General features: G+C 60.2%; 210 protein-coding genes, 1 other RNA gene and 2 pseudogenes (1 of these 213 only partly in view). 138 read left to right on the top strand and 75 right to left on the bottom strand.

All coding sequences use genetic code 11. The features are described 5' to 3' along the window. Positions 1-554 carry the 3' portion of an acyl-CoA dehydrogenase family protein gene (locus ACA041_RS27055; RefSeq protein WP_497438615.1) on the top strand. The gene continues 583 nt to the left of window position 1, outside the view, so the window shows 554 of its 1,137 coding nt (coding positions 584-1,137); the start codon falls outside the window, past its left edge; its stop codon occupies positions 552-554. 200 nt (positions 555-754) lie between these two features. Here the strand turns inward: ACA041_RS27055 and ACA041_RS27050 are convergent, their stop codons facing one another. Further along, positions 755-1,795 (bottom strand): NADP(H)-dependent aldo-keto reductase, encoded by a 1,041-nt coding sequence (locus ACA041_RS27050; RefSeq protein WP_497438614.1) that lies wholly within the window; start codon positions 1,793-1,795, stop codon positions 755-757. A 245-nt stretch (positions 1,796-2,040) separates the two neighbouring features. On the opposite strand from ACA041_RS27050, the gene rplM reads away from it, so the two are divergent. The 7 genes from rplM to ACA041_RS27015 all read left to right on the top strand — a co-directional run bounded on the left by rplM (position 2,041) and on the right by ACA041_RS27015 (position 6,927). Next, a complete protein-coding gene (gene rplM, locus ACA041_RS27045; RefSeq protein WP_007905295.1) occupies positions 2,041-2,469 on the top strand; it encodes a 50S ribosomal protein L13 in 429 nt (142 codons plus the stop codon). Between the two features lie 14 nt (positions 2,470-2,483). Beyond that, a complete protein-coding gene (gene rpsI, locus ACA041_RS27040) occupies positions 2,484-2,876 on the top strand; it encodes a 30S ribosomal protein S9 (RefSeq protein WP_002555064.1) in 393 nt (130 codons plus the stop codon). 266 nt (positions 2,877-3,142) lie between these two features. Beyond that, positions 3,143-3,736, top strand: a complete 594-nt coding sequence (gene petA, locus ACA041_RS27035) for a ubiquinol-cytochrome c reductase iron-sulfur subunit (protein WP_497438613.1) — start codon at positions 3,143-3,145, stop codon at positions 3,734-3,736. Then, entirely contained in the window at positions 3,736-4,947 is a 1,212-nt protein-coding gene (locus ACA041_RS27030) for a cytochrome b (RefSeq protein WP_497438612.1), read from the top strand. Before petA ends, ACA041_RS27030 begins: the two co-directional genes overlap by 1 nt. Next, positions 4,947-5,729: a cytochrome c1 gene (locus ACA041_RS27025; protein ID WP_497438611.1), complete on the top strand. Its 783-nt coding sequence runs from the start codon at positions 4,947-4,949 to the stop codon at positions 5,727-5,729. Before ACA041_RS27030 ends, ACA041_RS27025 begins: the two co-directional genes overlap by 1 nt. Positions 5,730-5,879: 150 nt before the next feature. Continuing rightward, complete coding sequence (locus ACA041_RS27020; RefSeq protein ID WP_497438610.1) at positions 5,880-6,497, top strand: glutathione S-transferase N-terminal domain-containing protein; 618 nt, start codon at positions 5,880-5,882, stop codon at positions 6,495-6,497. 16 nt (positions 6,498-6,513) lie between these two features. Next, positions 6,514-6,927 (top strand): ClpXP protease specificity-enhancing factor, encoded by a 414-nt coding sequence (locus ACA041_RS27015; protein WP_497438609.1) that lies wholly within the window; start codon positions 6,514-6,516, stop codon positions 6,925-6,927. Between the two features lie 163 nt (positions 6,928-7,090). Here the strand turns inward: ACA041_RS27015 and ACA041_RS27010 are convergent, their stop codons facing one another. The 4 genes from ACA041_RS27010 to ACA041_RS26995 all read right to left on the bottom strand — a co-directional run bounded on the left by ACA041_RS27010 (position 7,091) and on the right by ACA041_RS26995 (position 10,537). Further along, the gene (locus tag ACA041_RS27010; RefSeq protein WP_497438608.1) at positions 7,091-7,669 is read right to left on the bottom strand and encodes a BON domain-containing protein; all 579 of its coding nucleotides are present in this window, start codon (positions 7,667-7,669) and stop codon (positions 7,091-7,093) included. Then, positions 7,666-8,259, bottom strand: a complete 594-nt coding sequence (locus tag ACA041_RS27005; protein WP_007972584.1) for a phosphoheptose isomerase — start codon at positions 8,257-8,259, stop codon at positions 7,666-7,668. The genes ACA041_RS27010 and ACA041_RS27005 overlap by 4 nt, the downstream gene beginning before the upstream one ends. Before the next feature lie 104 nt (positions 8,260-8,363). Then, on the bottom strand, positions 8,364-8,726 hold the full coding sequence (locus tag ACA041_RS27000; RefSeq protein ID WP_154851003.1) for a YraN family protein: 363 nt from the start codon (positions 8,724-8,726) through the stop codon (positions 8,364-8,366). Then, the gene (locus ACA041_RS26995) at positions 8,726-10,537 is read right to left on the bottom strand and encodes a penicillin-binding protein activator (protein WP_497438607.1); all 1,812 of its coding nucleotides are present in this window, start codon (positions 10,535-10,537) and stop codon (positions 8,726-8,728) included. Before ACA041_RS26995 ends, ACA041_RS27000 begins: the two co-directional genes overlap by 1 nt. 176 nt (positions 10,538-10,713) lie before the next feature. Between ACA041_RS26995 and rsmI the strand changes: the two genes are divergently transcribed. The 18 genes from rsmI to lpxC all read left to right on the top strand — a co-directional run bounded on the left by rsmI (position 10,714) and on the right by lpxC (position 30,219). Beyond that, positions 10,714-11,619: a 16S rRNA (cytidine(1402)-2'-O)-methyltransferase gene (gene rsmI, locus ACA041_RS26990; protein ID WP_497438606.1), complete on the top strand. Its 906-nt coding sequence runs from the start codon at positions 10,714-10,716 to the stop codon at positions 11,617-11,619. 74 nt (positions 11,620-11,693) lie between these two features. Further along, positions 11,694-12,047, top strand: an RNA gene (rnpB, locus tag ACA041_RS26985) — RNase P RNA component class A. 356 nt (positions 12,048-12,403) lie between these two features. Continuing rightward, positions 12,404-12,859: a division/cell wall cluster transcriptional repressor MraZ gene (gene mraZ, locus ACA041_RS26980; protein WP_338582920.1), complete on the top strand. Its 456-nt coding sequence runs from the start codon at positions 12,404-12,406 to the stop codon at positions 12,857-12,859. Continuing rightward, on the top strand, positions 12,856-13,803 hold the full coding sequence (gene rsmH, locus ACA041_RS26975) for a 16S rRNA (cytosine(1402)-N(4))-methyltransferase RsmH (protein ID WP_497438605.1): 948 nt from the start codon (positions 12,856-12,858) through the stop codon (positions 13,801-13,803). Before mraZ ends, rsmH begins: the two co-directional genes overlap by 4 nt. Then, a complete protein-coding gene (ftsL, locus tag ACA041_RS26970; RefSeq protein WP_137803789.1) occupies positions 13,800-14,093 on the top strand; it encodes a cell division protein FtsL in 294 nt (97 codons plus the stop codon). Before rsmH ends, ftsL begins: the two co-directional genes overlap by 4 nt. Then, entirely contained in the window at positions 14,093-15,832 is a 1,740-nt protein-coding gene (locus ACA041_RS26965; RefSeq protein ID WP_497442180.1) for a peptidoglycan D,D-transpeptidase FtsI family protein, read from the top strand. The genes ftsL and ACA041_RS26965 overlap by 1 nt, the downstream gene beginning before the upstream one ends. Beyond that, the gene (locus ACA041_RS26960) at positions 15,832-17,295 is read left to right on the top strand and encodes a UDP-N-acetylmuramoyl-L-alanyl-D-glutamate--2,6-diaminopimelate ligase (protein WP_497438604.1); all 1,464 of its coding nucleotides are present in this window, start codon (positions 15,832-15,834) and stop codon (positions 17,293-17,295) included. The genes ACA041_RS26965 and ACA041_RS26960 overlap by 1 nt, the downstream gene beginning before the upstream one ends. Beyond that, positions 17,288-18,655: a UDP-N-acetylmuramoyl-tripeptide--D-alanyl-D-alanine ligase gene (locus ACA041_RS26955; protein ID WP_497438603.1), complete on the top strand. Its 1,368-nt coding sequence runs from the start codon at positions 17,288-17,290 to the stop codon at positions 18,653-18,655. The genes ACA041_RS26960 and ACA041_RS26955 overlap by 8 nt, the downstream gene beginning before the upstream one ends. Further along, a complete protein-coding gene (mraY, locus tag ACA041_RS26950; protein WP_497438602.1) occupies positions 18,655-19,737 on the top strand; it encodes a phospho-N-acetylmuramoyl-pentapeptide-transferase in 1,083 nt (360 codons plus the stop codon). The genes ACA041_RS26955 and mraY overlap by 1 nt, the downstream gene beginning before the upstream one ends. A gap of 5 nt (positions 19,738-19,742) precedes the next feature. Continuing rightward, on the top strand, positions 19,743-21,089 hold the full coding sequence (murD, locus tag ACA041_RS26945; RefSeq protein WP_497438601.1) for a UDP-N-acetylmuramoyl-L-alanine--D-glutamate ligase: 1,347 nt from the start codon (positions 19,743-19,745) through the stop codon (positions 21,087-21,089). Beyond that, on the top strand, positions 21,086-22,303 hold the full coding sequence (gene ftsW, locus ACA041_RS26940) for a putative lipid II flippase FtsW (RefSeq protein WP_497438600.1): 1,218 nt from the start codon (positions 21,086-21,088) through the stop codon (positions 22,301-22,303). Before murD ends, ftsW begins: the two co-directional genes overlap by 4 nt. Further along, positions 22,293-23,363: an undecaprenyldiphospho-muramoylpentapeptide beta-N-acetylglucosaminyltransferase gene (gene murG / locus ACA041_RS26935; RefSeq protein ID WP_497438599.1), complete on the top strand. Its 1,071-nt coding sequence runs from the start codon at positions 22,293-22,295 to the stop codon at positions 23,361-23,363. Before ftsW ends, murG begins: the two co-directional genes overlap by 11 nt. Further along, a complete protein-coding gene (gene murC, locus ACA041_RS26930) occupies positions 23,356-24,816 on the top strand; it encodes a UDP-N-acetylmuramate--L-alanine ligase (RefSeq protein WP_497438598.1) in 1,461 nt (486 codons plus the stop codon). Before murG ends, murC begins: the two co-directional genes overlap by 8 nt. Beyond that, complete coding sequence (locus tag ACA041_RS26925) at positions 24,813-25,781, top strand: D-alanine--D-alanine ligase (RefSeq protein ID WP_497438597.1); 969 nt, start codon at positions 24,813-24,815, stop codon at positions 25,779-25,781. The genes murC and ACA041_RS26925 overlap by 4 nt, the downstream gene beginning before the upstream one ends. Positions 25,782-25,785: 4 nt before the next feature. Continuing rightward, positions 25,786-26,655, top strand: a complete 870-nt coding sequence (locus tag ACA041_RS26920) for a cell division protein FtsQ/DivIB (protein WP_497438596.1) — start codon at positions 25,786-25,788, stop codon at positions 26,653-26,655. A 15-nt stretch (positions 26,656-26,670) separates the two neighbouring features. Further along, positions 26,671-27,930, top strand: coding sequence for a cell division protein FtsA (gene ftsA, locus ACA041_RS26915; RefSeq protein WP_033061341.1), 1,260 nt, complete (start codon positions 26,671-26,673; stop codon positions 27,928-27,930). Between the two features lie 71 nt (positions 27,931-28,001). Continuing rightward, complete coding sequence (gene ftsZ / locus ACA041_RS26910) at positions 28,002-29,195, top strand: cell division protein FtsZ (protein WP_497438595.1); 1,194 nt, start codon at positions 28,002-28,004, stop codon at positions 29,193-29,195. A gap of 112 nt (positions 29,196-29,307) precedes the next feature. Then, on the top strand, positions 29,308-30,219 hold the full coding sequence (gene lpxC / locus ACA041_RS26905) for a UDP-3-O-acyl-N-acetylglucosamine deacetylase (protein WP_064675983.1): 912 nt from the start codon (positions 29,308-29,310) through the stop codon (positions 30,217-30,219). Between the two features lie 96 nt (positions 30,220-30,315). Here the strand turns inward: lpxC and ACA041_RS26900 are convergent, their stop codons facing one another. From ACA041_RS26900 to ACA041_RS26875, 6 genes are all read right to left on the bottom strand, one after another. Then, positions 30,316-31,812, bottom strand: a complete 1,497-nt coding sequence (locus ACA041_RS26900; RefSeq protein ID WP_497438594.1) for a GGDEF domain-containing protein — start codon at positions 31,810-31,812, stop codon at positions 30,316-30,318. A 308-nt stretch (positions 31,813-32,120) separates the two neighbouring features. After that, on the bottom strand, positions 32,121-32,345 hold the full coding sequence (locus ACA041_RS26895; RefSeq protein ID WP_497438593.1) for a hypothetical protein: 225 nt from the start codon (positions 32,343-32,345) through the stop codon (positions 32,121-32,123). Positions 32,346-32,464: 119 nt separating this feature from the next. Beyond that, positions 32,465-33,829 (bottom strand): heavy metal sensor histidine kinase, encoded by a 1,365-nt coding sequence (locus tag ACA041_RS26890; protein WP_497438592.1) that lies wholly within the window; start codon positions 33,827-33,829, stop codon positions 32,465-32,467. Further along, entirely contained in the window at positions 33,819-34,496 is a 678-nt protein-coding gene (locus tag ACA041_RS26885) for a heavy metal response regulator transcription factor (protein WP_497438591.1), read from the bottom strand. The genes ACA041_RS26890 and ACA041_RS26885 overlap by 11 nt, the downstream gene beginning before the upstream one ends. A 9-nt stretch (positions 34,497-34,505) precedes the next feature. After that, positions 34,506-37,607 carry a multidrug efflux RND transporter permease subunit gene (locus ACA041_RS26880; protein ID WP_497438590.1) on the bottom strand — a complete coding sequence of 1,034 codons (3,102 nt, stop codon included), beginning with the start codon at positions 37,605-37,607 and terminating at the stop codon, positions 34,506-34,508. Next, positions 37,604-38,764, bottom strand: coding sequence for an efflux RND transporter periplasmic adaptor subunit (locus ACA041_RS26875; protein ID WP_497438589.1), 1,161 nt, complete (start codon positions 38,762-38,764; stop codon positions 37,604-37,606). The genes ACA041_RS26880 and ACA041_RS26875 overlap by 4 nt, the downstream gene beginning before the upstream one ends. 311 nt (positions 38,765-39,075) lie before the next feature. Here ACA041_RS26875 and ACA041_RS26870 point away from each other — a divergent pair, with 311 nt between their 5' ends. After that, positions 39,076-39,333: a hypothetical protein gene (locus ACA041_RS26870; RefSeq protein ID WP_150797371.1), complete on the top strand. Its 258-nt coding sequence runs from the start codon at positions 39,076-39,078 to the stop codon at positions 39,331-39,333. A gap of 144 nt (positions 39,334-39,477) precedes the next feature. On the opposite strand, the gene ACA041_RS26865 is transcribed toward ACA041_RS26870, so the two are convergent. From ACA041_RS26865 to norR, 5 genes are all read right to left on the bottom strand, one after another. Next, positions 39,478-40,227: a YkgJ family cysteine cluster protein gene (locus tag ACA041_RS26865; protein WP_497438588.1), complete on the bottom strand. Its 750-nt coding sequence runs from the start codon at positions 40,225-40,227 to the stop codon at positions 39,478-39,480. Positions 40,228-40,310: 83 nt separating this feature from the next. Beyond that, the gene (locus tag ACA041_RS26860) at positions 40,311-40,637 is read right to left on the bottom strand and encodes a hypothetical protein (RefSeq protein ID WP_497438587.1); all 327 of its coding nucleotides are present in this window, start codon (positions 40,635-40,637) and stop codon (positions 40,311-40,313) included. 197 nt (positions 40,638-40,834) lie between these two features. Continuing rightward, positions 40,835-41,317, bottom strand: coding sequence for a GNAT family N-acetyltransferase (locus ACA041_RS26855; protein WP_497438586.1), 483 nt, complete (start codon positions 41,315-41,317; stop codon positions 40,835-40,837). A 3-nt stretch (positions 41,318-41,320) separates the two neighbouring features. Continuing rightward, a complete protein-coding gene (locus tag ACA041_RS26850; RefSeq protein WP_497438585.1) occupies positions 41,321-42,223 on the bottom strand; it encodes a chemotaxis protein CheV in 903 nt (300 codons plus the stop codon). A 187-nt stretch (positions 42,224-42,410) separates the two neighbouring features. Beyond that, positions 42,411-43,961, bottom strand: coding sequence for a nitric oxide reductase transcriptional regulator NorR (gene norR, locus ACA041_RS26845; protein WP_497438584.1), 1,551 nt, complete (start codon positions 43,959-43,961; stop codon positions 42,411-42,413). 154 nt (positions 43,962-44,115) lie between these two features. Between norR and hmpA the strand changes: the two genes are divergently transcribed. Next, positions 44,116-45,297, top strand: coding sequence for an NO-inducible flavohemoprotein (gene hmpA, locus ACA041_RS26840; RefSeq protein ID WP_497438583.1), 1,182 nt, complete (start codon positions 44,116-44,118; stop codon positions 45,295-45,297). 129 nt (positions 45,298-45,426) lie between these two features. On the opposite strand, the gene ACA041_RS26835 is transcribed toward hmpA, so the two are convergent. From ACA041_RS26835 to ACA041_RS26815, 5 genes are all read right to left on the bottom strand, one after another. After that, positions 45,427-46,083 (bottom strand): helix-turn-helix transcriptional regulator, encoded by a 657-nt coding sequence (locus ACA041_RS26835; protein WP_497438582.1) that lies wholly within the window; start codon positions 46,081-46,083, stop codon positions 45,427-45,429. Between the two features lie 89 nt (positions 46,084-46,172). Continuing rightward, on the bottom strand, positions 46,173-47,300 hold the full coding sequence (locus ACA041_RS26830) for an NAD(P)/FAD-dependent oxidoreductase (protein ID WP_497438581.1): 1,128 nt from the start codon (positions 47,298-47,300) through the stop codon (positions 46,173-46,175). 150 nt (positions 47,301-47,450) lie between these two features. Next, positions 47,451-48,398, bottom strand: a complete 948-nt coding sequence (locus tag ACA041_RS26825; protein ID WP_497438580.1) for an ornithine cyclodeaminase family protein — start codon at positions 48,396-48,398, stop codon at positions 47,451-47,453. Positions 48,399-48,538: 140 nt separating this feature from the next. Beyond that, positions 48,539-50,026, bottom strand: a complete 1,488-nt coding sequence (gene rhlB, locus ACA041_RS26820; protein WP_497438579.1) for an ATP-dependent RNA helicase RhlB — start codon at positions 50,024-50,026, stop codon at positions 48,539-48,541. Between the two features lie 98 nt (positions 50,027-50,124). Then, positions 50,125-50,781 carry an alpha/beta hydrolase gene (locus tag ACA041_RS26815; RefSeq protein ID WP_497438578.1) on the bottom strand — a complete coding sequence of 219 codons (657 nt, stop codon included), beginning with the start codon at positions 50,779-50,781 and terminating at the stop codon, positions 50,125-50,127. 468 nt (positions 50,782-51,249) lie between these two features. On the opposite strand from ACA041_RS26815, the gene ACA041_RS26810 reads away from it, so the two are divergent. From ACA041_RS26810 to ACA041_RS26770, 9 genes are all read left to right on the top strand, one after another. Then, complete coding sequence (locus tag ACA041_RS26810; RefSeq protein ID WP_307338855.1) at positions 51,250-52,278, top strand: amino acid ABC transporter substrate-binding protein; 1,029 nt, start codon at positions 51,250-51,252, stop codon at positions 52,276-52,278. A 65-nt stretch (positions 52,279-52,343) separates the two neighbouring features. Beyond that, on the top strand, positions 52,344-53,525 hold the full coding sequence (locus tag ACA041_RS26805) for an amino acid ABC transporter permease (RefSeq protein WP_497438577.1): 1,182 nt from the start codon (positions 52,344-52,346) through the stop codon (positions 53,523-53,525). A gap of 10 nt (positions 53,526-53,535) precedes the next feature. Then, complete coding sequence (locus tag ACA041_RS26800) at positions 53,536-54,633, top strand: amino acid ABC transporter permease (protein ID WP_497438576.1); 1,098 nt, start codon at positions 53,536-53,538, stop codon at positions 54,631-54,633. Between the two features lie 10 nt (positions 54,634-54,643). Then, entirely contained in the window at positions 54,644-55,408 is a 765-nt protein-coding gene (locus ACA041_RS26795) for an amino acid ABC transporter ATP-binding protein (RefSeq protein ID WP_038981658.1), read from the top strand. A 297-nt stretch (positions 55,409-55,705) separates the two neighbouring features. Continuing rightward, on the top strand, positions 55,706-56,365 hold the full coding sequence (locus ACA041_RS26790) for a FadR/GntR family transcriptional regulator (RefSeq protein ID WP_497438575.1): 660 nt from the start codon (positions 55,706-55,708) through the stop codon (positions 56,363-56,365). Then, positions 56,355-57,659 carry a CynX/NimT family MFS transporter gene (locus ACA041_RS26785; protein WP_497438574.1) on the top strand — a complete coding sequence of 435 codons (1,305 nt, stop codon included), beginning with the start codon at positions 56,355-56,357 and terminating at the stop codon, positions 57,657-57,659. The genes ACA041_RS26790 and ACA041_RS26785 overlap by 11 nt, the downstream gene beginning before the upstream one ends. Positions 57,660-57,759: 100 nt before the next feature. Next, positions 57,760-58,230, top strand: coding sequence for a nuclear transport factor 2 family protein (locus ACA041_RS26780; protein ID WP_497438573.1), 471 nt, complete (start codon positions 57,760-57,762; stop codon positions 58,228-58,230). Between the two features lie 40 nt (positions 58,231-58,270). Next, the gene (locus ACA041_RS26775; protein ID WP_497438572.1) at positions 58,271-58,582 is read left to right on the top strand and encodes a GIY-YIG nuclease family protein; all 312 of its coding nucleotides are present in this window, start codon (positions 58,271-58,273) and stop codon (positions 58,580-58,582) included. A gap of 88 nt (positions 58,583-58,670) precedes the next feature. Beyond that, the gene (locus tag ACA041_RS26770) at positions 58,671-59,606 is read left to right on the top strand and encodes a glutathione S-transferase family protein (protein ID WP_497438571.1); all 936 of its coding nucleotides are present in this window, start codon (positions 58,671-58,673) and stop codon (positions 59,604-59,606) included. Positions 59,607-59,639: 33 nt separating this feature from the next. On the opposite strand, the gene ACA041_RS26765 is transcribed toward ACA041_RS26770, so the two are convergent. Together ACA041_RS26765 and yejK are read right to left on the bottom strand one after the other, a co-directional pair. Then, positions 59,640-59,990 (bottom strand): glutaredoxin family protein, encoded by a 351-nt coding sequence (locus ACA041_RS26765; protein WP_497438570.1) that lies wholly within the window; start codon positions 59,988-59,990, stop codon positions 59,640-59,642. After that, positions 59,990-60,994, bottom strand: coding sequence for a nucleoid-associated protein YejK (gene yejK, locus ACA041_RS26760; protein WP_497438569.1), 1,005 nt, complete (start codon positions 60,992-60,994; stop codon positions 59,990-59,992). Before yejK ends, ACA041_RS26765 begins: the two co-directional genes overlap by 1 nt. Before the next feature lie 394 nt (positions 60,995-61,388). Between yejK and ACA041_RS26755 the strand changes: the two genes are divergently transcribed. Then, a complete protein-coding gene (locus ACA041_RS26755; protein WP_007905514.1) occupies positions 61,389-61,670 on the top strand; it encodes an HU family DNA-binding protein in 282 nt (93 codons plus the stop codon). Between the two features lie 203 nt (positions 61,671-61,873). Here the strand turns inward: ACA041_RS26755 and rlmF are convergent, their stop codons facing one another. The 5 genes from rlmF to ACA041_RS26730 all read right to left on the bottom strand — a co-directional run bounded on the left by rlmF (position 61,874) and on the right by ACA041_RS26730 (position 68,567). Then, on the bottom strand, positions 61,874-62,896 hold the full coding sequence (gene rlmF, locus ACA041_RS26750) for a 23S rRNA (adenine(1618)-N(6))-methyltransferase RlmF (RefSeq protein WP_497438568.1): 1,023 nt from the start codon (positions 62,894-62,896) through the stop codon (positions 61,874-61,876). Between the two features lie 139 nt (positions 62,897-63,035). After that, positions 63,036-65,882: a valine--tRNA ligase gene (locus ACA041_RS26745; RefSeq protein ID WP_497438567.1), complete on the bottom strand. Its 2,847-nt coding sequence runs from the start codon at positions 65,880-65,882 to the stop codon at positions 63,036-63,038. A gap of 215 nt (positions 65,883-66,097) precedes the next feature. Continuing rightward, positions 66,098-66,484 (bottom strand): DNA polymerase III subunit chi, encoded by a 387-nt coding sequence (locus ACA041_RS26740; RefSeq protein WP_497438566.1) that lies wholly within the window; start codon positions 66,482-66,484, stop codon positions 66,098-66,100. An 8-nt stretch (positions 66,485-66,492) separates the two neighbouring features. Beyond that, the gene (locus ACA041_RS26735; protein ID WP_339499905.1) at positions 66,493-66,921 is read right to left on the bottom strand and encodes a DNA polymerase III subunit chi; all 429 of its coding nucleotides are present in this window, start codon (positions 66,919-66,921) and stop codon (positions 66,493-66,495) included. Positions 66,922-67,076: 155 nt separating this feature from the next. Next, positions 67,077-68,567, bottom strand: coding sequence for a leucyl aminopeptidase (locus ACA041_RS26730; RefSeq protein WP_497438565.1), 1,491 nt, complete (start codon positions 68,565-68,567; stop codon positions 67,077-67,079). A 379-nt stretch (positions 68,568-68,946) separates the two neighbouring features. Between ACA041_RS26730 and lptF (ACA041_RS26725) the strand changes: the two genes are divergently transcribed. The 8 genes from lptF (ACA041_RS26725) to pdxJ all read left to right on the top strand — a co-directional run bounded on the left by lptF (ACA041_RS26725) (position 68,947) and on the right by pdxJ (position 77,362). Next, the gene (lptF, locus tag ACA041_RS26725; RefSeq protein ID WP_497438564.1) at positions 68,947-70,068 is read left to right on the top strand and encodes an LPS export ABC transporter permease LptF; all 1,122 of its coding nucleotides are present in this window, start codon (positions 68,947-68,949) and stop codon (positions 70,066-70,068) included. Then, positions 70,061-71,122, top strand: a complete 1,062-nt coding sequence (gene lptG, locus ACA041_RS26720) for an LPS export ABC transporter permease LptG (protein WP_497438563.1) — start codon at positions 70,061-70,063, stop codon at positions 71,120-71,122. Before lptF (ACA041_RS26725) ends, lptG begins: the two co-directional genes overlap by 8 nt. 171 nt (positions 71,123-71,293) lie before the next feature. Further along, on the top strand, positions 71,294-73,093 hold the full coding sequence (gene lepA, locus ACA041_RS26715; protein WP_162441056.1) for a translation elongation factor 4: 1,800 nt from the start codon (positions 71,294-71,296) through the stop codon (positions 73,091-73,093). Between the two features lie 5 nt (positions 73,094-73,098). Then, positions 73,099-73,953, top strand: coding sequence for a signal peptidase I (lepB, locus tag ACA041_RS26710; RefSeq protein ID WP_497438562.1), 855 nt, complete (start codon positions 73,099-73,101; stop codon positions 73,951-73,953). Between the two features lie 184 nt (positions 73,954-74,137). Then, positions 74,138-74,827, top strand: a complete 690-nt coding sequence (gene rnc, locus ACA041_RS26705; RefSeq protein ID WP_010463056.1) for a ribonuclease III — start codon at positions 74,138-74,140, stop codon at positions 74,825-74,827. Further along, entirely contained in the window at positions 74,820-75,722 is a 903-nt protein-coding gene (era, locus tag ACA041_RS26700) for a GTPase Era (RefSeq protein WP_497438561.1), read from the top strand. The genes rnc and era overlap by 8 nt, the downstream gene beginning before the upstream one ends. A gap of 166 nt (positions 75,723-75,888) precedes the next feature. After that, complete coding sequence (gene recO / locus ACA041_RS26695) at positions 75,889-76,572, top strand: DNA repair protein RecO (RefSeq protein WP_497438560.1); 684 nt, start codon at positions 75,889-75,891, stop codon at positions 76,570-76,572. Positions 76,573-76,618: 46 nt separating this feature from the next. Continuing rightward, a complete protein-coding gene (gene pdxJ / locus ACA041_RS26690; RefSeq protein WP_497438559.1) occupies positions 76,619-77,362 on the top strand; it encodes a pyridoxine 5'-phosphate synthase in 744 nt (247 codons plus the stop codon). A gap of 125 nt (positions 77,363-77,487) precedes the next feature. Here pdxJ and mltF read toward each other — a convergent pair whose 3' ends face one another. Beyond that, on the bottom strand, positions 77,488-78,948 hold the full coding sequence (gene mltF, locus ACA041_RS26685; protein ID WP_497438558.1) for a membrane-bound lytic murein transglycosylase MltF: 1,461 nt from the start codon (positions 78,946-78,948) through the stop codon (positions 77,488-77,490). Positions 78,949-79,234: 286 nt separating this feature from the next. Between mltF and purL the strand changes: the two genes are divergently transcribed. Beyond that, complete coding sequence (gene purL, locus ACA041_RS26680) at positions 79,235-83,131, top strand: phosphoribosylformylglycinamidine synthase (RefSeq protein WP_497438557.1); 3,897 nt, start codon at positions 79,235-79,237, stop codon at positions 83,129-83,131. A gap of 18 nt (positions 83,132-83,149) precedes the next feature. Next, the gene (locus tag ACA041_RS26675) at positions 83,150-83,461 is read left to right on the top strand and encodes an NGG1p interacting factor NIF3 (RefSeq protein WP_497438556.1); all 312 of its coding nucleotides are present in this window, start codon (positions 83,150-83,152) and stop codon (positions 83,459-83,461) included. Between the two features lie 184 nt (positions 83,462-83,645). Here ACA041_RS26675 and nagE read toward each other — a convergent pair whose 3' ends face one another. The 7 genes from nagE to ACA041_RS26640 form a co-directional block, all read right to left on the bottom strand. After that, the gene (gene nagE, locus ACA041_RS26670; protein WP_497438555.1) at positions 83,646-85,361 is read right to left on the bottom strand and encodes an N-acetylglucosamine-specific PTS transporter subunit IIBC; all 1,716 of its coding nucleotides are present in this window, start codon (positions 85,359-85,361) and stop codon (positions 83,646-83,648) included. A 32-nt stretch (positions 85,362-85,393) separates the two neighbouring features. After that, positions 85,394-87,910 carry a phosphoenolpyruvate--protein phosphotransferase gene (gene ptsP, locus ACA041_RS26665; RefSeq protein ID WP_497438554.1) on the bottom strand — a complete coding sequence of 839 codons (2,517 nt, stop codon included), beginning with the start codon at positions 87,908-87,910 and terminating at the stop codon, positions 85,394-85,396. 235 nt (positions 87,911-88,145) lie between these two features. Beyond that, the gene (locus tag ACA041_RS26660; RefSeq protein WP_497442179.1) at positions 88,146-89,156 is read right to left on the bottom strand and encodes an SIS domain-containing protein; all 1,011 of its coding nucleotides are present in this window, start codon (positions 89,154-89,156) and stop codon (positions 88,146-88,148) included. Continuing rightward, the gene (gene nagA, locus ACA041_RS26655) at positions 89,149-90,255 is read right to left on the bottom strand and encodes an N-acetylglucosamine-6-phosphate deacetylase (protein ID WP_497438553.1); all 1,107 of its coding nucleotides are present in this window, start codon (positions 90,253-90,255) and stop codon (positions 89,149-89,151) included. Before nagA ends, ACA041_RS26660 begins: the two co-directional genes overlap by 8 nt. Before the next feature lie 61 nt (positions 90,256-90,316). Further along, complete coding sequence (locus ACA041_RS26650) at positions 90,317-91,048, bottom strand: GntR family transcriptional regulator (protein WP_497438552.1); 732 nt, start codon at positions 91,046-91,048, stop codon at positions 90,317-90,319. Positions 91,049-91,384: 336 nt separating this feature from the next. Next, complete coding sequence (locus ACA041_RS26645) at positions 91,385-91,888, bottom strand: L,D-transpeptidase family protein (RefSeq protein WP_497438551.1); 504 nt, start codon at positions 91,886-91,888, stop codon at positions 91,385-91,387. Between the two features lie 52 nt (positions 91,889-91,940). Beyond that, positions 91,941-92,492, bottom strand: a complete 552-nt coding sequence (locus ACA041_RS26640) for an NUDIX hydrolase (RefSeq protein WP_497438550.1) — start codon at positions 92,490-92,492, stop codon at positions 91,941-91,943. Positions 92,493-92,638: 146 nt separating this feature from the next. Here ACA041_RS26640 and ACA041_RS26635 point away from each other — a divergent pair, with 146 nt between their 5' ends. From ACA041_RS26635 to purT, 5 genes and pseudogenes are all read left to right on the top strand, one after another. Continuing rightward, a complete protein-coding gene (locus tag ACA041_RS26635; RefSeq protein WP_497438549.1) occupies positions 92,639-93,238 on the top strand; it encodes a CoA pyrophosphatase in 600 nt (199 codons plus the stop codon). Between the two features lie 69 nt (positions 93,239-93,307). Next, positions 93,308-93,832 carry a gamma carbonic anhydrase family protein gene (locus tag ACA041_RS26630; protein WP_497438548.1) on the top strand — a complete coding sequence of 175 codons (525 nt, stop codon included), beginning with the start codon at positions 93,308-93,310 and terminating at the stop codon, positions 93,830-93,832. After that, a complete protein-coding gene (locus tag ACA041_RS26625; RefSeq protein WP_497438547.1) occupies positions 93,829-94,044 on the top strand; it encodes a DUF1289 domain-containing protein in 216 nt (71 codons plus the stop codon). Before ACA041_RS26630 ends, ACA041_RS26625 begins: the two co-directional genes overlap by 4 nt. Positions 94,045-94,181: 137 nt before the next feature. Continuing rightward, positions 94,182-94,277, top strand: a pseudogene (locus ACA041_RS26620) (preQ0 transporter); the annotation flags it as partial. 101 nt (positions 94,278-94,378) lie between these two features. Further along, the gene (purT, locus tag ACA041_RS26615; protein ID WP_497438546.1) at positions 94,379-95,560 is read left to right on the top strand and encodes a formate-dependent phosphoribosylglycinamide formyltransferase; all 1,182 of its coding nucleotides are present in this window, start codon (positions 94,379-94,381) and stop codon (positions 95,558-95,560) included. Positions 95,561-95,673: 113 nt separating this feature from the next. Here the strand turns inward: purT and ACA041_RS26610 are convergent, their stop codons facing one another. The 3 genes from ACA041_RS26610 to ACA041_RS26600 form a co-directional block, all read right to left on the bottom strand. Continuing rightward, positions 95,674-96,990, bottom strand: coding sequence for an MFS transporter (locus ACA041_RS26610; RefSeq protein WP_497438545.1), 1,317 nt, complete (start codon positions 96,988-96,990; stop codon positions 95,674-95,676). A 329-nt stretch (positions 96,991-97,319) separates the two neighbouring features. Continuing rightward, the gene (locus ACA041_RS26605) at positions 97,320-98,555 is read right to left on the bottom strand and encodes an HlyC/CorC family transporter (protein WP_497438544.1); all 1,236 of its coding nucleotides are present in this window, start codon (positions 98,553-98,555) and stop codon (positions 97,320-97,322) included. Positions 98,556-98,567: 12 nt separating this feature from the next. Next, complete coding sequence (locus ACA041_RS26600) at positions 98,568-99,380, bottom strand: cytochrome C assembly family protein (protein ID WP_497438543.1); 813 nt, start codon at positions 99,378-99,380, stop codon at positions 98,568-98,570. 195 nt (positions 99,381-99,575) lie between these two features. Between ACA041_RS26600 and ffh the strand changes: the two genes are divergently transcribed. From ffh to ACA041_RS26545, 11 genes are all read left to right on the top strand, one after another. Further along, on the top strand, positions 99,576-100,952 hold the full coding sequence (gene ffh / locus ACA041_RS26595) for a signal recognition particle protein (RefSeq protein ID WP_007897558.1): 1,377 nt from the start codon (positions 99,576-99,578) through the stop codon (positions 100,950-100,952). Positions 100,953-101,201: 249 nt separating this feature from the next. After that, entirely contained in the window at positions 101,202-101,453 is a 252-nt protein-coding gene (rpsP, locus tag ACA041_RS26590; RefSeq protein ID WP_007944872.1) for a 30S ribosomal protein S16, read from the top strand. A 5-nt stretch (positions 101,454-101,458) separates the two neighbouring features. After that, positions 101,459-101,995: a ribosome maturation factor RimM gene (rimM, locus tag ACA041_RS26585; RefSeq protein ID WP_497438542.1), complete on the top strand. Its 537-nt coding sequence runs from the start codon at positions 101,459-101,461 to the stop codon at positions 101,993-101,995. After that, positions 101,977-102,750 carry a tRNA (guanosine(37)-N1)-methyltransferase TrmD gene (trmD, locus tag ACA041_RS26580; protein ID WP_154503229.1) on the top strand — a complete coding sequence of 258 codons (774 nt, stop codon included), beginning with the start codon at positions 101,977-101,979 and terminating at the stop codon, positions 102,748-102,750. Before rimM ends, trmD begins: the two co-directional genes overlap by 19 nt. A 45-nt stretch (positions 102,751-102,795) precedes the next feature. Further along, a complete protein-coding gene (gene rplS / locus ACA041_RS26575; RefSeq protein ID WP_003175895.1) occupies positions 102,796-103,146 on the top strand; it encodes a 50S ribosomal protein L19 in 351 nt (116 codons plus the stop codon). Positions 103,147-103,335: 189 nt separating this feature from the next. Beyond that, positions 103,336-104,232, top strand: coding sequence for a site-specific tyrosine recombinase XerD (xerD, locus tag ACA041_RS26570; RefSeq protein WP_008151625.1), 897 nt, complete (start codon positions 103,336-103,338; stop codon positions 104,230-104,232). A gap of 202 nt (positions 104,233-104,434) precedes the next feature. Beyond that, entirely contained in the window at positions 104,435-105,166 is a 732-nt protein-coding gene (gene dsbC, locus ACA041_RS26565) for a bifunctional protein-disulfide isomerase/oxidoreductase DsbC (protein WP_497438541.1), read from the top strand. 132 nt (positions 105,167-105,298) lie between these two features. After that, positions 105,299-106,603 (top strand): homoserine dehydrogenase, encoded by a 1,305-nt coding sequence (locus ACA041_RS26560; protein WP_497438540.1) that lies wholly within the window; start codon positions 105,299-105,301, stop codon positions 106,601-106,603. Between the two features lie 64 nt (positions 106,604-106,667). Then, positions 106,668-108,077, top strand: a complete 1,410-nt coding sequence (gene thrC / locus ACA041_RS26555) for a threonine synthase (protein WP_497438539.1) — start codon at positions 106,668-106,670, stop codon at positions 108,075-108,077. Between the two features lie 133 nt (positions 108,078-108,210). Continuing rightward, positions 108,211-109,560 (top strand): transporter substrate-binding domain-containing protein, encoded by a 1,350-nt coding sequence (locus ACA041_RS26550; protein ID WP_497442178.1) that lies wholly within the window; start codon positions 108,211-108,213, stop codon positions 109,558-109,560. A gap of 169 nt (positions 109,561-109,729) precedes the next feature. Beyond that, complete coding sequence (locus ACA041_RS26545) at positions 109,730-110,017, top strand: DUF3509 domain-containing protein (RefSeq protein ID WP_497438538.1); 288 nt, start codon at positions 109,730-109,732, stop codon at positions 110,015-110,017. Between the two features lie 170 nt (positions 110,018-110,187). On the opposite strand, the gene ACA041_RS26540 is transcribed toward ACA041_RS26545, so the two are convergent. Both ACA041_RS26540 and ACA041_RS26535 read right to left on the bottom strand, forming a co-directional pair. Continuing rightward, complete coding sequence (locus ACA041_RS26540) at positions 110,188-111,129, bottom strand: TIGR02285 family protein (RefSeq protein ID WP_497438537.1); 942 nt, start codon at positions 111,127-111,129, stop codon at positions 110,188-110,190. Next, the gene (locus ACA041_RS26535) at positions 111,110-112,309 is read right to left on the bottom strand and encodes a CaiB/BaiF CoA transferase family protein (RefSeq protein ID WP_497438536.1); all 1,200 of its coding nucleotides are present in this window, start codon (positions 112,307-112,309) and stop codon (positions 111,110-111,112) included. The genes ACA041_RS26540 and ACA041_RS26535 overlap by 20 nt, the downstream gene beginning before the upstream one ends. A gap of 148 nt (positions 112,310-112,457) precedes the next feature. Here ACA041_RS26535 and ACA041_RS26530 point away from each other — a divergent pair, with 148 nt between their 5' ends. The 3 genes from ACA041_RS26530 to ACA041_RS26520 all read left to right on the top strand — a co-directional run bounded on the left by ACA041_RS26530 (position 112,458) and on the right by ACA041_RS26520 (position 116,151). Beyond that, positions 112,458-113,000 (top strand): YaeQ family protein, encoded by a 543-nt coding sequence (locus ACA041_RS26530; protein ID WP_064676042.1) that lies wholly within the window; start codon positions 112,458-112,460, stop codon positions 112,998-113,000. Between the two features lie 66 nt (positions 113,001-113,066). Next, complete coding sequence (recJ, locus tag ACA041_RS26525; RefSeq protein WP_497438535.1) at positions 113,067-114,776, top strand: single-stranded-DNA-specific exonuclease RecJ; 1,710 nt, start codon at positions 113,067-113,069, stop codon at positions 114,774-114,776. Between the two features lie 268 nt (positions 114,777-115,044). Continuing rightward, on the top strand, positions 115,045-116,151 hold the full coding sequence (locus ACA041_RS26520) for an NADH:flavin oxidoreductase/NADH oxidase (protein ID WP_497438534.1): 1,107 nt from the start codon (positions 115,045-115,047) through the stop codon (positions 116,149-116,151). Between the two features lie 192 nt (positions 116,152-116,343). On the opposite strand, the gene ACA041_RS26515 is transcribed toward ACA041_RS26520, so the two are convergent. Next, positions 116,344-117,969, bottom strand: coding sequence for a glucan biosynthesis protein D (locus tag ACA041_RS26515; protein ID WP_497438533.1), 1,626 nt, complete (start codon positions 117,967-117,969; stop codon positions 116,344-116,346). A 411-nt stretch (positions 117,970-118,380) separates the two neighbouring features. Between ACA041_RS26515 and ACA041_RS26510 the strand changes: the two genes are divergently transcribed. Continuing rightward, complete coding sequence (locus ACA041_RS26510; protein ID WP_497438532.1) at positions 118,381-118,566, top strand: hypothetical protein; 186 nt, start codon at positions 118,381-118,383, stop codon at positions 118,564-118,566. Positions 118,567-118,617: 51 nt separating this feature from the next. Here ACA041_RS26510 and ACA041_RS26505 read toward each other — a convergent pair whose 3' ends face one another. The 7 genes from ACA041_RS26505 to ydcS form a co-directional block, all read right to left on the bottom strand. Continuing rightward, a complete protein-coding gene (locus ACA041_RS26505; protein WP_497438531.1) occupies positions 118,618-118,908 on the bottom strand; it encodes a type II toxin-antitoxin system RelE/ParE family toxin in 291 nt (96 codons plus the stop codon). Next, positions 118,886-119,134: a CopG family ribbon-helix-helix protein gene (locus ACA041_RS26500; RefSeq protein WP_497438530.1), complete on the bottom strand. Its 249-nt coding sequence runs from the start codon at positions 119,132-119,134 to the stop codon at positions 118,886-118,888. Before ACA041_RS26500 ends, ACA041_RS26505 begins: the two co-directional genes overlap by 23 nt. A gap of 309 nt (positions 119,135-119,443) precedes the next feature. After that, positions 119,444-120,868 carry a gamma-aminobutyraldehyde dehydrogenase gene (locus ACA041_RS26495; RefSeq protein WP_497438529.1) on the bottom strand — a complete coding sequence of 475 codons (1,425 nt, stop codon included), beginning with the start codon at positions 120,866-120,868 and terminating at the stop codon, positions 119,444-119,446. 22 nt (positions 120,869-120,890) lie between these two features. Then, positions 120,891-121,718: an ABC transporter permease gene (locus tag ACA041_RS26490; protein ID WP_497438528.1), complete on the bottom strand. Its 828-nt coding sequence runs from the start codon at positions 121,716-121,718 to the stop codon at positions 120,891-120,893. After that, positions 121,708-122,655, bottom strand: a complete 948-nt coding sequence (locus tag ACA041_RS26485; protein WP_497442177.1) for an ABC transporter permease — start codon at positions 122,653-122,655, stop codon at positions 121,708-121,710. Before ACA041_RS26485 ends, ACA041_RS26490 begins: the two co-directional genes overlap by 11 nt. 1 nt (position 122,656) lies before the next feature. Beyond that, entirely contained in the window at positions 122,657-123,694 is a 1,038-nt protein-coding gene (locus ACA041_RS26480; protein WP_497438527.1) for an ABC transporter ATP-binding protein, read from the bottom strand. Positions 123,695-123,792: 98 nt separating this feature from the next. Beyond that, a complete protein-coding gene (gene ydcS / locus ACA041_RS26475; protein WP_497438526.1) occupies positions 123,793-124,947 on the bottom strand; it encodes a putative ABC transporter substrate-binding protein YdcS in 1,155 nt (384 codons plus the stop codon). A 201-nt stretch (positions 124,948-125,148) separates the two neighbouring features. Between ydcS and ACA041_RS26470 the strand changes: the two genes are divergently transcribed. The 15 genes from ACA041_RS26470 (at position 125,149) to ACA041_RS26400 (ending at position 141,501) form a co-directional block, all read left to right on the top strand. Next, positions 125,149-125,895: a tellurite resistance TerB family protein gene (locus ACA041_RS26470; protein ID WP_497438525.1), complete on the top strand. Its 747-nt coding sequence runs from the start codon at positions 125,149-125,151 to the stop codon at positions 125,893-125,895. An 83-nt stretch (positions 125,896-125,978) separates the two neighbouring features. Further along, positions 125,979-127,601 carry a methyl-accepting chemotaxis protein gene (locus ACA041_RS26465; RefSeq protein ID WP_497438524.1) on the top strand — a complete coding sequence of 541 codons (1,623 nt, stop codon included), beginning with the start codon at positions 125,979-125,981 and terminating at the stop codon, positions 127,599-127,601. Next, positions 127,601-128,137: a chemotaxis protein CheW gene (locus ACA041_RS26460; protein ID WP_497438523.1), complete on the top strand. Its 537-nt coding sequence runs from the start codon at positions 127,601-127,603 to the stop codon at positions 128,135-128,137. The genes ACA041_RS26465 and ACA041_RS26460 overlap by 1 nt, the downstream gene beginning before the upstream one ends. Next, entirely contained in the window at positions 128,134-129,405 is a 1,272-nt protein-coding gene (locus ACA041_RS26455) for a CheR family methyltransferase (RefSeq protein WP_497438522.1), read from the top strand. Before ACA041_RS26460 ends, ACA041_RS26455 begins: the two co-directional genes overlap by 4 nt. Further along, positions 129,402-130,085, top strand: coding sequence for a chemotaxis protein CheW (locus ACA041_RS26450; protein ID WP_497438521.1), 684 nt, complete (start codon positions 129,402-129,404; stop codon positions 130,083-130,085). The genes ACA041_RS26455 and ACA041_RS26450 overlap by 4 nt, the downstream gene beginning before the upstream one ends. Beyond that, positions 130,082-132,385 (top strand): hybrid sensor histidine kinase/response regulator, encoded by a 2,304-nt coding sequence (locus tag ACA041_RS26445; protein WP_497438520.1) that lies wholly within the window; start codon positions 130,082-130,084, stop codon positions 132,383-132,385. The genes ACA041_RS26450 and ACA041_RS26445 overlap by 4 nt, the downstream gene beginning before the upstream one ends. Further along, positions 132,382-133,392: a chemotaxis response regulator protein-glutamate methylesterase gene (locus ACA041_RS26440; protein WP_497438519.1), complete on the top strand. Its 1,011-nt coding sequence runs from the start codon at positions 132,382-132,384 to the stop codon at positions 133,390-133,392. The genes ACA041_RS26445 and ACA041_RS26440 overlap by 4 nt, the downstream gene beginning before the upstream one ends. A 48-nt stretch (positions 133,393-133,440) precedes the next feature. Beyond that, the gene (locus ACA041_RS26435; RefSeq protein WP_497438518.1) at positions 133,441-134,442 is read left to right on the top strand and encodes a diguanylate cyclase domain-containing protein; all 1,002 of its coding nucleotides are present in this window, start codon (positions 133,441-133,443) and stop codon (positions 134,440-134,442) included. Positions 134,443-134,548: 106 nt separating this feature from the next. Then, positions 134,549-135,644, top strand: a protein-coding gene (gene prfB, locus ACA041_RS26430) for a peptide chain release factor 2 (RefSeq protein ID WP_497438517.1) whose coding sequence is annotated in 2 segments (ribosomal slippage) — positions 134,549-134,620 and positions 134,622-135,644 — 1,095 coding nt in all. Because the reading frame shifts where the segments join, the coding sequence is not laid out codon by codon here. A 118-nt stretch (positions 135,645-135,762) separates the two neighbouring features. After that, the gene (lysS, locus tag ACA041_RS26425) at positions 135,763-137,265 is read left to right on the top strand and encodes a lysine--tRNA ligase (RefSeq protein WP_497438516.1); all 1,503 of its coding nucleotides are present in this window, start codon (positions 135,763-135,765) and stop codon (positions 137,263-137,265) included. 114 nt (positions 137,266-137,379) lie between these two features. Then, positions 137,380-138,084, top strand: coding sequence for a TetR/AcrR family transcriptional regulator (locus tag ACA041_RS26420; protein ID WP_497442176.1), 705 nt, complete (start codon positions 137,380-137,382; stop codon positions 138,082-138,084). 162 nt (positions 138,085-138,246) lie between these two features. Further along, positions 138,247-138,801, top strand: a complete 555-nt coding sequence (locus ACA041_RS26415) for a hypothetical protein (protein ID WP_497438515.1) — start codon at positions 138,247-138,249, stop codon at positions 138,799-138,801. A gap of 35 nt (positions 138,802-138,836) precedes the next feature. Continuing rightward, a complete protein-coding gene (locus tag ACA041_RS26410) occupies positions 138,837-140,114 on the top strand; it encodes a flavohemoglobin expression-modulating QEGLA motif protein (RefSeq protein WP_497438514.1) in 1,278 nt (425 codons plus the stop codon). Positions 140,115-140,260: 146 nt separating this feature from the next. Further along, positions 140,261-141,175, top strand: a complete 915-nt coding sequence (locus tag ACA041_RS26405; RefSeq protein WP_497438513.1) for an alpha/beta hydrolase — start codon at positions 140,261-140,263, stop codon at positions 141,173-141,175. Then, a complete protein-coding gene (locus tag ACA041_RS26400; RefSeq protein WP_497438512.1) occupies positions 141,172-141,501 on the top strand; it encodes a PA3694 family proteiin in 330 nt (109 codons plus the stop codon). The genes ACA041_RS26405 and ACA041_RS26400 overlap by 4 nt, the downstream gene beginning before the upstream one ends. 187 nt (positions 141,502-141,688) lie before the next feature. Here the strand turns inward: ACA041_RS26400 and lptF (ACA041_RS26395) are convergent, their stop codons facing one another. From lptF (ACA041_RS26395) to ACA041_RS26385, 3 genes are all read right to left on the bottom strand, one after another. Beyond that, the gene (gene lptF, locus ACA041_RS26395; RefSeq protein ID WP_497438511.1) at positions 141,689-142,477 is read right to left on the bottom strand and encodes a lipotoxin F family OmpA-related lipoprotein LptF; all 789 of its coding nucleotides are present in this window, start codon (positions 142,475-142,477) and stop codon (positions 141,689-141,691) included. Positions 142,478-142,527: 50 nt separating this feature from the next. Continuing rightward, complete coding sequence (locus ACA041_RS26390) at positions 142,528-142,941, bottom strand: DUF4398 domain-containing protein (protein WP_497438510.1); 414 nt, start codon at positions 142,939-142,941, stop codon at positions 142,528-142,530. Between the two features lie 374 nt (positions 142,942-143,315). Continuing rightward, a complete protein-coding gene (locus ACA041_RS26385) occupies positions 143,316-143,660 on the bottom strand; it encodes a pilin assembly protein (RefSeq protein ID WP_497438509.1) in 345 nt (114 codons plus the stop codon). Between the two features lie 200 nt (positions 143,661-143,860). Between ACA041_RS26385 and ppc the strand changes: the two genes are divergently transcribed. From ppc to ACA041_RS26350, 7 genes are all read left to right on the top strand, one after another. Continuing rightward, on the top strand, positions 143,861-146,491 hold the full coding sequence (ppc, locus tag ACA041_RS26380) for a phosphoenolpyruvate carboxylase (protein WP_497438508.1): 2,631 nt from the start codon (positions 143,861-143,863) through the stop codon (positions 146,489-146,491). 293 nt (positions 146,492-146,784) lie between these two features. Next, the gene (adk, locus tag ACA041_RS26375) at positions 146,785-147,435 is read left to right on the top strand and encodes an adenylate kinase (RefSeq protein ID WP_497438507.1); all 651 of its coding nucleotides are present in this window, start codon (positions 146,785-146,787) and stop codon (positions 147,433-147,435) included. Positions 147,436-147,522: 87 nt separating this feature from the next. Next, on the top strand, positions 147,523-148,197 hold the full coding sequence (gene tsaB / locus ACA041_RS26370) for a tRNA (adenosine(37)-N6)-threonylcarbamoyltransferase complex dimerization subunit type 1 TsaB (RefSeq protein WP_497438506.1): 675 nt from the start codon (positions 147,523-147,525) through the stop codon (positions 148,195-148,197). A gap of 232 nt (positions 148,198-148,429) precedes the next feature. Further along, positions 148,430-148,735, top strand: coding sequence for a hypothetical protein (locus ACA041_RS26365; RefSeq protein ID WP_497438505.1), 306 nt, complete (start codon positions 148,430-148,432; stop codon positions 148,733-148,735). Further along, complete coding sequence (locus ACA041_RS26360; RefSeq protein WP_497438504.1) at positions 148,735-149,595, top strand: DUF72 domain-containing protein; 861 nt, start codon at positions 148,735-148,737, stop codon at positions 149,593-149,595. The genes ACA041_RS26365 and ACA041_RS26360 overlap by 1 nt, the downstream gene beginning before the upstream one ends. Before the next feature lie 33 nt (positions 149,596-149,628). Then, complete coding sequence (locus ACA041_RS26355; RefSeq protein ID WP_497438503.1) at positions 149,629-150,450, top strand: isocitrate lyase/PEP mutase family protein; 822 nt, start codon at positions 149,629-149,631, stop codon at positions 150,448-150,450. Between the two features lie 20 nt (positions 150,451-150,470). Further along, positions 150,471-151,151, top strand: coding sequence for an extensin-like domain-containing protein (locus tag ACA041_RS26350; protein WP_497442175.1), 681 nt, complete (start codon positions 150,471-150,473; stop codon positions 151,149-151,151). A 3-nt stretch (positions 151,152-151,154) separates the two neighbouring features. Here ACA041_RS26350 and ACA041_RS26345 read toward each other — a convergent pair whose 3' ends face one another. Further along, positions 151,155-151,775 (bottom strand): energy transducer TonB, encoded by a 621-nt coding sequence (locus ACA041_RS26345; protein ID WP_497438502.1) that lies wholly within the window; start codon positions 151,773-151,775, stop codon positions 151,155-151,157. Between the two features lie 93 nt (positions 151,776-151,868). On the opposite strand from ACA041_RS26345, the gene ACA041_RS26340 reads away from it, so the two are divergent. After that, positions 151,869-152,651 carry a class I SAM-dependent methyltransferase gene (locus tag ACA041_RS26340; RefSeq protein ID WP_497438501.1) on the top strand — a complete coding sequence of 261 codons (783 nt, stop codon included), beginning with the start codon at positions 151,869-151,871 and terminating at the stop codon, positions 152,649-152,651. A 126-nt stretch (positions 152,652-152,777) separates the two neighbouring features. On the opposite strand, the gene ACA041_RS26335 is transcribed toward ACA041_RS26340, so the two are convergent. Further along, positions 152,778-153,413 (bottom strand): TetR/AcrR family transcriptional regulator, encoded by a 636-nt coding sequence (locus tag ACA041_RS26335; protein ID WP_497438500.1) that lies wholly within the window; start codon positions 153,411-153,413, stop codon positions 152,778-152,780. Positions 153,414-153,507: 94 nt separating this feature from the next. On the opposite strand from ACA041_RS26335, the gene ACA041_RS26330 reads away from it, so the two are divergent. From ACA041_RS26330 to ACA041_RS26320, 3 genes are all read left to right on the top strand, one after another. Then, positions 153,508-154,608: an efflux RND transporter periplasmic adaptor subunit gene (locus ACA041_RS26330; RefSeq protein ID WP_497438499.1), complete on the top strand. Its 1,101-nt coding sequence runs from the start codon at positions 153,508-153,510 to the stop codon at positions 154,606-154,608. A gap of 6 nt (positions 154,609-154,614) precedes the next feature. Beyond that, on the top strand, positions 154,615-157,686 hold the full coding sequence (locus ACA041_RS26325; protein WP_497438498.1) for an efflux RND transporter permease subunit: 3,072 nt from the start codon (positions 154,615-154,617) through the stop codon (positions 157,684-157,686). A 218-nt stretch (positions 157,687-157,904) separates the two neighbouring features. Beyond that, complete coding sequence (locus ACA041_RS26320) at positions 157,905-159,251, top strand: Fic family protein (RefSeq protein ID WP_497438497.1); 1,347 nt, start codon at positions 157,905-157,907, stop codon at positions 159,249-159,251. Positions 159,252-159,359: 108 nt separating this feature from the next. Here ACA041_RS26320 and ACA041_RS26315 read toward each other — a convergent pair whose 3' ends face one another. From ACA041_RS26315 to plsB, 3 genes are read right to left on the bottom strand one after another with little or no spacing between them, the layout of a single operon-like run. After that, complete coding sequence (locus ACA041_RS26315; RefSeq protein ID WP_497438496.1) at positions 159,360-160,049, bottom strand: DUF4197 domain-containing protein; 690 nt, start codon at positions 160,047-160,049, stop codon at positions 159,360-159,362. Positions 160,050-160,072: 23 nt separating this feature from the next. Continuing rightward, on the bottom strand, positions 160,073-160,471 hold the full coding sequence (locus tag ACA041_RS26310; RefSeq protein ID WP_497438495.1) for a YbaY family lipoprotein: 399 nt from the start codon (positions 160,469-160,471) through the stop codon (positions 160,073-160,075). A gap of 51 nt (positions 160,472-160,522) precedes the next feature. Beyond that, the gene (plsB, locus tag ACA041_RS26305; RefSeq protein ID WP_497438494.1) at positions 160,523-163,027 is read right to left on the bottom strand and encodes a glycerol-3-phosphate 1-O-acyltransferase PlsB; all 2,505 of its coding nucleotides are present in this window, start codon (positions 163,025-163,027) and stop codon (positions 160,523-160,525) included. 164 nt (positions 163,028-163,191) lie between these two features. Here plsB and ACA041_RS26300 point away from each other — a divergent pair, with 164 nt between their 5' ends. After that, positions 163,192-163,401 (top strand): cold-shock protein, encoded by a 210-nt coding sequence (locus ACA041_RS26300; protein WP_008146705.1) that lies wholly within the window; start codon positions 163,192-163,194, stop codon positions 163,399-163,401. Between the two features lie 173 nt (positions 163,402-163,574). Here the strand turns inward: ACA041_RS26300 and ACA041_RS26295 are convergent, their stop codons facing one another. From ACA041_RS26295 to ACA041_RS26280, 4 genes are all read right to left on the bottom strand, one after another. After that, on the bottom strand, positions 163,575-163,952 hold the full coding sequence (locus tag ACA041_RS26295; protein WP_497438493.1) for a hypothetical protein: 378 nt from the start codon (positions 163,950-163,952) through the stop codon (positions 163,575-163,577). Positions 163,953-164,027: 75 nt separating this feature from the next. Next, the gene (locus ACA041_RS26290) at positions 164,028-164,837 is read right to left on the bottom strand and encodes a putative RNA methyltransferase (RefSeq protein WP_497438492.1); all 810 of its coding nucleotides are present in this window, start codon (positions 164,835-164,837) and stop codon (positions 164,028-164,030) included. After that, a complete protein-coding gene (gene dapE / locus ACA041_RS26285) occupies positions 164,837-165,988 on the bottom strand; it encodes a succinyl-diaminopimelate desuccinylase (protein ID WP_497438491.1) in 1,152 nt (383 codons plus the stop codon). The genes ACA041_RS26290 and dapE overlap by 1 nt, the downstream gene beginning before the upstream one ends. 211 nt (positions 165,989-166,199) lie before the next feature. After that, a complete protein-coding gene (locus ACA041_RS26280; protein ID WP_497438490.1) occupies positions 166,200-168,791 on the bottom strand; it encodes a glycosyltransferase in 2,592 nt (863 codons plus the stop codon). 270 nt (positions 168,792-169,061) lie between these two features. Between ACA041_RS26280 and tcdA the strand changes: the two genes are divergently transcribed. Continuing rightward, entirely contained in the window at positions 169,062-169,880 is an 819-nt protein-coding gene (gene tcdA, locus ACA041_RS26275) for a tRNA cyclic N6-threonylcarbamoyladenosine(37) synthase TcdA (RefSeq protein ID WP_123405731.1), read from the top strand. Between the two features lie 89 nt (positions 169,881-169,969). Here tcdA and ACA041_RS26270 read toward each other — a convergent pair whose 3' ends face one another. From ACA041_RS26270 to ACA041_RS26255, 4 genes are all read right to left on the bottom strand, one after another. After that, on the bottom strand, positions 169,970-170,374 hold the full coding sequence (locus ACA041_RS26270; protein ID WP_497438489.1) for a SufE family protein: 405 nt from the start codon (positions 170,372-170,374) through the stop codon (positions 169,970-169,972). Beyond that, the gene (locus ACA041_RS26265; RefSeq protein WP_497438488.1) at positions 170,371-171,576 is read right to left on the bottom strand and encodes an aminotransferase class V-fold PLP-dependent enzyme; all 1,206 of its coding nucleotides are present in this window, start codon (positions 171,574-171,576) and stop codon (positions 170,371-170,373) included. Before ACA041_RS26265 ends, ACA041_RS26270 begins: the two co-directional genes overlap by 4 nt. Before the next feature lie 155 nt (positions 171,577-171,731). After that, a complete protein-coding gene (dapD, locus tag ACA041_RS26260) occupies positions 171,732-172,766 on the bottom strand; it encodes a 2,3,4,5-tetrahydropyridine-2,6-dicarboxylate N-succinyltransferase (protein WP_497438487.1) in 1,035 nt (344 codons plus the stop codon). 33 nt (positions 172,767-172,799) lie between these two features. Continuing rightward, the gene (locus tag ACA041_RS26255; protein ID WP_497438486.1) at positions 172,800-173,162 is read right to left on the bottom strand and encodes an ArsC family reductase; all 363 of its coding nucleotides are present in this window, start codon (positions 173,160-173,162) and stop codon (positions 172,800-172,802) included. A 212-nt stretch (positions 173,163-173,374) separates the two neighbouring features. Between ACA041_RS26255 and ACA041_RS26250 the strand changes: the two genes are divergently transcribed. Next, complete coding sequence (locus ACA041_RS26250) at positions 173,375-174,922, top strand: cation:proton antiporter (protein WP_497438485.1); 1,548 nt, start codon at positions 173,375-173,377, stop codon at positions 174,920-174,922. Between the two features lie 78 nt (positions 174,923-175,000). Here the strand turns inward: ACA041_RS26250 and dapC are convergent, their stop codons facing one another. The 3 genes from dapC to map form a co-directional block, all read right to left on the bottom strand. Beyond that, complete coding sequence (gene dapC, locus ACA041_RS26245; RefSeq protein WP_497438484.1) at positions 175,001-176,197, bottom strand: succinyldiaminopimelate transaminase; 1,197 nt, start codon at positions 176,195-176,197, stop codon at positions 175,001-175,003. Positions 176,198-176,318: 121 nt separating this feature from the next. Continuing rightward, positions 176,319-179,021 (bottom strand): [protein-PII] uridylyltransferase, encoded by a 2,703-nt coding sequence (locus ACA041_RS26240; RefSeq protein ID WP_497438483.1) that lies wholly within the window; start codon positions 179,019-179,021, stop codon positions 176,319-176,321. Between the two features lie 63 nt (positions 179,022-179,084). Beyond that, positions 179,085-179,867 carry a type I methionyl aminopeptidase gene (map, locus tag ACA041_RS26235; protein WP_497438482.1) on the bottom strand — a complete coding sequence of 261 codons (783 nt, stop codon included), beginning with the start codon at positions 179,865-179,867 and terminating at the stop codon, positions 179,085-179,087. 372 nt (positions 179,868-180,239) lie between these two features. On the opposite strand from map, the gene rpsB reads away from it, so the two are divergent. The 23 genes and pseudogenes from rpsB (at position 180,240) to ispD (ending at position 206,365) form a co-directional block, all read left to right on the top strand. Then, positions 180,240-180,977: a 30S ribosomal protein S2 gene (rpsB, locus tag ACA041_RS26230; protein ID WP_007907989.1), complete on the top strand. Its 738-nt coding sequence runs from the start codon at positions 180,240-180,242 to the stop codon at positions 180,975-180,977. Between the two features lie 192 nt (positions 180,978-181,169). Then, a complete protein-coding gene (tsf, locus tag ACA041_RS26225) occupies positions 181,170-182,033 on the top strand; it encodes a translation elongation factor Ts (protein ID WP_497438481.1) in 864 nt (287 codons plus the stop codon). A 212-nt stretch (positions 182,034-182,245) separates the two neighbouring features. Beyond that, complete coding sequence (gene pyrH / locus ACA041_RS26220; protein ID WP_003172271.1) at positions 182,246-182,989, top strand: UMP kinase; 744 nt, start codon at positions 182,246-182,248, stop codon at positions 182,987-182,989. Next, complete coding sequence (frr, locus tag ACA041_RS26215) at positions 182,986-183,543, top strand: ribosome recycling factor (RefSeq protein WP_497438480.1); 558 nt, start codon at positions 182,986-182,988, stop codon at positions 183,541-183,543. The genes pyrH and frr overlap by 4 nt, the downstream gene beginning before the upstream one ends. A 13-nt stretch (positions 183,544-183,556) precedes the next feature. Beyond that, on the top strand, positions 183,557-184,312 hold the full coding sequence (gene uppS, locus ACA041_RS26210) for a polyprenyl diphosphate synthase (RefSeq protein WP_497438479.1): 756 nt from the start codon (positions 183,557-183,559) through the stop codon (positions 184,310-184,312). Next, positions 184,312-185,118 carry a phosphatidate cytidylyltransferase gene (locus ACA041_RS26205; RefSeq protein ID WP_497438478.1) on the top strand — a complete coding sequence of 269 codons (807 nt, stop codon included), beginning with the start codon at positions 184,312-184,314 and terminating at the stop codon, positions 185,116-185,118. Before uppS ends, ACA041_RS26205 begins: the two co-directional genes overlap by 1 nt. Then, positions 185,115-186,305 carry a 1-deoxy-D-xylulose-5-phosphate reductoisomerase gene (gene ispC, locus ACA041_RS26200; protein WP_497438477.1) on the top strand — a complete coding sequence of 397 codons (1,191 nt, stop codon included), beginning with the start codon at positions 185,115-185,117 and terminating at the stop codon, positions 186,303-186,305. The genes ACA041_RS26205 and ispC overlap by 4 nt, the downstream gene beginning before the upstream one ends. 53 nt (positions 186,306-186,358) lie before the next feature. Then, positions 186,359-187,711 carry a sigma E protease regulator RseP gene (gene rseP / locus ACA041_RS26195; RefSeq protein ID WP_497438476.1) on the top strand — a complete coding sequence of 451 codons (1,353 nt, stop codon included), beginning with the start codon at positions 186,359-186,361 and terminating at the stop codon, positions 187,709-187,711. A 74-nt stretch (positions 187,712-187,785) separates the two neighbouring features. Next, entirely contained in the window at positions 187,786-190,161 is a 2,376-nt protein-coding gene (bamA, locus tag ACA041_RS26190) for an outer membrane protein assembly factor BamA (RefSeq protein WP_497438475.1), read from the top strand. 45 nt (positions 190,162-190,206) lie between these two features. Then, positions 190,207-190,710 carry an OmpH/Skp family outer membrane protein gene (locus ACA041_RS26185; protein WP_028622549.1) on the top strand — a complete coding sequence of 168 codons (504 nt, stop codon included), beginning with the start codon at positions 190,207-190,209 and terminating at the stop codon, positions 190,708-190,710. 3 nt (positions 190,711-190,713) lie between these two features. Further along, positions 190,714-191,769, top strand: coding sequence for a UDP-3-O-(3-hydroxymyristoyl)glucosamine N-acyltransferase (gene lpxD / locus ACA041_RS26180; RefSeq protein ID WP_497438474.1), 1,056 nt, complete (start codon positions 190,714-190,716; stop codon positions 191,767-191,769). 108 nt (positions 191,770-191,877) lie between these two features. Next, positions 191,878-192,318 carry a 3-hydroxyacyl-ACP dehydratase FabZ gene (fabZ, locus tag ACA041_RS26175; protein ID WP_128607522.1) on the top strand — a complete coding sequence of 147 codons (441 nt, stop codon included), beginning with the start codon at positions 191,878-191,880 and terminating at the stop codon, positions 192,316-192,318. Continuing rightward, positions 192,315-193,091, top strand: coding sequence for an acyl-ACP--UDP-N-acetylglucosamine O-acyltransferase (lpxA, locus tag ACA041_RS26170; protein WP_497438473.1), 777 nt, complete (start codon positions 192,315-192,317; stop codon positions 193,089-193,091). Before fabZ ends, lpxA begins: the two co-directional genes overlap by 4 nt. Positions 193,092-193,093: 2 nt before the next feature. Next, complete coding sequence (gene lpxB / locus ACA041_RS26165; protein ID WP_497438472.1) at positions 193,094-194,224, top strand: lipid-A-disaccharide synthase; 1,131 nt, start codon at positions 193,094-193,096, stop codon at positions 194,222-194,224. Positions 194,225-194,235: 11 nt separating this feature from the next. Beyond that, positions 194,236-194,862 (top strand): ribonuclease HII, encoded by a 627-nt coding sequence (rnhB, locus tag ACA041_RS26160; RefSeq protein WP_497442174.1) that lies wholly within the window; start codon positions 194,236-194,238, stop codon positions 194,860-194,862. Positions 194,863-194,937: 75 nt separating this feature from the next. After that, positions 194,938-198,459, top strand: a complete 3,522-nt coding sequence (dnaE, locus tag ACA041_RS26155; RefSeq protein WP_497438471.1) for a DNA polymerase III subunit alpha — start codon at positions 194,938-194,940, stop codon at positions 198,457-198,459. Between the two features lie 153 nt (positions 198,460-198,612). Further along, the gene (locus ACA041_RS26150; RefSeq protein WP_497438470.1) at positions 198,613-199,560 is read left to right on the top strand and encodes an acetyl-CoA carboxylase carboxyltransferase subunit alpha; all 948 of its coding nucleotides are present in this window, start codon (positions 198,613-198,615) and stop codon (positions 199,558-199,560) included. A gap of 133 nt (positions 199,561-199,693) precedes the next feature. After that, positions 199,694-201,021: pseudogene (gene tilS, locus ACA041_RS26145) on the top strand (tRNA lysidine(34) synthetase TilS). 274 nt (positions 201,022-201,295) lie between these two features. Beyond that, on the top strand, positions 201,296-202,927 hold the full coding sequence (pyrG, locus tag ACA041_RS26140) for a CTP synthase (RefSeq protein WP_497438469.1): 1,632 nt from the start codon (positions 201,296-201,298) through the stop codon (positions 202,925-202,927). 5 nt (positions 202,928-202,932) lie between these two features. Continuing rightward, a complete protein-coding gene (gene kdsA, locus ACA041_RS26135) occupies positions 202,933-203,778 on the top strand; it encodes a 3-deoxy-8-phosphooctulonate synthase (protein ID WP_497438468.1) in 846 nt (281 codons plus the stop codon). 150 nt (positions 203,779-203,928) lie between these two features. After that, positions 203,929-205,218, top strand: a complete 1,290-nt coding sequence (gene eno, locus ACA041_RS26130; RefSeq protein ID WP_497438467.1) for a phosphopyruvate hydratase — start codon at positions 203,929-203,931, stop codon at positions 205,216-205,218. Positions 205,219-205,382: 164 nt separating this feature from the next. Further along, a complete protein-coding gene (ftsB, locus tag ACA041_RS26125) occupies positions 205,383-205,661 on the top strand; it encodes a cell division protein FtsB (protein ID WP_008028992.1) in 279 nt (92 codons plus the stop codon). Continuing rightward, complete coding sequence (gene ispD, locus ACA041_RS26120; RefSeq protein ID WP_497438466.1) at positions 205,658-206,365, top strand: 2-C-methyl-D-erythritol 4-phosphate cytidylyltransferase; 708 nt, start codon at positions 205,658-205,660, stop codon at positions 206,363-206,365. Before ftsB ends, ispD begins: the two co-directional genes overlap by 4 nt. A 10-nt stretch (positions 206,366-206,375) precedes the next feature. Here the strand turns inward: ispD and ACA041_RS26115 are convergent, their stop codons facing one another. Then, complete coding sequence (locus ACA041_RS26115; RefSeq protein ID WP_497438465.1) at positions 206,376-207,272, bottom strand: LysR family transcriptional regulator; 897 nt, start codon at positions 207,270-207,272, stop codon at positions 206,376-206,378. A 106-nt stretch (positions 207,273-207,378) separates the two neighbouring features. On the opposite strand from ACA041_RS26115, the gene ACA041_RS26110 reads away from it, so the two are divergent. From ACA041_RS26110 to rpoS, 8 genes are all read left to right on the top strand, one after another. Continuing rightward, positions 207,379-208,491, top strand: a complete 1,113-nt coding sequence (locus ACA041_RS26110) for an S-(hydroxymethyl)glutathione dehydrogenase/class III alcohol dehydrogenase (protein WP_497438464.1) — start codon at positions 207,379-207,381, stop codon at positions 208,489-208,491. A gap of 8 nt (positions 208,492-208,499) precedes the next feature. Beyond that, on the top strand, positions 208,500-209,354 hold the full coding sequence (gene fghA, locus ACA041_RS26105; RefSeq protein WP_497438463.1) for an S-formylglutathione hydrolase: 855 nt from the start codon (positions 208,500-208,502) through the stop codon (positions 209,352-209,354). A gap of 299 nt (positions 209,355-209,653) precedes the next feature. Continuing rightward, positions 209,654-210,127 carry a 2-C-methyl-D-erythritol 2,4-cyclodiphosphate synthase gene (gene ispF, locus ACA041_RS26100; RefSeq protein ID WP_497438462.1) on the top strand — a complete coding sequence of 158 codons (474 nt, stop codon included), beginning with the start codon at positions 209,654-209,656 and terminating at the stop codon, positions 210,125-210,127. Further along, positions 210,124-211,182, top strand: coding sequence for a tRNA pseudouridine(13) synthase TruD (gene truD, locus ACA041_RS26095; protein WP_497438461.1), 1,059 nt, complete (start codon positions 210,124-210,126; stop codon positions 211,180-211,182). Before ispF ends, truD begins: the two co-directional genes overlap by 4 nt. Continuing rightward, positions 211,170-211,919, top strand: coding sequence for a 5'/3'-nucleotidase SurE (gene surE / locus ACA041_RS26090; protein ID WP_497438460.1), 750 nt, complete (start codon positions 211,170-211,172; stop codon positions 211,917-211,919). Before truD ends, surE begins: the two co-directional genes overlap by 13 nt. Before the next feature lie 41 nt (positions 211,920-211,960). Beyond that, positions 211,961-212,596: a protein-L-isoaspartate(D-aspartate) O-methyltransferase gene (locus ACA041_RS26085; RefSeq protein WP_497442173.1), complete on the top strand. Its 636-nt coding sequence runs from the start codon at positions 211,961-211,963 to the stop codon at positions 212,594-212,596. Between the two features lie 198 nt (positions 212,597-212,794). Beyond that, positions 212,795-213,652 carry a peptidoglycan DD-metalloendopeptidase family protein gene (locus tag ACA041_RS26080; RefSeq protein ID WP_497438459.1) on the top strand — a complete coding sequence of 286 codons (858 nt, stop codon included), beginning with the start codon at positions 212,795-212,797 and terminating at the stop codon, positions 213,650-213,652. Between the two features lie 105 nt (positions 213,653-213,757). Then, positions 213,758-214,765: an RNA polymerase sigma factor RpoS gene (rpoS, locus tag ACA041_RS26075; RefSeq protein WP_497438458.1), complete on the top strand. Its 1,008-nt coding sequence runs from the start codon at positions 213,758-213,760 to the stop codon at positions 214,763-214,765. A 485-nt stretch (positions 214,766-215,250) separates the two neighbouring features. On the opposite strand, the gene fdxA is transcribed toward rpoS, so the two are convergent. Together fdxA and mutS are read right to left on the bottom strand one after the other, a co-directional pair. Next, positions 215,251-215,574, bottom strand: coding sequence for a ferredoxin FdxA (gene fdxA, locus ACA041_RS26070; protein WP_008154011.1), 324 nt, complete (start codon positions 215,572-215,574; stop codon positions 215,251-215,253). Positions 215,575-215,716: 142 nt separating this feature from the next. Beyond that, positions 215,717-218,296: a DNA mismatch repair protein MutS gene (gene mutS, locus ACA041_RS26065; protein WP_497438457.1), complete on the bottom strand. Its 2,580-nt coding sequence runs from the start codon at positions 218,294-218,296 to the stop codon at positions 215,717-215,719. Positions 218,297-218,506: 210 nt separating this feature from the next. On the opposite strand from mutS, the gene ACA041_RS26060 reads away from it, so the two are divergent. From ACA041_RS26060 to recX, 5 genes are all read left to right on the top strand, one after another. Further along, positions 218,507-219,241 (top strand): LexA family transcriptional regulator, encoded by a 735-nt coding sequence (locus tag ACA041_RS26060; protein ID WP_497442172.1) that lies wholly within the window; start codon positions 218,507-218,509, stop codon positions 219,239-219,241. Positions 219,242-219,434: 193 nt separating this feature from the next. Beyond that, positions 219,435-219,782: a phage holin family protein gene (locus tag ACA041_RS26055; RefSeq protein ID WP_497438456.1), complete on the top strand. Its 348-nt coding sequence runs from the start codon at positions 219,435-219,437 to the stop codon at positions 219,780-219,782. Between the two features lie 120 nt (positions 219,783-219,902). Continuing rightward, positions 219,903-220,403 carry a CinA family protein gene (locus ACA041_RS26050; RefSeq protein ID WP_497438455.1) on the top strand — a complete coding sequence of 167 codons (501 nt, stop codon included), beginning with the start codon at positions 219,903-219,905 and terminating at the stop codon, positions 220,401-220,403. An 83-nt stretch (positions 220,404-220,486) separates the two neighbouring features. Continuing rightward, positions 220,487-221,539, top strand: coding sequence for a recombinase RecA (gene recA, locus ACA041_RS26045; protein ID WP_064676129.1), 1,053 nt, complete (start codon positions 220,487-220,489; stop codon positions 221,537-221,539). 8 nt (positions 221,540-221,547) lie between these two features. After that, positions 221,548-222,015, top strand: coding sequence for a recombination regulator RecX (gene recX / locus ACA041_RS26040; RefSeq protein WP_497438454.1), 468 nt, complete (start codon positions 221,548-221,550; stop codon positions 222,013-222,015). Positions 222,016-222,057: 42 nt separating this feature from the next. Here the strand turns inward: recX and ACA041_RS26035 are convergent, their stop codons facing one another. Continuing rightward, positions 222,058-223,176, bottom strand: coding sequence for an LOG family protein (locus tag ACA041_RS26035; protein WP_497438453.1), 1,119 nt, complete (start codon positions 223,174-223,176; stop codon positions 222,058-222,060). Positions 223,177-223,662: 486 nt separating this feature from the next. On the opposite strand from ACA041_RS26035, the gene ACA041_RS26030 reads away from it, so the two are divergent. Continuing rightward, positions 223,663-223,863, top strand: coding sequence for a hypothetical protein (locus ACA041_RS26030; RefSeq protein ID WP_497438452.1), 201 nt, complete (start codon positions 223,663-223,665; stop codon positions 223,861-223,863). Here the strand turns inward: ACA041_RS26030 and ACA041_RS26025 are convergent, their stop codons facing one another. After that, entirely contained in the window at positions 223,864-224,289 is a 426-nt protein-coding gene (locus tag ACA041_RS26025; RefSeq protein WP_497438451.1) for a quorum-sensing-regulated virulence factor family protein, read from the bottom strand. It lies immediately after the preceding gene. Between the two features lie 189 nt (positions 224,290-224,478). Here ACA041_RS26025 and ACA041_RS26020 point away from each other — a divergent pair, with 189 nt between their 5' ends. From ACA041_RS26020 to ACA041_RS26010, 3 genes are all read left to right on the top strand, one after another. After that, complete coding sequence (locus ACA041_RS26020; RefSeq protein ID WP_497438450.1) at positions 224,479-225,237, top strand: tRNA-uridine aminocarboxypropyltransferase; 759 nt, start codon at positions 224,479-224,481, stop codon at positions 225,235-225,237. Between the two features lie 204 nt (positions 225,238-225,441). Continuing rightward, positions 225,442-226,092, top strand: a complete 651-nt coding sequence (gene erdR / locus ACA041_RS26015; RefSeq protein ID WP_052966391.1) for a response regulator transcription factor ErdR — start codon at positions 225,442-225,444, stop codon at positions 226,090-226,092. A 74-nt stretch (positions 226,093-226,166) separates the two neighbouring features. Then, the gene (locus ACA041_RS26010) at positions 226,167-226,529 is read left to right on the top strand and encodes a diacylglycerol kinase (RefSeq protein ID WP_008030027.1); all 363 of its coding nucleotides are present in this window, start codon (positions 226,167-226,169) and stop codon (positions 226,527-226,529) included. On the opposite strand, the gene ACA041_RS26005 is transcribed toward ACA041_RS26010, so the two are convergent. Then, complete coding sequence (locus tag ACA041_RS26005) at positions 226,526-227,452, bottom strand: LysR family transcriptional regulator (protein ID WP_497438449.1); 927 nt, start codon at positions 227,450-227,452, stop codon at positions 226,526-226,528. The genes ACA041_RS26010 and ACA041_RS26005 overlap by 4 nt on opposite strands. A 149-nt stretch (positions 227,453-227,601) precedes the next feature. On the opposite strand from ACA041_RS26005, the gene fpr reads away from it, so the two are divergent. After that, complete coding sequence (gene fpr / locus ACA041_RS26000) at positions 227,602-228,381, top strand: ferredoxin-NADP reductase (protein ID WP_150727656.1); 780 nt, start codon at positions 227,602-227,604, stop codon at positions 228,379-228,381. Between the two features lie 151 nt (positions 228,382-228,532). Here fpr and tsaA read toward each other — a convergent pair whose 3' ends face one another. Next, positions 228,533-229,231, bottom strand: a complete 699-nt coding sequence (gene tsaA, locus ACA041_RS25995; protein ID WP_497438448.1) for a tRNA (N6-threonylcarbamoyladenosine(37)-N6)-methyltransferase TrmO — start codon at positions 229,229-229,231, stop codon at positions 228,533-228,535. Positions 229,232-229,289: the final 58 nt, after the last annotated feature.

Raw genomic sequence — 229,289 nt, 5'->3', positions numbered from 1 at the left:
ACAAGGGCAAGCGTCTGGAAAAAGTCGGCATGAAGGCTCAGGACACCTCGGAGCTGTTCTTCCAGGACGTCCGGGTGCCCAGGGAAAACCTTCTGGGCCAGGCGGGGATGGGTTTTGCCTATCTGATGCAGGAACTACCCCAGGAGCGACTCACGGTTGCCATCGGCGGATTGGCCTCGGCCGAGGCCGCGCTGCAATGGACGTTGGACTACACCCGCGAGCGCAAGGCGTTTGGCAAGGCGATTGCGGACTTCCAGAACACTCGCTTCAAGCTGGCGGAGATGGCGACGGAGATTCAGATCGGCCGGGTGTTTGTCGATCGCTGCCTGGAGCTGCACCTGCAAGGCAAGCTCGACGTGCCGACGGCGGCGATGGCCAAGTACTGGGGGACTGACCTGCAATGCAAGGTGCTCGACGAGTGCGTGCAGCTGCATGGTGGTTACGGGTTCATGTGGGAATACCCGATCGCCCGGGCCTGGGCGGATGCACGGGTGCAGCGGATCTATGCCGGGACCAATGAGATCATGAAGGAGATTATTGCGCGGTCGCTGTAATGCAGCGGTGACTGTTAGATCGCCTTCGCGAGCAGGCTCGCTCCCACAGGGGATATGAGGTTGATCACCATTTTGTGATCGACACAGAATCCTTGTAGGAGCGAGCTTGCTCGCGAAGGTCGTCAACGATAACGCTGGAAGCCAGACACCCCTCGGCGCCCTCAGGTTTATCGCGAGCAAGCTCGCTCCTACAGGGGTGGTTATGGTGCAGGATTGGGGTGATCCTTGTGAATCGCCTCGATCCCCGCCAGCACTTCATCGGAAAGTTTCAGCTCGAAACTCGCAATGTTGCTTTCAAGCTGTTCCAGCGTCGTCGCCCCAATGATGTTGCTGGTGACGAACGGTTGCTGCGTGACGAACGCCAGCGCCATCTGCGCCGGATCCAGGCCGTGCTCGCGCGCCAATGCCACATAACGGCTGCATGCCGCTTCCGACTGTGGATTGAAATAGCGACTGAAGCGGCTGTACAGGCTCAGGCGGCCTTTTGGAGGACGTGCGCCACCTTCGTACTTGCCCGACAGAAAACCGAACGCCAGCGGCGAATAGGCCAGCAGGCCGCACTGTTCGCGGATGGCGATTTCCGCCAGGCCGATTTCGAAGCTGCGGTTGAGCAGGTTGTAGGGGTTCTGGATCGACACCGCGCGTGGCCAGCCACGGGCTTCGGCCAGGGCGAGGAAGCGCATGGTGCCCCACGGCGTTTCATTGGACAGGCCGATGTGGCGGATCTTGCCGGCCTTGACCTGTTCGTCCAGCGCCTCGAGGGTGTCCTCCAGGGGTGTGAGGTTGGCTTCGGTCTGGTGTTTGTAGCCCAGCTGGCCGAAGAAGTTGGTGCTGCGCTCCGGCCAGTGCAGTTGATAAAGATCGATGTAGTCGGTCTGCAGGCGCTTGAGGCTGGCATCCACGGCTTCGGTGATGTGCTGGCGGTTGTGGCGCAGGTTTTTATCGCGGATGTAATCGATGGTGTTGCCCGGGCCGGCGATCTTGCTGGCCAGGATCCAGTCGGCGCGATCGCCGCGACTTTTGAAGTAATTGCCGATGTAGCGTTCGGTGGTGGCGTAGGTTTCGGCCTTGGGCGGTACCGGATACATCTCGGCGGTGTCGATGAAATTGATCCCGGCGCTCTTGGCCCGTTCAATCTGGGCGAAGGCTTCAGCCTCGCTGTTTTGCTCGCCCCAGGTCATGGTTCCGAGGCAGATTGCACTCACGTTCAGATTGGTTCGGCCTAGCTGGCGATAGTCCATCGGGTGCTCCTTGGGCAAAACAATCATAAAAGCAGGTTGAATTATTTTTCGCAATCTGCATAATTGCGCACCTCTTTCTGCAGTGGAAGTGATGCGCCGCCGCCGAAGAATCTTGCCGTTGAACGGACGCGCCGACCCGAGCCCCCGAAAGCGTCTGTATCCGGCTGCCTTTGACTTGTCAAAGTACGCACTATTCAGTAAGATCCGCCGTCTAATTTACAGGGCGGCCCCTGAGGCTATAAAGAATGAAAACTTTTACTGCTAAACCGGAAACAGTACAGCGCGACTGGTTTGTCGTCGACGCTGCAGGTCAGACCCTGGGTCGTCTGGCCACCGAAATCGCGAGCCGTCTGCGTGGCAAGCATAAAGCTGAGTACACTCCTCACGTTGACACCGGCGATTACATCGTCGTTATCAATGCCGAGCAGATTCGTGTAACCGGTGCTAAAACCACCGACAAAATCTACTACTCCCACTCCGGTTTCCCGGGCGGCATCAAGTCGATCAACTTCGAAAAGCTGATCGCTAAAGCCCCTGAGCGCGTGATCGAGACCGCGGTCAAAGGCATGCTGCCTAAGAACCCGCTGGGTCGCGACATGTATCGTAAGCTGAAAGTCTATGCGGGCGCTGTACACCCTCATACTGCTCAGCAGCCCCAAGAACTGAAGTTTTAACGGAATAGTTCATTATGTCGGCGACTCAAAATTACGGCACTGGCCGTCGCAAGACCGCAACCGCACGCGTTTTCCTGCGTCCGGGCACTGGTAACATCTCCATCAACAACCGTTCGCTGGATAATTTCTTCGGCCGCGAAACTGCCCGCATGGTAGTTCGTCAGCCGCTGGAATTGACTGAGACTGTCGAGAAATTCGACATCTACGTCACCGTGATCGGCGGTGGTGTAAGTGGTCAAGCTGGCGCAATCCGCCACGGTATCACTCGCGCGCTGATGCAGTACGACGAAACCCTGCGTGGCGCTCTGCGCAAAGCTGGCTTCGTGACTCGCGATGCTCGTGAAGTTGAACGTAAGAAAGTCGGTCTGCGTAAAGCGCGTAAGCGTCCGCAGTACTCGAAGCGTTAATTCGCTTTCGCGTTCAAAAAGAACGCCCAGTTCCTTTCGGAGCTGGGCGTTTTTTTATGGGCGGGATTTCTCGGGAAATTGTTCTGTGACAACTTGCCACATCCGCTGAAGCCCTATACTGCAAGGCTTGGCAGTGAAGCCCCTCGGTAATTACCTTGTCAGAATTGGGGCTTTTCATTACCATTCGGCAAAATTTTTATAAGTACATAGTTTTACTTAGTAGATGCCTGATTTAACAGGCCACAAAGCTGATGGGAGAGGACTGAATGAGCAATGACGGCGTGAATGCAGGCCGGCGTCGCTTCTTGGTAGCAGCCACATCCGTGGTGGGTGCTGCAGGAGCGGTGGGGGCTGCGGTCCCGTTCGTGGGGTCATGGTTTCCCAGTGCCAAGGCGAAAGCCGCAGGTGCACCGGTGAAAGTGAATGTCAGCAAAATCGAGCCAGGCCAGCAGATGATTGCTGAGTGGCGAGGTCAGCCGGTGTTCATTGTCCGCCGTACCGAGGAAATCCTGGGGAATCTGAAAAAGATCGAGGGCCAGTTGTCTGACCCTACCTCCAAGAACTCGACACAACCGACCTATGTCGACCCGGAAACGCGTTCGATCAAGCCAGAGGTTCTGCTGCTGATCGGTATCTGTACGCACCTGGGTTGCTCGCCGACCTTCCGTCCAGAAGTGGCGCCTGCTGACTTGGGCAAGGATTGGGTGGGGGGTTATTTCTGCCCTTGCCACGGTTCCCATTACGATATGGCTGGCCGCGTCTACAAGTCGCAACCTGCGCCTTTGAACCTGCCAGTACCCCCGCATTCCTATGAGACCGATGACATCATTGTCGTTGGCGTCGATACGGAGAAAGCGTGATGAGCAAGTTCATGGATTGGGTTGATGCGCGCTTTCCCGCGACCAAAATGTGGGAAGACCATCTCAGCAAGTACTACGCCCCGAAGAACTTCAACTTCTTCTATTTCTTTGGCTCCCTGGCGCTGCTCGTCCTCGTCAACCAGATCGTCACCGGTGTCTGGCTGACCATGAGCTACACCCCGTCGGCGGAAGAGGCGTTTGCTTCCGTCGAATACATCATGCGCGACGTCGAGTACGGCGCGATCCTGCGTCTGCTGCATTCCACCGGCGCTTCGGCGTTCTTCGTCGTGGTCTATCTGCACATGTTCCGTGGCTTGCTTTACGGTTCGTACCAGAAGCCGCGCGAGCTGGTGTGGGTCTTTGGCATGCTGATCTACCTGGCGCTGATGGCCGAGGCCTTCATGGGCTACCTGCTGCCGTGGGGCCAGATGTCCTACTGGGGGGCCCAGGTGATCATCTCGCTGTTCGGTGCGATCCCGGTTATCGGTGACGACCTGACCCAGTGGATCCGTGGTGACTACCTGATTTCCGGTATTACCCTGAACCGCTTCTTCGCCTTGCATGTCGTGGCGCTGCCGATCGTGATTCTCGGTCTGGTGGTGCTGCACGTTCTGGCGCTGCACGAGGTCGGATCGAACAACCCGGACGGCGTGGACATCAAGAAGTACAAGGACGAAAACGGCGTACCGCTGGACGGTATTGCCTTCCACCCGTACTACACCGTGAAAGATATCGTCGGCGTGGTGGTGTTCCTGTTTATCTTCTGCTCGATCGTGTTCTTCTTCCCGGAAATGGGCGGCTACTTCCTCGAGAAGCCGAACTTCGAAGTGGCGAATGCCTTCAAGACCCCAGAGCACATCGCTCCGGTCTGGTACTTCACGCCGTTCTACGCGATTTTGCGGGCGATTCCGGACAAGCTCCTGGGCGTGATCGCCATGGGTGCAGCCATTGCCGTGCTGTTCGTCCTGCCATGGCTGGACCGTAGCCCGGTCAAGTCGATGCGCTACAAAGGCTGGCTGAGCAAGATCTGGCTCTGGGTGTTCTGCATCTCGTTCGTGATCCTGGGCGTGCTGGGTGTTCTGGCGCCAACGCCAGGTCGTACCTTGCTGTCGCAGGTATGTACCTTCCTGTACTTTGCCTACTTCATTCTGATGCCGTTCTACACCAGGCTCGAGAAGACCAAACCGGTTCCGGAAAGGGTGACTGGCTGATGAAAAAGCTATTTGCTGTACTGATTCTTGCTGCCATGCCTGTGCTGTCCTTTGCGGCAGAACACGGTGGCCCCGAGTTGGAAAAGGTCGACATCGACGTGTCCGACAAGGCCGCGATGCAGGATGGTGCACGTACGTTCGCCAACTACTGCATGGGCTGCCACAGCGCCAAGTTCCAGCGTTACGAGCGTGTGGCCGACGATTTGGGTATTCCTCATGACCTGATGCTGTCGAACCTGGTGTTCACTGGCGCCAAGATCGGCGACCACATGAGCATCGGCATGCAACCGGCTGATGCCAAGACCTGGTTTGGTGCTGCGCCGCCCGACCTGACCCTGGTGGCTCGTGTTCGAGGTACTGACTGGCTCTACGGTTACCTGAAATCGTTCTACGAAGACCCGTCGCGTCCTTGGGGTGTGAACAACAAGGTGTTCCCGAACGTCGGGATGCCTAACGTGCTGGTCGGCTTGCAAGGTCGCCAGGTCGTCGGTTGCAAACAGGTCCAGGTCGTCGAAGACGGCAAGAAGCAATATGATCCGCTGACCGGTACGCCGCTGACTCATGAAGCGTGCGATCAGCTGACCATCGTGCCCAAGAGCGGAACGCTGACCGAAGAGCAGTTCGATGAGAAGGTCAAGAATCTGGTAACCTTCCTCGCCTACTCGGCTAACCCGGTTAAGCTGCAACATCAGCGCATCGGTACCTACGTCTTGCTGTACCTGGCGTTCTTCTTCGTATTCGCCTACTTGCTCAAGCGTGAGTACTGGAAAGACGTGCACTGATAAAGCTTCAAGCAATTGCTGTTAATCGCGCGCGCCCAAGGGCGTCTCTGAAGGTGTAACGAGCCTGGTGATCCAGGCGTTACGGGAGGCGCCCTCTGGGCGCGCTCGTTTTTCCGCTTCCGATAATTTCAACAAGCGAGGAGGACCGCCATGGGCGTGACCAATCGGTTGGCCTGTTACTCCGACCCCGCCGACCACTATTCCCACCGAGTGCGTATCGTACTTGCAGAGAAGGGTGTCAGCGCCGAGATCATTTACGTGGAGGCTGGTCGCCAGCCGCCTAAACTGATTGAAGTGAACCCTTACGGCAGCCTGCCCACCCTGGTCGATCGTGACCTGGCGTTGTGGGAGTCGACCGTGGTGATGGAATATCTGGATGAGCGTTACCCGCACCCGCCTTTATTGCCGGTTTATCCCGTGGCGCGTGCCAACAGCCGTCTGCTGATTCATCGCATTCAGCGTGACTGGTGTGGTCTGGTGGATCTGATCCTGGATTCGCGGACCAAGGAAGCCGCCCGGGTCGTGGCTCGTAAAGAGCTGCGCGAAAGCCTGACTGGCGTGTCGGCGTTGTTCGCCGACAAACCGTTTTTCCTCAGCGAGGAACAAAGTCTGGTGGACTGCTGCCTATTGCCAATACTCTGGCGATTGCCGATTCTGGGCATTGAACTGCCGCGGCCTGCCAAGCCGCTGCTTGATTACATGGAGCGCTCGTTTGCGCGTGAGGCATTCCAGGCGAGTCTGTCTGGTGTCGAACGCGATATGCGCTAAGGCTTAAGGAGCCGCTATGAACTCCAGTCGACCTTATCTGGTCCGCGCGCTCTACGAGTGGATTGTGGACAACGATTGCACCCCGCACATGCTGGTCAATTCCGAGTATCCGTCGGTGCAGGTGCCCCAGGGTTTTGCCAGTGACGGACAGATTGTCCTGAATGTATCACCGGCTGCCGTGCGCCATTTGCACATGGACAACGAGGCGGTCAGCTTCGAAGGGCGCTTCGGTGGCGTGCCGCATACCCTGTACGTGCCTATCGCATCGATCCTGGGCATTTACGCCCGGGAGAACGGCCAGGGCATGGTGTTCGATCTGGAGTCGCCTATGGATGGTGAGGAAGAGATCGAGCAGGATGATGATATTCCGCCACCCGACAGTGAACCGCCGCGCCCGAGTGGTCGGCCAAGTTTGAAAGTGGTGAAGTAATAAAAAAGGCGATCCGAAAGGATCGCCTTTTTAATTACTTCTGTAGGAGCGAGCTTGCTCGCGAAAAACCTGAGAGCGCCGCTGGGTGTCAGGCTTGCCGCGTTATCGTTGACAACCTTCGTCGGAACGCCGCCCGGAGCAAGCTCGCTCCTACAAGGGCTTGTCAGTCGATGTATTCGAACAGTTTCACAATTTTCTGCACCCCGGAAACGCCCTGCACCAGATTGGTCGCTTGAGCGGCTTCCTGTTTGGTCAGCAAGCCCAGCAGGTAGACGATGCCGTTTTCGGTCACGACTTTGATGCGCGAACCGGGAATGGAGGCATCGGTGAGCATCTGGCTCTTGATCTTGGTCGTCAGCCAGGTGTCGTTCTGGCGTGCCAGCAGCGAAGAGGGTGCCAGCACCTGCAGTTCGTTATGCACTTTCTTCACGCGCTGAACCGCAGCGGCAACTTGTTCGGCCTTGGCCTTGAGATCGGCACGGGGCGTTTGACCGGCGAGCAACACAACACCGTTGAAGCTGGTGATGACGATATGTGAATCGTTGTCCAGGGCAGGATCGGCCTTGGCGATATTCACGCCGGCCTTGGTTTCGATCAGGGAGTCATCGATCTTGCTGCCGAAGGTGCGGGTGCCGCGGTCATCATCGATCGGCGCTTCACGGCTGGCGTTAACCACCGAGGTGCAGCCGCTGATGCCGAGGCACAGGGTCAAGGCCAGTAGGCCTAAGCGATTAGGGGTCATTCTTCACTCCCGAACAGTTGGCTGTCGATCAAATCGCAAAGGCAATGGATCGCCAGCAGGTGGACTTCCTGAATACGTGCGGTGACGTTGGCCGGTACGCGAATCTCGACGTCCTCGGGCAAAAGCAGGGACGCCATGCCGCCGCCGTCACGACCGGTCAATGCTACGACAATCATTTCGCGATCATGTGCGGCCTGGATCGCTTGAATTATGTTCGCCGAGTTGCCGCTGGTGGAAATTGCCAGCAGTACGTCGCCCGGCTGGCCGAGGGCGCGGATCTGTTTGGAGAAAATCTCGTTGTAGCTGTAGTCGTTGGCGATCGAGGTGATCGTCGAGCTGTCGGTGGTCAGCGCGATGGCTGGCAGGCTCGGACGCTCGCGCTCGAAGCGGTTGAGCAGCTCCGAGGAGAAGTGCTGGGCATCGCCGGCAGAACCGCCATTGCCGCAGGAGAGCATTTTGCCCTCGTTGAGCAGGGCGTTGACCATGACCTGGCTGGCTTGCTCGATGTGCGGTGCAAGTACTTCCATCGCCTGTTGCTTGGTGTCGATACTGGCCTGAAAAAGCTGGCGAATTCGCGATTGCATGTCCATCTGTGTGACCTTAATTAGCGCGGCTACTGGGCACATGAATGTGCAGCCCGCAAAGCAAAGAGCAAAAGTGTTGGGTAAAAGTGTCCGGGTCGCGGCGTAAGCGATCAGCTGTCGAAGGCATTCTGCAACCAGTTCAACTGAGCGAGGTTGCTGTCGATGGCAACCACGTCGAAGCGGCAGGGGGAATTGGCCCAACGCGACTCGCGCTGAAGAAAATACTGCGCGGCGAAAATCAGTTTCTGCCGTTTGCGCCCATCGATGCTATCGAGTGCGCCACCCCATTGGGTGTTCTTTCTGTAGCGGACTTCAACGAATACTACTGTATCGCCGTCAAGCATGACCAGATCAAGCTCGCCGCGTTTACACAACCAGTTCTGCGCCAGCAGGCGCAGGCCTTGTTGCTCAAGGTGCTCGAGCGCATGGCGCTCGGCATCTTTTCCGCTTTGCTGGCGTGACCTGTCAGGCATCAGCGTGGGGTGTCCGGCAGGCGTTGAACCTGACCATTGACGAACTGGGCCCATGGCAACTGGCGCACCACGCGTTGGTTCTGCGTCATGCCCAGGCTGCCCGACTGACCTTCGATACGGCTGTCCGGCAAGGCCTTGAGTTGTCCCAGGCGCGGGGCCAGACGATAAGCGTCGACGCCCATCGCATACAGGCGACCCAGGCTGCCGCCGGCTTGTGGCCATTGAGCGGTCACCTGACGGCGCAGTGGATCGTTGGCATCCAGCAGCCAGGGGGTTTCGCAGAAGCGCACGCCGTTCATGTCGTTGTACTGGTTCTGGTCGCCGCTGGCGCTGAACACGTGGGAGGTGGCGTAGACCGGTACGTCACCTGCGTACTGGAAGTTCAGGGTCGGCTTGATCTGCTGGGCTTGCTGAGGCGTTGCCGCGAGGAAGATGAATTCGATGTCCTGGCGACGCGAAGGCTGGGCAGCGACCTGTCCGCCAACGGTGCTCTGCAGGCTCTTGGCGCGACCTTCGCTCTGGCGCAGCTGGAACATATCGGCAATCTGCTGGGCCAGTTGCACCGGCTGATCGACACGTTCGGTGGCAACGATGCTGCCGCCGTTGGCTTGCCAGTCCTGGCTGAAAGCGCGCAGGACACGATCGCCCCATTCACCTTTCGGCACCATGATGGCGGCGCGATGCAGGCCGTCGGCGCGCGCGCGACGGGATACTTCGCGGGCTTCGTCTTCGGCGGCAAGGCCGAACTGGAACAGCTGTCCCGGACCTTGTTCGCCTTCGCTGTAGTTCAGCGCCAGGGTGGTGATCGGCAATTGCGGGCGAGTGCTGAGCTGCTTGACCAGCGGCTTCTCCAGTGGGCCGACGACCAGTTGCACGCCATCGGCCTGGGCCTTGCGATAGAAATCGTCCAGGGAAGTCAGGCGCGAACTGTCATAGAACTCGATGGCCGGTGGTTGCTGGCCAGCCTGCTGTGCCTGGTAATGAGCGGCCATGAACCCTTCGCGCAAGGCTTTGCCGACCGACGCCAGGGGGCCGTCCTGCGGCAGCAGCAGACCGATCTTGCCCAGGGGCTGGCTGGCCAGTTCCTTGAGCTTGGTCAGTGGCAATGGCAGCTGGATGGCGGCCGGGTGCTTGGGATTCTGTGCGCGCCAGTTGTCGATCGCGGCCTGTTGCTGTTCCAGGGTGCCGGCGCTCTTCACCGCCAGGGCCAGGCCCATCCAGCCGCCGAGATCATCGGTGGAGGTTGGCTGCAATTGATCGGTCGGCAGCGAGGCGATCAGGGTCCAGATCGCTTCGTGGTTCTTGCTGGCTGCTTCACCTTCAAGCATTGGCGCGATGAAGATACGCGCCCGTGCGGCGGCCAGGGTCTGGCCGTCGGCCTCAAGGGCGCGAGCGTGCACGGTGCCGGTGCGAACCTGCTGCTCGACAGGCAATTGAGCCAGGTGTTGCAGGCTGGAGTGGCTCAGGGCGGTCAACGCCGCTTTCGGCTGGTTGCGCACCATGGCCAGCTCGGCCGCCAGGGTACTGGCGAAAACCTGCGGGCCAGGCTTGAGTCGCTCGACGGGCACTTGTTGCAGGATTTGCGCGGACTGGCCGGCATTTCCCTGACGATAGGCCAGGTCCGCTGCATTCAGGCGCAGCAACGCGGCTTTTTCCGGGTCCTTGCTTTGAGCGGCCTGTTCGAGCAGTTGCTCGATGCTGGCATCAGGGGTCCGTGGAAGTTCGCCAAGGCTGGAGGAGGGCGAGCTGGCGCAAGCCGCCAGCAAGGCAGCGAGGCAGAGGGCAGTGAACAGCCGCAGGCAAGCGATCATGTAGTGTTCCTGATACTCGATCAAATTAGCGTGGAATTGTACCCAAGCACTGGCCGGGGCGCGATGTTACTGGTGTGAATCGATCAATTTAGCTCATGCAAATGTTGCAATGCTGCACAAACGGCAGGAAAACCGAGGGTGGCTTGCGCGTATCGCGAGCGTCGCTACGCGCTACAATGGCGGCTTTTACCGATCATGAGGTGTGCGCTTTGACTGCTCCAGGTCCTTTGAATTCCGCTGCTGGCTCGCTTTATGTGGTGGCGACGCCCATCGGCAACCTGGATGACATCAGTGCGCGTGCACTGAAGATCCTGCGCGAGGTGGCCTTGATCGCCGCCGAAGACACTCGCCATTCTCAGCGCTTGATGCAGCACTTCGGCATTCCCACGCCGCTGGCGGCCTGTCATGAGCACAACGAACGGGATGAAGGTAGCCGCTTTATCACCCGCCTGCTGGCCGGTGACGATGTGGCGCTGATCTCCGACGCCGGGACGCCGCTGATTTCCGATCCGGGGTATCACCTGGTGCGTCAGGCCCGTGCCGCAGGGATCAATGTGGTGCCGGTGCCGGGTGCCTGTGCGTTGATCGCGGCGCTGTCGGCGGCGGGATTGCCGTCGGACCGTTTCATTTTTGAAGGCTTCCTGCCGGCCAAGGCTGTCGGTCGCCGTGCGCGTCTGGAGTTGGTAAAGGAAGAGCCGCGCACGCTGATTTTCTATGAAGCCCCGCACCGCATCCTTGAGTGCCTGCAAGACATGGAGCTGGTCTTCGGCCCGGAGCGTCCGGCCTTGCTGGCGCGCGAGCTGACCAAGACTTTCGAAACCCTTAAAGGCCTGCCGTTGGCCGAGTTGCGCGAGTTCGTCGAGTCGGACAGCAATCAGCAGCGCGGCGAATGCGTGGTGTTGGTCGCGGGATGGTCGGCGCCCGAGACCGAGGACGCCGTGAGCAGTGAAGCGATGCGTATACTCGATCTGCTGCTCGAGGAGATGCCGCTCAAGCGTGCCGCTGCCTTGGCCGCGCAAATTACCGGCGAGCGCAAGAACGTGCTCTATCAGGTCGCGCTGGATAAACAGAAGGGCGAATAAACCCGACGTGCAGGAGTGGCCAAATGGCGTTAGCGCTTGTTCTTCGGCCGCTCTACCGTTAACCTTTGCGGCGGAGAGTCGATCGGACAGTCGCTGCCCTCTATGAAAATTAGGGGGGGGAGGAAAGTCCGGGCTCCATAGGGCGAAGTGCCAGGTAATGCCTGGGAGGCGTGAGCCTACGGAAAGTGCCACAGAAAATAACCGCCTAAGCGCTTCGGCGCCGGTAAGGGTGAAAAGGTGCGGTAAGAGCGCACCGCACGTCTGGCAACAGTTCGTGGCTAGGTAAACCCCACTTGGAGCAAGACCAAATAGGGTCCCAAGGCGTGGCCCGCGCTGGGGCCGGGTAGGTTGCTAAAGATGTCCAGTGATGGCCATCGTAGACGAATGACTGTTCAAGACAGAACCCGGCTTACAGATCGACTCTCCACCTTTTTTCCCAACCTCTGCTTAACTCATTGAGCAGGGGCGTTGTGATAGCCATTTCCCTCCTTTCAGAATCATCGGCAGAGCACTTTCGTAATACCGAAAAAATCTTACTCTTAACAATCTACTTTAACTTCTGAGCCCAGCCTCCTGTGCGGGATCAAGTTATTGAGCGATTTCACCTGCCCGATTCTCGTTACCCCTCCTTTTATGTTCCTAAATCCCAGTTCTGTAAGGGTTTTCCTTTGATGCGCGCCTTGACGGTGCGGTAGCCGCATTCCTATAGTGTGCGCAAGTGGCGGAAAGTGGCATGAAGTGGGTTTTTTGAGCTAAAAACGCTAGAATTTGGAGAAACGCTGTCGTGTTTCGCGGAGCTAATGCAATCAGTCTCGATGCAAAGGGCCGTCTCGCCATGCCGAGCAGGTACCGCGACGAGCTGGTTTCGCGCAGCTCCGGTCAGTTGATCGTCACCATCGATGCCGTTGATCCATGTCTGTGTGTTTATCCCCTCGATGAGTGGGAAATTATTGAAACAAAACTGCGTGCACTGCCTTCGCTTCGCGAAGAGAACCGCCGTCTGCAACGTTTACTGATTGGTAATGCCGTCGATCTCGAACTCGATGGCAGTGGTCGTTTTCTGGTTCCGCCGCGTCTTCGTGAATATGCCAAGTTGGATAAGCGCGCGATGTTGGTAGGCCAACTGAACAAGTTCCAATTGTGGGACGAGGATGCCTGGGATGCGGTTGCTGCCGCTGACCTGGCTGCTATTCAACAACCGGGCGCCATGCCTGATGAACTGCGTGATTTGATCCTGTGACTATTGATAGCGGCTTTAACCACATCACCGTACTGCTTGACGAAGCCGTCGAGGCCCTCGCCGTACGTCCTGATGGCTGCTATCTGGATGGCACGTTCGGGCGCGGCGGGCACAGCCGGTTGATCCTCAGCCAGCTCGGTCCCGATGGCCGGGTGCTCGGGTTCGATAAAGATCCTCAAGCGATTGCCACCGGGCAAGCGCTGGCGGCCGAAGACGGCCGCTTTGTCGTTGTGCAGCGCAGCTTTGCCGAGCTCGGTTCGGAAGTCGCAGAGCGCGGCCTGGCCGGCAAGGTCAGCGGTGTGCTGTTGGACCTTGGCGTGTCCTCGCCACAGCTCGACGACCCTGAGCGCGGCTTCAGTTTCCTCAACGATGGCCCGCTGGACATGCGCATGGACCCGTCCCGCGGGATCAGCGCTGCCGAATTCGTCAACACCGCGCCGGTGGAAGAGATCGCCCGGGTGTTCAAGGAATACGGCGAAGAGCGTTTTTCCGGGCGCATGGCCCGTGCCGTGGCCGAGCGTCGCGACATCAAGCCGTTCGAGCGCACCGCCGATCTGGCTGAAGTGCTGAAAGTCGCGAACCCGGCGTGGGAAAAGGGCAAGAACCCGGCGACCCGTGCGTTCCAGGGATTGCGTATTCACGTCAACAACGAACTGGGCGATCTGGAAGCCGGCCTCGAAGCCGCGCTGGAATGCCTGGAAGTGGGCGGCCGCCTGGTCGTGATCAGCTTCCACTCGCTGGAAGATCGCATCGTCAAACTGTTCATGCGCAAGCTGGTGAAAGGCGAAGCCGACAACCTGCCGCGCAACCTACCGGTACGTCACGTCGCCTTCGAACCGAAAATCAAAGTCCATGGCAAAGCGCAGTCCGCCTCCGAGGCCGAACTCAAAGCCAACCCACGTTCCCGTAGCGCCATCATGCGCGTCGCGGAGAAATTGCGGTGAGCAAGCTTTTCGCCAAGCCACTTCCCGGCGGAAGCTTTTTCATGCTGCTGCTGTTTATCGGCGTGCTCGTGTCTGCCGTCGGTGTGTCCTACAGCGCCCACTGGAACCGTCAGCTGCTGAACTCGCTGTACAACGAGTTGAGCGTGCGCGACAAGGCGCAGGCGGAATGGGGCCGGTTGATTCTCGAACAGAGCACCTGGACCGCCCACAGCCGTATCGAAGTACTGGCAACCGAGCAACTGAAGATGCGCATTCCCGGCGCCGCTGAAGTGCAGATGGTGGCCCCATGATGAAACTCGAAGGCGCGCTCTTTCCCTGGCGTTTCCGCCTGGTGCTGGGCCTGCTCGGCGTCATGGTCGCGGCCATTGCCTGGCGCATCATCGACCTGCAAGTGGTGGACCGTGCCTTCCTCAAGGGCCAGGGCGACGCGCGCAGTGTTCGGCATATCCCGATTCCGGCTCACCGTGGTCTGATCACCGACCGTAACGGCGAGCCCCTGGCCGTGAGTACGCCGGTCACCACCCTGTGGGCCAACGCCAAGGAAATGCAGCAGGCCAAGGAAAAATGGCCGGCATTGGCGGCGGCGCTGGGCCAGAATCCCAAGGCCCTGGCCGAACGTCTCGAGGCCCAGGCCAATAAGGAATTCATCTACCTGGTGCGCGGGCTCACCCCCGAGCAGGGCCAGTCCGTGCTTGATCTGAAAGTGCCGGGCGTCTATGGCATTGAAGAGTTCCGGCGTTTCTACCCGGCCGGTGAAGTCACCGCGCACATGGTCGGCTTTACCGACATCGACGACCACGGTCGAGAAGGGGTCGAGCTGGCCTACGATGAATGGCTGGCCGGCGTACCCGGCAAGCGACAGGTCATCAAGGATCGGCGCGGCCGACTTATCAAGGATGTCCAGGTCACCAAAAACGCCAAGGCCGGTAAGCCCTTGGCGTTGTCCATTGATCTGCGCCTGCAATATCTGGCCAACCGTGAACTGCGAAACGCGATCATCGAGAACGGCGCCAAGGCTGGCAGCCTGGTGATCATGGACGTGAAGACCGGCGAGATCCTCGCCATGGTCAACCAGCCGACCTACAACCCGAACAACCGACGCAACCTGCAACCGGCGATGATGCGTAACCGCGCGATGATCGATGTGTTCGAGCCGGGTTCGACCATGAAAGCCATTTCCATGAGCGCCGCCATCGAAACCGGTCGCTGGAAACCGAGCGATACCGTCGAGGTTTACCCGGGCACGCTGCAGCTGGGCAAATACACCATCCGTGACGTTTCCAAATCCGAAGGTCCGGTCCTCGACCTGACCGGGATCCTGATCAATTCCAGTAACGTCGGCATGAGCAAGGTCGCGTTCGACATCGGCGGCGAAACGATTTTCCGTCTGGCGCAAAAAGTCGGGCTTGGCCAGGACACCGGACTTGGTTTCCCGGGCGAGCGCGTCGGCAACCTGCCGAACTACCGCGAGTGGCGCAAGGCTGAAACCGCCACGCTGTCATACGGCTACGGTATCTCCGTGACCGCGATCCAGTTGGTCCACGCCTTCTCGGCCCTGGCCAACAACGGTCGCCTCGCGCCGCTGACGCTGATCAAAACCGACAAAGTGCCGCAATCCATCGAAGTGCTGCCGGAAGCGGTCGCGAAAACCATGCAGACCATGCTCCAGCAAGTGATCGAAGCCCCGCGCGGTGTGTTCCGGGCGCAAGTGCCGGCGTATCACGTCGGTGGCAAGTCGGGTACCGCACGTAAAACGTCGGTGGGTACCAAAGGTTATGCCGTGAACTCCTACCGTTCGCTGTTTGCCGGCTTCGGTCCGATGAGCGATCCGCGCTACGCGATAGTCGTGGTGATCGATGAGCCGACCAAGGCCGGTTACTACGGTGGTCTGGTCTCTGCACCGGTGTTCAGCAAAGTGATGTCCGGGACCCTGCGCCTGATGAACATCACGCCGGACAACCTGCCACCTGTCCAACAAGTGAACGCAACTCCGGTCGTTCCACTGAAAGCCAATGGAGGGCGCGGCTGATGTCCCTGAGCCTGAACAAGATTTTCGCCCACGCCGGCCGCGATCTGCTGATTCGCGAACTGACCCTGGACAGCCGTAACGTGCGGGCGGGCGATCTGTTTCTCGCCGTTCCTGGCGGCAAGTTCGACGGTCGAGCGCACATTGCCGACGCCTTGCAGCGCGGTGCCGCGGCTGTAGCCTATGAAGTCGAAGGCGCAACCGTGCTGCCGATCACCGACGTGCCGCTGATTCCGGTCAAGGGCCTGGCAGCACAACTGTCGGACATCGCCGGGCGTTTTTACGGTGATCCGAGCCGCCACCTGAATCTGATCGGCGTCACCGGCACCAACGGTAAAACCAGCGTGACGCAGTTGGTCGCGCAAGCGCTGGACTTGCTCGGTCAGCATTGCGGCATCGTCGGCACCTTGGGCTCCGGTTTCCATGGCGCACTGCAGAGTGGCCTGCACACCACGCCGAACCCGATCGCCATGCAGGCGACCCTTGCCGACCTGAAAAAGGCCGGTGCCAAGGCGGTGGCGATGGAAGTGTCTTCCCACGGTCTGGATCAGGGCCGGGTGACGGCGTTGGCGTTCGATGTGGCGGTGATGACCAACCTGTCCCGCGATCATCTGGATTACCACGGCACCATGCAGGCCTACGGCGAAGCCAAGGCCAGGCTGTTTGCCTGGAGCGATCTGAAATGCCGCGTGGTTAACCTCGACGACGATTTCGGCCGGCAACTGGCCCGGGAAAAACGCGAATCGCGGCTGATTACCTACAGTCTGGAGGACTCCAGCGCCTATCTCTATTGCCGTGAAGCGCAGTTCGACGACGAAGGTGTGCGCGCCACACTGGTTACCCCGCAGGGCCAACACCATCTGCGCAGCACCTTGCTCGGCCGTTTCAACCTGAGCAACGTGCTCGCCGCCATTGGCGCCTTGCTCGGCCTGGATTACGCGCTGGACGAAATTCTCAAGGTGCTGCCGAAACTCGAAGGTCCGGCCGGTCGCATGCAGCGTCTCGGCGGTGGTTCCCAGCCGCTGGTGGTGGTCGATTATGCCCACACGCCGGACGCGCTGGAAAAAGTCTTGATGGCCCTGCGTCCACACGCCAAAGGCCGCTTGCTGTGCCTGTTCGGCTGCGGCGGTGATCGCGATCGGGGCAAGCGCCCGCTGATGGCCGAAGTGGTCGAGCGCCTGGCCGACGGCGTGCTGGTGACTGATGACAACCCACGCACGGAAGACCCAGCGGTGATTTTCGACGACATCCGCGCCGGTTTCACGGCTGTGGATAAAGTCACGTTCGTCGCCGGCCGTGGCCAGGCGATTGCCCGGTTGATCGCCGGTGCTTCGGCGGATGACGTGATTGTCCTGGCCGGCAAAGGCCACGAGGACTATCAGGAAATCAACGGCCAGCGTCATACGTTCTCCGATCTGGTCGAGGCCGATCATGCCTTGACCGCGTGGGAGGTGGCTCATGCTTAAGGCTTTGAAACTGAGCGAATTGACCGGCGCGCTGAACGGCCAGCTGCTGGTGGCCGATGCCACGTTCGATGGCGTCAGTATCGACAGTCGCGCCATCAAGCCCGGCCAACTGTTTATTGCCCTCACCGGTCCGCGCTTCGATGGCCATGACTATTTGAACGATGTGGCCAACCTGGGCGCCGCCGGTGCATTGGTCGAGCGTGAAGTCGCCGACAGCGCACTGCCGCAATTGCTGGTCAAGGATACCCGCCAGGCCCTCGGGCAGTTGGGTGCGATGAACCGTGCCGGGTTCACGCGTCCCGTGGCCGCCATCACCGGTTCCAGCGGCAAGACCACGGTCAAGGAAATGCTCGCCAGCATCTTGCGCACGCGCGGTCCGGTACTGGCGACCCGTGGCAATCTGAACAACGACCTTGGCGTGCCGCTGACCCTGCTCGAACTCGCGCCGGAACACACCGCTGCAGTGATTGAGCTTGGCGCTTCGCGGCTCGGTGAAATTGCCTACACCGTCGGCATGACCAAACCGCATGTGGCCGTGCTCAACAACGCCGGGACCGCCCATGTCGGCGAGTTCGGCGGGCCGGAAAAAATCGTTGAAGCCAAGGGCGAGATCATTGAAGGGCTGGATGCCGATGGCGTCGCCGTGCTCAATCTCGACGACAAGGCGTTCGACATCTGGAACACCCGCGCTGCCGGTCGCAAAGTGCTGACGTTCGCCCTGAGCAATGTCGGCGCCAACTTCTACGCCAGCGATCTTGACCGCGACGCTCGCGGTTGCCCGGCCTTCATTCTGCACAGTCCTGAAGGCGAGGAGCGGGTGCAGCTGAACCTGCTCGGCACCCACAACGTCGCCAATGCCCTGGCTGCCGCAGCGGCAGCCCACGCGCTGGGCGTTTCGCTGTCGGGTATCGTCACCGGCCTTGGCGCGGTGCAACCGGTCAAGGGCCGCACTGTGGCGCAACTGGCCAGCAACGGCATGCGCGTGATCGATGATACGTATAACGCGAACCCTACCTCCATGTGCGCCGCCGTTGATATACTGGCCGGCTTTTCCGGCCGCACCGTCCTGGTGCTCGGGGATATCGGCGAGTTGGGCGATTGGGCGGAGCAGGGGCACCGCGATGTAGGCGAATACGCCCGCGGCAAGGTCTGCGCGCTTTACGCTGTCGGGCCATTGATGGCTCACGCCGTGAACGCTTTCGGCGAACAGGCTCGGCACTTCGACACTCAGGCCGAGCTGATCAAGGCCCTCGACGCCGAGCAAGACACAAACACCACCATTTTGATCAAAGGCTCGCGCAGCGCTGCGATGGAAAACATCGTCGCCGCTTTGTGCGGGACCCGTCTGGAGAAACATTAATGCTGCTGCTGCTAGCGGAGTATCTGCAACAGTTCTACAAAGGCTTCGCGGTCTTCCAGTACCTGACCCTGCGCGGGATCCTCGGTGTGCTGACCGCGCTGGTTTTGTCGCTGTGCTATGGCCCGTGGATGATCCGTACCTTGCAGAACCGTCAGATCGGTCAATCCGTTCGCAACGATGGTCCACAATCGCACCTGTCCAAATCCGGCACGCCGACCATGGGTGGTGCGCTGATTCTGTCGTCCATCGGTGTCAGCACCTTGCTTTGGGCTGACCTGAGCAACCGTTATGTCTGGACCGTACTCCTGGTGACATTGCTGTTCGGCGCCATCGGCTGGGTCGACGATTACCGTAAGGTGATCGAGAAGAACTCCCGTGGTTTGCCGAGTCGCTGGAAATACTTCTGGCAATCAGTGTTCGGGCTGGGGGCGGCGATCTTCCTTTATATGACCGCAACAACGCCGGTGGAAACCACCCTGATCTTTCCGATGCTCAAGGACTACAGTATTGCGCTGGGCGCAGGCTTTATCGTCCTGACCTATTTCGTGATTGTCGGCTCGAGCAACGCGGTCAACCTGACGGACGGCCTCGACGGCCTGGCGATCATGCCGACCGTGATGGTGGGCGGCGGCCTGGGGATCTTCTGCTACTTGTCGGGTAACGTGAAGTTCGCCGAATACCTGCTGATCCCTTATGTGCCGGGCGCCGGTGAACTGATTGTGTTCTGCGGCGCACTGATCGGTGCGGGCCTGGGCTTCCTGTGGTTCAACACCTATCCCGCGCAAGTTTTCATGGGGGACGTCGGCGCGCTGGCGCTGGGCGCGGCCCTGGGCACCATCGCGGTGATCGTCCGCCAGGAAATCGTCCTGTTCATCATGGGCGGTGTGTTCGTGATGGAAACCCTGTCAGTCGTCATCCAGGTTGCTTCCTTCAAGCTGACCGGTCGCCGTGTGTTCCGCATGGCACCGATTCACCACCACTTTGAACTCAAGGGCTGGCCCGAGCCACGCGTGATCGTCCGTTTCTGGATCATCACCGTGATTCTGGTATTGGTCGGCCTTGCCACCCTGAAGCTGAGGTAGAACGAGTGTCTCTAATCGCTTCTGACCACTTCCGCATCGTTGTCGGCCTCGGCAAGAGCGGCATGTCCCTGGTTCGCTTCCTGGCGAACCGGGGCACGTCGTTTGCTGTCGCCGATACGCGGGAAAATCCACCGGAACTGGCCACGCTCAAGCGTGACTATCCGCACGTGGAAGTGCGTTGTGGCGAGCTGGACGTCGAATTCCTGTGCCGCGCCGATGAACTCTACGTGAGCCCCGGCCTGGCACTGGCGACCCCGGCCCTGCAGGCTGCCGCCGCCCGTGGCGTGAAATTGTCCGGCGATATCGAGCTGTTCGCGCGTAACGCGAAGGCGCCGATTGTCGCCATCAGCGGTTCCAACGCGAAAAGCACCGTCACCACCCTGGTTGGCGAGATGGCGGTTGCGGCGGGCAAGCGTGTTGCGGTCGGGGGCAACCTGGGCACGCCGGCGCTGGACCTGCTCAGCGACGATGTCGAGCTGTACGTGATGGAACTGTCGAGTTTCCAGCTTGAGACCACCGATAGCCTTGGCGCTGAAGTGGCGACTGTGCTCAATGTCAGCGAAGACCACATGGACCGCTACAGCGGACTACCGGCCTATCATCTGGCCAAACACCGGATTTTCCGTGGCGCCAGACAGTTTGTCGTCAACCGCCAGGATGCCCTGAGCCGTCCATTGATGGGTGAGGGCCAGCCTTGCTGGACCTTCGGCTTGAGCAAGCCCGATTTCAAGGCCTTTGGCATTCGCGAAGAAGATGGCGAGAAGTACCTGGCCTTCGAATTCCAGAACCTGATGCCGGTGCGCGAGTTGAAAATTCGCGGCGCCCATAACCAGTCCAACGCCCTGGCGGCATTGGCGCTGGGCCATGCCGTGGGCCTGCCGTTCGACGCCATGCTCGCAAGCCTGCGTACTTTCGCCGGGCTTGAACATCGCTGCCAATGGGTCCGCGACCTGGATGGCGTGAGCTACTACAACGATTCCAAAGCCACCAATGTCGGCGCCGCACTGGCCGCCATCGAGGGTCTGGGCGCGGACATCGACGGCAAACTGGTGCTTATCGCCGGTGGCGACGGCAAGGGTGCCGAATTTAAGGATCTGCGCGATCCGGTCGCGGTCAACTGCCGTGCCGTGGTGCTGATGGGCCGCGACTCCGGGCTGATCGGCCAGGCCATCGGTAACGCCGTACCGCTGTTTCGCGTCAATTCGCTGGACGAAGCCGTCGCGCAATGCCGCGCCATCGCCGAAAAGGGCGACGCGGTGCTGCTGTCGCCGGCCTGCGCCAGTTTCGACATGTTCAAGAACTACGAAGATCGCGGGCACCAGTTTGTCCGCGCCGTGGAGGACTTGACATGAGCCTGCGCAACATCATCAAGCCGTACCCGTCGCCGATCATTACCGGGCGCGGTATCGACCTCGATTTCCCGATGCTGGCGGGCTGTCTGGCGCTGTTGGGCCTGGGCCTGGTGATGATCACCTCCGCTTCGTCGGAAGTGGCTGCCGTGCAGTCGGGCAACACCCTGTACCACATGATTCGGCACCTGATTTACCTGGTCCTTGGCCTGGGTGCATGCATCGTCACCATGATGATTCCGATTGCCACTTGGCAACGCCTCGGCTGGTTGATGCTGCTCGGTGCCTTCGGTTTGCTGGTGATGGTTATCATCCCGGGGATCGGCCGTGAGGTGAACGGTTCGATGCGCTGGATCGGTTTCAGCTTCTTCAACGTGCAGCCATCGGAAATCGCCAAGGTATTTGTCGTCATTTACCTCGCCGGTTACCTCGTGCGGCGCCAGAAAGAAGTGCGCGAAAGCTGGATGGGTTTCTTCAAGCCCTTCATCGTACTGCTGCCAATGGCCGGTCTGCTGCTGATGGAGCCGGACTTCGGCGCCACCGTCGTGATGATGGGCGCGGCAGCCGCGATGCTGTTCCTCGGCGGCGTCGGCCTGTTCCGCTTCACCTTGATGGTGGCGTTGGCAGTCGGGGCGGTGACCGTCCTGGTGCAGGCACAACCCTACCGGATGGCGCGTCTGATTACCTTCACCGACCCCTGGGCCGACCAATTCGGTTCCGGCTACCAGCTGACCCAGGCGCTGATTGCCTTCGGTCGTGGCGAGTGGCTGGGCGTTGGCCTGGGCAACAGCGTGCAGAAGCAGTTCTACCTGCCCGAAGCCCACACTGACTTCGTGTTCTCGGTCCTGGCCGAAGAGCTCGGGATGGTGGGCTCCCTGTGCACCGTCGCCCTGTTCGTGTTCGTGTGTGTACGCGGCATGTACATCGGGTTGTGGGCGGAAAAAGCCAAGCAGTATTTCGCGGCGTACGTGGCGTACGGCCTGTCGTTCCTGTGGATCGGTCAGTTCCTGATCAATATCGGGGTGAACGTCGGCCTGCTGCCGACCAAAGGCCTGACCCTGCCTTTCCTCAGTTATGGCGGTAGTTCGTTGGTGATCTGCTGTGCCTGTCTCGGTTTGTTGCTGCGCATCGAGTGGGAGAGTCGAACCCACCTGGGCAGTGAAGAGATGGAGTTCCAGGAGAGCGACTTCGCCGAGGAGCCGACCCATGGCCGCTAACGTCTTGATCATGGCGGGCGGCACCGGTGGCCACGTGTTCCCGGCGCTGGCCTGTGCCCGCGAATTCCAGGCCCGTGGTTACACAGTGCACTGGCTCGGGACCCCGCGCGGCATCGAGAACGAGCTGGTGCCGATGGCCGGTATCGAGCTGCACCGGATCGACGCCAGCGGTCTGCGGGGCAAGGGCAAGTTGTCCATGCTCAAGGCACCGTTCATGTTGCTCAAATCGGTCTGGCAGGCGCGGACCATCATGCGGCGCCTGCAGCCAGTCTGTGTCGTCGGTTTTGGTGGTTATGTGACCGGTCCTGGTGGGGTCGCGGCCAAACTGGCCGGCGTGCCGGTGATCGTTCACGAGCAGAACGCCGTGGCCGGTACCGCCAATCGGTTGCTGGTGCCGTTGGCCGCCCGAGTCTGTGAAGCGTTCCCCGACACCTTTACCCTGTCGGGCAGCCGTCGGACCACCGGTAACCCGGTGCGCACCGAGCTGTTCCTCGATACACCGCGACCAGCCCTGGCCGGTCGCAAGGCGCGTTTGCTGATCCTGGGTGGAAGCCTGGGCGCAGAACCGTTGAACAAATTGCTGCCTGAAGCCCTGTCGCAAGTCGCTCCCGACCTGCGTCCGGAAGTGTTTCATCAGTCCGGCAAAAAACACGATGAAGTGACTGCAGAGCGCTATCGCGCGGCTGGCGTCGAGGCGCAGGTGCAGCCTTTCATCAAAGACATGGCCCAAGCCTATGGCTGGGCCGACCTGGTGGTATGCCGCGCAGGCGCGTTGACCATCAGTGAACTGGCCGCCGCCGGTCTGCCCTCGATGCTGGTGCCTTTGCCCCACGCGATCGACGATCACCAGACCCGCAACGCCGACTATTTGGCCCGTGAAGGCGCAGCCTTCCTGATGCCGCAAAGAACGACTGGCGCAGCGGATCTTGCCGCACGCCTGACAGAGGTCCTGATGCAACCACAACGACTCGCCGACATGGCTACCGCCGCCCGCCGCCTGGCCAAACCCGATGCCACCCGTAACGTGGTCGATACCTGTCTGGAGGTGGCCCATGGTTGATAATAAGAAAGCCATGCCGCATCCGGAAATGCGCCGCATCCGTCGCATCCACTTCGTCGGCATCGGCGGCGTGGGCATGTGCGGCATCGCCGAAGTGTTACTGAACCTGGGCTATGAAGTGTCCGGTTCGGACCTTAAGGCTTCGCCGGTGACCGAACGTCTCGAGTCCTTCGGCGCCCAGATCTTTATCGGTCACCGTGCCGAGAACGCCGCGACCGCCGATGTGCTGGTCACCTCCAGTGCCGTGAACACCTCCAACCCGGAAGTGGCCACCGCCCTGGAACGCCGGATTCCGGTGGTGCCGCGGGCAGAAATGCTCGCCGAGTTGATGCGTTATCGCCACGGTATCGCCGTTGCCGGTACCCACGGCAAAACCACCACCACCAGCCTGATCGCTTCGGTGTTCGCCGCCGGTGGCCTGGACCCGACATTTGTCATCGGTGGTCGTCTGAATGCAGCGGGCACCAATGCCCAGCTCGGCAGCAGTCGCTACCTGATTGCCGAAGCCGATGAAAGCGACGCCAGTTTCCTGCACTTGCAGCCGCTGGTGGCCGTGGTCACCAACATCGACGCCGATCACATGGCGACCTACGACGGTGACTTCAACAAGCTGAAGAAAACCTTCGTCGAGTTCCTGCACAATCTGCCTTTCTACGGCCTGGCCGTGGTGTGCCTGGACGATCCGGTGGTGCGTGAAATCCTGCCCCTGGTGAAACGCCCGACGGTCACGTACGGCTTCGACGATGACGCCGATGTGCGCGCGATCAATGTCCGCCAGCAAGGCATGCAGACCTTCTTCACCGTGCTGCGTCCCGACCGTGAGCCGCTGGATGTCTCGGTGAACATGCCGGGCAACCACAACGTGCTGAATTCGCTGGCCACCATTTGCATCGCCACTGACGAGGGCGTCAGCGATGAAGCCATCGTCCAGGGGCTGTCCGGGTTCCAGGGTGTCGGCCGACGCTTCCAGGTCTACGGCGAACTGCCGGTAGAAGGCGGCAACGTGATGCTGGTCGACGACTACGGTCACCACCCGACTGAAGTTGCCGCGGTCATCAAGGCCGTGCGCGGCGGTTGGCCGGAGCGCCGCCTGGTGATGGTGTACCAGCCGCACCGTTACAGCCGCACCCGCGACCTGTACGACGATTTCGTCAATGTATTGGCCGATGCCAACGTCCTGCTGCTGATGGAAGTCTATCCGGCCGGCGAAGAGCCGATCCCCGGGGCCGACAGCCGCAAGCTGTGCAACAGCATCCGCCAGCGCGGTCAACTCGATCCGATCTACATCGAGCGTGGCGTCGATCTCGCGCCGCTGGTCAAGCCGCTGCTGCGTGCCGGCGACATCCTGCTGTGCCAGGGTGCCGGTGATATCGGTGGCCTCGCCCCGAAATTGTTGAAGAGTCCGTTGTTCGCTGGCGCCGTTGCCGCGCCGAGCGTGGGGAAGTTGAAATGACTGCTGCTTACGCCAACCTCGTCTCCACTGTCGCGCCGAAAGACTTCGGCCGGGTCGCCGTGTTGTTCGGTGGCAAAAGTGCCGAGCGCGAGGTGTCCCTGAAGTCGGGTAACGCAGTGCTCGATGCGCTGCTGAGCGCCGGTGTGGACGCGTTCGGGCTCGATGTCGGCGATGATCTGCTGCAGCGCCTGCTGAACGAAAAAATCGACCGCGCCTTCATCATCCTCCACGGTCGTGGCGGTGAAGACGGCAGCATGCAAGGCCTGCTCGAGTGCCTGGGCATTCCGTACACCGGCAGCGGCATCCTGGCCTCGGCCCTGGCCATGGACAAGCTGCGCACCAAACAGGTCTGGCACAGCCTGGGCATTCCGACGCCACGTCACGCGGTACTGAGCAGCGAGGCCGATTGTATTTCGGCAGCGACGGAACTGGGCTTCCCTTTGATCGTCAAACCGGCCCATGAAGGTTCAAGTATCGGGATGGCCAAAGTGACCTCCGCGCCTGGGTTGATCGACGCCTGGAAAGCGGCCAGTACCTACGATTCCCAAGTGTTGGTCGAGCAATGGATTCAAGGTCCGGAGTTCACCATCGCCACCCTGCGTGACCAGGTGTTGCCACCGATTGCCCTGGGCACGACGCACAGTTTCTACGACTACGACGCCAAGTACGTGGCCTCCGATACCCAGTACCGGATCCCGTGCGGCCTGGACAGCGACAAAGAAAAAGAACTGATGGACCTTACGGCGAAAGCCTGTGAGGCGCTGGGTATCGCCGGTTGGGGCAGGGCAGACGTGATGCAGGACGCCGACGGGCAGTTCTGGTTCCTGGAAGTCAATACCGCACCGGGCATGACCGATCACAGTCTGGTGCCGATGGCGGCCCGTGCTGCCGGTCTGGATTTCCAGCAACTGGTCCTGGCCATTTTGGCCGCCAGCGTTGCCAGTAACGAAGAGCCGCGAGGTTAAGACCATGCAAGGCGCACAGCTGAGACATCAGCCCCCCGCACCGACCGGCCGCAAGCCGGTGCCGCGCGGTGCCAGCCGAATGGTGGCTAAAGAGCCGATGTCCGCGCGCCTGCCGAAAGCCAATTTTGGTTTTCTCAAGAGCCTGTTCTGGCCAGTGCTGCTGGTCGCACTGGGTTTCGGCACCTACGAAGGCGCGCAGCGTTTGCTGCCCTACGCCGACCGGCCGATTACCAAAATCGCCGTGCAGGGCGACTTGAGTTACATCAGCCAGCAAGCGGTGCAGCAGCGGATAGCGCCTTTCGTGGCGTCGAGCTTCTTCACCATCGACCTGGCGGGCATGCGCACCGAGCTGGAACAGATGCCATGGATTGCCCACGCCGAAGTGCGCAGGGTGTGGCCGGATCAAGTGGTGATCCGCCTGGAAGAACAACTGCCGGTGGCCCGTTGGGGCGATGAATCGCTGTTGAACAACCAGGGGCAGGCGTTCACCCCGCGTGAACTGGCGAACTACGAACACTTGCCACAGCTGTTCGGCCCACAACGGGCTCAACAGAAAGTGATGCAGCAATACCAGGTGCTGAGCCAGATGCTCAGGCCATTGGGCTTCTCGATTGCACGGCTGGAGTTGCGTGATCGAGGCAGCTGGTTCCTGACCACCGGCGCAGGCAGCGCGGGTCCGGGGATCGAACTGCTGCTGGGACGCGGCAACCAGGTGGAAAAGATGCGCCGTTTCATTGCCATCTATGACAAGACGCTCAAAGAACAGATTACGAACATTGCGCGCATCGATCTGCGCTACGCCAACGGCCTCGCTGTTGGCTGGCGGGAACCTGTAGCGCCCACGACGGCCCAACCCGCTGTCGCGAAGAATTAAGAAGAGGCAGGACCCATGGCAAACGTGCAAAGCGGCAAAATGATCGTCGGTCTCGATATCGGCACCTCCAAGGTGGTGGCGCTGGTCGGCGAGGTCTCGGACGACGGCACGCTGGAAATCGTCGGGATCGGTACCCATCCGTCCCGTGGCCTGAAGAAAGGCGTGGTGGTGAACATCGAGTCCACCGTGCAGTCGATCCAGCGCGCGATCGAGGAAGCGCAGCTGATGGCCGGTTGCCGGATCCACTCGGCGTTCGTCGGCGTGGCGGGCAATCACATCCGCAGCCTGAACTCCCACGGCATCGTGGCGATTCGGGATCGTGAAGTCAGTTCCGCCGACCTTGAGCGCGTGCTGGACGCCGCCCAGGCCGTGGCGATTCCGGCTGACCAGCGCGTGCTGCACACCCTGCCGCAGGATTACGTGATCGATAACCAGGAAGGCGTGCGTGAGCCGCTGGGCATGTCGGGCGTACGCCTGGAAGCCAAGGTCCACGTGGTCACCTGCGCCGTCAATGCCGCACAGAACATTGAAAAGTGCGTGCGTCGCTGCGGCCTGGAAATCGACGACATCATTCTCGAGCAGCTGGCGTCTGCGTATTCGGTCCTGACCGACGACGAGAAAGAGCTGGGCGTATGCCTGGTGGACATCGGCGGCGGCACCACCGACATCGCGATCTTCACCGAAGGCGCGATCCGTCACACCGCGGTGATCCCGATCGCGGGCGACCAGGTGACCAACGACATCGCCATGGCGTTGCGCACCCCGACCCAGTACGCCGAAGAAATCAAGATTCGCTACGCCTGCGCCCTGGCCAAACTGGCCGGTGCCGGTGAAACCATCAAGGTGCCAAGTGTCGGCGACCGTCCGCCGCGCGAGCTGTCCCGCCAGGCCCTGGCCGAAGTGGTCGAGCCGCGTTACGACGAACTGTTCACGCTGATCCAGGCCGAACTGCGTCGCAGCGGCTACGAAGACCTGATCCCGGCCGGCATCGTGCTGACCGGCGGTACGTCGAAGATGGAAGGCGCGGTCGAACTGGCCGAAGAGATCTTCCACATGCCGGTCCGCCTGGGCGTGCCCCATGGCGTCAAGGGTCTGGATGACGTGGTCCGCAACCCGATTTATTCCACTGGCGTTGGCCTGTTGATGTACGGCCTGCAGAAGCAGTCCGACGGGATTTCGTTCTCGGGCATCAGCAGCCGCGACAGCTACAGCAATGAAGAACCGAAAGTCGCCCTGCTCGATCGCTTCAAGAGCTGGGTACAAGGCAACTTCTGAAGATTTACCGCAGCACCGTTGTAGATACAGGCAGTAGGCGAAAAAACTAGAGAACGTAAAGGAGAGGGAAAATGTTCGAACTCGTAGACAACATCCCCGCAAGCCCGGTTATTAAAGTTATCGGTGTTGGCGGAGGCGGCGGCAACGCCGTCAACCACATGGTCAAGAGCAACATTGAAGGCGTTGAATTCATCTGCGCCAACACTGATGCCCAGGCGCTCAAGAGCATTGGCGCACGGACCATCCTGCAACTGGGCACCGGCGTGACCAAAGGTCTCGGCGCTGGCGCCAACCCTGAAGTAGGTCGTCAGGCCGCTCTCGAAGACCGTGAGCGCATCGCCGAAGTCCTGCAAGGCACCAACATGGTGTTCATCACCACCGGCATGGGCGGCGGTACCGGTACCGGTGCTGCACCGATCATTGCTGAAGTGGCCAAGGAAATGGGGATCCTCACCGTTGCGGTGGTGACCCGTCCGTTCCCGTTCGAAGGCCGCAAGCGCATGCAGATCGCCGACGAAGGTATCCGTCTGCTGTCTGAAAGCGTCGACTCGTTGATCACCATTCCCAACGAGAAGCTGCTGACCATCCTTGGCAAGGACGCAAGCTTGCTGTCCGCATTCGCCAAGGCCGACGATGTATTGGCCGGTGCCGTTCGCGGTATCTCCGACATCATCAAGCGCCCGGGCATGATCAACGTCGACTTTGCCGACGTACGGACCGTGATGAGCGAAATGGGCATGGCGATGATGGGCACTGGCTGCGCCAGCGGTCCGAACCGTGCACGCGAGGCCACCGAAGCGGCCATTCGCAACCCGCTGCTGGAAGACGTGAACCTGCAAGGTGCACGCGGCATCCTGGTGAATATCACCGCCGGTCCTGACCTGTCCCTGGGTGAGTACTCCGACGTGGGTAGCATCATCGAAGCCTTCGCTTCCGAACACGCGATGGTCAAGGTCGGTACCGTTATCGATCCGGACATGCGCGACGAGCTGCACGTGACTGTGGTTGCCACAGGTCTGGGCGCGAAAATCGAGAAGCCTATGAAGGTCATCGACAATACCGTCCACACATCCATGGCCTCCCAGCCGCAACAACAAGCCCCTGCACGCCAGGAAGCGCCTGCGGTAAACTACCGTGATCTGGACCGTCCGACCGTCATGCGCAACCAGGCTCAGGCCGGTGCTGCGGCTGCCGCGAAGATGAATCCGCAAGACGACTTGGACTACCTGGACATTCCGGCTTTCCTGCGTCGTCAGGCCGATTGATGGAATGTATCAGGGCTATGAAGGTGATTGGTGTTCAGCAAAGGCGTGGTCTGCTATTATCGCCAGCCTTTGTTGATACCAGTTCGCAATTTGCGCTGAAGCGGCCCAAGCCATGATTAAACAACGCACACTGAAAAATATTATCCGTGCCACAGGTGTAGGCCTGCACTCCGGGGAGAAGGTATACCTGACCCTCAAGCCAGCGCCTGTCGATACCGGCATTGTGTTTTGTCGTGCCGACCTCGACCCTGTGGTGCAGATTCCTGCACGCGCGGAAAACGTTGGTGAAACCACGATGTCGACCACGTTGGTCAGTGGTGACACCAAGGTGGATACGGTGGAGCACTTGCTCTCGGCCATGGCTGGCCTGGGCATCGATAACGCCTACGTCGAGCTCTCCGCGTCCGAAGTTCCGATCATGGATGGTAGCGCTGGACCTTTCGTATTCCTGATTCAGTCGGCCGGCCTGGAAGAACAGGACGCCGCCAAGAAATTCATTCGGATCCTGCGGGAAGTGACAGTGGAAGACGGCGACAAGCGCGCCACTTTCGTCCCTTTCGAAGGCTTCAAGGTGAGTTTCGAGATCGATTTCGATCACCCGGTTTTCCGTGACCGCACACAAAGTGCAAGCGTGGATTTTTCCAGCACTTCGTTCGTAAAAGAAGTCAGCCGCGCCCGTACCTTTGGTTTCATGAGTGACATCGAGTATCTGCGCAAGCACAACCTCGCACTCGGCGGCAGCGTCGAAAACGCTATTGTGGTCGACGCGGATGGTGTACTGAACGAAGACGGCCTTCGTTATGAAGACGAATTCGTGAAGCACAAGATCCTCGATGCAATTGGTGACCTCTACCTGTTGGGCAATAGCCTGATTGGTGAGTTCAAGGGCTTCAAGTCCGGGCATGCTTTGAACAACCAGCTGCTGCGCAAGTTGATTGAGCAGACAGATGCCTGGGAAGTCGTGACTTTCGAAGACGCCAGTACTGCACCGATCTCTTACATGCGCCCTGTTGCGGCGGTGTAAGCAAAAAACCTCTCTAGTTTTTCAAGGCTGCCTTCGGGTGGCCTTTTTTTATGCCTGTTTTTTGCGGTGTTCGGGCAAGTCGGCACAACATCAATTTCAGTTCGCAGCCACCACACGATTACGCCCACATTCCTTGGCCTGATACAACGCCTTGTCCGCGGCATACAGCAACTGCTCCAGGCTGATATCGCTTTTTGTGGTCCAGGTGCTGATACCAATACTGACAGTCATCGGTGACTCGGCATTCCCCGTCAATCGCAGCTGCTCGACCGCTGAACGGATGTGTTGGGCAATCTGCTGCGCACCCTGGCTGTCGGTTTCCGCGAGAATCACCGAAAATTCCTCGCCACCATAACGGGCAACCAGATCCGCCGGACGTCGGACATGGGCGCTGATCACCTTGGCCACCGAGCGCAACGCATCATCGCCAGCCTGATGCCCATGGCGATCGTTGAAGGCCTTGAAGTGGTCGGCATCGATCATCAGCAGCGACAGCGGCATGCCTGAACGTTGGGCACGAAACCATTCATGGCGCAGCACCTGATCCAGGGTTCGGCGGTTGGCCAGACCGGTCAACGCATCCGTGGCCGCCAGTTGCGCCAATTCCTGCTCGGCGTTATGCCGCAGGCGCAATTCCCGGCTGAACAACCAGGTCAGCCAGAGCAGGCTCACGCACAGCGCCAGGGTCGCCAGGCTGACCACCAGCGCCGTACGCTTCCATGACGCAAAGACTTCATCGCTGGACAGCGCAACGATAACGATCAACGGCAAGTCGCCGACCTGGGAAAACGTGTACAGGCGTTCATCCTGGTAATGGCTGGAAATGCTGGTGAAGCTGCCGTTGCCTTCTTTGACGATGCGCTGGAAGTTGGGACGGTTGCTGAAGTCCTTGCCGATCAACTCTTCGGCCGGACGTGGTTCCAGGGCCAGGAGAATACCGTCCTGGCTGATCAGAGTGATCGTACTGTCTCGACCGATGTTCAAACTGTTGAACAACTGATCGAAGTAACTCAAGCGCATGGCGGCTTCGGCGACGCCGAGGAATTGGCCCTGGGTGTCGCTGATCCGGCGGCTGAAACTGATACGCCACTCATGTCCTGCCTCGGCAGACTTGAACGGGCGGCTGATGAACATGCCCTGATCTGGGTCATGCACATGGGCCTGGAAAAATTCGCGGTCGGCAAAGTTGCCCTTCCTGGGCTCCACCGAGGCCGAGTCGGCAACGACCTCGCCCTGGCTGTCGAGCAGCAACATGTCGCCCTTGAAGGGCGCAGCAGTGGCTCGGTCGAACAAGGCCAGATGGCGGATGAGCGGGGAGACGGATTTGAGGTCTTCTCGCCCAGAGGCAGCAATCAAGCCCAGCAACGACAGATCGTAGAGTTGTATGTTGCGCAGCACGTCGGCGTCGATCAATTGCACGATATTGGACGCGGCGCGAGTGGCCGACAGCTCGGCATTGGCGCGTTCACGGATCAGCAGGAAGGCGACGATACTCAGTATTGCAATCACCAACAGCATACTGCCGAGAATCAGAATCCGTTCCGATCGCTTGGAACGGATCGGGTGGTGAGGTATCGCATGGCGCACACTCATGGTTCTGACTTCTACTGATAAGGCGATAAGAAACTTCCTGTGCAGGCGTCGGGGCTGGGCGCCGGACACCGGTTGCGTATACAGCGCCTGTATAAATCCCGGGAAAAAAAAAGGCCAGCAAAACATGCTGGCCTTATTGGTGGACGACGTCGGAAAAAGATGAAGGGCTCGCCGATGATCAGCGGTTATCATTGCAGGGAGTGTAAGGAACCGAAAAAAAAAGCCGCTGATAGCAGCGGCTTTGAAGACAACTTTTCAAGGGAAGAGCCGATGAAAAGAGTCGAGGGAAACAGAGTCATTGCTGACAATCAGCTGTCTTTCTCCAGACCGGTCTGGGCCCGATTGGTCGACGCTTGAGGGGTTTGCGCAGCGTCCTGAGCCTTGGCCGTCATTTCGTTCTGATACTCTTCGTACGCTGCAGCTCGTGCGTTATTGTGCGCGACGAAAGACTGCGACTCTTCAGCCATGGCGATCGGAGACAGGAACAACGAGGACAAAACGAAAGCGCTGGCAATACCCATAATGTTGGACATCTTTTAAACCTTCTTGCTTGGCAAGTGCTGTTTGGTGCGGCAACGATAAGGCGCTTTGCAGAAGGGAAAAAGAGCAGATTCATGAAAGGACTGTTGCGGAAAATACAAGGATCGCGCCGTCAGACCGGAAGGTGGATGCCGAAGGTATTCATGCCGTGATCGCTGCGCACAAACACATCCCCACCATGCATCAGTGCAATCGCCTTGACGATTGCCAGTCCCAGGCCGTGGTTGTTGCCACTGTTGCTGCGCGAAGCATCGACCCGATAGAAGCGCTCGAACAGTCGCGGCAGATGCTCGCTGGCAATCGGCGATCCCGGGTTCGCCACACCGATGCTGACCTGATTCTCCTCGACTTCGATCTGCACCTGGATCACTTGCCCAGGGTCAGTGTGTTGCACGGCATTGCTCAGCAGGTTGATCAATGCCCGGCGCAGGTGAGCGATTTCGATCCGCACCTGGGCATCGCCGCTGACCTGCACCTGGACCTGGGCGTCTTCGAGGATGAAATCCAGGTATTCCAGGGTCGTTGCCACCTCATCCGCCAGGGACGTGGACGTCAGTTTGGTGGCCTTGCTGCCCTGGTCGGCACTGGCGAGAAACAGCATGTCATTGATGATCGAACGCAGCCGCTCAAGCTCTTCGAGGTTCGATTGCAGCACTTCGAAGTAGTGTTCGGCTGAACGGCCACGGGTCAGTGCCACCTGGGTCTGGCCAATCAGGTTGGTCAGCGGCGAGCGCAGTTCGTGGGCGACGTCGGCGTTGAATGATTCAAGGCGCGAATAAGCCTGTTCGACCCGCTCGAGCGTGGAGTTGAACGAGTTGACGAACTGATTGAGTTCAGGTGGCAGTGACGCGAGTCGCAAGCGCCCGGAGCGCAACGGCGGGGCCAGGCGTTGCGCTTCCTGAGACAGCTTGATCAAGGGCTTGAGGCCGATCCGCGCCACCCAATAGCCGAGGGCCGAAGCCAGTAACACACCAATAATCGCCAGACTGATCAGGGCGATCAGCAAATGGTGCTGAGTCTGTAAAAACGTTTCGGTGTCGATGCCGATCATGAAACGCAGCGGCGGCCGCTGATCCTTGGCCGGAAACTGGCTGACCAGCACCTTCAATGGATAAGGTTGATTCGGCAGTTTCAGGTCGCGCATGCCCAGCGGCCCCTGGGCAAAGGCGCGAATCTGCGGCGTCAGGTTGCCGTATTCGTAATGAGGGTCGCCGCTGATGATCCAGAAACTGATGCGCTTGTCTTCTTCACCCAGCAGCTTGAGCTTGTTGTTGATCTTCACCCAATGCTCCGGCGTGCCATAGCGGCCGACGGTGGATTCGAGCACGCTGTAGCGAGCATCCAGCTCGGCTTCGGGCAGCAGACCCAGGCCCTTGTCGACCTGCTGGTACAAGGCCCAGCCGATCAACAGGAACACCAGGAGCGCCACCAGCGTAAACATCCCGCTCAGGCGCAATGCGATCGAGTTACTGGACACCACGGCTCTCCAGCACATAACCCATGCCGCGGATGGTGTGCAGCAATTTCTCTTCGAAGGGCCCGTCGAGCTTGGCCCGCAGGCGTTTGATCGCGACCTCGACGACATTCGCGTCGCTGTCGAAATTGATGTCCCAGACCATCTCGGCGATGGCGGTTTTCGACAGGATTTCACCTTGGCGACGGGCCAGCACGCTCAGCAGCGAGAACTCCTTGGCGGTCAGGTCCAGTCGAGTACCGGCGCGGGTGGCTTTGCGGCTGATCAAATCGATCCACAGGTCGGCGATGCTCACCTGCACCGGTTCATGGCCGCCACTGCGGCGGGTCAACGCCTGTAGCCGTGCCACCAGTTCGAGGAAGGAAAACGGCTTGCCGAGGTAATCGTCGGCACCGTCGCGCAGGCCTTTGATGCGGTCTTCCACACGCTCGCGGGCGGTGAGCATGATCACCGGGGTTTGCTTGCGCGCACGCAACGCGCGCAGTACGCCGAAGCCGTCGAGGCCCGGCAGCATGACGTCGAGGACGATCACCGCGTAGTCGCTTTCCAGCGCCAGGTGCAAGCCGCCAACGCCGTCGCGCGCCAGGTCCACGGTGTAACCCTGTTCCGTCAGGCCGCGATGCAGATAGTCCGCGGTTTTTTCCTCGTCTTCGATAATCAGAACGCGCATGACCCCGCCTCAGTCTGTGGTCGCCAGCGCCGGTACTGGCTCTGGTTTGGGCCGGTGAAATAGCCGCTCGAGCCACAAGTATATGACCGGAGTGGTGAACAGCGTCAGCGCCTGGCTTACCAGCAAGCCGCCAACGACCGCGATCCCCAAGGGCTGGCGCAGTTCGGCGCCGGTGCCGTAACCGAGCATCAGCGGCAGCGCGCCGAGCAGGGCGGCGAGGGTGGTCATGATGATCGGCCGGAACCGGGTGATACAGGCCTGGTAAATCGCCTCTTCAGCCGACAGGCCGCCTTTGCGCTGGGCTTCGAGGGCGAAGTCGATCATCAGGATGCCATTTTTCTTCACGATCCCGATCAACAGCACCAGCCCGATCAGCGCCATGATCGAAAAGTCCTGGCCCCAGATCCACAACATGATCACCGCTCCGAGCCCCGCCGACGGCAGGGTCGAGATGATCGTCAGCGGATGCACGAAGCTCTCGTAGAGCACGCCGAGAATGATATACACCGCCACCAGCGCCGCCAGGATCAGCCAGGGCTGGCTGGCCAGCGAACTCTGGAACGCCTGGGCCGCGCCCTGGAAGTTACCGCTGATGGCGGTCGGCATGCCGATTTCGGCCTTGGCCTGATTGAGCATGATCACCGCATCGCCCAAGGCCACGCCGGGTGCCAGGTTGAACGACAGGTTGGCGGCCGGGAACATGCCATCATGGGCGATGGATAACGGACCGATGGTCGGCGCATCGAATTTCGCCAGCGCCGAGAGCGGCACCATTTCCCCGCTCAATGGCGAGCGCAGGTAGAAGTAGTTGAGGCTTTCGGCTTTGCCGCGTTGTCTGGTGTCCAGTTCCAGGATCACGTTGTACTGGTTGGTCTGGGTCTGGAATTCGTTGATCTGCCGCTGACCGAAGGCGTCATACAGCGCTTCGTCGACATCACTGGCGGTGAGGCCGAAACGTGCCGCTGCGCTGCGATCGATGCTGATGTGGGTAATGCTGCCCCCCAGTTGCAGGTCGTTGGAAATGTCGCGGAAGGCCGGGTTGCCGCGCAGTTTTTCCGTCAGGCGCTGGGTCCAGGTGCTGAGGGTCGCGCCGTCGTTGCTCTTGAGTACGTATTGGTACTGGGCGCGGCTCGGGCCGGAACTGAGGTTGATGTCCTGGCCGGCGCGCAGGTACAGCACGATGCCCGGGACTTTCATCAGTTGCGGACGAATCCGGTCGATGAACTCACTGGCGGAAACGTCGCGGTCGCCGCGTTTTTTCAGGGAGATCCAAAAGCGTCCGTTGGCAATCGTCTGGTTACTGCCCGAGACGCCGACCGAGTGGGAAAAAGCCTCCACAGCCGGGTCGGCAGCGACGATCTCGGCCATCGCCAGGTGTTTTTTCACCATGTCGCCGTAGGAAATATCAGCGGCTGCCTCGGTGGTGCCCAGCACGAAACCGGTGTCCTGCACCGGGAAGAAGCCCTTCGGAATAAAGATGTAACCGGTGATGGCCAGCACCAGGGACAGACCGAACACGCCGATCATCAACTTCTGATGGGCGAGAGCACGACGCAGGCCTTTCTCGTACCACGCCAGCAAGCGCTCGCCGAAACCCGGTTTGTCGTGGGCATGATGCACCGGCGCACGCATGAATAGCGCGGCCAGGGTCGGCGCCAGAGTCAGGGACACCACCACCGAGATCATGATGGTCGAGGTTGCGGTCAGGGCGAATTCCTTGAACAGCCGCCCGACCACGCCACCCATGAACAGCAGCGGAATGAACGCCGCGACCAGCGAGAAACTGATCGAGACCACGGTAAACCCGATCTCGCCGGCGCCCTTGATCGCCGCTTCGCGCATGCCGTCGCCCGCTTCAAGATGCCGGTGAATGTTCTCCACCACCACAATCGCATCGTCGACCACAAACCCCACGGCCACCACGATCGCCACCAGCGTCAGGTTGTTCAGGCTGAAGCCCATGATGTACATCAGGGCGAAACTGGCGATCAACGACACCCCGAGCACTGCGGTGACGATCAGTGTCGCCGACAGTTGACGCAGGAACATCGCCATCACCGCGACCACCAGCAGGATCGCAATCAGCAAGGTGATTTCCACTTCGTGCAACGAGGCGCGGATGGTCTGGGTCCGGTCGACCAGCACCCCGACCTGGACCGAGGCGGGCAGCATGGCCACCAGCGTCGGCAAGGCCGCCTGAACCCGATCCACGGTCTCGACGATGTTGGCCCCCGGCTGGCGGAAGATCACCAGGTTGACGCCCGGTTGATCGCCGGCCCACGCCTGGACGTAGGCGTTTTCCGATCCGTTGACCACTTTCGCGACATCTCTGAGATGAACCGGCGCACCGTCTTTGTAGGAAACAATGAGTTGGCTGTATTCCTCAGGGTGGAACAACTGGTCGTTGGTGGACAGGGTCGAAATGCTCGACTCGCCGTACAGGGCCCCCTTGGCCAGGTTGAGGCTGGTCTGCTGCAGCGCCAGGCGAATGTCGGCCAGGGTCAGGCCGATGGCGGCGAGTTTGTCCGCCGAGGCCTGGACGCGGATGGCCGGGCGTTGCTGACCGGTGATGTTGATCTGGCCTACGCCATCGATCTGGCTGATCTGGCGCGAGAGCAGGGTTTCTACCAGGTCGCTGAGTTCCGTGCCGGGCATCTGGGTCGAGTTGATGCTAAGGATCAGCACCGGGCTGTCGGCCGGGTTGACCTTGCGCCAGGTCGGCAGGGTCGGCATGTCCTTGGGCAGTTTGCCAGCGGCGGTGTTGATCGCCGCCTGGACTTCCTGGGCAGCGGTGTCGATGCTTTTGTCGAGGGTGAATTGCAGGGTCAGGTTGGTCGAGCCCAAGGCGCTGCTCGAAGTCATCTGGGTCACGCCGGGAATGGCGCTGAACTGCACTTCAAGCGGTGTAGCCACTGACGATGCCATGGTTTCCGGACTGGCGCCGGGCAGTTGCGCGGCCACCTGGATGGTCGGGAATTCGGCTTCCGGGAGCGGCGCGATGGGCAAGCGCGGGAACGCGATGACACCGAGCAATACCAGGGCGAAGGTCAGCAGGATCGTTGCCACCGGATGATCGATGCACCACGCCGAAACCGAGCCGTGACCTTTCATGGTTGCTCCTGCGACTGGACCACTTGCGGCGGGTCGGTCAGTACCTGGACTGTGGAGCCTTGCTTGAGCCGCGACTGGCCGTCGCTGACCAGCACATCACCGGGCTTGACGCCTTTGATGATGTCCTGGCCGCTGCCCTGGTGGACCATCTGCACCTGGACGGTTTCGACCTTGTCACCGTTGACCCGATAGACGAAATGTTGATCGAGGCCGCGTTGTACGACAGTGGGCGGCACCACCAGCGCGTCTTTATCCACCGCGGTCTGAATCTTTACCGTCACCAGCAGGCCTGGCCAGAGTTTCTGCCCGGGGTTGTTGAACTCGGCCTTGGCGCGGATGGTCCCGGTGTTGGCGTTGATCTGGTTGTCGATCAGGGTCAGCTGGCCTTCACCCAGCAAGTTGCCGGTTTCGCCGTCGGTGTCGGCGCCGATGTAGGCCTTGACCAGGGCGCGCCGGGGATCGTTGATCAAGCCTTGCAGGGTCGGCAGCATTTGCTGCGGCAGGGAAAACTCGACGGCAATCGGATCGATCTGGGTCACGGTGAACAAGCCCTGGGCGTCGCTCATGCGCAGGAAGTTGCCTTCGTCCACCGTGCGAATACCAACGCGACCGGTCACCGGAGAGCGAATCTGCGTGTAGGAAAGCTGCACCTGAGCGGCGTCGATCGAAGCCTGATTACCCTGCACGGTGGCCTTGAGTTGGTTGACCAGGGCCTGTTGCTGGTCGTAGGTCTGTTTGGAAACGCCGTCGTCGACGCTCAGCAGTTTGTAGCGCTTGAGGTTGACCAGCGCGACTTGCAGCTGCGCCTGGCTTTCACCCAGTTGCGCCCGGGCCTGGTCGAGACTGGCGCGGATCGAACGGTCGTCGATGGTGGCCAGCAGGTCGCCTTTGTTCACCAATTGGCCTTCCTTGACCAGGATTCTGGTGAGAATGCCGTCGATCTGCGGGCGCACCACCACACTGTGCAGCGATAACACCGAGCCAATGCCGCTGACGTAGCGGGGGACATCTTTTTCGGCGACGGCGACCACGCGCACGGGGATGGCGGTGGGGGCGGCCAGTTTTGCCGTCGCAGGCTTGGTGAGGTGCCAGGTGCCCAGCGCTGCCAAGGCGATCAGCAGACCGGCGATCAAGGCGGTTTTTTTCTGAATTCGCATGCGAGTGGGGCGCCGGGCAGGGTGGTCGGAATTTTTTCAGGTTTATACCTTCCTTTATAAACCTGTTCGCCCGTCAGGATGGTGACGGCTAACTGACGGCGCTGTCAGTTTGGGGGGGGGCGTAAGCGAGCTTGCTCAGGGCGGCGTTCCGACGATGGACGTTAGCGATAACGCCGGCTGCCTGGATGAACGCGGTGCCTTGGACGATTTTCGCGAGCAAGCTCGCTCCTACAGGATCGTGGGGAAGGTATACTGCTGCCTTTCGCGGCTCGCTGACCGGGCCCGACTCTATTGCATCACCCGGAGCTTTCATGACTTCCCCGACACAACCGCCGGTTGCCGACGCCTCGAGCGACGACCAGGCAGACCTGCCAGACAGCGTCGACTCCAGCGCAGACAGCGAAACCAAAGCCGCGATTCCGGCGTTCAAGTTCCCGTTCAAACCGGGTGAACTGGCCGCCGCCAAGAATGCCAGTCAGCCCTGGTACAAGAATGGCGCGAAGAACGGTCACACCAAGACGCCCGGCGCTGCGCCTCCTGGCACTCGTCGTTCGATGGGTAAGCGTTAAGGTTCAAGTTCTGCAATGTCTGATCTGCCGCTTTCGCGAGCAGGCTCGCTCCCACATTTTCGACCGGATTTCCTGTCAGATCGCGGTCAACTGTGGGAGCGAGCCTGCTCGCGAAGGGGCCATCACCAGCGACGCAGCCGTGAATCAGGCCGCCCGCAACGAAATAAACGCATAGTTCAGAGGCGCATCAGTCACCACTTGCGCCCCGGCCTCCAGCACTTGCCCGGCGATGTTATCGCCCGACACATGGAACTGCCATTCGCTGCCCCAGTCATCCAGCGTCTTTCCAGCCACCTGATCGGTCACAGAAGCAAACGCCGCCATGTCCGGCAGGTAAGCGGTGAATCCATCGCCCTTCAGTGCCGTCGTGCGAATACCCAACAATGCGCAAATGGCATCCTTGGTCTGAATATCATCGCGATCCGCCTGACGGGAGCGCTGGATCAATTCCACCAACGCCTGATCCACCAATTCGCCACCGACAATCAGATCCGGTCCTTTTTCCCATGACTCGGTCGGACATTCCTTCACCGCCGTGTTCAGGGGAATGTGCGGATTGATTTCCATCGGATAGATGCGACACACCAACGGCCGGCGTTCGTAGATGCGGCAACGGTTTTCTTCGTCAAGATTCCGGCAAGGGCCGACGTTGTAGGCGGCAAAGGTAATCGCGACGAAAGCCTCGGCTGCGCCACTGCGAACCACCACCGAACGACGTTCGGCATGTTCGCGTTGCTGCGCGGGCAGGCCCAGGCCATTGCTCAGGAAACCTTCCACCAACACGATGACTTGACCGCCGTCGGCGGCCCACATTCTGGCTTCGTCCAAGGTCAGGGGCACGTGGTGGTCGTTGCAGCATTTGCCACAACCTACGCAGGAAAACGTCGTATTCATTGAGCAGTCGGTCGCATGTGAGGGCATGAAACGGCGTCAGAAAGCCACCGTAAAGGCTCGTACCGAAGCAAGTAATGCGCCAGTCACTGCGCCTTGGCGGTTGGACGGATGGAGTCCCACTCGGTCACATAGGCGGTTTTGCTTTTCTTGTTGTAGAGGCACAACTCGGTGCCTTGCTGACCTTTCATGTGTTTTTGCGGGTACGGGCCTTGCAACAGAAGGGCGGTATAGCCAACCCGGTCATCGAACTGCGCGGCGTTGCCGACGGGTTTGGCATTCTTCAGGCCGCTGGCCTTGGTGCAACTGGCGAGCACTGTTTTGTCGTAGGCGGCCCAGGCGTCGGGGCTGGAGGCGTGTGCCTGGGTGGCGAGGGCGGTGAGGCAGAGGAAGGTCAGGGTTGCAGATCTCATGGTTGAAGCGTCCTTGGAGAGTTGGGTGTTGGCCGTCCCCGGAGTATGCCTGATGGTTTTGCGTTGAATGTGTCGGCCTCTTCGCGAGCAAGTCGAATCGTCGCACCACCGCTCCCACAGTGAATTTTCGTCGTACACAAAATCTGTGCCTCATGAAGATCAAATGTGGGAGCGGGCTTGCTCGCGAAGGCGGTGTGTCAGACCGGAACCGGCTCCCGGCGAACCACATACATCCCGGCATTTTCATACAAGCGCTGCGCCCGAAGATTGTCTTCCAATACCTTCAAATCCACATAACCTTCGCGCCGCTGCTTAAACACGCTGAAAGCATGCAGCAGCAAGGCACGCCCCAATCCCTGGCCCTGAGCCCGCGGATCCACCACCAGATTCTTGATATAGGCGCTGGTCCAGCATTGGCACACGCCAACGATGCCCTCGGCGTCCATGGCGATGAAGCACAGCGTCGGATCGTACTCGGGGTCGGTTTCGAAACGCCGTTGCCAGACATCGAGCGCCGGCACGCGGCCGCCACCTTCCCGGTAGCCCAGCTGCATCAAGTGATGCACTGCGTGCGCCAGTTCCGGGCGGTAGTCGTTCAGGACGACCCCTTCAGGCCAGGCGATAGCGGGCAGCGCCTCGGCAAGGTCGCGCCGCAGCAGAAAGCAAAAGTCCTCGGCCAAGGCTCAATGACCTTGTTCGGCAACGGCCTTGGCCGCTTCGATCAGGCACTTGGTCAGTTCTGGCGAGGAGAACTTGGTCAGTACCGCATTGGCCCCGGCGAGGCGGGCCTTTTCGCTGTTCATCGCGCTGTCGAGCGAGGTGTGCAGCAATACATACAGGTGCGAAAAGTCCGGGGTTTCGCGCAGGGTGCGGGTGAAGGCATAGCCGTCCATCTCCGACATTTCGATGTCCGAGACGATCAGGTTGATCTGCTGGGCGGTGCCTTGCAGGTCCAGCAGGCAGTCGATGGCTTCCTTGGCACTGCGCGCTGTGTGGCATTGCAACCCGAGGTTGCGCAGGGTGTGCACCGATTGCTGCAGGGCGACCTGGCTGTCATCGACCACCAGAATCCGCGCGTTGCCCAGGATTTCAGCGTCTTCCATGCTCAATTCGGTCGGGGCCGTTTCAATCTGCGCCGGGGCGATGCCGTGGATGACTTTTTCGATGTCCAGCACTTGCACCAGGGCGCCGTCGACCGAGGTCACGCCGGTGATGTACGAGCGCAGGCCGCCGGAGCCGAAAGGCGGCGGACGGATATCGGTGCTCAGGCAATGGACGATCCTGCTCACCGCCTGGACGTGCAGGCCCTGCTTGGAACGGCTGACGTCGGTGACGATCAGGCAGCCGCCGTTCGGGTCTTCCAGCGGCCGCTCGCCGATGGCGCGACTGAGGTCGATCACCGACAACGCGGTGCCGCGCAGGGTGGCGATGCCTTTGACGTGGGGGTGCGACTCCGGCAGCCGGGTCAGCGGCGGGCAGGGGATGATTTCGCTGACTTTCAGCAGGTTGATCGCCATCAACTTGCCGCTGCGCAAGGTAAACAGCAGAAGCGAAAGTGAGTCTGCGCGGGCTTTGTTGGAGGACATAAGAACCTTCTGAGGAAAAGGTGGTGAGGGCGATCCGGATCGCCAACAGCTATCGATGCCGGGTTATCGACCTGTCGGGGACAGGCTTTAGCAAATTGGGCGAATGGTAGAACCCCTTCGCGAGCAGGCTCGCTCACACGGGTTTTGCGCAATCCTTGTGGGAGCGAGCCTGCTCGCGATGGGGCCCTCACTTCATGCCCAATCGCTTGGCCATTCTTCCAAGATTCGCCCGGTCCAGGCCCAGCTCCCGGGCGGCACTCGCCCAGTTGTTATGGTGGCGGTCCAGGCAGGCGCTGATCAATTGACGCTGATAATTTTCGGTGGCCTCACGCAAATCCCCCGACACCAATGCCACTGGAGCCGCGGTCGGTTGCTCGGCGGCGACTTCAACGCTGCCATCGGGCAAATCCAGATCCGCCGCGCTCAAACTGAGAATTTTCGGCCGCTCCTTGCAGTTACCCAAGGCCTTCAGCGCGCTGCGGCCGATCAAGTGCTCCAGCTCCCGCACGTTCCCCGGCCAGGCATACGCCAGCAATGCCGCCTGGGCGTCATTGCTCAGGCGCAGGCTGTTGAGCCCCATTCTCGAGCGGTTCTGTTCCAGAAAAAAGCCGCTGAGCAGCAGCACATCGCGCCCACGATCGCGCAATGCCGGCACCAGCAAGGGGTAGACACTCAGCCGATGGTAGAAGTCGGCGCGGTAGCGGCCGCTGCGCACTTCCTCGGCCAGGTCGCGGTTGGTCGCGGCAATCAAGCGCACGTCGACCTGATGCTCCTTGTCCGAGCCCAGGCGCTGCAGCTGACCGCTTTGCAAGACGCGCAGCAATTTGGCCTGTACCGTCAGGGACAGCTCACCGACTTCATCGAGAAACAGCGTGCCGCCATTGGCCAGTTCGAACTTGCCGCGCCGATCGTTCATCGCCCCGGTAAAAGCTCCACGGACGTGACCAAACAGTTCACTCTCCACCAGCGTCTCTGGCAGCGCGGCGCAGTTGAGGCTGATGATCGGCTTGTCGGCCCGGGGCGAGGCGGCATGGATGGCCTGGGCCACCAGTTCCTTGCCGACCCCGGTTGCGCCGGTGATCAGGACGGTCAGGTCGCTGCCGCCGACCAGATTGATCTCTTCCACCAACCGTTTATGGGCCTTGCTCTGGCCGATCATTTCGCGGTTCTGCTGGCCGCTGGCCTGGCGGTAAACCTCGGCACGCTGATGTTCGTCTTCGACGCGATTGGCCAGGCGCTCGATGCGTTCGGCGGCGTTGACCGTGGCGGCGGCGAGGCTGGCGAAGGCTTGCAGGGCGTCCAGTTCGATCGGTTCGAAGCGCTCAGGGTCGAGCGCGTCGAGGGTCAGCAAACCCCAGGGACGCTCGTCGATAAACAGCGGGCAACCTATGCAATCGTGGACTTCCAGGTGCTCGTCGAGGCCATCGACCAGGCCGTCGTAGGGGTCGGGCAAATCGCTGTCGGCGGCAAACCGGGTCGGGCCGGGGCTGCTGAGCAAGGCTTCGAAACGCGGGTGCTCGCTGATCTTGAAACGTCGACCGAGGGTGTCAGTGCTCAAGCCGTCGACGGCCAGCGGCACCAGCCACTCGCCATCGATGCGCAGCAGCGCGGCGGCATCGCATGGCAGCAGGGCGCGCATGGCTTCGAGCAGGCGCCGATAGCGCTCGCCTTCGGGCAGTTCGCGGGACAGGTCGGAGACCAGTGGCAGCAGGGCTGTGAGCAGGGATTTTGCAGTCATAGTGACTCCGTGTAGTCGGTATGACTATAAGTCACTCTGTGTCGTTATGACTATCAACTTTTTATCTTATTGATTAATAAGGATTTATTTGTTGGCACGAAAACTGATACGTACAGGCTATCCAGATAGAAACCAGTAGCTCAGGAGTCACTTAATGCTTAGCGCTCAAGACCGTGCAATCGTCAAATCTACCGTGCCGTTGCTGGAAAGCGGTGGCGAAGCCTTGATCACTCACTTCTACCGCATGATGCTTTCCGAATACCCGCAAGTTCGCCCGCTGTTCAACCAGGCCCACCAGGCCAGCGGTGATCAGCCCCGCGCCCTGGCGAACGGCGTGTTGATGTATGCGCGGCACATCGACCAGCTCGACCAGTTGGGCGACCTGGTGGCCAAGATCATCAACAAGCACGTGGCCCTGCAAATTCTGCCGGAACACTACCCGATTGTCGGCAGCTGCCTGCTGCGAGCCATTTCCGAAGTGTTGGGCGACGAGATCGCCACGCCGCAGGTGATGGCGGCCTGGGGCGCTGCCTACGGTCAATTGGCCGACATCCTGATCGGTGCCGAAACCAGCATCTACGATCAGAAAGAACAAGCACCCGGCGGCTGGCGTGGGGCGCGGGAATTCATCGTGGTGGCCAAGGTTGAAGAGAGCGCGGAAATCACCTCGTTCTATTTCGAGCCGGCTGACAAGGGCGCGATACTGGCGGCAGAGCCAGGCCAGTACATTGGTATGAAGCTGATCCTCGATGGCGAAGAAATTCGCCGCAACTATTCGCTGTCGGCGTTGGCCAACAAAGGCCAGTACCGCATCAGCGTCAAACGCGAAGAGGGCGGCCGCGCTTCCAACCACCTGCACGATCAGCTGCATGTCGGTTCCAGCATCCAGCTGTTCCCGCCATCGGGCGAGTTCACCCTGGCTGCGAGTGACAAGCCATTGGTGCTGATCAGCGGCGGTGTGGGTATCACTCCGACCCTGCCGATGCTCGAAGCAGCGTTGGCGACCAAGCGGCCGGTGCACTTTATTCACTGCGCCCGCAACGGTAGCGTCCACGCCTTCCGCGACTGGATCGACGGGTTGGCCGAGCGTCATCCGCAGCTCAAGCGCTTCTATTGCTACGACGAAGACGATGGCGTGAGCCCGGCGGCGGACAAGGTCGGGTTGTTGAGCCAGGAACAACTGGGCGAGTGGTTGCCGCAGCAGCGCGACCTGGATGCTTACTTCCTCGGACCTAAAGGTTTCATGGCGGCGGTTAAACGCCACCTCAAGGCCTTGGGTGTGCCGGAGAAGCAAAGCCGTTACGAGTTCTTCGGGCCGGCTTCGGCGCTGGAGTAACGCTTACGCCGGGGACTCTGTGGCGAGGGAGCTTGCTCCCGCTGGACTACGCAGCAGTCCCCTTCTCGTCAGGGAGGGAGTGGGGCCGCTTCGCGCCCCAGCGGGAGCAAGCTCCCTCGCCACAGGTTTTCAGCCTTTCAATTCCTTCAGATGCTTGTACACCGTCGCTCGTCCCATATTCAGCACGTTCGCCACATAGTTGGAGGCGCTTTTGCCCTTGAAGGCGCCCTCAGCGTGCAAGGCCAACACCAGTTCGCGTTTGTGGTCGCGGGTCAGCAGGTTCAGGCTCAGTTGACGCTCGCGCAGCCAGGCGTGGAGGAAGGTATTGATCCGCTCCTGCCAGTCATCGCGAAACAGTGAATCCGGTTGCGGAATCAACTTGCTCGGCGACAGAAACAGATCCAGCGCCGCCTTGGCATTCTCGAACAGCGAAATATTCAGATTGATGCACAGCACGGCCAGCGGATGACCTTCGCTGTCGCGCAGCACGCTGCTGAGGCTGCGAATCTTCTGACCGTCCCAGTTGAGCTTTTCGTACGGCCCGATATTGCGCTCGCTGATATCGTCGCTGAGCATGTCCTCCAGTGCAGAATCATCACCGATTTCCCGTTTCGACAGGTTATTGGCGATGTAGTCGACCTTTTGCGTGCGCAGATCGTGCAGCACCACCTCGGCGTGAGGAAAGAACAGCGTGGCGATGGCATCGGCAATCGCGCGGAAATTGTCCAGCGGCGAACTCGCCGACGCAGAGGCATCCCGGGCCTGATCTTGTTCGTGGGCGTTCATAGTGGAGCTCCAGGCAGCATCAGCACCCCGCGAAAAAAGGGTGCTGGAAGTTTGCCGCAATCGTGTCGAAACGTCACTGCGGATGCCACTCAGCCCAGGCGAGCGGGGGACAGCATCCCGGCGCTCAGGCCGAAGCGGGTGAGTTGCTCGGGCAAGGCCTCACCGCGAACCAGTGCGGCGCTGGCCTGGCCCATGGCCGGCGATGTCTGGATCCCGTAGCCGCCTTGCGCCGCGACCCAGAACAAACCCGGCACCTGCGGATCGAAGCCGGACAGCAAATCACCGTCAGGTACGAAACTGCGCAGGCCGGCCCAGGTTCGGGTGGGACGGCGGATGGTCAGGGTGGTGGCTTCTTCGATCTGGTAGATGCCCATCGCGATGTCCAGTTCTTCGGGCTGCACGTCGTGGGGTTCCACCGGGTCGGCGTTGGCCGGCGAGCCGAGGAACATCCCGGCGTCGGGTTTCATGTAGAAGGATTCATCGAGGCTGACCAGCATCGGCCAGTGGTGGATGTCCACGCCTTCGGGGCCGGCGAAAATGAATACCGCGCGCCGCTTCGGTTGCAGGCCCAATGGTCTGGCACCTGCCAGTTCACCGATCTTGTCGGCCCAGGCGCCTGCCGCGTTGATGAGGATCGGAGCGCTGAACGTTTGTCCGTTGGTTTTAACCTGCCACACGCCTTCGGCATCACGGGTCAGGCTCTGGACCTCGCTGTCAGTGTGCACTTCACCTTTATTGCGGCGAATACCGCGCAGGTAACCCTGGTGCAAGGCATCGGTGTCGATATCGCTGGCCGTCGGGTCGTAGATCGCACCGTGGACTTTTTCCCGGCGCAGGATCGGCAGGCGCGCACAGGCCTCGTCGGCGCTGAGCAATTGCATCTCGGGCACTGTGGCTTTGGCGCTGAGGTATTGATTGTTCAGCTCGACCGGGTCACCCTTGAAGTCCACAGTCATCTCGCCGCGCGGGGTCAGCAGCGGGTGTTCACAGAAACCGCTGGGTGGCGCGTCGAAGAAATCGCGGCTGGCCTGGGTCAACGCCCGAACCTGCGGTGTGCCGTAGGCAGCGGTGAACAGTGCGGCCGAACGTCCGGTGGAGTGATAGGCCGGATGGGATTCGCGTTCGAGCACAATCACCCGGGCATGGCGGGACAGCCAGAAGCCGGTGGAAGCGCCGGCAATCCCGCCGCCGATGATGATGAAGTCTGCCTGGCTCATGAACGTCTCCTGATGGGGCGCAAATGCCGAAATTGTGGAGATCCCCCTGTGGGAGCGAGCTTGCTCGCGATGGCGGTGTATCAGTCAACATCATTGCTGAATGACAGGCTGCTATCGCGAGCAAGCTCGCTCCCACAAGGGTTCGTGGTGTTAGGGCTGTAGGCGGTAGATGGCGTTAGCCAGCGCAATGTCTTCCAGGCCCAGGCCGATGGAGCGGAAGAACACATGACGATCGTAACCGGGACGCTGGACCTTTTCGCTGAGCAGATCGGGCAGGTCACCGACAATGGCGCTCTTGTCCCAGCCATGCTGTTCACCGGCAATCAGCATTTCGCCGGCCGAGCCCGGCGTGGTCAAGCGATAATCGCAGAACACCTGCATGTCGTTGAGGCTCTGTGGCGGCACCTCGTGAGCACGCGGGGCGTTGGTGCTGATGGAGGTGATCAGCGCCGGTTTGCTCAAGCTCGAAGGGTCGATCACCGGGCCAGCGGACGAAGTGCAGAGCATGATCACGTCCGCATCCTGGACGGCCGCTTCGCGACTGTCGACGAGGGTCAGGCGCGGATCGAGGCGCTTGAGCTGTTGCAATTCTTCGAAGTTTTTCGCGCTCAGGCTCGGCGAGTAGAGGCTGATGCTCTGCCAGTCGCGCAGATTCTTGGCGTAGTGCAGGTGCGCCTGAGCCACCTTGCCACTGCCGATAATCGCCAGGCGCTGCGCGTTCAACGGCGCGAGGGCATCGACCGCCACCGCCGTAGTTGCCGCCGTGCGGGCGGTGGTCAGTTCACCGGCATCGCACAGCAGCAGCGGCTGGCCGGTTTGCATCGACATCAACAAGGTCCATGCCGTCACCAGTGCGCCTTGTTCGCGCACGATGTAGGGCGAGGTCTTGACCCCGTAAACGCCGTCTTCGGCCAGCACGCCCAAATAGTTGATGAAATCGCCGGCCCCCTTGGGGAACTCCACCAGTTGCTGTGCCGGTTGCACGGCTTGCCCGGCGGCCATGTCGCGGAACAGCTTGCGCAGAATCTGCGGCACGTCAACCTGGGTCAGCAGTTCGCGGGCCTGATGTTGGGTGATCACGTAAGGCGTACTGGGCATGGTGGGCTCCGGAAGCGGCAAGTAAACTAATTTGTCCATTATGGACTTTTAGTTGTCTGTAGCAAGCTCCTGTTAAAAAAAGCCGGGCGAAAAAAAAGCGCAGTCCGTTTCCGGCTGCGCCTCTTTGTGCAAGTGACCCGTTACGGGCGCTTGCGCTCAACCGCCCGCAACAGATGCGTTGGCGGGGTTTCACAGCTGATCTTGCGGCCCAACAGCGTCTCGATGGACGGTAACTGGTAGGAGTCGTCTTCACCGGCAAAACTGATGGACACACCATCGGCGCCAGCCCGACCGGTACGGCCGATGCGGTGCACGTAGTCGTCCGGGACTTCCGGCAGCGTGAAGTTGATCACGTGGCTGATGCCGTCGATGTGAATGCCGCGACCGGCCACGTCGGTGGCGACCAGCACCCGGATCTTGCCTTCGCGGAAACCTTCCAGGGTCTTGATGCGTTTGTGCTGCGGCACATCGCCGGACAGCTGCGCGGCATTGACGCCGTCACGCACCAGGCGCTCTTCGATGCGTCGCACTTCATCCTTGCGGTTGGCGAACACCATCACCCGCTCCCAACCGTTGTCGTTGACCAGGTTGTAGAGCAGTTTGTATTTGTCGGCACCGGCCACCGCATAGATATGCTGTTCGACATTTTCGCTGGCCACGTTCTGCGACTCGATCTCGACGATCGACGGGTCGGTGGTCCATTGCTTGGCCAGGTTCATCACGTCTTCGGTGAAGGTCGCGGAGAACAGCAGCGTCTGGCGTTCGTTCTTCGGCGGGGTCTGGCGAATGATCTGACGCACTTGAGGGATGAAACCCATGTCGAGCATGCGGTCAGCTTCGTCCAGGACCATGACCTCGACCATGTCCAGGTGCACGTCGCCGCGCTGGTTGAAGTCCAGCAGACGGCCCGGAGTGGCGACGAGGATGTCGCAATGACGGGCTTCGAGGTGCTTGAGCTGCTTGTCGAAGTCCATGCCGCCGACGAACGTCATGACGTTGAGGCCGGTGTACTTGGTCAGGTCGGCCGCGTCCTTGGCGATCTGCACCACCAGTTCCCGGGTCGGCGCGATGATCAGCGCCCGTGGCTCACCCATGTAGCGCTCTTTCGGCGGCGGGGTCTGCAGCAGCTGGGTGATGATCGAAATCAGGAATGCGGCGGTTTTGCCGGTGCCGGTCTGAGCGCGACCGATGGCGTCTTTGCCGGCGAGGGTAAAGCCCAGTACCTGCGCCTGGATCGGCGTGCAATACGGGAAGCCCAGATCCTGGATGGCGTGCATCAGTTCCGGGGCGAGGTCGAAATCGTGGAAACGGGTTTTGCCTTCCTGGGGTTCGACGGCGAAGTCTTCGAGTTTCCAGGGGATGACCGGTGCCTTGGGCTTGGGTTCGCGACGCGGTTTCGCGGGTTTCGGCGCTTCGCTGCGCGGCTGCTCAGGGTCGACGACCGGGGCAGAGGGGGTGGCCGGTGGGGTTATCGGCTCGTGCTTCGGTGCCGCTACGGTTGCGGTCCGGCCAGGCTGATTACCGTCGGTGCGGTGGCTGGGGAGGTGAGACGGAGCGCTGGAGACTGGCGCGAGTTGCTCAGTCTCGCTTTTACCGAACATTTTCTTGAGTGCTTTGAGCACGGTCATCTCATCAGTTGATTAAGGAATATACGCCGGCCAGTGTAATGCAAGAATCGGGCGCGGCGTAGGGGGATGGATCAATGGGCTGCTTTTCACATAAACGGTTAACGCAAACGCTCGGCGAGCCAGACGCCGATGTCGCGAATCTCCTCGGGTAACACTTCGTGACCCATTGGGTATTCCTGCCATGTCACGGTGACACCATGCTGCTTTAAATACTCGTAGGCGGTCCGGCCCATGGAATTTTGCACCACGTCATCGTACTGGCCGTGCAAGGACAGCACGGGTATGCGCTGCTGGCTGGCGGAAAGTTCCAGTTCTTCGCTGAAGGTCGGCGCGTAAGTCGAGAGGGCAAGTACGCCACCCAGCGGCCCCTGCCATTTCAGGAAAGCGGTGTGCAACACCACGGCGCCGCCCTGGGAAAAACCGGCCAGGAAAATGCGCGAGGCGTCTATCCCGCCAGCGCGCTGCTCTTCGATCAAATCAAAGACCCGTTGTGCGGAGGCTTCCAGCTGCTCGCGGCTGATCGCGCGTGCCGGGCTCATGGCCAATATGTCGTACCAGCTCGGCATCTCGTAGCCACCGTTGATGGTCACGGCACGAGTCGGTGCCTGAGGCAAAACGAAGCGGGTGGTCAGGAGTGTTTCCTGCAGCGCCTCGGCCACCGGCAGGAAGTCATAGCGGTCGGCGCCCAGGCCGTGCAGCCAGATAACGCAGGCGTCTGCGGACTTGACGGGGTGAAGAATCAAGGGCTCGGTCATGGGTGCTCCATAGGTGTGCGTGCGCTCTCATTAAGTGCGAGATCTGGGGGCACGTCTGGTTGATCAGTTAAGAAGATGTCGCAAGGCTACAAGTTTTGCTATTGACCTGCCCCTGAATCGCTTCGGCGAGCGGTCTGGTACGGGCTTTGCTATGGGAACGCCTGTACGAAAAATCCCACGCCTGTCGGTAACACTATCAGGCCAATGTTAGCGGTGGGATAGAAAAAAATCCGGTGATGGATGTTCGCCAGTGGCCGCTACGGGCTTCGCGAACGTGAAAGGGCTACAGCCCGTTCGGCCGATTGGTGAGAAGTGAGTAATCCATGCTGTGGATTTTCTCCTACTAGACTCATGGCGCAGGTCCGACGTCGGTTGACCCCAAAAAAAGCCAACACGGGTCTACAACGCCTCACAAGGGTGCGACAGGACTTACGCTCCGACACAACAAGAGCAAAACTGGAGGTTTGAATGAAGATGTTGAAATCCACCCTGGCCGTCGTGACTGCAGCCGCAGTGCTTGGCGTCAGTGGGTTCGCTCAGGCGGGTGCAACCCTGGATGCAGTGCAGAAGAAAGGTTTCGTACAGTGCGGCGTCAGTGATGGCCTGCCGGGTTTCTCGGTTCCGGACTCCACTGGCAAGATCATCGGTATCGATGCTGACGTCTGCCGCGCTGTGGCCGCTGCCGTATTCGGCGACGCGACCAAGGTCAAATTCAGCCAGTTGAACGCCAAAGAGCGCTTCACCGCGCTGCAGTCCGGCGAAATCGACGTGCTGTCGCGTAACACCACCTGGACCAGCTCCCGCGATTCGGGCATGGGCCTGGTGTTTGCCGGCGTGACTTACTACGACGGCATCGGCTTCCTGGTGAACAACAAGCTCGGCGTGAAAAGCGCTAAAGAGCTCGACGGCGCCACCATCTGCATTCAAGCCGGTACCACCACCGAGCTCAACGTTTCCGACTACTTCCGCGGCAACGGTCTGAAATACACCCCGATCACCTTCGACACCTCCGATGAAAGCGCCAAGTCGCTGGAATCCGGTCGTTGCGACGTGCTGACCTCCGACAAATCCCAGCTCTACGCACAACGCAGCAAGCTGGGGACGCCGACCGACTACGTCGTTCTGCCGGAAACCATCTCCAAGGAGCCTCTGGGCCCGGTCGTGCGTAAAGGCGACGAAGAGTGGTTCAGCATTGTGAAGTGGACCCTGTTCGCCATGCTCAACGCTGAAGAAATGGGCATCACCCAGAAAAACGTCGAAGCTGAAGCCAAGGCCACCAAGAACCCGGACGTCGCTCGTCTGCTGGGCGCTGACGGTGAATACGGCAAAGACCTGAAAGTGAAAAAAGACTGGGTCGTGCAGATCGTCAAGCAAGTGGGCAACTACGGTGAAGTGTTCGAGAAAAACCTCGGCAAGAGCACGCCACTGGCCATCGACCGCGGGCTGAACGCCCTGTGGAACAACGGCGGCATTCAATACGCACCACCAGTGCGCTGATGGTTCTATCACCCGGTGGGCCAACCGCCGGGTGATGTTCTGTTCCATTCTTTGCGGGGCACTTCATGCAAAATTCAATCGGCGCACCAAAGCAGAGGCTCAGCCTCAGCGATCCAAAAGTGCGTGCGTGGCTATTTCAGATCATCACCATTGTCGCGGTGGTCTCGATAGGCTGGTATCTGTTCGACAATACGCAGACCAACCTTGAGCACCGGGGCATTACCTCCGGTTTCAGCTTTCTGGAGCGCAGTGCCGGGTTCGGCATCGCTCAACACCTGATCGACTACACCGAATCGGACAGCTATGCCCGGGTGTTTGTCATCGGCCTGCTCAATACGCTGCTGGTGACCTTCATCGGCGTGATCCTGGCGACGATCCTCGGGTTCATCGTCGGTGTGTCACGGCTGTCGAAAAACTGGATCATTGCCAAGCTGGCGACGGTGTATGTAGAGGTTTTCCGTAACATTCCGCCGCTGCTGCAGATCCTGTTCTGGTACTTCGCGGTGTTCCTGACCATGCCGGGACCGCGCAACAGCCATAACTTCGGCGACACTTTTTTCGTCAGCAGCCGCGGCCTGAATATGCCGGCCGCGTTAGCGGCGGACGGTTTCTGGCCATTTGTGGCCAGCATTGTCGTGGCCATTGTCGCCATCGTGCTGGTGAACCGTTGGGCCACCAAACGCTTCGAAGCGACCGGCGTCCCGTTCCACAAGTTCTGGGCCAGTCTGGCGCTGTTCCTGGTCATACCGGCGCTGTGCGCATTGATCTTCGGTGCGCCAGTGCATTGGGAAATGCCGCAGCTCAAGGGCTTCAACTTCGTCGGTGGCTGGGTGCTGATCCCGGAACTGCTGGCGCTGACCCTGGCCCTGACGGTGTACACCGCGGCGTTTATCGCCGAGATCGTGCGTTCGGGGATCAAGTCGGTCAGCCACGGCCAGACCGAAGCGGCGCACTCCTTGGGTCTGCGTAACGGTCCGACCCTGCGCAAGGTGATCATCCCGCAAGCCCTGCGCGTAATCATCCCGCCGCTGACCAGCCAATACCTGAACCTGGCGAAGAACTCCTCGCTGGCGGCCGGTATCGGTTATCCGGAGATGGTCTCGCTGTTTGCCGGCACGGTGCTGAACCAGACCGGGCAGGCGATCGAGGTAATTGCGATCACCATGAGCGTGTACCTGGCGATCAGTATCAGCATTTCCCTGCTGATGAACTGGTACAACAAGCGCATTGCGCTGATCGAGCGGTAAGGAAAAGCGCATGACGACTCATACTTTCAAACCTGACATGCCACCCCCGAACCGCAGCATCGGCGTCGTGGCGTGGATGCGCGCGAACATGTTCTCCAGCTGGCTCAACACCCTGCTGACCCTGTTCGCGTTCTACCTGATCTACCTGGTGGTTCCACCGATCCTGAGCTGGGCGATCCTCGATGCCAACTGGGTTGGCACCTCCCAGGCCGACTGCACCAAGGAAGGCGCCTGCTGGGTGTTCATCCAGCAGCGTTTCGGCCAGTTCATGTACGGCTATTACCCGCCGGAACTGCGCTGGCGCGTGGACCTGACCGTGTGGCTGGCGGTCATCGGCGTGGCACCGTTGTTCATCTCTCGCTTCCACCATAAAGCCGTGTATGGCCTGAGCTTTCTGGTGCTGTACCCGATCATTGCCTGGTGCCTGTTGCATGGCGGCGTTTTCGGCCTGACCCAGGTGGCGACCAGCCAATGGGGCGGCCTGATGCTGACCCTGGTGATCGCCACCGTCGGTATTGCCGGTGCGTTGCCACTGGGGATTGTCCTGGCGCTAGGTCGTCGTTCGAACATGCCGGCGATTCGTGTGGTCTGCGTGACCTTCATCGAATTCTGGCGCGGCGTGCCGTTGATCACGGTGCTGTTCATGTCTTCGGTGATGTTGCCGTTGTTCCTGCCTGAAGGCATGAACTTCGACAAACTGCTGCGGGCGCTGATCGGCGTGATCCTGTTCCAGTCGGCCTATGTGGCTGAAGTGATACGGGGCGGTCTGCAAGCGATTCCCAAAGGTCAGTACGAAGCGGCTGCAGCGATGGGTCTCGGTTACTGGCGCAGCATGGGCCTGGTGATTCTGCCACAAGCCCTGAAGATGGTGATCCCTGGCATCGTCAACACCTTCATTGCGCTGTTCAAGGACACGAGCCTGGTGATCATCATCGGCTTGTTCGACCTGCTCAACAGCGTCAAACAAGCCGCCGCCGACCCGAAATGGCTGGGCATGGCCACCGAAGGCTATGTGTTTGCGGCCCTGGTGTTCTGGATTTTCTGTTTTGGTATGTCCCGCTACTCCATGCATTTGGAACGTAAGCTGGACACTGGCCACAAGCGTTAGGAGTTTTCTGATGAGCGAAGCGATCAAACAGCCTGTGAGCCCTGAAGGCATTATTCAGATGCAGGGCGTGAACAAGTGGTACGGCCAGTTCCACGTGTTGAAAGACATCAACCTGAACGTCAAGCAGGGCGAGCGTATCGTCCTGTGCGGCCCGTCGGGTTCCGGCAAATCCACCACCATCCGTTGCCTCAACCGCCTGGAAGAACACCAGCAGGGCCGTATCGTGGTCGATGGCGTGGAGCTGACCAACGACCTCAAGCAGATCGAATCGGTACGCCGTGAAGTCGGCATGGTGTTCCAGCACTTCAACCTGTTCCCGCACCTGACCATCCTGCAGAACTGCACACTGGCGCCGATGTGGGTGCGCAAGATGCCCAAGCGCAAGGCCGAGGAAATCGCCATGCATTATCTGGAGCGCGTACGCATTCCGGAGCAGGCGCATAAATACCCGGGACAACTGTCCGGTGGTCAGCAACAGCGTGTGGCGATTGCCCGTGCCCTGTGCATGAAACCGAAAATCATGCTTTTCGACGAACCAACCTCGGCACTCGATCCGGAAATGGTCAAAGAGGTGCTCGACACCATGATCGGCCTGGCCGAAGACGGCATGACCATGCTCTGCGTAACCCACGAAATGGGCTTCGCCCGCACCGTGGCGAACCGGGTGATCTTTATGGACAAGGGCGAAATCGTCGAACAGGCTGCGCCAAACGACTTCTTCGATAACCCGCAGAATGAGCGGACCAAGCTGTTCCTGAGCCAGATCCTGCATTGATCGAAGCTTGGCGATGAAATAAACCCGGACCGCGTTCCGGGTTTATTTTTGCCTGCGATTCAACAACCAGTGACGAAGGCGAGGGCTTGCCAGCAATCCCCTGTGGGAGCGAGCCTGCTCGAGAAAGCTGTGGGGCAGTCACATTAATGTCGAATGTGATGACCCCTTCGCGAGCAGGCTCGCTCCCACAAGTGTTGTGTTGTGTTGTGTTGTGCTTGCCAGCGGGTTGCCCTCTCGGAGAAAGCTGACTAACATGTCAGAAAATTCATCCTATGATTGGATGAAAGGGCGAACTCCATGTCAGACATTGCTCCATTGATTAAACGCTCCCTGGTCGATCAAGCCCTGGAACAGCTGCGCCTGCGCATTACCCAAGGCGTCTGGACCATTGGCCAACGCCTGCCCACCGAACCGGAGCTATCCGCAGAACTGGGCATCAGCCGCAACACCGTGCGCGAAGCCATGCGCGTGCTGGCGTTTTCCGGTCTGATCGAGATCCGCCAGGGTGACGGCAGCTACCTGCGGGCGGTGGTCGACCCGCTGGACACCATGAAGGCGTTGTCCCGCTGCTCCCATGAACAAGCCCGGGAGACCCGGCACATCCTTGAAGTCGAGGCGATCGGCCTGGCGGCGTTGCGTCGCACCGATGAAGACCTGGTGGCACTGCGCGAGGCGTTGGGCGTCAGTGGCAGTCACTACCATGGTGATCTCGACACCTACATCGCCTGTGACATGGTGTTCCACCGGCGTCTGGTGGACGCCGCGCACAATCCGACCCTCAGCGAGTTGTATCGCTATTTCTCCAGCATCGTCGGCGCGCATTTGCGCCAGACCTTGAACATCAGCCCTCGACGCCAGGAAGTGTTCGACCTGCATATCGAACTGCTCGATGCCGTCGCGCAACGCGACCCGGAACGGGCCAAAGCCTTGTCGAGGCAGCTGATCAATGAACCTTGAAACCGGGAATACCATGTCCAGCAATAGCCACATCACCCCAGCCAAGCGCTCGGCGGAACTCGAACAACTGCTGATCGACGCCGAGGCCGATGACGAAACGGTCCAGCAAGGTCACCCGATCCTGCGCCGTCCGTGGCTGTTGTTGCTGGGCCTGATTCTGGTGGCGCTGAACCTGCGTCCGGCGCTGTCGAGCATGGCGCCGATGCTCAGCGAGATATCCAAGACCCTTGGGTTATCCGCGGCACAGGCCGGTTTGCTGACCACGTTACCGGTGCTTTGCCTGGGTCTGTTTGCGCCGCTGGCACCGATTCTGGCGCGACGCTTTGGTGCCGAACGCGTGGTGTTGGGCATTCTGCTGACGTTGGCCGGCGGGATTATCCTGCGCAGTTCGTTCGGCCAGATCGGCCTGTTTGCCGGCAGCGTGATGGCCGGCGCCAGCATCGGCGTCATCGGCGTATTGCTGCCGGGCATCGTCAAACGTGACTTCGCCAAACACGCCGGCACCATGACCGGGGTATACACCATGGCCTTGTGTCTGGGCGCCGCGATGGCGGCGGGCGCGACCGTGCCCCTGAGCGAGCATTTCGACCACAGCTGGGCGCTGGGTCTCGGCTTCTGGGTGATTCCGGCCGTGGTGGCGGCGATCTTCTGGTTGCCGCAAATTGGCCAGAAGCACGGTGCACACCACGTTGCCTATCGAGTTCGCGGTTTGTTGCGCGATCGCCTGGCCTGGCAAGTGACCTTGTACATGGGCCTGCAATCGTCGCTGGCGTACATCGTATTCGGCTGGTTGCCGTCGATCCTGATCGGTCGCGGACTGACGCCGACACAGGCGGGTCTCGTGCTGTCGGGCTCGGTGATCATCCAGCTGGCCAGCTCGTTGGCGGCGCCGTGGCTGGCCACCCGTGGCAAGGATCAGCGACTGGCGATCGTGGTCGTCATGGCGCTGGTCCTCGGTGGTCTGTTCGGGTGCCTCTATGCACCGATCGAAGGCCTTTGGGGCTGGGCGATCTTATTGGGTCTGGGGCAGGGCGGCGCGTTCAGCCTGGCATTGACCCTGATCGTGCTGCGCTCGCGGGATGCACATGTGGCGGCGAACCTGTCGAGCATGGCCCAGGGCTTCGGTTACACGCTGGCGTCCATGGGGCCATTCGCCGTCGGCATCGTGCACGATTGGACCGGAGGATGGTCGGCCGTGGGCTGGATCTTCGGCGTGATCGGCCTCGGCGCAATCGTTGCCGGCCTCGGCGCGGGGCGTTCGCTATACGTTGAGGTGGTCAGCGAAAAGGTCTGACGACTGCACACCATCGGTATTCGGCCCACGAATGCCGATAGTGCTCCGCCCATTTGCAGACTATCGTGCAGGCAATCTTTCGAGCGTTCGGAGCCTGCCCATGAGTGACGCCCACACTGCATTGATCACCCGGTTCTACCAAGCCTTCCAGCGCCTGGATGCCGAGGCCATGAGCGCCTGCTACACCGACGATGTGGTGTTCAGTGATCCGGCGTTCGGCGAGCTGCGCGGCCGTGATGCCGGTGACATGTGGCGCATGCTCACCACTCGGGCCAGGGATTTCTCCCTGACATTCGACAACGTGCGCAGCGATGACCGCACCGGCGGCGCGCACTGGGTGGCAACGTACCTGTTCAGCCAGACCGGCAACACCGTGGTTAACGACATCCAGGCCCGCTTCGTTTTTCGCGACGGCAGGATTTGCGAGCATCACGATAGTTTCGATATGTGGGCCTGGTCCCGACAGGCGCTGGGTTTCAAGGGGTTGCTGCTGGGCTGGACACCCGCGGTGAGAAACGCCGTTCGCGCCCAGGCATTGAAGGGCCTGAAGGCATTCCAGGCCAGTCGCTGATAAGATCGCGGCTTGTTTCCTTTCAAGCCTTGATCGTTACGTGACCACCCTCAGCAAACATCCCGTCGACGCCGAAATACCGGTGAGCAAACCCTGGTTCGTCTACCTCGTGCGCGCGGCCAACGGTTCGCTTTACTGCGGGATCAGCGACGACCCCGTCCGCCGCTTCGCCGCCCACCAGAGTGGCAAGGGCGCGCGGTTTTTTCTGTCCAGCCCTGCCGTGGCATTGGTCTACACAGAAGTCTGCCGCGACAGAAGCGAAGCCTTGCGCCAGGAACGGCTGATCAAAAAACTCAGGAAAAGCGCCAAGGAATGCCTGGTCGCGAGTGCGGCTGCGGGCTTATCAATCTGACTGATAAGTTCCCATCAGGCAGATCGGTGGGCTGCGGCCGGATTGCGCGCTAAGCTGCGAACTCCTTACCCGTGCGGCGGAGCCGAGCATGTCAGAGTTGATTCTTCATCATTACCCGACGTCCCTTTTTGCCGAAAAGGCCCGCTTGCTGTTGGGCTTCAAAGGGCTGTCCTGGCGCTCGGTGAAGATTTCGCCGGTGATGCCAAAACCCGATCTGACGGCGTTGACCGGCGGCTATCGCAAGACGCCGGTGTTGCAGGTCGGCGCTGATATTTATTGCGATACGGCACTGATCGCCCGTCGTCTGGAACAGGAAAAAGCCTTGCCGGCGTTCTTTCCTGAAGGTCAGGAAATGATCGCCGCGACGTTCGCCGCCTGGGCGGACTCGGTGGTGTTCCAGCATGCGGTGAGCCTGGTGTTTCAGCCGGAATCGATGGCCGTACGCTTTGGCACTATGCCGCCGGAAGCGATCAAGGCGTTCATCGCCGATCGCGCCGCGCTGTTCAGCGGTGGCAGCGCCACGCGCTTGTCGGCCGAGCAGGCCCGGCATCAATGGCCGACGCTGATGGCGCGCCTGGAACAGCAGCTGCAGCGCGAGCAGGGCGACTTCCTGTTGGGTGAGCCGTCGATTGCCGACTTTGCCCTGGCTCATCCGTTGTGGTTCCTCAAGGCGACGCCGGTGACTTCACCGTTGGTCGACGCTTATCCGGCGGTTTCGGCATGGTTGGGGCGGGTGATGGGCTTCGGTCATGGCGCTTTCAGCGAGATGACGTCCGAGGCGGCGCTGGAAGTCGCGCGCAATGCCACCCCGGCGGCGTTGCCGGATGAGCAGTTCGACGAGCCGAATGGGTTCGAGGCTGGCCAGCAGGTAGTGATTGCCGCAACGGATTATGGCGTTGACCCGGTGGCGGGGGAGTTGCTGTTTGCGGGCAGTGAAGAATTGATTCTGCGTCGTGAGGACGAGCGGGGCGGGGTAGTACATGTGCACTTTCCGCGCTATGGATTCCGTATCGAGACGCGCTGATGAACCAATGTGGGAGCGGGCTTGCTCCCACATTTATTTCAGCGCGGCGAGGATGGCGTCCGGGTCATACCCGCGAATCAGCGTCCCGTTCACATCGATGATCGGAATCCCGCCGCCTCCCAGCGCCTCGTAGGCCTTGCGCGCCTCGGCGTCCTTTTCGATATCGAATTCATTGTAGGCAATGCCTTTCTGGTCGAGAAAGCGCCGGGTCAGTTTGCAGTAGCCACACCATTCGGTGGCATAGAGCACGACCCTGGCGTTGGCCAAGGTCTGCTCGGACACCCTCTGCGAGGGGTTGAACACCCGTTCGATCTTGCCCCAGTTCTGGTACACCACAACCACCAGCAGGATCAGCAGGCATTTCTTCAGGACCCCGGCCAGCATCAATTGCGTCGCTTGAGCTGGTCGGTGAGTTGGGTCGGCAGGCCTTTGATGATCAGTGTCCCGGCTTCTTCGTCGTATTCGATCTTCGAGCCCAGCAGGTGCGCTTCGAAGCTGATCGACAGGCCTTCGGCGCGACCGGTGAAGCGGCGGAACTGGTTCAGGGTGCGTTTGTCCGCCGGGATCTCCGGCGACAGACCGTAATCCTTGTTGCGAATGTGGTCGTAAAAAGCCTTCGGGCGTTCTTCGTCGATCAGCTCCGAGAGCTCTTCCAGGCCCATGGGCTCACCCATTTTGGCTTGGCTGCTGGCGTAGTCGACCAGGGTCTTGGTCTTCTCGCGGGCAGACTCTTCCGGCAGGTCTTCGCTTTCGACGAAGTCGCTGAAAGCCTTGAGCAAGGTGCGGGTTTCGCCCGGACCGTCGACGCCTTCCTGGCAGCCGATGAAATCGCGAAAATACTCCGATACCTTTTTCCCGTTCTTGCCTTTGATGAACGAAATGTACTGCCTGGACTGCTTGTTGTTCTGCCATTCGGAGACGTTGATTCGCGCCGCCAGGTGCAATTGGCCCAGGTCCAGGTGCCGGGACGGGGTGACGTCCAGTTGTTCGGTCACTGCAACGCCCTCACTGTGGTGCAGCAGGGCGATCGCCAGGTAATCGGTCATGCCCTGCTGATAGTGCGCAAACAGCACGTGGCCGCCCACAGAGAGGTTCGACTCTTCCATCAACTTCTGCAGGTGCTCCACCGCGACCCGGCTGAATGCGGTGAAATCCTTGCCGCCATCGAGGTATTCCTTCAGCCAGCCGCTGAACGGATGCGCCCCGGACTCGGCATGGAAGAAACCCCAGGCCTTGCCTTGTTTGGCGTTGTAGCTCTCGTTGAGGTCGGCCAGCATGTTCTCGATGGCGCTCGACTCGGCCAGTTCAGAGTCGCGAGCATGGAGAACTGCAGGTGTGCCGTCGGGTTTTTTGTCGATCAGGTGGACGATGCAATGGCGGATCGGCATGGGCTTCTCGGCTGATTGAAGAGAGGAGGGCGTGCTCCCCGAAAAAGCGCCCAGTGTACCGCAACCACTGGTTTTGGCGCGGCACCAAGGGCAATTCGCAGCCGTGCGACGGCGCTTATGCAGTTTTTTGCAGTTTTAGTGCAATAAAGCTGACCAATCGGGTAGCTAGAGGCGGATATTTCCCCGTCTCTGTGCTAGTTTTGCCCGGTCTTGCGCGAAGTCACTGCGTTAAGCGTGCATTCAGCATTTGTCAGGTCGAACCAAACCCTGATTTCGGTATCTATAACCCCGATCCCGTGGTTATTGGCCGAGGGTGCCAGATCCAGAAGATCGGGCTCGATGGCTGACACTGCACTCTGCAATCCATATGAATTTGATAGGGAAGGAACACTACATGGCTCTTACTAAAGACCAACTGATCGCCGACATCGCTGAAGCTATCGACGCGCCAAAAACCACCGCGCGTAACGCTCTGGACCAACTGGGCCAAATCGTTGCCGATCAGCTGGAAAACGGCGGCGAAATCACCCTGCCAGGTATCGGCAAGCTGAAAGTGACTGAGCGTCCTGCCCGCACTGGCCGTAACCCTTCGACTGGCGCTGCCATCGAAATCGCTGCCAAGAAAGTTATCAAGCTGGTTGTGGCCAAAGGCCTGACCGACGCTGTTAACAAGTAAGACGCATTAGAAAAAACCGTGCTCCGGAGCGATCCGGGCACGGTTTTTTTGTGTCTGCGATTTACCACAAGCACCACTGGACCATTGTGGGAGCGAGCCTGCTCGCGAATGGGCCGTGACATTCAGCATCAATGTTGAATGTCAGACCGCTTTCGCCGGCAAGCCGGTCTCGCTCCCACACTTGATCTATGACGGTCAATTAATCAGCTTTTGCGCGCCCAGCGCTCACGCCAGGTCTGCTGCTCGGATTTGGTCTGGAAGGTCCAGGCAACAAAGCGGCTTTGCTTTTGGCCCTGGGACATTTCCACCACCTGGCTTTCCAGCACGCCAGCCTTTTTCAGCGCGGTCTGGATCGCCGGCAGGTTGGAAGCTTTCGAGACCAAGGTGCTGAACCACAGCACTTTGTGTTGAAAATGCGCGCTCTCGGCGATCAATTGCGTCACAAACCGGGCTTCGCCACCTTCACACCACAGTTCTGCCGATTGCCCGCCAAAGTTCAGCACCGGCAGTTTGCGTTTCGGGTCGGCGCGGCCCAGCGCGCGCCATTTACGCTCGCTGCCCTTGGTGGCTTCGTCCATCGACGCGTGGAACGGCGGGTTGCACATGGTCAGGTCAAAGCGTTCGCCGGGTTCGAGCAGGCCCAGCAGAATGTGCTTGGGATTACTTTGCAGGCGCAACTGGATGGCTTTGTTCAGTCCGTTGGATTGCACAATGGCCTTGGCGGCAGCCACGGCCGTCGGGTCGATTTCCGAGCCGAGGAAGTGCCAGCGGTAATCGCTGTAGCCAATCAGCGGATAGACGCAGTTGGCGCCCATGCCGATATCGAGCACCTTGACCGGTGCCCCGCGAGGGATTTCGCCATCGTTGACGCTGGCCAGCAGGTCGGCCAGGAAGTGCACATAGTCGGCGCGCCCCGGAACCGGTGGGCAGAGGTAATCGGCCGGGATGTCCCAATGGGCGATGCCATAGAACGACTTGAGCAGTGCCCGGTTGAACACCCGCACCGCATCCGGGCTGGCGAAGTCGATGCTTTCCTTGCCGTACGGGTTGATGATCACGAACTTTGCCAGTTCCGGCGTAGTTTTGATCAGCGCCGGGAAGTCGTAGCGACCCTGATGGCGGTTGCGCGGATGCAGGCTGGCCTTCTCGCGGGGTTCCACGGCTTTGGCCGGGGTGGCGGAGTCAGGCTTCTTGCGCGCGGGGCGGGGAGTGCGGGGGGCGTTCATGGGTGTGGTCGATTCGGGTATGGCTAAAAGTGGCGGGTATTGTCCCACATTCAGCCGTTGTGAACGCAATTGTGGAAAAGGGGGCGGGCACAAAAAAGGGAGGCCATTTCGGGCCTCCCTTTTTCAGTGCAATCAGCCGTTACAGACTGGCTATCCGCGCATGCTGCTCCGCCAACTTGCCCAAAGCCTGTTCGGCCTCAGCCAGTTTGGCGCGTTCCTTGTCGATCACTTCGGCCGGGGCCTTGTCGACGAAGCCAGCGTTGGACAGCTTGCCACCCACACGCTGGACTTCGCCCTGCAGACGCAGGATTTCCTTGTCCAGACGCGCCAGCTCGGCGTTCTTGTCGATCAGGCCGGCCATTGGCACCAGCACTTCCATCTCGCCCACCAGCGCGGTGGCGGACAGCGGTGCTTCTTCGCCGGCAGCCAGTACTGTGATCGACTCGAGGCGAGCCAGCTTCTTCAACAGCGCTTCGTTCTCGGTGAGGCGACGCTGATCTTCGGCACTGACGTTTTTCAGGAACAGGTTCAGCGGTTTGCCTGGACCGATGTTCATTTCGCCACGGATGTTACGCGTGCCCAGCATCAGGCCCTTGAGCCATTCGATGTCGTCTTCGGCGGCCGGATCGATGCGCTCTTCATTGGCCACTGGCCAAGGCTGCAGCATGATCGTCTTGCCTTCGATGCCGGCCAGCGGCGCAACGCGCTGCCAGATTTCTTCGGTGATGAATGGCATGAACGGGTGCGCCAGGCGCAGTGCGACTTCCAGCACTCGAACCAGCGTGCGACGCGTACCGCGCTGACGCTCTACCGGTGCGTTTTCGTCCCACAGCACAGGCTTGGACAGTTCCAGGTACCAGTCGCAATATTGGTTCCAGATGAACTCGTACAAGGCTTGTGCGGCCAGGTCGAAACGGAACTGGTCGAGCTGACGGGTCACTTCGGCTTCGGTTCGCTGCAGCTGCGAGATGATCCAGCGATCCGCCAGGGACAGCTCGTAAGCCTCGCCGTTCTGGCCGCAGTCTTCGCCCTTGTCCAGAACATAGCGCGCGGCGTTCCAGATCTTGTTGCAGAAGTTGCGATAGCCTTCGACGCGGCCCATGTCGAACTTGATGTCGCGACCGGTGGAGGCCAGCGAGCAGAAGGTGAAGCGCAGGGCGTCGGTGCCGTAGCTGGCGATGCCGTCGGCGAACTCGTCGCGGGTCTGCTTCTCGATCTTCTTCGCCAGTTTCGGCTGCATCATGCCCGATGTGCGTTTCTGCACCAGCTCTTCAAGCTCGATGCCGTCGATGATGTCCAGTGGATCAAGGACGTTGCCCTTGGACTTGGACATCTTCTGGCCCTGGCCATCACGCACCAGGCCGTGCACGTAAACGGTCTTGAACGGTACCTGCGGCGTGCCGTCTTCGTTCTTCACCAAGTGCATGGTGAGCATGATCATCCGGGCGACCCAGAAGAAAATGATGTCGAAGCCAGTCACCAGTACGTCGGTGGAGTGGAATTTCTTCAGGAATTCGGTCTGCTCAGGCCAGCCGAGGGTGGAGAAGGTCCACAGCCCCGAACTGAACCAGGTGTCGAGCACGTCGTTGTCCTGTTGCAGCGCAACGTCCGGGCCGAGGTTGTGCTTGACACGCACTTCGGCTTCGTCGCGACCGACGTAGACTTTGCCCGACTCGTCGTACCAGGCCGGAATCCGGTGGCCCCACCACAGCTGACGGCTGATGCACCAATCCTGGATGTCGCGCATCCACGAGAAATACATGTTTTCGTATTGCTTGGGCACGAACTGAATGCGGCCGTCTTCAACCGCAGCGATGGCCGGCTCGGCCAATGGCTTGGTGGAGACGTACCACTGGTCGGTCAGCCACGGCTCGATGATGGTGCCGGAGCGATCGCCTTTGGGTACCTTCAGGCCGTGGTCGTCAACGCTGACCAGCAGGCCGGCAGCCTCGAAGGCCGCGACGATTTGCTTGCGCGCTTCGAAGCGGTCGAGACCGGCGTACTCGGCCGGGATCTTGCCGTCGATGCTTTCATTCAGCGTGCCGTCGAGGTTGAACACCTGACCGGCCGGCAATACGGCGGCGTTCTTGTCGAAAATGTTCAGCAGCGGCAGGTTGTGGCGCTTGCCGACTTCATAGTCGTTGAAATCGTGGGCCGGGGTGATTTTCACGCAGCCGGTACCGAATTCGGGGTCGCAATAATCGTCGGCGATGATCGGGATGCGGCGGCCGACCAGCGGCAGCTCGACAAATTTGCCGATCAGGGCTTTGTAGCGTTCATCGTTCGGGTTAACGGCGACGGCGGCGTCGCCGAGCATGGTTTCCGGACGAGTGGTCGCGACGATCAGGTAATCGTTGCCTTCAGCGGTCCTGGCGCCGTCGGCCAGCGGGTATTTCAGGTTCCACAGGAAACCTTTCTCGTCGTGGTTTTCCACTTCGAGGTCGGAAATTGCCGTGTGCAGCTTGGTGTCCCAGTTGACCAGGCGCTTGCCGCGGTAGATCAAGCCGTCTTCATGCAGGCGCACGAACGCTTCTTTAACCGCTTCCGAGAGGCCGTCGTCCATGGTGAAGCGCTCGCGGCTCCAGTCTACGGACGAGCCGAGACGGCGGATCTGGCGGCTGATGTTGCCGCCGGACTGATCCTTCCACTCCCAGACTTTCTCGAGAAATTTGTCGCGGCCCAGGTCGTGACGATTCTGGCCCTGGGCTTCGAGTTGACGTTCCACCAGCATTTGCGTGGCGATACCGGCGTGGTCGGTACCCGGCTGCCACAGGGTGTTACGACCCTGCATGCGGCGGAAACGGATCAGGGCGTCCATGATCGCGTTGTTGAAACCGTGCCCCATGTGCAGGCTGCCGGTGACGTTCGGCGGCGGGATCATGATGGTGTAGGACTCGCCCGCGCCTTGCGGGGCGAAGTAATTCTCTGACTCCCAGGTGTTGTACCAGGAAGTTTCAATGGCGTGCGGCTGGTAGGTCTTATCCATGCGCGGCGGGACCCTATTGGCATTTATTCAGGAAAAGCCGGCAAGTATAGCGGGGCATGGGGCGTAGGGCGAGCAGGTGCAGACAGGGCGCGTGATCAATTACAGCGCAGATCAAATGTGGGAGCGAGCCTGCTCGCGATGCAGGCGCCGCGGTCTATCAGGAAGCCGAGGTGATGCTATCGCGAGCAGGCTCGCTCCCACAGGGGATTGGTGTTTTATTCGTACTGGCTGAGCAACCGATCCATCCGCGCGGTGAGCCGGCGTTTGATTTCGGTTTCGATGTGCGGGGCGAAGTCGTCGATCACGTCTTGCATGATCAGCATGGCGGCGGCGCGCAGTTCGCCGTCCAGGTGCAGCAGGGCATCGGGGCCTTTATCGGCAGCGGGTGAAGGCTGGGCGGCAGGGGCGGGCGGCGTTGGTTCGGCGGTAGGCTGGGAAGCGCCGACCGTGTCGAACAACATCGGAATCTGTTCCTGATCATCGTCCTCGACCGTGTCGGTCAGCAACGGTGGTTGCAGGTTGTCATCGCCGAGCAGTTGGCGGATCGACTCGAGGTCGTCCAGCAGGTGCGCGGACTGTTGTTGCGGTTTTGGAGTGTCCATCGGAATGCTCAGAGTCGCTGTAGACGGTGATCTTGCAGAGGATAGCCCTGTTCGCGGTAGAAGCGGAAACTCTCCCGCGCGGCCTGACGAATCGTCGGATCTTCAACCACCACTTCCGCCACACGGGCGAATTGCCCGGCGAAGGTCGGGACTTTCAGGTCGAGGTTGACCAGCAGATCCTGGTGCGGACCGCAGTCATCGCCCAGGCCCAGCACGATCACACCCTCGGGCTCGCTTTCGGCGGGACCGTGCGGCACGAAGCTTTCGCCCTTGAAAGCCCACAGGCGCGCATCGAGATCGTCACGCTGGGCGGCATCGCTGCAATGCAGGTAGATGCGGTGGCCCATGCGCCAGGCTTTCTCGGTGAGCTTGCAGGCGAAATCCAGCCGCGCCGAAGGATCGGCGCTGGGCAGGATATAGAAGTCGACTTTGGTCATTGCGGTTCCTGAGCCCGAGTCGGCCAAAGAGCTGACCCGGGAATTGTAGGAGCGAGCTTGCTCGCGAAAAACTCAAAGACGGCGCGGTTATTCTGGTTTCCCGCGTCATCGTTAACCACCTTCGCGAGCAAGCTCGCTCCCACAGGGGTACAGGGTTAGGCTTTGGCGCGGTCCAGCAGGTACTGGGTCAGCAATGGGACCGGACGGCCCGTGGCGCCCTTGTCCTTGCCGCCGCTGGTCCAGGCCGTGCCGGCGATGTCAAGGTGCGCCCAGTTCAGGTTCTTGGTGAAGCGCGACAGGAAGCAGGCCGCGGTGATGGCGCCGGCTTTCGGGCCGCCAATGTTGGCGATGTCAGCGAACGGGCTGTCCAGCTGTTCCTGGTACTCATCGAACAGCGGCAGTTGCCAGGCGCGGTCGTCGGCGGCTCGGCCGGCGCTCAGCAGTTGGTCGACCAGTTCGTCGTTGTTGCCCAGCAGGCCCGAGGTATGGGAGCCGAGTGCAACGACGCAAGCGCCGGTCAGGGTGGCGATGTCGATCACTGCTTGCGGCTTGAAGCGCTCGGAGTAGGTCAGGGCGTCGCACAGCACCAGGCGGCCTTCGGCGTCGGTGTTGAGGATTTCCACGGTCTGGCCGCTCATGGTGGTGACGATATCGCCAGGGCGCGAAGCGTTGCCGCTCGGCATGTTCTCGGCGCAGGCCAGGATGCACACCAGGTTGATCGGCAGCTTCAGTTCGAGCACGGCACGCAGGGTGCCGAACACGCTGGCGGCGCCGCCCATGTCGTACTTCATTTCATCCATGCCGGCGCCTGGTTTCAGGCTGATGCCGCCGGTGTCAAAGGTGATGCCTTTGCCGACCAGTGCATAGGGTTTTTCGGATTTCTTGCCGCCGTTGTACTGCATGACGATCAGGCGCGGTGGTTGGGCGCTGCCTTGGCCAACGGCATAGAACGAGCCCATGCCCAGGTCCTTGATCTTCTTCTCGTCGAGGACTTCGACTTTCAGGCTCTTGAATTCCTTGCCCAGGCTCTTCGCTTGTTCACCGAGGAAGGTCGGGTGGCAGATGTTCGGCGGCAGGTTGCCCAGGTTACGGGTAAACGCCATGCCATTGGCGATGGCGGTGGCATGGGCCACGGCGCGCTCGACTTCGGCCTGTGCTGCCTTGATGGTCAGCAGGGTGACTTTCTTCAGGGTACGGGGCTCGGCTTTTTGGCTCTTGAACTGATCGAAAGTGTATTCGCCGTCCACCAGGGTTTCAGCCAGCAGGCGGGTCTTGCCATAGCTGTCGCGGCCTTTGACCGCGACTTCGTCCAGGGCCAGCACGGCATCGTTGCCGCCCAGGCCTTTAAGGGTATTGAGGACGCCGGCGATGATTTTGCGGAACGGACGGTCGCCCAGCTCTTCGTCCTTGCCTACACCCACCAGCAGCACGCGCTCGGCTTTGAGGTTCGGCAGGTTGTGCAGCAACAGGCTCTGACCGACTTTGCCGGCCAGGTCGCCGCGCTTGAGCACCGCGCTGATGGCGCCACCGCTCAGTTCATCGAGTTGGCGGGCGGTGGCACCGAGCTCGCGGCCTTCGCCGACGGCGACCACCAGCGTGGCGGTTTTCAACGTTTCTGGGCTAACGCTTTTTACAACCAGTTCCATGTCCGGGTCCCTGAATTAATGGTCAACAACGCAAGCGTATGAACTTGCTTATAAATAGAAAGACGCAAGACGCGGTCTGCGACAAAGGCCGCAGTTTGAACCTCGCTACGGGCGCCTGACAACCCTCGGTCGTACGATTGGCAGGAGCGAGCTTGCTCGCGAAAAACCTGAGGCCGCCACGGGGTGTCAGGTTACCCGCGTTATCGTTGACGACCATCGCGAGCGAGCTCGCTCCTACACACCCCCCGCACCATTGCGCAGTGACAGGCGCACCCAATCACAGGATAATGCGCCAACTTTTTCGGCGGCTCTGCCCTGCGGGCTGTCTGATACGTTTGCTTGTTTGGCCGCATAGCCTGACAACCCTGGAGTGTCTGGTTTGATTGTCTTTCGTTACCTATCCCGAGAAGTCCTGTTGACCTTGAGCGCCGTCAGTGCGGTGCTACTGGTCATCATCATGAGTGGACGCTTCATCAAATACCTTGCCCAGGCGGCTGCTGGCCTGCTGGATCCAGGCTCGCTGTTTCTGATCATGGGTTTTCGCCTGCCGGGTTTTCTGCAGCTGATTCTGCCGTTGGGCCTGTTCCTCGGGATTCTGCTGGCCTACGGTCGTTTGTACCTCGAAAGCGAAATGACCGTGCTGTCGGCCACCGGCATGAGCCAGCAGCGGCTGTTGGCAATGACGTTGTTTCCGGCCACCCTGGTGGCCTTGGTGGTGGCGTGGCTCAGCCTGAGCCTGGCGCCGCAGGGGGCCAATCAGTTCCAGTTGCTGCTGAACAAGCAGGATGCCCTGACCGAGTTCGATACCCTTGAACCTGGCCGGTTCCAGGCGCTGCGTGACGGCACGCGGGTGACCTACACCGAAACGCTGTCGGATGACCGGGTCAACCTCGGCGGCGTATTCATTTCGCAGAAGAACGTCTCGTCGGACGACAAGAAGGATCGCGGGATTTCCGTGCTGGTGGCCGAGAAGGGGCGTCAGGAAATCCGCGCCGACGGTAACCGCTACCTGATTCTCGACAACGGCTATCGCTATGACGGTAATCCGGGTCAGGCCGACTACCGGGCGATCAAGTACGACGAGTACGGCGTGTTGCTGCCCAAACCGGACGTCAGCGACGAAGTCACCGACCGTGACGCGATGACCACCCGCTCCCTGCTGGGCAGTGACGACATCCGCTCCCGCACCGAATTGCAATGGCGTCTGTCCTTGCCGTTGCTGGTGTTCATCGTAACCCTGATGGCCGTGCCGCTGTCACGGGTCAACCCGCGCCAGGGCCGTTTCCTCAAGCTGTTGCCGGCGATTCTTCTTTATATGGCTTACCTGACGATCCTGATTGCCGCTCGCGGCGCCCTGGAAAAGGGCAAGATCCCGCCGGCGCTGGGGTTGTGGTGGGTGCACGGGATCTTCCTGGCCATCGGCCTGGGCCTGCTCTACTGGGAGCCATTGCGCTTGAAGATGGCGAGTCGCCGCAGCGCGCTGGAGGTGGCCCGTGGTTAAGCTCGATCGCTACATCGGTAGCAGTGTGTTCATGGCGATTCTGGCCGTGCTGGGGATTATTCTCGGTCTGGCGACGCTGTTTGCCTTCATCGACGAGATGGGGGATGTCAGCGATACCTATACCCTGGCAGACGTGTTGAGTTATGTGCTGCTGACCGCGCCACGCCGTCTTTACGACATGTTGCCGATGGCGGCGCTGATCGGCTGCCTGATCGGCCTCGGCAGTCTGGCCAGCCACAGCGAGCTGACCATCATGCGCGCGGCGGGTGTGTCGGTCGGACGCATCGTCTGGGCGGTCATGAAGCCGATGCTGGTGCTGATGGTGGTCGGTGTGTTGATTGGTGAGTACGTGGCGCCGGCAACCGAGAGCACCGCCCAGGCCAATCGTTCGCTGGCCCAGGGCAGTGGCGACGCGCAAAGCGCCAAGCACGGCTTGTGGCACCGCCAGGGTGACGAGTTCATCCACGTCAACTCGGTGCAGCCCAACGGTCTGCTGTATGGCGTGACCCGTTATCGTTTCGATGATCAGCGCCACATGCTGTCTTCGAGCTTCGCCAAGCGCGCGGAGTTCGACAAGGATCACTGGCAGTTGAGCGACGTCACTACCACGGTTTTCCATGAGAAAAGCACCGAAGTGGTGACGGCCCCGGTCGAGCGCTGGAACGTGGCGCTGAGCCCGCAATTGCTCAGTACCGTGGTGATGTCTCCCGATTCGCTGTCGATCACCGGTCTGTGGGGGTACATCCACTACCTGGCAGACCAGGGGCTGAACAATGGCCGCTATTGGCTGGCATTTTGGGTCAAGGTGTTGCAGCCGTTGGTCACCGCTGCCCTGGTGCTGATGGCGATTTCCTTCATCTTCGGTCCGCTGCGTTCGGTAACCCTCGGTCAGCGGGTGTTCACCGGTGTGCTGGTGGGCTTTACCTTCCGGATCGTCCAGGATCTGCTGGGTCCTTCGAGCCTGGTATTCGGTTTTCCGCCGCTGTTTGCGGTGCTGCTGCCGGCCAGTATCTGCGCCCTGGCCGGACTCTGGTTGCTGCGCCGGGCCGGTTGATCGCGGGTATTTCCCGTTCCAATCGCCCACAAAAAACGCCCCTGCCGTAAGGCCGGGGCGTTTTTGTACATGCCGTCTGACCTGCGAACGTGACGCTTGCGCCGTGGATCAGGTACAATTCCCGGCTATTTTTCGGCGGGCTATGCCTGCAGCCTTTTTGAGTGTTGATCCGTGAGTGATTTGAGTCATATCCGCAATTTCTCCATCATCGCCCACATTGACCATGGCAAGTCGACGCTGGCCGATCGCTTCATCCAGATGTGCGGCGGCCTTGCCGAGCGCGAAATGGAAGCCCAGGTACTGGACTCCATGGACCTGGAGCGTGAACGCGGGATCACCATCAAGGCCCACAGCGTCACCCTTTATTACACCGCTCGCGATGGCATCAAGTACCAGCTGAACTTCATTGACACCCCGGGCCACGTCGACTTCACCTATGAAGTCAGCCGGTCGCTGGCGGCCTGTGAAGGTGCGCTGCTGGTGGTCGATGCCGGTCAGGGCGTTGAAGCGCAGTCGGTTGCCAACTGCTACACGGCGATCGAACAGGGCCTGGAAGTCATGCCGGTCCTGAACAAGATCGACCTGCCGCAGGCCGATCCGGACCGCGTCAAGGAAGAAATCGAGAAGATCATCGGCATCGATGCGACAGACGCGGTCGAGTGCAGTGCCAAGACTGGCCTGGGCGTCGACGAAGTGCTCGAACGTCTGGTCCACACCATTCCTGCGCCGACCGGCAACTACGAAGATCCGCTGCAAGCGTTGATCATCGACTCCTGGTTCGACAACTACCTGGGCGTCGTTTCCCTGGTACGCGTGCGTCACGGTCGGGTGAAGAAGGGCGACAAGATCCTGGTCAAGTCCACCGGCAAGATCCACCTGGTGGACAGCGTCGGTGTCTTCAACCCGAAACACACCGCCACCGTTGACCTGAAGGCCGGCGAAGTGGGCTTCATCATTGCGGGCATCAAGGACATTCACGGTGCACCGGTCGGTGACACCCTGACCCTGAGCTCCACGCCAGACGTTGATGTGCTGCCAGGCTTCAAACGCATTCAGCCGCAGGTCTACGCCGGCCTGTTCCCGGTCAGCTCCGACGACTTCGAAGATTTCCGTGAAGCCCTGCAAAAGCTCACGCTCAACGACTCGTCCCTGCAGTACACCCCGGAAAGTTCCGACGCCCTGGGCTTCGGCTTCCGTTGCGGTTTCCTCGGCATGCTGCACATGGAAATCATCCAGGAGCGCCTGGAGCGCGAGTACGACCTGGACCTGATCACCACGGCGCCGACGGTAATCTTCGAGCTGTTGCTGAAAACCGGTGAAACGATTTACGTCGACAACCCGTCGAAGCTCCCAGACCTGTCCTCGATCGAAGACATGCGTGAACCGATCGTGCGGGCCAACATTCTTGTGCCGCAAGAACACCTGGGCAACGTCATTACCCTGTGCATCGAAAAGCGTGGCGTGCAGCACGACATGCTGTTCCTCGGTACCCAGGTCCAGGTGACTTACGATTTGCCGATGAACGAAGTGGTCCTGGACTTCTTCGACCGTCTGAAGTCGACCAGCCGTGGCTATGCTTCGCTGGATTACCATTTCGATCGTTATCAATCGGCTAATCTGGTGAAACTGGATGTGCTGATCAATGGTGACAAGGTCGACGCCTTGGCGCTGATCGTGCACAAGGATAACGCGCACTACAAAGGTCGCCAGTTGACCGAGAAGATGAAAGAACTGATCCCTCGGCAGATGTTCGACGTCGCGATCCAGGCCGCCATTGGCGGGCAGATCATTGCGCGGACCTCCGTCAAGGCGCTCAGAAAGAACGTATTGGCCAAATGCTACGGCGGTGACGTTAGCCGTAAGCGCAAGCTGTTGGAAAAGCAGAAGGCCGGTAAAAAACGCATGAAGCAAGTCGGCAACGTGGAAATTCCACAAGAAGCCTTCCTTGCAGTGCTCAGGTTGGATAGTTAGGTCCTATGTCACTAAATTTCCCGCTGTTGCTGGTCATCGCCGTGTTCGTCTGCGGCCTGTTGGCGTTGCTCGATCTGCTGTTCCTGGCGCCGCGTCGGCGTGCGGCCATTGCTTCCTATCAGGGCAGCGTCAGCCAGCCTGACGGGATGGTGGTCGAGAAGCTGAACAAGGAGCCGCTGCTGGTCGAATATGGCAAGTCGTTCTTCCCGGTGTTGTTCATCGTGCTGGTGCTGCGTTCGTTCCTGGTGGAACCGTTCCAGATTCCTTCCGGCTCGATGAAACCGACCCTGGACGTTGGCGATTTCATTCTGGTGAACAAGTTTTCCTACGGGATCCGCCTGCCGGTGATCGACAGGAAAATCATCGGAGTCGGTGATCCGCAACGTGGCGATGTGATGGTCTTCCGTTACCCGAGCGATCCGAACGTCAACTACATCAAGCGTGTAGTGGGCCTGCCGGGTGACCAGATTCGCTATACCGCCGACAAGCGTCTGTTCGTCAACGGCGAGTCGATTGCCGAGCAACTGGTCGGTTCCGAACCGGGCACCCTGGGCAGTGCCGAGCTCTACAAGGAAAAACTCGGCGTCGCCGAGCACCTGATCCGCAAGGAAATGAGCCGCTACCGTGCTGCACCGGACCATTCGTGGACCGTGCCCGCCGGGCACTATTTCATGATGGGCGACAACCGCGACAACTCGAACGACAGTCGCTACTGGGATGATCCGAGCATTCCCAAGGATCTGCTGGGGATGGTTCCCGACAAGAATATCGTCGGCAAGGCCTTCGCAGTCTGGATGAGCTGGCCGGAACCCAAACTCAGTCACCTGCCGAATTTCTCGCGGGTTGGCTTGATCAAGTAATCACACACGGCGCTGTTGAACACAGCGCCGAATGCATTTCTGGAACCGTCACAATCGGCGCCGGACGCATGAAAACAATGATATTCAGGACGTAATTTTTGAACACAGCGTTAATTGTCCCAAGCCTGCGCCGCATCACGGCGATGGCGGTGGAATCCAGCCACGAACTCAGCGTGGGTAAACCGTGAGCGTTTCCTTAAGCCGTCTCGAGCGTCAGCTCGGTTACACCTTCAAGGACCAGGAGCTGATGGTCCTGGCCCTGACGCACCGCAGCTTTGCCGGGCGCAACAACGAACGCCTGGAATTCCTCGGTGATGCCATCCTCAACTTCGTCGCCGGCGAGGCGCTGTTCGATCGCTTCCCGCTGGCCCGCGAAGGCCAGTTGTCGCGTTTGCGCGCCCGCCTGGTGAAAGGTGAGACCCTGGCCGTACTGGCCCGCGGTTTCGATCTGGGCGAATACCTGCGCCTGGGTTCCGGCGAATTGAAAAGCGGCGGCTTCCGTCGCGAATCGATTCTGGCCGATGCCCTGGAAGCACTGATTGGCGCGATCTACCTGGACGCCGGCATGGACATGGCGCGCGAGCGCGTGCTGGCCTGGCTGGCCGGAGAGTTCGAAGGCCTGACGCTGGTCGACACCAACAAAGATCCCAAGACCCGCCTGCAGGAATTCCTGCAGTCCCGTGGTTGTGAGCTGCCGCGTTACGAAGTGGTGGATATCCAGGGTGAGCCGCATTGCCGGACGTTCTTCGTCGAATGTGAAATCACCTTACTGAATGAAAAAAGCCGAGGTCAGGGTGTGAGTCGTCGTATTGCCGAACAGGTAGCGGCCGCCGCAGCACTGATTGCCCTGGGTGTGGAGAATGGCAATGACTGATTCAACCGCAACACGCTGTGGCTATGTTGCCATCGTCGGCCGTCCGAACGTGGGCAAGTCCACGTTGCTGAACCACATCCTCGGTCAGAAGCTGGCGATTACCTCGCGCAAGCCTCAGACCACCCGTCACAACATGCTGGGCATCAAGACCGAAGGCGCCGTCCAGGCGATCTACGTCGACACCCCCGGCATGCATAAAGGTGGCGAGAAGGCGCTGAATCGCTACATGAACAAGACCGCTTCGGCGGCGTTGAAAGACGTCGACGTGGTGATCTTCGTGGTTGACCGCACCAAGTGGACCGATGAAGACCAGATGGTCCTCGAGCGCGTCCAGTATGTCACCGGCCCGCTGATCGTCGCGTTGAACAAGACCGATCGCATCGAAGACAAGTCCGAGCTGATGCCGCACCTGAGCTGGTTGCAGGAACAGCTGCCGAACGCGCAGATCATGCCGATCTCGGCCCAGCACGGGCACAACCTCGACACGCTGGAGCGGGTGATCGCCGAGCACCTGCCGGAAAACGATCACTTCTTCCCCGAAGACCAGATCACCGACCGCAGCAGCCGCTTCCTCGCCGCCGAACTGGTGCGCGAAAAAATCATGCGTCAGCTGGGCGCCGAGCTGCCGTACCAGATCACTGTGGAAATCGAAGAGTTCAAGCAGCAGGGCAAAACCCTGCATATCCATGCCTTGATCCTCGTCGAGCGGGACGGCCAGAAGAAAATCATCATTGGCGACAAGGGTGAGCGGATCAAGCGCATCGGCACCGAGGCGCGCAAGGACATGGAGCTGCTGTTCGACTCCAAGATCATGCTTAACCTGTGGGTCAAGGTTAAGGGTGGCTGGTCCGACGACGAACGCGCCCTGCGTTCGCTGGGTTACGGCGACTTGTAATACCGGATCCAGATACACCGAAGAACCCCTGTGGGAGCGAGCCTGCTCGCGATGAGGACCTGAAATTCAACATCACTGTTGACTGGCAGACCGCAATCGCGAGCAGGCTCGCTCCCACATTGGTTTCTGGTTGTTTATAAGATCGCGTTTCTTCATTGAGAACTCCATGTCCCAGCCCACCGGCCAACCCGCCTACGTCCTCCACTCCCGCGCCTACCGCGAAAACAGCGCGCTGGTGGATTTCCTCACGCCGCAAGGTCGGCTGCGGGCGGTGTTGCGCAGTGCGCGGGGCAAGGCCGGGACGCTGGCGCGGCCGTTCGTGCCACTGGAAGTCGAATTCCGGGGGAGGGGTGAGCTAAAGAATGTCGGGCGCATGGAAAGTGCTGGCGTTTCAACCTGGCTCAACGGTGAGGCACTGTTCAGCGGTCTTTATCTCAATGAGCTGTTGATTAGACTATTGCCCTCTGAAGATCCCCATCCTGCCGTTTTCGATCACTACGCCGCGACCCTGCTGGCGCTTGCCGAAGGCCGTCCGCTGGAACCGCTGCTGCGTTCCTTCGAATGGCGGCTGCTGGATGACTTGGGTTACGGTTTCGCCCTGACCACCGACATCCATGGCGATCCCATCGCGCCGGACGGTCTCTACCGTTTGCAAGTAGACGCCGGGCTGGAACAGGTCTACTTGCTGCAACCGGGCTTGTTCAACGGCACCGAGCTACTGGCCATGGCCGACGCCGACTGGACCGCACCTGGTGCGCTATCGGCAGCCAAGCGGCTGATGCGTCAGGCATTGGCCGTCCATTTGGGCGGTCGTCCGCTGGTCAGTCGCGAGCTATTTCGCAAGCCGTAGTCTCCCCGTATGCTGTGCGCCGAATCTTAAATTCAGGAGCGCTTCCGTGACCACCAGCAATCGCATTCTTCTTGGCGTGAACATCGACCACGTTGCCACCCTGCGTCAGGCCCGGGGCACTCGCTATCCGGATCCGGTCAAGGCAGCACTCGACGCGGAAGAGGCGGGCGCTGACGGCATCACCGTGCACCTGCGTGAAGACCGCCGGCACATCCAGGAGCGCGACGTCCTGCTGCTCAAGGACGTGCTGCAAACCCGCATGAACTTCGAAATGGGCGTCACCGAAGAAATGATGGCGTTCGCCGAGCACATCCGCCCGGCACACATTTGCCTGGTCCCGGAAACCCGTCAGGAACTGACCACCGAAGGTGGCCTCGATGTAGCGGGGCAGGAAGCGCGGATCAAGGCGGCGGTGGATCGTCTGGCGAAGATCGGCTGCGAGGTGTCGCTGTTCATCGATGCTGACGAGCGGCAGATCGAAGCGTCCCGTCGCGTGGGGGCACCGGCCATCGAACTGCACACCGGTCGTTACGCGGATGCCGAGACGCCGACGCAAGTAGCTGAAGAGCTCAAGCGTGTGGCCGATGGCGTAGCGTTCGGTCTGGCCCAGGGTTTGATCGTTAATGCCGGTCATGGTCTGCATTACCACAACGTGGAAGCGGTCGCTGCGATCAAAGGCATCAACGAACTGAACATCGGCCATGCGCTGGTGGCGCATGCGTTGTTCGTCGGGTTCAAGTCGGCGGTGTCAGAGATGAAGGCGTTGATCCTGGCCGCTGCCAAAGCTTAGAAGCCAATCACAAAACCCTGTGGGAGCGAGCTTGCTCGCGATGAGGCCAGCACATTCAGCAGAGATGTTGACTGGCAGGCCGCCATCGCGAGCAAGCTCGCTCCCACATTTGGTTGTGGTGTCTGTTAAAGCTGCGGGGTTTCCTGACTCGGCTTGGTCTTGTCGACCCCCGGCACATGCAGGGTGCCCTCGGCAACCTGGTCGCCTTCAAGCTGCGGCTGTGTGACCCAGGTCAGGATGTCGTAGTAGCGACGGATGTTCGCCACGAAGTGCACCGGTTCGCCGCCCCGGGCATAGCCGTAGCGGGTTTTGCTGTACCACTTCTTCTCGGACAGCCGCGGCAGGATCTTCTTCACGTCCAGCCACTTGTCCGGGTTCAGCCCTTCCTTGGCCGCCAGTTTGCGCGCGTCATCCAGGTGACCGCTGCCAACGTTGTAGGCCGCCAGGGCAAACCAGGTGCGATCCGGTTCCTGGATCGAATCGTCCAGCTGTTCCTTCATGTAGGCCAGGTACTTGGCACCGCCCATGATGCTCTGTCTGGGGTCAAGGCGATTGGACACGCCCATGGCCTGTGCGGTGTTCTGGGTCAGCATCATCAGCCCGCGCACGCCGGTCTTCGAGGTGACGGCCGCTTGCCACAGGGATTCCTGATAACCGACCGCGGCCAACAGCCGCCAATCGACTTTCTCTGCCTTGGCGTACGTCTTGAAATGCTTCTCGTACTTGGGCAGCCGTTGCTGCAAGTGCTGGGCGAAGGTGTAGGCACCCACATAGCCGAGAACATCGACGTGCCCGTAATAGCGGTCCTTGAGCCGTTGCAGGGTGCCGTTCTTCTTGACCGTGTCGAGGTAGTCGTTGATTTCGTTCAGCAGGCTGTTGTCGTCGCCAGGCGCGACGGCCCAGCTTTGGTTGCTGGACGCGCCGAGGTCGAAAGCCACCCGTACGTTGGGGAAATAGACCTGGTTCATTGCGACTTCGTTGGAGTCGACCAGGGTCAGGTCGATCTGGTCTTCATCCACCATGCGCAACAGGTCGACGACTTCAACGGCGTCGGACTCTTCGTATTCGATACCGGGATATTTCTTTTTCAGCTCCGCCAATTGCCCGGCGTGGGTGCTGCCCTTGAGCACCATGATCTTCTTGCCCACCAGATCCTTGGCATCGGTCGGCCGCGATTGGCCGTTGCGATAGATGATCTGCGGGGTGACTTCCAGGTAAGAGTGGGAAAACCGCACCTGCTGCTTGCGTTGCTCGCTGCTGACCAGGCCGGCAGCAGCCAGCACCGGGCCGTTGGGCTTGCCCACCTGGTTGTACAGGTCGTCGAGGTTGTCGGCGGTTTCGATCTTGAGCTCGACCCCCAGATCATCGGCGAAGCGTTTCACCAGCTCGTATTCGAAGCCGGTTTCACCGTTGCGATCCTGGAAGTAGGTGGCGGGGCTGTTGCGGGTAACCACCCGCAGCACACCATCCTCCTTTACGCGCTCCAGTGTGTTGGGTTTATCAACACAGCCACTGAGCATCAGGAAGAGTCCGGTTGCGATCAGCCATTTGGCGAACCGCGGACGCAAAGCCGTTGGGGAAAACATCTGCGCAGTATACGCAAAGGACCACGAGCGCCATATCTCGACAGCGAAGGGCTTGTCTGTTAGAGGGTGAAAAACCGGCACGGAGCCCGCAGGAATGGGCTTTCACGGAACTTCATGACACAAAAAATAACCCCCGGCGCCTTGCCCGATGAGCCTGGGTTACGGCCCCGCAAAGGCGGCCCGACGTCCGGGTACAGCCGTGCGTACCGTTTCGGGTGATGTCGCGGCCTGTTTAGGCTAGAATGCACGGCCTCAAAGCACACCCCTTCCCGAGGCTGTCCCGAAGATGTTGATCCTGCGCGGCGCTCCTGCCCTTTCTGCCTTTCGCCACAGCAAACTCCTTGAGCAACTGAGCCAGAAGGTCCCGGCTGTCAGCGGCCTGTATGCTGAATTCGCTCACTTCGCCGAAGTTACCGGCGTCCTGACCGGCGACGAACAGCAGGTGCTCGCGCGCCTTCTGAAGTACGGCCCAAGTGTTCCGGTACAAGAGCCAACCGGTCGTCTGTTCCTGGTGTTGCCGCGTTTCGGCACCATTTCGCCGTGGTCCAGTAAAGCCAGCGACATCGCTCGCAACTGCGGCCTGACGAAAATCCAGCGCCTGGAACGCGGCATCGCTTTCTACGTCGCCGGTCAGTTCAGCGACGCCCAAGCGCAGCTGATTTCCGATGCGCTGCATGACCGCATGACCCAGATCGTCCTCGGCAACCTTGAACAGGCTGCCGGCCTGTTCAGCCACGCCGAGCCGAAGCCGCTGACCGCGATCGACGTGCTGGGCGGCGGCCGCGCCGCGCTGGAAAAAGCCAACACCGAGCTGGGCCTGGCTCTGGCCGAAGACGAAATCGACTACCTGGTCAACGCCTTCATCGGCTTGAAGCGCAACCCGCACGACATCGAACTGATGATGTTCGCCCAGGCGAACTCCGAGCACTGCCGTCACAAGATCTTCAACGCCAGTTGGGACATCGACGGTCAGAGCCAGGAAAAAAGCCTGTTCGGCATGATCAAGAACACCTACGTGATGCACAGCGAAGGTGTGCTTTCGGCTTACAAGGACAACGCTTCGGTGATCGTCGGTAACGTCGCCGGCCGTTTCTTCCCGGACCCTGAAACCCGCCAGTACGGCGCGGTGCAGGAACCGGTGCACATCCTGATGAAAGTCGAGACGCACAACCACCCGACCGCGATCGCCCCGTTCCCGGGTGCATCCACCGGGTCCGGTGGCGAGATCCGCGACGAAGGCGCCACCGGTCGCGGCGCCAAGCCCAAGGCTGGCCTGACCGGTTTCACCGTATCCAACCTGCAGATCCCGGGCTTCGAACAGCCGTGGGAAGTGCCGTACGGCAAACCTGAGCGCATCGTCACCGCGCTCGACATCATGATCGAAGGCCCACTGGGTGGCGCTGCGTTCAACAACGAATTCGGTCGTCCGGCCCTGACCGGTTACTTCCGTACCTTCGAACAGTCGATCACCACCCCGCGTGGCGACGAAGTTCGCGGCTACCACAAGCCAATCATGCTGGCCGGCGGCATGGGAAACATCCGTGCCGAACACGTACAGAAAGGCGAGATCACCGTTGGCTCCAAGCTGATCGTGCTCGGCGGCCCGGCAATGCTGATCGGCCTGGGCGGCGGCGCGGCTTCCTCCATGGCCACCGGCACCAGCTCGGCCGACCTGGACTTCGCTTCGGTACAGCGCGAAAACCCGGAAATGGAACGTCGCTGCCAGGAAGTCATCGACCGTTGCTGGCAATTGGGCGACAAAAACCCGATCAGCTTCATCCACGACGTCGGCGCGGGCGGTCTGTCGAACGCCTTCCCGGAACTGGTCAACGACGGCAACCGTGGTGGCCGCTTCGAACTGCGCAACATTCCAAACGACGAGCCGGGCATGGCCCCGCACGAAATCTGGAGCAACGAATCCCAGGAACGCTACGTTCTGGCAGTCGGCCCGGCTGACTTCGAACGCTTCCAGGCGATCTGCGAGCGTGAGCGCTGCCCATTCGCCGTCGTCGGCGAAGCCACTGCAGAGCCGCAACTGACGGTCACCGACAGCCACTTCGGCAACAGCCCGGTGGACATGCCGCTGGAAGTGCTGCTGGGCAAAGCCCCGCGCATGCACCGTTCGGCCGTTCGCGAAAACGAACTGGGCGACGATTTCGACCCGTCGACCCTGGAGATTGCAGACTGCGTCGAACGCGTTCTGCATCACCCGGCCGTGGCCAGCAAAAGCTTCCTGATCACCATCGGCGACCGCACCATCACCGGCCTCGTGGCCCGTGATCAGATGGTCGGCCCATGGCAGGTTCCGGTGGCCGACGTTGCCGTCACCGCGACCAGCTTCGACGTTTACACCGGTGAAGCCATGGCCATGGGCGAGCGTACTCCGTTGGCACTGCTGGACGCTCCGGCGTCGGGTCGCATGGCCATCGGCGAAACCCTGACCAACATTGCCGCTTCGCGCATCAAGAAGATCTCCGACATCAAGCTGTCGGCGAACTGGATGTCCGCTGCCGGTCACCCGGGCGAAGACGCGCGTCTGTACGACACCGTGAAAGCAGTCGGCATGGAACTGTGCCCGGACCTGGGTATCACCATTCCGGTGGGCAAGGACTCGATGTCCATGGCCACGCGCTGGAACGACGAAGGCGTCGACAAGACCGTGACTTCGCCGATGTCCCTGATCGTGACCGGTTTCGCGCCAGTGGCTGACATCCGTCAGACCCTGACGCCGGAACTGCGCATGGACAAGGGCACCACCGACCTGATCCTGATCGATCTGGGCCGTGGCCAGAACCGGATGGGCGCCTCGATCCTGGCCCAGGTTCACGGCAAGCTCGGCTCGCAAGCGCCGGACGTCGATGATGCCGAAGACCTGAAAGCCTTCTTCGCCGTGATCCAGGGCCTCAACGCCGACGGTCACCTGCTGGCTTACCACGACCGTTCCGACGGTGGTCTGCTGACAAGCGTGGTGGAAATGGCGTTCGCCGGCCACTGCGGCCTGAGCCTGAACCTCGACGGCCTGGCAGAGACTTCCGCCGACATCGCCGCAATCCTGTTCAACGAAGAACTGGGTGCGGTGATCCAGGTTCGCCAGGACGCTACCCCGGACATCCTCGCGCAGTTCAGCGCGGCTGGTCTGGGCGAGTGCGTGTCGGTGATCGGTCAGCCAATGAACAACGGCCAGATCAACATCACTTTCAACGGCGAAACCGTGTTCGAAGGTCAGCGCCGTCTGCTGCAACGTCAGTGGGCTGAAACCAGCTACCAGATCCAGCGTCTGCGTGATAACGCCGACTGCGCCGAACAAGAGTTCGACGTGCTGCTGGAAGAAGACAACCCGGGCCTGAGCGTCAAGCTGAGCTACGACGTCAACCAGGACGTCGCCGCGCCTTACATCAAGAAAGGCATTCGCCCACAGGTTGCCGTACTGCGTGAGCAGGGCGTCAACGGTCAGGTGGAAATGGCGGCTGCATTCGACCGCGCCGGTTTCAACGCGATCGACGTGCACATGAGCGACATTCTGGCCGGCCGTGTCGACCTGAACGAGTTCAAAGGTCTGGTCGCTTGCGGTGGTTTCTCCTACGGCGACGTACTCGGTGCCGGCGAAGGCTGGGCCAAGTCCGCGCTGTTCAACAGCCGCGCTCGCGATGCGTTCCAGGGTTTCTTCGAACGTAACGACAGCTTCACCCTCGGCGTGTGCAACGGTTGCCAGATGATGTCCAACCTGCACGAACTGATCCCGGGCAGCGAGTTCTGGCCGCACTTCGTGCGTAACCGTTCCGAGCAGTTCGAAGCGCGCGTGGCGATGGTTCAGGTCCAGGAGTCGAACTCGATCTTCCTGCAGGGCATGGCCGGTTCGCGCATGCCAATCGCCATCGCTCACGGTGAAGGTCATGCCGAATTCGCCAGCGAAGAAGCGTTGCTCGAAGCCGACCTGTCGGGTTGCGTAGCGATGCGTTTCGTCGACAACCACGGCAAGGTCACCGAAAACTACCCGGCCAACCCGAACGGCTCGCCGCGCGGGATCACCGGTTTGACCAGCCGTGACGGTCGCGTGACCATCATGATGCCGCACCCGGAGCGTGTGTTCCGCGCGGTGCAGAACTCGTGGCGTTCGGAAGACTGGAACGAAGACGCACCTTGGATGCGTATGTTCCGTAATGCTCGAGTCTGGGTAAACTAAAAGCGGGTGAACCAAGCGGTGTATAAGCTCAGCTTCTTTGTTCCCGACAGCCATGTCGAGGTGGTCAAGAGCGCCGTATTCGCTGCCGGTGGCGGGCGGATCGGGGCTTATGACCACTGCGCGTGGCAGGTGTCGGGCCTGGGCCAGTTTCGCCCTCTGGATGGCAGTCAGCCGTTTATTGGGGAAGCGGGGCAGGTCGAACAGGTCGAGGAATGGAAGGTTGAGCTGGTGGTGGCGGATGAGTTGATCGTGGCCGTGGTGGCTGCGTTGAAACTCAGCCATCCCTATGAGACGCCGGCTTATGAGGTGTGGCGGCTGGAGGATTTCTGATCTTTCTGGCTGCTGAAATGAGAAACCCGCTGAAGTGATATCAGCGGGTTTTTTATTGCCAGGAGTTTTTGGTGTTCGGGAGGGCCTCTTCGCGAGCAGGCTCGCTCCCACAGTGATGCGGTGTTCACAAGTCCAATGTGGGAGCGAGCCTGCTCGCGAAGGCGGACTATCAGGCGCCAACAATCTAAACCTTGGCACTCACCTCAGTGCGATTAACCAACGCCTCCAGCGCAGCACTCAAACTCGCCGCCTTGTCGCCAACCAACAGATGCCAGACCCCGCCCTCCAACTGACTGACACCCTGGCAACCCAGCGCCTTCAAGTCACACTCCGACAATGTTTTGCCATCCGCCAGTTGCAGGCGAATGCGGGTCATCGCAATGCAATCCATTTGCAGCACATTATTGCTACCGCCCAGGGCATTCAGCCATTGCTGCGCGTGCGCTGTGGCCACGGCGGCAGGTTTCGGCGTATCGACAACGGCTGCAGGGGTAGAGACCAGGGCCCGGCCCAACGCAGGCATCGCCAACCGGATCTCATCGGCAATGCTGTCCGCCATCGGCCCGACGACCACTTGCAAGCTGCCGCCCTTGCCCGGACGAACCACCGCCATCGCACCCAGTGCTTTCAAATCTGCGTCCGAAGCCTTGTTGCGATCCACCATGTCCAGGCGCAGCCGCGTGGTGCATGCCCCCACGGTGATCAGGTTCTGCGCACCACCCAGCGCCTTGATGTAAGCCCCGGCACGCTCGTGCTCGGCGATCGCCACCTTGTCGCCCGTCGGTACGTCTTCACGCCCGGGCGTCTTGAGGTTGAACCGGCGAATACAGAAATCAAATACCACGTAATAGATCACCGCATACGCCAGTCCCACCGGGAGCACCAACCAGCCATTGGTGGATTTGCCCCAGCCCAGAATCATGTCGATGAAGCCGCCGGAGAAGGTAAAGCCGAGGTGGATGTTCAGCAGGTTGGTGACCGCCATGGACAGACCGGTCAGCAACGCATGCAGCACATACAGCAGCGGTGCGAGGAACATGAAGGCAAATTCGATCGGTTCGGTGACCCCGGTCAGAAACGAAGTCAGGGCCATGGACAGAAAAATCCCGCCCATGATTTTGCGCCGTTCCGGCAAGGCGTTGCGGTACATCGCCAGGCATGCGGCGGGCAGGCCGAAGATCATCATCGGGAACATGCCGGTCATGAACTGGCCGCCTTTCGGATCGCCCGCAAAGTAGCGCGACAGGTCGCCGGTGACGATGGCGCCGGTGGTCGGGTCGGTGAAGTTGCCGAAGACGAACCAGGCCATGTTGTTGAGGATGTGGTGCAGGCCGGTGACGATCAGCAGCCGGTTGAACACGCCGAAGATGAACGCGCCGAAGCTGCCGCTCTCCATCATGAGCGTGCCGAAACCGTTGATGCCGTGCTGGATCGGCGGCCAGATCAGGCCGAAGATCACGCCCAGGCCGACGGCGGCGAACCCGGTAACGATCGGCACGAAGCGCCGGCCACCGAAGAACGCCAGGTATTCCGGCAGCTTGATGTCCTTGAAGCGGTTGTACAGTGCGCCGGCCATCAGGCCGCTGACAATCCCGGCGAGCATGCCCATGTTGATGCTCGCGTCGAGCACCTTGAGGGTTGAGATCATCACCAGGTAGCCAATGACCCCGGCCAGACCTGCGGTGCCGTTGTTGTCCTTGGCAAAACCGACCGCGATACCGATGGCAAAGATCATCGCCAGGTTGGCGAAGATCACCTGGCCGGCGTCGTGGATGATTGCGATGTTCAGCAGATCGGTATCGCCCAGACGCAGCAGTAGTCCTGCAATCGGCAGGATCGCGATCGGCAGCATCAATGCGCGGCCGAGGCGCTGCAGACCTTCGATGAAGTATTGGTACATGGCGGATCTCCCTGGATTTTTTTCGTTATTGTTCAGCTCAGAGGCCAGTGTTGGTGACAGGCGTGACGCACCGCGCTGGCGCTGCTCAGCTTGAGCAGGTCCTGGCTGATGCGTCGGCATTCGGCGGCATCGAGGTGACGGACGCGATCCTTGATTTCACCGATCTGCACCGGGCTCACCGACAATTCGCTGACCCCCAGGCCGATCAGTACCGGTGTGGCCAGCGGATCAGAGGCGAGTGCGCCGCAGACCCCCACCCAACGGTCATGCACCGCGGCACCGGCGCAGGTCTGGGCGATCAGCCGCAGCAATGCCGGGTGCAGGGCGTCGACCCGCGAAGCGAGGCCGGCGTGATCGCGGTCCATGGCCAGGGTGTACTGCGACAAATCGTTGGTGCCGATGGACAGGAAGTCCGCATGCCCGGCCAGCTGCTCGGCCAACAGCGCGGCGGCCGGCACTTCGATCATCACCCCCAGTTCCGGGCGCTGAGTCAGCTCAAGCTCAATGCACAGGGCGTCGAGGCGCTGGCGGATGTGCAGCAGTTCATCGACTTCGGTGACCATCGGCAGCAGGATCCGGCAGCGCGACAGCGGGCAGACATGCAGCAGTGCGCGCAGCTGCTGATCCAGCAGTTCCGGCCGAACCTGGGCCAGGCGGATGCCGCGCAAACCCAGTACCGGATTCGCTTCGGCTGGCAGAGGCAGATAGTCGAGTTGCTTGTCACCGCCGACGTCGATGGTGCGGATGATTACTGGCTTGTCGCCCATGGCGTCCAGCACGGCTTGATAGGCAACGCGCTGCTCCTCTTCATCCGGCGCGGTGTTGCGGTCCACAAACAGGAATTCGGTGCGCAGCAGGCCAACGCCGTCGGCGCCATTGGCCAGTGCGTCAGCCGCTTCAGTGCTGGAGGCGACGTTGGCGGCGACTTCGATCTGCAAGCCGTCTCGGGTCAGCGCCGGGGTGTGCGCCTGGGCCTGTTGCTCTGCGCGGCGTTGGCGATGATCGAGTTGTGCCTGATGGACCTGCGCCAGGCGTTCGGCATTCGGCATCAGTTCGAGACGTCCGCTATCGGCATCCAGCACCACGGATTGACCTTGCGCCTGATCCAGCAGCGTCGCGCCCAATGCCACCAGGCATGGCAAGCCTTTGCCCCGGGCGAGAATCGCCACATGGGAAGTCGCGCCACCTTCGGCCATGCACAACCCGGCGACGCCTTGCTGGCTGAGTTGCAACAGGTCGGACGGGGTCAGTTCATGCGCCGCGATGATGGCTCCGGCCGGCACGTCGTAATGCCAGGTTTCACCCAGCAGGGCACGCAGCACCCGTTGCTTGAGATCGCGCAGGTCGTTGGCGCGTTCGGCCAACAGTGTGCTGCCCAGTTGCTGCAGCATGTCGCACTGCGCGTCGATCGATTGGCTCCAGGCATGGGTCGCGGCCATGCCTTGGTCGATGTAGAGGTTGGCGGCGTCGAGCAATGCCGGGTCTTCGAGCAACGCGAGGTGGGCGGCGAAGATCGCTTCTTCGTCGCTGTTCTTGTGCTTTTTGGCTTCGGCCAGGGTGTGGCCGATTTCACTGCGCACCTGGCTCAGTGCAGTGTCGATGGCTGACAGTTGTTGCTCGGGATCATGGTTGCCGGCGTCCACCGGCAAGCTGATCGCGGTCAAGCGAAACAACGGCCCGCCGACCAGGCCGGGTGCGGCGCAAACCCCGTGCAGCACGCCCGCTTCAGCCGTACGTCTGCGCGCTGAGATCGCGGTTGGCGCCGCGGCGTGGCCATCCTCGGCCAATGCTGTGGACAATGCGACCAACAATGCTTGCAAGGCTGCTTCGGCGTCCGGACCCTGGCAGCTGACCTGGACCTCGTCCTGTTCACCGACAGCCAGCCCCATCATCCCGATCAAGCTGTCACAGGTCGCCGATTTGCCGGCGAAATGCAGCCGGGATTTACTCTTGAAACCTTGTGCCGTCTGCCGAATCAGCGCCGCCGGCCGGGCATGTAATCCGCCACGATGGGCGACGCGGATGTGGCCGTGGATTTCTTCCCCCGACAACGCCACTTCAGCCTGCGCCGCCGAGGCGTGTCGGCGAATGATGTGCAGCAGCGGTTCGCCAACCTTGACCGATTTCAAGGTGATCGGCCGCGCCTGAAAGTCCTGGCTATTGGTCAGAATCATCAGACTGACCAGGCTTTTGCACTGCTGCGCGACCTGGTCCAGGTCATAGCGCAACAGCGGCTGGCCATTGGCGACTCGCGCGCCTTCCTTGACCAGCATGGAGAAGCCTTTGCCTTGTAACTCGACCGTGTCCAGGCCCAGGTGCAGCAACAATTCGGCACCATTGTCAGCTCGCAAAGTGACGGCGTGGCCGGTGCGGGCGACGTGCACCACGACGCCGGCGCAAGGGGCGTGAAGCGTGTCGTTCAGCGGATCGATGGCGATGCCGTCACCCATGGCGCCGCTGGCGAACACCGCGTCCGGGACTTTGGCGAGCGTGAGCACCGGGCCGCTGAGCGGGGCGCTGAGGGTCAGCTCTTTATTGTTGTTGTGCATGGCTCGGTCTCATCAATAAAAACTACGGTTCGGATCAACACGTCCCTTTCGGATCAACTCGCCCCTGTAGGAGCGAGCTTGCTCGCGAAGGACTTCAGGACAACGCGCCCCCTGTAGGAGCGAGCTTGCTCGCGGAGGATTCGAGTGCAGCGCGTTTATTCAGGAAGAACGCGTTATCGTTAACGTCCTTCGCGAGCAAGCTCGCTCCTACAGGGTTATTTTCTTGCCATTCGAATCAGTGGGTGCGGGTGACTTTGCTCAAGTGGCGTGGCTGGTCCGGGTCCATGCCTCGGGCGACCGCCAGGCCGGCGGCCATGACATAGAAGCTTTGGATCGCCAGGATCGGATCGAGGGCTGGATGTTCGGCACAGGTCAGGGTCAGGTCGCGTTCGGCGATGTCTTCGGGCGCGGCCAGCAATACCCGGGCACCGCGTTGGCGCATGTCGGCGGCGAGGCTCAATAAGCCAGACTGCTCGGCGCCGCGCGGGGCGAATACCAGCAATGGGTAGTGCTCGTCGATCAGGGCCATCGGACCATGACGGACTTCGGCACTGCTGAAGGCTTCGGCCTGGATTGCCGAGGTTTCCTTGAATTTCAGTGCGGCTTCCTGGGCGATGGCGAAACCGGCGCCACGGCCGATCACCATCAGGCGCTGGCAATCGCGCAAGGCGTCGATGGCCAGGCTCCAGTCCTGTTGTGCCGCGTCGCGCAGGCCTGCCGGCAGGGCCAGGCCTGCTTCCAGCAGCTCCCCGTCTTCTTTCCAGTGCGCGATCAGTCGGGCACTGGCGCTGAGGGTGGCAATGAAACTCTTGGTCGCGGCGACGCTGCTTTCAGTGCCAGCACACAGCGGCAGGCTGAATTCGCAGGCCGCTTCCAGTGGCGAGCTCTCGGCGTTGACCATCGAAATGCTCAGGGCGCCGCGCTTGCGCAGCAGGCGCAGGCTGTTCACCAGATCCGGACTTTGCCCGGATTGCGAGAAAGCGAAAGCCACCTGGCCGCTGACCTTCAACGGTGCCTGCTGCATGGTCACCACCGACATCGGCAATGACGCTACCGGAATGCCCAACTGCTGCATGGTCAGGTAGGCGAAGTAACTGGCTGCGTGGTCGGAGCTGCCGCGGGCGACAGTCATTGCCACTTGCGGCGGCTGACGACGCAGGCGCCCGGCGATCTCGATCATCTGCGGGTCGAGCTGTTGCAGTTGGGCTTGCACGGCCTCGAACGAGGACAGCGCCTCTTCAAGCATTTTTGAAGTCAATGTCTTCTCCTTCGACCATGACGGCGGTCAGTGTGAGTGAGCGATCGAGCCGCACACAGTCGGCCCAGCTGCCAGGGGCAAGGCGGCCGCGTTCTTGCAGGCCGAGGTAGTCGGCGGGGAATTGCGAAAGACGTTGCGAGGCTTCGGTGATCGGCAGGCCGATCTTCACCAGGTTGCGCAGGGCCTGATCCATGGTCAGGGTGCTGCCGGCCAAGGTGCCATCGGGCAAGCGCACGCCGCCCAGGCATTTGGTGACGGTGTGGCTGCCGAGTTTGTATTCACCGTCGGGCATGCCGGCCGCGGCGGTGGAATCGGTGACGCAATACAGGCACGGGATCGAGCGCAGGGCTACGCGGATGGCACCGGGGTGCACGTGCAGCAAGTCCGGAATCAGCTCGGCGTATTTGGCGTGGGCCAGGGCCGCGCCGACGATGCCCGGCTCGCGGTGATGCAGCGGGCTCATGGCGTTGTACAAGTGGGTGAAGCTGGTCGCGCCGGCCTCCAGCGCCGCCACACCTTCCTCGTAGCTGCCGAGGGTGTGGCCGATTTGCATGCGTACGCCGCGATGGCTGAGGGCGCGGATCAAGCTATCGTGCCCGGCGATTTCCGGGGCGATGGTGATCACCCGGATCGGTGCCAGGGCCAGGTATTGCTCGACTTCGGCCATCAACGCGGTGTGGGCGAAGTTCGGTTGGGCGCCGAGTTTGCCGGGATTGATGTACGGGCCTTCCAGATGCACGCCGAGTACCCGGGCACTGCCTTTCGGGCGCTGTTCGCAGAACTCGCCGAGGTCCTTGAGCACCCGCGAGATTTCGTCGTTCGGCGCAGTCATGGTGGTGGCCAGCAGCGAGGTCGTGCCAAACCGTACGTGGGTCCTGGTGATGGTCTCGAAGGCGGGCGCGCCTTCCATGATGTCTTTGCCGCCGCCGCCGTGAACGTGCAGGTCGATGAAGCCCGGCAGCAGGTAGGGCAGGTCGTTGTCCGCCGGATCGCAGGGCTGGCCTTCGATCGACACGACCTTGCCGTGTCGGTGAATCAGCCGGCCGCGAACCCAGCCGTGGGCGGTGAGGATGTTGTCTTCGGACATGATCGGTTCTCGTTCAGCGGCGTGGCTTATCAGCGGTGGAGCTCTTTATCTACGGAGCTCTTTATCTGCGAAGCTCTGCGACAAAATCGTAGTAGTCGTTGCGGCAATAGGTGTCGGTGACTTCGATCGGTGTGTTGTCTTCCATGTAGCCGACGCGGGTCATCAGCAGCATCGCGGTGCCGGGGGCGATGCCCACCAGCGCGGCGAATTCGTCCGAGGCATTGATCGCCTGGATGTGCTGCAGGGCGCGGACCACCGGTTTGCCGATGCCATCGAGGTATTCGTAGAGGGAATCGCCCACCGCTTGCGGCCGGGGAATGATCGTGGCGGGCAGGGTGCTCATCTCGATCGCCATGACCGTGTCATCGGCTTTGCGCAGGCGCTTGAGCCGCGCGACCTTGTCGTTGGGCGAGAGGCCCAGGCGAATCAGCTCTTCGTGGGTCGGCGGGGTGATTTCCCGCTCCAGCCATTGCGAGCCGGGGACAAAGCCCTTGAGCCGCAACATCTCGCTGAACCCTGAAAGGCGCGACAGCGGCTGTTCCAGACGCGGGGTGATGAAGGTGCCGGAACCCTGGCTGCGCCGGATCAACCCCTGTTCGAACAGCACTTCCAGTGCCTTGCGTGCCGTGACGCGGGAGATGCCCAGCGTTTCGCTGAGATTGCGCTCCGACGGCATGGCCTGTTCGGCTTTCCACTGGCCGGCATGGATCGCCGCTTCCAGATTGCGCGCCAGTTGCAGGTACAACGGCGTGGGCTGGGTATCGTCAGGGCGTAGGGCCTGGAGGTCATTCATATCAGGTGTCCGATGCGGATATTGGAGTGTTGTCGCCCGGTAATGCTGCGAAAACTAATACCACTTGAATACCATGTCAATCAGACCACTTTATTGTAAGCGCGTGAAATCCTGCCCTTGAGGCTGGGCGCAAGTGCGGTTGGTCTTAAGTGGTATTAGAGGTTGGGAGTTTGATAGCACAGATCGCAGCCCGCGATTACTTCTACCGGGGCAATTGGTATCTACCTGGCGTCAGTCGCCGCAGGCTGCGATTTTTTGAAATTATTTTTCGGTGAGCGACCGAAGGCGGCCAAGTGATCGCTCCCAGGCAGAGCGTGGAACGATCACAGGAGGGAATTAGGGACGAATCTCGATCATCGTGCCATCCGGCACCAGTCCCCAGACCTCGCGCATGTCCATGTTACGCATGGCGATGCAGCCGTCGGTCCAGTCCAGGGTGTGAAACAGGTCTTCGGGGTTTTCTTCGGAGTCCGGGGTGCCGTGGATCATGATCATGCCGCCGGGCTCGACGCCTTCGCGCCGGGCGCGGGCGGAGTCGCTGATGTTCGGGTAGGAAATGTGCATCGACAGGTTGAAGCGGTCGCTGGTCTTGCGCCAGTCCAGCCAATAAAAACCTTCAGGCGTGCGTTTGTCGCCTTCCATGAGTTTCGGGCCGACCGGTCTTTTTCCCAGTGAAATGCGATAGGTCTTGAGCGGCTTGCCGTCTTTGATCAATTGCAGTTGGTGGGCGGATTTGAGCACCAGGACTTTTTCGACGACTTTGCCGTCCAGGGTTTCCGCTGTGGAGGCCTGGGAAACAGTGATGAACGACAGACAAAACACGGCAAGCAACCAGCGCATTGAAACGATATCCCTGAAAGGTGTCGCGACTATTTTATTTATAGAAGGTTTTTTAACGGATGGCAGGTTGAACGAGCGGCGGGATCGATTCGGACCGCACGGGGTATATCTCGGTCCGCCGGTCTGCGAAGTAGCATTCTAGGGTACGGCCTACCGTACGGAAAGCCAGCTCGGACCAAGGGATGTCGACTTCTTCGAACAGCGCCACCTCCAGGCTTTCGGGACCGGCGGAAAAATCCAGATCCGCCAGCTCCGCACGAAAGAACACGTGCACCTGACTGATATGCGGCACATCGATCAAGGTATAGATGCTCAGGTTACGCACCCGGGCACAGGCCTCTTCTGCGGTCTCGCGAATCGCCGCCTGCTCGATGGTCTCGCCGTTCTCCATGAAACCGGCCGGCAGGGTCCAGTAACCGAGCCGCGGTTCGATGGCGCGCCGGCACAGCAACACCTTCGAGCCCCAGACCGGCACACAACCGGCGACGATATTGGGGTTCTGGTAATGAATCGTATGACAGCTGTCGCAGACATAACGCAGGCGCGAATCGCCTTCTGGAATGCGTTGGGTCACCGGGTTGCCGCACTGACTGCAAAATTTCATGCTTGGGTTCCTGAATGCTGTGCCTATCTTGGCGTGCGGCGGTGTCTGTCGGCAAGTTGTCGTTTAGCGACATGCAGCGGTTATGGGGTTGGGCGGCCGGTTCGATTGGTGCATGATGCGAGGTAGAGAATAAATCGAGAAGTCTCATGCTGGACGAGCTATTGCATCGAGTAAGCAACCACACTCCACGCAAACTGGAAACCGATAGCCGTTTCCCTGAAGCCGCGGTACTGGTGCCCATTACTCGCAGTGATGAACCGGAACTGGTCCTGACCCTGCGCGCCAGCGGGCTCTCGACCCATGGCGGTGAAGTCGCTTTCCCCGGCGGTCGCCGCGACCCCGAAGACCCGGACCTTGTTTTCACCGCCCTGCGCGAAGCCGAAGAAGAAATCGGCCTGCCACCGGGGCTGGTCGAAGTGATCGGCCCGCTGAGCCCGCTGATCTCCCTGCATGGCATCAAGGTCACGCCTTATGTCGGCGTGATTCCGGACTTCGTCGAATACCAGGCCAACGATGCCGAGATTGCCGCGGTGTTCAGCGTACCTCTGGAATTCTTCCGCAAGGACCCGCGCGAACATACTCACCGCATCGATTACCAGGGCCGCAGTTGGTACGTGCCGAGTTATCGTTATGGCGAGTACAAGATCTGGGGCCTGACCGCGATCATGATTGTCGAGTTGATCAACCTGCTTTATGACGCCAGAATCAGTCTGCACCAACCGCCCAAGAGTTTTACCAACACCTGAAGCCATCGTTCGAAATGGCCTGAACCTGTTTTGCGAAGTGAGCCTGCCTGAGCCTCGAGGGAAACAACGATGAAATACCGCCTGGGCGACGCTCGCGTCGAAACCCATCCACAAAGCTGGGTCGCACCCAACGCCGTGCTGGTCGGCAAGGTCAAGCTGGAAGAGGGCGCCAACGTCTGGTTCAACGCCGTGCTGCGTGGCGACAATGAATTGATCCTGATCGGCAAGAACAGCAACGTGCAGGATGGCACGGTGATGCACACTGACATGGGCTACCCGCTGACCATCGGTACCGGCGTGACCATCGGCCACAACGCCATGCTCCACGGTTGCACCGTCGGTGATTACAGTCTGATCGGGATCAACGCGGTGATACTCAATGGCGCGAAAATCGGCAAGAACTGCATCATCGGCGCCAACTCGCTGATCGGCGAAGGCAAGGAAATTCCGGACGGTTCGCTGGTCAAGGGGTCGCCCGGCAAGGTGGTTCGCGAGTTGACCGACGCACAGAAGAAGATGCTCGAGGCCAGTGCCGCCCACTATGTGCATAACGCCCAGCGTTATGCCCGCGATCTGGTCGAGCAGGAACAATGACAACGCCCGAACGCCCGGTCCGCTCGCCCTGTGTGAATATCTGTGCGCTGGACGAGGACGATGTCTGCACCGGGTGCCAGCGCACGGTCGAAGAGATCACACGCTGGAGCCGGATGGACAACGAGGAGCGGCGCAGAGTGTTGGGGTTGTGTCACGAACGGGCAAAATCCAGCGGGATTCTCTGGATGGTCGGGGCAAAGCCGGGGAATTGAGGTGCGGCCCTCCTGTAGGAGCGAGCTTGCTCGCGAAAAACCCCAAGACGCCGCTATGAACCCGGTTTTACGCGTTATCGTTGTCGATCTTCGCGAGCAAGCTCGCTCCTGCAGGAATTACCCTGTGCCATTTGGCCGTGATTCGCACCGCCATGGGCTCGAAGTTCGCCGGTGTGACCGCCGTGTGGCTGATCATGGCCTGGTGCTTGCGCCAACAGGCTGTCGCCGGCTGAAGCCAAAGCTTCTGGTTCATGTAAAATGCCGCGCTTTCTCCCCATGGGAAGCGCGCCAGGCGCGACGCGACCCTCGATGATCCGCTTCTTGAGGACCTGAGATGACCCGTATCGGAACTCCATTGTCGCCAACCGCGACCCGCGTATTGCTGTGTGGCTGTGGCGAGTTGGGCAAGGAAGTGGTGATCGAGCTGCAGCGCCTGGGCGTTGAAGTGATTGCCGTGGATCGCTACGCCAACGCGCCGGCCATGCAGGTTGCCCATCGCAGCCACGTGATCAATATGCTCGACGGCGCGGCCCTGCGTGCCGTGATCGAAGCCGAGAAGCCGCACTTCATTGTGCCGGAAATCGAAGCCATCGCCACCACGACCCTGGTCGAGCTGGAAGCCGAAGGCTTCACCGTGATCCCGACCGCGCGCGCCGCGCAACTGACCATGAACCGCGAAGGCATCCGTCGCCTGGCCGCCGAAGAGCTGGACCTGCCGACTTCGCCCTACCACTTCGCCGACACCTTCGAGGCCTACAGCAAGGCTGTCCAGGACCTGGGCTTCCCGTGCGTGGTCAAGCCGGTGATGAGTTCCTCGGGCAAGGGCCAGAGCCTGCTGCGCAGCGCCGATGATGTGCAGAAGGCCTGGGATTACGCTCAAGAAGGCGGTCGCGCCGGCAAAGGTCGCGTCATCATCGAAGGCTTCGTCGACTTCGACTACGAAATCACCCTGCTGACCGTGCGCCACGTCGGTGGCACGACGTTCTGCGCGCCAGTCGGTCATCGTCAGGAGAAGGGCGACTACCAGGAATCCTGGCAACCGCAGGCCATGAGCCCGGTGGCGCTGGCGGAATCCGAACGCGTGGCCAAAGCGGTCACCGAAGCCCTGGGCGGTCGTGGCCTGTTTGGCGTCGAGCTGTTCATCAAGGGCGATCAGGTGTGGTTCAGCGAAGTGTCGCCGCGTCCGCATGACACCGGCCTGGTGACGTTGATTTCCCAGGATCTGTCGCAGTTTGCGCTGCACGCACGGGCGATCTTGGGCCTGCCGATTCCACTGATCCGTCAGTTCGGTCCATCGGCTTCGGCGGTGATTCTGGTGGAAGGGCAGTCGACTCAGACAGCTTTCGCCAATCTCGGTGCTGCGTTGAGCGAGCCGGACACGGCGTTGCGTCTGTTTGGCAAGCCTGAGGTCAATGGCCAGCGCCGGATGGGTGTGGCGTTGGCGCGGGATGAGTCGATTGAAGCAGCTCGTGCAAAAGCGACCCGTGCTTCTCAGGCTGTTGTAGTCGAGCTGTAACCGAGGCGCGGCAATCGCTAGCAGGCTAGCTCCCACAGGGTAATTGGTTGGTCACAGATTTTGTGTACACCCAATTTCCATGTGGGAGCCAGCCTGCTGGCGATGCTTCTGATTCAGGCCACCCGATTCAAATCGTTATTACGCGTTTCCTTCAAGCACAGCACAGCAATCAAACTCAACACCGCCGCCCCCGACACATACCCGCCGACATAACTCAAACCACCCATCGCCACCAGTTTCTGCGCAAAGAACGGCGCCGCCGAGGCCCCGACGATCCCGCCCAGGTTGTAGGCTGCCGAAGCGCCGGTATAACGCACGTGGGTCGGAAACAGCTCTGGCAGCAGCGCACCCATCGGCGCAAAGGTCACGCCCATCAGAAACAGCTCGATGCACAGGAACAGCGCCACGCCCCAGGTCGAACCCTGGGTCAGCAGCGGTTCCATCAAGAACCCGGACAGGATCGCCAGCACCCCGCCGATGATCAGCACCGGCTTGCGCCCGTAACGGTCGCTGGCCAGGGCCGACAACGGCGTCGCCGCGGCCATGAACAGTACGGCGAAGCACAGCAGCGCGAGGAAGGTTTCGCGGGTGTAGCCGAGCGTCGACACGCCATAGCTCAGGGAAAATACCGTCGAGATGTAAAACAGCGCATAGCACACCACCATCGCCCCGGCACCCAGCAACATCGGCGCCCAGTACTGGCTGAACAGCTCGACCAGCGGAATCTTCACCCGTTCCTGACGAGCCATGGCATTGGCGAATACTGGCGTTTCGTGAAGCTTGAGGCGCACGTACAGACCCACCATCACCAGCGCGGCGCTGAGCAGGAAGGGGATCCGCCAGCCCCACGAGCGGAACTGCTCGTCGTCAAGGGTCATAGCGAGGGTCAGGAACAGCCCGTTAGCCGCCAGGAAGCCGATCGAGGGGCCCAGCTGCGGGAACATGCCGAACCAGGCGCGTTTGCCCTTGGGTGCATTTTCCGTCGCCAGCAGCGCTGCGCCGCCCCATTCACCCCCCAATCCCAGGCCCTGACCGAAGCGCAGCACGCAGAGCAGGATCGGCGCCCAGGCCCCGATGCTGTCGTAACCCGGCAGTACGCCGATCAGCGTGGTGCATACGCCCATCAACAGCAGCGAAGCGACCAGGGTCGATTTGCGCCCGATGCGATCACCGAAGTGGCCGAACAGTGCCGAGCCCAATGGGCGTGCCAGGAACGCGATCCCGAAGGTCAGGAAGGCAGACAGCATCTGGGCCGTACCGGAAGTCTGCGGAAAGAACACCGGGCCGATCACCAGTGCAGCCGCAGTGGCATAGACGTAGAAGTCGTAGAACTCGATGGCGGTGCCGATGAAGCTCGCGGTGGCCACCCGGGTGGCGGAGTTCGTCGGTTGCGCAGGCGTGGTGTCGTTATAAGTCGTGCTGGTCGTCATGCGGTTATCCCTGACAGTCATGTGCCCCAGTGGAGCGAATTATTATGGTCGAACACCCAGGGATGTGGGTTTGAAGCGGAGTGCGGGTAGCACGGGGGTGGGGCGGGGCTTGGGTAAGCGGATCGATTATAGGAAGGTGGCTAACGATCGAACAAGTGGCCAAAGGCTTGCGATGGCTTTTGTGGCGAGGGAGCTTGCTCCCGCTCGGGCGCGCAGCGGCCGCAAAAAGGCTGGGTTGGTGCTGTCAGGATAATCGCGGCGTCTGTGATCGGGACTGCTTCGCACTCCAGCGGGAGCAAGCTCCCTCGCCACAGGGGATGTGTCAGGGGTCAGATAACCACTGGAACTGAACTGGTATGCCAGATCAACACACGGGTAACGCGGTTGTCCTCGGTTTCGAGGATTTCCAGTCGATAACGGCCGATCTTCAGGCATACCGCGCTGTCCGGAATCGTCTCCAGCGCCTCGGTGACCAACCCGTTGAGGGTTTTCGGGCCGTCACTGGGCAGGTGCCAGCCCAGGCTCTTGTTCAGGTCGCGGATCGACGCCGCGCCATCAATGACCAGGCGCCCATCGGCCTGCGGATGAATATGCGGGTTGTCCAGACTGTGCTGGCTTTCGAACTCGCCGACGATTTCTTCGAGAATGTCTTCCAGGGTCACGATGCCGAGCACTTCACCGTACTCGTCGACCACCATGCCCAGGCGCCGCTGCTGTTTGTGGAAATTGAGCAGCTGCAGCTGCAGCGGGGTGCTTTCCGGCACGAAGTACGGCTCATGGCTGGCCGCCAGCAAGTCTTCCAGCGTCAGGCGCCCATCGGGTAGCAAGTGACGGATCTGCCGGGTGTTGAGCACGGCTTCGACCTGGTTGATATCACTGTGGAACACCGGCAGGCGGGTCCGTCTGTTGTGGCGCAGCTGTTCGACGATTTCCTCGATGGAATCATCGAGGTTGATCCCGTCAACGTCACTGCGCGGTACCAGAATGTCGTTGACCGTGATGTTGTCCAGCGCATGGATGCCCGACAAAGGGTGCGGACGACAGGCCGCCTGTTCGTGATCGTCGCGCCGCTCGCTCGGTGCCTCGTCTTCACTCTTGTGCACCACTTTGGCTTTGCGGGCGAACGGGCGCATCAGTAACTGGCTGATGCCATTGAGCAGCCAGGCGGCCGGGTAGATTATTTTCAGCGGCGCGCCGAGCAAGGTGTTGCCCAGGGCCAGGACCGCGTCGGGGTAGCGAGCGGCAAGGGTGCGCGGCAGGTAATCGGCAAACACCAGCAGCAGGGCCCCAGCCCCCAGGCATGCCACCCACGGACCGTTTTGCGCCCAGGTGAAAATCGCCAGCAAGGTGCTGATGACGACCACCAATGCACGACACAGGGTGTTGCAGAGGATCAGGCTGTTCAGCGCAAAACTCAGCTTGGCCACCGGTTTGTCGCTTGAGCGGGTGGCAGTGCGCCGGGCCAGCAAGTGTTGTTGTGCCGCTTCGATGGCGGTAAACAGCCCCGACCATAAAATCAGCAGGGCCATTACTGCGAGCATCGGCCCGATGGGCAAGTCGTCCATTAGTGCGGCCCGTCAGATGTGCAGGATGTATTCACGGACCAGCTTGCTGCCGAAATACGCCAGCATCAGCAGGCAGAAACCGGCGAGGGTCCAGCGAATGGCCTTGTGTCCGCGCCAGCCGAGGCGGTTGCGCCCCCAGAGCAGCACGCTGAAGACGATCCAGGCCAGGCACGCCAGCAACGTCTTGTGCACCAGGTGCTGGGCAAACAGGTTGTCGACGAACAGCCAGCCAGAGATCAGCGACAGCGACAACAGGGTCCAGCCAGCCCAGAGGAAGCCAAACAGCAGGCTTTCCATGGTTTGCAGGGGCGGGAAGTTCTTGATCAGCCCGGAGGGGTGCTTGTGCTTGAGCTGATGGTCTTGAACCAACAGCAACAAGGCCTGGAACACCGCAATGGTGAACATGCCGTAGGCGAGGATCGACAGCAGGATGTGCGCGAGGATGCCCGGCTCCTCGTCGATGATCTGCACCGTACCGGCGGGGGCGAGCTGCGCGAGCAGCACGGTCGCCAGGCCCAGCGGGAACAGCAATATCAGCAGGTTTTCCACCGGAATCCGCGAGCAGGCCAGCAGGGTCAGGGCGATGACCGCCGCGGCGATCAGGCTGGCGGCGCTGAAAAAATCCAGGCCCAGGCCGATCGGCGTCAACAGATGGGTAAACAGGCTGGCACTGTGAGCCAGCACGGCCAGCACGCCGAGCGTGACCAGCAGGCGCTTGTTCGCCTTGGCTCCCGTGGCCAGGCGAGAGCCCTGATAGAGGGTCGCAGCGGCATACAAGCAGGCGGCGGCGAGGGTAGTAAGCAAGCTGGGTGACAAGGGGAGCATAAATCCTGTTAGGCAAGCCCGAAAGGCGCTGAGTTTGGCATAGAACCCACACCGCACGAAAGTGCGAGGTGTCCGCCAGACGCAGTCTTCGCTATAATCCGCGACCTGCCCACGCCGCAGGCTCGCCGAGCACATGTTGATTCCGGTCTGGGCCGCCATTATCCCGGTCTACACAGGGCCTGAAAGGATCGCGCAATGTTTGAAAACTTAACCGACCGTCTCTCGCAGACGCTGCGCCATGTCACCGGCAAGGCCAAGCTGACCGAGGACAACATCAAAGACACCCTGCGTGAAGTGCGCATGGCGTTGCTCGAAGCCGACGTCGCCTTGCCGGTGGTCAAAGACTTCGTCAACTCGGTCAAGGAACGCGCCGTCGGCACCGAGGTGTCGCGCAGCCTGACGCCGGGCCAGGCCTTCGTCAAAATCGTCCAGGCCGAACTCGAAAGCCTGATGGGCGCGGCCAACGAAGACTTGAACCTGAGCGCCGTGCCGCCTGCCGTCGTGCTGATGGCCGGTTTGCAGGGTGCGGGTAAAACCACTACCGCCGGCAAGCTCGCGCGCTTCCTTAAAGAGCGCAAGAAGAAGTCGGTCATGGTCGTCTCCGCGGACGTTTACCGTCCTGCGGCGATCAAGCAGCTGGAAATGCTCGCGGGCGAAGTCGGCGTGACCTTCTTCCCGTCCGACCTGAGCCAGAAGCCGGTCGAGATCGCCCAGGCTGCCATTAAAGAAGCGAAACTCAAATTCATCGACGTGGTCATCGTCGATACCGCCGGTCGCCTGCACATCGATGAAGAGATGATGGGCGAGATCAAGGCGTTGCACGCCGCGATCAACCCGGTCGAAACCCTGTTCGTGGTCGATGCCATGACCGGCCAGGATGCCGCCAACACGGCCAAGGCATTTGGCGACGCGCTGCCCCTGACCGGTGTGATCCTGACCAAGGTCGACGGCGATGCCCGTGGCGGTGCCGCGCTCTCGGTGCGTGCCATCACCGGCAAGCCGATCAAGTTCATCGGTATGGGCGAGAAGAGCGAAGCGCTCGAGCCGTTCCACCCTGAGCGTATCGCTTCGCGCATCCTCGGCATGGGCGACGTGCTCAGCCTGATCGAGCAGGCCGAGCAGACCCTCGACAAGGACAAGGCCGACAAGCTGGCCAAGAAGCTGAAGAAGGGCAAGGGCTTCGACCTCGAAGACTTCCGCGATCAGCTGCAACAGATGAAAAACATGGGCGGCCTTGGCGGCCTCATGGACAAACTGCCGAACATCGGCGGCGTGAACCTGGCGCAGATGGGCAATGCCCAGGGCGCGGCAGAGAAGCAGTTCAAGCAGATGGAAGCCATCATCAATTCCATGACCCCGGCCGAGCGCCGCGACCCTGAGCTGATCAGCGGTTCGCGCAAACGCCGGATCGCCATGGGTTCGGGCACCCAGGTGCAGGACATCGGTCGCTTGATCAAGCAGCACAAGCAGATGCAGAAGATGATGAAGAAATTCTCCGCCAAAGGCGGAATGGCCAAAATGATGCGCGGCATGGGCGGTATGTTGCCCGGCGGCGGCATGCCGAAAATGTAAAGATCTCGCGCAAGGGCTTGCTCTTGCGCAGCCCACACGGAAGTGGGATCTCCAGCAAACCCGCACTTGGCGGGAGCTGACTGGCCGTTTTCAACGACGGCTCTATAGCAAATCTGGATGGCGACCGGAAGGCCGCCGGAAAAAGACATTTGCAAAAGTCCGGATATTCCTTAGAATATGCGGCCTTTCGGGCACCTATGCCCGCTGTGCCTTTAGATTTGCAGCACCGACTACAGGAACGATGTTCACATGCTAACAATCCGTCTTGCCCTTGGCGGCTCCAAAAAGCGCCCGTTTTACCACTTGACCGTAACCGACAGCCGCAACCCGCGCGACGGTTCGCACAAGGAACAGGTTGGTTTCTTCAACCCTGTTGCTCGTGGTCAAGAAGTCCGTCTGTCCGTGAACCAAGAGCGCGTAGCCTACTGGCTGAGCGTTGGTGCACAGCCTTCTGAGCGTGTTGCTCAGTTGTTGAAGGACGCTGCTAAGGCTGCGGCCTGAGCAATATGAACGCGACGCCTGCTGTTGCTGATGATTTGATCGTTATCGGCAAGATTTATTCTGTTCATGGCGTTCGCGGCGAAGTGAAGGTTTATTCCTTTACTGATCCGACTGAAAACCTGTTGCAGTACAAAACCTGGACGCTCAAGCGCGAAGGCAATGTGAAACAGGTCGAGCTGGTCAGCGGACGCGGGAACGACAAGTTCCTGGTCGCAAAGCTCAAGGGTCTCGATGATCGTGAAGAAGCTCGTCTTCTGGCCGGTTATGAGATCTGCGTGCCGCGCAACCTGTTCCCTGAATTGACCGACGGCGAGTACTACTGGTACCAGCTGGAAGGTCTGAAGGTTATTGATCACCTGGGGCAATTGCTCGGGAAAATCGATCATCTTCTGGAAACCGGCGCCAATGATGTAATGGTGGTCAAGCCTTGCGCTGGCAGCCTGGATGATCGCGAACGCCTGTTGCCCTATACGAAGCAATGCGTGTTGGCCATCGACCTTGCCGCAGGCGAGATGAAGGTGGAATGGGATGCGGACTTCTAAGCGTGGCTAACTTGCGTGTAGAAGTGATCAGTTTGTTTCCCGAGATGTTCTCCGCCATCAGCGAGTACGGCATCACCAGTCGTGCGGTGAAACAGGGGCTGTTGCAGCTCACCTGTTGGAATCCGCGAGACTACACGACGGATCGACATCACACTGTGGATGATCGCCCATTTGGCGGTGGTCCGGGCATGGTGATGAAGATCAAGCCCCTGGAAGATGCTCTGGTTCAGGCCAAGGCAGCAGCCGGGGAGGCGGCGAAGGTGATTTACCTGTCCCCCCAAGGCCGTCAACTGACTCAGTCGGCGGTACGCGAGTTGGCGAATCTGGATGCATTGATCCTGATTGCCGGCCGTTATGAAGGCATTGACGAGCGTTTTATTGAAGCTCATGTCGATGAAGAGTGGTCGATTGGCGACTATGTACTGTCTGGCGGCGAGCTGCCGGCGATGGTCCTGATCGATGCGGTTACACGACTGCTGCCCGGAGCTTTAGGGCATGCGGACTCCGCCGAGGAAGATTCCTTTACGGATGGTTTGCTGGATTGCCCGCACTACACCCGACCGGAGGTGTATGCGGATCAGCGTGTTCCCGACGTATTGCTAAGTGGCAATCACGCGCACATCCGGCGTTGGCGTTTACAGCAGTCCCTTGGTCGGACCTTTGAACGACGCGCCGATCTTCTGGAAAGCCGCTCGCTTTCTGGAGAAGAGAAGAAGCTGCTCGAGGAATACATCCGCGAGCGGGACGATAGTTAACAACGTATCGATGGTAGATCCGACGATTTACCTTAGGAGCACAGCATGACTAACAAAATCATCCTTGCACTCGAAGCAGAGCAGATGACCAAAGAGATCCCTACCTTTGCCCCGGGCGACACCATTGTCGTTCAGGTGAAAGTGAAGGAAGGCGACCGTTCGCGTCTGCAAGCGTTCGAAGGTGTTGTTATCGCCAAGCGTAACCGCGGCGTAAACAGTGCTTTCACCGTGCGTAAAATCTCCAACGGTGTTGGCGTAGAGCGTACTTTCCAGACCTACAGCCCGCAAATCGACAGCATGGCCGTTAAACGTCGCGGTGACGTACGTAAAGCCAAGCTGTACTACCTGCGTGACCTGTCCGGTAAAGCAGCTCGCATCAAGGAAAAACTGGCTTAAGTCCAGCTTCCGATGCAGAAAAAAGCAGCCTTCGGGCTGCTTTTTTGTGCCCGCGATTTATTGACGCGGACCTGTAGGCGCGTGGCTTGCCCGCGATCGATCTACCCGTCGCCGCAATTGCATCAGGCACTGTGAAGCCCTGTCCGGCTATGAAAGACTTACCCTCGGATTCCCGCTACCTGAGCCCCTATGCCCGCCATCGATCACCCACTGATAGACCAGTTCCTCGACGCCCTGTGGCTGGAGAAAGGCCTCTCCGATAACACCCGCGATGCCTATCGCAGCGACCTGGCGCTGTTCAACGGCTGGTTGCAGGAAAAAGGGCTGGAGCTGATCAACGCCGGCCGCGAACTGATCCTCGATCACCTGGCCTGGCGTCTGGAGCAAAACTACAAACCCCGTTCCACCGCCAGATTTCTCTCAGGCGTGCGTGGCTTCTATCGCTATCTGTTGCGGGAAAAGCTGATCGCCGTCGATCCGACGTTGCGCGTCGATATGCCTCAGCTGGGTAGGCCGTTGCCTAAATCCCTGTCGGAAGCCGACGTCGAGGCCCTGTTGAAAGCTCCAGACCTGAGCGAAGCCATCGGTCAGCGAGACCGCGCCATGCTCGAAGTGCTTTATGCCTGCGGCTTGCGGGTGACCGAGCTGATCAGCCTGACACTGGAGCAGGTCAACCTGCGCCAGGGCGTGCTGCGGGTGATGGGCAAGGGCAGCAAGGAGCGATTGGTGCCAATGGGCGAGGAGGCGATCGTCTGGGTCGAGCGTTACCTGCGTGATGGTCGCCAAGAGCTGCTCGGCGGACGTCCCAGCGATGTCATGTTCCCCAGCCAGCGCGGCGAGCAGATGACCCGCCAGACCTTCTGGCACCGCATCAAGCACCAGGCCAAGGTCGCCGGGATCGGCAAGTCGCTGTCACCGCATACGCTGCGTCACGCCTTCGCCACGCACTTGCTCAACCACGGCGCTGACTTGCGAGTGGTGCAAATGCTGCTCGGCCACAGCGATCTGTCCACCACCCAGATCTACACCCACGTCGCCCGCGCCCGCCTGCAGGACCTGCACGCCAAACACCACCCGCGCGGCTGACCTGTCTGCGATCTGCTTTTTGTGGGAGCGAGCTTGCTCGCTCCCACAGTGGATTGCGTTGTCCCAATGTCTTGCGACAGGTGCATTCGGCCGCGCGAGCCTTATGTGGTAGGCTTTGCCGGTTTGCACGATGGGCGGTTATGACCCGGTGTTTCGGCACGGGCGTTCTGATTGTCCCATTTGTCCGCCTTCAGGAGTTCTCATGCGTCTGACCCAGATTTTCGCCGCCGCAGCCATTGCGTTGGTCAGCACCTTTGCCGTCGCCGATGACGCGGCCGACAAAGCCATTCGTAAAAGCCTGGAAAACCTCCAGCTCGAAGTTCCGGTAGAGACCATCACCGCCAGTCCATTGCCAGGCTTGTACGAAGTCCGACTCAAGGGCAGCCGCGTGCTGTATGCCAGCGCCGACGGTCAATACGTGGTTCAGGGCTACATGTTCCAGCTCAAGGACGGCAAGCCGGTCAACCTGACCGAAAAGACCGAGCGCCTGGGCGTTTCCAAACTGGTCAACGCGATTCCGGTAGCGGAAACCGTGGTTTACCCGGCGATAGGCGAAACCAAATCGCACATCACCGTGTTCACCGACACCACGTGCCCGTACTGCCACAAACTGCACGCCGAAGTGCCTGAACTGAACAAGCGCGGCATCGAAGTGCGTTACGTCGCGTTCCCGCGCCAGGGCCTGGGCTCGCCAGGTGACGAACAGCTGCAAGCGGTCTGGTGTTCGAAAGACAGGAAAGCTGCCATGGACAAAATGGTCGATGGCAAGGAAATCAAGGCCGCCAAGTGCGATAACCCGGTTTCCAGGCAGTTCGCCCTCGGTCAGTCGATCGGCGTGAATGGCACACCGGCCATCGTTTTGGCTGATGGCCAGGTCATTCCGGGCTACCAGCCTGCGCCACAAGTCGCCAAACTGGCGCTGGGTGCGAAATAAGTTCGTATCGTCACGGTCAGCCTTTGACGATCATGGTTGGGCGCTAACCTGCCCGACCATCAATAGGGAACCGCGAGTCTGCGGTTGTTTTCACGGCCGGCCTCGAGTCGGCCGTTTTATGGGGAGTTCACAGTGAAACCGGTCAAAGTAGGCATCTGTGGGTTAGGGACCGTCGGTGGCGGAACCTTCAACGTACTTCAGCGCAACGCCGAGGAAATTGCTCGTCGTGCCGGGCGTGGAATTGAAGTGGCACAAATTGCCATGCGCACGCCAAAGCCTCAGTTCCAGACGACCGGTATTGCGATTACCAACGATGTCTTCGAAGTGGCCACGAACCCTGAGATCGACATCGTCATAGAGCTGATGGGCGGCTACACCGTTGCCCGCGAGCTGGTACTCACCGCGATCGAAAACGGAAAGCACGTAGTGACCGCGAACAAGGCGCTGATCGCCGTTCACGGTAATGAAATTTTCGCCAAGGCCCGCGAGAAAGGCGTGATTGTGGCGTTCGAAGCGGCGGTAGCCGGTGGTATTCCGGTGATCAAGGCGATCCGTGAAGGCCTGTCCGCCAACCGCATCAACTGGGTCGCCGGGATCATCAACGGCACCGGTAACTTCATCCTCACGGAAATGCGTGAAAAGGGCCGCACCTTCGAAGACGTACTCGCCGAGGCGCAAGCCCTGGGTTACGCCGAAGCCGATCCGACGTTCGACGTCGAAGGCATCGATGCGGCACACAAGCTGACGATCCTGGCGTCCATCGCCTTCGGCATTCCGCTGCAATTCGACAAGGCTTACACCGAAGGCATCACCAAGCTGACCACCGCTGACGTGAACTACGCCGAAGCACTGGGTTATCGCATCAAGCACCTGGGCGTGGCGCGCAGAACCGCGAGCGGCATCGAGTTGCGCGTGCACCCGACACTGATCCCGGCCGATCGCCTGATCGCCAACGTCAATGGCGTGATGAATGCGGTAATGGTCAACGGTGACGCCGCGGGTTCGACCCTGTTCTACGGTGCGGGCGCCGGCATGGAGCCGACCGCGTCGTCGGTGATCGCCGACCTGGTGGACGTGGTTCGCGCCATGACCTCCGACCCGAAAAACCGTGTGCCGCACCTGGCCTTCCAGCCGGATTCGCTGTCGGCCCACCCGATCCTGCCGATCGAAGCCTGCGAAAGCGCCTATTACCTGCGCATTCAGGCCAAGGATCACCCGGGCGTGTTGGCCCAGGTGTCGAGCATCCTGTCGGAGCGCGGCATCAACATTGAATCGATCATGCAGAAGGAAGTCGAAGAACACGACGGCCTGGTACCGATGATCCTGCTGACCCACCGTGTGCTGGAACAGAACATGAACGACGCGATCGCCGCCCTGGAAGCCCTGGCGGGCGTGGTCGGTCCGGTCGTACGGATCCGCGTCGAGCACCTGAACTAAGCCGTTATCGTTCGCCGGGTCCGCGAGGGCCCGGTTTTGCGAACACTGTCTATTGGAGCCAGTCATGCGTTATATCAGTACCCGCGGCCAGGCACCGGCCCTGAATTTCGAAGACGTCCTGCTGGCCGGTCTGGCCACTGACGGCGGCCTGTATGTGCCGGAAAACCTGCCACGTTTTACCCAGGAAGAAATTGCTTCCTGGGCCGGCCTGCCATATCACGAGCTGGCCTTCCGGGTGATGCGCCCGTTCGTCACCGGCAGCATCCCCGATGCCGACTTCAAAAAGATTCTTGAAGAGACTTACGGCGTGTTTTCCCACAACGCCGTGGCACCGCTGCGCCAGCTGAACGGCAATGAATGGGTATTGGAGCTGTTCCACGGCCCGACCCTGGCGTTCAAGGATTTCGCCCTGCAACTGCTCGGCCGCCTGCTGGACTACGTGCTGGAAAAACGCGGCGAGCGTGTGGTAATCGTCGGCGCCACCTCGGGTGACACCGGTTCGGCCGCCATCGAAGGCTGCAAGCACTGCGAAAACGTCGACATCTTCATCCTGCACCCACATAACCGTGTGTCTGAAGTCCAGCGTCGGCAGATGACCACGATCTTAGGCGAGAACATCCACAACATCGCCATCGAAGGCAACTTCGATGACTGCCAGGAAATGGTCAAGGCCAGTTTCGCCGACCAGAGTTTCCTCAAGGGCACTCGCCTGGTGGCAGTGAACTCGATCAACTGGGCGCGGATCATGGCCCAGATCGTCTACTACTTCCACGCAGCCCTGCAATTGGGCGGTCCTGCGCGTTCGGTATCGTTCTCGGTGCCAACCGGCAACTTCGGCGACATCTTTGCCGGTTACCTGGCACGCAACATGGGCCTGCCGATCAACCAATTGATCGTTGCCACCAACCGCAACGACATACTGCACCGCTTCATGAGCGGCAATCAGTACGTCAAGGAAACCCTGCACGCCACGCTGTCGCCCTCCATGGACATCATGGTGTCGTCGAACTTCGAGCGTCTGTTGTTCGACCTGCACGGCCGCAACGGCGCGGCGATCGCCGGCCTGATGGACAGCTTCAAGCAAGGTGGCGGTTTCAGCGTCGAGCAGGAACGCTGGACCGAAGCCCGCAAGTTATTCGACTCCCTGGCCGTGGATGACGCACAAACCTGCGAAACCATCGCCGAAGTCTACGAGCAGACGGGCGAGCTGCTGGATCCGCATACCGCCATTGGCGTCAAGGCCGCGCGCGAATGCCGCCGCAGCCTGGATACTCCGATGGTGATTCTTGGCACGGCCCATCCGGTCAAGTTCCCGGATGCCGTGGAAAAGGCCGGTGTAGGAAAAGCGCTTGAACTGCCTGCGCATCTGTCTGATTTGTTTGAACGAGATGAGCGCTGCACCGTTTTGCCTAACGATCTGAAAGCCGTGCAAACCTTTGTCAGTCAGCATGGCAACCGGGGCAAGCCCCTGTAGCCGGCATACGCTGTCACATATTGAAGCCCGTCTCCTGACGGGCTTTCTCGTTTTCGGGTGTCACACTTGTCGTATTTCGAATATGAGGAATCGCCCATCAAGGACAGGTGATTCAATGAACAAGGAAGTGGCAATGTTATTTTTCAGAGGATTGAAACCAGTCGCGTGCTGGATGTTTTTGCTCGGTGCCATGGGCGTCGCTCATTGGGTGATGGCGGCGCATTTGGCGAATCCTGAATCCAAGGTCGCAGTCGCAAGCGCGACGATCAGACTGAATGCTCAGGAACTGCAATGGATCGCCGAGCATCCGCGAGTCATTGTCGCGTCCAAGCAGTATCCGCTGTATCTGTTCAAGGATGAGCGTGGTCAATGGAGCGGGTTGTACGATGATGTGCTCAATCGCATCAGCGCCATGACCGGACTGCAATTTGTGCATGAAGAGATGTTTTCCACCGAGCAGATGCTGGCGCAGCTGGAAAGCGGCTCGGCGAATATGAGTACGCTGCTGTCGATGAACGACGAGCGCAAAACGTTTCTGGATTTCAGCCACGCGTTCGGTGGCGCAGGTTGGGTATTGATCGGACGGGCAGGGGAGCCACGGGTGCGATCCCTGCAGCAACTGTCGGGACGAGTGTTGGTGTTGCCGGCCAGGCATGCCCTCGAGCCTGTGATTCGCCGTGACTATCCCGCCATCCATTTGCATTCGGTCAAGACCTATGCCGAGGCCCGGGCGCTGGTCGAAATCGGTGAGGCCTATGCCACTATCTACTCCGAGATCGGGGCGCATGTTTATCCGTCGGGGCAGCTCAAGGTCGGGAATGTGGTTGAGGGCAAATGGGACGCCGATTACCTGTCGCTAGGCAAAGGTCAGCCGCAGTTGCTGAGTATTCTCAACAAGGCGCTAGAAGCGTTTCCACCTGCGGAGTTGCGCGCCATTCGATTGAAATGGTCCAGTGCAAGTGCACCGTCAGTGCACGCTCCCTGGCAATCGCTCACCAACTGGAGCTGGTGGGGCGTGGTGGTTGCCGGCATGTTCGTCCTTTCGATACTTTGGCATCGTCGGCTCAGGGCCGTGAGCAAGCAGCGTCTGGAGGCCGATATGGATCTTCGTGATCAGCTGGCTTTTCAGCATGCATTGATGGATGGCATGCCCGATCCGGTGTTTGTTCGTGATCTGGAAGGACGGTTGGTCATGTGCAACAAAAGTTATGAAGAAAGCTTGTCGACTCGCTTCGACCAGGTTCAGGGACGGCAGTTGATCGAACTCGATATCTTGCCCAGGGAAACCGCCGAACTGCTGCACGCCGAGCTCATGGCGCAGCTGGGTACTCGCAAGACGAGCTTCAGTGAGCGTCAGTTGCTGTTCAAGAGTGGGCCCAGGGATATTTACCAATGGGCGGTGCCGTTCTACAGCGCAGACGGAAAATTGCGTGGCCTGCTGGGCGGATGGAGCGAGATCGGCAAGTATAAAAAGCAGGCGTGATGCGGCCGCCCTCTGTTTTGTCATTGTCATCTTAGCCGTGCATGCTTAATCAACCAGAGACGCCGAAGCGTCTGCAACCGGTATCCAGAACTTTCTTCCCGGACCAGTGGTCATTTACAGTAGACACGCCCCAGGCACTTTGTTTTCGGACTATTGAGTGGTGATCGAGATGGAAAGTATCAGTCTATTGCTCGGTGAGGCTCTGAGCCCGTATCAGGTTACGTTGACCCCATCGGGGACCCAGGGCGAATGCCTGGTGACATTGAAAAATTCGACTGGCGCCATTGTGGTCGAACGGGAATTCAATCAGGCACAATTGACCGATAAGCGTCTGCTGACGGATGTGGTCGACGGATTGCATCGCGATGTGCTGATTGCCGAAGGACGTCTGGAGCCCTGCGTTATCGCGGCGTTACGCAATGTTGCCCAGGGCAAGCCCCTGGTCAACCGAAATTGAGTTGTCTTTTGTGGGAACCTTCCTGCACCAAAGTCGGTCAGAGCATGTAACAGCAGGATCAAGCATTGTGCTCCGGTGCTTGTAGCTTGTTGTTACTGGTCTTTATGTAGGCCACGTTTAACCCCGAGTCGTCTCCCCACTTCTCGGGGTTTCTTTTTGTTCGCGATTTGTCATTGCCCGGTCTGCTGGTTGAAAAATGCCCTGCTGGCTTCCAGGTATTCGCTGCGACTTTCCGGGTCCAGCCAGGCGGCGTAGGCCTCGCTCAATTGCTCGTGGGGCAGATTGCGCAGCAGTTGATTGATCTCGATGATCGCCTGCCGACCCTGGGGGGTGTCCGTACAGCCGATGTGACCGGACAGGTATTTGCCCGTGCCGCGAATCGGGTAGAACTGCAATTGATCTTCCGCGATCCCTTGCTGCCGGGCCTGGTAGCGGATCTCCGAGCGGTACCCCAACAGCAATCGCAAGCGCCCCAGGCGTTGCATCTGTAACAGGCTACCTAACGCGTCATTGCCATAGTGCAGGGTCAGCGCATGGGCCGGCGCTTGTTTGAGCAGTGCATCGAGGTACTCGCCATAGTTGCGTTCGGCAATAATCCCCAACGTCTCGCGGCCACTGGCCAGCAGGGCGGCCAAGTCCACTTCGCCTTCCTTGATAAAGGGTGTCACCACTGCCCGATCGACGCGCCGCACGGCAAGGCCATTACTCATGGCCCGAAACACCGGGATGGAAAATACCATCCAGCTGGCGCGCTCCTTGCTCCAGTTCAGCGCCGCATCGCAAGTGAGGGATGGCTCGTGCAGCATTTGCAAGCCGCGAGCGCGATTGACCCGCATCAGGGTGTGTTCGTATTGCGGCATGCGGGCGATCAGTAACGGCAGCAGTTGATCGATGACGCCCTGGCCCTTTTGCGGTCCTTCAAAAATCATCAGCGGTGGAAGATCGCGCAACAGCCAGACCAGGGTTTGCTTGGGCTGCGCCAACGCCGGCTGAGCCTGACAGGCCAGCAAGAAGAAAACCGCCCATGCACCCAGCGCCCGTCCGCCGCACGACAGGCAGTGATTGATGAGCCTCGCAGACAGGCGTTGCAGCTTAGATGGCGCCGTCTTCACGCAGCTTTGCGATCTGTTCCTTGTCGTAACCAAGGTCGTTCAGTACCTGCGCATTGTGTTCGCCCAACTGCGGCCCGACCCATTCCGATGTACCGGGGGTCTCTGAGAGTTTCGGCACGATCCCCGGCATCTTGAAGTCTTTGCCGTCCGGCAGCTTGGCCTTGAGGAACATTTCCCTGGCCAGGTATTGCGGATCGCTAAACATGTCTTCGGCACTGAAGATCCGACTGGCGGGTACGTCAGCCTGATTCAACTGTTCGATGATGGCGTCCAGCGGCAGCGAGTTGACCCAGCGATCAATGACCCCGTAAATCTCGTCGCGACGGCTATCGCGCCCATCGTTGCTGGCCAATTGCGGGTCGTTGGCCAGGTCTTCCCGGCCAATGATCAGCATGAAGCGTTTGAAAATGGCATCGCCATTGGCACCGATCTGCACATGTTTGCCATCGGCGCTGGTGTGGATCGAGGAGGGCGTGATGCCGGGCATGATGTTGCCGGTGCGTTCGCGGATGAAGCCGAACACGTCGAACTCCGGGACCATGCTTTCCATCATGGCGAAGATCGCTTCATACAACGCCACATCGACCACTTGGCCCAGGCCGCCATTGACCTCGCGATGCCGCAGCGCCATCAACGCACCAATCACGCCCCACAGTGCGGCAATCGAATCGCCGATGGAGATTCCGGTGCGCACCGGTGGCCGGTCTTCAAAGCCGGTGATGTAGCGCAGACCGCCCATGGATTCACCGACGGCACCAAAACCTGGTTGATCTTTCATCGGTCCGGTCTGACCGAATCCCGATAGACGCACCATCACCAGTTTCGGATTCAATGCGTGCAGGACTTCCCAGCCCAGGCCGAGTTTTTCCAGGACTCCCGGGCGAAAATTCTCGATCAGAATGTCCGCTTCGCCGAGCAGCTTTTTCAGAATCGCCAGACCGTCCGGATGCTTGAGGTTCAGCGTCAGGGATTTCTTGTTGCGGGCCTGGACGAACCACCACAGCGAGGTGCCTTCGTACAACTTGCGCCATTTGCGCAGTGGGTCACCACCGTCCGGGGATTCAATCTTGATCACTTCGGCACCGAATTCACCACAAATGCGCGAGGCAAACGGCCCGGCGATCAACGTGCCCAATTCAATGACTTTCAGACCTGAGAGCGGTTTGGCGGTGAACGGCATGCTGGATCCTGTAGGACATAGGCTTAACGGGTAGAGCGTTTTAGCATAGCCCGGCGTCAGCCGCTCGAGGTTGATTCGCCTTCAATTCGTTGATTGCCTGTTGCATCGGTTAGACTTGCCGCCTTTCCACGTATCAAGAAGCCCGTTCATGGCCCAGCCGTCCACGACCTACAAGTTTGAACTGAACCTCACCGACCTCGACCGCAGCATCTACGAGAGCGTGAAGCAGACCATCGCCCGTCACCCTTCGGAAACCGAAGAACGCATGACCGTGCGGCTGCTGGCCTACGCCTTCTGGTACAACGAGCAGCTATCATTTGGTCGCGGTCTGTCAGACGTCGATGAACCAGCCTTGTGGGAAAAGAGCCTCGACGACCGTGTGCTGCACTGGATCGAAGTCGGCCAGCCGGACGCCGATCGCCTGACCTGGTGCTCGCGCCGCACCGAGCGCACCAGCCTGCTGGCCTACGGCAGCCTGCGCGTCTGGGAAACCAAAGTGATCCCGGCGATCAAGAACCTGAAAAACGTGCACATCGCCGCGGTACCTCAGGACGTGCTGGAAACCCTGGCCAAGGACATGCCGCGCGTTATCAAGTGGGACGTGATGATCAGCGAAGGGACGATTTTCGTTACCGACGACCGCGGCCAGCACGAAGTACAGTTGCAGTGGCTGAGCGGCGAACGCGGCTGATTGACCGCCGCTGTAGCGCATCACCCGGTTTTGTCCCACGTATTCAAGAGAAGCACCTGTCACCCCATGCGCATCGAACCTCGCCTGTTGCCCGACACCCTGCCATTCCTCGGTGATCTGCCACCGCTGCTGACCCGTCTCTACGCGGCGCGTGGCGTGCAGTCCGAAGCCGAGCTGGATAAAAGCCTGGCGCGGTTGATTCCGTTCCAGCAACTGAAGGGCATCGAGGGCGCGGTTGACCTGCTGGTGACGGCGCTGGAGCAGCGCCAGCGGATTCTGATCGTCGGTGACTTCGACGCTGACGGTGCGACGGCCAGTACCGTGGGCATGCTTGGGTTGCAGCTGTTGGGCGCGGCTCACGTCGACTATCTGGTGCCGAACCGGTTCGAATATGGCTATGGGCTGACCCCGGAAATCGTCGAAGTCGCATTGACCCGCGATCCTCAACTGCTGATCACCGTGGACAACGGCATCTCCAGTGTCGAAGGCGTGGCGGCGGCGAAAAAGGCCGGGTTGAAGGTGTTGGTCACCGACCACCACTTGCCTGGCGATGAGCTGCCATTGGCGGATGCCATCGTCAACCCCAACCAGCCGGGTTGCGGGTTCCCGAGCAAGGCGCTGGCCGGTGTCGGGGTGATTTTCTATGTACTGATGGCCCTGCGTGCGCGTCTGCGCAGCCTGGGCTGGTACGAGAGCAAGCCGCAGCCGAACATCGGCGAGTTGCTGGACCTGGTGGCGCTCGGCAGCGTCGCCGACGTGGTGCCGCTGGATGCCAACAACCGGATTCTGGTGCATCAGGGTCTGGAGCGGATCCGCGCCGGGCGTGCTCGCCCGGGGATCAAGGCGATCCTCGAAGTGGCCAAGCGTGACCCTGCGCGCATTACCTCCACCGATCTGGGGTTCATTGTCGGGCCACGGCTGAACGCAGCCGGTCGACTGGATGACATGAGTCTGGGCATTGAGTGCCTGCTCACCGAAGACGTAGATCTGGCGCGTGAAATGGCGGCCCAGCTCGACGGCATGAACCAGGATCGCAAATCCATCGAGCAGGGCATGCAGCGTGAGGCGCTGGCCCAGCTCAAGGACCTGCCGGTGGAATCGATGCCGTTCGGGCTGTGCCTGTTTGATCCCGAGTGGCACCAGGGTGTCATCGGAATCCTCGCCTCGCGCATGAAAGAGCGCTATTTCCGTCCGACCATCGCCTTTGCCGATGCCGGCAATGGCCTGCTCAAGGGCTCGGGGCGTTCGGTCCAGGGATTTCATATTCGCGACGCCTTGAGCGTGGTCGCGGCGCAGCATCCGAATCTGATCAGCAAATACGGCGGCCATGCCATGGCGGCTGGCCTGACATTGCCGGAAGCGAATTTTCCGTTGTTCGCCGAAGCCTTCGACGCGGAAGTGCGTCGGCAGTTGCGCGAAGAAGACCTGACGGGGCGCCTGCTGTCGGACGGCACCCTGGCGGTCGAGGAATTCCACCTGGAACTGGCCCGTGCCCTGCGTCATGCCGGTCCCTGGGGTCAGCACTTCCCGGAGCCGTTGTTTCACGGGGTGTTCCAGTTGGTTGAGCAGCGCGTCGTCGGCGAACGGCACCTCAAGGTGGTGCTCAGAAGCGAATGTGGCTCGGTGAAACTCGATGGCATTGCCTTCGGTATCGACCGTGACATCTGGCCGAACCCGACCATCAAATGGGTGGAATTGGCCTACAAGCTCGACCTCAACGAGTTTCGTGGGAATGAAACCGTGCAGTTGATGATTGCCCACATCGAACCGCGTTGAACCCCTTCGCGGGCAAGCCTCGCTCCTACGGTTATCGGTGATCCGTAGGAGCGAGGCTTGCCCGCGAAAGCGATCTTCCTGACACCATTCCATCTGAACCCTCCACCATCCCCCGATGTCGACTAGGCTCTAAGCACTGCTTGATAATCCTTGTGACGTCTTGTCGAATTTTTTGCCCGCGGGGGCGGGTGCTGCAGCTTTTTTTCCTGTCACTCGTCGACTTTCAAACAGAACCCTGGAGCCTGCCCACTGATTCGAGAGGTGCCCCATGAGTCTGCTGCTTGAACCCTATACCGTTCGCCAATTGACCCTGCTCAACCGCATTGCGGTCTCGCCGATGTGCCAGTACTCGAGCGTCGATGGCCTGGCCAACGACTGGCACCTGGTCCACCTAGGCAGCCGCGCTGTCGGCGGCGCCGGCCTGGTGTTTACCGAAGCCACGGCCGTCACTGCCGATGGACGCATCACCGCCGATGACCTCGGCCTGTGGAACGATGAACAGATCGAACCCCTGCAACGTATCACCCGCTTCATTACGGCCCAGGGCGCCGTGGCCGGCATTCAGCTGGCCCATGCCGGGCGCAAGGCCAGCACTTACAGGCCGTGGCTGGGCAAGCATGGCAGCGTCAAACCCGATGACGGTGGCTGGGTTCCGGTCGGTCCTTCGCCTATCGCGTTCGATCCCCAGCACACTCAACCCAGACAGCTCGATGAAGGCCAGATCGCCGACGTCATACAGGCCTTTGTCGACTCGGCCAAAAGAGCGCTGACCGCCGGCTTCAAAGTAGTCGAGATACATGCCGCCCATGGTTATCTGTTGCACCAGTTCCTGTCGCCCTTGAGTAATCAGCGACGCGATCAATATGGCGGCTCGTTCGAGAATAGAATTCGGCTGGTGCTGCAAGTCACCGAGGCGGTGCGTGCGGTCTGGCCCGAGGAATTACCGCTGTTCGTGCGGGTGTCGGCTACCGATTGGGTGGAAGACGGTTGGAACCCCGATGAAACCGTCGAGCTGGCGCGGCGCCTTCAGGGCTTGGGCGTGGACCTGATCGACGTGTCGTCAGGTGGCACGGCGGTCAATGCCGAGATTCCGACAGGGCCTGGTTATCAGACCCGCTTTGCCGAACGGGTGCGCAAGGAGTCAGGCATTGCCACCGGCACTGTAGGGATGATTACCGAACCTGCTCAGGCCGAGCACATATTGCGCACCTGTCAGGCCGACATCATCTTCCTGGCCCGGGAACTGCTACGTGATCCGTACTGGCCTCTGCATGCCGATGACGACCTGGGTGGGCGCAAGGCCATCTGGCCAGCGCAATACCAGCGGGCAACCCATCGGGAGCAGCCGATTCATGAGTCGGATTTGCGGGATTGAGTGAGGCTGTAAAACCAGAAAGCCCCGGTCGAGTTGATCGGGGCTTTTGTGTTTTTCAGTGGAGATATTTGTCGTCTGTTCAGCCGTCTTCGCGGGCAAGCCTCGCTCCTACAAGGGGACGGAGCGCTCATCACCTGTTCCGTAGGAGCGAGGCTTGCCCGCGAAGGGGCCCGCCCAGACAGCCACTTACCTTCAGGTGTACTTGCGCTTCTCCGGCGCCGGCGGGAAGTATTGGTACAACCAGGTTTCACTCAAGGTCCGGTCATTGGTGCGAATGAACAACCGCAGCTCCACCGGCGCCACGCTGTCGTTGGTCGGGAACCAGTCGAACGTGATCCGATAGCCCTTGATGTCATCCAGTACCAGCACGTTGAAGTCTTTCACTTCGCCATTGGAGCAAGTCACCACCGGCTCGATTCCCGCGCCTTCCGGCAGGCGATCCAGACCGCCGCCCGTGAAGTCCACGGCGAACCGGCGGGCCCAGACTTCCGGGTAATGCTCGCCCGGCGCCCAGCCTTCGATGAAGCCGCCCATGCCCGAACGGGTCGCGTGCACCCGCGCCAGCGGCGTACTTACTGGTGGCAGCGCGCTCCAGTAGAGCTTGTAGCCGTAGTTCAGCGAGTCGCCGGCGGCCACCGGTTTTTTCGGAGTCCAGAAGGCGACGATGTTGTCGAGGGTTTCGCCGGTCGTAGGAATCTCCAACAGATCGATGGAGCCTTCGCCCCATGCGGTCGTCGGTTCTACCCACAGGCTTGGACGCTTGCTGTACCAGTCAACGGTGTCCTGATAATTGGCGAACTCGTGATCGGTCTGTACCAGGCCGAAACCTTTCGGATCGGTGTCGGCGAATGCGTTGAATTGCAGGGTGGCCGGATTGTTCAGCGGACGGCAGATCCACTCGCCATTACCGCGCCACATCGCCAGGCGATCGGAGTCGTGGATTTGCGGATGAATGGTGTCGCACATGCGGCGCTCATGGGTGCCGCAGCTGAACATGCTGGTCATCGGTGCGATGCCCAGCTGTTCGATGGCGGTGCGCGCATTGATGTGCGCATCGATCTCCATCACCACGCGTTCAGCCTGGCAATCGATGTCGAAACGATAGGCGCCGGTGGCGCTTGGCGAATCCAGCAGGGCGTAGACCACGAAGCGGGTGCTGTCCTTGCCCGGCGTCTCGAACCAGAACTTGGTGAAGTCCGGAAACTCCTCGCGCTTTTTGGCATAGGTATCGATCGCGAGACCGCGAGCCGACAGACCGTACTGGCCAGTGGCATCTACCGCGCGGAAATAACTGGCACCAAGGAAGGACAGCACGTCATGCCTGTCCAGCTCCGGGGCCTTGAACAGCTTGAACCCGGAAAAACCCAGGTCGCCCGTGAGTTGCTTGGTGTCGACGGTGGTTTTTTCATAGTTGAACAGGGATGGGCGGAAATGCACCTCGCGCGCCTGGCGCGTCTTGGGATCGACGCTGTACATGCGTACCGGCTGCTTGAAACCCATGCCGACGTGGAAAAACTGCACGTCCAGTTGACCCTTCAGGTCTTTCCACAGGGAGTGGTCGCCATCGTAGCGGATCGCGTTGAAGTTCTGCGGGGTCATGGTCGCCAGGGTCGGCGGCAGCACCTGCTTGGTGTCCTGGTAGCGGTTACCCGCGAGTTGCTTGGCCTGGATCTTCAGCGCTTCAAAGTCAAACGCCTGGGCTTCGCCATCCGCCGCACCGTTACCGGCCCAGGCTCGGACGGCCAGCAGGCCGGAGGCCGATAGACCGGTGTAAGCCGCGATGGCCATGGACGCTTTGAGCAAATTCCTGCGGTGCATAAGTACAACCTGTCGTGAACAATCCCGCGCCGTTCCTGGCACATTGGATCAAAAATGGAGGTTCGGACATGCCTTCGGCCAAACGCAACGGACTTTAAACAGATAACAAATAGCTTAAACCGTTCGGTCGCGCAGAAAAAATGATTGATGGCGTGACGATAGCGCGGCAATGAAACAAGACATGTCAGTAAAAATTTCCGACAGGCCTTTCTGATTTATAGGGCATTTCTGCTTTTTTCGACTAATTACTCTAAAAAACGCTTTTCAGCCTGAATAACTTCCTATTCTATGGGCATGACCGGTTTCTGCCCTCAGGCCGGTGAGATTCAGTTGGCACAAGGTGACTGCTGAAAAAAGGGTAGGGCGATGCGGCTTTTCAAGTTTTCTCTGACGTATAGAAGGACATCGTCCATGTCGAAAGTACAAGGCATCACCGAAATGTTGGGAATCTTTCCATGCCTGATTACCGGGCGCAGGAGGCGTCGGCTCAATTCCGAGGAAATGAAATTGGTCGAGCGGTATCGCGAGTTATCGGAGAGTGATCGAATTGCCATGCGCTATCTGGTGGATGCGATGAGGAGTGTTTCGCGGTTTTGAGGAGGTGCGGCATCCAGCGGTAGCGATTTTGCTGCGGCTGGATGTCGTCTTTTACCAATCCTGCGGTCGTTCTGAACGCTGATATAGAACACGCAACACTTGTATTTGGCCATGCATCAATCGATAAGGCGCGATAAAGGGATACTGACCCAATACCAGTTCACGCACATCCGGCATGACAGAGGGCCTGCCCGATCCCGGGAATTGTTCCAGCTGATGGAAAGACTGCAAAATCGTCGAAATGATCTCTGTCGCAGCCTCGGCACCAACAACACCCTGGTAGTACTCATGAATGGCCTCGAGGTCGTTTTCAGCTTTTTCAGTCAGTACTACACTCGGCACGTTTTGCCCACTTAGCCTTCACGGCGTCAAGATTGGTAAGTCTTCCCGCGTCGGCATCCGCTATGCCGTCACTTATGGCTTGTAGATGCCATGACTCGGCTTCTACATATCGAACCAACGCACGCTTGAGATGGTACTGACGGTCACGATCGGTGGCTGCTGCCAACTGATCCAGTTGTTGGGCCAACAGCTCTTCAACGCGAAAGGATAAAACTGGCGAGGCCATGGTGGCTCTCCTAAAGGTGTATACGTTGTAAACTATGTAAACACCCTAAGCCTTACCCTGACTTTCGTCAACCAATACTGCGTGCATTGGATTGAGGAAACTTTAGCGGGCGAAAACAAAACAAACAGCGTGGATGTATTTCGAAATGCATGGAGGCCCCCATGCCGTCGATTGCGCCGGGCGAACACCCCTGTCGATGGATTCGTCAAAAGATTGCAACCCGCGACAGCTCCTGCATGGACCGCAAGGACCGTAGATTTCGCATAGTCCGCAGTCTCCCGAGCTGCCGCAGGCTACGATCTTTGCGCGTTAATGCTTGAACATCACATGCCGCACCACGCTGTAGTCCTCCAACCCAAACATGGACATGTCCTTGCCATACCCGGAGTGTTTCTGACCGCCGTGGGGCATTTCGCTGACCAGCATGAAGTGGGTGTTCACCCAGGTGCAGCCGTACTGCAGGCGTGCCGAAAGACGATGCGCACGACCGACGTCCGCGGTCCAGACCGACGAGGCCAGGCCGTAGTCCGAATCGTTGGCCCAGCCCAGTACCTGAGTTTCATCGGCGAATCGGGTCACTGACACCACCGGCCCGAACACTTCGCGGCGGACGATTTCGTCATCCTGTTGCGCGTCGGCAAGCACCGTCGGCTCGAAGAAATAGCCATCGCCTTCCACCGCCTTGCCGCCTGTGATCAAGCGGATATGCGGCTGCGCCACGGCACGCTCGACGAACCCGGCCACGCGGTCGCGATGTTGCGCGGTGATCAGCGGGCCCAGCTCGGTCGAGGGATCATCCTGCGCGCCGTACTTGATGCTGCTGACCGCCGCGCCAAGCTTCTCGACGAACGCGTCGTAAATGCCTTCCTGCGCATAGATACGGCACGCGGCAGTGCAGTCCTGGCCGGCGTTGTAGAAGCCGAAGGTGCGAATGCCTTCCACGGCGGCGTCGATGTCGGCGTCGTCGAAGATGATCACCGGGGCCTTGCCGCCCAATTCCATGTGCATGCGTTTGACGCTGTCGGCGGTGCTGGAAATGATGTTCGAGCCCGTAGCGATCGAGCCGGTCAGCGACACCATGCGCACCTTCGGATGGGTGACCAGCGGGATGCCGACCGTAGGGCCACGGCCGAACACCAGATTGAGCACACCGGCCGGTAAAATTTCCGATGCCAGCTGCGCCAGGCGCAACGCGGTCAGTGGGGTCTGTTCCGACGGCTTGAGCACCACGGTATTACCGGCGGCCAAGGCCGGGGCGATTTTCCAGGCGACCATCATCAGCGGGTAGTTCCACGGCGCAATGGAGGCGATCACGCCCACCGGGTCACGGCGGATCATCGAGGTGTGACCGGGCAGGTATTCACCGCCGGCCGAACCGCTCATGCAACGGCTGGCGCCGGCGAAGAAACGGAACACGTCGGCAATCGCCGGAATCTCGTCGTTCAGCGCGGCACTGTAGGGTTTACCGCAGTTATCGGATTCGAGTCTGGCCAGTTCTTCGCCATGGGCTTCGATGGTGTCCGCGAGTTTGAGCAGCAGCAGCGAGCGTTCTTTCGGCGTGGTCTGCGACCAGCTTTCGAAGGCGTTGTCGGCGGCACGCACGGCTGCATCGACCTGGGCTTCGCTGGCTTCATTGATCTCCACCAGCACACGCCCCAGCGCCGGGTTGAACACCGGTTGGGGAGGGCCTTCGCCGTCGATCAGTTGGCCGTTGATCAAGAGTTGGGTTTGCATGGTTCTGTCCTCCTCAACACAGTTATTTCCCTCCGCTACCGGCCACGCTTTCCCCGCCACGGGTCAGGTAATACGCCCCGAGGATCGGCAGCATGGTCACCATCATCACCAGCATCGCGATGACGTTGGTCACCGGCACATCCCGCGGTCGGCTGAGCTGGTTGAGCAGCCACAGCGGCAGGGTGCGTTCATGGCCGGCGGTAAAGGTGGTGACGATGATCTCGTCGAACGACAGCGCAAAGGCGAGCATGCCGCCGGCCAGCAACGCCGAGCCGAGGTTTGGCAGGATGATGTAGCGGAAGGTCTGCCAGCCATCGGCGCCGAGGTCCATCGAGGCCTCGATCAAATTGTGTGAAGTGCGACGCAAGCGGGCGATGACGTTGTTGTAGACGATCACCACGCAGAAGGTCGCGTGGCCGACGATGATGGTGAACATCCCCGGCTCGATGCCCAGAGTCTTGAAGGTCGCCAGCAGCGCGATACCGGTAATGATCCCCGGCAAGGCGATCGGCAGGATCAACATCAGCGAGATGCCTTGCTTGCCGAAGAAATCGCGCCGGTACAAGGCCGCCGACGCCAACGTGCCAAGGACCAGTGCAATAAGTGTAGCAACGGCTGCAACCTGCAATGACAGCTTGATCGCTTCCAGCACGTCGGGCCGGGAGAACGCCACGCCGATCCACTTCAGGGTGAAGCCCCTGGGCGGAAAACTGAACGCCGCGTCCTCGGTGTTGAAGGCGTACAGGAAGATGATCAGGATCGGGAAGTGCAGAAATATCAACCCGCCCCAGGCGGCGATGCGCAGAGCCAGTGACGCTTGATCGCCCTGTTTTACGGATTTAGAGCGCATCGAAAGCCCCCAGTCGCTTGACGATGGACAGGTAGATGGCGATCAGCACGATCGGCACCAACGTGAAGGCCGCGGCCATCGGCATGTTGCCGATCGCGCCTTGCTGGGCATAAACCATGCTGCCCACGAAGTAGCCTGGCGGGCCCACCAGTTGCGGCACGATGAAGTCGCCCAGGGTCAGGGAAAAAGTGAAGATGGAGCCGGCGGCAATGCCGGGAATCGACAGCGGCAACGTCACTTGCATGAAGGTCTGGCGCGGCGTGGCCCCGAGGTCTGCCGAGGCTTGCAGCAGCGATGGGGGCAGGCGTTCAAGTGAAGCCTGGATCGGCAGGATCATGAACGGCAGCCAGATGTAGACAAATACCATGAAGCGTCCCAGATTCGAGGTCGACAAGGTGCTGCCGCCCACCCCCGGAATGCCCAGCACCCATTGCAACACCGGCTCCAGGCCCAGGTGTTGGACGAACCACTGCGCGACGCCGCCCTTGGCCAGCAGCAAGGTCCAGGCATACGCCTTGACGATGTAGCTGGCCCACATGGGCATCATCACCGCGATGTAGAAAAACGCCTTGGTTTTGCCAGTGGTGTAGCGCGCCATGTAGTAGGCGATCGGAAACGCCACCACCGCGCTGGCGATCGACACGAACACGGCCATGCTCAGTGTGCGCACAATGATGTCGAAGTTCGACGGTTGGAACAGCGCTGCGAAGTTCGCCAGGGTCAGCTCGGGCGTGACCGCCATGGTGAAGTCATCGAAGGTGTAGAAACCTTGCCACAGCAGGACCAGCAGCGAACCGAGGTAGATCGCGCCGAACCACAGCAGTGGCGGTATCAGCAGCAGCGACAGGTACAGGTTGGGCCGGCGGTACAGCAGGTTGGAAAACCTGCGCAGCGGCGAACCGCTGGCCGGGGGTTGCGGGATAACCACGGTGTTCATTTCACACCCCGCCGACAGCATTGTCATGCAGCGGCACCATCGCCTCCCGCGCCCAGCGCGCGCTGATGCGTTGCCCGGTCTGATGGCGAGTACCGACATCCAGCCATTGGACGTTGGCCTGGCTGATGTTCAGGGTCTGGCCATTTTCCAGCTTCAATTCATAGCGCGTAGCGCTGCCCTGGTACTGGATGTCGTGCAACAGACCGCTGACTTCGATTTCATGGCTGGCCAGCGGGCCCTCGGCGAAACGCACGTGTTCGGGGCGAATCGAGAACGGTTGCGGATTGCCGCTCAACTGCCGCGCCAGATCACCGCGGATCACATTGGAGGTGCCAACGAATTCTGCGACGAAAGTGGTCGCCGGTTTCATGTACAGGTTGCGGGGCGTGTCGACCTGCTCGATGCGACCCTTGTTGAACACCGCCACGCGGTCGGACATCGACAGTGCTTCGGTCTGATCGTGGGTGACGAAGATGAAGGTGATGCCGAGCTGACGCTGCAACTTCTTCAACTCGCCTTGCATTTGCTCGCGCAGCTTGAGGTCGAGGGCACCCAGAGGTTCGTCGAGCAGCAACACCCGAGGGCGGTTGACCAGCGCGCGGGCCAGGGCCACACGCTGGCGTTGACCACCGGAAAGTTGCGCCGGCTTGCGTTCGCCGTAACCGCCGAGGGCGACCATGTCGAGGGCTTCCTCGGCGCGTTTGCGGCGTTCGGCCTTGCCCACACCTTTGACTTTCAAACCATAGGCGACGTTGTCCAGGACGTTCATGTGCGGGAACAGCGCGTAATCCTGGAATACGGTGTTCACGTCACGCTGGTACGGCGGCAGCCCGGCGGCCTCGAGGTCATGAATACGGATGGAGCCTGCACTCGGTTGTTCGAAACCGGCGATCAGGCGCAGGCAGGTCGTTTTGCCCGAGCCCGAAGGGCCCAGCATGGAAAAGAACTCGCCGTCCTGGATATCGATGGAAACCCGATCGACGGCCTTTACTTCGCCGAACTGCCGGGAAACGTTGGTGAACTGGACTGCAAGCGTCATGGTGCGGTGCTCCGGAAATCTGAACGAAGAGCTTCGCGAGCAGGCTCGCTCCCACAGTGGAATGCGGTCAAATGTGGGAGCCTGCTCGCGAAGAGGGCTCAACGACCGCCCATGATCGCGATGTAATCTTGGGTCCAGCGGCTGTATGGCACGAACTTGCCGCCTTCCGCCTGTGGGGTTTTCCAGAAGGCGATCTGCTCGAACTGGTCGAAACCGTTGGTCTTGCAACCTTCGGCACCGAGCAATTCGCTCTCCTTGCATGCGGCCGGAACCGCCGGCAGCGAACCGAACCAGGCCGCGAGGTCGCCCTGGACCTTGGGTTGCAACGACCAGTCCATCCACTTGTAGGCACAGTTGGGGTGCTTGGCTTCAGCGTGCAGCATGGTGGTGTCGGCCCAGCCCGTTGCACCCTCCTTGGGAATAACCGAGGCCACCGGCTGCTTGTCCGCCAGCAGCCCATTGACCATGTAGCCCCAAGTGCTCGACGCCACAACACCTTCGTTCTTGACGTCACTCATCTGGACGGTCGCGTCATGCCAGTAGCGGTGGATCAACGGCTGTTGCTTGCGTAGCAGGTCCAGTGCCGCCTTGTATTGCTCTTCGTTGAGCTGGTATGGGTCCTTGATCCCCAGTTCCGGCCGCTTCGCCTTGAGGTAAAGCGCCGCATCGGCGATATAGATCGGACCATCGTAGGCCTGGACTCGGCCCTTGTTGGACTTGCCGTCCGGCAAGGTCTGCTCCTCGAACACCACCCCCCAGCTGTCAGGGGCCGTCTTGAATACGTTGGTGTTGTACATCAACACGTTCGGACCCCATTGGTACGGGGTGCCAAAAGTCTGTTTATTGACCACGTACCACGGACCATCCTTGAGACGAGGGTCGATGTTTTTCCAGTTCGGAATCAGCGCCGGGTTGATGGGCTGCACACGCTTGCCGGCGATCAGTCGCAGGGAAGCATCGCCGGAAGCAGTCACCAGATCGTAACCGCCCTTGGACATCAGGCTGACCATCTCATCGGAAGTGGCCGCCGTCTTGACGTTGACCTTGCACCCGGTTTCCTTCTCGAAACCGGTCACCCAGTCGTAGGCCTTGTCGCTCTCGCCACGTTCGATGTAGCCGGGCCAGGCCACGATATCCAGCTGGCCTTCGCCGGCGCCGACGGCCTTCAGCGGTTCGGCGGCCTGGGCGAAGACACTACTGGCCAACAGCAAGGGGGTGATTGCACTGAGCAGTGCGGTCTTGTGCACGAACATGGGGTTTCCCTCTTCTTTAATTATGGTCGGGGCAGTTTTGAACGTGGTGAAGCCGATGCCGGTACGGCTAATTGTTAGCGTAGTGCGCTTTCAACAACAGCCAAGCAACATCTCGAAGCACTCTCGCGGCCGGGTCTCGGGCACTTTCGATCTAGGCTGGTAGCCTTATTGATCCGGATAACCCCTTTTTGGAGGCGAAACATGAACACCCGTGGATTGCTCGATCAGCTACTCAAGTCCGGCCAGGACCTGTTGCAGAACAAGGCTGGCGGGGCGCAGAACAAATCGGCGGCCAGCGGACTGGGCGGTTTGCTCGGCGGTGGCAGTGGCTCGGGCGGCCTGGGAGGGCTGCTCTCCGGCGCTGGCGGCGGTGCCCTGGCAGCCGGGGCCATGGGCCTGCTGCTGGGCAACAAAAAGGTGCGCACGGTCGGCGGCAAGGTCGCCATCTACGGCGGTCTTGCGGCGCTGGGTGTGATTGCCTACAAGGCTTACGGCAACTGGCAGGCCCAGCAGGGCACTGCGCCAAAGACCGAACCACAAACCATCGACCGCTTGCCGGCCGACCAGGTCGAGCAGCACAGCCAGGCGATCCTCAAGGCACTGGTGGCGGCCGCCAAGGCAGATGGCCACGTCGATGCCCGGGAGCGCGAATTGATCGAAGGCGAGTTCAGCAAGCTCGACAACGACCAGGAACTGCAGCATTGGCTGCACGCCGAACTCAACAAGCCGCTTGACCCCACCGACGTCGCTCGAGCCGCCAGCACCCCGGAAATGGCCGCCGAGATGTACATCGCCAGTGTGATGCTGGTGGACGAGGAGAACTTCATGGAGAAGTCCTACCTGGATGAACTGGCCCGTCAACTCAAGCTTGATCCGGGGTTGAAGGCCGAGCTGGAGAAACAGGTGCGTCAGGCTTCGGCCAATCCCACCACTTTCCCGCCAGAATGAGAAACAGCACTCAACCGTTTTAATATTGATACACCACCCTCGGCTATACTCCGCAGCATTTGGAAATACCTCGAGGACTGACTGTGAAGAACTGGACGTTGCGCCAACGGATCTTGGCGAGCTTTGCGGTAATTATCGCCATCATGCTGCTGATGGTCGTCGTCTCCTACTCACGGCTGTTGAAGATCGAAGAAAGCGAAGCCAGCGTTCGTGAAGACGCACTTCCCGGGGTGTATTACAGCTCGATGATTCGTGGCGCCTGGTCCGACAGCTATCTTCGGATCCAGGAAATGCTTGGCTTGAAGGAGGGGCAGGGCTTCAGCGCCGCGGACGCCGCCGACTTCAAATCATTCGAATCCCGGCTGCAAGAGCAGATAGGCAACTATCGCGGTACCGTCACTACAGATGAAGACAAGGTTGAATTCGCCGCCTTCGAAAAATACAACGAGAATTACCACAAGGTTCTGGCGGCGGTGCTCGACCTGCATCAGCGCAATGAGGAAGCGCAAGCCATCAAGTTGTTCAACGAACAGCTGACCCCGACCTGGACCGCAGGTCGCATGAAACTCAATGACATCCTGCGCGAAAACAAAGCGGTGGCGGACCTGGACATCGCAAACATCGATGACGCGGTGCTCACCGCAAAAATCGTCATGGGCATCTCCCTGTTGATTGCGGTGCTGGCCGCCGGCCTCTGCGGCCTGCTGTTGATGCGCGCAATCATGGCGCCGATGAACCGGATCGTCGAAATACTCGAAATCATGCGCACCGGCGACCTCAGCCGGCGCCTGGACCTGGCGCGCAAGGACGAATTCGGCGCGGTGGAAACCGGCTTCAACGACATGATGGCCGAGCTGACGTCCCTGGTGTCCCAGGCCCAGCGCTCGTCGGTACAAGTCACTACCTCGGTGACCGAGATCGCCGCCACCTCCAAGCAACAGCAAGCCACTGCCACCGAGACCGCCGCCACCACCACGGAAATCGGTGCGACCTCTCGTGAAATCGCCGCCACCTCCCGTGACCTGGTGCGCACCATGACCGAAGTGTCCACCGCCGCCGATCAGGCCTCGGTGCTGGCCGGGTCCGGCCAACAGGGCCTGGCGCGGATGGAAGAGACCATGCACTCGGTCATGGGGGCGGCGGATCTGGTCAACGCCAAGCTGGCGATCCTCAACGAGAAGGCCGGCAACATCAATCAGGTGGTGGTGACCATCGTCAAGGTCGCCGACCAGACCAACCTGTTGTCGCTGAACGCCGCCATCGAAGCGGAGAAGGCCGGCGAGTATGGCCGCGGGTTTGCCGTGGTGGCGACCGAAGTGCGCCGTCTGGCGGATCAGACCGCCGTCGCCACGTACGACATCGAACAGATGGTGCGCGAGATCCAGTCGGCCGTGTCGGCCGGGGTCATGGGCATGGACAAGTTCTCTGAAGAAGTGCGCCGCGGCATGTCCGAGGTGCAGCAAGTCGGTGAACAACTGTCGCAGATCATTCATCAGGTCCAAGCGCTGGCGCCACGGGTGTTGATGGTCAACGAAGGCATGCAGGCACAGGCCACCGGCGCCGAGCAGATCAACCATGCGCTGGTGCAGTTGGGCGATGCCAGCAGCCAGACCGTCGAGTCCCTGCGCCAGGCCAGTTTCGCCATCGACGAACTGAGCCAGGTCGCTGTAGGGCTGCGTAGCGGCGTATCGCGATTCAAAGTCTGATGAGCGAACTCACGGTCAAGCGCGCCGCGGTGAAACCGGCGTTGCAGGCGTTGTTCCTGGTGTTCCGCATCGGTAACGAGCGCTATGCCTTGCAGGCCATCGAGGTGGCGGAAGTGCTGCCGCGCCTGCCGTTGAAACCGATTGCCCAGGCACCGGCCTGGGTGGCGGGGGTGTTCGCCTATCGTGGCTCGGTCGTGCCGGTGATCGACCTCAGCGCGCTGACGTTCGGTACACCGGCCCAGGCTCGTACCAGTACCCGCCTGGTACTGGTCAATTACCGTCCGGGTGAGACCGCCCAGGCGCAATTGCTCGGGCTGATCCTGGAGCAGGCCACCGACACCTTGCGCTGCAATCCGAAAGATTTTCAGCCCTATGGCCTGGATAATCGCCAGGCGCCCTACCTCGGGCCTGTCCGCGAAGATGCACAAGGGCTGCTGCAATGGGTGCGGGTCGCCGATCTGCTGAGCGAGCCGGTTCGCGCGCTGCTGTTTCCGTCGCCACCGCTGGATCCGGCGCTGCTTGAGGAATGCCCATGAGCAGCGATCAACGGTTTTTCGATTTCCTCAAGGAACGCATCGGCCTCGACGTGACCTCGGTGGGGCCGGCGATCATCGAGCGTGCGGTACGCCAGCGCAGCACGTTCTGCCGAGCGCAGACGGCCGATGAGTACTGGCACACCTTGCTGGGTTCGCGGGATGAACAGCAGGCGCTGATCGAAGCGGTGATCGTTCCCGAAACCTGGTTTTTCCGTTATCCGGAGTCTTTCGTCACACTGTCGAAACTGGCCGCCAAGCGCCTGGCCGACATCAACAACATGCGTGCCCTGCGCATCCTCAGCCTGCCGTGTTCTACCGGAGAAGAACCGTATTCCATTGCCATGGCGCTGCTCGATGCCGGGTTGCAGCCGCATCAGTTCAAGGTCGAAGGCATGGATGTCAGCCCGCTGTCGGTGGAAAAGGCCAAGCGGGCGCTGTATGGCAAGAATTCATTTCGGGGTCAGGACATCGAGTTTCGCGACCGCCATTTCATTGCCGAAAACGATGGCTATCGCCTCGACGAGCGAGTCCTTGAACAAGTGCGCTTGCAGGTCGGCAATCTGCTGGATCCAGCCTTGCTGGCCAATGAGCCACCCTATGATTTCGTGTTCTGCCGCAACCTGTTGATCTATTTTGACCTGGCGACCCAGCAGCAAGTTTTCGAGGTGCTCAAGCGTCTGACCCATGTAGACGGCGTGCTGTTCATCGGCCCCGCGGAGGGCAGTCTGTTGGGGCGCTTTGGCATGCGCTCGATCGGCATCGCGCAGTCCTTTGCGTTCAGTCGGCAGCATGCGCCGCAGCCGGTGTCACTGGCGACCTTCACTCCAACGCCGCTACCGGTGCGCCAACCGGTGCGCAGCGTGACACCGCCGCCGGTTCGCAGCCGCCCGTTTGCAACGGTGGTGCCGCTACCGGTCATGACCAAAACGGCCAACCCGGATGCTGCCGCACTGCTGGCGAACATCGCCGCACTGGCCAACGAAGGCAAAAGTGCCGAAGCCCGCGCTGCCTGCGAGAGCTATCTGCGCAGCCACGAACCGGTCGCCCAGGTGTTCTACTGGCTGGGGCTGCTCAGCGACGTCGCCGGCAGTGCCCTCCAGGCCCAGGGTTTTTACCGCAAGGCGTTGTACCTCGAACCGCAGCACCCAGACGCCTTGATGCACCTGGCCGCCTTGCTGCAATCCCAGGGCGACTCGGCGGGTGCCAGACGATTGCAGGCCCGCGCCGCCCGCAGCGAGCGCGCCGCTGACAGTGAGCGTAAACGATGAACGCCGCCGACACCTTTAGCCTCACCCATGAAGATGCCCAGGCCATCGATGACTGCTGGAACCGTATCGGTATCCACGGCGACAAGTCCTGCCCGCTGCTGATCGAACACATTCACTGCCGCAACTGCGCGGTGTATTCCGCCGCCGCGACGCGCTTGCTCGATCGCTATGCGTTGCAGCAGAAAGATCACGGACAGGTTTCGACAACGGTCGAGCGCGAGGCGCAAACCCGTTCGCTGTTGATGTTCCGTCTTGGCGAAGAATGGCTGGGCCTGGTCACTCGCAGCCTGGTGGAAGTGGCGCCGCTGCAAGCGATTCACTCCTTGCCACACCAGCGTTCCCGGGCCTTGCTCGGCGTGGCTAACGTGCGCGGTGCTCTGGTGGCATGCCTGTCGCTGGTCGAGCTGCTCGGGCTCGATGGGGCCGGCAGCGTAGCGTCCGGCGCGCGGGTCATGCCGCGGATGCTGATCATCGCCGCCCACGGCGGGCCGGTGGTGGTGCCGGTGGATGAGGTGGACGGGATTCATGCCATCGATGAACACATCCTGGAGGCGGCCTCCCGCTCCGGCACCCAGGCCAGCGCCAAATACACCCGTGGTGTGTTGCAGTTCAAAGGCCGCAGTCTGCGTTGGCTGGACGAAGAACAGTTGCTGTCCGCCGTGACCCGGAGCCTCACATGACCCCAGAGCAATTGCGCGACTCCTCTTTGCTGGAGCTGTTCAGCATGGAGGCCGAAGCCCAGACCCAAGTGCTGAGTGCAGGTCTGCTGGCGCTGGAGCGCGATCCGACCCAGGCCGATCATCTCGAATCGTGCATGCGCGCGGCGCACTCGCTCAAGGGCGCGGCGCGGATCGTCGGGGTCGATGCCGGCGTCAGCGTTGCCCATGTGATGGAAGATTGTCTGGTCAGTGCCCAGGAAGGGCGCCTGTACCTGCGTCCCGAGCACATCGATGCGTTGTTGCAAGGCACCGATCTGCTGCTGCGCATCGCAACGCCCGACAATAGCCCAGGTCCTGCGGACATCGAGGCCTATGTGGCCGTGATGGAGCGATTACTGGACCCGCTGGCGCTTGCCGTGCCGATCAGCACCCCCATCGCGCCGTTCATGGCCGAGGATCTGCTGCAGGCCCCCAGGGTCGAGTTGCCGATGCCGGTATCGGTGCTGGACGTCGAACCGCAACCCGCCGCTTACGTCGAGCCGGCACCCAAGGCCAGACGCACCACCGAAAACGGTGAGCGGGTCCTGCGGGTCACGGCCGAACGCTTGAACAGCCTGCTCGACCTGTCCAGCAAATCCCTGGTGGAAACCCTGCGGCTCAAGCCGCACCTGGCCACCATGCAGCGGCTCAAGCGTCTGCAGAGCAACGGCCTGCGGGCCCTGGAAAACCTCAACGTCCATCTCAAGGAGCATGCCTTGAGCCTGGAGGCCCAGGAGGCCCTCGACGATGCCCGTCGGCTGTTGGCCGAATCCCAGCAGTTGCTGGTGGAAAAAAATGCCGAGCTGGACGAGTTCGCCTGGCAGGCCAGTCAACGGGCGCAAGTGCTGTACGACACGGCGCTGGCCTGTCGCATGCGGCCGTTTGCCGATGTGTTGACCGGGCAAGTACGGATGGTCCGCGACCTCGGCCGCAGCCTGGGCAAGCAGGTGCGGCTGGAGATCGAGGGCGAGAAAACCCAGGTCGATCGCGACGTCCTGGAAAAACTCGAAGCGCCGCTGACACACCTGCTGCGTAACGCCGTCGACCACGGCATCGAATCCCCGGAGCAACGTCTGTTGGCCGGCAAACCGGCTGAAGGCTTGATCCGTCTGCGCGCCTCGCATCAGGCCGGTCTGCTGGTGCTGGAGTTGAGCGACGACGGCAATGGCGTCGATCTGGAAAAGGTCCGCCGCAGCATCATCGAGCGCCAATTGTCCCCGGCTGAGACCGCCGGGCAATTGAGCGAAGAGGAGCTGCTGACATTCCTGTTCCTGCCCGGTTTCAGCCTGCGGGACACAGTCACCGAGATCTCCGGACGCGGCGTCGGGCTGGATGCGGTGCAACACATGGTCCGGCAGTTGCGCGGTGCGGTAGTGCTGGAGCAAGCGGCGGGCGAGGGCAGCCATTTCCACCTCGAAGTGCCGCTGACCCTGTCGGTGGTGCGCAGTCTGGTGGTGGAAGTCGGTGACGAGGCCTATGCCTTTCCACTGGCCCACATCGAGCGCATGTGCGACCTGGAGCCGGCGGACATCGTGCAGGTCGAGGGCCGTCAGCACTTCTGGCACGAAGGCCGGCACGTCGGGCTGGTCGCCGCCAGCCAGTTGTTGCAGCGTCCGGTGAGCCAGAACAACCAGCAGACCCTCAAGGTGGTGGTCATTCGTGAACGCGAGGCCATCTATGGTGTGGCCGTCGAGCGTTTTATCGGTGAGCGGACATTGGTCGTATTACCGCTGGACGAACGCCTGGGCAAGGTGCAGGACATTTCCGCCGGGGCCCTGCTCGACGACGGTTCGGTGGTGCTGATCGTCGACGTCGAAGACATGCTGCGTTCGGTCGACAAACTGCTCAACACCGGGCGTCTGGAGCGTATCGCCCGGCAGGGCAGCCAAGTCGTCGAGGCCGCTCGCAAACGGATCCTGGTGGTCGACGACTCGCTGACCGTTCGCGAGCTGCAACGCAAGTTGTTGCTCAATCGCGGTTATGACGTGGCCGTGGCGGTGGACGGCATGGATGGCTGGAACGCGCTGCGTTCGGAGGATTTCGATCTGTTGATCACCGACATCGATATGCCGCGCATGGATGGCATCGAACTGGTGTCGCTGTTGCGCCGGGACAACCGCCTGCAATCGCTGCCGGTGATGGTGGTGTCCTATAAGGATCGCGAAGAAGACCGCCGTCGTGGACTGGACGCAGGCGCCGACTATTATCTAGCCAAAGCCAGTTTTCATGACGATGCCCTGCTCGATGCAGTGGTTGAGCTCATAGGAGGAGCGCGGGCATGAAAATCGCAATCGTCAACGACATGCCCATGGCAGTGGAAGCCTTGCGCCGGGCCTTGGCGTTCGAGCCGGCACACGAGGTGGTCTGGGTCGCCGGCAACGGGGCCGAGGCGGTGCAACGTTGTGCCGAATACACCCCGGACCTGATCCTGATGGACTTGATCATGCCGGTGATGGATGGCGTGGAAGCGACCCGGCGAATCATGGCCGACAGCCCCTGCGCGATCGTCATCGTCACGGTCGACCGCCAGCAGAATGTGCATCGGGTGTTCGAGGCCATGGGCCACGGCGCGCTGGATGTAGTCGACACGCCGGCATTGGGTGCAGGCAATGCGCAGGAGGCCGCCGCACCTTTGCTGCGCAAGATCATAAACATTGGCTGGCTGATCGGTGACCGCGGCAACCAGGAGCGCGCGGCGCCGACCCCGTTGCGCAGTTCGGCCTCGCGTCAGCGGCTGATCGCTATCGGTTCATCCGCCGGCGGCCCGGCGGCGCTGGAAATATTGCTCAAGGGGCTGCCGCGGGTCTTTCCGGCGGCCATTGTGCTGGTGCAGCACGTTGACCAGGTGTTCGCCGCCGGCATGGCCGAATGGCTGAGCAGCGCCAGCGGCCTGAACGTGCGCCTGGCCCAGGAAGGCGAGCCACCGCAGCCCGGCACCGTGTTGCTGGCCGGCACCAACCACCATATTCGCTTGTTGAAAAACGGCACGCTCGCCTACACCGCCGAGCCGGTCAACGAGATCTATCGGCCCTCGATCGACGTGTTTTTCGAGAGCGTGGCCCATTACTGGAGCGGCGATGCCGTGGGTGTTTTGTTAACCGGAATGGGACGCGATGGCGCACAGGGGCTTAAACTCATGCGCCAGCAGGGCTACCTGACCATCGCCCAGGACCAATCCAGCAGTGCGGTGTACGGCATGCCCAAGGCAGCTGCCGCCATCGACGCTGCCGTAGAAATTCGTCCACTGGACAAGATCGCGCCACGATTGCTGGAAATTTTCAGCAGATGACTCTCCTTAACAGCAATCCCGGCCCAAGCAGTACTCAGGTGACCGCACATGAATGACTTACAGCTCGACGGCTTTAAAACCGACGAAAACGCCGCCATGGTGTTGTTGGTAGACGATCAGGCGATGATCGGCGAGGCGGTGCGCCGCGGCTTGTCGAACGAAGAAAATATCGACTTCCACTTTTGCGCCGACCCGCATCAGGCCATCGCCCAGGCGATCCGCATCAAGCCGACGGTGATCCTGCAGGACCTGGTCATGCCCGGGCTCGATGGCCTGTCCCTGGTGCGCGAATACCGCAATCACCCGGCGACCAAGGATATTCCGATCATCGTCCTGTCGACCAAGGAAGACCCGCTGATCAAGAGCGCGGCGTTTGCGGCCGGGGCCAATGATTACCTGGTCAAGCTGCCGGACAACATCGAACTGGTGGCGCGGATCCGCTATCACTCGCGTTCCTACATGACCCTGCTGCAGCGTGACGCGGCGTACCGGGCGCTGCGGGTCAGCCAGCAGCAGTTGCTCGACACCAACCTGGTGCTGCAACGGTTGATGAACTCAGACGGCCTGACCGGTCTGTCGAACCGCCGGCACTTCGATGAATACCTGGAGCTGGAGTGGCGCCGCTCGCTACGCGACCAGAGTCAGCTGTCGTTGCTGATGATCGATGTCGACTATTTCAAGTCTTTCAACGACAGCTTCGGCCACCTGGACGGCGATGAAGCCCTGCGCAAGGTGGCCACGGCAATCCGTGACGCCAGCGCCAGACCTTCGGACCTGCCGGCACGTTACGGTGGCGAAGAATTCGCTCTGGTCCTGCCCAACACTTCCCCGGGCGGCGCGCGGCTGGTGGCGGAAAAACTCCGCCAGTCCGTGGCCGCCCTGAAGATTGCGCACATTTCCCCGGTCGAAGGGTCGAGCCTGACCATCAGCATCGGCCTGTCGACCATGACCCCGCAACCGGGCGGCGACTGCCGTCAATTGATCTCGGCGGCGGACAAGGGGCTGTACCTGGCGAAGAACAATGGGCGTAATCAGGTGGGGATTGAATGAACCATCGGTTTCATTCGCCGCTAAAGCCGCCAGGCGGGCTGCCGTGACAGCCTGATTACGGTATACTCGCCGGCTTTCAAAAGTTCGCCAACGAGTGCTGCCCGCCATGGAAATCAACCCGATCCTTAACAGCATCAAGGACCTGTCCGAGCGCTCCGAAACTATTCGGGGGTATCTTTGACTACGATCAAAAGCATGAGCGTCTGACTGAAGTCAATCGCGAGCTTGAAGATCCGTCTGTCTGGAACAACCCGTCGTACGCTCAGGAACTGGGCCGCGAGCGGTCGCTGCTGGCCCAGATCGTCGAAACCCTCGACGAAATGCACAGCGGCCTGGCCGATGCCAAAGACCTGCTGCTGATGTCCGCCGAAGAAGAAGACCAGGCCGCCGTCGATGACGTCGCCGCCGAAGTCGAGCGCCTGCGCGAATCCCTGGAAAAACTCGAATTCCGTCGCATGTTCAGCGGTGAGATGGACGCCAACAACGCCTACCTGGACATCCAGGCCGGCTCCGGCGGTACCGAGGCTCAGGACTGGGCCAACATCCTGCTGCGCATGTACCTGCGCTGGGCTGACAAACGCGGTTTCGACGCGACCATCATGGAACTCTCCGCCGGTGAAGTCGCCGGGATCAAGGGCGCCACCGTGCACATCAAGGGCGAATACGCCTTTGGCTGGCTGCGGACCGAAATCGGCGTGCACCGTCTGGTGCGCAAGAGTCCGTTCGACTCCGGCAACCGTCGCCACACCTCGTTCTCGGCGGTTTTCGTTTCGCCGGAAATCGATGACAACATCGAAATCGACATCAACCCGTCGGACCTGCGCATCGATACCTATCGCTCATCCGGTGCCGGTGGTCAGCACGTAAACACCACCGACTCGGCCGTACGTATCACCCACGTACCGTCCAACACCGTGGTCAGCTGCCAGAACGAACGCTCCCAGCACGCCAACAAAGACACCGCGATGAAAATGTTGCGGGCGCGCTTGTACGAGCAGGAAGTGCAGAAACGCAACGCGGCCTCGCAAGCCCTGGAAGACACCAAGTCGGATATCGGCTGGGGCCACCAGATTCGCTCCTACGTGCTCGACGCGTCGCGGATCAAGGATTTGCGCACCAACATCGAACGCAGCGACTGCGACAAGGTGCTCGACGGCGACATCGACGAGTACCTGATAGCCAGCTTGAAACAAGGGCTGTAAAGGCACGCGCTACAGGGTCACCACGACCCTGTAGGAGCGAGCGATGCGGCGACCCGACTTGACCGTGAACCCTGCCGCCAGGCAGGGGCAACGAACCTGTGATGGAATTTTTAAAGAAATGAGCGACCTAGAACTCGACCCGCAAGCCCTGCAACAGGAAGAAAACTCCCTGATCGCCCTGCGCAAGGAAAAGCTGGCTGCCGAGCGCGCCAAGGGCAATGCCTTCCCGAACGACTTCCGCCGCGACAACTACTGCGAAGACTTGCAGAAGCAATACGCGGACAAGACCAAGGAAGAGCTGGCAGAGGCTGCAATCCCGGTCAAGGTTGCCGGTCGTCTCATGCTCAACCGTGGCTCGTTCATGGTGATCCAGGACATGTCCGGTCGCATCCAGGTTTACGTCAACCGTAAAACCCTGTCCGAAGAAACCCTGGCCGCGGTGAAAACCTGGGACCTGGGCGACATCATTGCGGCCGAAGGCACCCTGGCCCGTTCCGGCAAGGGCGACCTGTACGTCGAAATGACCAACGTGCGCCTGTTGACCAAGTCCCTGCGCCCGTTGCCGGACAAGCACCATGGCCTGTCCGACACCGAGCAGCGCTACCGTCAGCGTTACGTCGACCTGATCGTCAACGAAGAAGTGCGTCAAACGTTCCGCGTGCGTTCGCAAGTGATTGCGCACATCCGCAGCTTCCTGATGCAGCGTGACTTCCTCGAAGTCGAGACGCCGATGCTGCAGACCATTCCGGGTGGCGCGGCAGCCAAGCCGTTCGAGACTCACCACAATGCGCTGGACATGGAAATGTTCCTGCGTATCGCGCCGGAGTTGTATCTGAAGCGTCTGGTGGTCGGTGGCTTCGAGAAAGTGTTCGAGATCAACCGCAACTTCCGTAACGAAGGCGTCTCGACGCGTCACAACCCTGAATTCACCATGTTGGAGTTCTACCAGGCTTACGCCGACTACGAAGACAACATGGACCTGACCGAAGAACTGTTCCGTGAACTGGCGCAGCTGGTCCTGGGCAGCACCGACGTGCCTTACGGCGACAAGGTGTTCCATTTCGGCGAACCGTTCGTGCGTCTGTCGGTGTTCGACTCAATCCTCAAGTACAACCCTGAGCTGACCGCTGACGACTTGAACGACATCGACAGGGCTCGCGCCATCGCCAAGAAGGCCGGGGCCAAGGTGCTGGGCTTTGAAGGTCTGGGCAAGCTGCAGGTGATGATTTTCGAAGAGCTGGTCGAGCACAAGCTGGAGCAGCCGCACTTCATCACCCAGTACCCGTTCGAAGTGTCGCCGCTGGCTCGCCGTAACGACGACAACCCGAACGTCACCGACCGTTTCGAACTGTTCATCGGCGGCCGTGAAATCGCCAACGCCTATTCCGAGTTGAACGACGCGGAAGACCAGGCCGAGCGCTTTATGGCGCAGGTGGCCGACAAGGACGCCGGCGACGACGAAGCCATGCACTACGACGCCGACTTCGTTCGCGCGCTGGAGTACGGCATGCCGCCAACGGCCGGTGAAGGTATCGGCATCGACCGCCTGGTGATGCTGCTGACCAACTCCCCGTCGATCCGCGACGTGATCCTGTTCCCGCACATGCGGCCGCAAGCGTAATTGTTTCAATTAAAAAGCCGCCTGACATGGGCGGCTTTTTATTGCCTGTCTGGTACAAACGTATCAATTGGTTACTTTTGAAGTAAGAGAGGAATACCTGTCGTGAACCATGCAATGGCTCTAGAGGGTGCAGCGGGTATCGCCACTGCGGTCGCTGAAAGTGTTCAGTACCAAGGCCGCAAGGCCAGCCGGCAGGGTAGCGAGCAGCGTCGACAGGACATTCTCGATGCGGCGATGCGCATTGTCGTGCGCGATGGCGTGCGGGCCGTACGGCACCGTGCGGTGGCGGCCGAGGCCGGTGTGCCGCTGTCGGCCACCACTTATTATTTCAAGGATATCGATGACCTGCTCACCGATACCTTCGCTCAATACGTGGAACGCAGCGCGGCCTTCATGGCCAAATTGTGGGCCAACAACGAAGGTTTGCTGCGGGAGATGGTCGCCTATGGCGATGGCAGCCCCGAGTCGCGCTCACAACTGGCAGACGACATTGCGCGGCTGACGTCCGACTATGTTCATCGTCAATTGCAGAATCGTCGCGAACACTTGATGGCCGAGCAAGCGTTCCGTCAGGAGGCGCTGTTGAACCCGCGCCTGGCGGAGTTGGTACGCTCGCATCAGCAAATTCTGCTGCAGGGCACTTGCCATTTTTTCGAGGTGTTGGGTTCCCGTGAGCCACAACAGGATGCCAAAGTGTTGACGGCGATTATCGGACGGATGGAATATCAGGGCCTGCTCAACGACGCCGAGCCTGCCGCCGAAGAGGAAATGCTCGGTATTCTCACGCGGTATATGCACCTGGTACTGGCGTCGGTGTAAGCCTCAGGGTGGACGCTCAATCCCTGTGGGAGCGAGCCTGCTCGCGAATACGGTCTGACATTCAACATCTCTGTTGCCTGACACTCCGCCTTCGCGAGCAGGCTCGCTCCCACAGGGTCCGGTGGTCCGTCAAGGTCCGCGTGTGTTCATAGGGAGTATTGGATGAAAGCCTGGCGCGTCGTTGTGATCGCCTTGTCGTTCCTGCTGCTCAGTGGCTGTCTGGTGACCTTCAAGGAACCGCTGCCCAACAGCGACCCCGCGCCCAAAGGGTTGCTCGGCAAATGGACCAGCACCAACGCCTGGGGCGAACCGATGAACCTGGAATTGACACGCGTCAGTGGCAATCGCTATCAGGCGGTCAGCTACTTCAAGGCCAAACCCCGGGAGCGCGAAGCCTATCCCTTCACGATATCGCGCCATGGCAATCGCTGGTATCTGTCGGCGAAGGTGCCGGCGCAGTTCGGCGGACATTTCATCATCGCCGGCTTCGAACTCAACGATAAGCACGAACTGGTGGTGTACAACCTCGACCTCGAGCAGATCAACCAGGCCCTGGGGCAGAAAGTCCTCAGCGGCGAAGGCTTCCAGACCGACGACGGCGATGGCGTGCTGATCAACACCAGCATGGACCAGGTTTTCGCCTACCTCGACGATCCGGCCAATTCCGATGTGTTCGTGGAAGCTGCACGGTACCAGCGCTTGGCCAAAGCCAAATAATCCAGCAAGTAACGGTTTTTCTACAGGAGTTTCGGGTGGACGATTACCAGCAGTCGATACGCATTTTGTCCGATCGCATTGTGCTGGCGCAGACGCCGATTCGCGTCCTTGATGCGGTCAAGTGGGATGACACCGTGCGCAAGGGTTTCCTCAAGGCCAAGGGCAAGGAAATGCCGGCGGTGGACCGCGATTACTACCTGAACCGGCCACTGTCCTTCGACTCCAGCAAGGTGAAGCTGGAATTCCAGAACATCGAGCGCGACATCACCCGTCAGCTCGGGCAGTTCAACCCGGTTGGCCAGATCATGAGGCGCATGTGCAAGGAATACCGCATGGTCGTGCGCATGCTCGAAGCGCGCGGCACCGAGGATTTCGGCCTGATTTCCCAGGAGCTGTACGGCGCTGCGTCCGACGCCTTCCACGCGGGAGACCCGACCCTGTCCGACCTGGGCCTGATGCTCTCCGATTACCTGAACAACATCGACGGACGCGGAGACCTGAAGGACGAGCCGAAAATCCTCACCGCCAAGGACGCCGTGCATTTGCTGCAAACCCGGTTGAGCAAGGTGTTTGGCGAGGCCGAGGAAACCATTCGGGTGTTCGAGTCCGACGGTATCGTTGCCGATGCGGCGGCCGGCGCCGACTACATCAAGATTCGCACCGACGCGATGTTCAACGAGCGTGACGTGCGCGCCCTGGAAGTCCATGAAGGGCTGGTGCACGTGGGCACCACGCTCAATGGTCTGAACCAGCCGATCTGCACCTTCCTGTCCAAAGGCCCGCCGTCGTCGACGGTGACCCAGGAAGGCCTGGCGATCCTGATGGAGATCATCACTTTCGCCTCGTACCCGAGTCGCCTGCGCAAACTGACCAACCGCACCCGCGCCATTCACATGGTGGAGGAGGGCGCGGACTTCCTGCAGATCTTCGAATTCTTCCGCGAGCAGGGCTTCGAAATGGCCGAAAGCTATGGCAACGCCAGCCGGGTGTTCCGCGGTTCGGTGCCGACCGGTCTGCCGTTCACTAAAGACTTGTCCTACCTCAAGGGCTTTATCATGGTTTACAACTACATTCAGTTGGCCGTGCGTAAGGGCAAGCTGGAGCAGATCCCGTTGTTGTTTTGCGGCAAGACCACACTTGAGGACATGCGGACCTTGCGCCAGTTGGTGGATGAAGGCCTGGTGATACCGCCGAAGTATTTGCCGGATCAGTTCCGCGACTTGAACGCGCTGTCGGCGTGGATGTGTTTCTCCAACTTCCTCAATCACTTGAGCCTGGACCGGATCGAAGCGGATTACTCAAACATCCTCTAACGATGACTAGATCCCCTGTAGGAGCGAGGCTTGCCCGCGAAGAACGATGACACGGTTTAATAGATGCTCCGCGTTATCGTTCTTCGCGGGCAAGCCTCGCTCCTACAGGTACAGCGTTCCAACCGAATTCTGCGAGGTTTCATCGGATGAGAATCCTCGGCTTCATCTGCCTTCTCCTGACCTTGAGCGGTTGCAGCTCCCTGCTGTTCTACCCCGAACCCGGCCAACTGTTCACCCCGGAAAAGGCCAGGCTCGAATTCCGCGACGTCACCCTGACCACCGCCGACGGCCTCAAGCTGCACGGTTGGTGGCTGCCAGCTAAAAAAGGCGTCGAGGTCAAGGGCACGGTGCTGCACCTGCACGGCAATGGCGGCAATCTGCCAATGCATCTGGGAGGGAGCTGGTGGTTGCCCAAAGAAGGCTATCAAGTGCTGCTGGTGGACTATCGCGGTTATGGCCTGTCCGAAGGCGAGCCAAGCCTGCCGGCGATCTATCAGGACATCGACGCGGCCTTCAAATGGCTCGACCAGGCCCCGGAGGTGAAGGGCAAACCGCTGATTCTCCTTGGGCAAAGCCTCGGCGGTTCGATGGCCGTGCACTATCTGGTGCAACACCCTGAACGCCAGAAACAACTCAAAGCCTTCGTCCTCGACGGCGTGCCCGCCAGTTACCGCAGTGTCGGCCGTTTTGCGCTAAGCAACTCATGGCTGTTCTGGCCGTTCCAGGTGCCGCTGTCGTGGCTGGTGCCGGACGGTGACAGCGCCATCCACTCGATGGCGCAGCTCAATGCCGTGCCGAAACTGATCTACCACAGCATCGACGATCCGATCGTGCCTCTTTCCAACGGCATCCGTCTGTATCAAGCTGCGCCGCCGCCGCGGGTGCTGCAACTGACCCGTGGCGGGCATGTGCAGACGTTCGCCGACCCGGTCTGGCGCAAGGTCATGCTGCGTTATCTCGACGATCCGCAGCATTTCAATGGTCTGCGCCGCCTGGGCGAGATACCGAATTATCCGGCAGCCCCGAATTCCGAAGATGAACCACCAGAGAGTCCGCAATGAGTGAAGAACGTAACGCCATCCCGCTGATCATCACCGGTATCTGCAGCATCCTCGGCACCGTCGGTGCCCTGTGGTGGTATGGCTACCTGCACTTTGCCAAACCGGAAGATGCGCTGCTGCTCAGCGACTTCACCCTGCTCAAGACCGTGCCAGGCCAAGACTACAAAGTCTCCCTGGAACCGGCTGCGCAAGTGGCCCAGTGCATCGATGGCGTGCTGGTGATGTTCGACACCGAACAGAAAGGCCTGACCGGCGTGCTGGTCAACAACAAGAAAAAAGCCGTGCGCTGCATCGGGCAGGAAACCCCGCAGAAACTGGAGCAATAATCCCGGCCGGTGTTCACTAAAGATCCAATGTGGGAGCGGGCTTGCTCGCGAATGCGGTTTGAAATCCGACATCTTTGTTGTCTGACACACCGCTTTCGCGAGCAAGCCCGCTCCCACAGGGTTAAGTGATAACCAAAAAAAGCCCCGCCTGATCAGATCAGGCGGGGCTTTTGCGTTACTGCGACGCTTAGTTCGAGCTAACCGCCGAACGCGGGATCACCGGCTGGTTGTCGTTGGAAATGGTCACTTCCACCCGACGGTTCATCGCCCGACCCGAGGTGCTGCTGTTTTCAGCAACCGGGTATTCCTTGCCATAACCCTGGGCAACGATGCGCGCTGGATCAACGCCCATTTTCGCCAGGGCCGTGCGCACGGAACCGGCGCGGCGCTCGGACAGCGACTGGTTGTGCGAAGCCGTACCGGTGCTGTCGGTATAACCTTCGACAATCACCTTGCGGTCCGGGTTTTCCTGGAGGAACTGTGCCAGTTTGTTGATATTGACCAGACCGCTGGATTTCAGATCGGCACGGTCGGTGGCGAACAGCACATCACCGAAGGTCACCAGGGTGCCGCGATCGGTCTGCTTGGCGTTCAGGCTGTCCTGCAGCTGTTTGATCTGCTGGTCGCGGGCATCCAGGCGGGCCTGGGCACGTTGCGCGGCAGCGTTCTTCAGGTTGGCTTCAGCGGTGCGCAGGGCGATGGTCTGCTTCGCCACTTCAACACGCTGGTTAGTCAGATAGGCAAGCTGGTCGACCTTGGCCTGGTCTTCCTTGTCCAGGTAGGCCTTGTCGGCCTTGTCCAGGTAATCGCTGGCGTCCTTGGTTTCCAGTGCCGCGACTTTGCTGGCTTGCGGGTTGGTTTGCAGGCCGCTGTAGTTGGTGCGGGCCTGTTCCAGGTTCGCATTAGGCGGCGTGGAGCAGGCAGCCAGTGCAACACTTGCAGCCAGCAGGGCAGGGATCATCAATTGTTTACGCATAATGGTTTCGTCCTTTTAGTCGAGTAAGAAAATACGTCGTGCCGCGCCGCTTATTGCACGGTGCGCTGGCTTTCCTGACGCAGTTCCTGAACCCCTTTCTGAGAGTCCTTCACAGCCTGTTCGGCTTTCATCGCCTGGGCTTTGCGTTCTGCTACGCGAGCGTCCCACTCGGCCTGTTCAGCCAGAATTTTCGCCTCGGCATACTTTTTGTCGTGCATGGCGATTTCGGCTTGCTTGAGCTTGTCCTGGGCGGACTTCATTTCCACTGCGGCGAACTCGGTACCGCCAGCGCTGACTGCGCCATTCACGGCGGATTGGGTCACGGCGAATTGTTCGGTCGGCGGATTACCGGCGCAACCGGCCAGGACCAGGCTGCTGCCGATTGCCAGTGCGGCCAGTTTCAGGCTGCGCAGGCGGGTAGACGGGGATTGGGCAGTTCGGGTCTTCATGGTCTTCAACTCCATTGGAATAACTCCTGAAAAACTTAAAAATCCATCCTGGGCCAGGAGCCGCAACCGACAATTTCCGGGGTGTTCTGACACGGCCGTCCCAGGCGTGGTTACTGGGTGTGACCCAATGCGTTTTTCAAAAGTTCAGAGAAGATGGCCTGTTGCCCTAAAAAACTTTGACCGAGTGGACAAGGCTCTGGATCGGGACTTTGGCAGTATGCGGTGGTATCCCCGGCCTGTTTCGGATCGGGGATACACGTTTATGAAGGGCAAATGTAGGAGCGAGCTTGCTCGCGATGGACGTTAACGATGACGTGTTTGTGCTGGATAAACGCGTCGCCTTCAAGACCTTCGCGAACAAGCTCGCTCCTACAAGGATCAAGCGCTGATCAGTGTTTTTGTTCGTCGTTACCAGTCGACAAATCCTGCAGATGACGACGGGACAAGGCGAGAAAACGTGGCGTCGGGCCGACGTCTTCGTACAGCGGATCGCCTTCTTCATCGGTGGCCACGACGGTCGAGCCCTTCACGTACGGGAAGCTTTTTTCAAGTTCTTCCAGGGCGGCGCCGATCAGTTCGCCAAGCAGTTCTTCGGGATGCCGTTTGGGGTACATATCGACGATTGCAGCCAGCCGCGCGGCAGCCTCCACATCCAGATGAATCTTGTAGCCGGTGTCGGTCAGGCGACCCTTGGCGTTTTCTTCCCAATGCTGGGCAAGCTCGCGGATTTTCATAGTGACCTCAATGCGCTCCTGCTCGTGGCAGGCAGGGTGATTGCCGGCTGTGGCCGGCGGCAGCCGTTGTACGGCTTACCCTTCAGACTAGCTATAACGCCCAAGGTTTAAAGTCCCTTCGTCGTCTTGCTTGTAAGAACCGGTCTGGAGCGGCACTCTTGAAGCTCTTAGCCGCCCGGATTTTTGCTGGAGAACTGCTGATGACCGATATCGATGCACGCTTGCGCGAGGACGTTCACCTGTTGGGTGAGCTGTTGGGCAACACCATTCGTGAACAGTACGGGGACGGCTTTCTCGACAAGATCGAGCAGATCCGCAAGGGCGCCAAGGCCGACCGTCGCGGTTCGATGGATGCCGAACTGAGTGCCAGCCTCAACCAATTGAGCGAAGACGAGTTGCTGCCGGTAGCGCGGGCGTTCAACCAGTTTCTCAACCTGGCCAATATCGCCGAGCAATATCAGCTGATTCACCGTCGCGAAGAGTCGCAACCTGCACCGTTCGAAGCGCGGGTACTACCGGAACTGCTTGCCCGTCTGCTTGCCGAAGGCCATGGCGCCGAATCCCTCGCCCGGCAACTGGGGCGGCTGGAGATCGAACTGGTCCTCACCGCACACCCGACCGAAGTGGCGCGCCGCACGCTGATCCAGAAGTACGATGCAATTGCCGCGCAACTGGCCGCCCAGGACCATCGCGACCTGACCACTGCCGAGCGCGAGCAGATCCACGCGAAGTTGCAGCGCCTGATTGCCGAAGCCTGGCACACCGAGGAAATCCGCCGTACCCGACCGACGCCGGTGGACGAGGCCAAATGGGGCTTCGCGGTGATCGAGCATTCGTTATGGCAAGCCATCCCCAATTATTTTCGCAAAGCTGACCAGGCCCTGCATGCCGCCACTGGCTTGCACCTGCCACTGGAGGCGGCGCCGATTCGTTTTGCCTCGTGGATGGGCGGCGACCGGGACGGCAACCCCAACGTGACCGCTGCTGTGACCCGTGAGGTGCTGCTGCTGGCGCGCTGGATGGCCGCCGATTTGTACGTTCGCGATGTCGATCACCTGGCGGCCGAGCTGTCGATGCAGCAAGCCAGCGATGCCCTGCGAGCCAAGGCCGGGGACAGCGCCGAACCTTATCGCGCGGTACTCAAACAACTACGCGAACGCCTGCGCGCCACCCGTAACTGGGCGCACGCGTCGTTGACCGCGACCACGCCGGCGCCCGCCGGGGTCCTGCAGAACAACCGCGACCTGCTCGATCCGCTGGAGTTGTGCTATCACTCGCTGCACGAGTGCGGCATGGGTGTGATCGCCGACGGCCCGTTACTCGATTGCCTGCGCCGGGCGGTCACCTTCGGCCTGTTCCTGGTGCGCCTGGATGTGCGCCAGGACTCGTCCCGGCATTCGGCGGCGATGACCGAAATCACCGATTACCTGGGCCTCGGTCGCTATGAAGACTGGAGCGAGGAAGAGCGCATCGCCTTCCTGATGCGCGAGCTGAACAACCGTCGACCTTTGCTGCCGGCGTACTTCAAGCCCTCCGCCGACACCGCCGAAGTGCTGGCGACCTGCCGGGAAATCGCTTCGGCACCCGGGGATTCACTCGGCTCCTATGTGATTTCCATGGCCGGCGCCGCTTCCGACGTGCTGGCCGTGCAACTGCTGCTCAAGGAAGCCGGCGTATTACGGCCGATGCGGGTAGTGCCGCTGTTCGAAACCCTCGCCGACCTTGATAACGCCGGCCCGGTGATTGAAAAGCTGTTGCTGCTGCCGGGCTATCGCGCGCGCTTGCAAGGGCCGCAGGAGGTGATGATCGGTTATTCCGACTCGGCCAAGGACGCCGGCACCACCGCGGCGGCCTGGGCGCAATATCGGGCACAGGAGCGTCTGGTCGACATCTGCCGCTCGCGCGACGTGGAGTTGCTGCTGTTCCACGGTCGCGGTGGCACGGTGGGGCGCGGTGGCGGCCCGGCTCACGCGGCCATCCTGTCGCAGCCGCCGGGTTCGGTGGCGGGGCGTTTCCGCACCACCGAGCAGGGGGAAATGATTCGTTTCAAATTCGGCCTGCCGGACATCGCCGAGCAGAACCTCAATCTGTACCTGGCCGCCGTGCTGGAAGCGACCTTGCTGCCGCCGCCACCACCGACGCCCGAATGGCGGCACTTGATGGACGAACTGGCTGCCGATGGCGTCAGCGCCTACCGCGCCGTGGTGCGGGAAAATCCACAGTTCGTCGAGTACTTCCGCCAATCCACGCCGGAACAGGAGCTGGGACGCTTGCCGTTGGGCAGTCGTCCGGCCAAGCGCCGCGCGGGCGGCATTGAAAGCTTGCGAGCGATCCCATGGATCTTCGGCTGGACCCAGACCCGCCTGATGTTGCCGGCCTGGCTCGGCTGGGAAGCCGCCCTGAGCAAGGCGCTGGAACGCGGCGAAGGCGAGCTGCTGGGGCAGATGCGCGAGCAGTGGCCATTCTTCCGCACCCGCATCGATATGCTGGAAATGGTCCTGGCCAAGGCCGATAGCGATATCGCCCGGTCCTACGATGAACGTCTGGTCGAGCCGAATCTGCTGCCTTTGGGTGCGCATTTACGCGACCTATTGTCGCAGGCCTGCTCGGTGGTCCTGGGGTTGACCGGTCAGTCTCAGCTACTGGCACATAGCCCAGCCACCCTCGAATTCATCCGCCTGCGTAACACTTACCTTGATCCGCTTCATCTATTGCAGGCCGAACTATTGGCGCGCTCGCGGCAACAGGAAGTGGCGCAGGACAGTCCCGTAGAGCAGGCGCTGCTGGTGTCTGTGGCGGGGATTGCCGCCGGATTGCGAAATACCGGCTAAGGTTTTTGCCGTGGGTTCAGGCACTCGATGCGGGCATCGGGTGCCTGCTGGCAGAGGATTGAAAAGTGCTGCCAGGCGACAGTTAATGATGGGGTTGCGACTAGGGGTACCCCGTCCCAAAGGTCACGTCAGGCGCGGGTTTCTCCGACTTTCGGCGGCTTGTGTGGTCAGGGCCTGCTGTGTATCTTGATCAGCCTTCGGCCGTTTGGGCGGTCACGATCCTTTTTTTTAGATTGGCCCCACGAGGCGAATCTGACGTTATCTGTATCTATAAAAAATTGAGGAGCACATCGATGCGCGTCATTCTGCTGGGAGCTCCCGGGGCCGGTAAAGGTACTCAGGCAAAGTTCATCACCGAGAAATTCGGCATTCCGCAAATCTCCACCGGCGACATGCTGCGTGCCGCGGTCAAGGCCGGCACCGAGCTGGGCCTGATCGCCAAGAGCGTAATGGACAGCGGTGGTCTGGTTTCCGATGACCTGATCATCAATCTGGTCAAGGAGCGCATCAGCCAGGCCGATTGCGCCAACGGTTTCCTGTTCGACGGTTTCCCGCGCACCATTCCCCAGGCTGAAGCCCTGGTGAAAGCCGGCGTCGAGCTGGATCACGTGGTCGAAATCGCCGTCGATGACGAAGAAATCGTTCAGCGTATCGCCGGGCGTCGTGTTCACGAGGCCAGCGGTCGCGTGTACCACACCATCTACAACCCGCCGAAAGCTGCAGGTCTTGACGATGTCACCGGTGAAGCACTGGTGCAGCGCAAGGACGACACCGAAGAAACCGTGCGTCATCGCCTGTCGGTCTATCATTCCCAGACCAAGCCCCTGGTCGAGTTCTACCAGAAGCTGTCTGCCGCTACCGACGGCAAGCCGAAGTACAGCCACATTACTGGCGTCGGTTCGGTTGAAGCGATCACCGGCAAGGTGCTCGAAGCGCTGAGCTGAACACCGATTCATCTTCTACGGCCCGCTTGCGGGCCGTAGTTGTTTATACTGGCGCACTTTTTTCTGACCTCTCTTACGGAAACATCGATGAGTACCTTGCTGGCCCTGGACACCGCGACTGAAGCTTGCTCCGTTGCCTTGCTGCATGACGGCAAAGTCACGAGCCATTACGAGGTGATCCCGCGCCTGCATGCGCAGAAACTGTTGCCGATGATCCAGCAATTGCTGGCCGACGCCGGGACCACTTTGCAAGCCGTGGATGCCATTGCCTTCGGTCGCGGGCCGGGCGCGTTCACCGGCGTGCGGATCGCTATCGGTGTCGTGCAAGGCCTGGCGTTTGCGCTGGATCGTCCGGTGTTGCCGGTGTCGAACCTGGCGGTACTGGCGCAGCGAGCGTATCGCGAACACGGCGTGAGCCAGGTCGCGGCCGCTATCGATGCGCGGATGGATGAGGTGTATTGGGGTTGCTACCGCGAAACGGCGGGGGAGATGCGCCTGGTCGGCAATGAAGCGGTGTTGCCACCGGAAGCGGCAGCGCTGCCGGCCGATGCCAGCGGTGACTGGTTCGGGGCGGGCACCGGTTGGGGTTACGCCGAGCGCATCGCGGTCAGTCTGACCGGGCAGGATGCGGGCATGCTGCCTCACGCTGAAGACCTGCTGACCCTGGCGCGTTTTGCCTGGGAGCGGGGTGAAGCGATTGTGGCGGATGAGGCGCAGCCGGTTTATTTGCGCGATAAGGTGGCGACACCCAAGGCGCGTTAATATCCCAGACCGAGTCGATCCAATCGCGAGCAGGCTCGCTCCCACAGGGTTTGCGCTAATCTCTGTGGGAGCGAGCCTGCTCGCGAAAGCGGTATAAGCAATACAGCCAATCGTCGATTTATACCCCTGCTTTTAAACCTTTTAGCTTTTTTGTGTTCTAGTTATCACTCGGCGGTTTGCGAAGTGGGCTGTGCGCCACTAAACTGCCATCACTGATACCGAGCCTGCACGTATGCGTATAGACGGCCTTTCCTCTCAGTCCTACCCCATCAAGCGCCAGCCTCGCAAAGGCCGGGTGGTTGAGGACGAGTCCGTCGATATCGACGGTGAGCTGGAGTTTCCGACTGAAGAGCAACTGGCCGCCCGTACCGCCAAAGCCAGTGCGCAACGCTTGAGCAATCTCCCCGCCCGTCAGCAAGACCTGCTTTACCACCGCGCCATGAGCAAAACCGTATCCATGGCCCTGGCCAGTTACCTGAGCACGGCCGGTTTTGTCGATTGGGATGCGGATGTGCTGGGCCTCGACCTGTACATCTGATGCTGTTGCCTTACTACCTCGGTTGTCCGTCCTGGAGTGAAAACGCCTGGCGCGATTACCTGTATCCGCAAGACGCCAAACCCGCCGAATTTCTGAAACTATATTGCCAGGTGTTCAACGCCGTTGAAGGCAATACGACCTTTTACGCCAGCCCCTCTGCCGCCACCGTGCAGCGCTGGGCCGACACCATGCCGGAACATTTTCGTTTCACCGCCAAGTTCCCCGGCGACATCAGCCACAGCGGCGACCTGCGCGAACAACTGACCGCCGTTGAAACCTTCCTGCAATTGCTCAGCCCTCTTGGTGAGCGGGTTTCCCCAGTCTGGCTGCAACTCTCTAAAAGCTTCACACCTCAACGACTGTCGGAGCTGGCCGGTTTTATCGACGCAGTGGACCGACCTCTCGCAGTCGAGGTGCGGCATGACGAGTTCTTCGCCAAGGGTGATACCGAGCGCCGTCTCAATCGCCTGCTGCTGGATCGTGGCGTCGAGCGCATCTGCCTCGATCCGCGTGCGCTGTTCAGCTGCACCTCGACCGATCCGTCAGTGCTCCACGCCCAATCGAAAAAGCCCAGGGTTGCGCCACGCCCGGCCGCGTTCAGCCAATTCCCGCAGGTGCGCTTCATCGGCCATCCGCAACTGGAAGCCAATGATCCGTTCCTGGTGCCTTGGGTCGAGAAAATAGCCCTGTGGATCGAAGAAGGCCGCACGCCGTATATTTTCCTGCACACCGCCGACAATCTGCTGGCAGCCAGGCTTGCTCAACGATTCCACGCTCAGCTGATGCTGCGATTGCCTGGCCTGCCGCCTCTGCCTGAGCTATACAGAGAGCCCGCCGTGGAGCAACTTGGCCTGCTCTGAAGCGGATTCGTTCCCCTTTCCAGGAGCCTGCCAATGGATGCGCAAACCCTTCGAGCCCAGGCGTTCAAAGCACTGCACGAACGCGATGGCGCTTTTGTCATTCCCAACCCGTGGGACGCCGGCTCGGCGAAAATGCTCGCCAGCCTTGGTTTCGAGGCACTGGCGACCACCAGCGCCGGTTATGCCTTTTCCCAGGGCCGCCCCGATGGTGGCCTGACCCTGGACCAGACCCTGGCGAACGTTCAGGCGATTGTCGCGGCCAGCGATCTGCCGGTCGCGGTCGATCTGGAAAATGGTTTTGCCGACGATCCAGCCGACTGTGCCCAAAGTATCTTGCGGGCCGCCGCAGCCGGCGCCGTCGGCGGCTCGATCGAAGATGCCACGGGGCGCGAAGACGGTCCGATCTACTGCTTCGACCATGCAGTAGCCCGTATCGAAGCCGCTGTCGCCGCCGCCCGCAGTTTGCCTTTTGAGTTCACGCTGACGGCCCGGGCCGAGAATTTTCTACAGGGCATACCCGACCTCGACGATACGATTCGCCGCTTGCAGGCCTTTGCCGAAGCCGGTGCCGACGTGCTGTATGCGCCGAGCCTGCGCAGCGCTGAAGAGGTACTGGCGGTGGTGCGTGCGGTAGCGCCCAAGCCGGTCAATGTCTTGATGTCCGGCGGGCTCAAGCTGACCGTCGAGCAGCTGAGTGCAATGGGCGTCAAACGGATCAGCGTCGGTTCGGCGCTGGCCCTGGCGGCGTATGGCGAGTTCTATCGTGCCGCCGAAGAGATCCGGCAGTCGGGCACCTTCGGCTTCACCTCACGCTCCATGCCGTTCCAGCAGGCCAATCAACTGTTCAAAGGCTGAGGGTGCGGTTTGTGCGGGTGATGTTGTTGCTGGTGCTGCTGCTTATCGGCGCGGCTGCGGTGAGTGTCTGGGGTGGCTGGGTCTCGCTGCCACCGCAATGGAACCCCTGGGCGCCACTGGATGTGAAGGCCGAACCCAATGTTCTGACACGCTACAAGCTGATGCGATTGCGCGATGATCCCCGGCTATGCGATCAAGCCCTGGACAGCGCCGGATTACGCGTGACCCACCAGGCCGACAGCCCCGGCGCGACGTGCCCATTGATCAACGCTTTACGGGTGCAAGGCGGCGAAGTGGCACTGAGCAGCAGTTTCCTCGCCAGTTGTCGCCTGGCGGTGTCCTTTGCGCTGTTCGAGCATCACGCCCTGCAACCCGCGGCACAGACGGTCTACGGACAGGCGGTGACGCGTGTCGATCATCTGGGCAGCTTTGCCTGCCGCAACGTCTACGGGCGCGAGAATGGCAGACGCAGCCAGCACGCCACCGCCAATGCGCTTGATATCGCCGGTTTCCGCCTGGCCGACGGGCGCGCCATCAACGTGCTCAAGGATTGGCCGAAGGATAATCAGGACGCCCGGTTTTTACGCAAGGTCCGCGATGGCGCCTGCGACATGTTCAGTGGGGTCTTGAGCCCGGACTATAACGCCGCCCATCGCGATCACTTTCACCTGGATGTCGGGCCGTGGCGGGTCTGTCGCTGAGGCTCAGGCGGCGATACGCAGGTTCTGCAGGACGATCGGGCGCGCCCAGCCGGTGTCGAAATCGAAGTGTCGCTGTTGCTCCGCCAGTTCTTCGGGCGAAAACGGCGGGAAGGGTTTGTCCAGCAGATGGAGCTCGAACTCGGCGATTGGCAAATGCAGCGCACGCGGTTGTGGCGCCGGGCCGGTGGGCGGCACAGGCTGGCCCGCGGCCAGCACGATCGGGCGAACCCAGCTGCTTTCGAAGTCCTGCTGTTTCTGCTGCGCGCTGATTTCCTCCTCCGGGAACGGTGGGAAGGGCTTGTCCAGCAGGTCCGTTTCGAACTCGGCAATCGGCAGGAACAACGGCTCGGGCGGGCGTACTTCGTTGTCCTTCACCTCACATTCACGCTGGGAAACGATGTGTGCCAGCAGGTCGCTGCCAACGCTGGGTTCGATCGGGCTGTCGAGATCGACCGGTGGAAAGTTGAGCGATGCCGGCAACACCTCACCCGAATGATCGGCCAGCGCCCGGGCAAAAAAATCCTGCCACAGGTGACTGACACCGCTCAGTGCCTGGGTATTTCGCCGGCTGTAATCGCCGTAGGGCGAGATAAAGCCGGTGATGGTGGGTTGAAAGTCTGACATTTCTCTCGGTCGACGCTCAGCTCTGGCAAAATGCCCGTTAGTTTTGTTATCGGCTGTTTTTGCCGATCATTAATTTTTTGAGCGTGTTTTCCCATGATTGAGCAACCTGCGGCCTGCCGCATCCAAGTCGAGGCCTCGACCCCGGCCTTTGAACCACTGGCGCAGCAATGGGCCGAGCGTTTGGGCTTGCCGTTGCAGGTGGCTGAGGCCGAGTTTGCCTTGCAGGTGGGCGAGCAGGGTTTACAGCTGCAACAGCTGGGTGCCGATGCGCCGGGGCCGGTGCGGGTGGACTTCGTCGAGGGCGGCGCGGCCCATCGGCGGTTATTCGGTGGCGGCACCGGACAGATGATCGCCAAGGCGGTGGGCATTGCCCAGGGCGTGCGGCCACGGGTGCTGGATGCCACGGCAGGGCTGGGCAAGGACGCGTTCGTGCTGGCGAGCCTGGGGTGCGAGATGAGCCTGATCGAGCGTCAGCCATTGATCGGCGCCTTGCTTGAAGATGGCCTGGCCCGTGGCGCGGAGGATTTCGACGTGGCGCCGATCGTGGCGCGGATGAGATTGCTCAAGGGCAATTCGATCGAAGTGATGAAAAACTGGCAAGGTGAGCCGCCGCAGGTGATCTACCTCGATCCGATGTTTCCCCATCGGGAGAAAACCGCGTTGGTGAAGAAGGAAATGCGCCTGTTCCGGCCGCTGGTGGGGGATGATCCCGACGCGCCGGCATTGCTCGAAGCAGCGTTGGCGCTGGCCAGTCACCGGGTGGTGGTCAAGCGCCCGCGCAAGGCGCCGTGCATAGCGGGGCCGAAGCCGAGTCATGCGCTGGACGGGAAATCCAGTCGGTATGACATTTATCCGAAGAAGGCGTTGAAGCCCTGAGACCGTGTCGCGCCCTTCGCGAGCAAGCTCGCTCCCACAGGGGATCTGTGGTTGACATAGATCCCCTGTGGGAGCGAGCCTGCTCGCGAAAGGGTCCGGCCAGACACTCAAAAACTATCAGACTGCTTACGGTCGATAAGCCCGCATAAACAACCCCACCACTTCCCGCACATGGCTCTCCGCCGCATCCCCGGTCAACGGCTCGCCACACCCATACAACAAGCGAAAATTCCCCGCACCCTTGAGCAGGCAAAAGAAATGCTCCGCCGCATTGCGCGGTTTGTCGATGCTCAACGCACCGCTCTGATCAACCTTGCCCAGCAAGCGCTCCATGCCATGCAGCATGCGCTCTGGTCCGGCCTGGAAGAAAATCTGCGCGAGCTTCGGGTCCTGGCTGCCCAGGGTCATCATCAGCCGGTGCAGGTTCACCGATTCGTCGCTGTTGATAAGTTGATGGAAGCCACGCGCGATGTTCAGCAGCACCGTTTCCAGGGCGATGCCGTCCGGCAACTCGAAGAACAGCGTCGGCAATTGTTCTTCGCATTTGGCCACGACGGCGGCGGAAAACAGTGTCTCCTTGTCGTTGAAATGGCTGTAGACGGTCAGCTTCGACACCCCGGCCTCGGCCGCCACAGCGTCCATGCTGGTGTTGGCATAACCCTTACTCAAGAACAGGATTTTCGCCGCATCGAGGATTGCCTGGCGCTTGGCCAGATCCTTGGGCCGGCCCGGACCGTTGGGTGCTGAAAGATTGTTCGACATACTTCGCTTTTAATACTGGACTGGTGAGTTTGCTATTAATAACATACTGCTCAGTATAATTATTCCAAGCACCATTGGCGAAAGGTCGTTCACCATGTTCCGCTATGCCTTGCCCCTCGCGTTGCCGGTCAGTCTGGCGTTGTTCCTGTCTGCGTGTGGTCACGAAGAGGCGCCTCAAGTCACCGTTCGACCGGCCCTAGTGGTGCAGCCAGAGCCGTCGGCCCAGGCGCTCGACAGCTTTCCCGGTGAAGTACGGGCGCGCTTTGAGCCGGAGCTGGCGTTTCGCATTGGCGGCAAAGTCAGCCGACGACTGGTCGAAGAGGGCCAGCGGGTCAAGGCGGACCAAGCGCTGGCGGAACTCGATCCCCAGGATGTGCGCCTGCAACTGGAAGCCACCCGCGCCCAGGTCGCTGCGGCCGAGGCCAATCTCAACCTGGTGCGCGCCGAGCGCGATCGCTACAAGACCCTGATGGACCGGCAGATGGTCAGCCGTTCGCAGTACGACAATGCGGAAAATCTCTTCCGTTCAGGTGAAGCCCGCCTGAAACAGATCAAGGCCGAGTTCAATGTCTCGACCAACCAGGCCAGCTATGCGGTGTTGCGCGCTCCTCAGGACGGTGTGGTGGCCAAGCGTGCGGTAGAAGTCGGGCAAGTGGTGGCAGCCGGGCAAACCGTGTTTACCCTGGCCACCGATGGCGAGCGCGAAGTGTTGATCAGCCTGCCGGAGCAGGGCTTCGGCCGTTTCAAGGTCGGTCAGCCGGTGTCGGTGGAACTCTGGACTCAGCCCGATCAACGTTTCGCCGGACGCATCCGGGAGTTGTCCCCGGCCGCCGATCCGAAATCCCGCACCTTTGCCGCCCGCATTGCTTTCATCGGCGGCAAGGTTCCTGCCGAACTGGGCCAGAGCGCCCGGGTATTCGTTCAAGCCGCCGACGTGGTGACGCTGTCCGTACCGCTTTCCGCGCTGACCGCGGAAAACGGCGCGACCTACGTCTGGGTGGTCAGTCCCGACAACACCTTGAAGAAGACCCCGGTGCGGGTCGGTGCCTTCGGCGAGAAAACCGTGCCGGTGCTCGAAGGCCTGAATGCCAGCGACTGGGTGGTGGCGGCCGGTGTCCATGTGCTTCTCGAAGGGCAGCAAGTGCGCCCGGTGGATCGCTCCAACCGCGTGGTCAATCTGGCGGACAAGGAGTAATCCCCGATGGGTTTCAATCTTTCCGAATGGGCGCTGCGTAATCGCCAGATCGTACTGTTCTTGATGCTGTTGCTGGCGGTCGTCGGAGCACTGTCCTACACCAAGCTTGGCCAGAGCGAAGACCCGCCGTTCACCTTCAAGGCCATGGTGATCCGCACGATCTGGCCGGGGGCGACGGCGCAGGAAGTGTCGCGCCAGGTGACCGAGCGTATTGAAAAGAAGTTGATGGAAACCGGCGAGTACGAGCGCATCGTGTCGTTCTCCCGGCCTGGCGAGTCCCAGGTCACCTTCATTGCCCGCGATTCCATGCATTCGGTGGACATTCCCGAGCTCTGGTATCAGGTCCGCAAGAAGACCAACGACATCCGCCACACCCTGCCGCCGGGTGTTCAGGGGCCGTTCTTCAACGATGAGTTCGGCACGACATTCGGCAATATCTACGCCCTGACCGGCGACGGCTTCGACTACGCGGTGCTCAAGGATTACGCCGACCGCATCCAGATCCAGCTGCAACGGGTCAAGGACGTGGGCAAGGTCGATCTGCTCGGGCTGCAGGACGAGAAGATCTGGATCGAACTCTCCAACGTCAAACTCGCCACCCTCGGGTTGCCCCTGGCGGCGGTACAGCAAGCGCTTGAGGAGCAGAACGCGGTGTCCACCGCCGGCTTCTTCGAGACCACCAGCGAGCGCTTGCAGCTACGGGTGTCGGGGAATTTCCAGACAGTCGACGAGATCAAGAACTTCCCGATCCGCGTCGGCGATCGCACGTTCCGCATCGCCGATGTCGCGAATGTGCGCCGTGGTTTCAACGATCCTCCCGCGCCGCGCATGCGCTTCATGGCCGAAGATGCCATCGGTCTGGCGGTGGCCATGAAGCAGGGTGGCGACATTCTGGTGTTGGGCAAGGCGCTGGAAGTCGAGTTCGCCAGAATCCAGAAGAACCTTCCGGCCGGCATGCAGCTGCGCAAGGTGTCCGACCAGCCGGCCGCGGTGAAAACCGGGGTCGGCGAGTTCGTTCAAGTGCTGGTCGAAGCCCTGGCAATCGTGCTGTTGGTGAGCTTCTTTTCCCTCGGCGTGCGCACCGGCATGGTGGTCGCCCTGGCGATTCCGCTGGTGTTGGCGATGACCTTCGCCTGCATGTACTACCTCGGCATCGGCCTGCACAAGATTTCCCTCGGCGCGCTGGTACTGGCCCTGGGGTTGCTGGTGGATGACGCGATCATCGCCGTGGAGATGATGGCGATCAAAATGGAGCAGGGCTTCGACCGGATCAAGGCCGCCAGCTACGCCTGGACCAGTACCGCGTTCCCGATGCTTACCGGTACGCTGATCACCGCGGCCGGTTTCCTGCCGATCGCCACCGCGCAATCGGGCACCGGTGAATACACCCGCTCGATCTTCCAGGTCGTGACCATTGCGTTGCTGGCATCGTGGATTGCCGCGGTGGTTTTCGTGCCCTATCTGGGGGAAAAACTGCTGCCGGATCTGGCGAAAATTCATGCGGCCAAACACGGTGCCGGCAACGGCCAACCGGACCCTTACGGTACGCCGTTCTATCAACGGGTCAGGCGGTTGGTGGAGTGGTGTGTGCGCTGGCGCAAGACCGTGATCCTGCTGACCGTCGTGCTGTTCATCGGCTCGATCGTGCTGTTCCGCTTTGTGCCGCAGCAGTTTTTCCCGGCTTCCGGTCGCCTGGAGTTGATGGTCGACCTGAAACTGGCCGAAGGCGCCTCCCTGAGCAACACCGCCGAAGAGGTCAAACGCCTGGAAGCACTGCTGAAGGATCACGCGGGGATCGACAATTACGTGGCCTACGTCGGCACCGGTTCGCCGCGTTTTTACCTGCCGCTGGATCAGCAGCTGCCGGCGGCGAGCTTCGCCCAGTTTGTCGTCCTGGCCAAGACCATCGAGGACCGCGAACCCCTGCGTGCCTGGCTGATCGAAACCCTCAATGAACAGTTCCCGGCCTTGCGCTCGCGGGTCACTCGTCTGGAGAACGGTCCGCCGGTGGGTTATCCGGTGCAGTTCCGGGTCACCGGCGAGCACATCGAGGAAGTCCGTGCGCTGGCGCGCAAAGTCGCGGCCAAGGTTCGCGAGAATCCTCACGTGGTCAACGTCCACCTCGATTGGGAAGAACCGAGCAAAGTCGTGTACCTGAATATCGATCAGGACCGCGCCCGGGCGCTGGGCGTGAGCACCGCGAACCTGTCGCGGTTCCTGCAAAGCTCCCTGACCGGTTCCAGCGTCAGCCAGTACCGCGAAGACAACGAATTGATCGAGATCCTGCTGCGCGGCACGGTGCATGAACGCACCGAGCTGTCGTTGCTGCCCAGCCTGGCGGTACCCACCGACAACGGCCGCAGCGTGGCGTTGTCGCAGATCGCGACCCTGGAGTACGGTTTCGAAGAAGGCATCATCTGGCACCGCAACCGCTTGCCCAACGTCACGGTCCGCGCCGACATCTATGGCAAGGAACAGCCGGCGACCCTGGTGCAGCAGATCATGCCGACCCTCGATCCGATTCGTGCCGAACTGCCGGATGGCTATCTGCTGGATGTCGGCGGCACCGTGGAAGACTCGGCCCGCGGGCAGAACTCGGTGAAGGCCGGCGTGCCACTGTTCATAGTGGTGGTACTGACCTTGCTGATGCTGCAATTGCGCAGTTTCTCGCGCACGGTGATGGTGTTTCTGACTGCGCCCCTGGGCTTGATCGGTGTGACCTTGTTCCTGATGGTGTTCCGTCAGCCATTCGGTTTCGTCGCCATGCTCGGCACCATCGCGCTGTCCGGGATGATCATGCGCAACTCGGTAATTCTGGTGGACCAGATCGAGCAGGACATCGCCTCCGGGCTCAAGCCTTGGCAAGCGATCATCGAGGCCACGGTACGGCGTTTCCGGCCGATCGTGTTGACCGCGCTCGCCGCGGTGCTGGCGATGATTCCGCTGTCGCGCAGTGTGTTTTTCGGGCCGATGGCGGTGGCGATCATGGGGGGGTTGATCGTGGCGACGGCGTTGACGCTGTTGTTCCTGCCGGCGCTGTATGCGGCTTGGTTCAGAGTCAAGAAAGAGCCGGTTTGATCTTTTGATCCTGGCGGCCTTCGGGCGATCCATGGCCGTGCGCGGCTGACCGAGCGGCCTTTGTATGAATGACCGTTGTCCGATCAGGCTGACGGAGTCATGGGTCGTCGCCAGCGAACTTTGTTCCTACGCCTATCTCAGACTTGTCTGATATTGAGACTTGTAGATCGAAGTGCTGTACTCAGGACTCAGTTTCATGAATTTCTGAGACAACGCCAATGAAAAAGCCCCCCGCGCTCAAGGGCAGAACCGACCCGGTATTCGACCTGTTGGCGCGATCACCCCACAAGGAACGCCTCTCGGACTACCTCGCACTGCTCAAGCCGCTGGACGATCAGGGGCGTTACCTTCCATTTGACGAATTGCGCTACCGCTGGGCACCGGGGCTGGATTCGAACTTGTGCTGGGCATTGGTCAAGAAAGCCCGGACCGCCCAGTACGCAAACCTTCTTCCGTTGGGCGAGCCGATTGAGTGGGGCAAGTTTGTGCTGACGCCTCTGGCGCAAAAAGCGATTTCCATCGTTGATCGACAAGCGACGACTGCAGCGCTGGAGTACATGACCAGCCAGATTGGTGAGCACGCCCACTTCAGTTATCTACTCAACGATCTTATCGAAGACGAAGCCATCAGCAGCAGCCAACTCGAAGGCGCGGCGACCACCACCCGGGTGGCCAAGGATATGCTCAAGCGCAAGCGCCTGCCACGCACGCCGGATGAGCGCATGGTGATCGGCAATTACAGGATGATGAACTTCGCCTGGGAGCAGCGTTACGACCCCTTGAGTATCGAGCTGATTACGGCGATGCATCGCGTTGGTGTGGCGGGCATTGACGATGGGCAATATTCGCCAGGGGAGTTCAGGGATAACGATGAAGTAGTGGTGCAGGATGGCGAAGGCAATACCGTCCATGCGCCGCCCCCGGCAGCAGGGCTCGCCTCACGACTGCAGATGCTGTCGCAGTGGATCAATCAGTCCCATAACGACCCCGATCAGGTGCAATACCTTCATCCGTTGATCAAAGGCATCGCGCTGCATTTTGCCCTGGGCTACGAGCACCCATTTCGCGATGGCAACGGTCGGGTCGCGCGAGCGTTGTTTTACTGGTTCATGTTCAAGAATGACTTCTCGGCCTTTCGCTACATCGCGATCAGTATTTTGCTGCGTAGCGCGCCGGTGAAGTACGGGCGGTCGTACCTTAATACCGAAGCTGACGAACTGGACCTGACTTATTTCATCGAGTTCCAGTGCTCGGTCATCCTGCGGGCTGTCAGCGGGTTTACCGAGGCTTATCGGAAAAGCCTGGCCTATGCCGACAGTTTTGATCGATGGCTATTGGAGTCAGGCATTTTCGACCAGCTCACTGAGAAACAGCGAGCCGTATACCAAGTGGCAAAAAGCGGTATGGCCAAGGAGTTTACGGCCGTCAATGTGAAGGAGAACCTGGACTGCTCCTACAACACAGCATCGGCAACCTTGAACGGGTTGGTGGCGTTGAACCTGTTCGAGAAGCGCAAGATGGGACGTGAGTGGGTGTTCTTTCTGCGGGCCGCATCGACAACCTGAATCATTGTGCGAGCCTGCTCGCGATTACGGTGTGTCAGTCACAGTTCATGTCGACTGACACGGCCTCATCGCGAGCAAGCTCGCTCCCACCGGGTTTTGCGTTGAGGCTTAGAGTGTTCCGAAAACTTTCTTCGCCAAGCTGGTCGCCGCCGCCGCAGGATTCTGGCGAATGGACTCTTCCTGTTTACCGATCATCTCGAACAAACCATTCAGCGCCTGCTCAGTGACATAGCTTTCAATGTTGGCACTCTTCGCATCCAGAACACCCAGCGTTGCTGCCTGGCCCGCGAACGAGTTGTACTGCTTGGCCAGGCCAACCTGGTCGGTAGCTTGCTTGACGATCGGCAGGAACCTGGCGCGGATTTGTTCGCGGCTGGTTTTGCTCAGGTACTGAGTGGCCGAGTCATTGCCGCCGCTGAGAATTCCCTTGGCATCTTCCACGCTCATTTTCTTCACTGCGTCGACCAGGATCGGCTGGGCCTGGGTCACGGCGGTTTCCGCTGCTTTGTTCATGCTGGTTTCCAGTTGGTCAACCTGAGCACCCATGCCGAAGGCTTTCATTTTGCTGGCGACCTTGCCCAGTTTGCCCGGCAGTTCGATTTTCACCTCCGGGTTGTTGCCGAAACCGCCCGGCGTGCCGAGTTGTTTAACGGCCAGTTGCGCGCCCTGGGTCAGGGCATCTTTCAGGCCACCGGTGGCGTCTTTTTGCGACAGGTCGCTGAGCGACAGGGCCAGGGCGCTGGCGCAGAACATCATGCCTGCGCACAAACCGGCGAGACGAAGGGTAGGGCGAAGCATGGTGGCTTCCTTGTTCGAAAGAATTAGCGGACGGCGTGGACGCGGACTTTCAGCGACTGCGGGTCGCTGCCATCCAGTTGCACGGCGTGATGGTCGGTGCTGAGGAACATCAGTTTGCCGTCCACCTCGATTCGCGCGCTAACCGAATAACGATGGCCGGGTTTGACCTGTGCCGGATCGTAGCTCAGATGAAACGGCAGCGGCACCTGCCCTTCGATCGGGCCTTTCTGTTCGTCGAGGACTACGGCGGGGGCGTCGGCCTGGGACACGTCCTGCAGGCTGACGCTCAAAGTGGCGTTCGGTGGCAGGGCGATGCGCTGCAGGTAGAACACTTCACCGTCAAGGCTGGTTTTGGCGGCAGGTTGCATCGACTGACAGGCGCCCAGCAGGGTGGCGATGGCCAATAGAGAAAGTTTTTTCATCGAAGATCTCCGTATGGAAGGCGCCAGAAAAAGCCTGGCGCCCGTGGGAATTTAGTCGGTCTGTGCCGGGGCCGCGACCTGATCCGCCGCATCTTCACTGCGATGCAGCGCCACCTGGCGGATCGACAGACGAATCTCCGCCGGCAACACCCGTTTCGCCGCGCCTTCGGCCAGCTCACCGAGCAGTACGTGATAACCCAGTTTGCCGGCTTCATCGCGTTTGAGCACATCCAGGTCGAGCAGGGTCTGGATGAAGTGGCGGAACAGGCTCTTGTCGAAGAACTCCGGGGCGTTCAGGCCATGCAGGATCGACAGGCGCTGGGCCATCACCGTGCACAGGTCTTCCAGTTCTTCGGCGCTGATGCTGTTCTGGCCGCTGTTGAGCAGCAGGGAAACGGTCATGTAGAAGCGTTGCAGGGTCTGGGCAATGCTTTTCGACAACAGCGTCAGCAGCACAAAATGCCGGGAGCTCGGCGCCGGACGCAGGTAGACGTCGTTCTCGAACCGCAGCAGGCCTTGCTCGACGAAGGCTGCGAGCCACTGATCGACCACCGCGTCGAGTTCTTCCAGGGGCCAGCGAATGAACAGTTCCGATTGCAGATACGGATACAGCGCCCGGGTGTAGCGCAGGATCTGCTCGCGGCTCATGCGCGAAGCGCTCTGGAAAAAGCTCGCGAGCAACGATGGCAAGGCGAAGATGTGCAGCACGTTGTTGCGGTAATAGGTCATCAGGACAGCGTTCTGCTCGTCCAGGTACAGGATCTTGCCCAGGGCATCGTTCTGCTCGGACAGCAGGTCCATGTCCTTCACGTGGTCGATCAATGCCCGACCATCACCTTCCGGCAAGGTGGTGTGCGGCGAATAAGGCACCTTGCGCAGCAGCGCCAGGTACAGGTCGAGTACCCGCGCCATCGCGCGGTCGTCCAGGGCCAGGCGGCTGGTGGACAGCAACGCCAGCGCCACCAGGTTGACCGGGTTGATCGCCGCGGCTTCATTCAGATGCTGCGCGACTTTTTCGCCGAGACGGTTGGTGGTCTCGTTGAGCCAGGCCGGTTTGAACTGCGGGCCGAGGTCCTGCTCGCGCCAATCCGGCTGTTCGCTGTCGAGGAATTGCGCCAGTTTGATCGGCTCGCCAAAGTTCACCGCCACCTGGCCGAAGCGCTGTTTGAGGGCGCCGATGACTTTGAAGATGTCAAAGATCGATTCTTTCTTCTTGCTCGCACCCCGCAGCTCGCCGAGGTAAGTCCGGCCTTCCAGCACCCGCTCGTAACCGATGTATACCGGAATGAACACGATGGGCATGCGTGACGAGCGCAGGAAGCTGCGCAGGGTGATCGCGAGCATCCCGGTTTTCGGTTGCAGCATGCGCCCGGTGCGCGAGCGACCGCCCTCGACGAAGTACTCCACCGGGAAACCCTTGGTGAACAGGGTGTGCAGGTATTCATTGAACACCGAGGTGTAGAGCGGGTTGCCCTTGAAGGTGCGACGCATGAAGAACGCACCGCCGCGGCGCAGCAGGCTACCGATCAGTGGCATGTTGAGGTTGATCCCGGCGGCGATGTGCGGCGGGGTCAGGCCGTTGCGGAACAGCAGATAGGACAGCAGCAAGTAATCGATGTGGCTGCGATGGCACGGCACATAGATCACTTCGTGACCCTGGGCGACTTTCTGCACGCCTTCGATGTGGTTGACCTTGATACCGTCGTAGATCTTGTTCCAGAACCAGCTCAGCACCACTTCCAGAAAACGGATCGCGGTGTAGGTGTAGTCCGAGGCGATCTCGTTGCCGTAGCGCAGGGCCTGGGCCTTGGCTTTCTCCGGGGAGATGTTCTCGCGCTCGGCTTCGTCGAGGATCGCTTGCTTGACCAGTGGCTGATTGAGCAGGCCTTTGACCAGATTACGGCGGTGGGAGATGTCCGGGCCGATCACGGCTGCTTTGAGGTTGCGAAAGTGTACCCGCAGGATCCGCTGGGCCATGCGCACGGTGCGCTCGTGGCCCTTGTTGTGATCGATCAGCTCGCGCAGTTGGATCGGCGCCGAGAATTGCACCCGGGTCTTGCGTCCCAGCACGATGATGCTGAGCAAGCGGCGCAGGCGCCCGGTGACCGCCCAGCTGTCGGCGAACAGCAGTTTCCACGGGCTCGACTCGCTGTCCGGCGACTGGCCCCAGAAGACGCTGACCGGAATGATCTGCGCGTCTTCGGCGGCGTTCTGGCTCAGGGCGCTGACCAGGCGGGTCAGGGTCGGTGGCGCACCGCGTTTGTCCTGTCGTCCAAGCCAGTCGGGCGCGGGTGTCAGGTAGAAAAACGCGGCGGGTTCCACCAGGTTGCCCACCGATACCGGCAGCACCGGGCGAGGCAGGCCGGCCTTGCTGCACTCGGTATCGACCACGGCGAGGTCGGTCAGTGAAGGGTTTTGCAGGACGTAGAACACCGGACGGCTGCGGTCGAGGTTGAGGGTGAGCGACGACTGGTTGATCGTCTCCGAGCGAACCCAGAGGTACAACAGTCGGCGCAGGGTGCCAAACACAAGACGGCGGAGCGGGGAACGGGTCATACGGCTTCTGCGTGAGTGAATAAAACCGAGCAATTGCTCGGGCGGCCGATAGTGTGCCGTATTCGCTGAAAATCGGCAAAAAAGCGGTAAAGTAAAGTTGAGTTGAGAGATTTCGCGACTGTCATATACTCGACCGCTCAAAATAAAAAGAAGGGTTACGAGACATGGCTACGCGCGAAACCGGCAATGTGAAGTGGTTCAACGACGCCAAGGGTTATGGCTTCATCCAGCGCGAGGACGGGGTGGACGTGTTCGTGCACTACCGTGCGATCCGCGGTGAAGGGCACCGCTCGCTGGCTGAGGGGCAGCAGGTTGAATATGGGGTGGTGACTGGTGAGAAGGGGTTGCAGGCCGAGGATGTCGTAGGCTTGTAAACCCGATCTTCAGATCACCAAAAACCACTGTGGGAGCGAGCCTGCTCGCGATAGCTGACTGACATTCAACATCAATGTTGACTGAAAGGACGCTATCGCGAGCAGGCTCGCTCCCACATGGATCTCCCTGTGGCCTGCCATTTTGGGCACTCCACAGGTACAGCTGTCAGGTTTTAAGCAGTCTTCCAGGTGATTTCTTCTTCGCCATCGGCGCTGATACGCATCCAGCGATCGGCCGACTCTTCACCTTCTTCCTCGACCCAGCTCCCCGGTGCGCAGCGCACTTCAACGTTAAGCGCGGCAAACGCGGCGCGGGCGCAGGCGATGTCGTCTTCCCACGGCGTCTGGTCACTTTCCAGGTACAGGCTGTTCCATTTGCCCACGGCTTTCGGCAGCCAGGTCACTGGCACGTTGCCGGCCTTGCACTTGTAGGTCTGGCCTTTCTGCACCCAGTCGGTGCACGGGCCCAACGCTTGGCCGAGCCAGGCCGCGATGGCCTTGTAGTCGACGTCGGCGTCTTTCAGGTAAATCTCGATATCCGGTTGGCGCATGGATGTCCTCACTGCGGGTCTGAAAAATCCATTCGCGGATTTAGCCGGCCTCAAGCTGTTGCTCAAGACCAAAAATTATTGAAGTACAAAGTAATCGTAACGCATCGACACGGTGACCTCGAACGGTTCAGCCTGCTCAATGACCGCCGCCCGGCGTTCGGCACTGGCACGCCAGCCATGGGGCGTCATGGCCAACAGGTTGGCCCGATCCTGACCCTTTTCCAGCGTCAGTTTGAATTCCAGTATTTCGCTGTGCTGCAGCGCCATGCCTTCCGGCACCAACGCCAGATGCTTGTCATCGGTGTACTCGCGCACTTCCTCATACAACCGCTCGCGCAATTCCATCAGATGGCCGCGGGTCGGCCCGACCTTCATCAAACCACCGCCGGGGCTCAGCAGGCGCTTGGCTTCTTCCCAGTCCAGCGGGCTGAAGACGCTGGCGAGAAATTGGCAACTGCCAGAGGCCAACGGCACCCGTGCCATGCTGGCGATCAACCAGGTCAGCTGCGGATTGCGTTTGCAGGCACGTTTGACCGCTTCCCGGGAGATGTCCAGCGCGTAACCATCGGCATTGGGCAAGGCCTCGGCGATTTGCGCGGTGTAGTAACCCTCGCCACAGCCGATGTCCAGCCAGCGCTGCGGTGCATAGCCGGCAGCCAGCGCGGCCAGGCGCCTGGCCACCGGCGCGTAATGGCCGGCGTTCAGGAAGTCGCGGCGGGCTTCGACCATCGCCAGGTTATCCCCAGGGTCGCGGCTGTTCTTGTGCTGCACCGGCAACAGGTTCAGGTAACCCTGGCGCGCACGGTCGAAACGATGCCCGGCGGGGCAGGCCACGCCGTTGTCCACCGCATTCAGCGGTTCGTTGCAGATCGGGCAGGCCAGCATCAGGCGAGCAACTTGATCAGGGTCTGGTAGTAGATTTCGGTCAGCACGTCGAGGTCGGCGGCCAGCACACGCTCGTTGACCTGGTGGATGGTCGCGTTGACCGGGCCCAGTTCGACCACTTGGGTGCCCATGGTCGCGATGAAGCGACCGTCGGAGGTGCCACCGCTGGTGGAGGCCTTTGTTTCGCGTCCGGTCACGTCCTTGATGCTCGACGCCACGGCATCCAGCAGCGCACCGGGTTCGGTGAGGAATGGCAGGCCGGACAGCGCCCAGTCGATGTGCCAGTCCAGACCATGCTTGTCGAGGATGTCGGCGACGCGCTTTTGCAGGCCTTCGACGGTGGACTCGGTGGAGAAGCGGAAGTTGAACACCGCCACCAGGTCGCCCGGGATCACGTTGGTCGCGCCGGTGCCGGAATTCACGTTGGAGATCTGGAAACTGGTCGGTGGGAAGAAGTCGTTGCCGTGGTCCCAGTGCTCGGCGGCCAGTTCGGCCAGTGCCGGGGCGGCAAGGTGGATCGGGTTCTTCGCCAGGTGCGGATAGGCCACGTGACCCTGCACGCCGCGCACGGTCAATTTGGCGCCGAGAGAGCCGCGACGGCCGTTCTTGACCACATCACCTACCAACGTGGTGCTCGACGGTTCGCCGACGATGCACCAGTCCAGACGCTCTTTGCGCGCCGCAAGGCGTTCAACCACCGCCTTGGTGCCGTGATGCGCCGGGCCTTCTTCGTCGCTGGTGATCAGGAAAGCGACCTTGCCCTTATGATCCGGGAAGTCGGCGACGAAGCGCTCGGCTGCCACCGTCATCGAGGCCAGGCTGCCTTTCATGTCCGCCGCACCACGACCGCAGAGCATGCCGTGTTCGTCGATCAACGCGTTGAACGGGTCAATCTGCCAGGCGGTTACCGGGCCGGTCGGCACCACGTCGGTGTGGCCGGCGAAGCACAGTACCGGACCCTCATGTTTACCGTGGGTGGCCCAGAAGTTATCCACATCCTCGATGCGCATTGGCTCGAGCTTGAACCCGGCATCGCCCAGGCGCTGCATCATCTGCTTCTGGCAATCGGCGTCGACCGGTGTCACGGACGGACGGCGGATCAGGTCGATGGCGAGTTGGAGGGTCGGCGAAAGGTCGGCGTGGGCCGTCATGGAAAACTCCGGAAGCTCTCAATGTGGAAGCGAGCTTGCTCGCGATGGCGTAACCACGCACAACATATATGTTGAATGTGACGGACTCATCGCGAGCAAGCTCGCTCCCACAGGAATTGTGGTCAGGCCATTGGGGCAAGGCGCGTAAAATGGCGGTTATCTTAAAGCAAAACGGCGGCCATTGGCCGCCGTTTAGTGCATCCGCAGCGATTTAGACCGCTGGTAGAGGCTCGGCTTCGGCCGCAGGTTTGGGCAGCGAAGACAGGAACGCCATGATCAGCGCCGCAAGGTACGGCAGCGACTGCACCAGCAACATGGTCACCCAGAAGCGCATGTCGTTGCTCGGCATGCCGTTCACCAGGTAAATCCCCAACGCAGCGCCCCACAACAGCAGCATGATGAACACTTCTTCGCGTGCTTCCGAAATCGCCACCCAGAAGCCGTGGTTATCGGCGTTTTTCGGCGTGCGGAAGAACGGAATGCTGCTGGTGAAGAAGCCGTACAGCACCGCCTTGGCAATGGTGTGCGACAACGCCAGCCCGGCCAGTGCCGCGCAGAATGCATCCTTGAGGTTGACCCCGACCGCACGACGGTAGAGGAAAATGATCTTGCCGACCTTGAACACGAACAGCGCCAATGGCGGGATCGCGAAAATCAGCAACGGCGGATCGACCCGCTGCGGCACGATGATCATGGCCGCCGACCACAACAGCGCGCCGACGGTGAAGAAGATGTTCATGCCGTCCGCGACCCACGGCAACCAGCCCGCGAGGAAGTGATAACGCTGGCCACGGGTCAGCTCGGAGCCCTTGCCGCGCAACAGGCTGGTGGTGTGACGCTTGATGATCTGAATCGCGCCATAGGCCCAGCGGAACCGCTGTTTCTTGAAGTCGATAAAGGTATCGGGCATCAGGCCTTTGCCATAGCTGGTGTGGTAATACGCCGCCGACAGGCCTTTTTCGAATACGCGCAGGCCCAGCTCGGCGTCCTCACAGATGCACCAGTCGGCCCAGCCGAGCTCTTCGAGCACCGAGCGCCGGGTCATGGTCATGGTGCCGTGCTGGATGATCGCGTCGCGGTCGTTACGGGTGACCATGCCGATGTGGAAGAAGCCTTTGTATTCCGCGTAGCAGAGCTTCTTGAAGGTGCTCTCGTTCTGGTCGCGATAATCCTGTGGCGACTGCACCACGGCGATTTTCGGATCGGCGAAGTGCGGCACCATGTGCTTGAGCCAGTTCGGGTCGACGCAGTAGTCCGAGTCGATCACCGCGATCACTTCGGCGTCCTTGGCGGTGTGCGGAATCAGGTAATTCAGCGCGCCGCCCTTGAAGCCGGCCAGTGGTGCGACGTGGAAGAACTTGAAGCGTGGGCCGAGGGTTTCGCAATAATCGCGCACCGGCTCCCAAACCGCCGGGTCCTTGGTGTTGTTGTCGATGATCAGGACTTCGAAATCCGGATAGTCGAGGTTGGCCAAGGCGTTGAGGGTCTGTTTGACCATCTCCGGCGGCTCGTTGTAGCAAGGGACGTGGATCGAGACTTTCGGTCGGTAGTCCGAATCACCCACCACCGGCAGGAATTCGCGCCGGCGCTTGTGGGTCCAGACCGCTTCGGCCAGTTCGTGGGCCTCGGTCAGCAGCACGATAAACACCCCGAGCGCGCCAAGGGCGAGCAGGAAGCCCACCGTCAGGCTGAACCAGGTGCTGTATTGCAGGCTGTAGTCATAACCGATCCACACCAGCACCGAACCGCAAAGGAACGCAATGAAAGTCAGGAAGGTACGGCCGCGTTGACGCAGGGCCGAGCCGTCGATCATCAGCAGGGTCAGGGACAACAGGGCCAACACCACCGAACCGACAGCCAGTACACGCCATTGCGGGATCGCGACGACCGGTCCTTCAAAGTTGAATTTCTGCTGCCGTGCGGCGTTGAACACGCCCCAGTAAGCGCCCACCGAACCTTCGTCACTGGCCTTCCACGGTTGGTCAAACGCTTCGATCACGAAGTAGTTGAAACCCTGGCGGTTGAGCTTGTTGACCAGCGTGCGCAGGTAAATCGCCTGGTCCGCCGGTGACGCGTCGGCGCCACCGCGCATGCGGCCGTTGCTCGGCCAGCCAACCTCCGACAGCAGCAGCGGTTTTTTCGGGAACATTTTTTTCAGGTCCCGGGCGCGATCGAGGACGAACTGCCCGGACTGCTCCATCGGAACGTGTTCCCAGTACGGCAGGACGTGCGCGGCGATCAGGTCGACGTGCTTGGCCAGGCTGGGGTTTTCTTCCCAGACGTGCCACTGCTCGGAGGTGGTCACCGGCACTTTCACCGCCGCGCGGACGCGATCGAGAATAATGCTGAGTTCCGCGGCGGTAATTTCCTTACGGAATATCGCCTCGTTGCCTACAACTACGCGAACCACACTGCGTGAACTGTTGGCGATCTCGATCGCACGCGTGATCTCGCGCTCGTTGCGCTCCTCGTCCGGGCTGATCCAGATGCCCAGGGTTACCCGCAGGCCGAATTCTTCTGCCAGTTTGGGAATGTTTTCCAGGGTGCCATCCACCGAGTAAGTACGGATGTTGTCCGTCAGCTTGCTCAGGATCTCCAGGTCGCGACGCATTTCATCGTCGGTCGGGTATTGCTCTTTCTGCGGGTACTGGCCTTGCTGGAAGGGCGAGTACGAAAAGCCGGAGATCTGTTCTGGCCAGTTGGGGGCGGTGACCGGGCGATTGATCAGCGCCCAGAAGCCGGTAAACAAGGCAGCGATGGCGAGCACCACCACCAGGTTGAGTCCAAATTTACGCGATGACATAGCTATTTCAGGTTCCAAAGGCTGTGGAACGAAGGACCGGTCGGCGAGTGCCAAGGGGCGCGCATCCTACACCGGGCATTCCCTGAGCGTACAGCTGACAGGGAAATGCCCTACATTTGGCAATCCAACTCGACTTAAGTTCTTTCGTTGGCCTTTGTAGGTAAATTCTTGCTACTGCGTAGCCTGATTGCAGTAATCGGGACACCGTTCATAGCCCAGGGATGCTCTTGGCTGCCTTCGGCCCTATAATGCGCGCCGGTTTTTGGGGTAATGGTCATGAGTACAGAAGATCCGCGGTTTGCTGGCATCGCCCGGCTGTATGGCATCGAAGGCCTGGAGCGCTTGCGTGCGGCCCATGTGGCGATCGTCGGTGTCGGCGGCGTCGGCTCCTGGGCGGCGGAAGCCGTTGCCCGGTGTGGCGTGGGCGAAATTTCCCTGTTCGACCTGGACGATGTCTGTGTCAGCAACGCCAATCGTCAGTTGCACGCGCTGGACAGCACCGTCGGCAAGCCCAAGGTCGAGGTGATGGCCGAGCGCCTGCGCGGGATCAACCCGGACTGCACGGTGCACGCGGTGGCGGATTTCGTCACCCGCGAGACCATGGCCGAGTACATCACGCCGAACATCGACTGCGTGATCGACTGCATCGACAGTGTGAACGCCAAGGCGGCACTGATCGCCTGGTGCAAACGCCGCAAAATCCAGATCATCACCACCGGCGGGGCGGGCGGGCAGATCGACCCGACGCTGATCCAGGTGTGCGACCTGAATCGCACCTTCAATGACCCGCTCGCGTCGAAAGTACGCTCGACCCTGCGCCGCGATTACAACTTCTCACGCACGGTGACCCGGCATTACAGCGTGCCGTGCGTGTTTTCCACCGAACAACTGCGCTACCCGAAACCGGATGGCAGCATCTGTCTGCAGAAGAGTTTTGTCGGGGATGGCGTGAAGCTGGACTGCGCGGGAGGGTTTGGCGCGGTGATGATGGTGACGGCGACGTTTGGCATGGTCGCGGCGACCAAGGCTGTGGATAAGATTGTGGCTGGGGTGCGGCGGCCGGCGGATCGGGTCAAACCTGAGGCTTGATCGGTGCGGCGGATGGCCCCTTCGCGAGCAGGCTCGCTCCCACAGGGTTTCGCATTTCAATGTGGGAGCAAGCCTGCTCGCGAAGGCGATTAACCGGCCAACTCATTCATCCGCGTTAACACGGCGTTGAGGCCATTGCTTCGCGAAGGCGACAATTGACGGCTCAGCCCCAGCTGATTGAACCACTCCGGCAAATCCACCTGCTGCAATTCAACCGCCGACAACCCGTTGACCCGCGCCAGCAACAACGCCACCAGCCCGCGAATCAACCGCGCATCGCTGCTCGCGGCGAACTGCCAGTGCCCATCCTGCAACGCGCCCACCAACCAGACCTGACTTTCACAGCCATGCACCCGGTTGGCTTCGACCTTATCCACATCGCTCAGCACGGGCAGGCGATCGCCCCACTGCATCAGCAGCCGCGCCCGTTGTTCCCAGCCAGCGGCCGCCTGAAAGGTTTCGAACGCGGTAACTGCATCGGCAGGCAAACTCATCGCAACAACTCCAGCGCCTGATCCAGCGCTTCAAAGAATCGTTCCAGGTCTTCGGAGTCGTTGTACAGCGCCAGCGAAACCCGAATCGCCCCGGCCAGTTCGAAGCTTTTCAGCAGCGGCATGGCGCAGTGATGGCCGGCGCGCACGGCAATCCCTTGTTCGGTCAGCAGATGGGCCAAATCAGAGTTATGCACACCCTCGACGACAAAACTGACCAGGGCCAGCTGCGGTTTGCCCAGCAGGCGAATGCCGTTGCGCGCCTCGAGGCCCTTGAGCAAATAGTCATGCAGCGCCGCTTCGTGGGCGGACACGGCTTGCTGGTCGAGCCCGGCAAGGTAATCCAGGGTCGCCCCCAGGCCGATCACGCTGGCAATCGGCGGCGTACCCGCTTCAAAACCCAGGGGTGCCGGGCGAAAACGGGCGTCGTGATAATGGGCATCCATCACCATTTCACCGCCAAACTGCCAGTGGTGCAGTTGCTCCAGCGCTTTATCGCGCCCGAACAGCACGCCCAGGCCCTCGGGGCCATAGAGCTTATGGCTGGAAAACACATAGAAGTCGCAACCCAGCGCCTGAACGTCATGTCGACCATGTACCACGCCTTGGGCGCCATCGACCACGGTCAAGGCATCGTGGGTCTGGGCTAGCGCCAACAACGCGGGCAACGGCTGCCAGGCGCCGAGCACGTTGGACAGCTGACTGACTGCCACCAGGCGGGTTCGAGGATTGATCAACTGCGCGGCGGCATCAAGATCAATCAAACCACTGGCATCCAACGGCAGGATCACCAGCTTCAGATCGCGGCGCAGGGCCAGTTGCTGCCAGGGCAGCAGGTTGGCGTGATGCTCCAGGGCGCTGATGACGATTTCATCGCCCGGAATGAACAGGTGTTCCAGGCCGTAAGCCAGGAGGTTCAGGGCAGACGTTGCGCCATGGGTAAAGATGATCTGCCCGCAATCGCCGGCATTGAGCCATTGGGCGACTTTGCGGCGGCTGTCCTCGAACGCCTGGGTGGCATGGGCGCCGGGCAGGTGTTGCGCCCGATGCACGTTGGCCGCGCCGTTGGCGTAGTAATGCGTCAGGGCATCGAGCAGGGCTTGAGGTTTTTGTGTGGTGGCGGCGTTGTCCAGATAGGTCTGGTCTTGCCGTTGCAGAGCGGCGATGGCCGGAAAATCGGCGCGCCAGGGAGAAGGAATCATCATGCTATCGGGCCCTGGTGAACATGGGCGGGTGTACGCCTGACCTAATGTAGGAGCGAGCTTGCTAACGATAACGCGCGGCACCAGACAGCACGTGTCGTCCTTACGTTCTTCGCGAGCAAGCTCGCTCCTACACAGGTGATCGTGTGACGCTCTGCTTAGTTGTGAGCGTGCAGCGCTTCGTTCAGTTCGATGGCCGATTTGTGGGTTTTGCATTCCACGGCACCGGTTTCCGAATTGCGGCGGAACAGCAGGTCCGGTTGGCCGGCCAGTTCACGGGCCTTCACCACTTTCACCAGTGTGTTGTTCTCGTCCAGCAACGCCACCTTGGTGCCCGCGGTCACGTACAGGCCCGATTCAACGGTGTTGCGATCGCCCAACGGGATACCGATACCGGCGTTGGCGCCGATCAGGCAGCCTTCGCCGACCTTGATCACGATGTTACCGCCACCCGACAGGGTGCCCATGGTCGAACAACCGCCGCCCAGGTCCGAACCCTTGCCGACGAATACGCCAGCAGAGACACGACCTTCGATCATGCCCGGACCTTCGGTGCCGGCGTTGAAGTTGATGAAACCTTCGTGCATCACGGTGGTGCCTTCGCCGACATAGGCGCCCAGGCGCAGACGTGCCGCATCCGCGATACGCACGCCGGCCGGAACCACGTAATCGGTCATTTTCGGGAACTTGTCCACCGAGAATACTTCCAGCAACTCGCCACGCAGGCGGGCTTCCAGTTGACGCTCGGCCAGTTCGGCCAGGTCGATGGCGCCCTGGCTGGTCCACGCCACGTTCGGCAGCAACGGGAAAATTCCGGCAAGGTTCAAACCGTGCGGCTTGACCAGGCGATGGGACAGCAGATGCAGTTTCAGATAAGCCTCAGGCGTGGAAGACAGTTGCGCATCTTCGGCCAGAAGGGTCGCCACCAGCGGCTTGTGGCTTTCGGCCAGACGGGTGAGCAGGGCGGCCTGGACCACGTCAACGCCTTTGAGCGCGTCGGCCAGTTGCGAAGCCTGGGCGATGGTGAAGGTGATGGCCTGGTTGCCTTCGCTGTAGCCCAGGATCGGCGCGACGGCGGCGACCAGCTCGGCCGACGGGTTGAGCAGTGGCTGCGCGTAAAACACTTCCAGCCATGCGCCTTGACGGTTTTGAGTGCCGACACCAAAGGCCAGGCTGAACAGGGTAGTGGACATGTAAATACCTCTAACAAAATTGAACGGGCTGCCTTATTTGAGAGCTGCCGCGTAGATATCTGGCTTGAAGCCAATCAGGGTTCGGTCACCGAGATCGAGCACCGGGCGCTTGATCATCGAGGGTTGTGCGAGCATCAGTTCGATGGCTTTGCGCTGGTCGAGATCGGCTTTGCGTTCGTCGTCGAGCTTGCGAAAGGTCGTGCCTGCACGGTTCAACACCGCTTGCCAGCCGTGCTCATCGCACCATTGGGTCAGGTGTTCACGGTCGATTCCGGCCGTTTTGTAATCATGAAAGTCATAGCTGACAGCGTGTTCATCGAGCCAGGTGCGCGCCTTTTTCATGGTGTCGCAGGCTTTGATGCCGAAAAGGTGCAACGTTTTGCTTGAAACGGTCAAGGAATTGCCCCCTTTGCAGGTGCTGGAATTTGATGGTGACGGATTATGCCATGACCGGACGGTTTCGCGTCGGCCTGGTTGTTTTGCCACCAAAAACCCCGCAAATGTTTCGTGGTGTTTCCTGGCGATGCGACATTGGTGTAAAGGTCGGCACCAGTCCAAGCGGCTAATATGGCACTTCAATGCTGTCGATTGTACGGGAACCCCGTTTTATGCAAACCGCTTACACCGTCCTGATCCTGTTGATGCTGGTCAGCGTTTCACGCCTGGTCGGACGAGTGATTCCATTACCCTTGCCACTGGTACAAATCGCCGCGGGTGCCTTGCTGGCCTGGCCAACCCTCGGGTTGCATGTGGCGCTGGATCCCGAATTGTTTCTTTTCCTGTACCTGCCGCCGCTGCTGTTCTCCGACGGCTGGCGCATGCCCAAGCGTGAGTTGTGGCGCCTGCGCGGGCCGATCCTGACCCTGGCCGTCGGGTTGGTGTTGTTCACCGTGGTGGGCGCCGGTTATTTCATTCATTGGTTATTACCGGGCATTCCGCTGCCAGTGGCGTTTGCCCTGGCGGCGGTGTTGTCGCCCACGGATGCCGTGGCGGTCTCGGCGATTTCCCAGAACCGCTTGCCAACGCCGCTGATGCACATGCTCCAGGGCGAGGCGCTGATGAACGATGCTTCGGGCCTGGTGACCTTCAAGTTTGCCTTGGCTGCGGCGGTGACCGGCGTGTTCTCGCTGGCCAACGCCAGTGTGACCTTTGTCCTGGTCGCGATCGGCGGCCTGGCCGTCGGTGTGGCGCTGAGCTGGCTGGTGGGGCGCCTGCGGTCGTGGATGATTGCCCGTGGCTGGGATGATCCGGCGACACACGTGGTGTTCATGTTGCTGTTGCCGTTTGCGGCCTACGTGCTGGCCGAACGGCTTGGTGCCTCGGGCATCCTGTCGGCGGTGGCGGCGGGGATGATGCAGAGTTGGCTCGATCTGCTGCTGGGCCTGCAGCTGCCGGACATCATCAAGGCCGTGGCCAGCCATGAAACCTCGTTGTGGCCGACATTGTTCTACCGTTGCCTGGACGTGGTGGCGATTTTCCTGGTGCTGCTGGTGTTGCGGTTTATCTGGGTGCAGAGCATCTGGCGCTTGTCGATTCTGCTACGACGCTGGCGCGGTAAGGGCGAAATGACCCAGGTGCCGACGGCGCGCTCCTGCTGGTTGCTGACGGTTGGCGGCGTGCGCGGGGCGGTGACGCTGGCGGGCGTGATGTCGGTGCCGCTGTTGATGGGGGCAGATGCCTTTCCTGAGCGGGATCTGCTGATTTTCATCGCTGCCGGAGTGATTCTGTTGTCGCTGGTCGCCGCGTGTATCGCCTTGCCGCTGTTGCTGCGCGGCATCGAAAAAAGCCCCGATGACAAGCGTCGCAACGAAGTGCGCGAGGCCTGGCGCAAGACCGCGGAAGCGGCGATCCATGCGCTCGAAGCTGAAGAGGCCAGTCCCCAGGATGCGGCGCAGGCGGCGTTGGCGATTGAACTCAAGGCAAGGATCATGTCCGAGTATCGGCATCAGCTGGAGGTGTTCAACGATTCTGCCGAAGCCCAGGCACTGGCGTTTCAGATGGATTTGCTGGAGCGGCGGTTACGCTTGAAGGCGCTGCGGGCGCAGCGCCTGGAATTGTACAAGCTCAGTCGTCAGCACCAGATTGGTGATGACGTGTTGCGCGAAGTGCTGGTCGAGCTGGACTTGAGTGAAGCCAACCTTGGTCAGGTCAAATGACCCCCGACCCTGCAGGCGCGTGGCTTGCCCGCGAGGGCGTCTGATCTGACACAGCGCTTTCGCGGGCAAGCTTCGCTCCTAGCGGCGCTGGATAAAGGCGCGAATACGCTCTGCCGCCTCTACACATTCGGCCAGCGGCGCAACCAGTGCCATGCGCACGCGCCCGGCACCCGGATTGGCACCCTCAACGTCCCGTGACAGATAGGAGCCCGGGACCACGGTCACGTGTTCTTCGACAAACAGATCACGGCAGAACGCCTCATCATCGCCTTCCACGTTCGGCCACAAGTAGAAACCGCCGTCCGGACGCTGCACGTCCATGACCGGGCCGAGGATCTCCAGGACAGCATCATATTTCTCGCGATACAGCGCACGGTTGTCGCGTACGTGTACTTCGTCATTCCACGCAGCGACGCTGGCCAGTTGAGTCTGAACCGGCATCGCGCAGCCATGGTAGGTGCGATACAGCAGGAAGCCCTTGAGGATGTCGGCATCACCGGCGACGAAGCCCGAACGCAGGCCCGGCAGGTTGGAGCGCTTGGACAGGCTGTGGAACACCACGCAGCGCTTGAAGTCCTTGCGGTCCAGTTCGACGCAGGCACTGAGCAGGCCGGCGGGCGGCGTTTGTTCATCGAAGTAGAGTTCGCTGTAGCACTCGTCCGCGGCGATCACGAAGTCGTATTCGTCGGCCAGGGCGATCAGTTTCTTCAGGGCTTCAACCGGGATCAGCGCACCGGTCGGGTTGCCTGGCGAGCACAGGAACAGGATCTGGCAGCGTTTCCAGATGTCCGGTGAAACCGCATCGAAGTCGGGGTTGAAGCCGTTTTCATCCAGGCACGGCAGGTAGTGCGGCTTGGCCCCGGCAAGGAATGCCGCGCCTTCATAGATCTGATAGAACGGGTTCGGGCTGACGACCAGCGCGTCGTCGCCACGGTTGACCACGGTCTGGGTAAAGGCGAACAGCGCTTCGCGGGTGCCATTGACCGGCAGCACATTGCGCGCCGGGTCAAGCCAGCCATTCGGCACGCTGAAGCGGCGTTCGCACCAGGCGGCGATGGCCGCGCGCAGGGCTGGAATGCCCAGGGTCGTCGGGTACACGGCCATCTGATCCAGATTGCTCGCCAGGGCTTCGGCGACGAAGCTTGGCGAACGGTGCTTCGGCTCGCCGATGGACAGCGCGATAGCGCGCTTGTCGGGGTTTGGCGTGACGCTGCCGAGCAGGGCGCGGAGCTTCTCGAACGGGTAGGGCTGCAACTGGTTCAGAGCGTTGTTCATGGGGGCCTCGTTCAGTGTGGGAGCGAGCCTGCTCGCGAATGCGGTGGGTCAATCGACAGTTATGTAGAGGTTGACGGCCATTCGCGAGCAGGCTCGCTCCCACAGGGGGATATTTGTTGATTCAGATACTGATTCGCGACAGTTTTATTTCGGATTCCTGGTTGACGGTCAACTGTTCGACGATCGCATCCTGCAGGCGGCTGCACAGCAACGGGTCGGACAACGGCTGATTGTTCGCATCGGTGATGAAGAACACGTCTTCCACGCGCTCGCCGAGGGTGGCGATCTTGGCGTTCTGCAGCGACAGGTCGAACTCGAGGAAGATCGTGCCGATCCGCGCCAGCAAGCCCGGCCGATCCGGAGCGCTGAGTTCCAGCACCGTCACCGGACGCTGGGCGTCGGTGTGGATCGTTACCTGTGGCGCAAAGGCGAAATGCTTGAGCTGGCGTGGCACCCGACGCTGGATGATGGTCGGGTAGTCGTCCGGGTTGCGCAGGGCTTCGGTCAGGCCGTCGCGGATCTGCTTGACCCGCGTCGGGTTGTCGCCAATCGAGTCGCCGTCGGTGTCGAGCACGATGTAGGTGTCGAGGGTGAACTGGCTGCTGGAAGTGATGACCCGGGCGTCGTGGATGTTCAGGTTGAGCTGGTCCATCGCGGCCACGGTCACGGCGAAAAAGTCGTGCTGATCCGGCGCATAGATGAATATCTGCGTGCCGCCCTCGAATTCGCGCTGGGTGGTTTCCTTGATCAGCACCAATGGCCCGCCGTCGGCCGGCTGCTGAAGGATCGCATCGCTGTGCCAGGCCACGTCGCCCGCGGTATGCCGCAGGAAGTAGTCGTCGCCCAGTTGCGCCCAGAGTTGCTCGACGTCGTCCGGATCGGTGCCGCCGCGCACCAGAATGTCCAGGGCGGCGCTCTGGGTCTGGCGGATCTGTTCTTCGCGGTCCACCGGGTTTTCCAGGCCGCGGCGCAAGGCGCGCTTGGTCTCGGTGTAGAGCTGGCGCAACAGGCTGGCGCGCCAGGAGTTCCACAGCGTCGGATTGGTGGCGTTGATGTCGGCGACAGTCAGCACGTACAGATAGTCGAGGTGGGTTTGATCGCCGACGATCTGCGCGAAATCGTGGATCACCTGCGGGTCGGACAAGTCCTTGCGCTGGGCGGTGGTCGACATCAGCAAATGATTCTGCACCAGCCAGACGATCAGGCGGCTGTCCCACACCGGCAACTGGTGGCGCTGGCAAAAGGCTTCGGCGTCCACCGCGCCGATTTCCGAGTGATCCCCATGCCGGCCCTTGCCGATGTCGTGGTACAGACCGGCCAGGTAGATCAGTTCCGGCTTGGGCAGCTTGCCCATGAGCTTGCTGGCCAGCGGGAATTTTTCCGACACCTGGGTGTACTGCAACTTACGCAGGTGTTTGATCAGGTTCAGGGTGTGGGCGTCGACCGTATAGATGTGAAACAGGTCGTGCTGCATCTGCCCGACAATGAAGCCGAACTCCGGCAGATAACGCCCGAGGATGCCATAGCGGTTCATCCGGCGCAGGTTGCGATGGATGCCGATCTTGCACTTGAACAGCTCGATGAACAGGCTGGTGTTGCGAATGTCATTGCGGAAATCGTCGTCGATCAGGTGCCGGTTTTCCCGCAGCAGACGAATGGTGTCGGCACGTACGCCTTTGATTTCCGGTTGCTGCGCCATCAGCACGAAGATTTCGAGCATGGCAAATGGCGTACGACGGAACACGTTGTCGTTGCGCGCCTCGATATAGCCGTCGTGCAGCTGGAAGCGCGAGTTGATCGGTTGCGGCGGCGTCTGGTCTTGCGGCGCGAGAATGACTTCTTCGAAGTGCTGGATGATCAGGTCGCTGAGCTGGGCAATGCTCATGACCACCCGATAATACTGCTGCATGAAGTTTTCGATGGCTTGCTTGGCGTCGTCGCCCTGGAAGCCCAGCAGCCCGGCAATGCTGCGCTGGTGATCGAACAGCAGGCGGTCTTCGGAGCGGCCGGCGAGCATGTGCAAGGCGTAACGAACCTTCCACAGGAATTCCTGGGAGGAGGCCAGCAGGGCGTTTTCGCTCTCGACCAGGAAACCTTCCCCGGCCAGTGCCCGCAGGTTCAGGGTGCCGTATTCGCGACGGGCCACCCAGAGAATGGTCTGGATATCCCGCAGGCCACCTGGCGAGCCTTTGACGTTGGGTTCCAGGTTGTATTCGGTGTCGTTGTACTTGTGGTGACGGGCCTTTTGCTCGGCACGCTTGGCCAGGAAGAAGTCCTTGCTCGGCCACATGTGCGCGGTGCTGGTGACATCCAGCATGCGCTGGCGCAAGCGCTCGGGGCCGCAGATGGTGCGGCTTTCCATCAGGTTGGTGACAACCGTCAGGTCGGCGCGGGCCTCTAGGGCGCATTCGTCCACCGAGCGCACGCTCTGGCCGACTTCCAGGCCGATGTCCCACAGCAGCGTCAGAAAACGCTCGATGGAATCACGGAAAATTTCATGATCGGCGTTGTCCAGCAGGATCAGCAGATCGATATCGGAATAAGGGTGCAGCTCGCCGCGACCGTAGCCGCCGACCGCGACCAGCGCGATGTCGGCGTCTTCGCTCCAGTCGAACTGCTCCCAGGCCTTTTGCAGGATGTTGTCGACGAACCAGGCGCGGTCCTCGATCAGCCGGCGTATCTCCCGGCCGCTGCGAAAGCGACCGTCAAGCACCTCGCGGGCCTGGCGGATCGCCTTCTTGAAGGCCGCGATCGGGCTGGCCTTCAGGGCCAGTTCAGCCTGGAACTGGCCTCGGTCGAAGAGTTCGGGATCCACCTGCGGCATCGATTGGCTTTCCTGTCTATAAGGCTGGGAGCTTCTATAAGGTTGAGCGCTGCGCAGCCCGGATCAGGCCGAAACGCGCGCGATGGTGTCGTCGGCACGCAAGGTGAAGATCTCGTAACCGGTTTCGGTCACCAGCAGGGTGTGTTCCCACTGTGCCGAGAGCTTGCGGTCCTTGGTGATCGCGGTCCAGCCGTCGCCCAGCACCTTGGTGTCAGCCTTGCCCTGGTTGATCATCGGCTCGATGGTGAAGGTCATGCCGGCCTTCAGTTCCATGCCGGTACCGGCGCGACCGTAGTGCAGGATCTGCGGCTCTTCGTGGAAGACCTTGCCGATGCCGTGACCGCAGAATTCGCGAACCACCGAGAAACCGTTCTTTTCCGCGTGTTTCTGGATGATTTCACCGATGTCGCCCAGGCGGCAGCCGGGCTTGACGATTTCGATGGCCTTGTACATGCACTCCTGGGTTACTTGCGACAGGCGCTCGGCCCAGACCGGCACGGTGCCGACGTGGAACATGCGGCTGGTGTCGCCGTGGTAGCCGTCCTTGATGACGGTCACATCGATGTTCAGGGTGTCGCCATCCTTCAGAGGCTTTTCGTTGGGGATGCCGTGGCAGACCACATGGTTGATCGAGGTGCAGATCGACTTCGGGTAGCCCTTGTAGTTGAGCGGGGCTGGAATGGCTTTCTGCTCGTTGACGATATAATCGTGGCAGATGCGGTCCAGCTCTTCGGTGGTGACACCTGGTTTGACATATTCGGCAATCATTTCCAGCACATCGGCGGCCAGTTTGCCGGCGACACGCATTTTTGCGATGTCCTCCGGGGTTTTGAGGGTGACGGTCATACAGGCTCTCTCTGCGCTCGATGGCGCTTGCTAAAACAGAATGGGCGTTGCGCGATCGATCCCGCGGCCCTGAAAAACCCGATTCTATCAGACCAACAGGGCAAATCTGAGCATCTGTGCGTCGCTTCTCTCTATAGAATGGTGCATTCCTGGCGATTTCCTGGGCGTGGAATAAAAGCCTTGGCCGGGATTTCAGAATCCGGGTTCCGTTTTTCCCTGCCTTGTGGTATAAAATGCGCCGCTTTCCGGGGATCCCCTGAAAAGCCTAAATCCACACACGTGTCGACACGATGACCTGGGTGCCTTCAGCTTCTGCTGCTGGTTGGTCATTGGGATACGTGGAGGCCAAACCCGACTTATCAAGGAACTATCATGTCCCAAGTCAATATGCGCGATATGCTGAAGGCCGGTGTGCACTTCGGTCACCAGACCCGTTACTGGAACCCGAAAATGGGCAAGTACATTTTCGGCGCGCGTAACAAGATCCACATTATCAACCTTGAAAAAACCCTGCCAATGTTCAACGAAGCTCTGACTTTCGTAGAGCGCCTGGCCCAGGGCAAAAACAAGATTCTGTTCGTCGGCACCAAGCGTTCCGCTGGCAAGATCGTTGCTGAAGAAGCAGCACGTTGCGGTTCGCCGTACGTCGATCACCGCTGGTTGGGCGGCATGCTGACCAACTTCAAAACCATCCGTGCTTCCATCAAGCGTCTGCGTGACCTTGAAGTGCAAGCCGAAGACGGTACTTTCGCCAAGCTGACCAAGAAAGAAGCGCTGATGCGCACTCGCGATCTTGAGAAGCTCGATCGTTCCCTGGGTGGTATCAAGGACATGGGCGGTCTGCCAGACGCTCTGTTCGTTATCGACGTTGATCACGAGCGCATCGCGATCACCGAAGCCAACAAGCTGGGCATCCCGGTTATCGGCGTAGTCGATACCAACAGCAGCCCGGAAGGCGTTGACTACATCATCCCAGGCAACGATGACGCAATCCGCGCTATCCAGCTGTACATGGGTTCGATGGCTGACGCAGTAATCCGCGGTCGCAACCACGTTGCTGGTGGCACCGAGCAGTTCGTTGAAGAAGCTCCGGCAGCTGCAGCTGAGTAATTGACGCCCAGGCGTTGACTCAGTAAGCAAAAAGGGGGCTTGGCCCCCTTTTTGCCACCTCGAAAACCATTTGTGAGCGGCGCAGCTACAGCCTCTGTAACGTGCAGCAGCTGACAAGGGTGGTTCGGGAAGAATTGATCGCCCGATCGATCGGGTGGAATGGTTGAAAACCTATCCAAGAGGATTTTTGAAATGGCAGAGATTACTGCAGCGTTGGTCAAAGAACTGCGCGAGCGCACCGGCGAAGGCATGATGGACTGCAAAAAGGCCTTGACCAAGGCCGGCGGCGACATCGAAAAAGCCATTGATGACATGCGTGCTTCGGGCGCCATCAAGGCTGCCAAGAAAGCAGGCAACGTGGCTGCTGAAGGCGCTATCGCTCTTAAGGAAGACGGTAAATCCGCCGTTCTGCTGGAAGTGAACTCGCAGACCGACTTCCTGGCTCTGCAGGACGACTTCAAGACATTTGTTGCTTCCAGCGTTGAAAAAGCGTTCGCTGACAAGCTGACTGATGTCGCTCCGCTGATCGAAGCTCAAGAAGCTGACCGTCTGGTTCTGGTCGGCAAGGTTGGCGAAAACGTCAATATCCGTCGCCTGGCTCGCGTTGAAGGTGATGTTGTCGGTGGTTACCTGCACGGCAACAAGATCGGTGTTGCGGTTGTGCTCAAGGGCGGCACTGTTGAGCTGGCCAAGGACATCGCCATGCACGTAGCGGCCACCAACCCTGAATTCCTGCTGCCATCGGAAGTTTCCGCTGAAGCGGTCGAGCGCGAGAAAGGCGTGTTCTTGACCCTCAACGCTGACAAGATCGCCGGCAAGCCGGAAAACATCGTTGAAAACATGGTCAAGGGCCGTATCAGCAAGTTCCTGGCTGAAGCGAGCCTGGTTGAGCAGGCGTTCGTCAAGAACCCTGAAATCAAGGTTGGCGAACTGGCCAAGAAAGCCGGTGCAGAAATCGTTTCCTTCACCTACTTCAAAGTAGGCGAAGGCATCGAGAAGCCGGTCGACAACTTCGCTGAAGAAGTTGCTGCCCAGCTGGCTGCCGCCAAGCAATAAGACGGTTTTTCAACTGTCGCCCTGAAGAGGCTGCCCGCTCACGCGCGCAGCCTCTTTTCAGATGGGGTACCAAATTTTAATTGGTTTCCCTTTGGAACTGGCTTACAAAGCCATGTTCCGATGGCGCTGAAGCAGCGCCAAGCTAGAGTGAACAGCCAGCTGTAAACAGCTCGCAAAGAATTTTTTAAAATACGCCGCAGGAGAGATTCGCAATGGCTCAGCAGGGCAGTGGTTATCAGGCTCGCTATAAACGCATTCTACTCAAGCTTAGCGGCGAGGCCCTGATGGGCTCGGAAGAGTTCGGGATCGATCCGAAAGTTCTGGATCGCATGGCGCTGGAAGTCGGTCAATTGGTCGGCATCGGTGTTCAGGTAGGTCTGGTGATCGGTGGTGGTAACCTGTTCCGCGGTGCGGCGCTGAGCGCGGCCGGCATGGATCGGGTCACCGGCGACCACATGGGCATGCTGGCCACTGTGATGAACGCCCTGGCGATGCGCGATGCGCTGGAACGTGCCAATATCTCGGCCATCGTGATGTCGGCCATCTCCATGGTCGGTGTGACCGATCACTACGATCGCCGCAAAGCCATGCGCCACCTGAACGCCAAGGAGGTTGTGATCTTCGCGGCGGGTACGGGTAACCCGTTCTTCACTACCGATTCGGCAGCCTGCCTGCGTGCAATCGAAATCGATGCCGATGTGGTGCTCAAGGCGACCAAGGTCGACGGCGTCTATACCGCTGACCCATTCAAAGACCCGCATGCAGAGAAGTTCGATCATCTGACTTACGATGAAGTGCTGGATCGCAAGCTGGGCGTGATGGATCTGACCGCCATTTGCCTGTGCCGCGACCATAAGATGCCGTTGCGCGTATTTAACATGAACAAGCCCGGCGCCCTGCTGAACATCGTGCACGGCGGCGCTGAAGGGACCCTGATCGAGGAAGGCCAACAATGATCAACGAAATCAAGAAAGACGCTCAAGAGCGCATGAAAAAATCCGTCGAATCGCTGCTGCACAACTTCGGCCGTATTCGTACCGGCCAGGCGCACCCAAGCATTCTTGAGGGCGTGATGGTGCCGTATTACGGTGCCGACACTCCGATCAAGCAAGTGGCGAACATCACCGTCAAGGACGCTCGTACCCTGCAAGTCGTTGCCTTCGAACGCAACATGCTGGGTGCCGTCGACAAAGCCATCGGCAGTGCAGGCCTGAATCTCAACCCGACCAACCTGGGTGAGTTGTTGCTGATCTCCATGCCGGCCCTGACCGAAGAAACCCGCAAGGGTTTCACCAAGCAGGCTCGTGATGTGGCTGAAGACGCCCGTGTTGCCGTGCGCAACATCCGTCGTGACGCAAACAGCTCGCTGAAGGATCTGGTCAAGGAAAAAGAAATCAGCGAAGACGAAGAGCGCCGCGCTACTGGCGAGATCGACGATTTGACCAAGAAGTACGTGGCTGAAATCGATGCGAATCTGGCGCAGAAAGAAAAAGACCTGATGGCCGTATAAGGGTCGCGTTGTCATGGATAAGATCAAGCAGAGTGCGCCGACTGCGGTGCCGCGCCATGTCGCGATCATCATGGATGGTAATAATCGTTGGGCGAAAAAACGCTTTATGCCGGGTGTCGCCGGGCATAAAGCGGGTGTGGATGCCGTTCGGGCAGTGATCGAAGTGTGTGCCGAGGCCAAGGTCGAAGTGCTGACGCTGTTCGCCTTCTCCAGTGAGAACTGGCAGCGTCCGGCCGCCGAGGTCAGTGCCTTGATGGATCTGTTCTTCAGGGCGCTGCGGCGCGAAGCCAAGCGCCTGAACGACAACAACATCAGTTTGCGCATTATCGGCGACCGTTCGCGCTTCCACCCGGAGCTGCAGGCTGCCATGCGCGAGGCCGAGGCCATGACGGTGGGCGCCAATCGCTTTGTCCTGCAGATCGCCGCCAACTACGGCGGCCAGTGGGATATCGCGCAAGCCGCACAGCGTCTGGCGCGAGAAGTTCAGGCCGGGCATCTGCGTCCGGAAGATATCACTCCAGAGCTGTTGCAAACCTGTCTGGTCACCGGCGATCTGCCGTTGCCGGACTTGTGCATCCGTACCGGTGGTGAACATCGCATCAGTAACTTCCTGCTGTGGCAACTGGCTTACGCCGAGTTGTACTTCTCCGACCTGTTCTGGCCGGACTTCAAACACGATGCCATGCGTAACGCGCTGGCCGATTACGCTTCTCGCCAGCGCCGCTTCGGTAAAACGAGCGAGCAGGTCGAGGCTGGAGCCCGGGTTTAATGCTCAAACAACGAATCATCACCGCACTGATCCTGCTACCGATTGCGCTGTGCGGGTTTTTCCTGCTGGAAGGCTCAGGTTTTGCGCTGTTCATCGGGCTGGTCGTGACCCTGGGGGCCTGGGAATGGGCTCGCCTGGCGGGCTTCACCGAGCAGCCGATCCGCGTTGCCTATGCGGTGGTGGTCGCGTTGATGCTGTTTGTCATGCACATCGTGCCGGGGCTGGCGCCGTGGGTATTGGGCGCTTCGGTGCTGTGGTGGGGGGTTGCGACCTATCTGGTACTGACCTACCCGCGCTCCAGCGGACATTGGGCCAGTGCCGCCTGCAAGCTGGTGATCGGCCTGCTGATTTTGTTGCCGGCCTGGCAAGGGCTGGTACAGATCAAGCAGGAGCCCTTGGGTAACTGGCTGATCATGGCGGTGATGGTGCTGGTCTGGGGTGCCGATATCGGTGCTTACTTTTCCGGCCGGGCGTTCGGCAAGCGCAAGCTGGCCCCTCAGGTCAGTCCCGGCAAAAGCTGGGAAGGCGTGTATGGCGGGCTGGCGCTGAGCCTGGTGATCACGGCCATCGTCGGGATCGTTCGCGACTGGAGTTTCGCCCAGATGCTGATCGGTCTGATCTGTGCCGCGGTGATCGTGTTTATCTCGGTGGTGGGTGACCTCACCGAAAGCATGTTCAAGCGTCAATCCGGGATCAAGGACAGCAGCAACCTGCTGCCAGGTCACGGCGGCGTGCTGGACCGCATCGACAGTCTGACGGCGGCGATTCCGGTGTTTGCCGTATTGCTGTGGATGGCCGCACCGTGAGCCGCCCTCAACAGATTACCGTTCTGGGTGCAACCGGCTCGATCGGCTTGAGCACGCTCGACGTCATTGCACGTCATCCCGAGCGTTATCAGGTTTTCGCCCTGAGCGGCTTCACCCGCTTGAGTGAGCTGCGGGCACTGTGCGTGCGTCATGCGCCACGGTTTGTCGTGGTGCCTGAAGCGAGCGCGGCCCGAGGCTTGCAGGATGACTTGCATGCGGCGGGCCTGTCGACCCGGGTGCTGGTGGGAGAAGAGGGGCTGTGTCAGGTAGCGGCCGACCCCGAGGTTGATGCCGTCATGGCGGCTATCGTCGGTGCGGCGGGCTTGCGTCCGACCCTGGCGGCCGTCGAAGCCGGCAAGAAAATCCTCCTGGCCAACAAAGAAGCACTGGTGATGTCCGGTGCGCTGTTCATGCAGGCCGTGCACAAAAGCGGTTCGGTGCTGCTGCCGATCGACAGTGAGCACAACGCGATTTTCCAGTGCATGCCACGGGATTTCGCCCGTGGTCTGGGGGCGGTCGGCGTGCGTCGGATTTTACTGACGGCCTCGGGTGGTCCGTTCCGACAGACACCCATGGCTGAGTTGGTGCATGTTACCCCCGATCAGGCGTGTGCCCATCCGAACTGGTCGATGGGGCGCAAAATCTCGGTGGATTCGGCCAGCATGATGAACAAGGGGCTCGAGTTGATCGAGGCCTGCTGGCTGTTCGATGCCAAGCCGTCCCAGGTCGAGGTGGTGATTCACCCGCAGAGCGTGATTCATTCGTTGGTCGATTACATCGATGGTTCGGTGCTGGCCCAGTTGGGCAACCCGGACATGCGTACGCCCATCGCCAATGCACTGGCCTGGCCGGAGCGGATCGACTCGGGTGTACCGCCGCTGGATCTGTTTGCCATCGCGCGCCTGGATTTCCAGGCCCCCGATGAAGAGCGCTTCCCTTGCCTGCGCCTTGCGCGCCAGGCGGCCGAAGCGGGCAATAGCGCGCCGGCCATGCTCAATGCGGCCAATGAAGTTGCTGTCGCGGCCTTTCTCGACGGACGGGTTCGTTACCCGGAAATCGCGAGTATCATCGAGGAAGTGTTGAATCTCGAGCCGGTAGTGGCGGTGGGCGATCTCGACGCGGTGTTTACGGCGGACACGAAGGCGCGTGTGCTGGCCGGGCAATGGTTGAGTCGTCACGGGCGGTAAATGCTGCAAAACGTCGGCCCACGCAGCAACGAACAGGATTGCGGAGAAAGTAGATGAGCGCGCTCTATATGATTGTCGGCACCCTGATAGCCTTGGGTGTGCTGGTCACCTTCCACGAATTCGGCCATTTCTGGGTCGCACGTCGCTGTGGGGTCAAAGTGCTGCGTTTTTCCGTGGGCTTCGGCATGCCGTTGCTGCGCTGGCACGACAAGCAAGGCACTGAATTCGTGGTCGCCGCCATCCCGCTGGGTGGTTACGTGAAAATGCTGGACGAGCGCGAAGGCGAAGTCCCTGCCGATCAGATCGATCAGTCCTTCAATCGCAAGACGGTCCGTCAGCGCATCGCTATCGTCGCGGCGGGTCCCATTGCCAACTTTTTCCTGGCGATGTTTTTTTTCTGGGTAGTCGCCATGCTCGGCAGCGAGCAGGTGCGGCCTGTCATCGGCGCCGTCGAGTCCGGAAGTATCGCCGCCAAGGCAGGTTTGAGCGCCGGTCAGGAGATCATTGCCATCGATGGCGAGCCCACTTCCGGCTGGGCCGCGGTGAACCTGCAGCTGGTGCGTCGTCTTGGCGAGAGCGGTTCACTTCAGTTGCTGGTGCGCGAGCAAGGCTCCACGGCCGAATCGCCTCGTGAACTGGTGCTGGAAAAATGGCTCAAGGGCGCCGATGAGCCGGATCCGATCCGCTCGCTGGGCATTCGTCCGTGGCGTCCGGTCCTGCCACCGGTGCTGGCCGAACTCGATCCAAAAGGCCCGGCCCAGGCTGCAGGGCTGAAGACCGGCGATCGACTGGTGGCCCTGGACGGCAAGTCACTGGATGACTGGCAGCAAGTGGTCGATATCGTCCGTTTGCGCCCGGATAGCAAAATCACCCTGCGCATCGAGCGCGACGGGGCTCAAATCGACGTCCCGGTGACGCTGGCGGCCCGCGGCGGGAGCAAGGCGCCCAGTGGTTACCTGGGGGCCGGGGTGAAAGCTGTCGATTGGCCACCGGAGATGATTCGCGAGGTCAGCTACGGTCCTGTGGCTGCGATCGGGGAGGGTGCTCGACGCACCTGGACCATGAGCGTGCTGACCCTCGATTCGCTCAAGAAAATGTTGTTCGGTGAGCTCTCGGTAAAAAACTTGAGTGGACCGATAACCATTGCTAAAGTGGCGGGCGCTTCTGCCCAGTCGGGTGTCGCTGATTTCCTGAATTTCCTTGCTTATCTGAGTATTAGCTTGGGTGTTCTGAATTTGTTGCCCATTCCTGTACTGGATGGGGGGCATTTGTTGTTTTATCTGATCGAGTGGGCGCGTGGTCGCCCCTTGTCGGATCGGGTGCAGGGTTGGGGGATACAGATCGGTATCAGTTTGGTGGTCGGGGTGATGTTGCTTGCTCTGGTCAATGATCTGGGTCGACTGTAACGCTTCGCTGAATTGCGAATCTGCCGCATTTTGCGGCAGTTTGTTTATTGCCAGTTGGAATAAGAAAGGACTTCATGAAACGTCTGCTGCTAACTGCGGTTCTCTCCGTATTGATGATCGCCGAAGTTCACGCCGAGTCCTTCACCATCTCTGATATTCGCGTCAATGGCCTCCAGCGGGTCTCCGCGGGTAGTGTCTTTGGTGCCTTGCCGTTGAACGTCGGTGAACAGGCCGACGATCGTCGCCTGGTGGAATCCACTCGTGCTTTGTTCAAAACCGGTTTCTTCCAGGATATCCAGCTGGGGCGTGATGGCAACGTCCTGGTGATCACGGTAGTCGAGCGTCCTTCGGTCGCCAGTATCGAGATCGAGGGTAACAAAGCGATCTCCACTGAAGACCTGATGAAGGGCCTCAAGCAATCCGGTCTGGCTGAAGGCGAGATCTTCCAGCGCGCCACCCTCGAAGGCGTGCGTAACGAACTGCAGCGCCAGTACGTCGCCCAGGGTCGTTACTCGGCCACCGTCGACACCGAAGTGGTGCCGCAGCCGCGTAACCGCGTTGCGCTGAAGGTCAACATCAACGAAGGCACCGTCGCGGCTATCCAGCACATCAACGTGGTGGGTAACACCGTCTTCGCCGATGAAGACCTGATCGACCTGTTCGAACTCAAGACCAGCAACTGGTTGTCGTTCTTCAAGAACGACGACAAGTACGCTCGTGAAAAACTGTCCGGTGACCTGGAGCGTCTGCGCTCCTACTACCTGGACCGTGGCTATATCAACATGGATATCGCTTCGACCCAGGTGTCCATCACCCCGGACAAGAAGCACGTCTATATCACCGTCAACGTCAACGAAGGCGACAAGTACACCGTTCGTGACGTCAAGCTGAGCGGCGACCTGAAAGTCCCTGAAGACCAGATCAAGTCCCTGCTGCTGGTGCAGAAAGGCCAAGTGTTCTCGCGCAAGCTGATGACCACCACGTCCGAACTGATCACCCGCCGCCTGGGTAACGAGGGTTACACCTTCGCCAACGTCAACGGCGTGCCTCAGCCTCACAATGACGATCACACGGTAGACATCACTTTCGCCGTCGATCCGGGCAAGCGTGCCTACGTCAACCGCATCAACTTCCGCGGCAACACCAAGTCCGAAGACGAAGTGCTGCGCCGTGAAATGCGTCAGATGGAAGGTGGCTGGGCTTCGACCTACCTGATCGACCAGTCCAAGACCCGTCTTGAGCGCCTGGGCTTCTTCAAGGAAGTCAACGTCGAAACGCCGGCCGTGCCGGGCGTCGACGACCAGGTGGATGTGAACTACAGCGTTGAAGAGCAGGCTTCCGGTTCGATTACCGCCAGTGTCGGTTTCGCCCAGAGCGCCGGTCTGATCCTCGGTGGTTCGATTACCCAGAACAACTTCCTGGGTACCGGTAACAAGGTCAGCGTCGGTTTGACCCGCAGTGAATACCAGAGCCGATACAACTTCGGTTATGTCGACCCGTACTGGACTGCCGATGGCGTGAGCCTGGGCTACAACGCCTTCTATCGCACCACTGACTACGACGATCTCGATGTCGACGTCGCCAGCTATGCCGTAGACAGCCTGGGTGCTGGCGTGAGCGTCGGCTACCCGATCAGCGAAACGTCGCGCCTGACCTTCGGCCTGACTGCGCAACAAGACAAGATCAAGACAGGCGTCTACACCGTTGACGAAATCTTCGACTTCGTTAACAAGGAAGGCGACAACTACCTGAACTTCAAGGCCTCGGCCGGTTGGTCGGAGTCCACCCTGAACAAGGGCGTGCTCGCCACCCGCGGTCGTTCCCAGAGCCTGGTGCTGGAAACCACCACGCCTGGCAGCGACCTGTCGTTCTTCAAGCTCGATTACCGCGGCCAGGTGTTCCAGCCGCTGAGCGAGAACTACACCATGCGCCTGCACACCGAATTGGGTTATGGCGATGGCTACGGTTCGACCGATGGCTTGCCGTTCTATGAAAACTACTATGCTGGTGGTTTCAACTCGGTTCGTGGCTTCAAGGACAGTACGCTGGGTCCGCGCAGTACGCCTAGTCGTGGTACAAACCCGGGTACATTGGCCGATCCGGACCAGGATCCGCTGCCGTTTGGTGGTAACGTCCTGATCCAGGGCGGTGTAGAGCTTCTGTTCCCTCTGCCGTTCGTCAAGGATCAACGTTCCCTGCGTACGTCGGTATTCTGGGATGTGGGTAACGTCTTCGACTCGAAGTGCGAAGACACCACCAACGCAAACGGTTCGTCGTCCAATACGAAGTGCAACGATATCAGTCTGAGCAACATGGCCAGTTCCGTCGGTGTCGGCGTGACCTGGGTCACCGCACTGGGTCCTCTGAGCTTCGCGTTGGCCATGCCAATCAAGAAACCGGATGAGGCTGAAACCCAAGTGTTCCAATTCTCCCTCGGCCAGACGTTCTAAGCGTCTGACCCAAGATAACGACAATGGATTTTGTAGGAGTACATCGTGCGTAAGTTGACTCAATTGGTTCTCCTGGCGACCGTACTGGTAGCAGGTCCGGCTTTTGCCGACATGAAAATCGCCGTTCTGAACTATCAGATGGCACTCCTGGAATCCAACGCGGCCAAGAAATACGCCGTGGATGCCGAGAAAAAATTCGGCCCTCAGTTGTCCAAGCTCAAGACGCTGGAAAGCAGCGCCAAGGGCATCCAGGATCGTCTGATGGCGGGCGGCGACAAGATGCAGCAAGGCGAGCGTGAACGCCTGGAACTCGAGTTCAAGCAAAAGGCCCGTGACTTCCAGTTCCAGTCCAAGGAGCTGAACGAAGCCAAAGCCGTTGCCGACCGTGAAATGCTGAAGCAGCTCAAGCCGAAACTCGACAGCGCTGTGGAAGAAGTCATCAAGAAAGGTGCTTTTGACCTGGTCTTCGAGCGTGGCGCAGTGATTGATGTCAAGCCTCAGTACGACATCACTCGCCAGGTTATCGAGCGCATGAATCAGCTGAAGTAATCCATGACAGCGACTATAAAGCTCGGCCAGTTGGCCGAGTTCCTCGGCGCCACGCTACGTGGCGACGCGGAGAAGGAAATTACTGGGCTAGCCACTTTGCAAGAGGCTGGCCCAGCTCAGTTGAGCTTTCTGGCAAATCCTCAATACCGCAAATACCTGGCCGATAGCAGGGCTGCAGCCGTGTTGCTGAAGGCCGCTGACGCTGAAGGTTTCGCCGGTGAAGCACTGGTGGTACCTGATCCGTACCTGGCTTACGCACGTGTTTCCCACCTGTTCGATCCAAAACCCAGGGCGGCTGCCGGTATTCATCCGACAGCGGTAGTGGCGGCGGATGCGGTGGTCGATCCGGCGGCGAGTATCGGTGCCTTTGCCGTTATCGAGAGCGCGGCCCATATCGCTGCCGGTGTGACCGTTGGCGCGCATTGCTTCATTGGTGCTCGCAGCCAGATCGGCGAGGGTGGCTGGCTCGCCCCGCGCGTCACGCTGTATCACGATGTTCGCATCGGCAAGCGGGTGGTGATTCAATCCGGTGCGGTGCTGGGTGGCGAAGGCTTCGGTTTTGCCAACGAGAAAGGCATCTGGCAGAAAATCGCCCAGGTCGGTGGTGTGTTGGTAGGTGACGATGTGGAGATCGGCGTGAATACTGCGATTGACCGTGGTGCGTTGGCCGATACTGTCATCGGTAATGGCGTTAAGCTGGACAATCAGATTCAGATCGCCCACAACGTCCAGATCGGTGACCACACGGCCATGGCCGCGTGTGTAGGGATTTCCGGCAGCAGCAAAATCGGCAAGCATTGCATGCTCGCCGGTGGCGTCGGGCTGGTGGGGCATATCGAAATTTGCGACAAGGTTTTCATCACCGGGATGACCATGGTGACCCACTCGATTACCGAACCGGGTTCCTATTCTTCCGGTACGGCCATGCAGCCGGCGGCCGAATGGCGCAAAAGCGCGGCACGCCTGCGTCAGCTCGATGATATCGCGCGGCGGTTGCGACAGCTGGAAAAGCGAGTAGGGGAAGTGACCCCTGACGATAATGCTTCATCAGATGGCTGATACCATTTCCATATCAAGTGTGCACAGCCGCTAGACTGCCTCCTTGATTTGCTAGAGGAGCGCGCGTCAGTCGCGCGTTTCCAATCTTTACATAGGCTTCCCCCCGAAATGATGGACATCAACGAGATTCGCGAATACCTGCCTCACCGTTACCCGTTCCTGCTGGTGGACCGGGTCGTGGAACTGGATGTGGAAGGCAAGCGCATTCGCGCCTACAAGAATGTCAGCATCAACGAGCCGTTCTTCAATGGTCACTTCCCTGCGCATCCGATCATGCCAGGCGTGTTGATCATCGAGGCAATGGCTCAGGCTGCAGGGATCCTTGGTTTCAAAATGCTCGACGTGAAACCGGCCGATGGCACCCTCTATTACTTTGTCGGCTCCGACAAGCTGCGCTTTCGTCAGCCAGTGCTGCCGGGCGACCAGTTGATCCTCGAAGCCAAGTTCCTGAGCTGCAAGCGCCAGATCTGGAAGTTCGAGTGCCAGGCTTCGGTCGACGGCAAGCCGGTCTGCTCCGCTGAAATCATCTGCGCGGAACGCAAACTATGAGTTTGATTGACCCTCGCGCAATCATCGATCCGACGGCCGTACTGGCCGCCGACGTCGAGGTCGGCCCTTGGTCGATCATCGGCGCAGGTGTGGAAATCGGCGAGGGGACAGTGATCGGGCCGCATGTAATTCTCAAAGGCCCGACCCGAATCGGTAAGCACAACCGCATCTACCAGTTTTCTTCGGTAGGCGAGGACACCCCCGATCTGAAATACAAGGGTGAAGAGACGCGCCTGGTCATCGGTGATCACAATGTCATCCGCGAAGGTGTGACCATTCACCGCGGAACCGTCCAGGACCGTTCGGAAACGACCCTGGGTGATCACAACCTGATCATGGCCTATGCCCACATCGGCCACGACAGCGTCATCGGCAACCACTGCATTCTGGTCAACAACACTGCGCTGGCGGGCCATGTGCATGTCGAGGACTGGGCGATCCTGTCCGGTTTTACCCTGGTTCACCAGTATTGCCACATCGGCGCCCACAGTTTTTCCGGCATGGGTACCGCCATTGGCAAGGACGTTCCAGCGTACGTCACGGTGTTCGGCAACCCGGCCGAAGCCCGCAGCATGAACTTCGAAGGCATGCGCCGTCGTGGTTTCAGTGAAGACGCGATCCACGCATTACGTCGTGCCTACAAGGTGGTCTACCGCCAGGGCCTGACGGTTGAGCAGGCGCTCGCCGAGCTGGCCGAATCCTCGGCCCAGTTCCCGGAAGTCGCGGTGTTCCGTGATTCCATCCAGTCTTCGACCCGCGGCATCACTCGTTAATCATGGCTAATCTGCGTATAGCGCTGGTGGCCGGTGAGGCTTCCGGCGACATTCTCGGCGCCGGTCTGATGCGTGCGCTCAAGACGCGGCATCCGGCGGTGGAGTTCATTGGTGTCGGTGGGCCGTTGATGCAGGCCGAAGGCCTGAACCCGTATTTCCCCATGGAACGTCTGTCGGTCATGGGCCTGGTGGAAGTGCTGGGCCGGCTGCGCGAGTTGCTCAAGCGCCGCAAGAAGCTGGTCGCGGACCTGATCGCCGAGAAGCCGGACGTGTTCATCGGCATCGATGCCCCGGACTTCAACCTCAATATCGAACTCAAGCTGCGTCAGGCCGGGATCAAGACCGTGCATTACGTCAGTCCGTCGGTCTGGGCCTGGCGGCAGAAGCGGGTGCTGAAGATTCGCGAAGGCTGCGACCTGATGCTGACGCTGTTCCCGTTCGAAGCGAAATTCTATGAAGAGAAAGGCGTGCCGGTGCGGTTTGTCGGGCACTCCCTGGCCGATGCGATCCCGCTAGAAGCCGATCGCGCCGCCGCGCGTGCCGAGCTTGGCTTGCCCCAAGGACCGTTGGTCGCGCTGATGCCTGGCAGTCGCGGGGGCGAGGTGGGTCGTCTCGGTGCGTTGTTCCTCGATACCGCCCAGCGTCTGCGGGCCCTGCGCCCAGGCGTGCGCTTCGTCCTGCCTTGCGCCAGCCCCGAGCGGCGCAAGCAGCTTGAAGAGTTGCTGGCGGGTCGCGATCTGCCACTGACCTTGCTCGACGGCAAATCCCATCTGGCGCTGGCGGCCTGCGACGCCGTGCTGATTGCCTCCGGAACGGCGACGCTGGAAGCCTTGTTGTACAAGCGGCCAATGGTGGTTGCTTATCGCCTGGCGCCCCTGACGTTCTGGATTCTCAAGCGCATGGTGAAAAGCCCGTACGTCTCCTTGCCGAACCTGCTGGCCCAGCGATTGCTGGTGCCCGAGTTGCTGCAGGACGATGCGACGGTCGAAGCACTGGCCCAGACCTTGTCGCCATTGATCGAGGGTGGCGAAGAGCAGACCCGCGGCTTTGATGAAATTCACCGGACCCTTCGTCTGGATGCCTCCAACCAGGCTGCGGACGCAGTGCTGAAGCTGATCGGTCAAGTACAATGAAAAAAACAAGCATGCAGATGGGGCTGGATTTCACCTTGGTCGCGCAAGTCGAAGAATTGGTTGCCGGTGTCGATGAGGTCGGTCGCGGTCCACTTTGTGGCGCCGTGGTGACAGCTGCGGTAATTCTCGATCCGAGCCGTCCGATACTCGGTTTGAATGACTCGAAGAAGCTGACCGAGGCCCGACGCGAAAAGCTTTATGACGAAATCTGCGAAAAAGCCCTGAGCTGGTGCATCGCTCGCGCCGAAGTCGAAGAAATCGACCAGTTGAACATCCTTCACGCCACCATGCTGGCCATGCAGCGCGCCGTCGAAGGCCTGCACATCACGCCAAAACTGGCGATGATCGACGGCAACCGTTGCCCGAAACTGTCGATGCGCGCCGAAGCGGTGATACAGGGTGATGGCCTGGTGCCAGCCATTGCCGCGGCATCGATCCTGGCCAAGGTCAGTCGCGACCGTGAAATGGCGGCTTTCGAATTGGTTTACCCGGGTTACGGCATTGGCGGCCACAAAGGCTACCCGACCCCCGTTCATCTGGAAGCGCTGGCCCGCCTGGGTCCGACGCCGATTCACCGGCGTTCGTTCGCCCCGGTACGCCTGGCCTATGAGGCGCGGGAAAACCTGATAGTCAGTTAGTCGCAGGCTGATGTTTTTATCAAGGCCCGGTACAATCCGGGCCTTGTTGTCTTCACGTTTCTAGACAGGATCACTATGCCGGCTTCATTCGTTCACCTACGCCTGCACACTGAATATTCCCTGGTCGACGGTCTGGTGCGGATTAAGCCGCTGGTCAAGACCCTGGTCGGCATGAACATGCCTGCCGTAGCGGTCACTGACCAGAACAACATGTGTTCCCTGGTCAAATTCTATAAAGCCGCCATGGGCGCGGGGATCAAGCCGATCTGCGGCGCCGACCTGTGGCTGTCGAACAAGGATCCGGATAACGCCCTGAGCCGGATCAGCCTGTTGGCCATGAACGCCGTCGGCTATCGCAACCTGACCGAACTGATCTCCCGCGGCTTCATCGACGGCCAGCGCAATGGCTCGGTCATCATCGAGCGCGAGTGGGTGGCCGAAGCCAGCGAAGGCTTGATCATGCTGTCGGCGGCAAAAGAAGGCGAGATCGGGTTGGCCATGCTCAGTGGCAATCCGGCCGAAGCGGAAAACCTGGCGCGCGAATGGATGGCGGTGTTCCCGGATCGCTTCTACCTGGAAATCCAGCGCACCAATCGCCCCAACGATGAAGAACAATTGCACGGCGCCGTGGCCCTGGCCGAGAAAATCGGCGCGCCACTGGTGGCGACCAATGACGTGCGGTTCATCAAGCAGGAAGACTTTGCCGCTCACGAAACCCGCGTCTGCATCGGTGAGGGCCGCGCCCTCGACGATCCGCGACGTTCGAAGAATTACAGCGATCAGCAATACCTCAAAAGTGCCGAGGAAATGGCCGAGCTGTTCAGCGACATTCCCGAAGCGCTGGAAAACACCGTCGAGATCGCCAGGCGCTGCAACATCGAAGTGAAGCTGGGCACGCACTTCCTGCCCAACTTCCCGATTCCCGATGGCATGACCATCGACGAGTATTTCCGCAAGGTGTCCTTCGACGGCCTGGAAGAGCGCTTGAGCGTTCTGCTGCCCAGGGACACCACCGAAGACTACGAAGCCAAGCGGCAGGTCTATGTCGACCGGTTGAATTTCGAGCTGGATATCATCATCCAGATGGGCTTCCCCGGTTACTTCCTGATCGTGATGGACTTTATCCAGTGGGCCAAGAGCAACGGCGTGCCGGTGGGGCCGGGCCGGGGGTCGGGTGCCGGGTCGCTGGTGGCCTATGTGCAGAAGATCACCGACCTCGACCCGCTGGAATATGACCTGCTGTTCGAACGGTTCCTTAACCCGGAACGGGTCTCCATGCCCGACTTCGACGTCGACTTCTGCATGGACGGTCGTGACCGGGTGATCGACTACGTGGCCGAGAAGTACGGTCGCAACGCGGTGAGCCAGATCATCACCTTCGGGTCCATGGCGGCCAAGGCTGTGGTCCGCGACGTGGCGCGGGTGCAGGGCAAGTCCTACGGTCTGGCGGATCGTCTGTCGAAGATGATTCCGTTCGAAGTCGGCATGACCCTGGAAAAGGCCTACGAACAGGAAGAAATCCTGCGTGACTTCATCAAGGTCGACGAAGAAGCCGCGGAAATCTGGGAAATGGCGCGCAAGCTGGAAGGCGTGGTGCGTAACGTCGGCAAGCACGCCGGTGGTGTGGTTATCGCGCCAACCAAGCTGACCGACTTCTCACCGATTTATTGCGATGAGGCCGGTGACGGCCTGGTGACCCAGTTCGACAAGGATGACGTTGAAGCCGCGGGCCTGGTGAAGTTCGACTTCCTCGGTCTGCGGACGCTGACGGTCATCGACTGGGCGCTGAAAACCATCAACCGCGATCGCGCCAAGGTCGATGAGCCACCGCTGGACATCGCCTTCATCCCGCTGGATGACAAACCGACTTACCAGCTGCTGCAAAAGGCAGAAACCACCGCGGTGTTCCAGCTCGAGTCCCGCGGTATGAAAGAGCTGATCAAAAAGCTCAAGCCCGACTGCCTGGAAGACTTGATCGCACTGGTGGCCCTGTTCCGTCCCGGCCCGTTGCAATCGGGCATGGTTGACGACTTCATCAACCGTAAGCACGGTCGCGCCGAACTCGCGTACCCGCACTCGGACTACCAGTACGAAGGCCTCAAGCCGGTGCTGGCACCGACCTACGGCATCATCCTGTATCAGGAACAGGTGATGCAGATTGCCCAGGTCATGGCCGGTTACACCCTCGGCGGTGCGGACATGCTGCGTCGGGCCATGGGTAAGAAAAAGCCCGAAGAAATGGCCAAGCAGCGCGGCGGTTTCATCGAGGGTTGCAAGACCAACAATATCGATGCCGACCTGGCCGGCAACATTTTTGACCTGGTGGAAAAATTCGCCGGTTACGGCTTCAACAAATCCCACTCCGCCGCGTATGGCCTGGTGTCGTACCAGACCGCGTGGCTGAAGACACACTACCCGGCGCCGTTCATGGCCGCGGTACTGTCGGCGGATATGCACAACACCGACAAGGTCGTGACCTTGATCGAAGAAATTCGCACCATGAAGCTGCGTCTCGACGCGCCGGATGTGAATACCTCGGAGTTCAAGTTCACCGTAAACGACGAAGGCCGCATCATTTACGGCCTCGGCGCGATCAAGGGCGTGGGCGAAGGTCCGGTGGAGGCCATCACCGAGGCGCGTCAGGCAGGCCCGTTCAAGGATCTGTTCGACTTCTGCGCCCGTGTCGATCTCAAGCGCATCAACAAGCGCACGCTGGACGGTTTGATCCGCAGCGGTGCGCTGGACCGTCTCGGTCCTTACTTCCATGACGAACAGAAAGCCTATCAGGCCAACATCGACCGCAATCGGGCGGTGTTGCTGAACGCCATGGAAGGGGCGATCAAGGCGGCCGAACAGACCGCGCGTACCCACGACAGTGGTCACGTGGATCTGTTTGGCGGCCTGTTCGTCGAAGAAGACGCCGATGTCTACGCCAATCACCGCAAGGCCAAGGAGCTGACCCTCAAGGAGCGCCTAAAAGGGGAGAAAGACACCCTCGGCCTGTACCTGACCGGTCACCCGATCGACGAATACGAAGGTGAGATCCGCCGTTTCGCCCGTCAGCGCATCATCGACCTGAAGCCGGCCCGGGATACCCAGACGGTCGCGGGCATGATCATCGCCCTGCGTGTGATGAAGAACAAAAAGGGCGACAAGATGGGGTTCATCACCCTTGACGACCGCTCTGGCCGGATCGAAGCTTCGCTGTTCGCCGATGCGTTCCATTCCGCGCAGTCGCTGTTGCAGACCGACGCGATGGTGGTGGTCGAAGGCGAGGTCAGCAACGATGACTTCTCCGGTGGCCTCAGGCTGCGGGTCAAGCGGGTGATGAGCATGGAAGATGCGCGCACCAACCTGGCCGAAAGCCTGCGCCTGAAGTTGCACACCAAGGATCTCAAAGGCGATCAGCTACGCTGGCTGGGCGAGTTGTTCAAGCGTCACCGCGGTGCGTGCCCGATCACCATGGAATACACGAGTCCTGATGCGAAGGCCTTGCTGCAGTTCGGCGAGACCTGGCGAATCGACCCGGCGGATGCGTTGATTCAAGCCCTGCGTGACCAGTTCGGGCGAGACAACGTCTTCCTCCAATACCGTTGACGGTCAGGCCGCATTTTTCTCTACCAGGAACGTGGCCTGATCTCGACCCGCATTTTTAATCTCGACCTGAACGCGCCTGTCCCTTAAGGTAGGGCGCGAATAGACAACCGGCCGGCCCAAGCTCTCTTGGACGTCGACCCAAGACGGACGCCTATGAACCCGAATTTTCTAGATTTCGAACAGCCGATCGCCGACCTGCAATCCAAGATCGAAGAGTTGCGCTTGGTCGGTAATGACAATTCGCTGAATATCGGCGATGAGATCTCCCGCCTGCAGGACAAAAGCAGCACGCTGACCGAAGACATCTTCGCCAAGCTGACCAGCTGGCAGATCGCACGTCTGGCGCGTCACCCGAAACGTCCCTATACCCTGGACTACATCGAACACATCTTCACCGAGTTCGACGAACTGCACGGCGACCGTCACTTCTCCGATGACGCTGCGATCGTCGGCGGCATTGCCCGTCTGGACGACCAGCCGGTGATGATCATCGGTCACCAGAAAGGCCGTGAAGTGCGTGAGAAGGTTCGCCGCAACTTCGGCATGCCGCGTCCGGAAGGCTACCGCAAGGCGTGCCGCCTGATGGAAATGGCCGAACGCTTCAAAATGCCGATCCTGACCTTCATCGATACCCCGGGTGCCTACCCGGGCATCGACGCCGAAGAGCGCAACCAGAGCGAAGCGATCGCCTGGAACCTGCGCGTCATGGCTCGCCTGAAAACCCCAATCATTGCCACCGTGATCGGTGAGGGTGGTTCCGGTGGTGCGCTGGCGATTGGCGTTTGCGATCAGCTGAACATGCTGCAGTACTCGACCTACGCGGTGATCTCGCCGGAAGGTTGTGCCTCGATCCTGTGGAAAACCGCCGAAAAAGCACCGGATGCCGCTGAAGCCATGGGCATCACCGCCGAGCGCCTCAAAGGCCTGGGCATCGTGGACAAGGTGATCAGCGAGCCGTTGGGCGGCGCCCACCGTGATCCGGCCAAGGCAGCAGCCTCGATCCGTGCCGAGCTGAGCTCGCAACTGGCGATGCTGAAGAAATTCGACAATGACGCGCTGCTGGCCCGTCGTTACGAGCGTCTGATGAGCTACGGTCTCTGATCTGACCTCGCTATACCCATGTGGGAGCGAGCTTGCTCGCGATGGCGGCTTAACATTCAACAAATAGGTTGGCTGTTACACCGCGATCTCGAGCAAGCTCGCTCCCACATTTGATTTGGGCGAAGTGAACACTATGAGCTCATCCAAGAATGATCTGTCTGCCAGGCTTCTGCTGAATCTGGCACCCTGGCGCAATGCTTCAACTTGGCACATCGCCTTCTCCGGCGGCCTCGACTCCACCGTCCTGCTACACCTTCTTGCACACCTCGCCAAAAAAGAATCCTTACCGGCGCTGAGCGCCATCCACGTCCATCACGGCCTTCAGGCTGCGGCTGATGCGTGGCCGGAACATTGCCAATCGGTGTGTGATGCGCTGGGTGTGCCGCTGCAGGTGATTCGCGTTCAGGTAGGGCCCGGCGCCAGTCTTGAGCGTGCCGCCCGGGAGGCGCGCTATGGTGCGTTCATCGGGGTCACTCGAGCCAATGAGGTGCTGTTGACTGGACAGCACCGTGACGATCAGGCAGAAACCCTGTTGTTTCGGCTGTTGCGTGGCGCAGGGGTGCGGGGGCTGTCGGGGATGTCACGTCAGCGTCCGCTGGGCAAAGGCCATCTGCTTCGTCCGATGCTTGATGTCTCGCGGACAGAATTGGAGGCCTACGCCGCCGAGCATCGGCTGAGCTGGATCGAGGACCCTTCAAACCAGGACCGGCAGTTCTCGCGCAATTACCTGCGTCATCAGGTTTTCCCGGTAATGACCGAGCGCTGGCCGCAAGCGATGGCGACCATGGCCCGCAGCGCCACGCATCTGAGTGAAGCGCTGGGATTGCTCGATGAGCTGGCGCAAATTGATCTGGCTGAGGCCGGCTCGGCCAGTGATTTCGCCTGGCTGGGATTACCGTCGCTTGAGCTGGCGTCGCTCACAAAGCTCTCCACCGCTCGCCAGCGCAATGCATTGAGTCACTGGCTCGGCGCACTGACACGCCTGCCAGATAGCGACCATTGGTCGGGTTGGGAGGATTTGCGCGATGCCACCGGCGATGCTCGTCCGATCTGGCGCCTGGAGGAGGGTGAACTGCATCGGTCGGGTGGGCGTATCTGGTGGTTGTCCGGCAGTTGGTTGCGCGCTGCACCCGCCGCCGGCACCTGGACCGATCCCTCGCTACCGCTGCAGTTGCCGGACAACGGTGTCCTCGAACTCACCGGCCAGATCCCCGATGGGCCACTGCAGATCCGCTATCGTGAAGGGGGAGAAGTCATGCATCTGCCTGATCGCGGTCACCGGGACTTGAAGCGTTTGCTCAATGAACGCGGCGTACCGGGCTTCGCCCGTGGCAGATTGCCGCTGCTCTACCGAGGGGCGCAATTGCTGGCGGTGGCGAACCTGCGGGGCTTGAATGGCAATACACAGGAAGGCTGGCATTTGCATTGGCAGCCACCACCTGCGATCAAGGTTTGAGCTGAAAGGGGCTTTCCGGTAGACTACGCTCCCTTCTTGATACAACTTCTGTGGATTCGCCTGAATTGCAGGAGTTGCCGATTACCAAGCAGTCTTTGCTGGGCGATTCCAAAAAATGTGTAGCGAGCAACGTACCGGTGTTTCACCTTCCGGTCTGTCCCAACGCGGCGGTTTTTTTGAAAGATGCACTGTGATTAATGCAGGTGATCGGGGGCTTCGGCCTTCCTTCGCTTTCCCCGGCGGCTCGGACCGCTTTAACGCAGACTTCTAGGGTTTTTCATGACGCGCTACATATTCGTCACGGGCGGTGTTGTTTCTTCATTGGGGAAAGGCATCGCATCGGCTTCATTGGCGGCCATCCTGGAGGCGCGGGGACTTAAGGTCACCATGCTGAAGCTGGACCCGTACATCAACGTTGACCCGGGCACCATGAGCCCGTTCCAGCACGGTGAAGTGTTCGTCACCCACGACGGCGCCGAGACCGACCTGGACCTGGGCCACTACGAGCGGTTCATCCGCACGACCATGACCCAGAACAACAACTTCACCACGGGCCGTGTCTACGAACACGTCCTGCGCAAAGAGCGCCGTGGTGATTACCTGGGCGCCACCATCCAGGTGATCCCGCACATCACCGACGAAATCAAGCGCCGGATCATCAAGGGCGCCGGCGATGCCGACGTGGCCATGGTCGAGATCGGTGGCACCGTGGGTGACATCGAATCGCAACCGTTCCTCGAAGCGATCCGTCAACTGCGTTTCGAAGTCGGCGCCAAGCGCGCGATGCTGATGCACCTGACGCTGGTGCCGTACATCGCCACCGCCGGCGAAACCAAAACCAAGCCTACCCAGCACTCGGTCAAGGAACTGCGTTCCATCGGCCTGCAGCCAGACGTGCTGGTATGCCGTTCCGATCACCCGATCGACCTCTCGTCGCGTCGCAAGATCGCACAGTTCACCAACGTTGAAGAGCGTGCGGTGATTGCGCTGGAAGACGCCGACACCATCTACAGAATCCCGGGCATCCTGCACTCCCAGGGCCTGGACGATTTTGTCGTCGAGCGTTTCGGTCTGCAATGTGGCGGCGCCGATCTGTCCGAGTGGGAAGCCGTGGTCGACGCCAAGCTCAATCCGGAGCATGAAGTCACCATCGCCATGGTCGGCAAGTACATGGAACTGCTGGATGCCTACAAGTCGCTGATCGAAGCGATGAGTCACGCCGGCATCAGCAACCGCACCAAGGTCAACCTGCGCTACATCGACTCCGAAGACATCGAAAACCAGGGCACTGCGCTGCTCGAAGGTGTCGACGCGATCCTGGTACCGGGTGGCTTCGGTCTGCGCGGTGTGGAAGGCAAGATCACTGCCGTTCAATTCGCTCGCGAAAACAAGGTTCCCTACCTGGGCATCTGCCTGGGCATGCAAGTGGCCGTGATCGAGTTCGCTCGTAACGTGCTGGGCTGGAAAGACGCCAACTCCACCGAGTTCGATCGTGCCAGCGGTCACCCGGTCGTGGGCCTGATCACTGAGTGGGAAGATGCCACCGGCGCCGTTGAAGTCCGTACCGAATCGTCCGATCTGGGCGGCACCATGCGCCTTGGCGCTCAGGATTGCCTGCTTGAGCCAGGTTCCCTGGTGCACGATTGCTACGCCAAGGACGTGATCGTCGAGCGTCACCGTCACCGCTACGAAGTGAACAACAATCTGCTGCCGCAAATCATGGAAGCCGGTCTGAAAATCTCCGGTCGTTCCGGTGATGGTGCGCTGGTAGAAGTGGTTGAAGCCCCGGATCATCCATGGTTCGTCGCTTGCCAGTTCCACCCCGAGTTCACCTCGACACCACGCGACGGTCACCCGTTGTTCAGCGGTTTCGTTAAAGCAGCTTTGGTCCAACACCAGAAGAAGGCGTAATTCCAATGGCGCAGAAGATCATCCGTGTAGGCGATATCGAGATTGCCAACGACAAGCCAATGGTGCTGTTCGGTGGCATGAACGTGCTGGAAAGCCGCGACATGGCGATGCAGGTCTGCGAAGAGTACGTAAAGGTGACCGCGAAACTCGGTATCCCTTACGTATTCAAGGCCAGCTTCGACAAGGCCAACCGTTCCTCCGTGACCTCTTACCGTGGCCCCGGCCTGGAAGAGGGCATGCGGATTTTCCAGGACATCAAGCAAGCCTTCGGCGTGCCGATCATCACCGACGTCCACGAGCCTGACCAGGCCGCGGTCGTCGCTGAAGTCTGCGACATCATCCAGCTGCCGGCTTTCCTGTCGCGCCAGACCGACCTGGTGGTCGCGATGGCCAAGACCGGCGCGGTGATCAACATCAAGAAAGCCCAGTTCCTCGCACCTCAGGAAATGAAACACATCCTGAGCAAATGCGTCGAAGCGGGTAACGATCAGTTGATCCTCTGCGAACGCGGTTCGAGCTTCGGCTATAACAACCTGGTCGTCGACATGCTCGGCTTCGGCATCATGAAGCAGTTCGAGTACCCGGTGTTTTTCGACGTGACCCACGCGCTGCAAATGCCTGGTGGTCGCTCCGATTCCGCCGGCGGTCGTCGGGCCCAGGTCACTGACCTGGCCAAGGCCGGCATGAGCCAGTCGCTGGCCGGTCTGTTCCTCGAAGCCCACCCGGACCCGGACAACGCCAAATGCGACGGCCCTTGCGCCTTGCGACTGGACAAACTGGAGCCGTTCCTGGCCCAGCTCAAAGCTCTGGACGAACTGGTGAAGAGTTTTCCGACGGTAGAGACCGCGTAAACCTCATTTTCTCCGTGTAGGAGCCGAGCTTGCTCGCGATGGGGCCTGAGAGGGCGCCGCTAGCAAGCCGGTCTTATGCAACAATGCGACCCACAAGTTATAAATCGATCAGTACAGAGCGTTTTCGTCAACTTTGGAGTGTTTACAACAATGGCAAAAATCGTCGACATCAAAGGTCGTGAAGTTCTCGACTCCCGTGGCAACCCCACCGTGGAAGCGGACGTGCTTCTCGATAACGGCATCATCGGTAGCGCTTGCGCGCCGTCCGGTGCTTCCACTGGCTCGCGTGAAGCACTCGAGCTGCGTGATGGCGACAAGAGCCGTTACCTGGGCAAGGGCGTCCTGAAAGCCGTCGCCAACATCAACGGTCCGATCCGCGATCTGTTGCTGGGCACCGACCCAAGCGACCAGAAAGCCCTGGATCACGCGATGATCAAGCTCGATGGCACCGAAAACAAAGCGACCCTGGGCGCCAACGCGATCCTCGCCGTTTCCCTGGCCGCAGCCAAGGCAGCAGCACAAGACCAGGACCTGCCGCTGTACGCTCACATCGCCAACCTGAACGGCACCCCGGGTGTTTACTCGATGCCGGTTCCGATGATGAACATCATCAACGGTGGCGAGCACGCCGATAACAACGTCGACATCCAGGAATTCATGGTGCAGCCGGTTGGCGCCAAGTCGTTCTCGGAAGGTCTGCGCATGGGCACCGAGATTTTCCATCACCTCAAAGCCGTTCTGAAGGCCCGTGGCCTGAGCACTGCTGTTGGCGACGAAGGTGGTTTCGCACCTAACCTGGCTTCGAACGAAGACGCTTTGAAAGTGATCTCCGAAGCGGTGGCCAACGCCGGTTACAAGCTGGGCACCGACGTGACCCTGGCCCTGGACTGCGCGGCCAGCGAATTCTACGAAGAAGGCAAGTACAACCTGTCCGGCGAAGGCCAGGTGTTCACCGCCGAAGGTTTCGCTGACTACCTGAAAGGCCTGACCGAGCGTTATCCGATCATCTCGATCGAAGACGGTCTGGACGAGTCCGACTGGGCCGGCTGGAAAATCCTCACCGACAAGATCGGCGAGAAAGTCCAACTGGTCGGCGACGACCTGTTCGTGACCAACACCAAGATCCTGAAAGAAGGCATCGATAAAAAGATCGCCAACTCGATCCTGATCAAGTTCAACCAGATCGGCACCCTGACCGAAACGCTGGAAGCCATCCAGATGGCCAAGGCGGCTGGTTACACCGCTGTGATCTCGCACCGCTCCGGCGAAACCGAAGATTCGACCATTGCCGACCTGGCTGTGGGCACCGCGGCTGGCCAGATCAAGACCGGCTCCCTGTGCCGTTCCGATCGCGTGTCCAAGTACAACCAATTGCTGCGTATCGAAGAGCAGTTGAATGGCAAAGCCAAGTACAACGGTCGCAGCGAATTCCGCGGCTGATAGAGTAAAAAGACAACAGATAGTGTCGGAAAAGTCGCACCAGCGATGAACTTGCCGCTAATCTGATGCCTTACAAGCACAAGCCTGGGTCTTCCAGGCTTCGTGCTATCAGCAGCTTCATAGTTTTGCATGGCTGTCTTTTTTCACTGGATACCTGATATTCGATGCGCAGTCCCAATTGGTTGTTCCTCGTTTTGCTCCTGCTGCTGGCTGGCCTGCAATACCGCCTGTGGGTGGGTAATGGCAGCCTGGCGCAAGTGGCGGAGCTGACTCAGCAGATTGCAGATCAACACGCTGAGAACGAAGGTCTGCTTGAGCGCAACCGGGTGATGGACGCTGAAGTCAGCGAGTTGAAAAAGGGCATGGAGACCGTTGAAGAACGGGCTCGTCATGAGCTGGGCATGGTCAAGGATGGTGAAACCCTTTACCAGCTGGCTCAATGAACCTCCCGTTACCGGCCTTCTGGGCCGTGATTCCTGCCGCGGGCGTCGGTGCCCGTATGGCCGCGGACCGTCCCAAGCAATACTTGCAACTGGGCGGGCGCACTATTCTCGAACACAGCCTTGGCTGTTTCCTTGATCATCCTGCCCTGAAAGGGTTGGTGGTCAGTCTCGCTGTTGATGATCCTTATTGGCCGAATCTGGCCTGTGCTGGCGATTCGCGTATTCAGCGGGTCGAGGGCGGCAACGAGCGTTCCGGGTCGGTGCTCAATGCGTTGCTGCATTTGCATGCGCAAGGCGCTGACGATGAGGATTGGGTGCTGGTCCACGATGCCGCGCGGCCGAACCTGAGTCGTGATGACCTGGACAAGTTGCTCAGTGAGTTGGTGGACGACCCGGTGGGTGGTCTGCTGGCGGTACCAGCGCGCGATACCCTCAAGCGGGTCGACAAACACGGCCGTGTCGTCGAAACCGTGGATCGCAGTGTGATCTGGCAAGCCTATACGCCGCAGATGTTTCGCCTTGGCGCGTTGCATCGGGCGTTGGCCGACAGCCTGGTGGCCGATGCTGTCATCACCGATGAAGCTTCGGCGATGGAATGGGCGGGTCTTGCACCGCGGCTGATCGAAGGTCGATCCGATAACCTCAAAGTTACGCGCCCCGAAGACCTAGAGTGGTTACGCCAGCGTTGGGCTAATCGCCGCTGACAGAAATAAATCAGCTCCGATACTCCGGCCTTTCGGCCAACCCTTCCTTCAAGTAATCCACCAGCTTGCGCACCTTCGGCGACAGGTGCCGCTGCTGCGGATAAATCGCCCACACCGCCGTATTAGGCGGTTGATGCGCTTCCAGCAGTGAAATCAACGCACCGCTTTTCAAATGCTCCAACACGTAATAATCCGGCAACTGGCACAACCCAACCCCCTGCAACGCCGCATCCAGCACCGCTTGCCCACTGTTGCAGCGCCAGTTTCCCTGCACCCGTTGGGAAAATTCCCGCCCATTCTGCTCCAGTTGCCACATGTCCGAGCTGCCGATGAGGCAGTTGTGGCGGCTCAGTTCCGACAGACTGTGCGGGCGACCATAGCGTTCCAGGTAGGACGGTGAGGCGCACAGGTACATTCGCCGTGGCGCCAGACGTGCCGCCACCAGCCGAGAGTCCTGCAGGCGACCCAGGCGGATCGCCAGGTCCAGGCCCTCGTGGACCAGGTCAAGTTGGCGGTTGCTCAGTTCGATGTCGATACGCAACTGTGGATATAGCCCCATGAAACGCGTGACCAGCGGCACGATAAAGCGTTCGCCGTAGGCCACGGCGCAGGTCATGCGCAGCATGCCTTTGGGTTCGCTGGTCAGATCGCCGACCGCGCGCAAGGCTTCTTCGCGGCCATCCTGCAAGCGCTGGCAGTGCTGCAGGAAAGTTTGCCCGGCTTCAGTCAGGGTGACGCGCCGGGTGCTGCGATAAAGCAGACGTGTCTGAAGGCGCTCTTCCAGGCGTACGACTTGTCGACTGATGTGAGAGGAAGAAACCCCGAGGCGTTCCGCGGCCGCCGTGAACTGACTGCACTCGGCGACCGCGACGAATTCGTCGATACCTTCCCAGCGGTTTTCGGACATCGATGATTATCCCTGTGTAGCAATAATGTTTTGCTTTTGTCCGGATTATTCACCGTACGGCGCTGTATTACACTCCCTGTCTCGTCTTATTCACTGGAGAATGCACATGATCAAGTCGCGCGCTGCCGTAGCCTTCGAGGCCAAGAAACCCCTCGAGATCGTCGAAGTCGATGTCGCCATGCCCAAGGCCGGTGAAGTGTTGCTGCGAGTGGTTGCTTCCGGTGTCTGCCATACCGACGCCTACACCCTGTCCGGCGCTGACCCGGAAGGCATCTTCCCGTCGATCCTCGGTCACGAAGGTGGCGCGGTGGTTGAAGCGATCGGCGAGGGCGTAACCTCCGTGGCGGTCGGTGACCATGTGATCCCGCTGTACACCCCGGAATGCCGCCAGTGCAAATTCTGCCTGTCGGGCAAGACCAACCTCTGCCAGGCGATTCGCGCGACTCAGGGCAAAGGCCTGATGCCGGATGGCACTACGCGTTTTTCCTACAAGGGTCAGCCGATTTTCCACTACATGGGGACCTCGACTTTTTCCGAATACACCGTGCTGCCGGAAATTTCGGTCGCCAAAATTCCCAAAGAAGCGCCACTGGAAAAAGTCTGCCTGCTGGGCTGCGGTGTCACCACCGGCATCGGCGCGGTGATCAATACAGCCAAGGTAAAACCGGGTGATACCGTCGCCATTTTCGGCCTCGGCGGCATCGGTCTGTCGGCGATCATCGGCGCGGTCAAAGCCAAGGCCGGTCGCATCATCGCGATCGACATCAATCCGGCCAAATTCGAGATCGCCAGGCAGTTGGGTGCAACCGATTGTGTAAACCCGAAAGATTTCGACCGGCCGATCCAGGAAGTCATCGTCGACATGACCGATGGCGGCGTCGACTTTTCCTTCGAGTGCATCGGCAACGTGCAATTGATGCGGGCCGCGCTTGAGTGCTGCCACAAGGGTTGGGGCGAATCGGTGATCATCGGTGTCGCCGGCGCTGGTCAGGAAATTGCCACCCGTCCATTCCAGCTGGTCACCGGTCGCGTCTGGCGCGGTTCGGCGTTCGGCGGCGTGCGTGGCCGTACCGAATTGCCGAGCTATGTCGAAATGGCCGAAACCGGCGAAATACCGCTGGATACGTTCATCACCCATACCATGGGCCTGGAAGATATCAACAAGGCGTTTGACCTGATGCATGAAGGCAAAAGCATCCGTAGCGTCATTCATTTCTGAGGTCGGACATGAGCCTGGAAAATATCTCCTGCCAGAAGAGCTTCGGCGGCTGGCATAAACGCTACAGGCATCGCTCCGACGTGCTCGGCTGCGACATGGTGTTTGCCGTGTACCTGCCGCCGCAAGCGGAGCAGGGCGGCGAGCTGCCGGTGCTGTACTGGTTATCCGGCCTGACCTGCACCGACGAGAACTTCATGCAAAAGGCTGGCGCCATGCGCATGGCCGCCGAGCTGGGGCTGATCATCGTTGCGCCGGACACCAGTCCTCGTGGTCCCGATGTCCCGGGTGATCCGGATGGCGCCTGGGATTTTGGCCTCGGTGCCGGTTTTTATCTGAATGCCACCCAGGAACCCTGGGCGCGGCACTATCGGATGCATGACTATGTCGTGCAGGAATTGCCGGCATTGGTCGAAGCCCATTTCCCTGCATCGGACAAGCGCGGTATCAGCGGTCACTCCATGGGCGGCCACGGCGCGCTGGTCTGTGCTTTGCGCAATCCGGGGCGTTATCAGTCGGTGTCGGCGTTCTCGCCGATCAACAATCCGATGGACTGCCCTTGGGGTCAAAAGGCCTTCTCTCGTTACCTGGGAGAAGACCGATCGAAATGGCGTGAATGGGATGCCTGTGCATTGATCGCCGAGGCTGACGAGAAATTGCCGCTGCTGGTCGACCAAGGTGATCGCGATGATTTCCTCGCCACCCAGCTCAAGCCTGAAGCCTTGCAGCAGGCCACCAAACTGGCGGGTCATCCGCTGACGCTGCGTCTGCAGCCGGGCTACGACCACAGCTATTTCTTCATCGCCAGCTTCATCGACGAGCACTTGCAACATCACGGACGCGCCCTAGGGGGTGCTCTCAGTTAGTTTCCCCACCGCGCCGGGTCTGCTGTTGTGCAGGGCAAGGCGCGAGAAGCGTGGTTTGGTCGTTCCAAATAAGCTTCGAGCAACGCAGCCCTGCACAACAGCAGGCCCGGCCCTTCGGGTTGTGCCTTAAAGCGGGCCAGGCTGCGTTGCAGGCCTTGGAAAGGGAACAACCATTTCCAGCGGCCTGCGCCTTGCCTGGCCCGCTTTAAGGCGACAACGCGGAGGGGAAACTAATTGAGAGCACCCCCTCGTCTAATGCAGGTAGAATCACGCCCTGACAAAAATCGGGGCGTTTTTTTATGCGTATTGGCCACGGCTATGATGTGCACCGTTTCGCTGAAGGCGATTTCATTACTCTGGGCGGCGTGCGCATCGCACACGGCTTCGGGCTGCTCGCTCACTCCGACGGTGACGTCCTGCTGCACGCCTTGAGCGATGCCTTGCTCGGCGCTGCGGCGCTGGGTGATATCGGCAAGCATTTTCCGGACACCGACCCCACATTCAAGGGCGCCGACAGCCGCGTGCTGTTGCGTCACGTCGTCGCACTGATCCACGCCAAGGGTTGGAAAGTCGGCAACGTCGATAACACCATTGTTGCCCAGGCGCCAAAAATGGCCCCGCATATCGAATCGATGCGCGCGCTGATTGCCGCGGATCTTCAAGTAGAGTTGGATCAAGTGAACGTGAAAGCCACCACCACCGAAAAGCTCGGCTTCGTCGGTCGCGAAGAAGGCATTGCCGTGCATTGCGTTGCCTTGTTGCTGCGCGCATGAACGACCTGCAATTGCTCGGTCCGCGCGCCTACGGTGAAGCCCTCGGCAGTGCCGTACTGAAAGCGACAGCGGAAGATTTTCAGGTCGATGAAGTGCTCGATATCCCCCTCAGTGGCGATGGCGAGCACCTGTGGATCTGGGTGGAAAAGCGCGGGCTGAATACCGAAGAAGCGGCACGGCGAATCGCCAAGGCCGCGGGTGTGCCATTGCGAACGGTCAGCTACGCGGGCCTCAAGGACCGTCAGGCGCTGACGCGTCAGTGGTTCAGCGTACAGCTGCCGGGCAAGGCTGATCCTGATTTGTCGCCCGCAGAAAACGACACGCTGAAAATTCTCAAGACCGGTCGGCACAAACGCAAGCTGCAGCGCGGCGCCCATTCGGCCAACGGCTTCACTTTGCGCCTGACTCAGTTCGCGGGCGACAAGGCGGCGATCGAAGAGCGTCTGCAACTCATCGCCAGGCAAGGTGTTCCCAATTATTTCGGCGCCCAGCGCTTCGGGTTTGACGGCGGCAATGTGATCGATGCCCGTGCCTGGGCCGCGCGCAAGGCTTTGCCGGAGCAGCGCAACGTGCGTTCACGCCTGCTTTCAACAGCTCGTAGTTTTCTGTTTAACCAAGCGCTGGCGGCGCGTGTCGCCGATGGCACCTGGCAGCGCGCCCAGGTCGGCGATTTGCTGGCGTTCACCGACAGCCGCAGTTTCTTTCCGGCCGGCGAGGCCGAGTGCAGCGACCCGCGTCTGGCGATTCTCGACCTGCACCCGACCGGTCCGCAGTGGGGCGAAGGTGACTCGCCGGCCTCGGGCGCTGTCCATGAATTAGAACAGGCAATCGCCGCACGCGAGGCGGATCTTCGCGATTGGTTGATCAATGCCGGAATGAGCCACGAACGTCGCATCCTGCGGCTGCCCATTGCTGGGTTGACGTGGCATTATCCCGAACCTGACATTCTGCAACTGGAATTCGTCCTGCCGGCCGGATGCTTCGCCACTGTATTGGTGCGCGAACTCGTCGATCTGGTGCCGGTGGGGCAGACGGACAGCCCATGCGTATTCTGATTTCTAACGACGATGGGGTAACCGCACCCGGTCTCGCCGCGCTTTATGCTGCGCTGGCGGATTACACCGAATGCGTGGTTATCGCCCCGGACCAGGACAAGAGCGGCGCCAGCAGTTCGCTGACGCTCGACCGTCCGTTGCACCCGCAAACCCTGGCCAACGGCTTTATCAGCGTTAATGGCACGCCCACCGATTGCGTGCACCTGGGTCTCAACGGTTTGCTGGAGCAAGCACCGGACATGGTGGTTTCCGGCATCAACCTGGGCGCCAACCTGGGGGACGATGTGCTGTATTCCGGCACCGTCGCTGCAGCCCTTGAAGGACGTTTCCTGGAGCTCCCTTCGTTCGCGTTTTCGTTGGTCTCCCGGCAAGTGGAGAACCTTTCCACAGCCGCTTATTTTGCGCGCAAACTGGTGGAGGCTCACGCGGACCTCGATCTGCCACCGCGCACGGTGCTGAACGTGAACATTCCCAATCTGCCGCTGGACCACATCCGCGGAATACAACTGACTCGCCTCGGCCATCGCGCTCGCGCTGCGGCACCGTTGAAAGTGGTCGATCCGCGTGGCAAATCCGGTTACTGGATCGCCGCGGCAGGGGACGCCGAAGATGGCGGCCCGGGCACCGATTTCCATGCGGTGATGCAGGGCTTTGTTTCTATTACCCCACTGCAACTGGATCGCACCTTCAATGATGCTTTCAGAAGCCTAGATGGCTGGCTGGAGGGGCTGCGCTAATGGCTCGTGAACAAGACCACATGCTGCATCGCGGCATCGGGATGACCTCCCAGCGGACCCGTGAGCGCCTGATCCAGCGTTTGTATGAAGAAGGCATTTCCAACGCCAAGGTGCTGGAGGTGATTCGCCGTACCCCACGTCATCTTTTCGTTGACGAGGCGCTGGCCCACCGTGCCTATGAAGACACGGCGTTGCCGATCGGCAACAACCAGACGATCTCCCAGCCTTACATGGTGGCTCGCATGAGCGAGTTACTGCTGGAAGCCGGCCCGCTGGACAAGGTCATGGAGATCGGCACCGGCTCGGGCTATCAAACCGCGATCCTGTCGCAATTGGTCGAGCGGGTGTTTTCGGTCGAGCGCATCAAGGTTCTGCAGGACCGGGCCAAGGAGCGTCTGGTCGAGCTCAACTTGCGCAACGTGGTGTTTCGCTGGGGCGATGGCTGGGAAGGCTGGCCGGCACTGGCGCCATACAACGGCATCATTGTCACCGCGGTAGCGACTGAAGTTCCTCAGGCGTTGCTCGATCAGTTGGCCCCACAGGGGCGCCTGGTGATCCCGGTCGGGTCCGGTGAGGTTCAACAATTGATGTTGATCATTCGCGAAGAGCAGGGCTTTTCCAGACGCATTCTCGGGTCTGTGCGCTTCGTTCCATTGCTCAATGGGCCACTGGCCTGAGCATTTGTTTCGACGCGCTGAATTCTCTTCGATTGTCCCTGTCTTACAGCGGCATCGATCAATTAAACAGGCGCATCGACAGGTAGCAAACGTGTGCCTTGCTGCATTAAAGGTAAAGGCTGCACGGCCCGTTATACTTGCGACATTCTGCCGGAACACGGCAATCCACATTTTCAGCCACCACAAAGGGAGCGGCGGGTGAGTCTCACAGTCATTGCGCAGCGAATGAGTATAACGAGCTTTCAGCGCCTGGTGACTGGCCTCGTCTTGAGCACCTTGCTGGTCGGTTGTTCCAGCAACAAATCGAGCGAAGTGCGTGTCATCGACCGCAACAAATCCGTAGCCCAGCGTCCGGCAGTCACGACCGGGCAGTACGTCGTTCGACCCAAGGACACCCTGTTCTCCATCGCCTTTCGCTACGGCTGGGACTACAAGGCCCTGGCCGCACGCAATAACATTCCAGCGCCGTACACGATCCATCCAGGCCAGACGATCCGCTTTGATGGTCGCAGCGGTTCAGCGCCGACAACCGTGGTCAGTTCGTCCAATACGACGCCTTCTTCATCGAGTAAAACCACCGTCTTCCGTCGTCCCGCTGGCGGTGCCACTACCGGCACAGCGGTAGTTGTACCGTCCGTCGCGAACAAGCCAGCGGCCATTCCGATGCCGGCAGCGGGTCCGGCCCCGACCGGCTGGGGATGGCCATCTAATGGCATTCTCATTGGAAAATTCTCTTCAAACGGGAGTTTGAATAAAGGAATTGATATCGCCGGGGATTTGGGACAGCCTGTTTTAGCTGCGTCTGATGGGACGGTGGTATACGCCGGGAGTGGCTTAAGGGGCTACGGCGAATTAGTCATCATCAAACACAGCGATACCTACGTCAGTGCCTACGGACATAACCGCAGGCTGTTGGTTCGGGAGGGGCAGCAGGTCAAAGTCGGACAGACAATTGCCGAAATGGGGTCCACGGGTACAGACCGGGTGAAACTGCACTTTGAGATTCGCCGACAGGGTAAACCTGTAGATCCGCTGCAATTCCTGCCACGTCGTTGATCGCTTTCCAGCCTGTTCCGTCACGTAGAGGGAACAGGCTCCAGCGTTGCCAGGGATAAAGGCGCCGCTTGAGCCTGAGGTCGAACTCACCAAAGGACTATAACAATGGCTCTCAGTAAAGAAGTGCCGGAGTTTGACATCGACGATGAGGTTCTCCTTATGGAGACCGGCATCGGTACGGATTCGATGTCGAATGATGAAGGGGCTGCTCCACCTTCCGTTCGTGCCAAATCCAAACACTCCGCCACGCTAAAGCAGCACAAGTACATTGACTACACGCGGGCACTCGATGCCACGCAGCTGTACCTCAATGAGATCGGCTTTTCCCCTCTGCTATCCCCCGAAGAAGAAGTTCATTTTGCGCGCTTGTCGCAAAGTGGAGATCCGGCCGGGCGCAAGCGCATGATTGAAAGTAACCTGCGGCTGGTGGTGAAGATCGCCCGGCGTTATGTCAATCGTGGCCTGTCGCTGCTGGACCTGATCGAAGAGGGCAACCTCGGGCTGATCCGGGCAGTAGAGAAGTTCGACCCTGAACGTGGCTTCCGCTTTTCGACCTACGCGACCTGGTGGATACGTCAGACCATCGAGCGCGCAATCATGAATCAGACCCGGACCATCCGGTTACCGATCCATGTGGTCAAAGAGCTCAACGTGTACCTGCGTGCTGCACGGGAACTGACGCAAAAACTCGATCATGAACCCTCGCCCGAAGAAATCGCCAACCTGCTGGAAAAGCCGGTGGCGGAGGTCAAGCGCATGCTGGGCCTGAACGAGCGGGTTTCTTCGGTCGACGTCTCGCTGGGCCCGGATTCGGATAAAACCCTGCTGGATACCCTTACCGACGATCGCCCAACCGATCCATGCGAACTGTTGCAGGATGACGACCTGTCCCAGAGCATCGATCAATGGCTCTCGGAACTGACCGACAAGCAACGCGAGGTGGTCATCCGCCGCTTCGGCCTGCGCGGACACGAGAGCAGTACGCTGGAAGATGTAGGCCTGGAAATTGGCCTGACCCGGGAACGGGTCAGACAGATCCAGGTTGAAGGCCTGAAGCGTCTTCGGGAGATTCTCGAGAAGAATGGCCTGTCGAGCGAGTCACTGTTTCAATAGTAAGTAGTTGCCAGGCATGCAACAAAAGCCCCGACTGGTTCGGGGTTTTTTGTTATCTGCGAACCGGTTTTGCCTGGCTTTCCACCTCACCTCGGCTTTGTAGTCTCGTGCTGTAAGTCTTTGCTTACCCTTCTGTAAGTGTTCGGTATTTTTACAGTGTGGCAGTCGTCCCTATTCATCCGGCAAGCAACTTATCCGCTTGATTGATAGGCTTATTTTATTAAGTTACGAGTATATGACAGGCGCTTTTGGCGTTGCCGGCGGATTGCTCCTGGCCGGGAAATCGCTAATATCCAGGTGGTGTCGACGGACAGACACAGCCTTCAAGGATGAAGGAAAAGGACATCGCAGGAAGCGATTCATCAGGACGATGAAAAGGAACACAAGGACCAGGGAAAAAATGTGGGCGGGTGAAACCGCCCCTTTTTTTGTCCGCAATAAAGCAAAAAGGCCCGCAAGGGGCCTTTTCGGGAACGCCAGAGTAATCAGCGTTCGAGGTCTTTGATCTTGCCTTTGACGCCATCCCACTCTTCGGCATCGGGCAACGATTCTTTCTTCTCGGTGATGTTGGGCCAGATTTCCGCCAGCTCAACGTTCAGCTGAATGAATTGCTGCATGTCTTCCGGAACTTCATCTTCGGAGAAGATGGCCACGGCCGGGCATTCCGGTTCGCACAGTGCGCAGTCGATGCACTCATCCGGGTGAATCACCAGGAAGTTCGGGCCTTCGTAAAAGCAGTCCACCGGACAGACTTCTACGCAGTCGGTGTACTTGCACTTGATGCAGTTGTCGGTGACGACGAAGGTCATTTCTAGATTTCTCCTCAGGCGGCGGCAGCGGAGCCCCTTCACGTTGGGGTCGCCAGGTTCGGGAGCGATAGTCTGCTGGCCAGGCTATTAGCCAGCAGCATCCCAAACCGCGCGAGATTCTAACAGCTTGCAGGCAAGTGCGTTAGACCCGTGTCTTTAGTGTATAGAGCATTTCCAGCGCGCGGCGCGGAGTCATGTCATCCAGATTGAGTTTGGCCAGTTCATCCAGCACCGGATGCGGCAGGCTGGCGAACATGTCGCTTTGCTGCGGCACGGCCGGTTTGCCCTTGGCTGGCTTGGGCGTTTCGTGAGGCAGGGCGGTGGCTTCCAGCCGTCCCAGGTGCTCGCGAGCACGCACGATCACTTCGCTCGGCACACCGGCCAGTTGCGCAACTGCCAGGCCGTAGCTCTGGCTGGCAGGCCCCGGCAGCACGTGGTGCAGGAACACGATGCGCTCGTTGTGCTCGGTGGCATTGAGGTGCACGTTGGCCACCAGCGGTTGGGCTTCCGGCAGCACCGTCAGCTCGAAGTAGTGGGTGGCGAACAGCGTGTAGGCCCGCAGGTGCGCCAGGCGTTCGGCCGCCGCCCAGGCCAGGGACAGGCCGTCGAAGGTGCTGGTGCCGCGACCGACCTCGTCCATCAACACCAGGCTGCGCTCGGTGGCGTTGTGCAGGATGTTGGCGGTTTCGCTCATTTCGACCATGAAGGTCGAACGCCCGCCCGCGAGGTCATCGCTGGAACCGATCCGGGTAAAGATGCGGTCCACCAGGGACAACTCGCAGCTGGCCGCCGGCACGAAACTGCCGATGTGGGCCAACAGCACGATCAAGGCGGTCTGGCGCATGTAGGTGGATTTACCGCCCATGTTCGGTCCGGTAATCACCAGCATGCGGGTGTTGTCGTCCAGGCTCAGGTCATTGGCCACGAACGGCGTGGTCAGCACTTGCTCGACCACCGGGTGACGACCCTGGCTGATGCGCATGCACGGCTCGTCGACGAAGCGTGGGCAGTTCAGGTCGAGGTTCAGGGCGCGTTCGGCCAGGTTGCTCAGCACGTCCAGCTCGGCCAGTGCGGCGGCGGTGTCCTGCAACGGTGGCAATTGGGCGATCAGGTCTTCGAGCAGCGCCTCGTAGAGCGTCTTCTCCCGGGCCAGGGCCCGACTCTTGGCTGACAGTGCCTTGTCTTCGAACGCCTTCAGTTCCGGCGTGATGAAGCGTTCGGCACCTTTGAGCGTCTGGCGGCGGATGTAGTCGGCGGGCGCCGATTCGGCCTGCTTGCTCGGCAACTCGATGAAGTACCCGTGGATGCGGTTGTAGCCGACCTTCAGGTGCGACAGGCCGGTGCGGGCCTTCTCGCGCGCTTCCAGGTCGATCAGGAACTGCCCGGCGTTTTCGCTGAGCGATTGCAGATCGTCAAGTTCGCTGTCGTAACCGGTTTTCAGCACGCCACCATCACGGATCACCGCAGGCGGGTTGTCGATGATGGCTTTTTCCAGCAGCGCCGCCAGTTCCGGGTAGGTGCTGGTGGTCTTCGCCAGTTGAATGATGTGCGGGGCTTCCAGCTCGGTCATCGCCACTTGCAATTGCGGCAGTGCGCCGAGTGCATCGCGCAGGCGAGCGAGGTCACGAGGACGGGCATTGCGCAGGCCGATCCGCGCCAGGATCCGCTCGATGTCACCGATTTCCTTGAGCTGCGGTTGCAGTTTTTCGAAACGGTAGCCGTCGAGCAAGCAGGTGATCGAGGTCTGGCGCGCCAGCAATACGGTCAGGTCACGTAGCGGGCGGTTCAGCCAGCGGGTCAGCAGGCGGCTGCCCATGGCGGTCTGGCAGCGATCGACCACCGATTGCAGCGTGTTGTCGCGACCGCCGGCCAGGTTGGTGTCCAGCTCGAGGTTGCGACGGCTTGCGCCGTCCAGCACCACGGTGTCATCCAGGCGTTCATGGCGCAGGCTGCGCAAGTGGGGCAGGGCGGTGCGCTGGGTTTCCTTGGCATAGCTGAGCAGGCAACCGGCGGCGCCGATGGCCAGGGTCAGGTTCTCGCAGCCGAAACCTTTCAGGTCCTGGGTGGAAAACTGCTGGCAAAGACTTTTCAGCGCCGAGTCACGCTCGAAATCCCACGGTGCACGGCGACGAACCCCGCGACGTTTCTCTGCCGGCAAATCCCTGGGCCAGTCATCGGGGATCATCAATTCCACCGGATTGACCCGCTCCAGTTCCGCCAGCAGGTTTTCCCAGCCCTTGATTTCCAGCACCGTGAAGTTACCGCTGGTGATATCCAGCACGGCCAGGCCGAACAGGCGTTCGTCACCCAGTACCGCTGCGATCAGATTATCCCGACGCTCATCCAGCAGTGCCTCGTCACTCACCGTACCCGGCGTGATGATCCGCACCACTTGGCGATCCACCGGCCCTTTGCTGGTGGCCGGGTCGCCGACCTGCTCACAGATCACCACCGACTCGCCGAGCTTCACCAGTTTCGCCAGGTAACCTTCCGCGGCGTGGTAAGGAATCCCGCACATCGGAATCGCCTGGCCGGCCGACTGCCCGCGGGCGGTCAGGGTAATGTCCAGCAACTTGGCGGCCTTCTTCGCGTCTTCGTAGAAGATCTCGTAGAAGTCGCCCATGCGGTAGAACATCAGCTGGTCGGGGTGCTGGTTTTTCAGGCGCCAGTACTGCTGCATCATTGGCGTATGGGAGGACAGATCGGAGAGCGCTTTATTCATCGGATAATCAGGCAAATTCGTTGAAAGGTGTAGGGCAAAGGAGGGGCATCGACCCGGCTTTTCCGCGATGGGCGCAAGGTTACCATGGGCGGTCCGCCGGACGCAGGCATGAAAGCCGCGCAATGCGTTTCTCCTGTTTATGCACGATCCGTGCGCCATTTATGCAATTTGGCATTTGTCTTCCGCAAAAAGAACACGCACTATGCGCCTATGCAAAAACGCAATGTTTCTACTGTCTTGAGAGCACTGCTCGATCAACACGGGATCTCCCCCACGGAGCTTCACCGGCGTACCGGCGTGCCTCAGTCCACTCTGTCACGGATCCTCAACGGCAAGATCGTCGATCCTTCGGACAAGCACATCTCGAAGATCGCCGAGTACTTCGCCGTGAGCACCGACCGGTTGCGTGGCCGCGTGGATATCGCGGTCGCCGCCATTGCCGGGCGTGATCACTTGCATGCGGAGCTCAAGGACATAAGCCTGTGGGACGACGATACACCCGTCGATGATGACGAGGTGTCGGTCCCCTTTCTGCGTGAGGTTGAATTGGCAGCAGGATCAGGAAGATTTGTCATCGAGGAGAGCGAGCGCTCCAGCCTGCGTTTCGGCAAGCGCAGCCTGCGTCACAACGGCGTGCAGTTCGACCAGGCCAAATGTGTGACGGTGCGCGGCAACAGCATGTTGCCGGTACTGCGCGACGGCGCTACGGTCGGGGTCAATGCGGCGAAGTGCGGGATCGGCGATATCATTGATGGCGACCTGTATGCCATCAATCACAATGGCCAGCTGAGGGTCAAGCAACTGTATCGCCTGCCCAGCGGCATTCGCCTGCGCAGCTTCAATCGTGACGAACATCCGGACGAGGATTACAGCTTCCAGCAAATCCAGGAAGAACAGATCGTCATCCTCGGTCATGTTTTCTGGTGGGGCATGTACGCCCGTTAATTACGTCGCGATCATCCGGGACCCGCCAATCGAGCGGGTTTTTTATCGCCTTGTTTCATGAGGCGTATGCGCCAATGCATTGGCATTGTTCATTGCTGCATAAATTCGTTGACCAGATATGCATTGGTGCATATTCTTGGGCTGCAGAGGCTTTCGTGAAGCCGCCATGTTCATTATCAGCAGGAGGCATGAAATGACAATCGAGCAGCAAGCGATGCTGGACATGCCGCTGTGGGTGGTGATCGTATTCATCCTACTGGGTGGAGTGGCCGGCGAGATGTGGCGGGCGGACAAGGATGGCGTGCGCGGACATTCACTCATTCGACGCGTGGGGTTGCGCTCCGGCTCCAGCATGATCTGCGGTTTCTCGGCCATCATGGTGCTGCACGCCGGCGGTGTCTCGACCTGGATGGCGTGTGCCATTGGTTGCCTCACCGCAATGGCCGGTACCGAGGTGGTCATCGGGCTGTATGAGCGATGGATCGCCAGGCGCATCGGCGCTGTCGAAGTGCAGACCGATGACCCGGACCACAAGCCTTGAGGTCCGACTTCACGCCATGGGAGAGCGGGTCAGGCCACACACATTTTGATCGTTTCCGAGCCTTGCAAGCGCAATCCGCTCGTGTACGGTAGTCCCATTCAGCCCGATCAGGAGAGTGCCGTGAAAGAAATCACCCAGCTGGCCGCGGAACTTGGCAGACGCCTGCAGGTTCTCAATGCCCACGTCACTGCCGCCGAATCCTGTACCGGCGGCGGGATCAGCGAGGCGATTACCCGCATTCCGGGCAGCTCGGCGTGGTTCGAGGCGGGTTATGTCACTTACTCTAATCGCCAGAAGACCGAACAGTTGAATGTCCCTGCCGAGTTGTTTGCCACGGTTGGGGCCGTCAGTCGCGAGGTGGTCGAGGCGATGGTCCGGGGCGCGCAGGAAAAAAGCCGGGCGCATTTTGCCGTGGCGGTCAGTGGGGTGGCCGGGCCGGATGGCGGGTCTCCCAGCAAGCCGGTAGGCACGGTGTGGCTGGCCTGGGGCGTTGGCGAGCGGGTATTCAGCGAGGTGCAGCACTTGCCCGGCAACCGCGACGAGGTCCGCCGACAAACGGTGAAGGCCGCGCTAGAGGGGCTGCTACGGCATGCCGCCGCAGAAATCTCAAATCAGGGGTAGGCGATCCTCAAGCGCTGTGGAATAATACTGGCTACTTATACAGGTGTTGGCCGTCAGGCCTTATTGATTACGTGAGGACTTTAATGGACGACAACAAGAAGAAAGCCTTGGCTGCGGCCCTGGGTCAGATCGAACGTCAATTCGGCAAGGGTGCCGTAATGCGTATGGGCGATCAGGACCGTCAGGCGATCCCGGCTATCTCCACTGGCTCTCTGGGTCTGGACATCGCGCTCGGCATTGGCGGTCTGCCAAAAGGCCGTATCGTTGAAATCTACGGTCCTGAATCCTCGGGTAAAACCACCCTGACACTGTCGGTGATCGCCCAGGCTCAAAAAGCCGGCGCGACCTGCGCATTCGTCGACGCCGAGCACGCCCTCGACCCTGAATATGCCGGCAAACTGGGCGTCAATGTCGACGACCTGCTGGTTTCCCAGCCGGACACCGGCGAGCAAGCCCTGGAAATCACCGACATGCTGGTGCGTTCCAATGCGGTTGACGTGATCATCGTCGACTCCGTGGCAGCGCTGGTACCAAAGGCTGAAATCGAAGGCGAAATGGGTGACATGCACGTGGGCCTGCAAGCCCGTCTGATGTCCCAGGCGCTGCGTAAAATCACCGGTAACATCAAGAACGCCAACTGCCTGGTTATCTTCATCAACCAGATCCGCATGAAAATCGGTGTGATGTTCGGCAGCCCGGAAACCACCACCGGTGGTAACGCGCTGAAGTTCTACGCTTCGGTTCGTCTGGACATCCGTCGTACTGGCGCGGTTAAAGAAGGTGATGAAGTCGTTGGTAGCGAAACCCGCGTCAAAGTCGTGAAGAACAAGGTGGCTTCGCCGTTCCGTCAGGCCGAGTTCCAGATTCTTTACGGCAAGGGCATCTACCTCAACGGTGAGATGATCGACCTGGGTGTTCTGCACGGTTTCGTCGAGAAGTCCGGTGCCTGGTATGCCTACAACGGCACCAAGATCGGTCAGGGTAAAGCCAACTCGGCCAAGTACCTGGCAGAAAACCCGGACATCGCCGCGACCCTCGAGAAGCAACTGCGCGACAAGCTGCTGACTCCGGCGCCGGACGTCAAGGCATCGCCGGTCAAAGAGACTGCCGATGACCTGGCTGACGCTGATATCTGATTGATCCGATGACCGCCGTACTCGATACACTCGTCGCAGTGCGGCGTACTGCAATGGACCTGCTCGCGCGACGCGAGCATGGTCGAGTCGAGCTGACGCGTAAACTGCGTCAGCGCGGCGCTCCCCCTGAAATGATCGACACCGCACTCGACCGCTTGACGGAAGAGGGGCTGTTGTCCGAAGCCCGTTACCTCGAAAGTTTCGTTTCCTACCGTGCCCGTTCCGGCTATGGCCCTTTGCGTATCCGCGAAGAGTTGGGCCAGCGCGGACTGCAACGTACTGACATCGAACTCGCGTTACGCGAGAGCGGTATCAATTGGCAGGAACAACTGGAAGATACCTGGCGGCGCAAGTTCTCCGGACATTTGCCTATCGATGCACGGGAGCGCGCCAAACAAGGCCGGTTCCTGAGTTATCGGGGGTATTCCATGGAGATGATCAGCCGCTTGTTCAGCGGCCGAGGGATGGACGATTGACTGAAACGGCTCGCTATTTCAATAGCGGGCCGTTTTTTTGCCTCACGTAACCTTTGACGGTTCCCGCGTGCGTTGTTGCGCCTGGGGTTGTGACTGTGCCCAGTTTTCCGGCAGGTTGATGTAGTCCACCAGTTCCCGCAGGCGTCCATGATCACGGGCGTTGAACGTGAAAGCCAGTCGCGCCAAATGGCTGAACTGCGGTTCGTCGTGCTCTTCACCGCTGTAGGCGTGCTGGTGGAAGTGATCGCTCAGGCACAAGTCGGCGAATGCCTCCTGCATGTGTTCGAGCGCATCGTCGCTGAGCTTGTGGTGCATGCGGATAATGAACTGATGCTTGAGCCAGCGGCTGGAGTGGAAGTTGCTGTAGAACTGATTGATCTGCTCCACCGCCTCTTCGGCGCTGTAGACCAGGCTCAACAGCTTCATATCGGTCGGCAGGATGTAGCGATTCTCCGCCAGTTGTTGGTGAATGAAGTCCAAGGCGCCTTGCCAGAACTTGCCGCCCGGCGCATCCAGCAGTACTACCGGTACCAGCGGGCTTTTACCGGTCTGAATCAGCGTCAGCACTTCCAACGCTTCATCCAGGGTGCCGAAACCGCCGGGACACAGGACCAGTGCATCGGCTTCCTTGACGAAGAACAGTTTGCGGGTGAAGAAAAAGTGGAAGGGCAGCAGGTTGGTGGTGCCATTGACGGTGGGATTGGCATGCTGCTCGAAGGGCAGGGTGATGTTGAATCCCAGGCTGTGCTCCAGGCCGGCACCTTCATGGGCTGCCGCCATGATGCCGCCACCGGCGCCGGTAATGACCATCAGGTCAGAGCGGGCCAGCGCGGCCCCGAGCTCTCGGGCCAAGCCGTACAACGGATGTTCTATCGGTGTTCTGGCCGAACCGAAAACCGTGACTTTGCGTCGCCCCTTGAACTGTTCCAGTACACGGAAGGCGTGTTCCAGTTCGCGCAGGGCTTGCAGGGTGATCTTGGCGTTCCAGCGGTTGTGATCTTCCTGGGCCATGCGCAGCACGGTCAGGATCATGTCGCGGTAGATGGGGATATTCGGGCTGTTGGGTGAAACTAGGTTGAGTTGCTCTTCGACCTTGCTGGTGAGGTCGTGGCCGCTTTCTTCAAAATGACGGCTCAGGAGGTCATTCGGTTGGTAAGGCATTCAGCTTCTCCTTCTGCACAGAACCCTTGGCCCCGACACAGCAGTCGTCAGTGCCGCGACACCTCATGTGTCGCTGTCTGCCCAGGCCTGTGCCTGGGCGATCCACCTGACTCGAGTAGGCATCGAGTCAGCCATACAGGCTCTGTTTTTTCCTTGGATGAAAGAAACGTTCGCACAACAAGACAAGCTACAGGCAGCCCCTTTTCCTGCCGGAAAATTGAACGTGAACACTATGAATCTAGACCCTCGCAGCGTTTTGTGCTGACTTGATCATTGCGCCGCAATGTCTTTCATGGCAACCGCTTATTGACGATATGCAAGGTGATTTCACCGCTCGTCTGAACGCTAAGCCGACTCGCCATCACTCTGATTTACTAAATGACAAGCGTGACACGACATCTTTGCGTCAACGGCTGGACGCACGGCATAAGCAGTTGAAGGATTTTATCGCTCAAACAAGGGCGAGGTGCACGGAGGCGGGAAGCAATGTCCAGAGTCATTCTGGAAATCGAAATCGATACCCAGTTGTATCGATTGCTGAAGTCATCGGCCGAGAACCATCATTTGAGTCTCGAGGAGGAGTGTTGCCGGCGCCTTGAAGCCGCCGAGCGGCGCTCATGTTATTTGCAGGCGCTGTTGGCAGAACTGCGCGCCGAGGATGAGCAGCGGCGCGCCAATTCCCAATGATTACTTTTTCTTCGCGGGTGCCGCTTTCGGGCAATCGGATTCCTGGAAGCGTTCGCTCGCGACCGGACGGTTGGTCTTAACCTCGGTGAATTCGTAACGCATGATTGCACCCTTGGCCATCAGCTTGCGCATGCCCGGGTTGTTGCAGACGGTGGAGCCGAGCTGGAAATAAACCGCTTTCGGGTCGGCGCGCATCTTGTCAGCGTGGGTGCTCTGGACGCTGAGGTGGTTGATCAACTCTTTACCTTCAACGGTATAGCCCTGATCGAGAATGTCTTCGTTGATCGCTCGTGGAGTGCCGACGCTGCTTTGAGCGGCAACGTTTTGCAGCATTTTGCTCAGTTCCATGTCTTTCAAGGAAGCAGCCTGGGCGCTGAAGGACGACGCCAGCAAAACGGCGGCGGTAGGAACGATAAGGCGCAGCATGAAACTCTCCTGGTTCAGTGACTGGTGTTTCGACCAGCCACATGACTGTGCGTTCAGTGGCGGCGAATTATAGGGGAGCAGGCCTGGACGGTACAGGCTTGCGCCGGCTGGTCTGATAAACTGCGGCACCTTGATGCCTTGCCGAGTATTTTTCGTGTCGATTTTCTTCCCCTTCCGGTGTTGCCTGCGATGAGCCATGCAATCAAGCCTTTCGCTTTGAATGCCGTAGCGCGCCTGCGCGACGAGCGCGAAGAGGAGGGCATCAAGCCGATTCAGGCCCGTGGCTGGCGGGCCATACGCTGCCGTGCCTGCCGTGTGATCGAAAGCCACTGCCTGTGTGCCTGGCGTCCACAGGTCGAGACCCGCTCCGGGGTGTGCCTGATCATGACCAACAAGGAAGTGTTCAAGCCGAGCAATACCGGTTGGCTGATCGCCGATGTGGTGCGTGACAACCATGCGTTCATCTGGTCGCGGACCGAAGTCGATCAGCGACTGTTGCAGCTTCTGTCCGATCCGCAATGGCAGCCCTATCTGGTATTTCCGGGCGAGTACGTCGCGCCCGAGCGAGTGACCCATGGTGTCGAGGTCGATAGCACCAAACGGCCGCTGTTCATTCTGCTGGACGCGACCTGGACCGAAGCCAGGAAGATTTTTCGCAAAAGCCCCTATTTCGATGCGCTGCCGATCCTCAGCCTGCTGCCCGAAAAGCTCTCACGGTACCGGTTGCGCCGGTCGACCCGCAGCGAGCACTTGTGCACGGCCGAAGTGGCGGCGCTGTGCCTTGACCTGGCGGGCGATGTCGAGGCAGCGTCGGCACTGGACGCTTATTTTGATGTGTTCAGTCAACATTACCTCGATGCGAAACATCAGCTGGACATGAACGTCGCAACACCGGCACACGCCGAGCTGATGCCCTTCGTGCAGAACGCGGCCCCGGTGACGTGCTGAGAGTCGCCCATACTGCAGGCAGCCGGAGGGGCTACGTCGCTTGACCACCCCGGCTTCGCTGGGCATGCTTGGCGCCGATTAGGGCGCGGCCAGGTTTGATACGCCGTATTCTTTACGTGAATAGCTACGTGATTGGCGTTGAACGTGCCCTGTTGATGCAGCTCCGTGGCTGCACCTCGTTTGAAAAACAGGATCATTAGAAAAATGGCCACATACGAAATCCTGATTGCCGATGACCATCCTCTTTTTCGTAGCGCCCTGCATCAAGCATTGACCTTGGGCCTCGGTCCGGATGTCCGGTTGGTGGAAGTGGCGAGCATTGCCGAGCTTGAGACCCGTCTCGACGAAAAAGCCGACTGGGATCTGGTACTGCTGGACTTGAACATGCCGGGGGCCTACGGTTTTTCCGGACTGGTGTTGTTGCGTGGTCAGTATCCGCAGATTCCGGTGGTCATGGTCTCGGCTCAGGAAGAGGCATCGATCATGGTCAAGTCCCGGGAATTCGGTGCCAGCGGTTTCATTCCCAAGTCGAGTGACTTGAGCGTTATCCAGAAAGCCGTGCGAGCGGTGCTGGATGGCGATGTGTTCTGGCCACCTCAAGCCTTCGAGGCGGTGAGTGTCTCCGCCGAAGCCAAGGCTGCCAGTGAAGGCCTGGCCAGTCTGACACCCCAGCAGTTTCGGGTGCTGACCATGGTCTGTGAAGGTTTGCTGAACAAGCAGATCGCTTATGAACTGAGCGTTTCCGAAGCGACGATCAAGGCCCACGTAACGGCGATTTTCCGTAAGCTGAATGTGCGTACCCGGACCCAGGCGGCCTTGCTGCTGCAACAACTTGAGTCAATTTCGAGCCACTAAAGCGTCACCGTTCACGCTTTTTTGACCAGGCTTGATCTAGCTTTCCCACTCCTTTTTTGTCAGTGCCAACTCTTATGTCACCTTTCAAAGGCCAAACCGGCCTCAAACGCATCCTCAACGCCTCCGGTTACTCGCTGGATGGTCTGCGCGCAGCCTTCACCGGCGAAGCGGCCTTTCGGCAACTGGTGCTGCTCAACGTCATCCTGATCCCGATTTCGTTCTTCCTGAACGTCAGCCGTGTCGAGCAGGCGCTGCTCATTGCCGTCTGTCTGTTGGCATTGATTGTCGAGTTGCTCAATTCGGCGGTGGAGGCAGCCATCGACCGCATTTCCCTTGAGCTGCACCCTCTGTCGAAGAATGCGAAAGACATGGGCAGCGCCGCGCAGTTGGTGGCGTTGACCATGATCGCATTGGTGTGGGCGGTGATCCTGCTTTAAGCGATGGTGGGCAGCACGATCTCGTCGCTGCGCTGAACCCCTGCGGTGAAGGCGCGGCACAGATCGAGGAATTCGCGCATCGCCGAGGTCTGATATTTCTGTTTGTGCCAGATGAAATAAAACTGTCGCGCCAAGTCAAGGTCCGGGGTCTCCACCGGCACCAGGCTGCCGCGGCGGAATGCATCGCGCAGTGCCAGCCGCGAAATGCAGCCAATCCCCAAGCCTGATTCCACCGCACGCTTGATCGCTTCGGTGTGTTCCAGTTCCAGGCGGATGTTCAGTCCGCTGCGATGGTGGCGCATGGCCTGGTCAAACGTCAGTCGTGTGCCAGAGCCTTGCTCGCGCAGAATCCACGCTTCGTGGCTCAGCTCATCCATGGTCGCCGTGCCGCGTTTGGCCAGCGGATGCTGCGGCGCGCAGAACACCACCAGCTCATCCTCGACCCAGCTCTGCACTTCGATGTCCGGATGGCTGCAATCGCCTTCGATCAGACCCAGATCAATTTCATAGTGGGCGACTTGCTGCACAATGTTGGCGGTGTTCTGCACATGCAGCTTCACCTGGCTTTCCGGGTGACGCTGCATGAAGCTGCCGATCAGCAGGGTCGCCAAGTAATTGCCGATCGTGAGGGTCGCGCCGACCGCCAGGGAGCCGAACCCGGACTTGCCATTGAGCAGGTCTTCGATTTCCTTGGCCTGGTCGAGCAGGGCCACTGCTTGCGGCAGCAGCTGTTTGCCCAAGGCATTGAGGCTCAGCCGTTTGCCCGCGCGGTCGAACAGCTGGCAGCTGCACTGGCGCTCGAGCTCGGTGATCGAGGTGCTCGCCGCCGATTGCGACAGGTTGAGCAGACCCGCGGCACGGGATACGCTTTCCTGCTGGGCGACGGCGACGAATACTTGAAGTTGACGGAGAGTAAATCGCATATCTATATAACCGATAACCCTTATCTTAATAATCCAGTTAACAGATATTGTCGCTGCCATTAGAATGCGATGCAATTGCACACATCAGCTCATATTTCGCAGAGCCGGCGCAGAGCACGCGCAGACAAATCTCCAGGAGTCCCACGTACATGAGCAACATGAACCACGAGCGTGTCCTCAGTGTTCATCACTGGAACGACACTCTGTTCAGCTTCAAGTGCACCCGCGATCCGGGCCTGCGCTTCGAGAACGGTCAGTTCGTGATGATCGGCCTGCAACAGCCCAACGGCCGGCCGCTCATGCGCGCCTACTCGATTGCCAGCCCGAACTGGGAAGAGCATCTCGAGTTCTTCAGCATCAAGGTGCCTGATGGCCCGCTGACTTCCCAGCTGCAGCATCTGAAGGAAGGCGACGAGATCATCATCAGCAAGAAGCCTACGGGCACGCTGGTGCTGGACGACTTGAAGCCTGGCAAGCATTTGTACTTGCTCAGCACCGGTACCGGTCTGGCGCCGTTCATGAGCGTCATCCAGGACCCGGAAACCTACGAGCGTTTCGAGAAAGTGATCCTGTGCCACGGCGTGCGTTACGTCAACGAAGTCGCCTACCGCGAGTTCATCACCGAGCACTTGCCGCAGAACGAGTTCTTCGGCGATTCCCTGCGTGACAAGTTGATCTACTACCCGACCGTGACCCGTGAGCCGTTCGAAAACGAAGGTCGCCTGACTGACCTGATGCGCAGCGGCAAGCTGTTCAGCGACATCGGCCTGCCACCGATCAACCCGCAGGATGACCGCGCCATGCTGTGCGGCAGCCCGAGCATGCTCGACGAGACCAGCGAAGTGTTGAACAGCTTCGGCCTGAAAGTCTCGCCGCGGATGCGCGAGCCGGGTGATTACCTGATCGAGCGGGCGTTTGTGGAAAAGTAAGCACAGGTCACCTGTGTAGGAGCTGGCTTGCCTGCGAAGGCCTTGAGTGCGCCGTGTTTACCCGGTAAACACGCGTTATCGTTAACAACCAGCTCCTACAAAAAGCCTGCATGACTTGAGAAGGTCATGCAGGCTTTTTCGTTTATGGCGTTCAGACCTTCGCGGGAATGACTTCGAGAACTCGGATCATCCCTGCCTCAGGGTAATGCCACCGCACATCCACATCCCAGAACTGCACCCCATATTCCCGCTCAGGCGCAGGCGTCTGATACGCCGGCCGCGGATCTTGCGCCAGACACTGTTCAATCAACTCAACCAACGGCTCTTCAAGGCGCTGAGCGTGCCCGTGTGCCTGTTGCAGTGACGAATCCGTCCACTGCACAGGAATCAATTGCGGCGCGGCGCTGGCGATGCTATTGGAGGCCGTGTCGATGATGTCGGCGTAAGGCACGTAGGGCTTGATGTCGAGGATCGGCGTACCGTCCAGCAGGTCGATGCCGGAAATGAACAGGCGGTTGGCCTCGACCTTGTCCAGTTTGACTACCGATTGGCCAATGCCATTGGGCCGATGCGTCGCGCGGGTGGCGAAAACGCCCATGGATTTGTTGCCGCCGAGGCGAGGAGGGCGGACTTTCAGGCGCGGTTTTTCTTCCAGGGCCTGATGGAACAGGAATAGCAGCCAGACGTGGCTGACCTGCTCCAGACCCTGTACGGCATCACCCTGATCGAACGGCGCCACCAGTTCCAGAACACCGCGGGCGGCAGGAGCCAGTTGCGGCTGGCGCGGAATGGCGAACTTCTCCTTGAAGCAGGAGCGCACGAAGCCGACGGGGGAAACGCTGTAGGTCATGGGTTGGGGTCGAAGGGGGATGAGGGTGGGCATGATAACCCGATCGACCACTGGATCG

The organism is Pseudomonas sp. LBUM1676, from assembly GCF_059695605.1.
Note: the sequence above shows the minus strand (reverse complement) of the source record. Positions and strands in the feature narration are given on the sequence as shown.

Excerpts from the sequence above, each read along its gene's own strand:
- ACA041_RS27050 (WP_497438614.1), bottom strand. The coding sequence starts at position 1,795 with ATGGACTATCGCCAGCTAGGCCGAACCAATCTGAACGTGAGTGCAATC.
- rplM (WP_007905295.1), top strand. The coding sequence starts at position 2,041 with ATGAAAACTTTTACTGCTAAACCGGAAACAGTACAGCGCGACTGGTTT.
- rpsI (WP_002555064.1), top strand. The coding sequence starts at position 2,484 with ATGTCGGCGACTCAAAATTACGGCACTGGCCGTCGCAAGACCGCAACC.
- petA (WP_497438613.1), top strand. The coding sequence starts at position 3,143 with ATGAGCAATGACGGCGTGAATGCAGGCCGGCGTCGCTTCTTGGTAGCA.
- ACA041_RS27030 (WP_497438612.1), top strand. The coding sequence starts at position 3,736 with ATGAGCAAGTTCATGGATTGGGTTGATGCGCGCTTTCCCGCGACCAAA.
- ACA041_RS27025 (WP_497438611.1), top strand. The coding sequence starts at position 4,947 with ATGAAAAAGCTATTTGCTGTACTGATTCTTGCTGCCATGCCTGTGCTG.
- ACA041_RS27020 (WP_497438610.1), top strand. The coding sequence starts at position 5,880 with ATGGGCGTGACCAATCGGTTGGCCTGTTACTCCGACCCCGCCGACCAC.
- ACA041_RS27015 (WP_497438609.1), top strand. The coding sequence starts at position 6,514 with ATGAACTCCAGTCGACCTTATCTGGTCCGCGCGCTCTACGAGTGGATT.
- ACA041_RS27010 (WP_497438608.1), bottom strand. The coding sequence starts at position 7,669 with ATGACCCCTAATCGCTTAGGCCTACTGGCCTTGACCCTGTGCCTCGGC.
- ACA041_RS27005 (WP_007972584.1), bottom strand. The coding sequence starts at position 8,259 with ATGGACATGCAATCGCGAATTCGCCAGCTTTTTCAGGCCAGTATCGAC.
- ACA041_RS27000 (WP_154851003.1), bottom strand. The coding sequence starts at position 8,726 with ATGCCTGACAGGTCACGCCAGCAAAGCGGAAAAGATGCCGAGCGCCAT.
- ACA041_RS26995 (WP_497438607.1), bottom strand. The coding sequence starts at position 10,537 with ATGATCGCTTGCCTGCGGCTGTTCACTGCCCTCTGCCTCGCTGCCTTG.
- rsmI (WP_497438606.1), top strand. The coding sequence starts at position 10,714 with ATGGCGGCTTTTACCGATCATGAGGTGTGCGCTTTGACTGCTCCAGGT.
- ACA041_RS26965 (WP_497442180.1), top strand. The coding sequence starts at position 14,093 with ATGAAACTCGAAGGCGCGCTCTTTCCCTGGCGTTTCCGCCTGGTGCTG.
- ACA041_RS26960 (WP_497438604.1), top strand. The coding sequence starts at position 15,832 with ATGTCCCTGAGCCTGAACAAGATTTTCGCCCACGCCGGCCGCGATCTG.
- ACA041_RS26955 (WP_497438603.1), top strand. The coding sequence starts at position 17,288 with ATGCTTAAGGCTTTGAAACTGAGCGAATTGACCGGCGCGCTGAACGGC.
- mraY (WP_497438602.1), top strand. The coding sequence starts at position 18,655 with ATGCTGCTGCTGCTAGCGGAGTATCTGCAACAGTTCTACAAAGGCTTC.
- ftsW (WP_497438600.1), top strand. The coding sequence starts at position 21,086 with ATGAGCCTGCGCAACATCATCAAGCCGTACCCGTCGCCGATCATTACC.
- murG (WP_497438599.1), top strand. The coding sequence starts at position 22,293 with ATGGCCGCTAACGTCTTGATCATGGCGGGCGGCACCGGTGGCCACGTG.
- murC (WP_497438598.1), top strand. The coding sequence starts at position 23,356 with ATGGTTGATAATAAGAAAGCCATGCCGCATCCGGAAATGCGCCGCATC.
- ACA041_RS26925 (WP_497438597.1), top strand. The coding sequence starts at position 24,813 with ATGACTGCTGCTTACGCCAACCTCGTCTCCACTGTCGCGCCGAAAGAC.
- ACA041_RS26920 (WP_497438596.1), top strand. The coding sequence starts at position 25,786 with ATGCAAGGCGCACAGCTGAGACATCAGCCCCCCGCACCGACCGGCCGC.
- ftsA (WP_033061341.1), top strand. The coding sequence starts at position 26,671 with ATGGCAAACGTGCAAAGCGGCAAAATGATCGTCGGTCTCGATATCGGC.
- ftsZ (WP_497438595.1), top strand. The coding sequence starts at position 28,002 with ATGTTCGAACTCGTAGACAACATCCCCGCAAGCCCGGTTATTAAAGTT.
- lpxC (WP_064675983.1), top strand. The coding sequence starts at position 29,308 with ATGATTAAACAACGCACACTGAAAAATATTATCCGTGCCACAGGTGTA.
- ACA041_RS26900 (WP_497438594.1), bottom strand. The coding sequence starts at position 31,812 with ATGAGTGTGCGCCATGCGATACCTCACCACCCGATCCGTTCCAAGCGA.
- ACA041_RS26895 (WP_497438593.1), bottom strand. The coding sequence starts at position 32,345 with ATGTCCAACATTATGGGTATTGCCAGCGCTTTCGTTTTGTCCTCGTTG.
- ACA041_RS26885 (WP_497438591.1), bottom strand. The coding sequence starts at position 34,496 with ATGCGCGTTCTGATTATCGAAGACGAGGAAAAAACCGCGGACTATCTG.
- ACA041_RS26880 (WP_497438590.1), bottom strand. The coding sequence starts at position 37,607 with ATGAAAGGTCACGGCTCGGTTTCGGCGTGGTGCATCGATCATCCGGTG.
- ACA041_RS26875 (WP_497438589.1), bottom strand. The coding sequence starts at position 38,764 with ATGCGAATTCAGAAAAAAACCGCCTTGATCGCCGGTCTGCTGATCGCC.
- ACA041_RS26870 (WP_150797371.1), top strand. The coding sequence starts at position 39,076 with ATGACTTCCCCGACACAACCGCCGGTTGCCGACGCCTCGAGCGACGAC.
- ACA041_RS26865 (WP_497438588.1), bottom strand. The coding sequence starts at position 40,227 with ATGAATACGACGTTTTCCTGCGTAGGTTGTGGCAAATGCTGCAACGAC.
- ACA041_RS26860 (WP_497438587.1), bottom strand. The coding sequence starts at position 40,637 with ATGAGATCTGCAACCCTGACCTTCCTCTGCCTCACCGCCCTCGCCACC.
- ACA041_RS26850 (WP_497438585.1), bottom strand. The coding sequence starts at position 42,223 with ATGTCCTCCAACAAAGCCCGCGCAGACTCACTTTCGCTTCTGCTGTTT.
- norR (WP_497438584.1), bottom strand. The coding sequence starts at position 43,961 with ATGACTGCAAAATCCCTGCTCACAGCCCTGCTGCCACTGGTCTCCGAC.
- hmpA (WP_497438583.1), top strand. The coding sequence starts at position 44,116 with ATGCTTAGCGCTCAAGACCGTGCAATCGTCAAATCTACCGTGCCGTTG.
- ACA041_RS26835 (WP_497438582.1), bottom strand. The coding sequence starts at position 46,083 with ATGAACGCCCACGAACAAGATCAGGCCCGGGATGCCTCTGCGTCGGCG.
- ACA041_RS26830 (WP_497438581.1), bottom strand. The coding sequence starts at position 47,300 with ATGAGCCAGGCAGACTTCATCATCATCGGCGGCGGGATTGCCGGCGCT.
- ACA041_RS26825 (WP_497438580.1), bottom strand. The coding sequence starts at position 48,398 with ATGCCCAGTACGCCTTACGTGATCACCCAACATCAGGCCCGCGAACTG.
- rhlB (WP_497438579.1), bottom strand. The coding sequence starts at position 50,026 with ATGACCGTGCTCAAAGCACTCAAGAAAATGTTCGGTAAAAGCGAGACT.
- ACA041_RS26815 (WP_497438578.1), bottom strand. The coding sequence starts at position 50,781 with ATGACCGAGCCCTTGATTCTTCACCCCGTCAAGTCCGCAGACGCCTGC.
- ACA041_RS26810 (WP_307338855.1), top strand. The coding sequence starts at position 51,250 with ATGAAGATGTTGAAATCCACCCTGGCCGTCGTGACTGCAGCCGCAGTG.
- ACA041_RS26805 (WP_497438577.1), top strand. The coding sequence starts at position 52,344 with ATGCAAAATTCAATCGGCGCACCAAAGCAGAGGCTCAGCCTCAGCGAT.
- ACA041_RS26800 (WP_497438576.1), top strand. The coding sequence starts at position 53,536 with ATGACGACTCATACTTTCAAACCTGACATGCCACCCCCGAACCGCAGC.
- ACA041_RS26795 (WP_038981658.1), top strand. The coding sequence starts at position 54,644 with ATGAGCGAAGCGATCAAACAGCCTGTGAGCCCTGAAGGCATTATTCAG.
- ACA041_RS26790 (WP_497438575.1), top strand. The coding sequence starts at position 55,706 with ATGTCAGACATTGCTCCATTGATTAAACGCTCCCTGGTCGATCAAGCC.
- ACA041_RS26785 (WP_497438574.1), top strand. The coding sequence starts at position 56,355 with ATGAACCTTGAAACCGGGAATACCATGTCCAGCAATAGCCACATCACC.
- ACA041_RS26780 (WP_497438573.1), top strand. The coding sequence starts at position 57,760 with ATGAGTGACGCCCACACTGCATTGATCACCCGGTTCTACCAAGCCTTC.
- ACA041_RS26770 (WP_497438571.1), top strand. The coding sequence starts at position 58,671 with ATGTCAGAGTTGATTCTTCATCATTACCCGACGTCCCTTTTTGCCGAA.
- ACA041_RS26765 (WP_497438570.1), bottom strand. The coding sequence starts at position 59,990 with ATGCTGGCCGGGGTCCTGAAGAAATGCCTGCTGATCCTGCTGGTGGTT.
- yejK (WP_497438569.1), bottom strand. The coding sequence starts at position 60,994 with ATGCCGATCCGCCATTGCATCGTCCACCTGATCGACAAAAAACCCGAC.
- ACA041_RS26755 (WP_007905514.1), top strand. The coding sequence starts at position 61,389 with ATGGCTCTTACTAAAGACCAACTGATCGCCGACATCGCTGAAGCTATC.
- rlmF (WP_497438568.1), bottom strand. The coding sequence starts at position 62,896 with ATGAACGCCCCCCGCACTCCCCGCCCCGCGCGCAAGAAGCCTGACTCC.
- ACA041_RS26745 (WP_497438567.1), bottom strand. The coding sequence starts at position 65,882 with ATGGATAAGACCTACCAGCCGCACGCCATTGAAACTTCCTGGTACAAC.
- ACA041_RS26740 (WP_497438566.1), bottom strand. The coding sequence starts at position 66,484 with ATGGACACTCCAAAACCGCAACAACAGTCCGCGCACCTGCTGGACGAC.
- ACA041_RS26735 (WP_339499905.1), bottom strand. The coding sequence starts at position 66,921 with ATGACCAAAGTCGACTTCTATATCCTGCCCAGCGCCGATCCTTCGGCG.
- ACA041_RS26730 (WP_497438565.1), bottom strand. The coding sequence starts at position 68,567 with ATGGAACTGGTTGTAAAAAGCGTTAGCCCAGAAACGTTGAAAACCGCC.
- lepB (WP_497438562.1), top strand. The coding sequence starts at position 73,099 with ATGTCACTAAATTTCCCGCTGTTGCTGGTCATCGCCGTGTTCGTCTGC.
- era (WP_497438561.1), top strand. The coding sequence starts at position 74,820 with ATGACTGATTCAACCGCAACACGCTGTGGCTATGTTGCCATCGTCGGC.
- recO (WP_497438560.1), top strand. The coding sequence starts at position 75,889 with ATGTCCCAGCCCACCGGCCAACCCGCCTACGTCCTCCACTCCCGCGCC.
- mltF (WP_497438558.1), bottom strand. The coding sequence starts at position 78,948 with ATGTTTTCCCCAACGGCTTTGCGTCCGCGGTTCGCCAAATGGCTGATC.
- purL (WP_497438557.1), top strand. The coding sequence starts at position 79,235 with ATGTTGATCCTGCGCGGCGCTCCTGCCCTTTCTGCCTTTCGCCACAGC.
- nagE (WP_497438555.1), bottom strand. The coding sequence starts at position 85,361 with ATGTACCAATACTTCATCGAAGGTCTGCAGCGCCTCGGCCGCGCATTG.
- ptsP (WP_497438554.1), bottom strand. The coding sequence starts at position 87,910 with ATGCACAACAACAATAAAGAGCTGACCCTCAGCGCCCCGCTCAGCGGC.
- ACA041_RS26660 (WP_497442179.1), bottom strand. The coding sequence starts at position 89,156 with ATGCTTGAAGAGGCGCTGTCCTCGTTCGAGGCCGTGCAAGCCCAACTG.
- nagA (WP_497438553.1), bottom strand. The coding sequence starts at position 90,255 with ATGTCCGAAGACAACATCCTCACCGCCCACGGCTGGGTTCGCGGCCGG.
- ACA041_RS26650 (WP_497438552.1), bottom strand. The coding sequence starts at position 91,048 with ATGAATGACCTCCAGGCCCTACGCCCTGACGATACCCAGCCCACGCCG.
- ACA041_RS26645 (WP_497438551.1), bottom strand. The coding sequence starts at position 91,888 with ATGCGCTGGTTGCTTGCCGTGTTTTGTCTGTCGTTCATCACTGTTTCC.
- ACA041_RS26640 (WP_497438550.1), bottom strand. The coding sequence starts at position 92,492 with ATGAAATTTTGCAGTCAGTGCGGCAACCCGGTGACCCAACGCATTCCA.
- ACA041_RS26635 (WP_497438549.1), top strand. The coding sequence starts at position 92,639 with ATGCTGGACGAGCTATTGCATCGAGTAAGCAACCACACTCCACGCAAA.
- ACA041_RS26630 (WP_497438548.1), top strand. The coding sequence starts at position 93,308 with ATGAAATACCGCCTGGGCGACGCTCGCGTCGAAACCCATCCACAAAGC.
- ACA041_RS26625 (WP_497438547.1), top strand. The coding sequence starts at position 93,829 with ATGACAACGCCCGAACGCCCGGTCCGCTCGCCCTGTGTGAATATCTGT.
- purT (WP_497438546.1), top strand. The coding sequence starts at position 94,379 with ATGACCCGTATCGGAACTCCATTGTCGCCAACCGCGACCCGCGTATTG.
- ACA041_RS26610 (WP_497438545.1), bottom strand. The coding sequence starts at position 96,990 with ATGACGACCAGCACGACTTATAACGACACCACGCCTGCGCAACCGACG.
- ACA041_RS26605 (WP_497438544.1), bottom strand. The coding sequence starts at position 98,555 with ATGGACGACTTGCCCATCGGGCCGATGCTCGCAGTAATGGCCCTGCTG.
- ACA041_RS26600 (WP_497438543.1), bottom strand. The coding sequence starts at position 99,380 with ATGCTCCCCTTGTCACCCAGCTTGCTTACTACCCTCGCCGCCGCCTGC.
- ffh (WP_007897558.1), top strand. The coding sequence starts at position 99,576 with ATGTTTGAAAACTTAACCGACCGTCTCTCGCAGACGCTGCGCCATGTC.
- rpsP (WP_007944872.1), top strand. The coding sequence starts at position 101,202 with ATGCTAACAATCCGTCTTGCCCTTGGCGGCTCCAAAAAGCGCCCGTTT.
- rimM (WP_497438542.1), top strand. The coding sequence starts at position 101,459 with ATGAACGCGACGCCTGCTGTTGCTGATGATTTGATCGTTATCGGCAAG.
- trmD (WP_154503229.1), top strand. The coding sequence starts at position 101,977 with ATGGGATGCGGACTTCTAAGCGTGGCTAACTTGCGTGTAGAAGTGATC.
- rplS (WP_003175895.1), top strand. The coding sequence starts at position 102,796 with ATGACTAACAAAATCATCCTTGCACTCGAAGCAGAGCAGATGACCAAA.
- xerD (WP_008151625.1), top strand. The coding sequence starts at position 103,336 with ATGCCCGCCATCGATCACCCACTGATAGACCAGTTCCTCGACGCCCTG.
- dsbC (WP_497438541.1), top strand. The coding sequence starts at position 104,435 with ATGCGTCTGACCCAGATTTTCGCCGCCGCAGCCATTGCGTTGGTCAGC.
- thrC (WP_497438539.1), top strand. The coding sequence starts at position 106,668 with ATGCGTTATATCAGTACCCGCGGCCAGGCACCGGCCCTGAATTTCGAA.
- ACA041_RS26550 (WP_497442178.1), top strand. The coding sequence starts at position 108,211 with ATGTTATTTTTCAGAGGATTGAAACCAGTCGCGTGCTGGATGTTTTTG.
- ACA041_RS26545 (WP_497438538.1), top strand. The coding sequence starts at position 109,730 with ATGGAAAGTATCAGTCTATTGCTCGGTGAGGCTCTGAGCCCGTATCAG.
- ACA041_RS26535 (WP_497438536.1), bottom strand. The coding sequence starts at position 112,309 with ATGCCGTTCACCGCCAAACCGCTCTCAGGTCTGAAAGTCATTGAATTG.
- ACA041_RS26530 (WP_064676042.1), top strand. The coding sequence starts at position 112,458 with ATGGCCCAGCCGTCCACGACCTACAAGTTTGAACTGAACCTCACCGAC.
- recJ (WP_497438535.1), top strand. The coding sequence starts at position 113,067 with ATGCGCATCGAACCTCGCCTGTTGCCCGACACCCTGCCATTCCTCGGT.
- ACA041_RS26520 (WP_497438534.1), top strand. The coding sequence starts at position 115,045 with ATGAGTCTGCTGCTTGAACCCTATACCGTTCGCCAATTGACCCTGCTC.
- ACA041_RS26515 (WP_497438533.1), bottom strand. The coding sequence starts at position 117,969 with ATGCACCGCAGGAATTTGCTCAAAGCGTCCATGGCCATCGCGGCTTAC.
- ACA041_RS26510 (WP_497438532.1), top strand. The coding sequence starts at position 118,381 with ATGTCGAAAGTACAAGGCATCACCGAAATGTTGGGAATCTTTCCATGC.
- ACA041_RS26500 (WP_497438530.1), bottom strand. The coding sequence starts at position 119,134 with ATGGCCTCGCCAGTTTTATCCTTTCGCGTTGAAGAGCTGTTGGCCCAA.
- ACA041_RS26495 (WP_497438529.1), bottom strand. The coding sequence starts at position 120,868 with ATGCAAACCCAACTCTTGATCAACGGCCAACTGATCGACGGCGAAGGC.
- ACA041_RS26490 (WP_497438528.1), bottom strand. The coding sequence starts at position 121,718 with ATGCGCTCTAAATCCGTAAAACAGGGCGATCAAGCGTCACTGGCTCTG.
- ACA041_RS26485 (WP_497442177.1), bottom strand. The coding sequence starts at position 122,655 with ATGAACACCGTGGTTATCCCGCAACCCCCGGCCAGCGGTTCGCCGCTG.
- ACA041_RS26480 (WP_497438527.1), bottom strand. The coding sequence starts at position 123,694 with ATGACGCTTGCAGTCCAGTTCACCAACGTTTCCCGGCAGTTCGGCGAA.
- ydcS (WP_497438526.1), bottom strand. The coding sequence starts at position 124,947 with ATGTTCGTGCACAAGACCGCACTGCTCAGTGCAATCACCCCCTTGCTG.
- ACA041_RS26470 (WP_497438525.1), top strand. The coding sequence starts at position 125,149 with ATGAACACCCGTGGATTGCTCGATCAGCTACTCAAGTCCGGCCAGGAC.
- ACA041_RS26460 (WP_497438523.1), top strand. The coding sequence starts at position 127,601 with ATGAGCGAACTCACGGTCAAGCGCGCCGCGGTGAAACCGGCGTTGCAG.
- ACA041_RS26455 (WP_497438522.1), top strand. The coding sequence starts at position 128,134 with ATGAGCAGCGATCAACGGTTTTTCGATTTCCTCAAGGAACGCATCGGC.
- ACA041_RS26450 (WP_497438521.1), top strand. The coding sequence starts at position 129,402 with ATGAACGCCGCCGACACCTTTAGCCTCACCCATGAAGATGCCCAGGCC.
- ACA041_RS26445 (WP_497438520.1), top strand. The coding sequence starts at position 130,082 with ATGACCCCAGAGCAATTGCGCGACTCCTCTTTGCTGGAGCTGTTCAGC.
- ACA041_RS26440 (WP_497438519.1), top strand. The coding sequence starts at position 132,382 with ATGAAAATCGCAATCGTCAACGACATGCCCATGGCAGTGGAAGCCTTG.
- ACA041_RS26435 (WP_497438518.1), top strand. The coding sequence starts at position 133,441 with ATGAATGACTTACAGCTCGACGGCTTTAAAACCGACGAAAACGCCGCC.
- lysS (WP_497438516.1), top strand. The coding sequence starts at position 135,763 with ATGAGCGACCTAGAACTCGACCCGCAAGCCCTGCAACAGGAAGAAAAC.
- ACA041_RS26420 (WP_497442176.1), top strand. The coding sequence starts at position 137,380 with ATGGCTCTAGAGGGTGCAGCGGGTATCGCCACTGCGGTCGCTGAAAGT.
- ACA041_RS26415 (WP_497438515.1), top strand. The coding sequence starts at position 138,247 with ATGAAAGCCTGGCGCGTCGTTGTGATCGCCTTGTCGTTCCTGCTGCTC.
- ACA041_RS26405 (WP_497438513.1), top strand. The coding sequence starts at position 140,261 with ATGAGAATCCTCGGCTTCATCTGCCTTCTCCTGACCTTGAGCGGTTGC.
- ACA041_RS26400 (WP_497438512.1), top strand. The coding sequence starts at position 141,172 with ATGAGTGAAGAACGTAACGCCATCCCGCTGATCATCACCGGTATCTGC.
- lptF (WP_497438511.1), bottom strand. The coding sequence starts at position 142,477 with ATGCGTAAACAATTGATGATCCCTGCCCTGCTGGCTGCAAGTGTTGCA.
- ACA041_RS26390 (WP_497438510.1), bottom strand. The coding sequence starts at position 142,941 with ATGGAGTTGAAGACCATGAAGACCCGAACTGCCCAATCCCCGTCTACC.
- ACA041_RS26385 (WP_497438509.1), bottom strand. The coding sequence starts at position 143,660 with ATGAAAATCCGCGAGCTTGCCCAGCATTGGGAAGAAAACGCCAAGGGT.
- ppc (WP_497438508.1), top strand. The coding sequence starts at position 143,861 with ATGACCGATATCGATGCACGCTTGCGCGAGGACGTTCACCTGTTGGGT.
- adk (WP_497438507.1), top strand. The coding sequence starts at position 146,785 with ATGCGCGTCATTCTGCTGGGAGCTCCCGGGGCCGGTAAAGGTACTCAG.
- tsaB (WP_497438506.1), top strand. The coding sequence starts at position 147,523 with ATGAGTACCTTGCTGGCCCTGGACACCGCGACTGAAGCTTGCTCCGTT.
- ACA041_RS26365 (WP_497438505.1), top strand. The coding sequence starts at position 148,430 with ATGCGTATAGACGGCCTTTCCTCTCAGTCCTACCCCATCAAGCGCCAG.
- ACA041_RS26360 (WP_497438504.1), top strand. The coding sequence starts at position 148,735 with ATGCTGTTGCCTTACTACCTCGGTTGTCCGTCCTGGAGTGAAAACGCC.
- ACA041_RS26355 (WP_497438503.1), top strand. The coding sequence starts at position 149,629 with ATGGATGCGCAAACCCTTCGAGCCCAGGCGTTCAAAGCACTGCACGAA.
- ACA041_RS26350 (WP_497442175.1), top strand. The coding sequence starts at position 150,471 with ATGTTGTTGCTGGTGCTGCTGCTTATCGGCGCGGCTGCGGTGAGTGTC.
- ACA041_RS26345 (WP_497438502.1), bottom strand. The coding sequence starts at position 151,775 with ATGTCAGACTTTCAACCCACCATCACCGGCTTTATCTCGCCCTACGGC.
- ACA041_RS26340 (WP_497438501.1), top strand. The coding sequence starts at position 151,869 with ATGATTGAGCAACCTGCGGCCTGCCGCATCCAAGTCGAGGCCTCGACC.
- ACA041_RS26335 (WP_497438500.1), bottom strand. The coding sequence starts at position 153,413 with ATGTCGAACAATCTTTCAGCACCCAACGGTCCGGGCCGGCCCAAGGAT.
- ACA041_RS26330 (WP_497438499.1), top strand. The coding sequence starts at position 153,508 with ATGTTCCGCTATGCCTTGCCCCTCGCGTTGCCGGTCAGTCTGGCGTTG.
- ACA041_RS26325 (WP_497438498.1), top strand. The coding sequence starts at position 154,615 with ATGGGTTTCAATCTTTCCGAATGGGCGCTGCGTAATCGCCAGATCGTA.
- ACA041_RS26320 (WP_497438497.1), top strand. The coding sequence starts at position 157,905 with ATGAAAAAGCCCCCCGCGCTCAAGGGCAGAACCGACCCGGTATTCGAC.
- ACA041_RS26315 (WP_497438496.1), bottom strand. The coding sequence starts at position 160,049 with ATGCTTCGCCCTACCCTTCGTCTCGCCGGTTTGTGCGCAGGCATGATG.
- ACA041_RS26310 (WP_497438495.1), bottom strand. The coding sequence starts at position 160,471 with ATGAAAAAACTTTCTCTATTGGCCATCGCCACCCTGCTGGGCGCCTGT.
- plsB (WP_497438494.1), bottom strand. The coding sequence starts at position 163,027 with ATGACCCGTTCCCCGCTCCGCCGTCTTGTGTTTGGCACCCTGCGCCGA.
- ACA041_RS26300 (WP_008146705.1), top strand. The coding sequence starts at position 163,192 with ATGGCTACGCGCGAAACCGGCAATGTGAAGTGGTTCAACGACGCCAAG.
- ACA041_RS26295 (WP_497438493.1), bottom strand. The coding sequence starts at position 163,952 with ATGCGCCAACCGGATATCGAGATTTACCTGAAAGACGCCGACGTCGAC.
- ACA041_RS26290 (WP_497438492.1), bottom strand. The coding sequence starts at position 164,837 with ATGCTGGCCTGCCCGATCTGCAACGAACCGCTGAATGCGGTGGACAAC.
- dapE (WP_497438491.1), bottom strand. The coding sequence starts at position 165,988 with ATGACGGCCCACGCCGACCTTTCGCCGACCCTCCAACTCGCCATCGAC.
- ACA041_RS26280 (WP_497438490.1), bottom strand. The coding sequence starts at position 168,791 with ATGTCATCGCGTAAATTTGGACTCAACCTGGTGGTGGTGCTCGCCATC.
- tcdA (WP_123405731.1), top strand. The coding sequence starts at position 169,062 with ATGGTCATGAGTACAGAAGATCCGCGGTTTGCTGGCATCGCCCGGCTG.
- ACA041_RS26270 (WP_497438489.1), bottom strand. The coding sequence starts at position 170,374 with ATGAGTTTGCCTGCCGATGCAGTTACCGCGTTCGAAACCTTTCAGGCG.
- ACA041_RS26265 (WP_497438488.1), bottom strand. The coding sequence starts at position 171,576 with ATGATGATTCCTTCTCCCTGGCGCGCCGATTTTCCGGCCATCGCCGCT.
- dapD (WP_497438487.1), bottom strand. The coding sequence starts at position 172,766 with ATGTCCACTACCCTGTTCAGCCTGGCCTTTGGTGTCGGCACTCAAAAC.
- ACA041_RS26250 (WP_497438485.1), top strand. The coding sequence starts at position 173,375 with ATGCAAACCGCTTACACCGTCCTGATCCTGTTGATGCTGGTCAGCGTT.
- dapC (WP_497438484.1), bottom strand. The coding sequence starts at position 176,197 with ATGAACAACGCTCTGAACCAGTTGCAGCCCTACCCGTTCGAGAAGCTC.
- ACA041_RS26240 (WP_497438483.1), bottom strand. The coding sequence starts at position 179,021 with ATGCCGCAGGTGGATCCCGAACTCTTCGACCGAGGCCAGTTCCAGGCT.
- map (WP_497438482.1), bottom strand. The coding sequence starts at position 179,867 with ATGACCGTCACCCTCAAAACCCCGGAGGACATCGCAAAAATGCGTGTC.
- rpsB (WP_007907989.1), top strand. The coding sequence starts at position 180,240 with ATGTCCCAAGTCAATATGCGCGATATGCTGAAGGCCGGTGTGCACTTC.
- tsf (WP_497438481.1), top strand. The coding sequence starts at position 181,170 with ATGGCAGAGATTACTGCAGCGTTGGTCAAAGAACTGCGCGAGCGCACC.
- pyrH (WP_003172271.1), top strand. The coding sequence starts at position 182,246 with ATGGCTCAGCAGGGCAGTGGTTATCAGGCTCGCTATAAACGCATTCTA.
- frr (WP_497438480.1), top strand. The coding sequence starts at position 182,986 with ATGATCAACGAAATCAAGAAAGACGCTCAAGAGCGCATGAAAAAATCC.
- uppS (WP_497438479.1), top strand. The coding sequence starts at position 183,557 with ATGGATAAGATCAAGCAGAGTGCGCCGACTGCGGTGCCGCGCCATGTC.
- ACA041_RS26205 (WP_497438478.1), top strand. The coding sequence starts at position 184,312 with ATGCTCAAACAACGAATCATCACCGCACTGATCCTGCTACCGATTGCG.
- rseP (WP_497438476.1), top strand. The coding sequence starts at position 186,359 with ATGAGCGCGCTCTATATGATTGTCGGCACCCTGATAGCCTTGGGTGTG.
- bamA (WP_497438475.1), top strand. The coding sequence starts at position 187,786 with ATGAAACGTCTGCTGCTAACTGCGGTTCTCTCCGTATTGATGATCGCC.
- lpxD (WP_497438474.1), top strand. The coding sequence starts at position 190,714 with ATGACAGCGACTATAAAGCTCGGCCAGTTGGCCGAGTTCCTCGGCGCC.
- fabZ (WP_128607522.1), top strand. The coding sequence starts at position 191,878 with ATGATGGACATCAACGAGATTCGCGAATACCTGCCTCACCGTTACCCG.
- lpxA (WP_497438473.1), top strand. The coding sequence starts at position 192,315 with ATGAGTTTGATTGACCCTCGCGCAATCATCGATCCGACGGCCGTACTG.
- lpxB (WP_497438472.1), top strand. The coding sequence starts at position 193,094 with ATGGCTAATCTGCGTATAGCGCTGGTGGCCGGTGAGGCTTCCGGCGAC.
- rnhB (WP_497442174.1), top strand. The coding sequence starts at position 194,236 with ATGCAGATGGGGCTGGATTTCACCTTGGTCGCGCAAGTCGAAGAATTG.
- dnaE (WP_497438471.1), top strand. The coding sequence starts at position 194,938 with ATGCCGGCTTCATTCGTTCACCTACGCCTGCACACTGAATATTCCCTG.
- ACA041_RS26150 (WP_497438470.1), top strand. The coding sequence starts at position 198,613 with ATGAACCCGAATTTTCTAGATTTCGAACAGCCGATCGCCGACCTGCAA.
- pyrG (WP_497438469.1), top strand. The coding sequence starts at position 201,296 with ATGACGCGCTACATATTCGTCACGGGCGGTGTTGTTTCTTCATTGGGG.
- kdsA (WP_497438468.1), top strand. The coding sequence starts at position 202,933 with ATGGCGCAGAAGATCATCCGTGTAGGCGATATCGAGATTGCCAACGAC.
- eno (WP_497438467.1), top strand. The coding sequence starts at position 203,929 with ATGGCAAAAATCGTCGACATCAAAGGTCGTGAAGTTCTCGACTCCCGT.
- ftsB (WP_008028992.1), top strand. The coding sequence starts at position 205,383 with ATGCGCAGTCCCAATTGGTTGTTCCTCGTTTTGCTCCTGCTGCTGGCT.
- ispD (WP_497438466.1), top strand. The coding sequence starts at position 205,658 with ATGAACCTCCCGTTACCGGCCTTCTGGGCCGTGATTCCTGCCGCGGGC.
- ACA041_RS26115 (WP_497438465.1), bottom strand. The coding sequence starts at position 207,272 with ATGTCCGAAAACCGCTGGGAAGGTATCGACGAATTCGTCGCGGTCGCC.
- ACA041_RS26110 (WP_497438464.1), top strand. The coding sequence starts at position 207,379 with ATGATCAAGTCGCGCGCTGCCGTAGCCTTCGAGGCCAAGAAACCCCTC.
- fghA (WP_497438463.1), top strand. The coding sequence starts at position 208,500 with ATGAGCCTGGAAAATATCTCCTGCCAGAAGAGCTTCGGCGGCTGGCAT.
- ispF (WP_497438462.1), top strand. The coding sequence starts at position 209,654 with ATGCGTATTGGCCACGGCTATGATGTGCACCGTTTCGCTGAAGGCGAT.
- truD (WP_497438461.1), top strand. The coding sequence starts at position 210,124 with ATGAACGACCTGCAATTGCTCGGTCCGCGCGCCTACGGTGAAGCCCTC.
- surE (WP_497438460.1), top strand. The coding sequence starts at position 211,170 with ATGCGTATTCTGATTTCTAACGACGATGGGGTAACCGCACCCGGTCTC.
- ACA041_RS26085 (WP_497442173.1), top strand. The coding sequence starts at position 211,961 with ATGACCTCCCAGCGGACCCGTGAGCGCCTGATCCAGCGTTTGTATGAA.
- rpoS (WP_497438458.1), top strand. The coding sequence starts at position 213,758 with ATGGCTCTCAGTAAAGAAGTGCCGGAGTTTGACATCGACGATGAGGTT.
- fdxA (WP_008154011.1), bottom strand. The coding sequence starts at position 215,574 with ATGACCTTCGTCGTCACCGACAACTGCATCAAGTGCAAGTACACCGAC.
- mutS (WP_497438457.1), bottom strand. The coding sequence starts at position 218,296 with ATGAATAAAGCGCTCTCCGATCTGTCCTCCCATACGCCAATGATGCAG.
- ACA041_RS26060 (WP_497442172.1), top strand. The coding sequence starts at position 218,507 with ATGCAAAAACGCAATGTTTCTACTGTCTTGAGAGCACTGCTCGATCAA.
- ACA041_RS26055 (WP_497438456.1), top strand. The coding sequence starts at position 219,435 with ATGACAATCGAGCAGCAAGCGATGCTGGACATGCCGCTGTGGGTGGTG.
- recA (WP_064676129.1), top strand. The coding sequence starts at position 220,487 with ATGGACGACAACAAGAAGAAAGCCTTGGCTGCGGCCCTGGGTCAGATC.
- recX (WP_497438454.1), top strand. The coding sequence starts at position 221,548 with ATGACCGCCGTACTCGATACACTCGTCGCAGTGCGGCGTACTGCAATG.
- ACA041_RS26035 (WP_497438453.1), bottom strand. The coding sequence starts at position 223,176 with ATGCCTTACCAACCGAATGACCTCCTGAGCCGTCATTTTGAAGAAAGC.
- ACA041_RS26030 (WP_497438452.1), top strand. The coding sequence starts at position 223,663 with ATGTCCAGAGTCATTCTGGAAATCGAAATCGATACCCAGTTGTATCGA.
- ACA041_RS26025 (WP_497438451.1), bottom strand. The coding sequence starts at position 224,289 with ATGCTGCGCCTTATCGTTCCTACCGCCGCCGTTTTGCTGGCGTCGTCC.
- ACA041_RS26020 (WP_497438450.1), top strand. The coding sequence starts at position 224,479 with ATGAGCCATGCAATCAAGCCTTTCGCTTTGAATGCCGTAGCGCGCCTG.
- erdR (WP_052966391.1), top strand. The coding sequence starts at position 225,442 with ATGGCCACATACGAAATCCTGATTGCCGATGACCATCCTCTTTTTCGT.
- ACA041_RS26010 (WP_008030027.1), top strand. The coding sequence starts at position 226,167 with ATGTCACCTTTCAAAGGCCAAACCGGCCTCAAACGCATCCTCAACGCC.
- ACA041_RS26005 (WP_497438449.1), bottom strand. The coding sequence starts at position 227,452 with ATGCGATTTACTCTCCGTCAACTTCAAGTATTCGTCGCCGTCGCCCAG.
- fpr (WP_150727656.1), top strand. The coding sequence starts at position 227,602 with ATGAGCAACATGAACCACGAGCGTGTCCTCAGTGTTCATCACTGGAAC.
- tsaA (WP_497438448.1), bottom strand. The coding sequence starts at position 229,231 with ATGACCTACAGCGTTTCCCCCGTCGGCTTCGTGCGCTCCTGCTTCAAG.